General features: G+C 43.7%; 212 protein-coding genes, 8 pseudogenes and 2 riboswitches (1 of these 222 only partly in view). Of the genes and pseudogenes, 164 read left to right on the top strand and 56 right to left on the bottom strand.

Annotated features, from left to right (window positions below):
- Positions 1–60 precede the first annotated feature (60 nt).
- The gene (locus tag NSS94_RS13520; RefSeq protein WP_241081060.1) at positions 61–882 is read right to left on the bottom strand and encodes a site-specific integrase; all 822 of its coding nucleotides are present in this window, start codon (positions 880–882) and stop codon (positions 61–63) included.
- On the opposite strand from NSS94_RS13520, the gene NSS94_RS13515 reads away from it, so the two are divergent.
- The 18 genes and pseudogenes from NSS94_RS13515 to NSS94_RS13430 all read left to right on the top strand — a co-directional run bounded on the left by NSS94_RS13515 (position 871) and on the right by NSS94_RS13430 (position 13,333).
- Positions 871–993, top strand: coding sequence for a hypothetical protein (locus tag NSS94_RS13515; RefSeq protein WP_277884404.1), 123 nt, complete (start codon positions 871–873; stop codon positions 991–993). The two genes, NSS94_RS13520 and NSS94_RS13515, sit on opposite strands and share 12 nt — an antisense overlap.
- 185 nt (positions 994–1,178) lie before the next feature.
- Positions 1,179–1,439, top strand: a complete 261-nt coding sequence (locus NSS94_RS13510) for a hypothetical protein (RefSeq protein ID WP_069010608.1) — start codon at positions 1,179–1,181, stop codon at positions 1,437–1,439.
- A gap of 206 nt (positions 1,440–1,645) precedes the next feature.
- Complete coding sequence (locus NSS94_RS13505; protein WP_069010607.1) at positions 1,646–2,251, top strand: hypothetical protein; 606 nt, start codon at positions 1,646–1,648, stop codon at positions 2,249–2,251.
- Positions 2,252–2,587: 336 nt separating this feature from the next.
- Positions 2,588–3,181 carry a chloramphenicol phosphotransferase CPT family protein gene (locus tag NSS94_RS13500; RefSeq protein ID WP_069010606.1) on the top strand — a complete coding sequence of 198 codons (594 nt, stop codon included), beginning with the start codon at positions 2,588–2,590 and terminating at the stop codon, positions 3,179–3,181.
- 285 nt (positions 3,182–3,466) lie between these two features.
- On the top strand, positions 3,467–3,721 hold the full coding sequence (locus tag NSS94_RS13495; protein ID WP_069010605.1) for a hypothetical protein: 255 nt from the start codon (positions 3,467–3,469) through the stop codon (positions 3,719–3,721).
- A 179-nt stretch (positions 3,722–3,900) separates the two neighbouring features.
- Positions 3,901–4,056, top strand: coding sequence for a hypothetical protein (locus tag NSS94_RS13490; RefSeq protein ID WP_245231628.1), 156 nt, complete (start codon positions 3,901–3,903; stop codon positions 4,054–4,056).
- Positions 4,057–4,315: 259 nt separating this feature from the next.
- The gene (terS, locus tag NSS94_RS13485) at positions 4,316–4,741 is read left to right on the top strand and encodes a phage terminase small subunit (protein WP_069010604.1); all 426 of its coding nucleotides are present in this window, start codon (positions 4,316–4,318) and stop codon (positions 4,739–4,741) included.
- Entirely contained in the window at positions 4,734–5,003 is a 270-nt protein-coding gene (locus tag NSS94_RS13480) for a hypothetical protein (protein WP_069010603.1), read from the top strand. The genes terS and NSS94_RS13480 overlap by 8 nt, the downstream gene beginning before the upstream one ends.
- A gap of 4 nt (positions 5,004–5,007) precedes the next feature.
- Positions 5,008–5,154, top strand: coding sequence for a hypothetical protein (locus NSS94_RS13475; protein WP_245231629.1), 147 nt, complete (start codon positions 5,008–5,010; stop codon positions 5,152–5,154).
- Positions 5,108–6,452: pseudogene (locus NSS94_RS13470) on the top strand (terminase B). Before NSS94_RS13475 ends, NSS94_RS13470 begins: the two are co-directional and overlap by 47 nt.
- A gap of 626 nt (positions 6,453–7,078) precedes the next feature.
- Complete coding sequence (locus NSS94_RS13465; protein WP_069010602.1) at positions 7,079–7,750, top strand: hypothetical protein; 672 nt, start codon at positions 7,079–7,081, stop codon at positions 7,748–7,750.
- Between the two features lie 12 nt (positions 7,751–7,762).
- Positions 7,763–8,017, top strand: a complete 255-nt coding sequence (locus tag NSS94_RS13460) for a hypothetical protein (protein ID WP_069010601.1) — start codon at positions 7,763–7,765, stop codon at positions 8,015–8,017.
- 115 nt (positions 8,018–8,132) lie between these two features.
- Positions 8,133–8,855 carry a hypothetical protein gene (locus NSS94_RS13455; protein WP_069010600.1) on the top strand — a complete coding sequence of 241 codons (723 nt, stop codon included), beginning with the start codon at positions 8,133–8,135 and terminating at the stop codon, positions 8,853–8,855.
- Between the two features lie 157 nt (positions 8,856–9,012).
- Complete coding sequence (locus NSS94_RS13450) at positions 9,013–9,270, top strand: hypothetical protein (RefSeq protein ID WP_069010599.1); 258 nt, start codon at positions 9,013–9,015, stop codon at positions 9,268–9,270.
- 476 nt (positions 9,271–9,746) lie between these two features.
- A complete protein-coding gene (locus NSS94_RS13445) occupies positions 9,747–10,160 on the top strand; it encodes a nuclear transport factor 2 family protein (RefSeq protein ID WP_341039437.1) in 414 nt (137 codons plus the stop codon).
- A 706-nt stretch (positions 10,161–10,866) separates the two neighbouring features.
- Positions 10,867–11,178 (top strand): hypothetical protein, encoded by a 312-nt coding sequence (locus NSS94_RS13440; protein WP_341039436.1) that lies wholly within the window; start codon positions 10,867–10,869, stop codon positions 11,176–11,178.
- A 260-nt stretch (positions 11,179–11,438) separates the two neighbouring features.
- Positions 11,439–11,837 carry a YmaF family protein gene (locus tag NSS94_RS13435; protein WP_341039434.1) on the top strand — a complete coding sequence of 133 codons (399 nt, stop codon included), beginning with the start codon at positions 11,439–11,441 and terminating at the stop codon, positions 11,835–11,837.
- A 415-nt stretch (positions 11,838–12,252) separates the two neighbouring features.
- A pseudogene (locus NSS94_RS13430) lies at positions 12,253–13,333 on the top strand (IS3 family transposase).
- Between the two features lie 373 nt (positions 13,334–13,706).
- Here the strand turns inward: NSS94_RS13430 and NSS94_RS13425 are convergent.
- Positions 13,707–13,928 carry a DUF6199 family natural product biosynthesis protein gene (locus NSS94_RS13425; protein ID WP_069010594.1) on the bottom strand — a complete coding sequence of 74 codons (222 nt, stop codon included), beginning with the start codon at positions 13,926–13,928 and terminating at the stop codon, positions 13,707–13,709.
- Positions 13,929–14,041: 113 nt separating this feature from the next.
- Positions 14,042–14,476 (bottom strand): hypothetical protein, encoded by a 435-nt coding sequence (locus NSS94_RS13420; protein WP_029517855.1) that lies wholly within the window; start codon positions 14,474–14,476, stop codon positions 14,042–14,044.
- 239 nt (positions 14,477–14,715) lie between these two features.
- Here NSS94_RS13420 and NSS94_RS13415 point away from each other — a divergent pair, with 239 nt between their 5' ends.
- Positions 14,716–15,459: a BclA C-terminal domain-containing protein gene (locus NSS94_RS13415; protein WP_341039433.1), complete on the top strand. Its 744-nt coding sequence runs from the start codon at positions 14,716–14,718 to the stop codon at positions 15,457–15,459.
- An 895-nt stretch (positions 15,460–16,354) separates the two neighbouring features.
- Here the strand turns inward: NSS94_RS13415 and NSS94_RS13410 are convergent.
- The 4 genes from NSS94_RS13410 to abc-f all read right to left on the bottom strand — a co-directional run bounded on the left by NSS94_RS13410 (position 16,355) and on the right by abc-f (position 22,762).
- Entirely contained in the window at positions 16,355–17,452 is a 1,098-nt protein-coding gene (locus tag NSS94_RS13410) for a GerAB/ArcD/ProY family transporter (protein ID WP_029517853.1), read from the bottom strand.
- A gap of 29 nt (positions 17,453–17,481) precedes the next feature.
- Entirely contained in the window at positions 17,482–18,708 is a 1,227-nt protein-coding gene (locus NSS94_RS13405; RefSeq protein WP_029517852.1) for a Ger(x)C family spore germination protein, read from the bottom strand.
- A gap of 12 nt (positions 18,709–18,720) precedes the next feature.
- Positions 18,721–20,337, bottom strand: coding sequence for a spore germination protein (locus tag NSS94_RS13400; protein WP_029517851.1), 1,617 nt, complete (start codon positions 20,335–20,337; stop codon positions 18,721–18,723).
- Between the two features lie 937 nt (positions 20,338–21,274).
- Entirely contained in the window at positions 21,275–22,762 is a 1,488-nt protein-coding gene (abc-f, locus tag NSS94_RS13395; RefSeq protein WP_341039431.1) for a ribosomal protection-like ABC-F family protein, read from the bottom strand.
- An 825-nt stretch (positions 22,763–23,587) separates the two neighbouring features.
- On the opposite strand from abc-f, the gene NSS94_RS13390 reads away from it, so the two are divergent.
- The 5 genes and pseudogenes from NSS94_RS13390 to NSS94_RS13375 all read left to right on the top strand — a co-directional run bounded on the left by NSS94_RS13390 (position 23,588) and on the right by NSS94_RS13375 (position 25,192).
- Positions 23,588–23,899: a phage holin family protein gene (locus tag NSS94_RS13390; RefSeq protein WP_256026039.1), complete on the top strand. Its 312-nt coding sequence runs from the start codon at positions 23,588–23,590 to the stop codon at positions 23,897–23,899.
- Between the two features lie 11 nt (positions 23,900–23,910).
- Positions 23,911–24,309 (top strand): annotated as a pseudogene (locus NSS94_RS26255) (glycoside hydrolase family 25 protein); the annotation flags it as partial.
- Positions 24,310–24,433: 124 nt separating this feature from the next.
- Positions 24,434–24,634: a stalk domain-containing protein gene (locus NSS94_RS26250; RefSeq protein ID WP_397376019.1), complete on the top strand. Its 201-nt coding sequence runs from the start codon at positions 24,434–24,436 to the stop codon at positions 24,632–24,634.
- Positions 24,635–24,636: 2 nt separating this feature from the next.
- A complete protein-coding gene (locus NSS94_RS13380) occupies positions 24,637–25,044 on the top strand; it encodes a phage holin, LLH family (RefSeq protein ID WP_245231630.1) in 408 nt (135 codons plus the stop codon).
- Positions 25,025–25,192, top strand: coding sequence for a hypothetical protein (locus tag NSS94_RS13375; RefSeq protein WP_245231631.1), 168 nt, complete (start codon positions 25,025–25,027; stop codon positions 25,190–25,192). Before NSS94_RS13380 ends, NSS94_RS13375 begins: the two co-directional genes overlap by 20 nt.
- A gap of 103 nt (positions 25,193–25,295) precedes the next feature.
- Here the strand turns inward: NSS94_RS13375 and NSS94_RS13370 are convergent, their stop codons facing one another.
- Both NSS94_RS13370 and NSS94_RS13365 read right to left on the bottom strand, forming a co-directional pair.
- Positions 25,296–26,147: a hypothetical protein gene (locus NSS94_RS13370; protein WP_341039430.1), complete on the bottom strand. Its 852-nt coding sequence runs from the start codon at positions 26,145–26,147 to the stop codon at positions 25,296–25,298.
- A 324-nt stretch (positions 26,148–26,471) separates the two neighbouring features.
- Entirely contained in the window at positions 26,472–27,281 is an 810-nt protein-coding gene (locus NSS94_RS13365; protein ID WP_245231633.1) for a hypothetical protein, read from the bottom strand.
- 230 nt (positions 27,282–27,511) lie between these two features.
- Here NSS94_RS13365 and NSS94_RS13360 point away from each other — a divergent pair.
- Both NSS94_RS13360 and NSS94_RS13355 read left to right on the top strand, forming a co-directional pair.
- A pseudogene (locus NSS94_RS13360) lies at positions 27,512–28,859 on the top strand (helix-turn-helix domain-containing protein).
- Positions 28,860–29,301: 442 nt separating this feature from the next.
- Positions 29,302–29,535 carry a hypothetical protein gene (locus NSS94_RS13355; RefSeq protein ID WP_208332704.1) on the top strand — a complete coding sequence of 78 codons (234 nt, stop codon included), beginning with the start codon at positions 29,302–29,304 and terminating at the stop codon, positions 29,533–29,535.
- 35 nt (positions 29,536–29,570) lie between these two features.
- On the opposite strand, the gene NSS94_RS13350 is transcribed toward NSS94_RS13355, so the two are convergent.
- A complete protein-coding gene (locus NSS94_RS13350) occupies positions 29,571–30,062 on the bottom strand; it encodes a hypothetical protein (RefSeq protein ID WP_069012688.1) in 492 nt (163 codons plus the stop codon).
- Positions 30,063–30,270: 208 nt separating this feature from the next.
- Between NSS94_RS13350 and NSS94_RS13345 the strand changes: the two are divergent.
- The 8 genes and pseudogenes from NSS94_RS13345 (at position 30,271) to NSS94_RS13315 (ending at position 35,736) form a co-directional block, all read left to right on the top strand.
- Positions 30,271–30,695 (top strand): annotated as a pseudogene (locus tag NSS94_RS13345) (NucA/NucB deoxyribonuclease domain-containing protein).
- Positions 30,696–30,868: 173 nt separating this feature from the next.
- Positions 30,869–31,921 (top strand): fibronectin type III domain-containing protein, encoded by a 1,053-nt coding sequence (locus NSS94_RS13340; protein ID WP_341039429.1) that lies wholly within the window; start codon positions 30,869–30,871, stop codon positions 31,919–31,921.
- Positions 31,922–32,101: 180 nt separating this feature from the next.
- Positions 32,102–33,148 carry a fibronectin type III domain-containing protein gene (locus tag NSS94_RS13335; protein ID WP_069012686.1) on the top strand — a complete coding sequence of 349 codons (1,047 nt, stop codon included), beginning with the start codon at positions 32,102–32,104 and terminating at the stop codon, positions 33,146–33,148.
- A gap of 253 nt (positions 33,149–33,401) precedes the next feature.
- Complete coding sequence (locus NSS94_RS13330; RefSeq protein ID WP_341039428.1) at positions 33,402–34,547, top strand: hypothetical protein; 1,146 nt, start codon at positions 33,402–33,404, stop codon at positions 34,545–34,547.
- Between the two features lie 14 nt (positions 34,548–34,561).
- Entirely contained in the window at positions 34,562–34,951 is a 390-nt protein-coding gene (locus NSS94_RS13325; RefSeq protein ID WP_029517406.1) for a hypothetical protein, read from the top strand.
- Between the two features lie 138 nt (positions 34,952–35,089).
- Positions 35,090–35,326, top strand: a complete 237-nt coding sequence (locus tag NSS94_RS13320) for a hypothetical protein (protein WP_039271257.1) — start codon at positions 35,090–35,092, stop codon at positions 35,324–35,326.
- A gap of 67 nt (positions 35,327–35,393) precedes the next feature.
- Entirely contained in the window at positions 35,394–35,492 is a 99-nt protein-coding gene (locus NSS94_RS26245; RefSeq protein ID WP_416145682.1) for an IS3 family transposase, read from the top strand.
- A gap of 136 nt (positions 35,493–35,628) precedes the next feature.
- Positions 35,629–35,736 (top strand): sporulation protein YjcZ, encoded by a 108-nt coding sequence (locus NSS94_RS13315; protein WP_080658622.1) that lies wholly within the window; start codon positions 35,629–35,631, stop codon positions 35,734–35,736.
- A gap of 985 nt (positions 35,737–36,721) precedes the next feature.
- On the opposite strand, the gene NSS94_RS13310 is transcribed toward NSS94_RS13315, so the two are convergent.
- Positions 36,722–37,042 (bottom strand): hypothetical protein, encoded by a 321-nt coding sequence (locus NSS94_RS13310; RefSeq protein ID WP_029517409.1) that lies wholly within the window; start codon positions 37,040–37,042, stop codon positions 36,722–36,724.
- Between the two features lie 653 nt (positions 37,043–37,695).
- On the opposite strand from NSS94_RS13310, the gene tet reads away from it, so the two are divergent.
- Positions 37,696–39,024, top strand: a complete 1,329-nt coding sequence (tet, locus tag NSS94_RS13305; protein WP_445671540.1) for a Tet(L)/Tet(K)/Tet(45) family tetracycline efflux MFS transporter — start codon at positions 37,696–37,698, stop codon at positions 39,022–39,024.
- Positions 39,025–39,245: 221 nt separating this feature from the next.
- Here tet and NSS94_RS13300 read toward each other — a convergent pair whose 3' ends face one another.
- From NSS94_RS13300 to lexA, 5 genes are all read right to left on the bottom strand, one after another.
- Entirely contained in the window at positions 39,246–39,785 is a 540-nt protein-coding gene (locus NSS94_RS13300) for a GNAT family N-acetyltransferase (RefSeq protein WP_340932366.1), read from the bottom strand.
- A 230-nt stretch (positions 39,786–40,015) separates the two neighbouring features.
- A complete protein-coding gene (locus NSS94_RS13295) occupies positions 40,016–40,156 on the bottom strand; it encodes a hypothetical protein (protein ID WP_165146693.1) in 141 nt (46 codons plus the stop codon).
- 40 nt (positions 40,157–40,196) lie between these two features.
- Positions 40,197–40,361, bottom strand: a complete 165-nt coding sequence (locus tag NSS94_RS13290; RefSeq protein ID WP_013310546.1) for a hypothetical protein — start codon at positions 40,359–40,361, stop codon at positions 40,197–40,199.
- Positions 40,362–40,596: 235 nt separating this feature from the next.
- Positions 40,597–40,899 (bottom strand): hypothetical protein, encoded by a 303-nt coding sequence (locus NSS94_RS13285; protein ID WP_341039426.1) that lies wholly within the window; start codon positions 40,897–40,899, stop codon positions 40,597–40,599.
- Positions 40,900–41,182: 283 nt separating this feature from the next.
- Positions 41,183–41,809 carry a transcriptional repressor LexA gene (lexA, locus tag NSS94_RS13280; protein ID WP_013310545.1) on the bottom strand — a complete coding sequence of 209 codons (627 nt, stop codon included), beginning with the start codon at positions 41,807–41,809 and terminating at the stop codon, positions 41,183–41,185.
- Between the two features lie 187 nt (positions 41,810–41,996).
- Between lexA and NSS94_RS13275 the strand changes: the two genes are divergently transcribed.
- From NSS94_RS13275 to NSS94_RS13260, 4 genes are all read left to right on the top strand, one after another.
- On the top strand, positions 41,997–42,365 hold the full coding sequence (locus tag NSS94_RS13275) for a LysM peptidoglycan-binding domain-containing protein (protein ID WP_209947523.1): 369 nt from the start codon (positions 41,997–41,999) through the stop codon (positions 42,363–42,365).
- 108 nt (positions 42,366–42,473) lie between these two features.
- Positions 42,474–42,680, top strand: coding sequence for a DUF896 domain-containing protein (locus NSS94_RS13270; RefSeq protein WP_341039425.1), 207 nt, complete (start codon positions 42,474–42,476; stop codon positions 42,678–42,680).
- Between the two features lie 120 nt (positions 42,681–42,800).
- Complete coding sequence (locus NSS94_RS13265) at positions 42,801–43,310, top strand: hypothetical protein (protein ID WP_209947424.1); 510 nt, start codon at positions 42,801–42,803, stop codon at positions 43,308–43,310.
- Positions 43,311–43,464: 154 nt separating this feature from the next.
- Positions 43,465–44,259 carry an HAD family hydrolase gene (locus NSS94_RS13260; RefSeq protein WP_029517414.1) on the top strand — a complete coding sequence of 265 codons (795 nt, stop codon included), beginning with the start codon at positions 43,465–43,467 and terminating at the stop codon, positions 44,257–44,259.
- A 100-nt stretch (positions 44,260–44,359) separates the two neighbouring features.
- On the opposite strand, the gene NSS94_RS13255 is transcribed toward NSS94_RS13260, so the two are convergent.
- A complete protein-coding gene (locus tag NSS94_RS13255) occupies positions 44,360–44,902 on the bottom strand; it encodes a 1,2-dihydroxy-3-keto-5-methylthiopentene dioxygenase (protein ID WP_029517415.1) in 543 nt (180 codons plus the stop codon).
- Positions 44,903–45,183: 281 nt separating this feature from the next.
- Between NSS94_RS13255 and metH the strand changes: the two genes are divergently transcribed.
- From metH to NSS94_RS13125, 26 genes are all read left to right on the top strand, one after another.
- Entirely contained in the window at positions 45,184–48,624 is a 3,441-nt protein-coding gene (gene metH, locus NSS94_RS13250; protein ID WP_341039424.1) for a methionine synthase, read from the top strand.
- Positions 48,625–48,703: 79 nt separating this feature from the next.
- A complete protein-coding gene (rnz, locus tag NSS94_RS13245; RefSeq protein WP_029517417.1) occupies positions 48,704–49,633 on the top strand; it encodes a ribonuclease Z in 930 nt (309 codons plus the stop codon).
- A 464-nt stretch (positions 49,634–50,097) separates the two neighbouring features.
- On the top strand, positions 50,098–50,946 hold the full coding sequence (locus NSS94_RS13240; protein WP_080658623.1) for a TIGR01457 family HAD-type hydrolase: 849 nt from the start codon (positions 50,098–50,100) through the stop codon (positions 50,944–50,946).
- A gap of 73 nt (positions 50,947–51,019) precedes the next feature.
- Positions 51,020–51,838 (top strand): Fpg/Nei family DNA glycosylase, encoded by an 819-nt coding sequence (locus NSS94_RS13235; protein WP_025724124.1) that lies wholly within the window; start codon positions 51,020–51,022, stop codon positions 51,836–51,838.
- Positions 51,828–52,676: a deoxyribonuclease IV gene (locus tag NSS94_RS13230; protein ID WP_185156338.1), complete on the top strand. Its 849-nt coding sequence runs from the start codon at positions 51,828–51,830 to the stop codon at positions 52,674–52,676. Before NSS94_RS13235 ends, NSS94_RS13230 begins: the two co-directional genes overlap by 11 nt.
- Positions 52,677–52,747: 71 nt before the next feature.
- Complete coding sequence (locus tag NSS94_RS13225; RefSeq protein ID WP_250239101.1) at positions 52,748–53,086, top strand: cyclic-phosphate processing receiver domain-containing protein; 339 nt, start codon at positions 52,748–52,750, stop codon at positions 53,084–53,086.
- Positions 53,083–53,397, top strand: a complete 315-nt coding sequence (locus tag NSS94_RS13220; RefSeq protein ID WP_029517421.1) for a thioredoxin family protein — start codon at positions 53,083–53,085, stop codon at positions 53,395–53,397. Before NSS94_RS13225 ends, NSS94_RS13220 begins: the two co-directional genes overlap by 4 nt.
- Positions 53,394–54,167, top strand: coding sequence for an ABC transporter ATP-binding protein (locus tag NSS94_RS13215; protein WP_029517422.1), 774 nt, complete (start codon positions 53,394–53,396; stop codon positions 54,165–54,167). The genes NSS94_RS13220 and NSS94_RS13215 overlap by 4 nt, the downstream gene beginning before the upstream one ends.
- Before the next feature lie 22 nt (positions 54,168–54,189).
- Positions 54,190–55,248: an SAM-dependent methyltransferase gene (locus tag NSS94_RS13210; RefSeq protein ID WP_340955618.1), complete on the top strand. Its 1,059-nt coding sequence runs from the start codon at positions 54,190–54,192 to the stop codon at positions 55,246–55,248.
- Positions 55,249–55,428: 180 nt separating this feature from the next.
- The gene (locus NSS94_RS13205) at positions 55,429–56,922 is read left to right on the top strand and encodes a serine/threonine-protein kinase (protein ID WP_341040412.1); all 1,494 of its coding nucleotides are present in this window, start codon (positions 55,429–55,431) and stop codon (positions 56,920–56,922) included.
- A 42-nt stretch (positions 56,923–56,964) separates the two neighbouring features.
- On the top strand, positions 56,965–57,951 hold the full coding sequence (locus NSS94_RS13200) for an SAF domain-containing protein (protein ID WP_029517425.1): 987 nt from the start codon (positions 56,965–56,967) through the stop codon (positions 57,949–57,951).
- A gap of 22 nt (positions 57,952–57,973) precedes the next feature.
- Positions 57,974–58,687 (top strand): hypothetical protein, encoded by a 714-nt coding sequence (locus tag NSS94_RS13195; protein ID WP_341039423.1) that lies wholly within the window; start codon positions 57,974–57,976, stop codon positions 58,685–58,687.
- Positions 58,684–59,541, top strand: a complete 858-nt coding sequence (locus tag NSS94_RS13190; RefSeq protein ID WP_165146657.1) for a hypothetical protein — start codon at positions 58,684–58,686, stop codon at positions 59,539–59,541. Before NSS94_RS13195 ends, NSS94_RS13190 begins: the two co-directional genes overlap by 4 nt.
- The gene (locus NSS94_RS13185) at positions 59,542–61,377 is read left to right on the top strand and encodes an ATPase, T2SS/T4P/T4SS family (RefSeq protein ID WP_341039422.1); all 1,836 of its coding nucleotides are present in this window, start codon (positions 59,542–59,544) and stop codon (positions 61,375–61,377) included.
- Positions 61,367–63,451: a hypothetical protein gene (locus NSS94_RS13180; protein WP_341039421.1), complete on the top strand. Its 2,085-nt coding sequence runs from the start codon at positions 61,367–61,369 to the stop codon at positions 63,449–63,451. Before NSS94_RS13185 ends, NSS94_RS13180 begins: the two co-directional genes overlap by 11 nt.
- A gap of 50 nt (positions 63,452–63,501) precedes the next feature.
- Complete coding sequence (locus NSS94_RS13175) at positions 63,502–63,981, top strand: hypothetical protein (protein WP_023988985.1); 480 nt, start codon at positions 63,502–63,504, stop codon at positions 63,979–63,981.
- Between the two features lie 40 nt (positions 63,982–64,021).
- On the top strand, positions 64,022–64,417 hold the full coding sequence (locus NSS94_RS13170) for a hypothetical protein (protein ID WP_341039419.1): 396 nt from the start codon (positions 64,022–64,024) through the stop codon (positions 64,415–64,417).
- A 1-nt stretch (position 64,418) separates the two neighbouring features.
- Positions 64,419–64,973: a hypothetical protein gene (locus NSS94_RS13165; protein WP_341039418.1), complete on the top strand. Its 555-nt coding sequence runs from the start codon at positions 64,419–64,421 to the stop codon at positions 64,971–64,973.
- Positions 64,960–65,949 carry a hypothetical protein gene (locus tag NSS94_RS13160; RefSeq protein WP_165146626.1) on the top strand — a complete coding sequence of 330 codons (990 nt, stop codon included), beginning with the start codon at positions 64,960–64,962 and terminating at the stop codon, positions 65,947–65,949. The genes NSS94_RS13165 and NSS94_RS13160 overlap by 14 nt, the downstream gene beginning before the upstream one ends.
- 184 nt (positions 65,950–66,133) lie before the next feature.
- The gene (locus NSS94_RS13155; RefSeq protein WP_029517433.1) at positions 66,134–67,687 is read left to right on the top strand and encodes an ABC-F family ATP-binding cassette domain-containing protein; all 1,554 of its coding nucleotides are present in this window, start codon (positions 66,134–66,136) and stop codon (positions 67,685–67,687) included.
- Between the two features lie 94 nt (positions 67,688–67,781).
- Positions 67,782–67,890: riboswitch (TPP riboswitch) on the top strand.
- A gap of 265 nt (positions 67,891–68,155) precedes the next feature.
- On the top strand, positions 68,156–68,749 hold the full coding sequence (locus tag NSS94_RS13150; protein WP_029517434.1) for a thiamine phosphate synthase: 594 nt from the start codon (positions 68,156–68,158) through the stop codon (positions 68,747–68,749).
- 64 nt (positions 68,750–68,813) lie between these two features.
- Positions 68,814–69,962, top strand: a complete 1,149-nt coding sequence (thiO, locus tag NSS94_RS13145; protein WP_340955600.1) for a glycine oxidase ThiO — start codon at positions 68,814–68,816, stop codon at positions 69,960–69,962.
- Complete coding sequence (thiS, locus tag NSS94_RS13140) at positions 69,959–70,162, top strand: sulfur carrier protein ThiS (RefSeq protein ID WP_029517436.1); 204 nt, start codon at positions 69,959–69,961, stop codon at positions 70,160–70,162. Before thiO ends, thiS begins: the two co-directional genes overlap by 4 nt.
- Positions 70,163–70,164: 2 nt before the next feature.
- Positions 70,165–70,932 carry a thiazole synthase gene (locus tag NSS94_RS13135; protein WP_039271297.1) on the top strand — a complete coding sequence of 256 codons (768 nt, stop codon included), beginning with the start codon at positions 70,165–70,167 and terminating at the stop codon, positions 70,930–70,932.
- Complete coding sequence (locus NSS94_RS13130; RefSeq protein WP_029517438.1) at positions 70,929–71,990, top strand: ThiF family adenylyltransferase; 1,062 nt, start codon at positions 70,929–70,931, stop codon at positions 71,988–71,990. Before NSS94_RS13135 ends, NSS94_RS13130 begins: the two co-directional genes overlap by 4 nt.
- A gap of 142 nt (positions 71,991–72,132) precedes the next feature.
- On the top strand, positions 72,133–72,825 hold the full coding sequence (locus NSS94_RS13125; RefSeq protein WP_069011716.1) for a response regulator transcription factor: 693 nt from the start codon (positions 72,133–72,135) through the stop codon (positions 72,823–72,825).
- Positions 72,826–72,889: 64 nt separating this feature from the next.
- Here NSS94_RS13125 and NSS94_RS13120 read toward each other — a convergent pair whose 3' ends face one another.
- Together NSS94_RS13120 and NSS94_RS13115 are read right to left on the bottom strand one after the other, a co-directional pair.
- A complete protein-coding gene (locus NSS94_RS13120) occupies positions 72,890–73,387 on the bottom strand; it encodes a C40 family peptidase (RefSeq protein ID WP_069011717.1) in 498 nt (165 codons plus the stop codon).
- A 279-nt stretch (positions 73,388–73,666) separates the two neighbouring features.
- Positions 73,667–74,308 (bottom strand): thiamine diphosphokinase, encoded by a 642-nt coding sequence (locus NSS94_RS13115; protein ID WP_029517441.1) that lies wholly within the window; start codon positions 74,306–74,308, stop codon positions 73,667–73,669.
- A gap of 148 nt (positions 74,309–74,456) precedes the next feature.
- On the opposite strand from NSS94_RS13115, the gene NSS94_RS13110 reads away from it, so the two are divergent.
- A complete protein-coding gene (locus NSS94_RS13110; protein ID WP_029517442.1) occupies positions 74,457–74,921 on the top strand; it encodes a low molecular weight protein-tyrosine-phosphatase in 465 nt (154 codons plus the stop codon).
- Between the two features lie 143 nt (positions 74,922–75,064).
- Here the strand turns inward: NSS94_RS13110 and NSS94_RS13105 are convergent, their stop codons facing one another.
- Complete coding sequence (locus NSS94_RS13105) at positions 75,065–75,799, bottom strand: alpha/beta hydrolase (protein WP_069011718.1); 735 nt, start codon at positions 75,797–75,799, stop codon at positions 75,065–75,067.
- Positions 75,800–76,054: 255 nt separating this feature from the next.
- On the opposite strand from NSS94_RS13105, the gene pdhA reads away from it, so the two are divergent.
- The 8 genes from pdhA to NSS94_RS13065 all read left to right on the top strand — a co-directional run bounded on the left by pdhA (position 76,055) and on the right by NSS94_RS13065 (position 87,416).
- Complete coding sequence (gene pdhA / locus NSS94_RS13100) at positions 76,055–77,122, top strand: pyruvate dehydrogenase (acetyl-transferring) E1 component subunit alpha (protein WP_029517443.1); 1,068 nt, start codon at positions 76,055–76,057, stop codon at positions 77,120–77,122.
- A 100-nt stretch (positions 77,123–77,222) separates the two neighbouring features.
- Positions 77,223–78,203 carry an alpha-ketoacid dehydrogenase subunit beta gene (locus tag NSS94_RS13095; RefSeq protein WP_013310510.1) on the top strand — a complete coding sequence of 327 codons (981 nt, stop codon included), beginning with the start codon at positions 77,223–77,225 and terminating at the stop codon, positions 78,201–78,203.
- Positions 78,204–78,237: 34 nt separating this feature from the next.
- Positions 78,238–79,860 (top strand): 2-oxo acid dehydrogenase subunit E2, encoded by a 1,623-nt coding sequence (locus NSS94_RS13090; protein WP_039271310.1) that lies wholly within the window; start codon positions 78,238–78,240, stop codon positions 79,858–79,860.
- A 3-nt stretch (positions 79,861–79,863) separates the two neighbouring features.
- Positions 79,864–81,285 (top strand): dihydrolipoyl dehydrogenase, encoded by a 1,422-nt coding sequence (gene lpdA / locus NSS94_RS13085; protein ID WP_341039416.1) that lies wholly within the window; start codon positions 79,864–79,866, stop codon positions 81,283–81,285.
- Between the two features lie 254 nt (positions 81,286–81,539).
- On the top strand, positions 81,540–82,334 hold the full coding sequence (thyA, locus tag NSS94_RS13080; RefSeq protein WP_013310507.1) for a thymidylate synthase: 795 nt from the start codon (positions 81,540–81,542) through the stop codon (positions 82,332–82,334).
- A gap of 17 nt (positions 82,335–82,351) precedes the next feature.
- Positions 82,352–82,840, top strand: a complete 489-nt coding sequence (locus NSS94_RS13075) for a dihydrofolate reductase (protein ID WP_341039415.1) — start codon at positions 82,352–82,354, stop codon at positions 82,838–82,840.
- A gap of 237 nt (positions 82,841–83,077) precedes the next feature.
- Positions 83,078–84,565: a glutamate synthase subunit beta gene (locus NSS94_RS13070; RefSeq protein ID WP_069011727.1), complete on the top strand. Its 1,488-nt coding sequence runs from the start codon at positions 83,078–83,080 to the stop codon at positions 84,563–84,565.
- A gap of 526 nt (positions 84,566–85,091) precedes the next feature.
- The gene (locus NSS94_RS13065) at positions 85,092–87,416 is read left to right on the top strand and encodes a type IA DNA topoisomerase (RefSeq protein ID WP_341039414.1); all 2,325 of its coding nucleotides are present in this window, start codon (positions 85,092–85,094) and stop codon (positions 87,414–87,416) included.
- A 131-nt stretch (positions 87,417–87,547) separates the two neighbouring features.
- On the opposite strand, the gene NSS94_RS13060 is transcribed toward NSS94_RS13065, so the two are convergent.
- The 3 genes from NSS94_RS13060 to NSS94_RS13050 form a co-directional block, all read right to left on the bottom strand.
- Positions 87,548–88,794, bottom strand: a protein-coding gene (locus tag NSS94_RS13060) for an IS1182 family transposase (protein WP_341039412.1) whose coding sequence is annotated in 2 segments (ribosomal slippage) — positions 87,548–88,227 and positions 88,227–88,794 — 1,248 coding nt in all. Because the reading frame shifts where the segments join, the coding sequence is not laid out codon by codon here.
- A 116-nt stretch (positions 88,795–88,910) separates the two neighbouring features.
- Positions 88,911–89,675 carry an HAD family hydrolase gene (locus NSS94_RS13055; protein ID WP_069011731.1) on the bottom strand — a complete coding sequence of 255 codons (765 nt, stop codon included), beginning with the start codon at positions 89,673–89,675 and terminating at the stop codon, positions 88,911–88,913.
- A gap of 66 nt (positions 89,676–89,741) precedes the next feature.
- Positions 89,742–90,659 (bottom strand): hypothetical protein, encoded by a 918-nt coding sequence (locus NSS94_RS13050; protein ID WP_023988964.1) that lies wholly within the window; start codon positions 90,657–90,659, stop codon positions 89,742–89,744.
- A 440-nt stretch (positions 90,660–91,099) separates the two neighbouring features.
- Here NSS94_RS13050 and NSS94_RS13045 point away from each other — a divergent pair, with 440 nt between their 5' ends.
- The 5 genes from NSS94_RS13045 (at position 91,100) to NSS94_RS13025 (ending at position 96,517) form a co-directional block, all read left to right on the top strand.
- Positions 91,100–92,257, top strand: a complete 1,158-nt coding sequence (locus NSS94_RS13045) for an MFS transporter (protein ID WP_069011733.1) — start codon at positions 91,100–91,102, stop codon at positions 92,255–92,257.
- Between the two features lie 82 nt (positions 92,258–92,339).
- Positions 92,340–93,065, top strand: coding sequence for a phosphonate ABC transporter ATP-binding protein (locus NSS94_RS13040; protein WP_029517452.1), 726 nt, complete (start codon positions 92,340–92,342; stop codon positions 93,063–93,065).
- Positions 93,062–94,396, top strand: coding sequence for a hypothetical protein (locus NSS94_RS13035; RefSeq protein ID WP_318627299.1), 1,335 nt, complete (start codon positions 93,062–93,064; stop codon positions 94,394–94,396). Before NSS94_RS13040 ends, NSS94_RS13035 begins: the two co-directional genes overlap by 4 nt.
- Before the next feature lies 1 nt (position 94,397).
- Positions 94,398–95,096 carry a response regulator transcription factor gene (locus NSS94_RS13030; protein WP_007432526.1) on the top strand — a complete coding sequence of 233 codons (699 nt, stop codon included), beginning with the start codon at positions 94,398–94,400 and terminating at the stop codon, positions 95,094–95,096.
- Entirely contained in the window at positions 95,093–96,517 is a 1,425-nt protein-coding gene (locus NSS94_RS13025) for a sensor histidine kinase (protein ID WP_029517454.1), read from the top strand. The genes NSS94_RS13030 and NSS94_RS13025 overlap by 4 nt, the downstream gene beginning before the upstream one ends.
- An 86-nt stretch (positions 96,518–96,603) precedes the next feature.
- Here NSS94_RS13025 and NSS94_RS13020 read toward each other — a convergent pair whose 3' ends face one another.
- Positions 96,604–97,830, bottom strand: coding sequence for a glucose-1-phosphate adenylyltransferase (locus NSS94_RS13020; RefSeq protein ID WP_341039411.1), 1,227 nt, complete (start codon positions 97,828–97,830; stop codon positions 96,604–96,606).
- Between the two features lie 235 nt (positions 97,831–98,065).
- Between NSS94_RS13020 and glgB the strand changes: the two genes are divergently transcribed.
- The gene (glgB, locus tag NSS94_RS13015) at positions 98,066–99,988 is read left to right on the top strand and encodes a 1,4-alpha-glucan branching protein GlgB (RefSeq protein ID WP_029517456.1); all 1,923 of its coding nucleotides are present in this window, start codon (positions 98,066–98,068) and stop codon (positions 99,986–99,988) included.
- 21 nt (positions 99,989–100,009) lie between these two features.
- Complete coding sequence (gene glgA, locus NSS94_RS13010; protein WP_029517457.1) at positions 100,010–101,452, top strand: glycogen synthase GlgA; 1,443 nt, start codon at positions 100,010–100,012, stop codon at positions 101,450–101,452.
- A gap of 87 nt (positions 101,453–101,539) precedes the next feature.
- Here glgA and NSS94_RS13005 read toward each other — a convergent pair whose 3' ends face one another.
- Both NSS94_RS13005 and NSS94_RS13000 read right to left on the bottom strand, forming a co-directional pair.
- Positions 101,540–102,610: a hypothetical protein gene (locus tag NSS94_RS13005; RefSeq protein ID WP_341039410.1), complete on the bottom strand. Its 1,071-nt coding sequence runs from the start codon at positions 102,608–102,610 to the stop codon at positions 101,540–101,542.
- Between the two features lie 42 nt (positions 102,611–102,652).
- The gene (locus NSS94_RS13000; RefSeq protein WP_318627303.1) at positions 102,653–103,831 is read right to left on the bottom strand and encodes a M20 family metallopeptidase; all 1,179 of its coding nucleotides are present in this window, start codon (positions 103,829–103,831) and stop codon (positions 102,653–102,655) included.
- 148 nt (positions 103,832–103,979) lie between these two features.
- Here NSS94_RS13000 and NSS94_RS12995 point away from each other — a divergent pair, with 148 nt between their 5' ends.
- The 3 genes from NSS94_RS12995 to NSS94_RS12985 all read left to right on the top strand — a co-directional run bounded on the left by NSS94_RS12995 (position 103,980) and on the right by NSS94_RS12985 (position 107,226).
- Positions 103,980–105,443, top strand: a complete 1,464-nt coding sequence (locus NSS94_RS12995) for an ABC transporter substrate-binding protein/permease (protein WP_029517460.1) — start codon at positions 103,980–103,982, stop codon at positions 105,441–105,443.
- Positions 105,430–106,152, top strand: coding sequence for an amino acid ABC transporter ATP-binding protein (locus NSS94_RS12990; protein ID WP_029517461.1), 723 nt, complete (start codon positions 105,430–105,432; stop codon positions 106,150–106,152). Before NSS94_RS12995 ends, NSS94_RS12990 begins: the two co-directional genes overlap by 14 nt.
- Before the next feature lie 230 nt (positions 106,153–106,382).
- Positions 106,383–106,551: riboswitch (cyclic di-AMP (ydaO/yuaA leader) on the top strand.
- A gap of 6 nt (positions 106,552–106,557) precedes the next feature.
- Positions 106,558–107,226, top strand: a complete 669-nt coding sequence (locus NSS94_RS12985; RefSeq protein ID WP_341039409.1) for a 3D domain-containing protein — start codon at positions 106,558–106,560, stop codon at positions 107,224–107,226.
- Between the two features lie 193 nt (positions 107,227–107,419).
- On the opposite strand, the gene NSS94_RS12980 is transcribed toward NSS94_RS12985, so the two are convergent.
- Complete coding sequence (locus NSS94_RS12980) at positions 107,420–108,226, bottom strand: polysaccharide deacetylase family protein (protein WP_029517463.1); 807 nt, start codon at positions 108,224–108,226, stop codon at positions 107,420–107,422.
- A 305-nt stretch (positions 108,227–108,531) separates the two neighbouring features.
- Here NSS94_RS12980 and NSS94_RS12975 point away from each other — a divergent pair, with 305 nt between their 5' ends.
- The 5 genes from NSS94_RS12975 (at position 108,532) to NSS94_RS12955 (ending at position 112,150) form a co-directional block, all read left to right on the top strand.
- Positions 108,532–109,554, top strand: coding sequence for an NADH:flavin oxidoreductase/NADH oxidase (locus tag NSS94_RS12975; protein WP_029517464.1), 1,023 nt, complete (start codon positions 108,532–108,534; stop codon positions 109,552–109,554).
- Between the two features lie 88 nt (positions 109,555–109,642).
- Positions 109,643–110,311 carry a PspA/IM30 family protein gene (locus NSS94_RS12970; protein ID WP_010348252.1) on the top strand — a complete coding sequence of 223 codons (669 nt, stop codon included), beginning with the start codon at positions 109,643–109,645 and terminating at the stop codon, positions 110,309–110,311.
- Between the two features lie 131 nt (positions 110,312–110,442).
- Entirely contained in the window at positions 110,443–110,850 is a 408-nt protein-coding gene (locus NSS94_RS12965) for a DUF350 domain-containing protein (RefSeq protein WP_013310484.1), read from the top strand.
- A gap of 24 nt (positions 110,851–110,874) precedes the next feature.
- Positions 110,875–111,381, top strand: coding sequence for a DUF4178 domain-containing protein (locus tag NSS94_RS12960; protein WP_029517465.1), 507 nt, complete (start codon positions 110,875–110,877; stop codon positions 111,379–111,381).
- A gap of 13 nt (positions 111,382–111,394) precedes the next feature.
- The gene (locus NSS94_RS12955) at positions 111,395–112,150 is read left to right on the top strand and encodes a DUF4247 domain-containing protein (RefSeq protein ID WP_029517466.1); all 756 of its coding nucleotides are present in this window, start codon (positions 111,395–111,397) and stop codon (positions 112,148–112,150) included.
- A 139-nt stretch (positions 112,151–112,289) separates the two neighbouring features.
- Here NSS94_RS12955 and NSS94_RS12950 read toward each other — a convergent pair whose 3' ends face one another.
- Positions 112,290–112,517: a helix-turn-helix transcriptional regulator gene (locus tag NSS94_RS12950; protein WP_029517467.1), complete on the bottom strand. Its 228-nt coding sequence runs from the start codon at positions 112,515–112,517 to the stop codon at positions 112,290–112,292.
- A 266-nt stretch (positions 112,518–112,783) separates the two neighbouring features.
- On the opposite strand from NSS94_RS12950, the gene NSS94_RS12945 reads away from it, so the two are divergent.
- From NSS94_RS12945 to NSS94_RS12930, 4 genes are read left to right on the top strand one after another with little or no spacing between them, the layout of a single operon-like run.
- The gene (locus tag NSS94_RS12945; RefSeq protein WP_341039408.1) at positions 112,784–113,497 is read left to right on the top strand and encodes a hypothetical protein; all 714 of its coding nucleotides are present in this window, start codon (positions 112,784–112,786) and stop codon (positions 113,495–113,497) included.
- Positions 113,448–113,996 carry an accessory gene regulator ArgB-like protein gene (locus NSS94_RS12940; RefSeq protein ID WP_029517469.1) on the top strand — a complete coding sequence of 183 codons (549 nt, stop codon included), beginning with the start codon at positions 113,448–113,450 and terminating at the stop codon, positions 113,994–113,996. The genes NSS94_RS12945 and NSS94_RS12940 overlap by 50 nt, the downstream gene beginning before the upstream one ends.
- Positions 113,969–114,100: a hypothetical protein gene (locus NSS94_RS12935; RefSeq protein ID WP_256026089.1), complete on the top strand. Its 132-nt coding sequence runs from the start codon at positions 113,969–113,971 to the stop codon at positions 114,098–114,100. Before NSS94_RS12940 ends, NSS94_RS12935 begins: the two co-directional genes overlap by 28 nt.
- Positions 114,101–114,105: 5 nt before the next feature.
- The gene (locus NSS94_RS12930; protein ID WP_165146590.1) at positions 114,106–114,840 is read left to right on the top strand and encodes a hypothetical protein; all 735 of its coding nucleotides are present in this window, start codon (positions 114,106–114,108) and stop codon (positions 114,838–114,840) included.
- A 269-nt stretch (positions 114,841–115,109) separates the two neighbouring features.
- On the opposite strand, the gene NSS94_RS12925 is transcribed toward NSS94_RS12930, so the two are convergent.
- Positions 115,110–115,325: a helix-turn-helix transcriptional regulator gene (locus NSS94_RS12925; RefSeq protein WP_016820733.1), complete on the bottom strand. Its 216-nt coding sequence runs from the start codon at positions 115,323–115,325 to the stop codon at positions 115,110–115,112.
- A gap of 88 nt (positions 115,326–115,413) precedes the next feature.
- On the opposite strand from NSS94_RS12925, the gene NSS94_RS12920 reads away from it, so the two are divergent.
- From NSS94_RS12920 to mobB, 3 genes are all read left to right on the top strand, one after another.
- Entirely contained in the window at positions 115,414–115,653 is a 240-nt protein-coding gene (locus tag NSS94_RS12920; protein ID WP_029517471.1) for a helix-turn-helix domain-containing protein, read from the top strand.
- Positions 115,654–115,848: 195 nt separating this feature from the next.
- A complete protein-coding gene (locus NSS94_RS12915) occupies positions 115,849–117,126 on the top strand; it encodes a molybdopterin molybdotransferase MoeA (protein WP_029517472.1) in 1,278 nt (425 codons plus the stop codon).
- On the top strand, positions 117,123–117,671 hold the full coding sequence (mobB, locus tag NSS94_RS12910) for a molybdopterin-guanine dinucleotide biosynthesis protein B (RefSeq protein WP_029517473.1): 549 nt from the start codon (positions 117,123–117,125) through the stop codon (positions 117,669–117,671). Before NSS94_RS12915 ends, mobB begins: the two co-directional genes overlap by 4 nt.
- 4 nt (positions 117,672–117,675) lie before the next feature.
- Here the strand turns inward: mobB and xerS are convergent, their stop codons facing one another.
- Positions 117,676–118,776 carry a tyrosine recombinase XerS gene (gene xerS / locus NSS94_RS12905; protein ID WP_029517474.1) on the bottom strand — a complete coding sequence of 367 codons (1,101 nt, stop codon included), beginning with the start codon at positions 118,774–118,776 and terminating at the stop codon, positions 117,676–117,678.
- 116 nt (positions 118,777–118,892) lie between these two features.
- Between xerS and NSS94_RS12900 the strand changes: the two genes are divergently transcribed.
- From NSS94_RS12900 to NSS94_RS12890, 3 genes are all read left to right on the top strand, one after another.
- Positions 118,893–119,402: a GNAT family N-acetyltransferase gene (locus tag NSS94_RS12900; protein WP_029517475.1), complete on the top strand. Its 510-nt coding sequence runs from the start codon at positions 118,893–118,895 to the stop codon at positions 119,400–119,402.
- A 169-nt stretch (positions 119,403–119,571) separates the two neighbouring features.
- Entirely contained in the window at positions 119,572–120,744 is a 1,173-nt protein-coding gene (locus NSS94_RS12895) for a M20 metallopeptidase family protein (protein ID WP_069011749.1), read from the top strand.
- 448 nt (positions 120,745–121,192) lie between these two features.
- Positions 121,193–124,264: a X2-like carbohydrate binding domain-containing protein gene (locus NSS94_RS12890; RefSeq protein ID WP_341039407.1), complete on the top strand. Its 3,072-nt coding sequence runs from the start codon at positions 121,193–121,195 to the stop codon at positions 124,262–124,264.
- 341 nt (positions 124,265–124,605) lie between these two features.
- On the opposite strand, the gene NSS94_RS12885 is transcribed toward NSS94_RS12890, so the two are convergent.
- Positions 124,606–125,523 carry an AEC family transporter gene (locus tag NSS94_RS12885; RefSeq protein ID WP_340955554.1) on the bottom strand — a complete coding sequence of 306 codons (918 nt, stop codon included), beginning with the start codon at positions 125,521–125,523 and terminating at the stop codon, positions 124,606–124,608.
- A 251-nt stretch (positions 125,524–125,774) separates the two neighbouring features.
- Between NSS94_RS12885 and NSS94_RS12880 the strand changes: the two genes are divergently transcribed.
- Positions 125,775–126,776, top strand: a complete 1,002-nt coding sequence (locus tag NSS94_RS12880; protein ID WP_029517479.1) for a copper amine oxidase N-terminal domain-containing protein — start codon at positions 125,775–125,777, stop codon at positions 126,774–126,776.
- A gap of 203 nt (positions 126,777–126,979) precedes the next feature.
- The gene (locus NSS94_RS12875; protein WP_029517480.1) at positions 126,980–127,768 is read left to right on the top strand and encodes an SDR family oxidoreductase; all 789 of its coding nucleotides are present in this window, start codon (positions 126,980–126,982) and stop codon (positions 127,766–127,768) included.
- A 94-nt stretch (positions 127,769–127,862) separates the two neighbouring features.
- Here the strand turns inward: NSS94_RS12875 and NSS94_RS12870 are convergent, their stop codons facing one another.
- Positions 127,863–128,591, bottom strand: coding sequence for a DsbA family oxidoreductase (locus NSS94_RS12870; protein WP_029517481.1), 729 nt, complete (start codon positions 128,589–128,591; stop codon positions 127,863–127,865).
- Between the two features lie 212 nt (positions 128,592–128,803).
- On the opposite strand from NSS94_RS12870, the gene NSS94_RS12865 reads away from it, so the two are divergent.
- The 11 genes from NSS94_RS12865 to NSS94_RS12815 all read left to right on the top strand — a co-directional run bounded on the left by NSS94_RS12865 (position 128,804) and on the right by NSS94_RS12815 (position 140,912).
- On the top strand, positions 128,804–129,832 hold the full coding sequence (locus NSS94_RS12865; RefSeq protein ID WP_029517482.1) for a LacI family DNA-binding transcriptional regulator: 1,029 nt from the start codon (positions 128,804–128,806) through the stop codon (positions 129,830–129,832).
- Complete coding sequence (gene rbsK, locus NSS94_RS12860) at positions 129,825–130,703, top strand: ribokinase (protein WP_069011915.1); 879 nt, start codon at positions 129,825–129,827, stop codon at positions 130,701–130,703. The genes NSS94_RS12865 and rbsK overlap by 8 nt, the downstream gene beginning before the upstream one ends.
- 1 nt (position 130,704) lies before the next feature.
- Positions 130,705–131,139, top strand: coding sequence for a D-ribose pyranase (gene rbsD / locus NSS94_RS12855; protein WP_069011762.1), 435 nt, complete (start codon positions 130,705–130,707; stop codon positions 131,137–131,139).
- Positions 131,140–131,169: 30 nt separating this feature from the next.
- Positions 131,170–132,651, top strand: a complete 1,482-nt coding sequence (locus tag NSS94_RS12850) for a sugar ABC transporter ATP-binding protein (RefSeq protein ID WP_069011764.1) — start codon at positions 131,170–131,172, stop codon at positions 132,649–132,651.
- A gap of 1 nt (position 132,652) precedes the next feature.
- Entirely contained in the window at positions 132,653–133,621 is a 969-nt protein-coding gene (locus NSS94_RS12845) for an ABC transporter permease subunit (RefSeq protein WP_318627311.1), read from the top strand.
- A 34-nt stretch (positions 133,622–133,655) separates the two neighbouring features.
- On the top strand, positions 133,656–134,576 hold the full coding sequence (gene rbsB / locus NSS94_RS12840; protein WP_318627312.1) for a ribose ABC transporter substrate-binding protein RbsB: 921 nt from the start codon (positions 133,656–133,658) through the stop codon (positions 134,574–134,576).
- Positions 134,577–134,796: 220 nt separating this feature from the next.
- Positions 134,797–135,804 carry an ABC transporter substrate-binding protein gene (locus NSS94_RS12835; protein WP_341039406.1) on the top strand — a complete coding sequence of 336 codons (1,008 nt, stop codon included), beginning with the start codon at positions 134,797–134,799 and terminating at the stop codon, positions 135,802–135,804.
- A gap of 37 nt (positions 135,805–135,841) precedes the next feature.
- On the top strand, positions 135,842–137,557 hold the full coding sequence (locus NSS94_RS12830; protein WP_322252712.1) for an ABC transporter ATP-binding protein: 1,716 nt from the start codon (positions 135,842–135,844) through the stop codon (positions 137,555–137,557).
- A gap of 37 nt (positions 137,558–137,594) precedes the next feature.
- Positions 137,595–138,575, top strand: a complete 981-nt coding sequence (locus NSS94_RS12825; RefSeq protein ID WP_322252711.1) for an ABC transporter substrate-binding protein — start codon at positions 137,595–137,597, stop codon at positions 138,573–138,575.
- A 224-nt stretch (positions 138,576–138,799) separates the two neighbouring features.
- Positions 138,800–139,864, top strand: coding sequence for a FecCD family ABC transporter permease (locus NSS94_RS12820; RefSeq protein ID WP_322252710.1), 1,065 nt, complete (start codon positions 138,800–138,802; stop codon positions 139,862–139,864).
- 1 nt (position 139,865) lies between these two features.
- Positions 139,866–140,912 (top strand): FecCD family ABC transporter permease, encoded by a 1,047-nt coding sequence (locus NSS94_RS12815; RefSeq protein ID WP_069011774.1) that lies wholly within the window; start codon positions 139,866–139,868, stop codon positions 140,910–140,912.
- Between the two features lie 116 nt (positions 140,913–141,028).
- Here the strand turns inward: NSS94_RS12815 and NSS94_RS12810 are convergent, their stop codons facing one another.
- Positions 141,029–141,196, bottom strand: a complete 168-nt coding sequence (locus tag NSS94_RS12810; protein WP_007432475.1) for a hypothetical protein — start codon at positions 141,194–141,196, stop codon at positions 141,029–141,031.
- Between the two features lie 298 nt (positions 141,197–141,494).
- On the opposite strand from NSS94_RS12810, the pseudogene NSS94_RS12805 reads away from it, so the two are divergent.
- Together NSS94_RS12805 and NSS94_RS12800 are read left to right on the top strand one after the other, a co-directional pair.
- Positions 141,495–141,617: pseudogene (locus NSS94_RS12805) on the top strand (type I methionyl aminopeptidase); the annotation flags it as partial.
- 302 nt (positions 141,618–141,919) lie between these two features.
- Entirely contained in the window at positions 141,920–142,876 is a 957-nt protein-coding gene (locus NSS94_RS12800; RefSeq protein ID WP_029517491.1) for a tyrosine-type recombinase/integrase, read from the top strand.
- A 952-nt stretch (positions 142,877–143,828) separates the two neighbouring features.
- Here NSS94_RS12800 and NSS94_RS12795 read toward each other — a convergent pair.
- Positions 143,829–145,790 (bottom strand): endonuclease MutS2, encoded by a 1,962-nt coding sequence (locus tag NSS94_RS12795; RefSeq protein WP_029517493.1) that lies wholly within the window; start codon positions 145,788–145,790, stop codon positions 143,829–143,831.
- 613 nt (positions 145,791–146,403) lie between these two features.
- Between NSS94_RS12795 and NSS94_RS12790 the strand changes: the two are divergent.
- Positions 146,404–146,622 (top strand): annotated as a pseudogene (locus tag NSS94_RS12790) (ABC transporter ATP-binding protein); the annotation flags it as partial.
- An 83-nt stretch (positions 146,623–146,705) separates the two neighbouring features.
- Here NSS94_RS12790 and NSS94_RS12785 read toward each other — a convergent pair.
- Positions 146,706–147,923: an MFS transporter gene (locus NSS94_RS12785; RefSeq protein WP_322252707.1), complete on the bottom strand. Its 1,218-nt coding sequence runs from the start codon at positions 147,921–147,923 to the stop codon at positions 146,706–146,708.
- Between the two features lie 389 nt (positions 147,924–148,312).
- Between NSS94_RS12785 and NSS94_RS12780 the strand changes: the two genes are divergently transcribed.
- Positions 148,313–149,416, top strand: coding sequence for a DUF3900 domain-containing protein (locus NSS94_RS12780; protein ID WP_069011777.1), 1,104 nt, complete (start codon positions 148,313–148,315; stop codon positions 149,414–149,416).
- A 118-nt stretch (positions 149,417–149,534) separates the two neighbouring features.
- Here the strand turns inward: NSS94_RS12780 and NSS94_RS12775 are convergent, their stop codons facing one another.
- A complete protein-coding gene (locus tag NSS94_RS12775) occupies positions 149,535–150,464 on the bottom strand; it encodes an L-lactate dehydrogenase (protein ID WP_069011779.1) in 930 nt (309 codons plus the stop codon).
- 232 nt (positions 150,465–150,696) lie between these two features.
- Here NSS94_RS12775 and NSS94_RS12770 point away from each other — a divergent pair, with 232 nt between their 5' ends.
- The 11 genes from NSS94_RS12770 to NSS94_RS12720 all read left to right on the top strand — a co-directional run bounded on the left by NSS94_RS12770 (position 150,697) and on the right by NSS94_RS12720 (position 161,059).
- Positions 150,697–152,088, top strand: coding sequence for an amino acid permease (locus tag NSS94_RS12770; protein ID WP_069011782.1), 1,392 nt, complete (start codon positions 150,697–150,699; stop codon positions 152,086–152,088).
- 162 nt (positions 152,089–152,250) lie between these two features.
- A complete protein-coding gene (locus NSS94_RS12765) occupies positions 152,251–153,501 on the top strand; it encodes a YCF48-related protein (RefSeq protein WP_069011784.1) in 1,251 nt (416 codons plus the stop codon).
- Between the two features lie 153 nt (positions 153,502–153,654).
- A complete protein-coding gene (locus tag NSS94_RS12760; protein ID WP_029517499.1) occupies positions 153,655–153,837 on the top strand; it encodes a hypothetical protein in 183 nt (60 codons plus the stop codon).
- 188 nt (positions 153,838–154,025) lie between these two features.
- The gene (locus NSS94_RS12755) at positions 154,026–154,421 is read left to right on the top strand and encodes a DUF2500 domain-containing protein (protein WP_013371386.1); all 396 of its coding nucleotides are present in this window, start codon (positions 154,026–154,028) and stop codon (positions 154,419–154,421) included.
- A gap of 135 nt (positions 154,422–154,556) precedes the next feature.
- Positions 154,557–155,306 carry an SDR family NAD(P)-dependent oxidoreductase gene (locus NSS94_RS12750; RefSeq protein ID WP_069011786.1) on the top strand — a complete coding sequence of 250 codons (750 nt, stop codon included), beginning with the start codon at positions 154,557–154,559 and terminating at the stop codon, positions 155,304–155,306.
- A 118-nt stretch (positions 155,307–155,424) separates the two neighbouring features.
- A complete protein-coding gene (locus NSS94_RS12745; RefSeq protein ID WP_029517501.1) occupies positions 155,425–155,847 on the top strand; it encodes a cell wall hydrolase in 423 nt (140 codons plus the stop codon).
- Between the two features lie 52 nt (positions 155,848–155,899).
- Positions 155,900–156,355: a spore coat protein GerQ gene (gerQ, locus tag NSS94_RS12740; RefSeq protein ID WP_029517502.1), complete on the top strand. Its 456-nt coding sequence runs from the start codon at positions 155,900–155,902 to the stop codon at positions 156,353–156,355.
- Positions 156,356–156,710: 355 nt separating this feature from the next.
- Positions 156,711–158,045, top strand: a complete 1,335-nt coding sequence (locus tag NSS94_RS12735; protein WP_049816987.1) for a CNNM domain-containing protein — start codon at positions 156,711–156,713, stop codon at positions 158,043–158,045.
- A 205-nt stretch (positions 158,046–158,250) separates the two neighbouring features.
- Entirely contained in the window at positions 158,251–159,258 is a 1,008-nt protein-coding gene (gene bioB / locus NSS94_RS12730) for a biotin synthase BioB (RefSeq protein ID WP_029517504.1), read from the top strand.
- A gap of 36 nt (positions 159,259–159,294) precedes the next feature.
- Entirely contained in the window at positions 159,295–160,413 is a 1,119-nt protein-coding gene (locus NSS94_RS12725) for a glycerol dehydrogenase (protein ID WP_341039405.1), read from the top strand.
- Between the two features lie 154 nt (positions 160,414–160,567).
- Positions 160,568–161,059 (top strand): hypothetical protein, encoded by a 492-nt coding sequence (locus NSS94_RS12720; protein ID WP_341039404.1) that lies wholly within the window; start codon positions 160,568–160,570, stop codon positions 161,057–161,059.
- A gap of 72 nt (positions 161,060–161,131) precedes the next feature.
- Here NSS94_RS12720 and NSS94_RS12715 read toward each other — a convergent pair whose 3' ends face one another.
- A complete protein-coding gene (locus NSS94_RS12715; protein WP_341039403.1) occupies positions 161,132–162,364 on the bottom strand; it encodes an aminopeptidase in 1,233 nt (410 codons plus the stop codon).
- 162 nt (positions 162,365–162,526) lie between these two features.
- On the opposite strand from NSS94_RS12715, the gene NSS94_RS12710 reads away from it, so the two are divergent.
- The 9 genes from NSS94_RS12710 to NSS94_RS12670 all read left to right on the top strand — a co-directional run bounded on the left by NSS94_RS12710 (position 162,527) and on the right by NSS94_RS12670 (position 173,017).
- Positions 162,527–162,823 carry a hypothetical protein gene (locus NSS94_RS12710; protein ID WP_023988878.1) on the top strand — a complete coding sequence of 99 codons (297 nt, stop codon included), beginning with the start codon at positions 162,527–162,529 and terminating at the stop codon, positions 162,821–162,823.
- Positions 162,824–162,949: 126 nt separating this feature from the next.
- Complete coding sequence (locus NSS94_RS12705; RefSeq protein WP_341039402.1) at positions 162,950–163,753, top strand: MBL fold metallo-hydrolase; 804 nt, start codon at positions 162,950–162,952, stop codon at positions 163,751–163,753.
- 138 nt (positions 163,754–163,891) lie between these two features.
- Complete coding sequence (locus NSS94_RS12700; RefSeq protein ID WP_341039401.1) at positions 163,892–164,911, top strand: aldose 1-epimerase; 1,020 nt, start codon at positions 163,892–163,894, stop codon at positions 164,909–164,911.
- A gap of 155 nt (positions 164,912–165,066) precedes the next feature.
- A complete protein-coding gene (locus tag NSS94_RS12695; RefSeq protein ID WP_029517509.1) occupies positions 165,067–165,768 on the top strand; it encodes a FadR/GntR family transcriptional regulator in 702 nt (233 codons plus the stop codon).
- A 96-nt stretch (positions 165,769–165,864) separates the two neighbouring features.
- Complete coding sequence (locus NSS94_RS12690; protein WP_341039400.1) at positions 165,865–167,409, top strand: 2-isopropylmalate synthase; 1,545 nt, start codon at positions 165,865–165,867, stop codon at positions 167,407–167,409.
- 164 nt (positions 167,410–167,573) lie between these two features.
- On the top strand, positions 167,574–168,962 hold the full coding sequence (gene fumC, locus NSS94_RS12685) for a class II fumarate hydratase (RefSeq protein WP_318627324.1): 1,389 nt from the start codon (positions 167,574–167,576) through the stop codon (positions 168,960–168,962).
- A gap of 199 nt (positions 168,963–169,161) precedes the next feature.
- Positions 169,162–170,628, top strand: coding sequence for a potassium/proton antiporter (locus NSS94_RS12680; RefSeq protein WP_029517512.1), 1,467 nt, complete (start codon positions 169,162–169,164; stop codon positions 170,626–170,628).
- A 221-nt stretch (positions 170,629–170,849) separates the two neighbouring features.
- Positions 170,850–171,971: a phosphodiester glycosidase family protein gene (locus tag NSS94_RS12675; RefSeq protein ID WP_029517513.1), complete on the top strand. Its 1,122-nt coding sequence runs from the start codon at positions 170,850–170,852 to the stop codon at positions 171,969–171,971.
- 41 nt (positions 171,972–172,012) lie between these two features.
- The gene (locus NSS94_RS12670; protein WP_029517514.1) at positions 172,013–173,017 is read left to right on the top strand and encodes a copper amine oxidase N-terminal domain-containing protein; all 1,005 of its coding nucleotides are present in this window, start codon (positions 172,013–172,015) and stop codon (positions 173,015–173,017) included.
- A gap of 125 nt (positions 173,018–173,142) precedes the next feature.
- On the opposite strand, the gene NSS94_RS12665 is transcribed toward NSS94_RS12670, so the two are convergent.
- Complete coding sequence (locus NSS94_RS12665) at positions 173,143–173,682, bottom strand: helix-turn-helix domain-containing protein (protein ID WP_341039399.1); 540 nt, start codon at positions 173,680–173,682, stop codon at positions 173,143–173,145.
- Between the two features lie 269 nt (positions 173,683–173,951).
- Here NSS94_RS12665 and NSS94_RS12660 point away from each other — a divergent pair, with 269 nt between their 5' ends.
- Positions 173,952–174,365 carry a DoxX family protein gene (locus NSS94_RS12660; protein WP_069011792.1) on the top strand — a complete coding sequence of 138 codons (414 nt, stop codon included), beginning with the start codon at positions 173,952–173,954 and terminating at the stop codon, positions 174,363–174,365.
- Positions 174,366–174,414: 49 nt separating this feature from the next.
- Positions 174,415–175,281: a VOC family protein gene (locus tag NSS94_RS12655; RefSeq protein WP_318627327.1), complete on the top strand. Its 867-nt coding sequence runs from the start codon at positions 174,415–174,417 to the stop codon at positions 175,279–175,281.
- Positions 175,282–175,359: 78 nt separating this feature from the next.
- Here the strand turns inward: NSS94_RS12655 and glsA are convergent, their stop codons facing one another.
- The gene (gene glsA / locus NSS94_RS12650; RefSeq protein ID WP_341039398.1) at positions 175,360–176,298 is read right to left on the bottom strand and encodes a glutaminase A; all 939 of its coding nucleotides are present in this window, start codon (positions 176,296–176,298) and stop codon (positions 175,360–175,362) included.
- A 295-nt stretch (positions 176,299–176,593) separates the two neighbouring features.
- On the opposite strand from glsA, the gene NSS94_RS12645 reads away from it, so the two are divergent.
- Genes NSS94_RS12645 through NSS94_RS12635 form a run of 3 tightly spaced genes read left to right on the top strand, consistent with a single transcriptional unit; the run spans position 176,594 to position 189,499 of the window.
- On the top strand, positions 176,594–180,034 hold the full coding sequence (locus NSS94_RS12645) for an amino acid adenylation domain-containing protein (RefSeq protein ID WP_341039397.1): 3,441 nt from the start codon (positions 176,594–176,596) through the stop codon (positions 180,032–180,034).
- Positions 180,035–180,041: 7 nt separating this feature from the next.
- Entirely contained in the window at positions 180,042–188,621 is an 8,580-nt protein-coding gene (locus tag NSS94_RS12640) for an amino acid adenylation domain-containing protein (protein WP_341040411.1), read from the top strand.
- Positions 188,618–189,499: a hypothetical protein gene (locus tag NSS94_RS12635; protein ID WP_341039396.1), complete on the top strand. Its 882-nt coding sequence runs from the start codon at positions 188,618–188,620 to the stop codon at positions 189,497–189,499. Before NSS94_RS12640 ends, NSS94_RS12635 begins: the two co-directional genes overlap by 4 nt.
- Before the next feature lie 110 nt (positions 189,500–189,609).
- On the opposite strand, the gene NSS94_RS12630 is transcribed toward NSS94_RS12635, so the two are convergent.
- Positions 189,610–189,912, bottom strand: coding sequence for a hypothetical protein (locus tag NSS94_RS12630; RefSeq protein WP_069011801.1), 303 nt, complete (start codon positions 189,910–189,912; stop codon positions 189,610–189,612).
- Positions 189,913–190,204: 292 nt separating this feature from the next.
- Here NSS94_RS12630 and NSS94_RS12625 point away from each other — a divergent pair, with 292 nt between their 5' ends.
- The 5 genes from NSS94_RS12625 to katA all read left to right on the top strand — a co-directional run bounded on the left by NSS94_RS12625 (position 190,205) and on the right by katA (position 194,936).
- Entirely contained in the window at positions 190,205–191,110 is a 906-nt protein-coding gene (locus NSS94_RS12625; RefSeq protein WP_341040410.1) for an NUDIX hydrolase, read from the top strand.
- A gap of 28 nt (positions 191,111–191,138) precedes the next feature.
- Positions 191,139–191,630: an NADAR family protein gene (locus NSS94_RS12620; protein WP_029515139.1), complete on the top strand. Its 492-nt coding sequence runs from the start codon at positions 191,139–191,141 to the stop codon at positions 191,628–191,630.
- Positions 191,627–192,526, top strand: coding sequence for a TIGR02452 family protein (locus NSS94_RS12615; RefSeq protein ID WP_341039395.1), 900 nt, complete (start codon positions 191,627–191,629; stop codon positions 192,524–192,526). The genes NSS94_RS12620 and NSS94_RS12615 overlap by 4 nt, the downstream gene beginning before the upstream one ends.
- Positions 192,527–192,585: 59 nt before the next feature.
- On the top strand, positions 192,586–193,188 hold the full coding sequence (gene cysC, locus NSS94_RS12610; RefSeq protein WP_165146527.1) for an adenylyl-sulfate kinase: 603 nt from the start codon (positions 192,586–192,588) through the stop codon (positions 193,186–193,188).
- A 290-nt stretch (positions 193,189–193,478) separates the two neighbouring features.
- Complete coding sequence (gene katA, locus NSS94_RS12605) at positions 193,479–194,936, top strand: catalase KatA (protein ID WP_029515135.1); 1,458 nt, start codon at positions 193,479–193,481, stop codon at positions 194,934–194,936.
- Between the two features lie 121 nt (positions 194,937–195,057).
- Here the strand turns inward: katA and NSS94_RS12600 are convergent, their stop codons facing one another.
- The 7 genes from NSS94_RS12600 to NSS94_RS12570 form a co-directional block, all read right to left on the bottom strand.
- Positions 195,058–196,368 carry an MATE family efflux transporter gene (locus tag NSS94_RS12600; protein WP_165146524.1) on the bottom strand — a complete coding sequence of 437 codons (1,311 nt, stop codon included), beginning with the start codon at positions 196,366–196,368 and terminating at the stop codon, positions 195,058–195,060.
- On the bottom strand, positions 196,335–197,177 hold the full coding sequence (locus NSS94_RS12595; RefSeq protein ID WP_069011811.1) for an ABC transporter ATP-binding protein: 843 nt from the start codon (positions 197,175–197,177) through the stop codon (positions 196,335–196,337). Before NSS94_RS12595 ends, NSS94_RS12600 begins: the two co-directional genes overlap by 34 nt.
- Complete coding sequence (locus tag NSS94_RS12590; protein ID WP_069011813.1) at positions 197,170–198,006, bottom strand: ABC transporter ATP-binding protein; 837 nt, start codon at positions 198,004–198,006, stop codon at positions 197,170–197,172. Before NSS94_RS12590 ends, NSS94_RS12595 begins: the two co-directional genes overlap by 8 nt.
- Before the next feature lie 35 nt (positions 198,007–198,041).
- Positions 198,042–198,869 (bottom strand): nickel transporter permease, encoded by an 828-nt coding sequence (gene nikC / locus NSS94_RS12585; RefSeq protein ID WP_341039394.1) that lies wholly within the window; start codon positions 198,867–198,869, stop codon positions 198,042–198,044.
- The gene (gene nikB / locus NSS94_RS12580; RefSeq protein WP_165146512.1) at positions 198,866–199,810 is read right to left on the bottom strand and encodes a nickel ABC transporter permease; all 945 of its coding nucleotides are present in this window, start codon (positions 199,808–199,810) and stop codon (positions 198,866–198,868) included. Before nikB ends, nikC begins: the two co-directional genes overlap by 4 nt.
- A gap of 1 nt (position 199,811) precedes the next feature.
- Entirely contained in the window at positions 199,812–201,347 is a 1,536-nt protein-coding gene (gene nikA / locus NSS94_RS12575) for a nickel ABC transporter substrate-binding protein (RefSeq protein ID WP_341039393.1), read from the bottom strand.
- A 208-nt stretch (positions 201,348–201,555) separates the two neighbouring features.
- The gene (locus NSS94_RS12570; RefSeq protein WP_190845181.1) at positions 201,556–203,019 is read right to left on the bottom strand and encodes a DHA2 family efflux MFS transporter permease subunit; all 1,464 of its coding nucleotides are present in this window, start codon (positions 203,017–203,019) and stop codon (positions 201,556–201,558) included.
- 137 nt (positions 203,020–203,156) lie between these two features.
- Here NSS94_RS12570 and NSS94_RS12565 point away from each other — a divergent pair, with 137 nt between their 5' ends.
- Together NSS94_RS12565 and NSS94_RS12560 are read left to right on the top strand one after the other, a co-directional pair.
- Positions 203,157–203,726 (top strand): TetR/AcrR family transcriptional regulator, encoded by a 570-nt coding sequence (locus tag NSS94_RS12565; protein ID WP_328799952.1) that lies wholly within the window; start codon positions 203,157–203,159, stop codon positions 203,724–203,726.
- A 201-nt stretch (positions 203,727–203,927) separates the two neighbouring features.
- A complete protein-coding gene (locus NSS94_RS12560; protein WP_061828313.1) occupies positions 203,928–204,179 on the top strand; it encodes a YolD-like family protein in 252 nt (83 codons plus the stop codon).
- A gap of 206 nt (positions 204,180–204,385) precedes the next feature.
- Here the strand turns inward: NSS94_RS12560 and NSS94_RS12555 are convergent, their stop codons facing one another.
- Positions 204,386–204,715, bottom strand: coding sequence for a DUF3817 domain-containing protein (locus tag NSS94_RS12555; protein WP_134902573.1), 330 nt, complete (start codon positions 204,713–204,715; stop codon positions 204,386–204,388).
- Positions 204,716–205,093: 378 nt separating this feature from the next.
- On the opposite strand from NSS94_RS12555, the gene NSS94_RS12550 reads away from it, so the two are divergent.
- Positions 205,094–207,145, top strand: a complete 2,052-nt coding sequence (locus NSS94_RS12550) for a stalk domain-containing protein (protein WP_341039392.1) — start codon at positions 205,094–205,096, stop codon at positions 207,143–207,145.
- Positions 207,146–207,444: 299 nt separating this feature from the next.
- Here the strand turns inward: NSS94_RS12550 and NSS94_RS12545 are convergent, their stop codons facing one another.
- The 5 genes from NSS94_RS12545 to NSS94_RS12525 are packed head-to-tail and all read right to left on the bottom strand — an operon-like array spanning position 207,445 to position 211,721.
- Positions 207,445–208,833, bottom strand: coding sequence for a HAMP domain-containing sensor histidine kinase (locus NSS94_RS12545; protein WP_341039391.1), 1,389 nt, complete (start codon positions 208,831–208,833; stop codon positions 207,445–207,447).
- Positions 208,824–209,483 carry a response regulator transcription factor gene (locus NSS94_RS12540; protein WP_029515155.1) on the bottom strand — a complete coding sequence of 220 codons (660 nt, stop codon included), beginning with the start codon at positions 209,481–209,483 and terminating at the stop codon, positions 208,824–208,826. Before NSS94_RS12540 ends, NSS94_RS12545 begins: the two co-directional genes overlap by 10 nt.
- A gap of 37 nt (positions 209,484–209,520) precedes the next feature.
- On the bottom strand, positions 209,521–210,279 hold the full coding sequence (locus tag NSS94_RS12535; RefSeq protein WP_165146500.1) for a lantibiotic immunity ABC transporter MutG family permease subunit: 759 nt from the start codon (positions 210,277–210,279) through the stop codon (positions 209,521–209,523).
- Position 210,280: 1 nt separating this feature from the next.
- Positions 210,281–211,012 (bottom strand): lantibiotic immunity ABC transporter MutE/EpiE family permease subunit, encoded by a 732-nt coding sequence (locus NSS94_RS12530; protein WP_341039390.1) that lies wholly within the window; start codon positions 211,010–211,012, stop codon positions 210,281–210,283.
- Between the two features lies 1 nt (position 211,013).
- A complete protein-coding gene (locus tag NSS94_RS12525) occupies positions 211,014–211,721 on the bottom strand; it encodes a lantibiotic protection ABC transporter ATP-binding protein (RefSeq protein ID WP_069011825.1) in 708 nt (235 codons plus the stop codon).
- Between the two features lie 150 nt (positions 211,722–211,871).
- Here NSS94_RS12525 and NSS94_RS12520 point away from each other — a divergent pair, with 150 nt between their 5' ends.
- Positions 211,872–212,999 carry an NAD(P)/FAD-dependent oxidoreductase gene (locus NSS94_RS12520; protein ID WP_341039389.1) on the top strand — a complete coding sequence of 376 codons (1,128 nt, stop codon included), beginning with the start codon at positions 211,872–211,874 and terminating at the stop codon, positions 212,997–212,999.
- A gap of 124 nt (positions 213,000–213,123) precedes the next feature.
- Here the strand turns inward: NSS94_RS12520 and NSS94_RS12515 are convergent, their stop codons facing one another.
- On the bottom strand, positions 213,124–214,287 hold the full coding sequence (locus tag NSS94_RS12515; protein WP_341039388.1) for an MFS transporter: 1,164 nt from the start codon (positions 214,285–214,287) through the stop codon (positions 213,124–213,126).
- A 111-nt stretch (positions 214,288–214,398) separates the two neighbouring features.
- Between NSS94_RS12515 and NSS94_RS12510 the strand changes: the two genes are divergently transcribed.
- Entirely contained in the window at positions 214,399–214,704 is a 306-nt protein-coding gene (locus tag NSS94_RS12510; RefSeq protein WP_165146488.1) for an ArsR/SmtB family transcription factor, read from the top strand.
- A gap of 110 nt (positions 214,705–214,814) precedes the next feature.
- Here the strand turns inward: NSS94_RS12510 and NSS94_RS12505 are convergent, their stop codons facing one another.
- Positions 214,815–215,681, bottom strand: a complete 867-nt coding sequence (locus NSS94_RS12505; protein WP_029515164.1) for a MurR/RpiR family transcriptional regulator — start codon at positions 215,679–215,681, stop codon at positions 214,815–214,817.
- Positions 215,682–215,862: 181 nt separating this feature from the next.
- Between NSS94_RS12505 and NSS94_RS12500 the strand changes: the two genes are divergently transcribed.
- Together NSS94_RS12500 and NSS94_RS12495 are read left to right on the top strand one after the other, a co-directional pair.
- The gene (locus tag NSS94_RS12500; RefSeq protein ID WP_341039387.1) at positions 215,863–216,882 is read left to right on the top strand and encodes a Gfo/Idh/MocA family oxidoreductase; all 1,020 of its coding nucleotides are present in this window, start codon (positions 215,863–215,865) and stop codon (positions 216,880–216,882) included.
- 1 nt (position 216,883) lies between these two features.
- Entirely contained in the window at positions 216,884–217,870 is a 987-nt protein-coding gene (locus NSS94_RS12495) for a Gfo/Idh/MocA family protein (protein WP_340955493.1), read from the top strand.
- 144 nt (positions 217,871–218,014) lie between these two features.
- Here NSS94_RS12495 and NSS94_RS12490 read toward each other — a convergent pair whose 3' ends face one another.
- Positions 218,015–220,249, bottom strand: a complete 2,235-nt coding sequence (locus NSS94_RS12490; RefSeq protein WP_340955491.1) for an alpha-galactosidase — start codon at positions 220,247–220,249, stop codon at positions 218,015–218,017.
- 243 nt (positions 220,250–220,492) lie between these two features.
- Here NSS94_RS12490 and NSS94_RS12485 point away from each other — a divergent pair, with 243 nt between their 5' ends.
- The 11 genes and pseudogenes from NSS94_RS12485 to NSS94_RS12435 all read left to right on the top strand — a co-directional run.
- Positions 220,493–221,332, top strand: a complete 840-nt coding sequence (locus NSS94_RS12485; RefSeq protein WP_029515168.1) for an AraC family transcriptional regulator — start codon at positions 220,493–220,495, stop codon at positions 221,330–221,332.
- Positions 221,333–221,468: 136 nt separating this feature from the next.
- Positions 221,469–222,326: a GRP family sugar transporter gene (locus NSS94_RS12480; protein ID WP_340955489.1), complete on the top strand. Its 858-nt coding sequence runs from the start codon at positions 221,469–221,471 to the stop codon at positions 222,324–222,326.
- Positions 222,327–222,498: 172 nt separating this feature from the next.
- Complete coding sequence (locus tag NSS94_RS12475) at positions 222,499–223,554, top strand: LacI family DNA-binding transcriptional regulator (RefSeq protein WP_322252421.1); 1,056 nt, start codon at positions 222,499–222,501, stop codon at positions 223,552–223,554.
- 52 nt (positions 223,555–223,606) lie between these two features.
- Entirely contained in the window at positions 223,607–224,779 is a 1,173-nt protein-coding gene (locus NSS94_RS12470; RefSeq protein ID WP_340932277.1) for a Gfo/Idh/MocA family protein, read from the top strand.
- A gap of 36 nt (positions 224,780–224,815) precedes the next feature.
- On the top strand, positions 224,816–225,544 hold the full coding sequence (locus NSS94_RS12465) for a ThuA domain-containing protein (protein WP_029515175.1): 729 nt from the start codon (positions 224,816–224,818) through the stop codon (positions 225,542–225,544).
- 75 nt (positions 225,545–225,619) lie between these two features.
- Complete coding sequence (locus tag NSS94_RS12460; protein WP_029515177.1) at positions 225,620–226,726, top strand: Gfo/Idh/MocA family protein; 1,107 nt, start codon at positions 225,620–225,622, stop codon at positions 226,724–226,726.
- A 305-nt stretch (positions 226,727–227,031) separates the two neighbouring features.
- Positions 227,032–228,069 carry an aldo/keto reductase gene (locus NSS94_RS12455; RefSeq protein WP_069011841.1) on the top strand — a complete coding sequence of 346 codons (1,038 nt, stop codon included), beginning with the start codon at positions 227,032–227,034 and terminating at the stop codon, positions 228,067–228,069.
- A 101-nt stretch (positions 228,070–228,170) separates the two neighbouring features.
- On the top strand, positions 228,171–228,743 hold the full coding sequence (locus NSS94_RS12450; protein WP_029515180.1) for a TetR/AcrR family transcriptional regulator: 573 nt from the start codon (positions 228,171–228,173) through the stop codon (positions 228,741–228,743).
- Positions 228,744–229,055: 312 nt separating this feature from the next.
- A complete protein-coding gene (locus tag NSS94_RS12445) occupies positions 229,056–229,808 on the top strand; it encodes an SDR family NAD(P)-dependent oxidoreductase (protein ID WP_318627340.1) in 753 nt (250 codons plus the stop codon).
- A gap of 47 nt (positions 229,809–229,855) precedes the next feature.
- A pseudogene (locus NSS94_RS12440) lies at positions 229,856–230,110 on the top strand (oxidoreductase); the annotation flags it as partial.
- Positions 230,111–230,288: 178 nt separating this feature from the next.
- Positions 230,289–230,686, top strand: the start of a protein-coding gene (locus NSS94_RS12435; protein ID WP_341039386.1) for an NADP-dependent oxidoreductase. Its footprint extends 601 nt past the window's final position; only the first 398 of its 999 coding nucleotides appear in the window; the start codon lies at positions 230,289–230,291; its stop codon lies beyond the right edge, outside the window.

The raw sequence follows: 230,686 nt of genomic DNA, 5'->3' as shown, positions 1-230,686 counted from the left end.
CATATTTCCCCATGTTATTCGATTCTATTTTTTTTGAAATATGAGCATAGATGTCTGATGTTACTTGGATGCTACCATGTCCCAAGCGTTCCTGCCATATTTCATATCAGCACCAGCTTCTAATTGCAATACTGCGTGCGTATGTCGAAGAGAATGGATAGGTAAGGGGGGGAGTGCCGTTCGTTTTAATATCCTAGAAAATGAATTGAACAAAGACGATTTCGGGATCGAACTTCCATCTGTACGACACATAATTAGATTAAGATCATGCCTATACATTTCGCCTAAAGTGATCTTGTTTTGATTTTGAACATTTAGGTGGTGTCTTAATGCAGCCAATAAGGTGTTACTTATTTTTAAGGTTCTTTTTGAGTTGAATGTCTTTGTATCACCAAATAAATCATCAGGATTCTCAGGGAGATCGTAATCTAAAGTTTTACTAACGGTTGCCAAGCCATTTTTTAGATCAATGTCTGGCCACTGTAACGCGCCAACTTCTCCTTTTCGCATACCTGTCTCTAACATAAACATAAAGAAAAACCAATAAATATATCCGTATTTTTTTGCATTTGCTAGAAATTCAGGAATGTGCTCTGACTCAATAAATTTTACTTTATCTGATTTCTTAATCCCCCTGATAGTCACACCTTCACACGGATTCTTATCCAGTTTACCGAGCGTAACAGCCTTTTCTAGCGCGTCATGCATAGTGGAATGTATGAGTTCTACTGTACGTCTACTATAAACTTTATCCCCTCTACCTTTACTCTCAGAAAGCTTATTTATGAATTTTTGATACATGAGCGGCTTTAATTTTTGTAATGTAATTTTTTTGAAGTGGGGTTTTATGTGCTTTTCAATGTTGTACTCATGAAGATTCAACGTATTATGGAGACGTTCTTTGGTGGAACTTCCCGATTGAAGAACCACCATATTGCGGTACACCATTGGATGCAGACTGGCCGGATTATCATACACATTGGACGCCAATAACCATACCTATAATGGATAGAACGGGGCAAGGACATGCCGGAAGTATTTAAAATGCCGAAGTATCCATGTGCATTCTGTAAAAAGCGAAGGCGACACAGCTTTGTGATTTCATAATTGACCACTACTTCACAACAGCTAAGGATGAAAAAGGACGAATGATCGGTATGCAACATGAAACATGAAACATGAAACATGCAATAACCAAATGTGTACGGAATGCATGGTTATTTATGGCGGGCTTGAATTTTGCCCATGATGCAGCAAGCTTTGGAAATATATACAGGACAACCATGAAAGAAAGCCGGGAAGACTCTATGATACCGTATTTGGGAGGAACAACAATGACAGATAAACAACAACAGTATCCAAAATTGACGTATGAACAGCTTGAGGAATTGCATACAAGAATGGAAGAAAACAGCTATTGGCAATTACAACTGGGCTAAATATGAGGAAGGACGAGCTGACAAAGCAACAGAACGGCATGAGGCTGCTCTCCGAGATCGGGACGCTGTATATAAGAAATTGGAAGAGGCTGAATCCCTTATACAACAAAAGGATGCAGAGATAGCCAGGCTGAAAGCTCGCCTCCAAGATGTTTCTACAGTCTAGAAGAGCAGCGGAATATAAGCGATTCAGTAGAGCGTGACTCATGAATTACGCTTATACCTCTATACTAAGTGTTACTTCAGTTATCTTCTTTGATGATATAGATGCAGTAGATATAAGAAAAACAAAGTGGCTGCTAAACAAATATACTGACTTAATTGATGTAATCAAAAACTATGAACATTCATTAGAGCAAATTGAAAACGGAATGTCGGCTTATGACTTGCTTTCAGCCGAAGGCTCTGTAGCAAAAAGGGTAACAGGTCAAGAACTGACGGCAGACGTGACGGCAAATACTGTTTTGCTCAAGGATCAGCGTCACATAAATTACAGGTTTTATCTCCTCATTACAAACAATATCCGTTTTGCAATCTCTAACATTAGGGATGCGCATGAAAAGCTTGCTGCAAAACTTTTGTTCCTAGATGGGATGAAGTATCTAAAAGCTCAACAGTATATGAGCAGAGAGTATAAAAAAGGGATTCATGGTATATCAGCTACGACATTCGCTGATAAAAGACGTAAGGCCATAGAAAATTTAGCGAAAAGTCTTAAAGTCAACCGAACTTTGGATTTTGTGATCATCGACTATGGACGGGGCCGTAATAAGGAAGGAGAAATTGGACTTAGAATGCCAGAAGTAAATTAGACCGTAAGGGCTTAAGCCTTTGCGGTCTTTATTGTTGATGTCTAAAGTCTAGACTGAAAAATAAAGTATTTTCTTAGTGCTTAGGTTAAGATAAGTCCCCTGTTTAAGCACTACATGCTACCCGCGTACGTACTTTAATAGGTGATTGGAAATGGAATATAAATGAGGAGGACTTAGCCCAAGCGAAGGCGCGCGAGCGTTCTTTTTATTGAACTAACTGACAGGATAGCTCAATCGTTTCTCGAATATTTTCTGAGTTGGATAATTTAATGAACTTTGTGAATATAACGTTATCTGAAAGATACGAAATAATTATTTTTTGAAGGGATGATTAAATTGAAGCAAGGGATATTAGTTTTTCTAAATGGAACTTCAAGTTCTGGAAAGACCTCCATATCGACTGAACTCATAAATCAGAAAGAGATCCTTTTTTATCATTTATCAATTGATGATTTTTTTAATAATTACTATGATTTTATTAATAATAAATTTCCAGATGATCCTCCAAAAGAAATAGATCATCAAGTTGTCTCACAAATCCTTGATGATTCCATATTCTCAGTGTACCATTCGACAATTAAACTGTTATTAGAATTGGGTTTTAATGTAATAGCAGATACCATAATCGACAATGACAAGAGATTTAATGAGTTTCTTGATCAATTTTTCGATCAGCCTACGTTATTTATAGGTGTCATATGCTCGGAAGAAGAACTCATAAAAAGAGAGCAAACAAGAGGAGATAGACAGATTGGACTAGTAGCTTCACAGTTTAGCAAAATATATTGCTTTGATGAATATGACCTCGAAGTAAATACTGAAGAGATGAATCCAATAGAATGTGCCGAAAAGATATTAAGTTTTATTAAGTCCAATAAGGAATACTCGATTTTTAAGAAATTAAGTAAAAGAAATGTTAGTGTTTCCTAGATGGCGTATTCACCAGATAACACCATATTCAAACATTGGGCTACGCCCCTCGGTCTGCCCGAGGGATTTAGGGATTAAGCTAACGAGGAACGTTAGTTCAATGGAACAGCGACAGTCTAGGACTTTTTTTCGTCCTTTGCTGTCGCTGTTTCAATTTCTAGGCTCAGTCTACTACTTTATTTTCTTCTGATAGTAAGAACTATGTATATCCGTAGTAGGTACGGAGTAGAAAGGATTTACACTCTATTCAGGAACAAATAAAATCCATTCTAGGAGGCAATAAACATGGCACATAGTTACGCTTACTTGGACAAGGAAAAAATTCTCCATCTCCATCCGTTGGAAGATGAAGCAGTTAAGCATGGCAAGTATATGGGTACAAATCTGGATTACGACGAAAGTGGCTTCCCGATTATCGGCGGTGAAGGTGTAGTTTACTATGTAGACAAAGACACAGCTTATGTAAACGGAAATGAACATGATGGCAAACAAATTGCTGTACCAAGTGGCCTTAAAACACTAGCTGATCAACTTCTGTAATCGTTAAGATTTAAACGTGGTGGCGGAATAGACGCAAGGCCGTGATACATGCCTCGCCCACATCGAAACTAACTACAACTAATTCGAGACAGCCGTAAAGAGAGTCATAATACCCCATCAATAAGGGCGGCAGTGGCAAGCGCATGACGGAGGGTTAGGGCGTATTCAAAACTAAATCTATGAGAAAGACATTCGGGTACTATTTTTATAACGAAACGAAGGATATAGCGTTACTAATGGATCTGTTCAATCACACTGAACAGAAGGTGACATTACGTTATGTAGGTATCCTTCAGGACACTTTAGACGATGTTTTGAAGGATTTTGAGTTGTAGCAATTCTCTACAATAGGGTAACCGTGAATTCAAAATGGGAAAAGGACAACAAAACAAATAGCACCAAGCAATCTACGTGTTTTATGAGTTACCGAGAATATATAGTATAGTGAATTAGTTTTACATTATTTAGTTTAACAAGTGCTAGTTTTCTAGTAGTTAGAACAACATCACGAATAAATGCAAGTGGAGCGCTAGATTTATTTTTAGGCCTCCGCGTTAAAACCAACTCGAATACTTTGGTGGTGGTGAAAATTAAGTGAGCAGAGAACGAAATCCAAACCGGAAAAAGGCGCTGAAAATGTGGTTGGATAGCGGACGTGAAATGAAACTTAAGGATATAGCGTTAAAGCTGGGTGTGAGCGATTCCAGCATCCGCAAATGGAAGGCACTGGACAAGTGGAGCGAGCTTCCCGAAAAAAGAAAACGCGGGGGGCAAACAGGTAATAGGAATGCAAAAGGGAATAAGGGCGGAAGTGGTGGCCCTCCTGGGAACGACAAAGCAGTCACACATGGATTCTTCCGTAAATTTATGCCTCAGAATCCTGAGTTTCTTGAAATCATGGACGCAGTTCAAGAAATGGACCCAGTTGAAATGATCTGGTACAACATAACAACCCAATTCCAAGGCATCGTATGGGCACAACGAATTATGTTTGTTGAGGATAAAGGGGGAAATGATTAAAGAACTTAAAAAAGTCGAATATGAAATACACAATACAGGCACTAGGAAAGAGAAGAAGCTTGAGCAAGTAGCAATTAAAGAAGAACATGAATTTCAATTTTCATGGGACCGTTACGCTACTTATCTGAAAGCTCAATCGGCAGCAATGTCCGAACTTCGAGGTGCCATAAAGCAGTTTCTAGCAATTGCTCCAGAGGAAGATGAACGTCGTATGAAGCTTGATCAAATGCAAGCACAGGTCGAGAACGCGTCTTCAAATTGAAGAATTGAAAAACGAAAAAGGTGATTCGGAAGAAGACCTTATTGATGATTGGGTAGAGGCGATAATGGATGATGGCGAAGAAAACGGTGAGCTTGACCAAACGGATGGCGGCATTCAAGAAAAGGATGCCAGTGTACCGAAAAAGTCCTAAAACATTTTTCAAAGAGATTTTGAATTTTAACCCTGATAAGTGGCAAGAGAACGTTTCAGATGACATTGCAAAGTATCGTTTTGTTTCCGTAAGGTCCGGTCAGGAAGTGGGTAAGACTGCGCTTGAAGCGGCAATCTCACTATGGTTTTTATGCTGTTTCCCGTTTCCGCGCGTTGTTTGTACAGCTCCAACGAGGCAACAACTCAATGATGTGCTGTGGGCGGAGATCAGTAAATGGCAGTCCCAAAGTCCGATACTAAAACGTATCCTCAAATGGACTAAAACGAAGATATACATGAACAATTATGAGGAACGCTGGTTTGCAACAGCACGTACAGCCACAAAGCCCGAGAACATGCAGGGTTTTCACGAAGAATTATATGCTATTTATTGTGGACGAGGCTTCTGGTGTAGATGACAGAATTATGGCTGCAATATTTGGTACGCTATCAGGAGATTACAATAAACTTTTCATGTGCGGGAACCCGACTAAAACGAGCGGGTTCTTTTTTGATTCTCATAATAGAGATCGAGCGATATACAGGACACACCGTGTATCTTGCTTGGACAGCCCGAGAACCAGTAAAGAGAGCATCGAAATGCTCAAGGCGAAATATGGTGAGGGTAGTGATGTTTGGCGCGTTCGGATGTTGGGTGAATTCCCACGGGGAGAATCAGATACATTTATTTCGTTGGAAGTGGCGGAATTCGCAGCTAGAGAAGTGAAGCTGGAACCGAGCGGAGAAATGCTAACCATAGGCGTTGACGTTGCACGGTTTGGTGATGATGAAACCTCAATGTTTGCTGGTATAGGGCCAAGAGTTGTAGGGGAACACCATCATTTCAAGAAAGACACAATGGTTACTGCTGGTTGGGTAATCAGTCTGGCTAAAGAGCTACATATAGCTCATCCATATTTAAATCGAATCAGAATAAGAGTTGATGATAGCGGTGTAGGTGGAGGTGTAACGGATCGACTAAATGAAATCGTAGCTGAAGAGGGGCTACCATATGAAATCATTCCAATTAACAATGGTTCTTCATCTTTAGATGAGCACTATGGGAACCTAGTTACTGAAATGTGGGCATCTATTAAGGATCAATTGGAACAGAATATGAATAATTTCATAAATGGAGATGTGAGCGTTCTACAATTGCCTGATGATGATGTACTAATAACCCAACTTACAGCACGTAAATGGAACATGACCAGCAAGGGTAAAATGCTGCTTGAAAGTAAGAAGGATATGAAAAAGCGTGGGCTCAAGTCACCAGACCGAGCTGACGCTTTTGTTTAGACATTTGGGGAATATTTGATGGAACCAGATACACATATTATGCTTCCTTCAATAGGTAGTGTAGCAGTAAAAAGATAATGTGGTAGAGCGGTTTTATAAGACAAAAGATAGCGGTTACACAGGCGTTCATATGGAGAGCATCAATCTACTAACGCAATCAGTAAACAGAGAACATCGCCGTTTACAACGTGGTCAAGGAAGCAGAGCTGGCAGTTAAGGATCGACTGATTGATCTAGCATGAGTAAACTGTCTTGCATTCAGAAGAAGGTAATTCTTCGAGCTAATTGGACGATGAGGGTGAATTTGATTACTTCAGTTGTGGGGAGATGGGGATTAGCCAGAGTTCCTTCAGCCGGATTAAGGCTGAAGCAATCGGAATATTAGCGGCTGCTTTAAAGCTGACAGTATCTCAGGAAATAAAAGGTGTAACGGTTGAGGTCGGCTGATGTCGACCTTTATTGTCAACTTGTCGATTTTCAGTGTCGCTGTTTGTCGAATGAAAGGTACTTAAGACACTCTTATTAATACTGTAATTATATTATGTAAATTATGAAATATAGACTATGTAAATTGAAATTCCTAAATGTTACAATTTAATGGAAATTTATTAATGAGGAGTGAGGGAATGAATTTTAAAAAAATTATATCTTTATCAGTTGCATTTGCTATAACCCTAGGTTTGGCAGGTCCTCAAGTATTTGCTGAGAATGATTTAGGTGATTCTGAGGCAAAAAATGATATTGTTCTCGAAAGTAATGAATTTAATGTTAATTCAGTAACGTCTGTGACTTATGGAGAGATTCAGTACATACCTGATAAGTATTTCCCTAAGAAACAAAAGCCTGGAGAAGTTCAGCCAATGTTCATACCAGCGGCAGCAGGAATTTACTTTATTCCTGGTGTTGGTGAAGTAGCTTTGGTAGCTACTGGAGCAGTGGTTGTCGGAGGGGCAGCTTATTATGCTGGTTCTGCTGTTTATGAAAAGGTTCGGGTTTACTTTGCAGAAAAAGAAGCAGCAGAAAAAGAAGCAGCGCAAGAAAAAAGTTATCAAGACGCTAAACAAAGAGGCGTTCCTGCTGGCACACATTCTGAAAAGCATCCTCCTTTTAATAAGTTAGGTATAAACGGGAAATCTCGTTCCTCTGAAGATTTGTATGATAGTAAAGGATTGAAACAAAGAAGATATTATGATAAAAATGGTAATGCAGATGAGGATATAGATTATGATCATTCGAATGCAGATGGATCACACACCTTCCCACATCGACACAAATGGGTAAACGGACGAAGAATGTAGGTGAGATATAAAATGAGCGAGAATGAAATTACCCATCAAGAAATTATAGAATTTTTTCAACAGCACAGGGAAATAGAGTTTTATTATCGCGATAAGTTGTATGCCTTTCTTTCTTACAATGGAGGATTCGTGCTTGTTTGTGAAAACAAAGCGATAACTCCTACTTTCGAAACGTATGAAGAGATGGTAGAGAAAGGTTTGATTGACGGCAAGAAATTTTTGGAGAGATTTAAAAATAATGAATTAATAATTTCTTCCATACTTTAACATACCAGAGGGTGCCTATTAAGGTGCCCTCTTTTTTAATATTGTGCAGATAGCATAATGTCGGTCTACTTTTTTTGCGGAAAATTCCGATATATAACAAAAAAGGAGGAATACTATGTTTAAGAAATACACAGATTATTCGAGCACAAGGGAATACTTAAAGGAAAGATTTGAATTAAAGAGGAAATGGCTGAGATTTCAAAAAACATTTACGCTAGAAAAACTTGAAGTTGTTAAAACAACTTTAAAAAAAGAACATTCTCTAATTGAACTTGGCACCATAAAATCTGATATAAAAAGTGAACTAGATCAGCACAAATCTCTTGCAAGTTCAATACCAATGATAACTATTGTAATTACAATACTAGTGAGTACGCTTAGTAACAATACTACCTTGAATACAAGCTTAGACAATCAATTGAATACTTTAAGAATGAAATTTATGGATATTGTTACGGAACAATATCCACATCAAGATAAAGTTAATACATTTGGGGAGTATACGTTGAAAAAAATTAATGATTTGTCCGCCAGCTACTTCTTTGGTCATATTTATTCATGGATTCTTTATTTTTTGGCTTTATGTATGATTATCTTATTAGCATACTATTATGTTAGAACGAGATTTTTATCTTCTTTAGAGAATATAGTTGCTCAAAGTTATGAGGAAAAGGAAAGAGAAGAAAAGGAAGCTAAAGACCACCAGAAAAGACAGGAGCAATTAGATAAGAAACTTAAGCAAAAACAATTAGAAGATAGGAAAGCTAACTACAACAAAAAGAGGATTCAACTACCTGATAATTTTAAAAATATTGCCCGTTATTTGACCAAGAATTGAGGGCTTTATGACCTGCCATTGGACCATTGATATGGTGAAGTTGTATCATGGAAAATCAAATAAGGAACGAACCGCAGCTTTTCAGCCTCGGTGATCAGGTCGGCCAATGTGCCGGCCTTTTTGGTTTTTCAACAAAATATATTAGGAGGACATGATCATGTCTGCAAAACCACGTTTCGCATTTTTGAGTGAGGAGGGAATCTTGCACTTACACGATGAGGAGCACGCTTCGCAGCACGGCAAGTACGTACAAACAAGCCTGACTGACGACGAGAGCGGCTATCCAGTCGTTGAGGGTCAGGGCGTTGTGTATTATGCCAATGATGATAAGGCTTATGTTAAGGGTAACAAGAAAGATGGTCAGCTTATCCCAACACCGCCAGTGCTCAAGCAGCTCGCAGCAGAGCTTCTGTAATTGAGCAGTTTCCAGAATTACTCCTCGGATTATTCCGGGGTTTTATGGCACGCGCAGGCGGCAAGGAACCAGTTAACCAGCGGAAACATGAAACAGCCTGGTCAGAACCCTTGCGCGGTTCAATTCCGCAGCGTGTCTTCTATTTTTCCATCGATGGGAGAGGTATTGTGAAAAAGAGTCCGAAAACAGGAAAATGTATGCTTTGCAATGACCCTAATCCGAACCGGGAGAACACAACAATGGGCGCATCCTTTTGTAATACGTGCTGGGAAACTATGAAGTCCGGTGATGAGGATAAACTGGGTGAGAGAATTGTCTGGGACGAGTGTTTGATGGAAATAAAGTGTTAGACCGTGAAAATATAGTTCTAGACTGGCAGCTGCGGCGTTAAGCCAACGGGCAGGATGGTAGATAAAATATGTTATTATTGGATTGTGCAAAGTTTATTCCGCCTATTCGAAGGGAGATTAGTAGAAATGCAAAGTGCTCAACAGGTGCTAACAAATTATTTTCAAGCATTAGGAAGCAAACAGATTGATAAAGTGATCGAATTGGTTCATGATGAAGCGAAATTTATTATTCTTAAAAAAGAGCCTTCTAATAAATTTCCTTTATACGGCACATTTCATGGAAAAGAAGGTGTTAGAAATTATTTAAACTTATTAGAAGAAGCAGAACAAATAGAGAGTTTTGTCCTTCACAAACTCATCGGTAATAAGGAAGCAGCGTGTGCATGGGGGAATTTCCGCATCAAGGTCAATGTAACCGGGAAAGTGTTCGAGAGTGATTGGGCAATTATTTGTGAAGTAGAACAGGAGAAGATAATGTTTTTTCAAATCTTCGAAGATACTGCCGCACTAGAAGAAGCTTTTGATTTAAGAGACTGTTGATGTTAGTGCACCTACACATCACTATGCTGAGTAATCATACGAAAACGTAGGTTATTGGCCGGTAACATATCGAATTTGGTCAAGTATGCGCTACGCTAACGAAGAACGTTAATAGAATGATAACAGCGGCAGTCTAAGACTTTATTTTTACTTAATAGCGAGTAATATCGAGAAAGTGAGCAAAAGCCAGCTTATAATGGTTTAATTGCCCATTTTCCGGTATTGTCCGGTCTTAGTTCTTTGACGGCCATTTTCTAATATCAGTAAAATGGTCTTGTTTGTTACTAAGTACAAATGCTTTTATGCAACAACGTAGCGTTTTGCATCCCGCTTGCGGGAATAGAACCTATCGCTGTTTCTTTTTTCGGGTTTTAAATAAGCGCCTCGGTTCATTTGGTGCTCTAAATACATAGGCAGATACAAGTCACTCATTTGGGTGGCTTTTTTATTGCCTTGAAAGGATTTTTGGTTTGAAGAAGAAGCAGAAGAAAGGAATTTTGCTATACATGAAAGGCCCACCAAAACAGCCGAAAAAATGCAAAGGTTGTCTATGGGGTAGGTGGAACGGAGTTAAGCAGTTTTGTTCCCGTACAGCTTGTGTGAAAGAATGAATTAATCCCATCTAAAATATCTTGCCTTACACAACGTTACACTTCTATGCATAGGCTATCAGGAAGTAAAAACTTTACTGAGGAGTGTGACAAAAATGTATTATACCCACGGGGGAATACAGTATTACCCAGCAGGTAGACCGCCACAACAGCATATTATAAATCCAAATCAGGTTAAAAATTACCTGAATCAAGCCGTTGATATGAGGATGAGTAATGGACACCGTCTTTGTAACGTCTTTATTACGTATGTGTCTCCGCAGACAGATAAAGCACAACCAGACTATGGAGATATGACTTATGTAAGAATTATTGATGGGAAGTTCGTTTCTTTATCAAATAATACACAAAACATTGACGAGGTCGGACCTGCTGGTTCCTTATGCGGTCATCGACCATCGTGGTAGAATGTTAAGCACCCATTGAGGTGCTTTTTCTTTTGCTCTTATACGCAATATGTGAGTTGTTCTAAGCACTTTTTCCGTTATCCGGACGGAATTACTGGAAAGAGTACAGCAAAGAGCAGAGAGAGGGCATACACACGCTCTGACAGCCTGTTCTCCTGCTACCCGAATAGTGGAAACCAACTCTAACTCAAATAGCCTTTTGAACATTTACACTACCTCTTTCATAGTATATGGCAGTTGATAAAGAGAGGTGGCTACTGATGGAAATACCAATAACAGGTTTTGTTGTTCATTCCCGTGATTCCGACTCTAACCATTCGCATAAGCTTTTTATTAGTTCGTGGGACGGTACACCAGTTAATGTTCACGTACATCCTTTTAATGGGAATACATCACTTGATGTAGGACACTACCACCATTACGCTGGAGTAACAGAACCAGCTCCAAGTAGTGTTCCGCATGTTCATAATTATTATGCAGAAACATCATTTAACGATCAACATACGCATCTAATTAGAGGTACTACAGGACCAGCCATTCACTTGACAGGTGGTGGGCATTACCATCATTTTGAAGGGTATACAACAGTAAACGGTAGAATTCCTCACGCCCATAGGTACAGTGGAAATACTGGAGATGAGAAAGACTACCGATATTAATCAATTTGAAAAACTCATCCCCATACAAATAGTGGGACTGATGGAGTTGGTTATGGCGGCATGTTTACCAGTGTCGGGGTTATTCTCGTACTATTTATACTGCTTATGATACTTGGGGGTTGTAATGCTTAAAGGACTCAGCCACAGGTTACTGAAGATTCGACTTTATGAATACAGTGTAATTGGCCAAACAATTTAAAATCAGTAGTAACAATGACGAGCTACTACCGGCTCGTCTTTTCTTGTTCCAAGGTGCTGACGCTTAGAAAGCAATTTGGATGGGATGGATCGGCTACACTCTTCTAGACAGAAAAATTGTGGTCTAATATAGTAGACTACAGACCAACCTAGAAGGAGCAAACGGATCATGACTAAAAAAGAAAGACGTACCTTTAGCGCTGAATTTAAAGCGTAGATGGTTCAGCTCTATCAAAGTGGCAAAGCACGAAAGGATATCATTCAAGAATATGATTTGAATCCTTCATCGTTGGATAAATGGGTGAAACAGAGTTCCACATCTGGATCCTTCAAAGAGAAAGACAACCGGACTCCAGAGGAATTAGAACTGCTCGAACTTCGAAAACAGAACAAGCAACTGCTCATGGAGAATGACATATTAAAGCAAGCCGCGCTGATCATGGGACGAAAGTAAATGTCATTCGCCAGAATAAACATAAATACTCGGTATCAGCAATGTGCGACGTCCTAAAACTCCCGAGAAGCACCTATTATTATGAAGAAAACAAAGTAGAAGTGACATCGGAGGGTGAGCTTCCCTCCCTGATTATGGACATTTTTCAAAGCAGCCGTCAAAACTACGGTACGCGTAAGATCAAAAAAGCGTTACACCAGCAAGGCTCTACGGTATCCAGGCGGAGTATTGGACGAATCATGAAGGAATACGGGTTGGTTTCCTCGTATACGGTTGCTCAGTACAAGCCTCATCCCACGAGATGCAATGAAGCCAAGCAAGCGAATGTACTGGACCGGAAATTTGAACAAGAGCAAGCGTTGTCTGTCGTCGTAAGCGATCTGACGTACGTCCGAGTGGGTTCATATTGGAACTACGTATGCTTCTTTGTAGAGATCTGTTTAACCGCGAGATTATTGGCTACAGTGCAGGCCCTCACAAGGATGCCAAGCTGGTTTACCGTGCTTTGGCTTCAATTAAGGGCAACCTGAATGACATTCAACTCTTCCATACCGACCGAGGCAATGAATTCAAGAATAAGCTCATCGACGATGCGCTAAAGGCTTTTCAGATTGAGCGTTCTTTGAGCATGAAAGGCTGTCCCTATGACAATGCCGTTGCGGAAGCTACTTTTAAAATTTTCAAAACGGAATTTGTGAAGAAACGTCATTTTGAAAGTCTTGCTGAGCTAACCACAGAATTACATGACTATGTACACTGGTTTAACCATATTAGGATTCACGGTTCTCTGGATTACTTGAGTCCAGCTGAGTTCAAGCAGAGACACCACAAAAAAATTGTCTAGTTTAGTGTTTACAATCCATATGTGTTGGTGTTGGATGCCTTGAAGCCTTAGAAAGAAAACAAGTCATTACACCCGGGTATACTGGCACTTCTAAACCACTCACTCTCGAGAGTGACGAGTCGAGTTTTACATTGTTCTTCCTTATAGGATGGCTGGTTTGATGAATAAATACTATGCGAGAAAAATGATCTTTACTACTTACTACAGCGGCAGGTCGGTCTCTGAAGATTAAGGAAATTCGATTACTGGAAGCTTTGGATGAGAGACAGATTTCTGTTTTGAAAATATGCTAAATGATATTTGAGGAGCATCAGCCAAACAGCAAATTCCGTTTCGATATGGTGTTTTGGTGATTGGTAACAGGTAGTGGAACTTATAGGAAGATAACCAAAAGTCCACATACTAAAAAGAAGGACCCAAAGAGTATAGATACAGAGCCTCTAAATTTCATGTCGTCAATGTAAGCGTCGCTTGGTTCTGAGTCACCTTTGATCTTCCAGGCTTCGTTTGCACGCCATCCCCAAGTGGGAATTCGTTTACTTAAAATACCAAGTGAGAAAAAAATAATCGCGATAAAAATAAGCATGAATCCCATTTGATCAACTCCTTAAGTAAACTATACCAAAAAAGAACGACAGATGGAAAGTGTCGTCCCTCAAGGATAGATGGAAAAAAAGAGGGCTTTGCCCTCCATATGATGGTGTAATGTTAATCTGAATAGGCAACCGCATTAAAACTTTCTATTCCTATTCGGGTGGCATCCGCTGTGCAAAATAAATATAAGGTATACACTAATTCATTTGATGGTGGTAGAGGGACATTGTAATCGGATGCATTAATGGTAACGACCTGTACAGCGTTTGGGTTTGCTTCGGAGACACTAACAGAGTAAAGGGCGTATGCAACAGGAGAGTCGAGAGTGCCTCTAACAATAGAAATAGCAATAACGGAGTCAAAAGGTGGAGTAGTGGGAAATGAAAGCTCAGCAATCCCTGATAATTGTACACGCATATTTTCCCCAGCGCCCGTCACGTCTAAGCCAAGCTCTGCGATGGCAACAGGAGTATTGGCTGGCATGGAGATTGAGATCGTATTACCGTAACTTGCGTTTTGAGATGTTCGAGCATCTAACAATCTAGTCATTATCTCATCTCCTTTTTTGGGTAAAGAATTTGCAAGCTGGAAATAGAAAGATACATACTGTGCAGGGGCTGGATCGGTTGATAGTAGGGCTATTAAGCTTTAGAAGGATAAGCAGTAATAATCTAACACGATAGGGTCAGACCTATGCCTATTTTCCCAAGATCAAGTCAACAGCCCAATCTTTTTGGTTAATTGCACAATAAGCTACTTTGACTAGACTTTGGAGGTGATCATTAATTATGTTTAGACATTATTATTGGCAAAAGAAAATGCATCGGAGAAAATTTAGAAGATGTGTAGTTAAAAAAGTCAAAGTTTTACCGAAAGTTATTGTTAAAGGGATCCGAGGACCTCAAGGACCTCAGGGACCGCAGGGAGCGCAGGGACTGCCGGGTCCACAGGGAGTTCCAGGTGCTCAAGGCCAGCAAGGGCTACAAGGTTTTCAAGGAATTCCCGGACCAACAGGACCCGCAGGAGCAGTAGGGCCAGCAGGAGCAGTGGGGCCAGCAGGACCAGTGGGACCGGCAGGAGCGGTAGGACCAGCAGGAGCAACGGGGGCAGCAGGGCCAGCAGGCGGCGGGATATCAGACTTCTTAAGTGTCTTCCGAGCAGATCCTGGTACGGGAACGGACACAGTTCCGGGTAACTCACCAATTACCTTTACTGGAGTTTTGGCTAATGTTGGAGGTGCATTTACTTTCACTCCTCCATCTACAACGATAACAATCAACGAAACGGGAAGCTATCTAATAGATTTTACAATTCATAACCAAGGTGATGCTGCCTTTAACCTTACCGTAAATGGAATCCCTGTTACTCCTGTTCCCTTCACGGGTAACGGTGGCGGACCAATTTCGGCAGAAGTCATTATTACTGTAGGGGTCGTTCCTACAACTATTCAATTGGTAAATGCAAATGCAACCCCAGCCCAACTTCATAACCTTACCAATACTACTCTTACTATATTAAAGTTGACCGTTTAAGCCATTTTTAATGATATATAGAACATTATATGTAGCCGCTTTAGAAAAGACTGTACGATTTCATATCGTCAGTTTGTCTAATTCACTTATAGTAAGCAGACGAATTTATGGGGGAGGGATTGTATAGCATGGCAAGAGAACGTAGTGGCAGTAATAAGATCCATTAAACACTATCACTACTCCAAAGCCTATCTTTAAAGTTAAAATGGTAAATCCGCAGTAACATTGTAAAAAAACAATGATATTATTCAAACATTGAAATATGAATGCTAAGAAGGTTAGGAAACTTTTCCTACCTTCTTTTTGTTGTGGCATTTAAAAAAGAAATTTATTCGCACGAAGATCAATAGTAAATCTGGATAAGTCAGACGTTATTCTGTATTTATAGTAGTTTGCGAATGTAGTCCATCCGGCATCGGTTAGCGTCAAAGATGGACATTGGTAGGGCGAACAGTTCCAAGTAACTCCAATCAGTGAGGCATTTTTAACTGGCTGTCAAAAAAGCATCAGCGGGCGTAAATAATTGACCTGAATCACACTAATGGAGATTTGCCGGAGCTACTTGTATCTGTATCGCACACAAGTTCACCAGTGGGAACGTGATCAATATCTGTACTTTACTAAATAGTGAAACCCCTTGGGGCTCTAAGGGATATGGCCCATTGGTGAGATAAACCAAGACACCTTCAAGGTAAATGGAAATTCTCTTTCTGAAAATGCCATAGTGGTAAGCGTAAAGGCACAGCATAGTAAAACAGCAAAGGCAATCGAATCATGAAGCTAAAGATTGCTGACAAATTGTCGAAAACATCAGTAAGTTCTTCAACATTAGTCATTAGAGAATCCAATGTGGCTAAGACAAAGAAGAAATTAGACAGTGTTGAGAAGGCTATAGCTAACTATAAGTCCTTCTCTTTTTCTTCCGAATTAGCATGGTCAGGAAAAGGAGGACAGGCAGAGCAATCTGAAAGATAGGCCAAACTCGAACCAAGGCTACATGAAGACCGAACCACAAAAATTCGGTTAACCTAGAGGAGAGAAACGTAAGGGCGTATATGATGATACTTAGCAACAGTAAAGCAGGCTTATATCTAAAGGGGGTTATCGTTTGAAGCCCAATGACGGCACCAAACATAAAACCAGCCGTTTTGATTCCGATTCCAATAAATAGAATCATCGAAAACAGGACATCAGCTCTCTCAACGATCTTCGGTAGCTGAATTAGTTGTGTAACCTCAAATAAGGGATAGGTGCTTGATGCTGCCCATTCCGGACCTAAAACCAGGATTGTTAGTTCATTCATTACAATAAGGAACACAGCAGTGATCCAGTAAACAATGACGATTGACCGCTGTAATTTACGTTTATCCGTAACAATCTTGAACAGCACAAGAAAAAGAACCGTCTGCCCGAAGGGAAAAGACACGATCTCGGGAATGGCAGCCTTCACTACGGGAGTTAGACCATTCTCCAATACAGGAAATAAAAATTCAAAGTGAATGAGTCCTGTAAAAGGAGTAAGCAATAATAAAATGCCATAACCAAAAACCAATAGAAGAAGGAAGATATGACATAGAAGGAACCAGACCCTCGGTCCAAACCACACTACATCGGCACAGACAATTAACGCTATAAACGTAATAACTTCGGTAGGAGTTCTGTTAAGTAATGTCAATGCGCCGAGCTCACCAATGTCCCTGACACTCCTGGAAGCTTCATAAGCAAAGTAACTGATGAACAGAAGACCACCCAGACTACCTATCCATTTTCCCCAATAATGGCATAGGAGCTCGTACAAATCTCGATGTGGATCAAGTTTATGCATGTATAAATACATGATTAGCAAGACGAAGCCTACAAGTGCGCCGATCAGCATGGCTAGCCATGCATCCTGCTTGGCTGTAGCTCCCAAGAGGAATAAGGTTGTACTGCCAACCTGAAACAAGGAAAAAGCGATAGCTAACCCGGATACCCTGGTGACGGTTTTATTCATACTTTTAAAGCCCCTTTATACAAAATGGGTTAGGTTTGACTTCCGATATGCTTCTGTAGGAGGCCAGGACGCTGAATCCGTGCATCCACTCGAATGTCCAGTTCTATCTTCTTGAATTCCTGATCCCAGTCTTTTTTCACCGTTCCCCACTCCCTTGGGAACCTCCGGTGAATCCGGTCAGCAAAACCAGTTGCGTCTACACCAAGTTCCTGAAGTTTAGCCCAGCCCTTATTTATCGTACTGGTCACTTCTTTTGCAATCTCTTCTTCCAGATCATGTATGGTCTTCGTCTTGGAAATATCCTTAGTGCATGTAGTTTCATTTAAAGTCCCATTAATTTTCACTCCAACCTGCATAGTGTAATGAGAACTGGTTTTTCTGGGTGTAAGCTTTACATTAGCAGAGTTTACTAGTATGGAAGAGTACATTTCCCTACCGGGCTGTTTGCTGCATGGGAACGAAATTTCGCTGTTGTTAATCTTTTGAGACAGATAAGATACACCCAGACTCTCTTCCTTGTTGAGAAACCCTTTGAGCTTTCCTTTTTGGAATACCGCCAATTTAGTCAATGCCAGTTTGAGCGGGGCCGAGGTTTTTTTGAAGACATCCAGACTCTCTGCTTCCTTCACATCCTGATAGTCCCCTTCTCCGGTCAACTCGGCGACCGGTACTCCAATAGATTTGGAATCCGAGTTCATGCTTAATACGAAATCATAAACCCTAACTTTCGGAAACACCGATAAAATATCACTCTCTTTGTCGACTAATTCAGCCATGGCGACGCCTTGAAGTTTTTCAGGCGGCAGTAATTTCTTTAATAGATCGGATGCTAAGCCGTCCGTTACAATCATAGTTACCATCTCCCTTGCTTCCGTATTACGAAGATAAAAATCAATTAAACGGTCCATTCCTTTCTCAGCCGCTCTCTTACCGATAAATACAACACGATTATGTGCTATGTAGATTTGTCTTGATGTTTTTAAATTGCTGTACGATAACGCCTGGTTATAGGTTTTGGACTTTACTGAGAATACATGGGATGCCGGTTGAGAAGACCCTCCCGTTCCTCCTCCGGTACCACTTGCAAGGGCGGAGGGAATAATAATCTGATAGGACATCATCCACTGTCCGTCGTCCATCATATCTACTCCTGTAGCCGCAGTTACCCACAGCTCATTCAGTTCGACTCGGTTCCAGCAACCCGCCAAAATGAATAATATGACCAAGGCCAAAATAAATCTACCTAATTGGGACATATCGGTTCCTCCTTACGCCATGGGATCTCGGCTGTGTTCCCCCGCTTGTTCTGCAAATGATTCCTGTTCCGTTGCCTGTCTTACTGGATTGACATCCCCAATCATTTTCGGCCGTTTCTTCATCTTCCACCAAGGTACACGCACAAACAGGTCTTTCATATTGCTCGTATAGAAAGGTGCGAGCGGCATCATATAAGGAACGCCGAACGAATTCACAGATACTAATCGAACGAGGATGGGAACCAAGCCCGCCAAAACGCCGTATAATCCAAATAAACCCGCTAACAGCATTAGTCCAAATCTGAGCAAACGAACAGCCCCCGCCATATTGATCGCAGGTAGTACAAAGTTGCAGATAGCTGTGAATGAAACCACAATCACCATAGCTGCAGAAACCAATCCCGCCTGTACAGCAGCTTGTCCAAGAACCAATGCCCCAACGATAGAGATTGCAGGCCCTACGGCGCGCGGCATTCGTACTCCTGCTTCGCGAATAACCTCAAAGGTCAGCTCCATTAGCATTGCTTCAAGCAGGGCTGGCAATGGTGTATTCTCTCTCTGCGCAGCCAAAGTGATGAGCATTGTTGTAGGCAGCATTTCCTGGTGAAACGTTGTTGTTGCAATAAAGAATGAGGGTAATAGCAATGCCAAGAAAAAGGATGCCATTCGAACGATTCGAAGAAAAGATGCCAGATCATAACGTTGGTAGTAGTCTTCACTGGATGCGATGAACCGAAAAAAGGTTACAGGAGCAATCAATACAAATGGAGTCCCATCAACCAATATCGCTACTAACCCCTCAAGCAAGCTGCCTGCTACAGTATCCGGGCGCTCAGTGTTATATATGGTTGGAAAGGGGGTCCATACCCCATCTTGAATAAATTCCTCGATATATCCACTTTCGAGAATACTGTCCGTGTTAATGGAATCTAATCGTCTGGAGATTTCCTTAACCACCTCTGGATCTGCAATGCCTCGAATATATGCCACCGATACCTTCGTCTGCGTGTATGATCCGATAATTCGAGAATCAAAGTGGAGTTCAGTTGATTTGATCCTTCTCCGGAGGAGTGCGATATTGGTGGATATATCCTCTGTAAACCCCTCTTTAGGACCGCGAATTACTGTCTGCGATGTTGGCTCCTCAACCGCTCTTTTAGCCCCCCCGCTCATAGAAGCAGCAAAGGCCTTGGTGCTGCCTTCGACAAGGAGAACCACCTGTCCATAAAGAACGGCATGGATAAGTGCTTTCTCATTTTTAAGGCAAGTGATGCCCCCAATAGGAATACGATCCATCAACCAACTTTCAACATTACGATCGGAGAGATCCCCATTTCGAATACCTGCAGTAAGTTCCTCCAGCAGTGTCGTTAAAATTTGCTGATCAATCAGGCCTTGAAGAAAACCTACAGCGAGAACCGGATTGCCCTGTTTATCGTTCAAACAACGAAGAATGAAATCCGTGCTATGTCCTATTTCCTGCTTCAGCAAGGTCACGTTGTCCTTAAGCGTGCCACTCAGTTCCTTGGATAACTCAGTCGATTTTTTATCATTAACTGGTTCAGAGCTCGTGCCATTTTTAGATCGTGAAGGCTGCTTAAACAGCCATTTTTTTAACTTGTCAACCATAGCAATACAGTTCCCTTCTAGATAGCGGTTAACTGTAATATGTTTCTATTCCACGATTTATATGTACACACCTTCCAAAAGATGTTTTTATATCAATTTATTTCAACTATGTTTACAATAGTAGAAGCTTTTTTAGTGGCATACGGCAAAAATTGTTGGCCGGTATAGACACAGTCTAAGAGAAGGGCTTGCGGATGTCGTTTTTGTATTGGATGGATTCGTTGTAGCCAAAGACCTTCATTCAGAGTTTTTAAAAGATGAGTCATTTCGAATGGTGGTATCTCCAGATCATCTGCTGGCATCTCGTTCCTCATTGATTGTTGATGACTTTCACAGAGAACAAATTTGGTTGCTTTACCATAGGATTTACCGGATATATCATTTTCTGCGCAAATGCTCTGGCATCGGGAAAAGTGGATTTTCACATCGTTGGCTGCTCTAATACATGTTGCAAAGAATGAATTAAAATCAAATGAAGCATCTGGCTCATAAGAGGAGCACTTGCGAAGTTATTTAAAGCACAAAAAAGTCCTCCGGAAATCACCATTTAAAGATATTCTTGCCAGATGTCATTTTTCGTTGGCTACCGTGAGGGAGGCAGAGCACTTAAATATTGCTTTTTGATAGCTGTCCACTTGACAGGGGTCGCTTCAGTTTGGAGAGGTTTTTACTCTTTTATAAGGGGAGACGATATTATGGAAGCAAAACCCGCTGTAGAATAATATAGCTCTCAGTCTTAGTGAAATAACTATTAGAATGCCCCCAATAGAAAGAATCGGCAGCCATGGATAAGAAAATAAAATAAAATCCTAGACTGCCGATGTTCTATTGAACTCTCGTGTCCCTTAAGTTCAATCGCTTCCCTTTTCATAAAAGTTGTTGTGCAAAGCTTTCTGCCGTTTAAATCATGTCTTACTCCAAGTCACTTTGTAAATTTCTAATCTCCACCGAGTTCAATCGTTTTCGTGGCGACACGGTCATGAAATTCCCGATCATGTTCCACGAATACAATGGTCGGCGTGTACTCAAGCAACAGCTCCTCAATTTGCATCCGGGAAATCACGTCGATAAAGTTGAGCGGTTCGTCCCAAATATGCAGATGAGCCTCCTCACATAGGCCTCTCGCGATTAGAACCTTCTTCTTCTGCCCGCCGCTAAACGCCGATATATCCTTCTCAAACTGGATGCGGGCGAAATCTAGCTTACGTAACACGGCCTTAAATAAGCTTTCGTCAATTCTGTGCTCTGCTGCATAATCGGAAAGCGTTCCTCGCAGATGAGAAGTATTCTGGGATACATAGGAAACGCGAAGCTGCGGCTCCCGCTGAAACGTACCTGTATAATGTAGCGTCTCATCGTTCAGCAGGCGAAGCAAGCTAGACTTACCTGAACCATTTGGACCTGAAATTGCAATCCGATCTCCTGGTTCGATCGTCAGACAAATGTTCTTGCAAACCGCTCTTTCCCCGTAGTAAATCGTGACGTGATCCAGCATAGCCAGTTCCGATTTGGGATACACGAGCTGAGAGATCGCAAGGCTTTCTGACTGTTCGATATTTCGGAGCAATTTCGATTTTTCCTCTAAAGCGGCGTGTTGCCGCTGTTCGATGGATTTCGAGCGTTTCATCATTTTCGCTGCCTTATGCCCGACGTATCCCTTGTCAAGCTTGGAGCCGGAGTTTCGTGTGCCGTTCTTCGATTTTTCGGTCTCGAAAGACCAGCCGCTAGTACGTTTAGCAGAAGCAGATAAACGCTGTATGTCTTTGTACAGCTTTTCGTTTTGTGCCATTTCGAACGTATCTTGGCGAGTTTTGTTCGTCCACCAACTGGAGAAGTTGCCTTTTTGGATTTCGATATTCGTTTTGTTGATCGATAGAATATGATCCACGCAGCGGTCGAGAAAAGCCCGGTCGTGTGAAACAAGAATAAAACCGCGCTTCGTATTCAGATAATCGGCGACAAGCTTGCGTGCGTGCAAGTCGAGATGATTGGTCGGTTCGTCGATGAGCAGAAATCGATTGTCTTGGATGAATAGCACGGCCAGCAATACCTTCGTCTGTTCCCCTTGGGACAGCGATTCGAATGGCCGGTACAACACGTCTTCTGAAATCTTAAGCAGGTTCAGTTCGCGCATCAACTTCCAGCTCTCATAGCTTGGCACGATCTCTTCGACGACGTCTAAGGTCAAATACTCCGGGTGCTCGACGGGAAACGGAAAATAATCAAAGACGACTGGTGTGGAGATCGTACCGCTGTATTCGTATTTCTCCTGCAACAGGTTTAAGAATGTCGTTTTCCCCCGACCGTTTCGCCCCGTAAAGCCCAACTTCCAGTCTGTATCAATTTGAAAATGAACATTTTCGAATATGGGGTCATAGCTGCCTGGATAGGCAAAAGTAAGATTGGTTACCTGAATGGCGGGCATGGCAGTCATCCTTTCGTTTGGAAATAAAAAAGAGCCGCAAGAAAGGTGCTATCTTGCGGCTCTAATCCATACGAGGAAATACGGCCCCATTTCAAGGGGCCGTATGACTGTCCGGAGAGGGAGCGCAAACGAAACGCAGACCTTTCTTGCAGAGATGAATAAAACGACCACAGCCGATCGCTGAGTCCGTTCTTTTCGTGATCTCAAAGCAAGAAAGTTCTACATGTATCCGTTCAACTCCCGTCATCAAATTACATCCAGTTTATCACAATAGTAATTTAACTACAACCTGCGTAGCCCTGTTAGGCTGAAGCCTCGCGTAGTTCGACATGCTCCTTAGATTGATTACTGTTATTTAACTATCCTGCTCGTTCGTATTAGGTTGATAACATATAGGTTTTTAAAATACCTAGCGTTATAGCAGCAGAACCAATTTAATATTTAAGTATGGAAGGTCTCTGATAACTCAGGGGCTTATTTTGCGTCTTGAGGAGGTGATGAAACCCATGGCAAAATAAAGTCAACATGGATATATACAACTGGATCTAACAAGACCAGTTGAAGAATTGACTGTTAGTCATTTCTGCTGTCATTGCTTCACAGCCAGCAGGCCGGAAAGAAAAATACTTAAAGGATTGGATATAGCAATAGGAAGTGCATTAGCATAGATACAGGCCCAAGAAGAAAAAGATCAGAAACCAAACGATGATAGCCAAGGAAAAGTTTCCTGAACGGAGAGACGGGGGAAAGAAGGTTGGATGAGTGGGAGATTTTTAAATTTAGTGCCACTTTAGGTAGTAGCGCGGTAACGTATTTCTACGGTGGGTGGTCGGGAGTATTGGGGGTGTTGCTCGAAAGGTATTTATTTTTATAATAGTTGCTGTATCTCATCTAATTAATGGCGTCTTAGGCGATTCGCATCTTTTCCGGGATGCAGTCGCCTATTTTTATATGGCAAATGAGCTGATTGTTGAAAATGGCGGCAGGCTTGGTGCGCCAGTCCCGTCGATCATTCGGCAGGCTGTGGAAGTTTTAAAGAGTAAAAGCGGAGAAAAGGAAGGTGGTGGGGAAAATGCAGATAAGCAAAAAAAGGTATCGCACAGGGAACGACGTATCTCGCTATCAAGGCAATATTGATTGGAACCTGGTCAAAGCGGGAAGCGCGACATTTTGCTGATGTGGTGGATCAGGTAGGCGGTGCAAAAGCGCTGGACCTTCCTGCGGTGATGGATTATGAAAACAACCCCGGCAAGCTGTCCAAAACGCTTATTACTGTGGCGTTGGCCTTCCTGATCAAGCTGGAGCGGATTACAGGACGTAAGCCCATTATCTATACGGGCAATGCATTCGCAGCTAATTTTAATGCTTCATTAGGTGGCTACCCACTATGGATAGCCCGTTACAGTGAAACGCGCGTACCGAGCGATACAGTGACGTGGAAACGTTGGGATATTTGGCAATACAGCGATAGTGGCAAGGTATCCGGGATAAAAGGAAACGTGGACCTGAACGAATTTGATGGAACAACGGACGAGCTGCGTAAATCGATTTGGCGTTATTGTCCCTGGACAAGAGACAGAATCCGTACATCCGGCACATTCCGCGTAAACGGTAAAGAAGCGGGGGAAAGCCCTTCTATATGGCTCCAGAACCTATGTACCGCTGCGGTCTTTGGCAAATGCCTTGGGCGTGTCTTATCGTTGGGACAATACCAGCAAGGAAGCCTATTTAAATGGGTCCAAGCTGCAAACTGTCCAACTTGTAGAGGGTACAGCGTATGTGCAACTCAGACCAATTGCTGATGCTTACGGTACAGTAGTGTCATGGGACCCAAAAAATAAAATTGCAACATTAACGAGAGGGGATAAATAATCATGCAAACAATTATCGAAACTGTACAGCCTTATGTTAATACCAATGTCACAGCCGCTGCTGGTGTAGTACTTACAGCGTTTGTTTTAGGAGGTCTGAACAAACTCAAGACTAAGGTTAACGTGTGGATAGAAGCGCGTACAACGGCAGCGCAACGTGAAGTGATTCATAAAATTGCTGGAGAGAGTTTTGCTCTTGCTCAAACAGCATTTAAAGAAGCTGGGGGAGAACGCAAGCTTCAGGAGGCTTTGCAGTATGCTTCACTTACTCTTTCCAGTCAAGGTATTGTAGTATCCCAAGTAGAGTTAAAATCTGCGATTGAGAAGGCATATCTGGAGTATAAGGCCAAAACAAAAACGGTACTAGCTACTGAAGAACAGCCAAACGAGGATGCAGTACAGGCCAGTTAAGGAGGCTTTATCTGGTCTGGCTGCAAAGCTTAATGATTTCTTGGCTCAGGCTACGGCAGAGGTATCATCCGGTCAGATTCAGACTGCAACTGAGTCTATTCAAGAACCAACAGAATCAGTACAAGCGCCTGCTTTGGAGCAAGGATAATACGGCTAAAGTTACAAAGTAAACACTAAACAGATAAGGAAAGCCGGAAAGATAGCGTAACTTGCTCCTTTCCGGCTTTTTGGCATGTTGCTAATCAGAGCAATTACTTGTTCAGCAGCATGAAGTTATTGATGAAACCCTCTTCTTGTATAAAGATGGGGGTTTGAATTTTCGATGTGAAATCATAATAATATACGCCGCGCCCTTCCTCCTCATTTTTCTCAGAGGCGCTACCCAAATAGTAGACACCCTTGCCGTCGGGGGACATATAGACAAATTGGCGGGTTAAAATAGGCAACTTTATTTTGGTACGTTTACCTGTTGCAATATCAACCAGACTATACTCGGGTTTGCTGTGATTAGTTAGATTGGTAGTTACGAGAAGTAGTTTATCATTACTGCTGGACATTGATGATATTTTCTCTTTTCTCAGTGTGATGATAGAGCGTTCTTGCTTGGTGACGCTATTGATTTCTGTAACCTTGTTGTCCGGAGGGGCCATGATGGTTTGTGTTCGGTTTGAGATGACTCTTTGTTTCTCGTGCTCCTTATCTGAATACTGTGAACTGTAAATTGTTTTTTTGTCTGGATTATAGGTGATAGACCAAGTGGTAGTATCATCCTGATTTTCATCATGCATAATTTGCATGGTACGGGTTGCTTTATTATAGAACATAGTTTTAAGTATCCGCTCTCCTTTTTTGACCGCAACCAGGACGAGGGGGCCGTCTGGAGTAGTTGGTACAATACGATTGATGGCAAACAAATTATCGGTAAGCTGTTCGGTTTTTTTCGTAGTCAAGTCATACGAAAATAATTGGTCTCCCTTATCACCGACATCAGCAGAATAATAAATTTTGTGATCAGGCAAGGATACCACAGAAAGCGGGTATTGAGAGGTATACGGAACATCAGCCAGCTTGGTTATTTTTTTACTGCTTAAGTCGTACGTCATAACTCGCATAACCATGCCTTGATATGCGTTCTTCCCATTCACATATTCTGTATAGGTCATGGATAGATATTGGCCCTGACCGGCTAGAGCTGTCTTTTCCCCTGATTGGGTTTTTTGGGGTACAGCAGATTCTGCTGGTGGGGTAGAAGAGGGGGAGCAGGATGACAATAAAGCTGGCACGAGCAGGGAAAGTATAAAGAATTTGTAGCGGCGTGTTCTCAAAACGATGCATTCCTTTCTGAAATAAGTGATGAATCAAACTGAATATAATGCGAAAGGGGAAAAGGATAGGAACGAGACCCTATCCTTTTTGCTATAAAGATATTAGAAATTATAGGAGTATCTACCTGAAAATGAAGTATACGAATGCCATGTTAAACCTAGATCCTCTACACCAGTTTTCCAAATATCAACGATTGCATCTGGAAGAGATCCATTGTCAGCTTTATTAAAAGTGGCTACGATATCATTATCAGTATTCCTTACCCGAATTTCTGTCCCAAACTCGGGATTATCAATGGCCCCTTTTGTTGCGCAGTCACCTCTTCGGAGAGTATTGCCATTCTCACCTTTCTGGTCCGTGAAGTTGGTTCCTCTCCCTGTGCCTATAACAGAGCCATGCTTGTCTCCACTAATAGAAATTACATTATTAGATGCTCCGTATCTGTAATCCCCAGCTGGGTTTCGTGTTCCGCGTGGCAATGCATTAAGTCCATAAACATCCGAAGATAGTCTATTTTCTTTTGGCAGGATAATGTCCTTGATAAGACCTTCACCATCATAAATTACTTTTAGTCCAGGTTGTGGGGCAGGGTTTTCAATATGGTATACGGGCCGGGGTGTCTTGTCTTCTTCGATTTTCTTAATCATTGCTTCTTCTTTTTCCGATTCAATTTGTTGTTCAGCAGTAAGTGGGGCAATAGCGGCTGGAGATTTTTCTGATTCAGGTACAGGAGTCCCTTTTTCCACTATAACCATATTATTGTTATCATCGTATTGAATGATGGTATCTGCTAACATGCGGTCAGGTATTTTATCTCCTTTCTCAGCATGGGAGATAGCTGGACTGACGACTCCCCAAGAGATGAGTAGCGTTGCAGCCAGAAAAGCTCGTGGTAGAAACTTTACTTTCATAACAAAATGCCTCCTTGAAATATTTGTAAATACATAGCCAGCGTAAAGGACTCTACTGATATTGTCAACCTTTTTATGGCATATATGAATATATTTAATAGATTCGTGATGGGTGGGTATAGGCTTGAAATGAAAAAAAGGAAGGTTATTGACAACTGTTAAATTATGATCAACAATTGGATGCAATAATATAAAAGTTTTGGGATTTCTGTGTGAAAGGTGGATATGACATGAAGCATACACCTACGATTCGGGCGGAATTAGACAGATACCTACAACAAGAGGGATTGAGCATAGCACAATTTGGGCAACTTGCAGGCATGAATAGGGGGGGCGGTGAGTGCCATTGTGTCAGGAAATAAGTCTATGTCTGTTAATCAGATAGATCGCATTACCGAGGCTATGGGTTTACCTGAGGGCTATTTTTACGACTTGTTTATAGAAAACTTCATCATCGATTATCCTCCGAATATGAGGCGAATTGAGCCATTTTTGTTTCGATGTGCGGAGTTGGACAAGTTAGATGCGATCCGTCGAGTGGTGGGAGCCATCATGGACAATCTACTGTATTCACCCAAGCTATTTGAAATTGCAGAGGAATTGCTGGAGCAGGGAAGACATGCGGCTGCATTGTTGCTCTATGAGGGGGTAGCTGAAGCGGAGAGGTATCAACATTCTGAACGCCTAGCCATCTGTCAATATCGTATGTTCAAGATTCAGATTAGAGATGATCAGGAAAGAAATTTACAAGCAGCGCTCCAGTTTGAGTCATATGTCAAACGTCTCGACGCTATAGACCAGTTAGATGCCTTTGTAGATTTGGCTAATGTATACCGATCTTTGCGTAAATGGGAACGGGTTGAGAAAGTTGCTAAAGAATTAAGAGCTTTAGGCGAAGCGCAATATTCTATGGCACACTCTCTTAAAAGAGAACGAGGTAAGATGCCTTTGCGACCATTATTCTTTTATATAACATTCAGTGGTTCACTTATTGGAGGCGCTAACTATGAACAAGGAAACTATGAGTTAGCATTGCAAGCAGCCTATGAATCTTGTGACTTGGATTGGGTTAAAGAGAACGATGAAGAAACATTGCGCTGGAAAAATTTATTTCGGGAGTGGGGCCAGGCTAATGTGTATTTGGCCAAGCTTATGGCTGGAGATATAGAAGTACTTCCCTTATATACTGATCTCATCTCAACAAATAGAGAGGAATTACTACCAGGCTTGTGGAATATAATGGTTGTAGCCAATCGTTATAAGTTAAATGTAGACGGTCTTCTAAGTCAATTTGAGTGGGAAATATCCAACATACATGATCAAGAAGGAAGACAAACTAATGACAAGCAGAATATTAATGATCAGCTTGTTGGCCTTTTGAGTGAATTAGCTGACTATTATTTGACCAAAGGTCAGTACAAAAAGGGAATTAGTTACTTATTAGATTGTATGAGAATATCCACTATAGTCAATAATGAGCACTCTATTCTTCGTTGCGTCAGAATGTTTGAACGTTGTCGGCAATTTGTCTCAGATGAAGTAAAAGTGCAATATCGTAATTTAGTGGAAATGGGGTAATAGTATGAATCGCTTAATTAAAGGGCTGTTCGCGACTACTTTTTTATTGGTGTTAGCAGCAAGCGCACAAACAATGAGTAGCCAAGATTTAATTATGCCAAAGACTGTCTCTAACGGCGGTATCTCAGTGTTTGGCTGGCATGTAGGAAGTTAGAGCGTTTGTATAAATAGTATGGAGTGTTTGTTCATATGCAGTCTAATAATTGAAAAGGTGTGGATGAACAATGTTAAAAAAAATGGCTCTGATGATCGTCGCGGCTAGCTTTTTGTTAATTGTTACTGTACCTATTCACTCGCATGGCATAGAGCCTCAAGTACAGCATGAAGGGGCTTAAACGTAAGTAAAGCAAATCCCCGCTACCCTTAATTATTGGTAGACGTGGATTGTCTTGTTGAAGGAATTAACATACCATTCACCGAATAGCTATTTGAGGTGATCAGCATGAACCATACATATAAAGTGTTAAAGTCGGATATCGAACTATTTGCAGCTTCGTTAAACCAGGTAAGAGCATATGTAGTACAGCCGTTGGGCGAGGGTTTGATAAATATCGTGGATTACGGTGGAGCAGCGGAGAAGATTACACCGGAGTCGATCAAGATTAACGGATCTTATTTCTTACGTAAGCAGTTTGAATTTAGAGTAGATGTGAAAAAGGACTCCGCTGGTATGTAACCAGTATGGAGTCCTTTGTTATTATTGTAATTCTACTAGCGGTATAAACGGCCATCACCAAAGACATTACTAACTCCACCATAATTAGTGATTACTATTTTATATGTTCCTTCTGGCACATTGGTAAACGTCCTGATTGTATTTGTATTTGTGAATGTTCCGTTTATAAAAATGCTTTGTGAGTAATCACTTGATTGTAATGTGTATTGAATTACAGGACTATATTTTGAATCAGCGGTTCTTTGGTGGACGGATATGTTGACGTCGCCTGATCCATTAATTTGGAATGGTGCACTAGCAACCTCATTAGCCAAGTTTGTAAATGTGAATGTTTTTATGATGCCTGCAGCACTTAAGGTTTCCTGGGTTGCATCATTAGAGAATTGTAAACTCGCTTGAGGCACTACTTGATTAGATGAAATCGTGCTTTCTTGCTGAGTTATTTCTGTAGATCCGGCTGATACACTAGGCGCTAAAGCTCCGAATAACAAGCCAACAGAAAGAATAGTAGGCAATGGTTTTCTCATAATAAAACCTCCCATTTTTTTATTTCAATTTACATATTCCACTTAGTTTTATCATTATCCTTTTATATAACTGTGATTGTTATGTGAACTCAAACGTATAGAACGGCAGTTTGTAATATAGTTATTTATTATGCGACAACATGCACGATACTTCGACATAACTCTTCATTTAGTATAGAGAAGATTCAAATTACTATGGAGGTGTCATATGATCAGAGGAATCGCGCGAGGATTAATTGTATTTTTACTGGCGGCTATCTTTTCCGTACAAGGCGTCTATGCTGAACCGGCAGCAATCAGCCAACAAGCAGCTGGATATACGTTGGAGTTTCCAAGTTCACGGTATCCTGAAACCGGAGCACACATAAGGGACGCTATTGTAGCCGGACATTCTGCGGTATGCACAATCGACCGTGATGGAACTGAGGAAAATAGGAAGAGTCGCTCAAGGGCTATCCAACTAAAAAAGGATATGACCGCGATGAATGGCCAATGGCAATGTGTGCAGAAGGTGGCGCAGGCGCTGATATTCGATACATAACCCCTAGTGATAACCGGGGAGCAGGATCATGGGTAAGTCACCAGTTAGATAAGTATGTTGATGGAACAAAGGTGAGATTTATAGTGAAATAAAGATAAGAGACTCTAACGGTTCGCTACCAATAGAGTCTTTTTTATATCCAATAAAAAATAAATATGCAAAAATATAGAACATATTTATAGATAAGCAAGTTTATGTTTAGACACATTTTTAGAATTAATTTACCTTAGTAATAGTTCAACAAACCCTAGTAGGAGGATTTAATGTGAAGTTAAATTTTATGAAGAGGATAAGTATTTTGTTAGGCATTTTATTGTTTGCAACGAGCTTGATTTTAAATTCAAATACGTATGCAGCGTCGATCGGTGAGAGATTAACTTCTCCCGAAGAAGGTTGGGAAAGATATGACGATATGGACCCTGCCATTAAGTATGAAGGTAGTGGATGGGCATATGTTACAAATGAATCTAATAGTGTTTATGCAAAAACAGGTCACTATATGAAACTATCTGGAGCAACAACAAACGCCATAAAATTCAAATTCTATGGAACTAAATTGCGAATTATTGATCTTTATTGGACCAATAGAGTAAACAATGTGACCATAGAGATCGATGGCAAATTTTCGACATACAATCCAAATAATCCTGCAAATCTGTATCAAGTACTTGTGTATGAAGTCTTAGATCTACCATCCGCTGTTCATGAAGTAAAGTTAACTACGAATAGCACAAACAACACATTTTCGCTTGATGCAATAGATACAGATGGAAAATTGGTTGATATCTACACTCCCATGAATCTTGTAGCCTCCCCTGGAGACGGTCAAGTTACATTAAACTGGGGGCAGGTTCAAGAAGCTGATGGTTACACAGTCAAATATGGAACAGAATCAGGGAAATATACTGAAACTGCCACAGCTACAAAAGACGTATATGAAAACTTCGTCATCCCAGGTCTGACCAACGGAACAAAATACTATTTTGTGGTCAGTGCTAAAGTTAAGGGAGTAGATTCTAAATATTCCAACGAAGCATCTGCAACTCCACAAGGGGGAGGCGGTCAAACTGATCCTGAGCAACCTGCAGGAAACCGTGCAATTTTAGTAGTCACCATGACAACAGGATTAAAAAAAGAATTCGACCTAAGCATGAAAGAGGTGAATGATTTTATTGCTTGGTATGAGGGCAAGCAGGCTGGTTCTGGATCGGCTTCATATGTGATCAATAAACATAATAACAATAAAGGACCTTTTAGCAGTCGCAAGGATTACATGCTGTATGATCGCATTCTGACTTTTGAAGTAAGTGAATACTAAATAATACGCAACACCAGGCCTGAAAAATGGTAGGGAAAAGATCGTATTTTCTATAGAAATTGTTGGTACCTACCCAACGAACCAGAACGAAGACGATCTCATGAACAACGGTCTGTCCATTTGCGGGTAACATACATTGTAGTCAATTACTGTTCAATAGATTACTTAGGGGGAATATTTGTGAAGATCGGTTTTACTAAGAAATTTGGTATTTTGTTTGGAGTTCTTCTGTTTGTAATGGTTACGTTTTTAAACTCAAGTTCCTATGCAGCTACATTAGGTCAGAATCTTTATACTCCTGAAGTGGGTTGGAAACGTTACGATGATACGCATAAGTTCATCAAATATCATGGATCATGGCTTATATTCAAAGATGGGATCAAACTATACAATGGGGCCATTCATCAAACAACTGATACCGATGCGTACATTTCTTTTTCCTTTAAAGGTACACAATTGAGGATTCTATCAGATAATTGGGATACTAAAACTAAAAGAGCCGTAATCTCGATAGATGGAAATGTTGAGTATTTTAGTGAACATTCTAAGGCTGCCGGACAAACACTCGTTTATGAGAAGAAAGCTTTGACAAATGCGATTCATGAAGTAATGATTAAGTTAGAAAGTGACGATGGACACTTAAATTTAGATGCGATTGATATCAATGAAGATGGAATGTTTGTAGATAATGAGGCTTCGATAAAACTTAATGCTACTGGAAATAATAGTCAGGCTACTTTAAACTGGGACCAGGTTCAAGACGCTGAAAGCTACACGGTAAGATATGGAACTGAGTCTGGTAAGTATACGGAAATAGTAACAGCAACAAAAGATGCATATGGAAACTTTGTTATTCCCGGTCTAACTAACGGAACGAAGTACTACTTTATTGTAAGTGCTAAGGTGAATGGCGTTGATTCTGAATACTCCAATGAAGCTTCGGCAACTCCACAAGGAGGAGGTAGTCAACCTGACCCAAAGCCAACTACTGGAGAGCGTGTAATTCTGGTAGTCACCATGACAACTGGCTTAGAGAAAGAATTTGATCTGAGCATGAAAGAGGTCAATGACTTTATCTCCTGGTACGAAGGCAAACAGGCGGGTTCTGGATCAGCATCCTATGCCATTAATAAACATGACAATAATAAAGGTCCATTCAGCAGCCGTAAGGATTACATGCTGTTTGATCGTATCCTAACGTTTGAAGTAAGTGAATACTCTAAATAAATAAAAAGCTCTGCTAACCTTAATTGGTCGGCAGAGCTTTTAACGTTTCTAACAGGTTCGTGTTAGGCTGAATTATATTTCGTTTTAGCTTCTTCATATAATTTGCCGAGGTTACGAAACTCAATTGATGTCCTTTATCACGTTGAAAATATGTTTACTATTTAATATTTTTCGTATATATTAATATTTGGAAATTAGTCTTCATAAATTTTTCCTGCAAAACCAGATTAATTTAACAAAGGAGATTATTTTAATGAGTATTTCATTAAGAATAGAACGCAAATCCGGTGGTGAGCCAATTGAGTTTGTAAAAGGTGAAATCACTGGCTTTACTTATAAGAATAATAGTTCCATAAACCTTTCAGCTAAGTTTCCAAACTTGGCTCATTCGCTACATATTCGAAGCAAAATTCCGCTTCATTCGCTTCCTTCAGTTATAGACAATGCGGATAATTCCAACATGCTGTATACATGGGCAAATACAGAATATAAACCTGATAGTGAGGATTACTATCGCAAATGTAATATCCAAATCGTTAGAAATGAAAACACAATCCGAGATATTACGTTTACACACGCTTATGTAGTAAAGTATCAAGAACAGATTGATACCAGCAAAGAGATCCTTGAGTTTGAACTCGTTCTAAAACAAAAAGAAGATCAATTGGGAAAAATTCAATACAGTCCTCAGTTAGAACCTAAGGAAACAAGAGAAAAGGATCAGTCTGATGTCTCGCAAAAAGTACTGGAAGGTGCATATAGTAAGAATATGTTAGTGTATGCAGGAAATATTACTTTTCCGTTTGAAAATCCTATGGTAGAACTAGAAAAGACTTGGGTACGAGGCGTAGAGAAGGTAAAAGATTCGACAGATACTGTAATACATTATCCTGATCGTAAAGCATTTACATTAGTAGCTGTTCCTATAGCTCGAAAGAAGTACGGAGACATCACAGCCAATTTACTTCAACATTCACTTGATTACAAACCAGGACATTTACACTTTAACGAGTGGTCGTATGAGGCGCAGCAAATTAAAAAATCCAAAGAACATAATATGTATGTAATTGATAAAGCAGTACAAAAAGCTAACGACAAAAAAGTTAAAAGTTTTTCAAGTGATGGGTCTATTGCAATTGAAAGTGACAGAGATTTGTATAACGCTTTTCACAAAATGAAGTACAAAATAGATGGAACATATGTAAAAGGACAATGGGAAATTACTACAATATATTATGATAAATATAATTTTGAATATAATTTTAAACAAATGTTTACTGGGGACAACAAACTCGGTTGGGCTGCGGCCAATCTAACAAATTTAATGGAATCATGGGGAACACTCAATGAGTATACATCTTATGTTACAGTAACTGATACAAAAAAGGCTTGGAAGTGAGGTGTGAATTGCAGATGAAACGCAGATACAAGATTTACATCTTGATCTCTCTACTAGTTATAACTACTACTATAATTTTTCTAGCGAATTCTGGAGACGATACGATAAGGAAGTACCCATATGGCAAAGATACGTTAGAGTTTTTTGGAGATGGGACTTTTCAGATTTACAGGGGAGGAGGATCGGGTGATCCTCCAATACTATACACTCATCAAATTGAAGCTCCTAATTCAGTGATTGATAACGTTCTGTCTTATAAAATAGAAAAAAATATCGTATATGTGGTTGGTGAAAATAGCTTCATTAAATTGGATTCAAGTACCAACACATACGAACAAAAGAAACTGATTTCTGACTTTACTTCCAAAGATAGAGATATATTTAATGAATTAATGGAAAAATAGAAGCTATCATAAGTAAATGTGATAGCAAGGGAGCTTTAACTTGTTCACAAAGGTTAACTTAACATGTGCTTTAGTTGAGTTATTGTTATGTAAGTATTTTAAATTTATAAGAGAATGGTTACCACCAGTGGTGATATTATGATTATTAAAATTGAAGGTTTCTTTTTTCAGAATTTGATTACTGGTCCCCTATGCACACAAGAAGAACTATATCAAAAGTATATACAAGCAAAAATGCTGAGTCTTAATATTAGAGATTTACCTGATATATTTTGTCGACTTCATAATTTTGATCGATTACGTTTTGAAGATGACACAGAGGTTGGTTTCGTGATTGATACAGATACGGACAGGATATACAGACCGATATATTGATGTTTAAAGCGATGTATTCGAAAGATATCTTCCCATCTCCTTTAATTACAAGTAATGAAGGACTCACATAACTGGCTACTATATTCGATTTTATAATCAAAGTCGATCACAACGAAAGTTAAATAAGTTGCCTCCGAAAGAATATCGAAAGCAGCTTATAGTCTAGGGGCTTTTTTCCGTGTCTATAAAATGGGGACTTGACCACTAGCTAAGCTAGTGTTTTTTTATTTACCTGCATGCCCTATCATAGAACGTATTTAAACATATATTAAGGTAACGACAAATAAAGGAGGTTAAAAGAGATGGGTGCCTATGAAAATACAGGTGGCGGCGGTGTATGGACTTCTACAGCGGCAATTTTAGTGCTCTTTATTCTCTTAGTTATCATCACTAAATCACTTTGGGTTTAGTTTGTAAAAAGAACTGTTGGAAAATATCACTTCACTCATGGATATTCAATAGTTGAGCCCATTGAGCGCATAAGCTATTTGGCAATAGCCACCGTATTCGCTTCTCTTTCGGCAAATACTTGGTGGATTCCTGCCATAATAGTTTTGCGCTTATTGTATTTCATTTTATCTTTTCAGTAGCGAGTCAAGACCACTGCTGGCTTATCAGGCTTCTGTTAGATAAAATTCTCAAAGAGATGGTAGGATGAAGGTTGAAGTAAACAAATGTAATTACAGCATCAAAAAACCAATATATCTAAAGAGTAATGTTACTTTTACCACAGTAGGTAAGGGGGCTACAGTGCTGCAAATTGATGCTAACTAGGGTTTAACTTCGAACAATTCAAACCGGGTATTGAATGTAATTATTTAAAATTTAACAGTAGATGGTGAAGCAGCAACCGAGCCTGATAAAGCACCTAGTTATGATAGAATTACAAATTATGTATTCCGTTGGGAGGTAGTAGCTATGTGAACGATAAGGTACTCTTTGAGAAAGAACATAGAGATTAAAATACAAATATGGAGCTCCATATAAAAGGATTTTCCGACGTAACGGTACAAAATAGTGAATTTCACGACAACGGTGGGGGTTCTAAAAAATAGCCAAAGCCCATAGATGTATTGTGACGATACGTGAGCTTTAGCTTTAACTAATTGCCCAAAAAGCACCAATAACTCACAATAATGACCTTGCTAGTACGAAATCACAACTAATACATATGGAGAAGTTAGTACCTAGCGTGTGAAAATTAAGACTATGAAACTGCTATTAACGTTCGGCAAACCGCTTGACGACGATTGATCCACGCCGGATCGTAGCCTTTTCCACTGCTCTAAAGTCGGCTTGATTCCAAAAGTGTATTTAAGTAAGTGAATACTCTAAATAAATCGAAAAGCTCTGTTACCCTAATTGGTCGGCAGAGCTTTTAACTGTTCACGGTTTTTAAAATATATCCAGGTATTCTTTCTGGAATTTGATGAAATCTTGCACACTGTCGTGATAGGTAAATCTACCGCCATTTTTATCAATAATCCAGTTGATATTCTCGTCATTTAACAAGATTCCATACATGCAGTGATGAAGCAGTTCAATTTGCTTTTCATCCCTAATTCGGATCAAATGTTTTTCTTGTTCGATAATGAGGTACCATTTCGTTTCTGTTTCATCTACATCCGCATCCACATACAGTATTGATACCGACAAGGGGAATGGCCAGTCAAACCATTGTCCTCGCTTGTCTTCTCTATAACCTTCAAATGCCATGGTTATTCCCTCCTACTTGGATAATTTCCTGATTAGTTTAAATGTATCTAACGTGCTGCGATTGTACGCTTAATTAGGTTCTTGTCTTATCCTACTGGCACAGGAATATCGCCCCCATATTCTTCTCCTTGGCTTCACGTACACCATCATAAACATCTGTAAAAGTTCAGTGTCACTTTGGCAACCGTCTAATTCCGCTATTGTTGCACAATAGTTGTATCCGCTTTTATCGTTCATTGTTCTGATCTGTACAGTATACGGAAAACGACAGGTAATAAAGAAGCTGAACGCTTTGTTACCCGATATCAAAACGCTATTACCAATACTGTACAATTATTCTACTGAGCAATGATGTGGTCCAACATGAAGGACTGGAGATAAGAACAGGTAGCAGTGTAATGGACATAAAGGCGCGTCTGCTGGTTTTGGAAGAGGGGACCACAAGAGCGATATACGCTCTATATTGTAATCATAGGGGGCTGGGATGGTGACCAAAAGATCATTACATTTTCTCGTATGGAAATAGGCGCTGTATTAAACCTCCAATGATATGGAGCAAGGATACACTCATGTCTTGAATGTATCTTGTTTCTGGAGGGTCAAAAGTGAAAACCCCTTATTCACAGTCCGTTTTGAGCTATAACCAAATTTTAATGTGGCTTTGTGTTCTTTCGTTTTTTAGTGTGTTAAATGAAATGGTTCTTAATATCTCTTTACCTGATATTGCTGATGAATTCAATAAGACACCAGCCATTACAAATTGGGTGAATACTGCCTTTATGCTAAGTTTTTCTATAGGAACAGCTATATACGGAAAGTTATCTGATCAGTTAGGTATTAAAAGGTTGCTCCTGTTTGGAATCATAGTGAATTGCATAGGATCATTAATTGGATTTGTGGGACATACTTTTTTTCCAACACTTATCTTGGGACGATTTATACAAGGGATTGGTGCAGCTGCATTTCCTTCACTTGTGATGGTCGTAGTTGCTCGCATATCCCAAAAGAAAACAGGGGAAAGGCAATATGGCCTCATCGGGTCTATCGTAGCAATGGGTGAAGGGATAGGACCGGCTATTGGTGGGGTGATTGCTCATTATATTCATTGGTCTTATTTACTGCTTCTTCCTGTTTTAACGTTTGTAACTGTTCCCTTCCTGATAAAATTATTGAAAAAGGAAGTCATTTCAAAGGGCTCGTTTGACAATGCAGGAATCGTGCTTATATCTCTAGGTATTGTATTGTTTATGTTGTATACAACTTCTTACAGAATTTCTTTTCTGGTGATAAGTGTTCTATTTTTCTTGATCTTTTTAAAACATATCAGACAAGTAACCAATCCTTTTGTTGATTCTTCATTGGGGGAAAATACTGCATTTATGATAGGAATCCTTTGTGGGGGGCTTATGTTTGGTACCGTAGCTGGATTTGTTTCTATGGTCCCTTATATGATGAAAGACGTTCACCACTTAAGTACCGCAATGATTGGCAGTGGAATTATTTTTCCTGGAACGATGAGTGTTATTTTCTTTGGTTTTCTTGGAGGAGCACTTGTTGATAAGAAAGGTTCCTTACATGTGCTAGCAGTCGGCGTTGCATTTCTTGCCGTCAGTTTTTTGGTAGCTGCTTTCTTTATTGAAATGACACCTTGGCTGATGTCTATTATTCTAGTCTTTGTTTTCGGTGGTCTTTCTTTTATTAAAACGGTAATATCCACTATTGTTTCAAGTAGTTTAAAACAAGAAGAAGCTGGCGCAGGAATGAGCTTGCTTAATTTTATAAGCTTTTTATCAGAAGGAACGGGGATTTCAGTTGTAGGAGGCTTATTGTCAATACGTCTTATTCATCAAAAATTTATACCAATCATTAATTTTCCATCTGCTTATTTATATAGCAATATGTTATTGATTTTTTCAGTGGTCATTATAATTAGCGGGATTTTATCTGTTATTGTATATAAACGTTCAGTTTCAGATTCCTGATAAAAGCAAAAAAGGATTACATGCTGAAAATGATCTCATCCTCACGTTTGAAGTAAGTGAATACTCTAAAAATAAATCAAAAGCTCTGCTAACCTTAATTGGTCGGCAGAGTTTTGTGTGCTGATCAGTTTGATTTTACTAGATACGGGAAAAGTAGCAATGCAAAGTGTGCGTACAAGATGGTATTGTTTTTAAATTCGGCCTTATTACAGAAGGATAGGCTAATTTGAATACTTAAACTTATAATACCAAAAAATCGCTTTCTCATGGGCTGTGGAAAAGTTAGAATATAGCATAGTATCAACTCCGCCGATTACAAAGTTATTTTTAGCATAGAATCGACAAGCTAAAATATTCACATCCTGTGTTTCAAGCATAAGGCCAACAAGATTATTCTGCTTAGCCCACTCGGTTGCTTTACTCAATAAGGCTGCTCCGATTCCCTTGTGTCTCGAGTCTTTAGCAACGGCAATATCCTCAATTAGAGCATAGCCATTCCAATTAGTACAAAGTTTAATTTTCCCAACACAGTCGTTCTCATCATAATATAAAAAAATAGATTTTCCTTGTTCATTAATATAACTGATATCGACGTCATCATCCTCATACTGTTTAAAATATGGTTCGGGAAAACTTTCTTCTATATATGTCCAATTGTTGTTCTCGTATTTAGGTATAATCCTTCCGGACACAATAAAGCCGTTATTCTCATTTGACTTCTTAAAATCCCCCATATTTGAAAGTGACATTTTAATTATCATGGCTTGTCTCCTCCTGGTTTAATTTCTCTATGCACATTATTCTAAAAGAGAACCACGTTTTCCTATCTGTTAGATTTATAAAAAGTGTAAAATGGTAGCGACTGTTCAACTATGTGTGATATTTTAGATCCCCCTCCGTTTGCTTAAATGATTCATAGCAGTAGTTAGGTGTGCTATTTAACACAAAAAAGCAGGAAGAATTCCTCCCGCTTTTTGCATGGAAACAATTATTAACGTCTGCGTTGTCTATCGTTTACGCTAAACAAATTAACAGCCAGTGCGTTACCTCTTGCACGCGCAGTGGCTCTTTGATTGGAACGGATGTTCAATCTTCTTCTTCTTAAATCACGTCTGCAATGTCTTCTGCTCATAATATCACCTCCCTTCAAGAAATGAAGGTGCGGTTGAATCTTAGTGGCGTTTATGCTTACGCTTGGAAATTTTGATATTCAAGGCATTGGTTGCTAGTGCATTTCCGCTTCCTGTTTTAGCAGCTGCGGCTTGAAAGACTTTAACGACCAGATATCTGTTTTTCCCGATGCGATGCTTATACGTTTTAACTCTATTTCTGATCATCTGCATATCTCCTTTGCTTAGTTCTGCTATATATATATGTCAATTGTGATAGTAATGTATCAGCATAAATCTATTAGAAGCAAAAAGAAGCTAGTACCTATATCCCTAAAGGTTAACAAAAAAACTCATGCGAACCTGTCTTCGCCTTTTCAACTTTACGTTGCAGGAGATTTTACAGGCAGGTCGGCATGAGTCTAATGTGTAGAATAAAGATAATATGCAGTTTGTATGAAAATTATTTACTATTAAGGGTGTTAAGTTTTTTTTCGTAGTACGCCTCTTGGGCAAGAATATGATTCAGTTGTTCTGAGAGCTGTTTATATTCTTGGCTGGCCTCTGGGTAATTATTTCTTTCGGAAATTACAGCTTCAAGTTGCTTTTCTAAATACCTGAAATGGATGGGTATTTGTATGTACTGAATACGATCGTAGGTTGTTATGTGTGATTTCTCTTCTGCATACAAATGATCCATTGTTGGAACTGCACAGCTTACGACGATAAATATCATAACAAACGCTGAAATTATTATTTTTTTCATTTAATTCCTCCTACAGAGCTATGAGTAATTAATATACCATATTTAGCTAAAAGAAAGAAAGATCTATTAGTTTTGCCCATAACAGTATAGCTGTTCAAGATCAGTGGGGGATTATTTGAGATGATGAGGCTGATTTTATAGTAGATACAATAGGAATAGGTTGCAAAAAGGAAAGAATAGTTGTGAGATACATAGTAAGCATAATAACAATACAAAACCGGCTTGCCCTAGGCAGCCGGTTTTGTATTAGGGGATAGAATAACGGGGAAGGAAGAACGAGAAATCAGTGGAAGTCCCGGAAGAGTCCTACAACTTTGCCCAAAATACTGACGTGTGTCAGACGAAGCGGTTCAAAGGCTGGATTTTCAGGTTGAAGCCGGATATGATCTTTTTCTTTGTAGAAGGTTTTAACTGTAGCTTCGTCTTCATCTGTCATAGCTACAACAATATCGCCATTATCAGCGGTCTGCTGCTGACGTACGATTACATAGTCTCCGTTAGCAATCCCAGCCTCAATCATGCTTTCGCCTACAACAGATAACATGAATATTTTATCCTCACCAACAAAGTGTTGGGGAAGAGGAAAGTAATCTTCAATATTTTCTGTCGCCGTAATAGGAAGACCAGCGGTTACTTTGCCGACGACGGGGACACGACTAATGGAGTAATTAATCAAGTTGCTGTTATCCGATTCGTCTTGACCGAGTAACTCAATAGCCCGTGGTTTTGTAGGATCGCGGCGAATGAGTCCTTTTTTCTCTAAACGATCCAAATGACCGTGAACCGTAGAACTGGAGGCCAATCCGACAGCCTCGCCTATTTCGCGTACAGAAGGGGGGTATCCCTTTAGACGCACTTCATTGCGGATAAATTCAAGAATGGCCTGCTGGCGGCTCGAAATCTTAGACATACCGTATCAACCCCATTTAGTAACGTTTGGGAAAATTATAGCATAGAACCTCCGTTCGTACAAACATAAGTTCTAAATAATCCCTAAAAATAATTGCGAACTTTTGTTCTCTTTTCTATTGAACAAAACAAACGTTCGTGTTATATTGTGAAAACATAAGAACAAACGTTTGGAGGACACAACCATGATGAAATATAGCACCTATCAAAGTATTTTTCCAATGAATATAGAAAATTTACAGGAGACCCGAAAAGAGGGTAGGGCGCGTTATATGCAGATTATTACCCATACTCTTTTACTTAAGCTTCTTATTATAATGATTGTTGCTTGGATTGCAGGAGCAGGTGTACTTACGGTTTTCGCGGCTCCTTCAGCTTCCAAGGAAGAAGTGACTAAACTGACAGTACAACCTGGGGATACGTTGTGGCAGATTGCCGCGAATCATAAACCGGAACGAATGGATACACGGGTATATATAGAAGGAATTGTGCGGATTAACGGTTTAGAGGATCGGGGAGTGCAGGCAGGTCAGGTACTCAAGCTTCCTGACTTATGATCTATAGACTATTAGAGCTTGTCAGGGAGCGTAATGCGGGAGCCTTGACAAGCTCTTTTCTACATGTCAAAGTGTATTATATCTTTGCTTTTATGGAGGGGACACAATTTGAATATAGACAGCTTGGTACAGCGCATTAATGAATTAGCGCGCAAAGCAAAATCCGAGGGATTAACAGAAGAGGAAACCACAGAACGTGCCAACCTTCGGGAAATTTATTTAGGTAACATTCGCCGTAATTTTCGGCAGCAGCTAGAAACGATTGAATTTGTGGACGATGATACATCGAAGGGAAATGACGGGCTGAAGCATTAATGTTGTTAAAGCGCCCAAGCCTGCAATTTGCCTTTTGTTTTAGGTACCTCTCATGGTATCTATATAGATCAGCTTTGAGGCAATTGTTTTAATGTAATATATCTGGGAAGGAATTGAGAGATGGCCCGATCATTTGAAAGAAAAGTACGCAAAAACACAGCGCATTTAAATAAATCGCGCAAAAAGCAAGGTATTCAAACCATTAGCGGCGCAGGTTCTGCAATGGATATTTTCCGTGGACGTAACATTACTGTGCCAATTATGCTGGCTGGTCTTTCTGTATTGTACATGCTTATGAGTTACTTTTTGACTAAGACCGGTATGCAAGGGATGGATTGGCTTGTATTCGGCCTGTACTTGATGCTGGCTGTTATCTTTTTTATCCGTCGTCCTTATCTGAAAGTGGGAAAGGATACTCTCTATATGCTGAAAGGTGGTAGGGAACGTCCAATGACCGCTGGGGACATGAAAGCCATCAAGATTGAAAAGGGTTACGTAACCGTTGAAAGAAAAGGTAAGGGTGGTAATTTTATTTTCACAAAATCATTAGGTCGCTATGACACGGATGCCATTGCAGAGCGACTTGAGAAGTTTGCGCTATCCAATCAGATACAGGTTGACAAGAAATAACTGATTTAGCCTGTACTCTGTAACAAAGGCCGTATGATGTTATTTCATATAACATGCTGCGGCCGCTTGCTTAATATGGGCACACATAACGATTCAAATGCTTAATCAAGCAAATAGGCGTACATATACTGTGGAAAGAGAGTGGATAATTCAGATGACGATTCAGGCGGTAATGTTTGATCTTGATGATACCCTTTTGTGGGATGAACGTAGTGTAGAAGAGGCATTTGATGCAGCGTGTCAAACAGGCTCCCGTGAAGCAGGTGTTGATCCAAAAGCTTTGGAGGAAGCCGTACGTAAAGAAGCACGCGCTTTGTATGAATCCTATGAAACTTTTAGTTTTACTCAAATGATCGGCATTAATCCGTTTGAAGGATTGTGGGCGAATTTTACAGCAGGTGAGCAACCTGAATTCCGTCAATTGGAACAGTTGGCCCCTGTTTATCGAAAGGAATCATGGCGCAGAGGACTCCAGCAACTAGGGATAGATAATGAGAAGTTGGCGGAAAAGCTGGCTACCCAATTTGCTTCGGAAAGACGCGCACGTCCCCATGTATATGAAGAAACGTTTGAAATTCTAGAACAATTGAAGGGACAATACAAGCTATTATTATTGACAAACGGTTCCCCTGATTTACAACAGGAGAAACTGGATGGAGTTCCTCAATTAGCTCCTTTCTTTGATCATGTGGTCATTTCAGGTTCATTTGGTCGAGGCAAGCCTGATCCGTCTATATTCCAGCATGCGTTGGGGCTTCTTGGTATTGAGCCTGAACATGCTTTAATGGTAGGAGATAAGCTGACGACTGATATTCAAGGAGCGTTGGCAGCAGGTGTTCACTCGGTGTGGGTGAACCGAAACGCCAAAACCAATACCACAGAGATCAAGCCGAAGTTCCAAATCAAGCATCTGTCTGAATTGGACGGAATTATTCAATCGTTAAAGTAAGAAATCCACAGTCTTTGGAAACGAGTATTAAGAAAACTCCCTTCGCTCGATTGTCACAGAGCAGAGGGAGTTTTTTATTTACACAAGGATAAATTCGTAATTATGCTTTAATGAAGGTTGGATCTTCGAACGGTTCCGCAATCCAGCCATTTTCTTCAATGAACAAGCGGACTGCCACGATCTTTTGATTCTCCATTAAAGTGAAAAAGTGAGGTATATTTTCGGGTACGGAGATAACGTCCCCCGGTGAAAGCTCTACGTTAAAATAGCCGATCTCTTCAGGTCCTTTAATGATAAAGATGCCTTTACCAGCGACAATGGCACGGATTTCATCCTCGGTATGGGTGTGAATTTGCTCAAACTTGGCCAGCAGATCGTCCAAATTCGGCGTTGCTTCAGATAGAGTGATAACGTCCCATATTTTATATCCGCGACGTGCGGCTAAATCCTTGATTTCGGGTTCAAATGTTTTGAGAACAGCGGCCTTTTGATCATCTGTTAAGGTAAAGTTCTCTTGCAGCTCCCCGGACAATTTGGAAGCATCCCAATGTTCATACAATATCTCGTGACTCTCCAGAAATTCACGTACTTGTTCTTCACCGCTAATTCTTTCATTCGTATTACGTATTAAGATTTCGGCCATGTATTTATCCCCTCTTTTCCACTTGGATTAATGTTATATAAAGAATACCATGTCTTGAAACGTTGTACAATACAGGATTTCAACATTTTATAATGCAAATGAACATAGCTAAAGGATGCAGGGTTAAGTACGTTTAATAATGCTACAAACTATAAAAATGGATAAGAGAAGTCGTTTTTACAAAGAACAACCTGTATAAAACGTATGTTTTTACTTCAATCTATCTAAATGATACGGTTTCTGCTAAACTAGGATTTAACGTTTTGCGGGGGTGAAGAAATTTGGATAAAGTTAGCTTGCAGGATGCATTACAACGAAGAATACTCCTTCTTGATGGGGCCATGGGCACCATGATTCAACAGGAAGACCTTTCCCCCGATGATTTTGGTGGGGAAGAGCTGGAGGGCTGTAATGAAATGCTGGTCTTAACGAGACCGGATGTCATTCAAGGGATTCATGAAGCATACTTGAAGGCCGGAGCAGACCTAATTGAAACGAATACATTTGGAGCAACATCCGTCGTTTTGGCGGATTACGATATACCAGAACGTGCCCGTGAAATTAATCTGGTGGCGGCCAAGCTGGCGCGTAACGCGGTGGATAAATACAGCACTGCGGACAAGCCTCGTTTTGTAGTAGGAGCTATGGGCCCAACCACGAAAACCTTGTCTGTCACAGGCGGTGTTACATTTGCTGAGCTGATTGACAGCTATCAAGAGCAGGCCTTGGCACTTATTGAAGGCGGCGTGGATGTACTCCTTTTGGAGACCTCACAGGATACGCTTAACGTCAAGGCTGGAAGTATCGGAATTCGGCAGGCTTTTGAGCAGACAGGTATCGAGCTTCCGCTAATGATTTCAGGCACGATTGAGCCTATGGGAACGACGTTGGCTGGACAAAATATCGAATCCTTTTCCATATCACTGGAACACTTACATCCAATTTCGATTGGGTTGAATTGTGCTACGGGTCCAGAGTTTATGCGTGATCATATTCGCTCTCTGTCTGAAATGTCCTCTGCAGCTATTAGCTGTTATCCAAATGCGGGCTTGCCCGATGAAAATGGCCAATACCATGAATCGCCTGATTCATTAGCACGTAAAATGGCTGCTTTCGCTGAAAAAGGCTGGTTGAATATTGCTGGGGGATGTTGTGGTACCACGCCTGAGCATATTCGAGTTATGAGTGAAAGTATGTCGCAGTTTGAGCCGCGTCCGCTGGTAGGTCATCATCCTCCTGCCGTATCAGGCATTGAGCCTGTATATATTGAACAGGACAATCGTCCGTATATGGTTGGTGAGCGAACAAATGTTCTTGGCTCCCGCAAATTCAAGCGTTTGATTGTGGAAGGCAAATATGAAGAGGCGTCTGAAATTGCCCGTGCTCAGGTAAAAAGCGGAGCGCATGTCATTGATATTTGTGTGCAGGACCCGGACCGCGATGAAATGACGGATATGGAAGCGTTTTTGAAACTGGTTGTAAACAAGGTAAAAGTACCTTTGGTGATAGATACAACGGATATTAAAGTCATTGATAAAGCACTTCAATATTCGCAAGGTAAGGCGATTATTAACTCCATTAATCTGGAGGATGGTGAAGAGAAATTTGAGAACATGGCTCCTCTTATTCATAAGTACGGCGCCGCTGTTGTTGTTGGTACGATTGATGAACGCGGACAGGCTATTTCACGTGAGGATAAGCTTGAGGTAGCTAAACGTTCTTATGATCTGTTGGTGAACCGTTACGGTTTGGCAGCGGAGGATCTAATTTTTGATACGCTTGTATTTCCAGTAGGAACAGGTGATGAGCAATATATCGGTTCAGCTAAGGAAACGATTGAGGGTATTCGCATTATTAAAGAGGCGCTTCCCGGAGTGCATACTATCTTGGGCATCAGTAACGTTTCTTTTGGTTTGCCGGAAGCGGGTCGTGAAGTGCTCAATTCCGTCTACTTATATGAATGTACCAAAGCAGGTCTGGACTATGCGATTGTAAACACTGAGAAGCTTGAGCGTTATGCATCCATTCCAGAGCATGAGCGGAAACTTGCGGAAGACTTGATCTATAAAACAAATGACGATACTTTATCCGCTTTTGTAGCAGCTTTTCGTAACAAGAAAGTGGAGAAAAAAGAAAAGATATCAAACCTTTCGCTCGAAGAAAGACTGGCTTCCTACGTAGTGGAGGGAAGTAAGGAGGGACTCATTCCGGATCTGGAGCAAGCGCTTGTGAAATATTCTTCGCTGGAGATTATTAACGGCCCGCTGATGAAGGGGATGGAGGAAGTAGGACGACTGTTTAACAATAACGAATTGATTGTAGCAGAGGTGCTGCAAAGCGCTGAAGTGATGAAGGCGTCCGTGGCTTATTTAGAGCCGTTCATGGAGAAGAATGAATCCTCAGTAAAAGGTAAGATTTTGTTGGCTACAGTCAAAGGTGATGTGCATGACATTGGTAAGAATCTGGTGGAGATTATTCTATCCAACAATGGTTACCATATTGTGAATCTGGGTATAAAAGTACCACCAGAACGCATTATTGAGGCTTACCGTGAAGAAAAGGCCGACATGATTGGCTTATCCGGGTTGCTTGTTAAATCGGCACAACAAATGGTGCTGACCGCACAGGATTTGAAAAATGCGAATATTGATATTCCAATAATGGTGGGTGGAGCTGCTTTAACACGTAAGTTCACTAAAAATCGTATCCGTCCTGAGTATGATGGTCTGGTTGCCTATGCAAAGGATGCTATGGATGGCCTAGATATTGCCAATAAGCTTATGAATCCTGAGTCCCGTAAAAAAATGGCCGAGGAGATGGAGGCTGAGCGAGAAGCTGAAGCGGCAATCGTCGTGGAAGCCAAGCCGCTCCCTAAACTCACTCGAGCTGTGCGCTCTAACATTGCTCAGGATCTGCCCGTCTATATTCCACCAGATACGGATCGCCATGTACTGCGTAACTATCCACTGAATTATATTTTGCCTTACGTGAATATGCAGATGCTAATGGGGCATCATCTTGGTTTAAAAGGCAATGTTGAGCAGCTGCTGGCTTCGGAAGATCCGAAAGCGATTCAGTTGAAGGAAACCGTGGACAGCATCATGTTTGAAGCTGTGACAGACGGAATCATCCAGGCACATGCCATGTATCGTTTCTTTCCAGCGCAGTCGCAAGGGAATCAAATTCTGATCTATGATCCGTCGGATGTGAGCAAGGTACTGCACACATTTACATTTCCGCGCCAGCAGGTAGAGCCTCATCTGTGTCTGGCTGATTTCTTGAAATCAGTGGAATCCGGAGTTATGGACTATGTAGGTTTCATGGTCGTTACAGCTGGTCATGGGATTCAGCAGATATCTACCCAGTGGAAAGATAAAGGGGATTATCTGCGCTCGCATGCACTTCAAGCGGTAGCACTCGAAGTAGCAGAAGGGTTAGCGGAACGACTTCACCATATTATCAGGGATAGCTGGGGTTTTCCGGACCCTGCCGATATGACAATGAAACAGCGGCACGGTGCCAGATATCAAGGCATTCGGGTATCCTTTGGCTACCCTGCATGTCCAGATCTGGAGGAACAGGGGCCGTTGTTCCAGTTGTTAAAACCTGAGGATATTGGCGTTGAGCTGACGGAAGGGTTTATGATGGAACCGGAGGCTTCTGTATCAGCCATGGTGTTCAGCCACCCTCAGGCGCAGTATTTTAACGTCGAAAAGGTTTAACACCTTTATCAGATGGGATAGCAAATACCCTCCGAGCTTCGGAGGTTTTTTGCTGGTCAGCAGGAAGAAGGTTAATGTTATGGAATTTTATTTTCTCGGTACAAATGCAGGGGTGCCTACGATTCAGCGAAATGTAACGTCCATCGCTCTTCGTTTGCTGGAAGAACGAAGAAGCATGTGGCTGTTCGACTGCGGTGAAGGCACTCAACAAGAGGTATTGCGTTCGCCGCTCAAACTAAGCAGACTTGAAAAAATATTTATCACCCATTTGCATGGGGATCATCTTTTTGGTCTGCCGGGGCTGCTGTCGAGCAGAGCGTACCAGGGGGGAACGACACCACTGACGGTATATGGACCGCCTGGAATCCAGCAATATATCGAGCTATCTTTAGGGATCAGCCAATCGCGTATCAATTACCAACTACATATTGTGGAGCATACGGGCGGGGTTCTGTTTGATGACGGACAATTCCGGGTAGAGTCAGCTTTGCTGGATCATCGGATCGACAGCTATGGCTACCGAGTTGTAGAGATGGATAAGCCCGGTAAGCTTAACCAAGAACTGTTGGAGCGATATGGAATCAAGCCCGGCCCGGTGTACGGTAAGTTAAAGCGTGGGGAAAGCGTGGAGGTAGAGGGTGGAGTTATTTTGCACCCTCAGGATGTTTTGGGTTCGCCGAAAAAGGGGCGTATCATCACGATTTTGGGGGATACGAGACCTTGCCCGAATACGGTAGTGCTGGCTCAAGATGCAACTGTCGTCGTTCATGAAGCCACTTTTCTGCATGAACTGGCAGATACAGCGTACGAGTATCATCATAGTACGGCGCTTCAGGCAGCGGAGGCTGCAAAAGCCGCAGGTGCGGGTCAGCTAATCATGACACATTTTAGTTCTAGGTATAAAGATCAGGAGCAGCTTCAGCCATTGCTGGAGGAAGCGCGAAGCATATTTCCCAATTCATTGCTTGCGGAGCAGCATGTGTTGTTACCGGTACCCGATATCGGTTAATAAACGATTGGAGAAAGATATGTGCATGGGTACCGGGGCTTGCTCCGGTGCCTTTGTTTTTCACCGAAATTATTTTCCGGGAAAGCGCAGGATGCGACAAGAGATGAGAACCCGTACACGGTGGTGGGGATGAATTTGTTCTACCACATATGGAGGTATGTCATATTCGCGTTTCTATATATCGAATTTAAAGGATTTTATGTCTTGAGCATGATCAGGAAATACAGAAGATTTCCTTTGAGGAAATAGCGCCTTCGATGGATTTCGACGAAGATGTGAACTTATGTCATGTGAAAGCGACGGCTTTTAGCGAGGAATGGCGCTATTTTGCACGGTTTACCAGCAATTCATGGACTTCATAAGCATTTTTGACTTAAGATAGATGGGATGAATGGAGACAGCCGATTATTTTATAACCTGAATCATTAAGGTGGTTAAATAAGAAGGAGAACATCGTTCATAGGATGAATTATAATTTTCAATGCTATGATGTGAATGGATTTGAAGTGGGGGAGGGGATTGCGATAAAATCGTTACTAATTGATCTGGATGGAACCCTTTATCATGGAAATCGGATGATCAAGGGTGCGGATCTGTTCATATCCCGATTGCGTACAGACCAGATACCTTATGCTTATGTTACAAACAATGCTTCACGCACACCCGAATCGGTGGCTGAGCATTTGGTTGGTATGGGAATTAAAGCGGCCAGCCATGAAGTATATACTTCGGCGTTAGCAGCTGCACAATATGTAGCACAGCAAAGTCCTGGAGCTCGTGTATATTGTATTGGTGAGACAGGATTACGTGATGCACTCACAGGAGCCGGTTTGCAGCTTGTTGAAAACCATCCTGATTATGTGGTGCAGGGGATAGATCGTCAATTTACATATGATGCGCTGGCCGCTGCCATGCGTTGGATTCGGGAAGGAGCCACTTTTATTTTGACAAACCCGGATCTCCAATTGCCTTCACATGATGGGCTAACGCCAGGAGCAGGTACGATTGGAGCAGCAATTGAAGCGGCTTCACAGGTAAAGCCTATTGTCATCGGTAAGCCTTCAAGCGTATTGATGAATTATGCACTGAACCGCTTAAACATTAGGGCGGATGAAGCTCTGGTTGTGGGCGATAATATGCTTACAGATATTGCGGCAGGTGCAGCAGCAGGTTGTAAAACAGCTCTGATCCTGTCGGGCGTGACGACCCGCGCTAATATGGACGAACATGTGCGTACCGTTGGAGTAAAACCTGACCTGATGTTTGAAAATCTCGCTGAATTGCAGGACTGGATGAAAGAAGAGCTGAAATAATAGAAAAAAGTATATGTTTTAGAAAACTTGCGAGCATTAAAAGCTATGTAGCTACGAAAGGAAAGATGTTGAAATGCCGGAACTTCCTGAAATGGAAAACTACAGAATCTTATTATCCAAACAAATTTTGGACATTCCGATTACTGGAGTGACGGTTAGCCGTGAAAAGTCCATTAATACTGAAGTGGAAACGTTTGAGAAGCAATTGCTCGGAACGACCGTTGTATATTTAGAGCGTCGAGGCAAGCATTTGATTTTTCATTTAAACACGGGCGGGAGGCTCGTACTTCATCTGATGTTGGGAGGGCTGTTATTTCTGGGAACGGAGGAGCAGCGTCCAGATCGTACAGTTCAGATCGAATTAGATTTTAGTGGAGTAAAGCTTTATTTTATCGGACTGCGCTTAGGTTATCTGCACTTGCTGACGGCTAAAGAAACAGAGGAGGCTTTGTCAGACCTGGGACCTGACCCGTTAGACCGCCGCATGACGTTGGAAAAGTTTACAGCACGGCTGAAGGGACGCCGGGGGATTTTAAAAACAACACTGGTGAATCAGCAGATTTTTTCAGGTATTGGCAATTGTTATTCGGACGAAATTGCTTATATCGCCGGATTTACACCGGGTTCCAAAGTACAAAACATTGTGCAGTCGCCAGAAAAAGTGGAAAAGCTATACCATGCCACTCAATCCGTACTACGTGAAGCTACTGCGGAAGGCGGGTACATGGAAATGCCTCTAATGGAGGGAGACACGCTAACAGGTGGATTTGATCATCAGTGTCGAGTATATGACCGCGAAGGAGAAGAATCTCCAAGTGGCGGAAAAATTGTAAGGGTTGAACTGGCGGGGAAAAAAGCATTTTATTGCCCGGTACAGCAGCATGATGCCTAAATTGCTCATCGGCTCCCATGTGAGTACGCGTGGTGGCTTTTTCAAAGCCGCTATGCGTGCGCGAGAGCAGGAGGGGCGTTCATTTCAATATTTCCCGAAAAATCCTCGTAGTCTGAGACTGAAGGAATGGAGTGCTACTGATGCTGCTGCTTGCAACGCTTACTGTGTAGAGCACCAGCTTCAATCCATTGCTCATTCGCCATATCCCGTTAATCCGGCTCATGGGTCTGAGCGTGGTCAGGAACTTTATGAGCTGACGATTGCTTCATTACGCAATGATCTGGATATTGCTGAAGCCTGTGGGTCAAAAGGGATTGTCGTTCATTTTGGTCACATGCATTCGTTAGACCCTCTAGAGGGCTATCGTAACATCATTAACTGTTTTAATGATGTGCTGGAAGGCTGGCAGGGAAATGCTAAAATATTGATTGAAAATCAGGCGGGGGATCATGGACCTATGGGAACCACGCTTGAGGAAATGGTGCAAATCCGTCAGTTGTGCCGGTATCCTGACAGTATCGGCTTTTGCTTGGACACTTGTCATGCGTATGCAGCAGGATTGTGGAACGGTGGAATGGACGAGGCTTTGATCGATAAAGGAAACCGTCTCGGCTATTGGTCAGCTCTATGCGGAGTTCATTTGAACGATTCTAAATACCCGTATGGCTCTAAAAAAGACAGACACGCCCGTGTGGGACAAGGCTACATTGGTACTGAGGGCATGCGCTGGATGACAGATCAGGAGGCCGTAAGAGGCATTCCTATCGTTTTGGAGAGTGAGACGGGACCTGATGGGACACATCAGGAGGATATTCAAATGATTCTAAGCTGGGAGTAAATCGGTCTGATTAATAATAAATAACTTTAAGGCTTGCGAACTTGCATATATGGGAAAAGGAGGAGAAGTTGATGTATTTGTTTATGGACGATTATCGGCCTTGTCCTCCGGGCTTTAAGCTGGCAAGAGATGCGGATGAGTGCCTGCTGCTGCTTCATGAATACCCTATTTCGATACTATCGCTAGATTATGATTTGGGACCAGGTCAGCCTACGGGAAAAGATGTGGCTGCTGCTATCGCAGGGAAACGGTTATATCCACGTGAAATTTACTTGCATTCCTCCAGTCCAGAGGGGCGGCGAGCCATGTATGAGCTGCTCTATGCGAATAAGCCAGAGGGAGTCACCGTGCATAATGGGCCCATACCCGAGGAGCGTATGCGAGAGATCAGAAAAGGGTCTGAACAATGAAAGAGATCGGACAAAAAGACGCGCGCCGTGCCATATGGGAGGGATGCAAGCTGGCTTTGTTTGTGTACACTCCCATGTGCGGAACATGCGCGGCTGCCCGTAAGATGCTGGAGGTAGCAGAGCATTTGCTCCCCGAAGGAGCAGTGGTGCAGAGCAACATTAACTATATTCCTGAACTGGTACAGGAGTACCGGATATCCAGCGTTCCCGCGCTTCTTATATATAATGGTGAAAACAATAATCCTGAAATCATCTACAAAATGGAATCTGTAGAACACTTGCTGAGCAAAATAAGGAGCGTGATGGAATGATATCCATGAAGAGCATTACGTTGCAGCGGGAAGAAAGACGGATATTGGACGATGTAAGCCTGGATATACGAGAAGGTCAACATTGGGCTATTCTGGGTCGCAATGGTTCCGGTAAAACAACTTTGCTGGAAATGATGACAGGGTATATGTTTCCAAGTCGTGGTACGGTTGAAGTGCTTGGGCAAATGTATGGTCAATGTGATGTGCGGGAGGTCCGCAAGCAGATCGGATATATCAGTCAGACCTTATTGGAAAAGCTGGCGCTAAAAGATCCAGTTTGGGAAGTAGTCGCTACAGGTGCGTATGCTTTTTTGCGCTTTTATCAGGAAATTCCAACAGAGGCAAAAGAAAAGGCCATATCTTTGCTGGAGGGTATGAATTTAGGTGACTTGATTCATCATCCGCTGGGGACGTTATCTCAAGGAGAACGTAAAAAGGTGATGTTGGCCCGCTCACTGATGGCGGAACCCCGTCTGCTAATTATGGACGAGCCTTGTGCTGGGTTGGATCTATTTGAGCGGGAAAAAATGCTGGTCGAGATTGATCGGCTCCGCAAGCGGGACTTATCAGTGGTCTATGTGACTCATCACATTGAGGAGATTGTCCCCCTATTTACACATGTTGCATTGATTCGTGATGGTAAGGTTGCAGCAGCTGGACCGAAAAAAGAAGTTTTAACGAAAGAATTGATTATGCACACATATGAAGTTTCGGTTGAGCTGGATTGGGATGGAGAACGTCCCTGGATTCGGGTGTGCGCTGGAGGGTAATGTTATTTTGGAGGAACTATATATGAGTACAGATGAACAAAGTGAATCTACTTTGTCATCATCAAGATTTATTTGTACGGCCAATCACGGTTTTGCACCCTATGCTCAAGAGGAGCTTAGAAGGATATTTGGCTCTGTGAAAAGTACGATGCTTTTACCTGGTGAAATTTTTCTGGCTACATTACCTGCGGAAGAAATTGAGGCAGTGAGGACAATTACAGGTCAGCCGCCGATGTTTTTACGTCACTTGTTTCCTGTTCATTTTCAGGAAGAAGGAACGGATCTGGTTCAGGTGCAGGAGCGTCTGGTTGCATTCATCCGTAACCGCAAGGAACTGATGGATCAACGTGTTTCTTTACAAGTGCGCAAAGGATCTAATAGCAGCTGGACTGAAAGCGCAGGTGCACTTAAGCAGGCTTTGAGTGAACAATTAAGTGATCTACCTATGGAGCAAACAGTACAAGGCGCCGATGTTATTGTGTCCGTTTTTGCAGATACAGATACGTGGTATGCAGGTGTATCACGTCCTGAGGACAACCTATCGGATTGGAGCGGAGGTGCGGTTCGTTTTCAGAAAGAAGACGGACAAATTTCCCGTGCCAAATTCAAGCTATTGGAAGCAGAAGTAACGTTCGGTATAGATTTTGGCGCTTTCCATCAGGGACTGGATATTGGGGCAGCACCGGGTGGATGGACTTCCTTCTTACTGGAGCGGGGACTGAAAGTTACTGCGGTTGATCCGGCAAAGATGGAGCCATCACTGATGAAGTACGCCAATCTGACTTTTTTGCGTAAAAATGCAAGTGAAGTCAAATTTAAAGAGAATTTGTTCGATCTGCTGGTTTGTGATATGAGCTGGAGTCCTAAGCAAATGGCAAGGCTCGTTACTGATTTACTATATAGTTTGCGAAGTGGTGGTACTGCTATCGTTACGGTCAAGCTAATGCATAAAAAGCCCTTGGCGCTCATTCATGATGTAATTGCTTCATTTGAGGAGTCCGGCATGCAGATTCAGCGAGCTAAGCAGCTATTCCATAATCGAGATGAGATTACCCTGTACATGATTAAGTATGGAAAATAACACTTTACAATAGATACAGGTGTGCTATATAATAAATCCAAATTGTTCCTTAAAAATAATAATGATGTTTAAATCAAGGGAAAGCATCCCGCGAAAACGGTTTTCATGGCGACATGGAAATTTGATTTTGCGGCAGCTTTCCCTTTTTTGCGTTGTCTGCTTAAGAAAGGAGGTAGGAGAATAATGAAGCAACCATCACAGTTGGAATTCGGATCAATTGTTGGTGAACGTTACCGTATTGTGCGCACATTGGGTTCGGGAGGAATGAGCCGCGTGTTCATGGCAGAGGATTTAAAACTGCCAGGCAAGCAATGGGCAGTGAAGGAGTCGGTTGCCGAGCCACAAGTGATGAAGCTTGTACGCACGGAGGCAGAGATGCTGATTTCACTAAGCCATCCACGTTTACCAAGAATTGTTGATTTTTTTGAGCATCCCCCATCTGGTGCGGTATACCTGGTTATGGATTACATCAAAGGAATTACGCTGGAAGCATATATGAAGGGCTACCAAGGCTATATTCCACAGGAGCAAATCGCTCCATTCGCTTTGCAGGTACTGGAGGTGTTGGATTATTTGCATACCCGTCAACCACCAGTCATTTACCGGGATCTGAAACCAACGAATATTATGCTGACACCGGAAATGGAATTTATACTGATTGATTTTGGAATAGCGAGGAGCTACAAGGCTGAGCTGGATCAAGATACGGTAAAGCTGGGCACAGTGGGCTTCGCTGCCCCGGAGCAATATGGAGCAGGTCAGACGGATGCTCGTTCAGACTTATACAGTTTGGGAGCGCTACTATTGTATCTCTGTACAGGAGGCAAATATAGCGAGTGGACTGCGGGAGTAGAAGGATATATACGCGGGGAATTGTCTCGTCATTTGATTCCAGTAATTCGAAAACTGCTGCGTCTGAATCCTGAGGAACGATTTCAATCCGCCGGGGAGGTCATTGGAGAACTGCGTCGCAGTGCTGATTTTCAACCTGCTCAACAAGAAATATCCGTTAATGATGCCTCAATGGATTATGCAGGCACAAGGGTAGTGGCTGTACTGGGTGTATCTGCCGGCTCCGGTGCTACGCATACAGCAATTACGGTGAGCCACTATCTGGCTCGAAGATCCCGCTCCGTAGCTTTGGTTGAGCTGCACAGCACAGCCAAAGCATTTGCCCGACTTCAAGAAGTCGTAGAAGGCACATCCGTTGGACAAATGAGTTCAAGTCGGCGTTTTGAAGTCGATGGAGTACATTACTGGCGACAAACATCGCGTGCGGATGTCATTTCTTTGTTGGGTGGTTCTTACAGATTTATCGTACTGGACCTGGGGAGTGGGCAGGATAATGAACGTCTGGAAGAATTCTTGAGAGCCGATTATCCGCTCGTCATTGGCTCAGGGGCCGAATGGAGGGTTCAGGATATAGCAGGGCTAGCCCGATCTCTTCAGCGCCACCCACAGCACAAATGGAATTACTGCTTGCCATTGGCAACTTCGGAGGCGGTTCGCAGGCTTCGTAAGGAGCTGGATCACGATAAAGTATTTGCTCTACCGTTCCACTCAGACCCCTTCGAACGGGATGATGAGATGGATCAGGTGCTGGACGAGCTGTTTCGCGGAGTTATTCCAGACACCCGGAGAAGACGCTTCGCATTCCTTAAGCGACGGCGCTAAATAGAAAAAGTATATATCAAAAAGAGGCAGGGGAGAAGTTGTGTGTCCAAGCTAAGAAAAAGCAGTAAACAAAAACTGTATGCCGGTTGCATTGGCGCTGGGATTGTTGGCATTATCTTTGCCGGCTACCTTATGGTTAATATCCATCAAATGAATGAGGTTAGGAAACAGGCTGAGGTAGAGGCAGAACTGAAATGGAAAGTGTATGAACAAGAGCAACGAACCGCGAAAAAAGGCTGGGCGGTTGTCCGTGACATTTCTCCAGGTGAACAGATTGCATCTAATGATTTGAAGGGAATTAAAGTTCCCGGTTCTCAGGCTCCATCAAATTTGCTGGCAAATAAAAGTGAAGTTTCCGGAACCACAGCCAAGATTGAGCTTAAAAAAGGATCTGTGCTTACATCGTCTATGATTACTGCTGATGAACCCACACCTAAAGATTTACGCAACCGTGAGCTAAAGGTGGTGGTACTACCCAACAGTCTAAAGTCGGGGGACGAAGTAGATATCCGCATACAATTTCCAACAGGTCAGGATTACATTCTATTATCCAAAAAGAAGATTTCCCGACTGGAAGGTCCAATTGTCTGGGTCACTTTGAATGAGCAGGAAATATTATCGCTTTCGAGCGCGATTGTTGATGCCTATCTGCATAAAGCATCCATTTATGCTCTGACGTATGTTGATCCCCAATTTCAGCCTAAGGCAATCCCGACCTATCCACCTAACGCGCAGGTGTTAGCGTTAATGAATAGTGATCCGAATTTGATACACATTGCTGAACAAAAGCTGTCTAAGCAGCTGCGGGATTCCCTTGAAAATGCAATTAGTTCATCAAACAGTGTAATTTCAACACCCGTGGAAAGAAGTCTGAGTGAGGAAATTGCAGCTCAACATGCGGGTGCTACTATAGAAAACCCAACAAGCGGGATTGATGTTACAAGAAATGAATATGAGAATGAGCAGGATCATCAAGAACAAACAAAGATTCTGACGCAGGGTGGAAGCTCTGACCCGTATGCCAAATAAATGAGAGAAAAGGAACGGAAGTATGAAAACATGGATATTTGCCGGGCTTTGTGACAAAAGCGATACCTTGTTATACATCAGCAGCATATTAGCAGCTTCCGGCCAACGAGTACTGCTTGTAGATGCTACGCTGCGGGGACGGTATCGGTATAGCATAGGGATGCTTGACAAACCACTTCCCATTACGCAGTTTAGTGGTTTTGATGTAGCAATTGGATTTACAGCATGGGAAGACCTGCATATAGGTATGACGGCTGATCAGAAGGCAGAGCAGGTTTATGACATTGTTATTTTAGATGTAGAGTTACTTGATTTTTGTCCAATTTCTGTTTGGAAAAGGGCAGAACTGCGAGTTTGGGTCAGTGATTATAGCCGCATGCTAATGCATAACGGACAGAATTGGCTTCAGCATTTATTCAGTCAATCTGAATTTCCCAAAGATCTTGTATTTCACAAGCTATTTTTACAGGCCGTGGATTGTGGTCTGGAGGAGCCGTATCTGTGGGAATACATGAACCATTTCCCGGCATCTTGGCAGCGAGAGCCATATATACTGCCATGGGATGAGGGGTTGCTTGCTCTGAAACTGGAAAATGAGCATAAAAAACAGCTAATACTAAAACCGCTATCCAGAATGTATAAGAAAGAACTATGCCGTTGTATTGGGGAATGGATGAGTTGGGAATTAAAGGTGATTCGTCGTGCGCTAAAGCGTGCGGAAAGGAGTAGAGCATGAGTACCATTTTGTTTTGGAGCCCCATTAAGGGGGCTAGTGGAAGTAGCTCTTTGGCGGCAGCAATAGCAATTACCATAGGCAATCTATATAGAGGAAGACTATTATTGACTCATTTGGGTCGTAGACATACCGGTATTGAATCAGGATTACCTATACAAGAGTATGGTATGGATGATCCAACCCTACAGCTTCAGGAAGGGGGCTGGGATGCTGCCGCACGTTTAGTTCTGCGAGGGACACTGTCTAAAGAAAATATTCGTAATTATACGACACCTGTACTCGAACATACTTTGGATGTACTTGAGGGAACCTCCAGCTTTGGAGCTGCACCGCCGTTACTGTCTCCAGGGCTTGTACGGGCAGTAATAGATACAGCGAACCAATATTATGATTTAACGCTAATTGATGCAGGAAGTGGAGCAGGATGGGGGGCTGTACAGCATGAAGCATGTGCACGAGCCAAACTGGCTGTTCTTTCACTCACTCAGAATATGCGAGAGTTAGACGCTTATTTTGAATCCGTGTCTCCGTTATCTACCTACTCATCGTTACCCTTATTAATAGTACTTGGAAAATATGATGTGCATTCTCAAGTGAATGAAGCGAATATTCGCAGGAGATATGGCTACAAAGGTGCTCTGTATACAGTCCCTTATAACACCGGATTTATGGACGCATGGAACCGCAGGGATGTGATCGGCCATGTGCAGCGTGAGGTACGAAGTGGAAAAGGGCAGCCTCGCAAGCTTTTTATGACTGTAGGATGGGCGCAGAGTATACGTCATATCAGCAAAGCTATTCTGGAGGCGGCAGAGTCCGATCTTCGGCTCAAGGCTTTGGAGAGGGGCGCTTAAATGCTGTCCGCTCAAATGATCAACGGATTGATTCTTACCTGTATAGTATTGATGTGCATCGTACTGATTATTGTAAAATATCGAGGGAATTTTCACTCGCGACATTCAACCCTTCGGGTAGAAAAAAAGAATGAAGATGCCACATTCGAAACATTAATAGAGTATATCAAAAATGCACTTCATGAACTAAGTCATAGCCAGATGGCGGATGCCGGATTGCATGAAGAGGAATATAGACGGCGTATCCATCAAAGGGCGGAACTACGCAGGGCATTAAAGGACTGTGCCAATGGCAGCAGTGGAGATAAACGTTTTGTTAAAAATCTGATGGCTGAGCTTCTGATTCACGGTTACGGCTTAAACGAGAAAATCGTCGATACTGTTATGCCATTCTCCAGACCTGAGTTGTTTAGCATACAGGATCAATTCGAAATTATATTTTACCAATACCAGCAGAAGTTTGGCGCTGATGCACTATCACGTTTACTGGATACTTATGACTTGGCCGAAATGAGATATTCACAGCAAGGTGAAGAAGATGGAAGTTATCTCGTTACCGCAGAGGACATTCGTTATATCTATGATTGTGAGTACCGGCCCCTTTCCTTTTTGGAGAAGGTGGATATTATTGTCCAGCGGATTTATCAGCATTACAAAGGCTTTTCCGTCATTGATGATATTCGTGACCAGCGGATCGACGGTGTAAGTGGGGGCGTCAGTGGTATGCCGGAAGGTGGGATTCCTGCATCATCAGACTGGGCTTCCGATGGGTATGTATTTGAACAAACAACTATGCCTACTGCCAATAGTTATGAGAGCGTATGGATTTTTTATAAAGGTAAAACGATCCATCTTTCATTCCTTTCTTTCGGATCTGAGCGTGAACTTAAAAGGGTGTGCCAAAATATTTACAAATACAATTACCCGGGACAGCTTTCCGAAGCGAATGGTTATAAGGTCAATGAAATGAAGGATGGGTCACGGGTAGTGGTGGTACGACCTCCTTTCTCAGAATCGTGGGCTTTCTTTGTCCGTAAATTTGATATTCAAAGCGCATCGCTGGAACAGTTAATTAAGGGACAAAATGCTGATTTTCCAATCCAGCTACTTTCTTATTTAATGAAAGGCAGCCGGATTACTGCTATCACAGGCGCGCAGGGCTCAGGTAAGACGACGTTGTTAATGGCGATGGTCAAGCACATTTATGCTTCGTATACGCTTCGCGTTCAGGAAATGGCTTTTGAACTGCATCTACGCAGCATCTACAGTCGCCGTAATATTCTTAGCTTTCGAGAAACGGATCATATTTCAGGACAACAAGGGCTTGACTTACAGAAAAAAACAGATGGAACCGTCAATATACTAGGCGAAGTAGCAAGTGATGAAGTAGCTGCTTGGATGATTCAAATGTCGCAGGTTGCCAGTCTGTTCACCATTTTTACTCATCATGCCAAAACATTTCGTGATCTCGTGTTTTCACTTCGTAATTCATTGCTCAAAACAGGAGTATTTCAGCATGAAGGCATTGCTGAGGAACAGGTAGTTCATGTCATTAACTTTGATGTGCATCTCAAACGTGATGCGGAAGGGCGACGCTACATCGAACGGATCACAGAATGTGTGCCGCGTGACCCGGATCATACGGATGCAGGCTCCAATGCTTCAACGAGCTACAGTTATCGCCACGTTATGGAATATCGGAACGGAAGCTATATACCGATGGAGCCCTTAACAGCCAAAAGTGTACAAGAAATGTATGAGCAGATGAATGTAAATGATGCCAGAGATTTCCGCAGTTTTTTGACCCGCTATTGGGAGGAAGACTATGAGTCTTAAAGAAATTTTATTATGGATTTTACTTATATCAGGTGGGGGCTTTACGCTTCTATATATAGCTTTATGGGGGTTGCGTAAGCGCAGTAGTCATGCAGTTCGCAGAGGACGAATTTATTCTGTGAAGGAAGGTCGCAAGGGAAAAGCGGTACTGCAACGTGAGCTACAAGCCTTACTGCATAAGTTGTACACGCTGTGTATGAAGGTCCCTTTCTTGTCCGGATACATCACGAGTATACGTAAGCGACTAGCTGGTCAGCATGCCTACGATGAGTACAAGCTTCGCCTACAGACGATGAAGATGACACTGTTCATCTGGGGAGCTTTTGCTTGCAGTGGTGTTGTGCTGGTCATGATGAAGCCAGGAATAGAGTTTGCTATATTAGCCGTTTTATGCGGAGTGGTAATCAACAGTCTTATTTTGGATATGGCCATTAGCCGGATGGAAAAAAGGCTACTTGCACAGATGATCGAATTATTCGCCAATGTGCGTCACTATTACCATCAGCACGGTATGGTGGAGGAAGCTATATCCGAAGCGGCCGATTTGGCGGAGGCAGAGGCCGGAAGACACGCACGACTCATCCATGAGGCGCTAACAGATGTTGATCCGCACGAAGCATTGGAAAGATACTATGAATCGGCTCCTAATCGATTTTTAAAAGCTTTTGCCGGTATCTCGTATATGGTAATGGAGTTTGGTGATCGGGTGGAGGAGGGTGGCTCCATTTACTTGAAGGGGCTCGGCAGTCTCGCACGCGAAATCCAGTTGGAGTTGCTGCGAAGAAATAAACTGGACTATCTGTTAAAAAGTCTAAACGTGATCGCACTAGCACCTGTTTTCTTTACCATCCCAATCGAGACATGGGCGAGATCCAGCTTTCCCTCCATGGATGAGTTTTATCAGGGAAAATTGGGTTATATCACAAAATTATCCGTTTATATTGTGATAATCGTATCTTATTTCCTATTACAGAAGCTACAACAGACCGACGAGACAGGATATCGTGCGGGTAGAGGACGGAGGGTTTGGGAGCAGAAGCTATACCGTTTTCCTATCATTCGTAATGTGGTGGATTCTTTAATTCCGCGTCAGAATATGTCTTCTTATTTTCAAATAACCCGCCTATTAAAGGAAAGTGGTGCGGAGATTAGGCTGGAGTGGCTCTACATACGCAGAATGGCTCTTTGTATCATAGGATTGGTGCTCAGTATCAGTACGATATTTTTTTTACATGAAGCTGAGAAAACGCATATCCTTCACGCACCAGTGCAATCGGGTCAAATGTTTGGACGTTTAAGTCCGGTGGAGCAAAAAGAAGGTTTGAAGCAGAGTGAGATTGATCGCAAAATCATGCATTCGCTGAACATGAGGTCAAACAGCACATACGAACAGACGTACGCTGCTTTAGAGCATAATGCTAATGGAACTGCTACTCCTGAACAGTTATCCACAAATACTTGGCGTATCCTCCAAAAGCTAAAAGATTGGGATGATGAATACATCAAGTGGTGGGAAGAGCTGATTAGTTTGATTGTTGGGTATGCAGCCTATCAAATGCCTATGCTTTTATTATATTTGCAACGAAAAATGCGTCGGTTGGATATGAGGCATGAGGTGTATCAATTTCAAACAGTTATTTCCATTTTACGGGTTATAGAACGAATGTCTGTCGAGGAAATATTGGAGTGGCTGAACAGATTTTCAGTTATATTCAAAAGACCTCTGCAAAAATGTTTGCTTCATTATGAACATGGGCCAGAGGCAGCTCTCGACTTGCTAAAAGAAGAAGCGCCTTTGCCGGAATTTCAACGTCTCGTGGATAAGCTTCATTTGTCTTTAGGTAAAATTACGATTCGAGAGGCCTTTGATGATTTGGAATCCCATATGTCCTACTATTTCGAACAAAGAAAACAGGAGTATGAAAAAATAATAGACAGTAAGGCTATCTGGGGAAGGATGATTGGTTTTGCCCCGATGTATGGTCTTATCTTTTTATATTTGGTGATTCCGTTGATCGGCATGAGCTTTGTTCAAATGGATAACTATTATGAACAAATACAAAAAATTCAGTAAGAAAGTTAACCTATGACTAATACAAAATAACAAGCTAGGAGAGAAAAATAATGAATAACGCATCAACAGCTTTAAAGGTAGCCGCTGGGATATTTTTGACCATCGCTCTAATTACGATTGTAGTTATACTATTTATTTCAGCCCAGGAGGCGACTAAAACGGCACAAAACAATTTTGCTGATATTCAGACCGAATTGTCTCAAGCCTCTTTTACGGTATATGACGGCACAACGATTAGCGGTTCCCAGGTGACCAATGCGCTGCGAAAGTTTCAGGGGAAGGACCAATTCGGCATTCAGATTAAAACCGGCAAAAATATGGCAGGCCAGTGGTACGGTAATGCTCTGAACATTAGCCCAGACAGTGAACAGTATGGCGCCGTGAATGGTGGCAGTGATAAGACAGGGAAAATCACGAATACACTTAATGAGAAAGAGAATGAATACGTAAATCCGAGTGGTAAATTTAAAGCTGAAATCGTCAAAGACAAATCGAACGTGGTACGTGGGTTGTTGTTTACCCAGTCCTAAGCACTACAGCAGAGATAATAATCATAAAGGGGATGAGAGTATGTCTGAACACGCTTCAAGTATGCTGCGGCTTGGTGTGTCAGTTATTCTGTTCATAACCGCATGTGTAACGGCAGCAGACTTGTCCAGGCAGTTGGATGGTGCACTGGAATTAAGATCACAGATAGAGGAGCATTCTGAAGGGCGAATAGCCCGTACTGCTGGGGTGGGGTTGCCGGAGCGGATTAAAGGAACTCAGGTCATACAGGCAATTCGCATGAACTTACAGGAGGGGATTTCGATTCAAGTCGACGGGACAGAGTATGATGTATTTTCTGAACCGTTTGAGCCTGATGTATCGACCCTGGATGCTTCCTCATTATATTCCATGTACCCCCAGCGTAATGGGAATGGGGACATAACATCTGTACGTTTTGAGAAATTGGGGGAAGACTGAAGTGGTTCAAACAATATCGAAGCTGTTGGGGGCGCTGCTCGCTGTATTGCTTTTGTACATCGTACCCGCAGCTCAAGCTGCTGAACGGCAGGATGATATATCCGGGTTAAATACATATCATGCAACTGTACGTTTTGTTGATATGGTAAGAACCAAAGGTTACATTACACCGACGATGTATAACAATTTTATGCATGATCTGGAATTGACAGGCAATATGTACGAAGTTGACTTGGAGCATATGCACAAAAAGTATGTACCGGACTATGCAGATGCCGCGAAGCCAGACAGTTTTCTGGGCAATTATGAAGCTGTATATGATGGGTACTATAATTCGCAAATTTTTCCTGTACTGTTTCCTGACAATCAGCAGCCAAAATCAGATCAGACGCGTCGATATACCTTGATGGCCGGGGATTATTTTACGGTCCGGGTACATAATACGAATCGGACTCCTGCGGACTTGTACAAATCATGGCTTCTTGGTGGGGCAGATAGCGGCAAGCCAGCAGTTACAGCTTCTTACGGGGGCATGGTTCTGAATGAGGATTACTGATTTTGCGGTCATATTTATACTTTTGTTTTTGCCCTTTGGTGTAGTTAGTGACTTACGGGTGCAGAATCAGCGTGAAGTGCAGCAGCTAGAAATGAAATATACGTCGGCTCTCCGTACCGCAGTTCAGGATGCAGGGGTTGTGCTCTCACAGAATGAACGTCAGGAACGCGAGGCCGGATACGGATCGGATAAGTTTTTTCGGGTAGATAAAGAAGCAGCGCTGAACACGTTCCTGCACACCCTTTTTCTTAATGTAGGCATTGATGGGGATATAGTAGCACAACGTGCATTATTGGATTACATACCGGCTATTGTAATTCTGGATTATGACGGTTATTATGCGTTCACCTCAGAAGCCTATACAGACGAGCATGGACAAGCTGCTATTGGCCACAAATGGAGCGAAAAAAAGCCATATGCCTATGTTGATTCAGTAGGCAACAGTGTGGGGTTCACCTTGGATAATTATGTGCACGCATACGATGCTCGAAATCACAGGTGGGTAGAGGGCTTTCAAAAGGAACTTCAGGATCAGACCGCTATATCTTTGCTGAAAAATTCAGAAACTTTTGAGCAAATACGTCGTTCCACCATTGTTCGCAGCGTTCAAGAGAACTTGGCGCGAATTATTAATGTCCATAACGAAAAAGCAGCGCGTAACGGCATAACTTATTCGTTCACGCTACCGATCATTCCGCAAGAGGAGTGGTACAACACGGTAGATGATGTGGGGCTGATCGCGTTTATCCAAGGCATTCCGGTTGGAGACAGGTATTACAATAACTATGGATTTGGTGGTGGGAGAGTCGTTAGAAAGCAAGACATTATCGGTGGCATAGAACCAGATACTGGAATAAAGTATTTTTATAGAGATTCATGTCCAGCTCCCTTTAAAGCGAGTGAACGTTTCACGGATGAAAAATCTGCAGCAGCTGCGGGTTACTTTGAGTACAAATGTTATAATGGCTTAAAATAATCACCCTCATGGGTGGTTTTTCTTTTTTTAGGCAGATCCATACCAAAAAACCTTAAAATTCACTGTTTTCAATATTCCGATATGGTTGCAGAATGTGCTACAATAAAGCTTTGAGAGAAACGAAATGCATATGAAATAAGAACAGTCGGCAATGCCGATGACAATAAGGAGCCAAAAACAGCTTATGAGTTTATTGACTGTAGAAAATGTATCCCACAACTTTGGGGACCGCGCATTATTTAAAAATGTTTCCTTTCGATTGCTTGCGGGGGAACGTGTAGGTTTGGTAGGAGCTAACGGTGTTGGTAAATCGACACTCATGAACATTCTCACTGGAAAATTGCTTAAGGATGAGGGTAAAGTGGAATGGACTCCACGTGTGCGTTACGGCTATCTGGATCAGCATACCAAGCTGACACCGGGCAAAACGGTACGTGATGTATTGAAGGATGCTTTTCTTCCTTTGTTGGAATTGGAAAAGGAAATGATGCAGATTACTGACAAAATGGGGGATGCTTCTCCTGATGAGTTGGAAGTGTTGCTGGAACAGATGGGTGAAATTCAGGAGCAACTGGATATGGGGGATTTTTACCTCATTGATGTAAAGGTTGAAGAGATGGCGAATGGACTAGGTCTGTCGGCCATAGGACTGGATCGGGATGTATCCGCACTTAGCGGCGGGCAACGGACAAAGGTTCTTCTTGCTAAGTTGCTGTTGGAAAAGCCGAACGTCCTGTTGCTGGATGAACCTACCAACTATTTGGATGTAGAGCATATTGAATGGCTTACGCGCTATTTGAAGGATTATCCTTATGCTTTTATTCTTATTTCACATGATACTGAATTTATGAACCAGGTCGTTAATGTTATTTACCATCTTGAATTTGCCAAGATGACCCGTTATTCAGCTAATTATGAAAAGTTTCTCGAAATGGCGGATCTAAACAAAGCCCAGCATATTGATGCTTATGAGAAGCAACAGGATTTTATTAAGAAACAGGAAGATTTTATTCAGCGTAATAAAGCGCGTGCCTCTACATCAGGCCGAGCAAAGAGCCGTGAAAAGCAGCTTGATCGGATCGAACGTATTGATAAGCCTGAAGAAGCCGCAAAACCAACCTTTCAATTCAAAGAGGCACGTGCAAGCGGAAAGACGGTATTTGAGGGTATTGATTTTGAGATTGGTTATACACATGCCCTTTTGCCTAAAATGTCCATGACGATTGAACGTGGCGAAAAGATTGCAATTGTCGGCTACAATGGTGTCGGTAAATCGACATTGCTCAAAACCATATTGGGAAAAATTCCGCCAATCAGTGGAAAAACCTATCAAGGTGATTTTTTGCAGCCCGCTTATTTTGAGCAGGAAGTAAAGGCCGAGAAAATTACACCGATTGACGATGTGTGGAATGAATTTCCGCATTTGAACCAGCATGAAGTACGAGCGCATTTGGCGCGTTGCGGTTTGAAAAATGAGCATATCACGCGTCCGCTATCTGCGCTCAGTGGTGGAGAACAGGCTAAAGTCCGTCTTTGCAAACTGTTAATGCGTGAAAGCAACTGGGTACTGTTCGATGAGCCTACCAACCACTTGGATGTTAAAGCAAAGGATGAGCTGAAACGTGCTTTGAAGGAATACAAAGGGACCGTATTGCTTGTATCTCACGAACCGGACTTTTACGAGGATTGGGTAACCAAAACGTGGAATGTGGAAGAGTGGTCAAGTAAAGTTAACTAAAATCAGCTAAATCCAGTTCCAGCAAATTTCACACGAAGTGGGGTTTGCAGAATTAGAAAAATATGCTAAGCTATCTTTAGCTTATACAATAAAATAGTCACACTAGGGGAGCCGCCCATGCGGCTGAGACGGAATAAATGGATTTCGGACCCTTTGCACCTGATCTGGGTTATGCCAGCGTAGGGAAGTGAGCGCCGTACAAACAAGGCAACACCATCTTTATTTTTGTTTGTGCGTGGGACGATACACGTATACGGATATCATGGTCCGTTCGATTATTGGACGTTCGTTAAACCACTTCCTTGGGGAAGTGGTTTTTTTGCGTTTCGTTCATTTTAAGTAGTTCGAGCTTCCGTAGACGATTCACATATAATCCCCTTTCATTCCTGCTGGTAGACGTGGCTGGCTAAGCTTAGATCCTTTAGTCCAATGTGAGGTGAAGACAAAATCGAATTACACGCAATTTCGATGGAAAAGGGCACTTTTGCACAAGCCGCCCAAGTGGCTGCTGTGATTTGTCCGTATGTTCATTATGTACACGCACGTTTAAAACAGAATGGTGCCTCTGCATTGCTTTCTTTGACTCGCAGCCTGGTGGAGCAGGAAGTTCCTTTGCAACAAATTGTAGTAAATGATCGTGTGGATGTAGCTTTACTTACTTTGGTCGGAGCCGTTCAATTACCAGCTAATGGATTACCTGTTGTGGATGTGAAAAGCCTACTTCCAAAGGGTACACGCTGTGGAGTGTCTGTACATTCCTTGGAGGAGATGCAAATTGCTGAGCGGGCAGGAGCGGACTATGTACTTTATGGTCACGTATATGAGACCCATTGTAAGCCCGGTATTGTACCGCGGGGTTTAGCTCAGCTTGAACATATTTGCAGACTGTCAAACATTCCGGTGATTGCGCTAGGCGGCATACAACCGCATCATATCCCGGAGCTTTATAGGGCCGGAGCAAGCGGAATTGCGGTGATGTCTGGTATATGGGAGGCTGAGTCGCCCGTTGCAGCTGCAATGGAGTATAGGCGAATGGCAGACCTTGTAGTTCACAGCCTGTAGCGAGAAAACGAGAGTAGAGGCAAGCTGAAAGCAGAAGGGTTTATGGAGAGGAGATACGGAACAAATGCTAAAGATACACACAGAGGAAAGAGTGATTGGACACGCTGAATGCTTGGTCATAGGTGGAGGTGTCATCGGCAGTTCCATTGCTTATCATGTGGCCAAGGAGGGAAGAAGTACGATTATGCTGGAACGATTGATCCCGGGTGAGGGAGCCTCAGGAGCAGCGGTTGGAATGCTGGCAGCGGAAAGTGAAGAGTTCACCGGCTCTGAGCTATCACGATTTGCTCGCATAAGTCGAGATGCATTCCCTGAGCTTGTCTGTGATCTAGAGCGTTTGTCAGGTATTTCGGTGGAATTCCGTACTGAAGGGTTTGTGACCCCTTTCCGTACGGAGACTGAAGGCCAAAAACGCTGGAAAGCTGCTAAAACGCGAGAGGGTGATTCTCCTATCTGGTGGGATGCGAAAGAATTGGCCCGACGAATTCCAGGTTTGGATGAACAAGCGATCGGGGCAATATATCGTTCAAAGGAGACACAAGTGGCTCCTGTCCAGCTTTGCCGTGCTTATGCAGGTGCTGCTGCGGTGCTGGGAGCAACGGTATGGTCTGGTACACAGGCAGAGCAACTGGTCATACAGGATGGTCGAATTTGCGGTGTCCGTACAGATAGTGGTTTTTTTTCCTGCGATCAGGTCATTATTGCCGGAGGCTTGGATAGCATGAAATTGCTAGCGCAGGTTGGGTTTGAATATCCACTTTATCCGGTCAAGGGCGAAGCGGTAGCGGTCTCCTTGAAGGATCACCCGTTAGAATATACCATTTATGCTGATGATATTTACCTCGTGCCTAAACAGAATAACGAGCTTTGGATTGGGGCAACGAGCCTTCCACATCAATATGACGAAGAGGTGACCGTAGGAGGCTTGGAGGGGTTGCTGGCACGTGCCTCTGCCTGGCTGCCGCGCGTCCGTGAAGCTTCTTTTATACGCGCTTGGGCGGGCTTACGTCCGCAGGCTGTATCAGGTCATCCTTTTATAGGCATTGTTCCTGGGGGCGAGGGCGTATATGCTGCAGTCGGGCATTATCGTAACGGTGTCCTGCTGAGTGATGCTACCGGGCGTGCGATGGCAGCTATGCTTAATGGGGCTTGTGCAGCAGAACTTGGGATAAGTAGTTTTTCTTCTGAGCTCCTCAAGGAGAAAAGCTTATGAAGCTGACGATTAACGGCCAGAGCCTGACCTTTTCTAATCGAATCACTCATGTGAATCAATTGCTACATGAGCTTGATGTAAAGGTGAAAACCGTAGTGGTGGAGCTGAATCGGCATATATTGACCCGTGAAGATCATGATGAAGCGGTACTGAAAGATGGAGATTGCCTAGAGATTGTACATTTTGTGGGAGGCGGTTGATTATGTTAACCATTGGAAAAGCATCTTTTACCTCGAGGTTGTTGTTGGGAACAGGAAAATTCTCTGATCTAGATATCCAATCCCAAGCCGTAGAGGCTGCTGAGACGGAAATATTGACGTTTGCTGTACGGAGATTGAACTTGGAGGAACGGGATAAGCAGCATTTTCTCGATATGCTGGATTTGAGCCGGTATACACTTCTTCCCAACACAGCAGGGGCTACAACAGCAGAGGAGGCGATTCGTATTGCCAAATTGGCAAAAGCCTCCGGCCTGTGCGATATGATTAAGGTGGAAGTCATTGGGGATAGCAAGACACTGCTGCCGGACCCATTTGAAACGTTGAAAGCTAGTGAAAAGCTGTTAGAAGAAGGCTTTATCGTGCTGCCCTACATATCGGACGATGTGATTCTAGCAAAGAGGCTACAAGAGCTTGGAGTACATGCCGTTATGCCTGGAGCTTCACCGATTGGTACAGGACATGGTTTGCTTAATCCGTTTTCATTAGGTCTAATTATTGAACAGGCGGAGGTTCCGGTTATTGTCGATGCGGGTATTCGCTCACCCGGTGACGCGGCAATAGCGATGCAGTTAGGGGCAGATGCTGTTTTGTTGAATACAGCCGTATCAGGAGCGAAGGACCCGGTAAAAATGGCCGAGGCCATGAAACTGGCTGTTCGTGCTGGAAGATATGGTTTTGAGGCGGGGATGATTCCTGTAAAACGTTACGCTTCAGCAAGCAGTCCGATAGAAGGTATGGTTCAGGCATGAAGGTAACTGACAAATCCGGTGCAGGAGGAACACATTCAAGTGACCGTTATTCCAGACAGGAAAGATTCGCGCCCTTTGGACCGACAGGACAACGTCGGCTTGCTTCTTCCCACGTACTAATCATAGGTGCCGGAGCGTTAGGTACAGGTATTGCGGAAACGCTCGTTCGCGGGGGTGTAGGTACAGTGAGCCTCGTAGACCGGGATTATGTGGAATGGAGCAATTTGCAGCGCCAGCAGCTTTTTCAGGAAAGTGATGCTGCGCAAAGATATCCCAAAGTAGTAGCTGCTCAGCGAAGATTAAAGGATATTAATTCGGAAACGGTTATACATGCACATGTACTGGATGTTGGGGTGGAAGAGCTGGAAGAGTTGATCCAAGGGGTAGATCTCTTGATGGATGCAACCGATAATTTCGATACCCGACTTCTTATGAACGACATGGCACTCAAGCATCGGATACCTTGGATTTATGGGGGATGTGTAGGCAGCTATGGTGTAACCTACACCATTTTACCGGGTCAAACGCCTTGTCTTCACTGTCTGCTGGGAACTGTACCGTTTGGTGGGGAAACCTGTGATACCGCCGGGATTATTCCGCAGGCTGTACAGATGGTCACGGCTAACCAAACTACGGAAGCCTTCAAACTTCTTGGCGGATATCCGGAAGATTTGAGAGGAAAGTTACTTTCGTTTGATTTGTGGAAAAATGAGTATGTAGCGATAGCGGTAGATAGCGTTAAAAAGGAGAACTGTCCTTCTTGCGGCAGCCAACCGACGTATCCCTATTTGTCGGCCTCTCATCGGCAGAAAACAGATGTTTTGTGCGGTAGGGATACCGTTCAAATTAGACCAGCAAACCCGATCCATCTGAATCTTGCAGAAACGGCAGATAGATTTGCTTCTTTGGGAGAAGGAAAAGTAGAGCGAAATCCGTTTTTGGTTTCCTTTAGTACAAGCGAGCATCGCTTGGTTGTTTTTGCAGATGGCAGAGCGCTGATCCATGGGACAAAGGACGTGGCAAAAGCAAGAAGTCTGTATCATCGCTATTTGGGTTAAACGATAAAAGCAGAAAGCCATTCTTTGGAGAATGATTTTCTGCTTTTTTGTTACAATAATATTAATATGCTTTAATGGCTTATAACACAAACTTGTTCGTATCCAATATGTAATGCTATGTCCAAACCAGGTGGGTGAAAAGGTGAGCCCGTTAATTTTGCTTGTGGATGTAAATGAAGCGTCTCCCGTAATTGTTCGTCCATTGGAGCAGGAAGGTTATCAGGTGGTTCATGTTAGCAATACGACGGATGCAAGCTCTTATGTAGCCCATAATCCTGTGGATTTGCTGCTGCTCAATATAAAAGATGAACAGACAGTTTCGCAAGGTTTACTTCGCATATTGCAGCAATACCATCCTCATGTCCCGCTATTAGCAATGACTTCATCAGATGAGGAGGACCATATTGTTTCCTGTTTTGAACAAGGAGCACATGATGTGATCGTTCTGCCCTTTTATCCTAGAGTTTTTCAGGCTAGAGTGGCTAATTTATTGCGGATTTTTGGTATTGAACGTGATGTGAAAAGGGCAATCGAGGCGGGTGATTTACATATAGACAATGCAAGCAGATTGGTGAGCAGAGGGGGACAAAAGCTGGAATTAACTCCGAAGGAATTTGATCTTTTACTTCATCTGGCGATACATCTTAACCAAGTTTGTAGCAGGCAGCAAATTCTGAAGGATGTTTGGAAACATGATTATATCGTTGATACGAACGTTGTAGATGTCTATATCAGACATTTGAGGGTTAAAGTAGATAAGGGATATAAGTTTAAAATGATCCGTACGGAACGAGGTATTGGTTATTCACTCAGAACACCAACCGTATCAGAATAGTATTAGGTATAAAAAAAGCCGGAACTTTTCGTCCCGGCTCGCATATTTCAAAATGAGTTTCATACTACAGCACGCGGCGTGCTTTAATGTATGTTCTTTTCCAGTTGCCAGAGTTCAAATCGGAGATGGTCACGCCAGGTCCGCCGTAAGTGTGTAAAATTTTACCCCCGCCCATATAGACTGCTACGTGGGTAATGTTGCGTCCTGTAGCACGACTACCGCTTGAAAAGAAAACTAAGTCGCCTTTTTTCAAATTGGACTTGGATACGGCATGTCCAACTTTAGACTGTTGAACAGAAGTACGCGGCAAATTTACTCCGTATTTCTTGAATATGTGCTTCATGAAAGAAGAACAGTCAAAATTACGTGTAGTGCTTGTGGAAGCTCCAAACTTATAAGGAGTTCCCATATATTTTTCACCGTAGTTAATTACTTTTTGGCCTACCGAAGTCGTAGTGGCGGCTTGTGCCGTATTTGTTCCCTCAATTGCAAAAGTGCCAAAGCCGATCGTGGCTGCGACCCCTGCTATAATTACCTTTTTTATGATTTTCTGCATATTCATGTTGTAAGTACCTCCAAAAATTGATTTGTGCAATATTTTGCTGAGTTGCTAACTAACTGACAGCGTTGAGTATAACAGTTTTGAAGCCGCCTAATAGTTGGAAAAGAACGCTCAAATGCTTGAGGGACAAGACTTACACAGCGATTATTAAAAAACGATTAAAAATTACAATTTGTAAAAAATATATCGATTCATTGATCTCTATAAACGGAAAAACCCTTGTTCATCAAGGGTTTTGAGTGAAAAACAATTTATATAATGGTTACAATAATGTCATAATTAATCCTTGCTTTGAATAACGAGTAGCAGACCGCTTTTGATGGAAATCGTACCTTTTGAAGCCGTTAGCTTATTACTGACAGCACGTGATTGTCCCATTTTGAGGGTGGCATTATGTAACGGATACATAAATCCTTCTAGTTGTATGCCAGTTACTTCGGCGGTCATAGGAAGCAGGGAGGTATATGTATAGCCCATAGGTTGGATTTCAAGCGTTGATCCGGTGAGCTCAATATAATTATGTGCGTCCATAATAGCGCAGCTAATATGATGCTGCATTGCACGTACCAATATTTGAACATTAGCCAATGTGTGGTCCATCCGGGTGCCAGTCACACCAAGCATCAGTACTTGATCTGCCTGTTCGTCCATAGCGATTTCTAAAGCAAGCTCAGTATCTGTTAAGTCTTTAAGTACTGGATCGCACGCAATCATACGTTGGCTTGCTGATTCTACCTTTTCTTTTTCCTCTGGTGTGATTGAATCAAAATCTCCTACAGAGATATGTGGTGTAATACCGTGCTCGATCAGGAAAAGAGCACCTTTATCTGCACCTATAATAAAATCATCGGGCTGTATTTGATGTAAATCTTCTTCATTAAGACGACCACCTGAAAATACAATCGCTCGTTTTTTTGTCATAATCAACATCCTTTCTTTCTGATACGATCCTATATATACCATCGTTTTTAAGTATACCGCGTTAAATATGGCTTGCACAATTTTGGAGGACATGGCTACAATGAAACAGAAAAAAGGAAGTGTAACGTGTAATAGGAAGGAGAACGAAATGATTAACGTTTTGTTTGTGTGTTTGGGCAATATTTGCCGCTCTCCGATGGGGGAGGCAATACTGAGACATAAAGCGCAGGAACGGGGATTGGGTGCAGAAATCGGGGTGGACTCGGCCGGGACAGGCGACTGGCACATCGGAAATCCTCCGCATGAGGGAACACTAAAGCAACTTAAACTGCATGGAATCAGCGAACAAGGCATACAGGCGCGGCAAATAACGGGCCGTGATTTTGACGCGTTTGATTATATTGTGTGCATGGATGACTCTAATGAACGAAACATGCGAAAGATTGCAGGTGGAGCGGAGGCAGATATTCTAAAATTTATGGATTTGCTCCCTCAAGAAAAATTAAGAGAAGTACCCGACCCATATTTTACAGGGAATTTTGAAGAGACCTATCGATTAATGGACGCAGGTTGCGACGCCTTGCTGGACAAGATCGTAGAAGAAAAGCTATAATGTGAACGACAGATGACGGCAATCATTGCCGTTTTTCGTTATACATTTTTGAAAGCGCAACCAAATCATGAAAAAGAAGAAGGAGCTTTATGACCTAGTAGGTCAAATGCTCCATTCCCTTTTAGTTACCTGGGAGAATTTACTCAGGCGCGATCCAAAAAATACATTAGCGCGTCAGGCAACTCGTTTTGCCAAAAGCCCCACAAATGTTTGCCATCCTTTTCACGGTAAGAAACTTCAACGTTCCGTTCGCGCAGCAAATCTGCGCATTGACGGTTAAGCTCTACAAAGTTGTAAATGCCAGTATCACTCTCAAATGCATCTTCCTGAAGGCCAACCGTCATCCACACCCGCAAATGAGACAGATCTTTCTCACGGGCGATGATTTCCTGCGAAGCTTCATAGTAAGCACCTGAGAGGCTGATAATGCGGTTGAACAACTGAGGATACATCAAAGCCAAATGCAGAGACACACTGCCTCCCAGTGAATCCCCCGCCAAAATACGGGACGCTGCATCTTTTCTTATAGGATACTTTTGCTCTACATAGGGAATAATCTCTTCTGCAAAACAGGCGGTATACGCCTCAAAACGATTGCCAAAGGGAGCATACTCCTGCGTTCGAATTTTTGTATTCACTTCCACACCTACAATAATGAAGGGTTCGACGCCCTCATCTAGAATGAGGCGGTTGGCATGAGTTGCAATGCGGCCAAAATTGAAAAATTCTTCTCCGTCCTGACAGTACACGACCGGGTAGCTCAATATTTCATTATAGCCGGGCGGCAAATAAATCCGGAGAGTTCTGGTCTCGCCAAGAAAGCGGCTGTCTACTTCGTCTTTAAGGATGGTTCGTTTTAAATACCGAGAATCCGTCATTTTTCGTCACCTTTCTTGGGTATTATTTTGCATTCGGGATCACAATAAGTTAAGATTACCCTGATTGCAATAGATGTTTAAAATTTCAATCATGTACTAAGCTGTTACAGTAAAAAATATACCCTGTTACACACACAAAAATGTGACAAACTCAAAAAAAATAACTAAATCTTTGACGCGAGCGGTATAACAGGTGTATAATAATCCTATAACAGCGGAACTTGATATTCAAATTTTTTTGTTGAGGTGAAGAAAATGAGCAAGGTTCCTTATGAAGTTTACACAGAGGAAGTTGAGGCGCTGTCCGTACTTTCTCCGGATGGTGAAATTATCAATAAAGATATGTTGCCTAAACTTACAGATGATCAATTGAAAGAAATTATGTATCGAATGGTATTTACACGTACTTGGGATGACCGTGCCGTTAACTTAGGCCGTCAAGGGCGTCTCGGTTTCTATGCTCCGGTATCCGGACAAGAAGCAACCATGGTTGGTAGCGAATATGCGCTCCAAAAAGAAGACTTTATTGCTCCAGGCTACCGCGATATTCCGCAAATCGTTTGGCATGGCCTGCCATTATACCAAGCTTTCTTGTATTCCCGTGGTCATCAACACGGCGGCCAAGTGCCGGACGGTGTTAATGTACTGATGCCGCAAATCATCATTGGCGCGCAAATTTTGCATGCTATGGGTATTGCTATGGGTTACAAGCTGAAAAAACAAAAACAAGTCGCCATTACATATACAGGTGACGGCGGTTCTTCCGAAGGTGATTTCTACGAAGGCCTGAACTATGCTGGTGTATACAAGTTGCCAGTTATTTTCTTTGTGCAAAACAATGGTTACGCGATCACGACTCCATTCTCAAAACAAACGGCTGCTCTTTCGATCGCTCATAAAGCAGTAGCTGCTGGTATTAAAGGCGTGAAAATTGACGGCATGGACGTGCTTGCAGTTATTAAAGCCGTTCAAGAAGCTGCAGAGCGTGGACGTAATGGTGAAGGTGCTACTTTGATTGAAGCCGTAACGTACCGTTTCCGTCCGCATTCCCTTTCTGATGATGCAACAAAATATCGTTCTAAAGAAGAAGAAGGCGAATGGAATGCGAAAGATCCAATTGCCCGCTTTGCGAAATACCTTGAGAAAAAAGGCCTTTGGACTGAAGAAGATACAGCTCGCGTAAAAGAAGAAGCTAAGGCAAAAGTGAACGAAGAGATCAAAAAAGCCGAGAAAACAGAGAAAATGACAATTCCTGGCCTGATCGATAGCATGTTCGAAACAACGCCTAAGCACTTGGAAGAACAAAAAGCTGATTTTAAATAATTGAACTTGAAAGAGACCGGGCCGTAACCCGATCCGGTCTGCTTTTCGATTGACCTGAACTGAAATTGATCTGTCAATGTTTAAGGAGGAAATGAAGCAAATGGCACAAATGAACATGAAAGAAGCGATTCGTGACGCACTGCGCGTAGAGTTGAAACGCGACCCTAACGTCCTGCTTTTCGGTGAAGACGTAGGTCATGTAGGTGGCGTATTCCGCGCTACAGAAGGTCTGCAAAAAGAATTTGGCGAAGAACGTGTATTCGATACTCCGCTGGCGGAATCCGCAATCGGGGGTCTTGCTGTCGGTTTGGGTATTCAAGGCTTCCGCCCTGTAGCTGAAATCCAGTTCGTAGGCTTTATCTTTGAAGCGCTTGATCAAATGGCAATTCAAGCATCCCGTATGCGTTACCGTTCCGGTGGACGTTACAATTCTCCAATCGTATTCCGTACACCTTTTGGTGGCGGTGTTAAGGCAGCCGAGCTGCATACAGATTCCTTGGAAGGTCTGCTGGCTCAAACACCTGGTATCAAGGTTGTTGTTCCATCCAACCCTTATGATGCAAAAGGTCTTATGATTGCGTCTATTCGCGACAACGATCCTGTGTTTTTCATGGAGCATTTGAACTTGTATCATGCATTCCGCGCTGAAGTTCCTGAGAATGATTACACAGTTGAACTGGGCAAAGCTAATGTAGTTCGCGAAGGTTCCGATGTGACGATCATTACTTACGGTATGATGGTACACACTTCGATTAAAGCTGCGGATGAGCTGGAAAAAACAAAAGGTATCAAAGTAGAAATCATTGATTTGCGTACCATTAGCCCGATTGACATTGATACCGTTGTTGCTTCTATTCAAAAAACCAATCGTGCCATCGTTGTTCAAGAAGCGCAAAAGAGCTCCGGTGTAGCTGCTGAAGTTATTGCACAAATTAACGAAAAAGCAATCCTGCATCTGGAAGCACCCGTTCTGCGTGTAGCAGGTCCGGATACCGTTTATCCTTTTGCTCAAATTGAAGATACTTGGTTGCCAACGCCAACACGTATCATTGATGCGGTTAATAAAGTATTGGAATTTTAATTAAAGCACACCGTAAATTTGGGAGGTTTTAAACGTGGCTAAATTTGAATATAAATTCCCGGAGCTAGGTGAAGGTCTTCACGAAGGCGAAATCATCAAGATGCACATTAAGCCCGGCGACAAAGTAACAGATGAAGATATCATCATGGAAGTACAAAACGATAAGGCTGTAGTTGAAGTTCCTTGTCCGGTTAATGGTACAGTACAAGAAGTATTTGCCAAAGACGGCGACATCTTTAACGTAGGTCAAGTTGTAGCTGTAATTGATGCAGAAGGTGAACTTCCTGAACAGGAAGATGCACCAGAAGCATCAGAAGCACCAACTGCTAGCCCTGAGCCAAGTGCTGCTGCACAAGGCGGAGCTGCAGGTACGGCTAGATTTGAATATAAATTCCCAGAGCTGGGTGAAGGTCTTCACGAAGGTGAAATCATCAAGATGCACATCAAGCCCGGCGACAAAGTAACAGATGAAGATATCATCATGGAAGTACAGAACGACAAGGCAGTAGTTGAAGTTCCTTGTCCGGTTAATGGTACAGTACAAGAAGTATTTGCCAAAGACGGCGACATCTTTAACGTAGGTCAAGTCGTAGCTGTAATCGCTGCAGAGGGTGAACTTCCTGAACAAGAAGAAGCACCAGCTGCTGCTAAACAAGAACAGGATGCTGCACAAGGCGGAGCTAACACTAAACCAGCTGCAACTCCTGCTGCTTCTAACAAAGATGTACTAGCTACACCTAGCGTCCGCAAATTTGCTCGTGAGCAAGGTGTAAACATCGCTCAAGTGAGTGGCTCCGGCAAAAATGGTAAAATCACCAAAGAAGATGTAGAAGCTTTCAAAAATGGTGGAGGCCAAGCGGCTGCACCAGTAGCGAAAGAAGCTGCAAAAGCACAAGAGCCTGCTAAGAAAGAAGCGAAAGCTGCAGCAGCATCCGCACCAGCAGCAGATCCACGTGCTGAGGAAGAGCGCGTACCATTTAAAGGTATCCGCAAGGCTATTTCCAATGCTATGGTTAAATCGGCTTATACGGCTCCGCACGTTACGATTATGGATGAAGTAGATGTAACTGAACTGGTTGCTTTCCGTACTCGTATCAAACCAATTGCTGAGAAGAAAGGCACAAAAGTAACATACCTGCCATTCATCGTAAAAGCTTTGGTTGCTGCTTCCCGTCAATTCCCGGCTCTGAATGCCTCAATCGACGAAGAAGCAAACGAAATTGTCTACAAAAAATACTACAACATCGGTATCGCTACAGATACAGACAACGGTTTGATCGTTCCTGTTATCAAAGATGCTGATCGTAAGAGTATCTGGATGATTGCTGATTCCATTCGTGATCTGGCTGTGCGCGGTCGTGATGGAAAATTGGCTGCGAATGAGATGAGAGGAAGCACAATCTCCATCACTAACATCGGTTCCGCTGGCGGTATGTTCTTTACTCCAATCATTAACTTCCCTGAAGTTGCGATTTTGGGTACTGGACGCATCAGTGAAAAAGCAGTCGTGAAAAACGGTGAAATTGTTGCCGCTCCAGTAATGGCTCTTTCTCTGAGCTTTGACCACCGTATTATTGACGGTGCAACTGCTCAAAACTTCATGAACTATATCAAACAGCTGCTCGCTAACCCTGAGTTGCTTGTTATGGAGGTGTAATCAATGGTAGTAGGAGACGCTTCTCTGGATATTGACACATTGGTTATCGGTGCGGGTCCTGGCGGCTATGTAGCTGCCATCCGTGCCGCACAATTAGGACAAAGCGTATTGATCGTTGACAAATCTGAGCTGGGCGGTGTCTGTCTGAACCGTGGATGTATTCCATCCAAAGCTTTGATCTCTGCAGCTCATCAATACGAAGCAGCTAAACATGGGGAGTCTTTCGGTATTTCGGCTGAAAATGTAAAAGTAGACTTCGCTAAAACACAAGAATTCAAAAACGGCGTTGTTAAGAAAATGACAGGCGGCGTAAGTGGCTTGCTCAAAGGCAACAAAGTTGAAGTTTTCAATGGTGAGTGCATGTTCATCAACGAAAACGAAGCGCGTGTATTCAACGAACATGAATCACCACGTTACCGTTTTAAAAATGCAATTATCGCAACAGGTTCCCGTCCAATCGAACTGAAACCATTCCCTTTTGGTGGACGCATTCTGTCTTCTACAGAAGCATTGAACCTGCCTGAAATTCCGAAAAGCCTGATCGTAATCGGTGGTGGATACATTGGTGCAGAGCTCGGACAAATGTACTCCAAATTCGGTTCCAAAGTAACGATTATTGAAGGTATGGATACAGTGCTTCCTGGTTTCGACAAAGATATGACTTCGATCGTTGCGAAAAGCATGAAGAAAACGGGCATCGAAATCTTCACTGGCGCTAAAGCGGAAAGTGCAGAGCAAACAGATAAAGACGTAACAGTGAAATTCTCCGTTAACGGCGAAAGCAAAGAAGTAACTGCTGATTATCTGCTTGTAACTGTTGGACGTCGTCCAAACACAGACGGTGAACTGGGTCTGGATCTGATCGGCCTAGAACTGGATGAGCGCGGAATGGTGAAAGTTGATCACCAAGGACGTACTAGCATTCCTCACATCTTTGCAATCGGCGATATCGTAGCTGGTCTTGCTCTGGCACACAAAGCTTCTTACGAAGGTAAAGTGGCTGCTGAAGCAATCGCAGGCGAGCCGTCTGTAGTAGATTACAAATGTATGCCAGCTGTCGTTTTCACAGATCCAGAATGCTCCAGCGTAGGCTACACAGAGACAGAAGCCAAAGAAAAAGGCTACAATGTCAAAGTTGGCAAGTTCTCTTATGGAGCAAACGGTCGTGCGGTTTCCCTGAACGCTGCTGAAGGTTTTGTGAAAATCGTAGCTGACGCTGACACAGGTCTGGTACTGGGTACGCAAATCGTAGGTCTGGAAGCTTCCAACCTTATTGCTGAGCTGGGTCTGGCGATTGAAATGGGTGCTACACTCGAAGATATCTCCTTGACTATTCATGCTCACCCTACATTGGGCGAAATCGTTATGGAAGCAGCGGAAGTCGTGCTGGGTCATCCGATCCATGCATTGGCACCACGTCGCTAATACCATTTTTCATTATCTCGTTTTTGGTTTTCATACATGACAAAGAGAGGCAAGGGGCGCTATATCTGCGCTCTTTGTCTCTTTTTTTTCAAACTTTAGGATTTTCAGGACTACTATGAAAATTCACGCAGTACATGGTCAACGAAGCACCGTACATGATAAACTAACTATAGATATGGGTGCAGAAAAAGAATTTTAAAGATTAGTATCTGGCGATGCCAGGTTTTTATTCATGCTCAAAGGAGAGGAATAACGTGCGCAACTATTTGGAACTGCTGGAGGATATTTTAGAGAATGGAGTAAAAAAAGAGGATCGTACAGGAACGGGTACACTATCTGTTTTCGGAAGACAACTCCGTTTTGATCTGGCCAAGGGCTTCCCCTTGGTGACCACCAAAAGAGTTCATTTGAAATCCGTTATTCATGAGCTGTTATGGTTTTTGCGGGGAGATACCAACATTTCTTATCTCAAGGAGAACGGAGTTACCATTTGGGATGAGTGGGCGGACGAGCAGGGGAATCTGGGGCCTGTATATGGATCGCAATGGCGCTCGTGGGAAACAACAGATGGGCAACATATTGATCAAATTGCGAATGTCATAGAGGCAATTAAAAACAATCCGGACTCACGTCGACACATCGTCAGTGCTTGGAATGTGGCAGAAATCGAATCCATGAAGTTGCCGCCATGTCACTTTGTATTTCAGTTCTATGTAGCTGGAGGAAAACTTTCCTGTATGCTAACAATGCGTTCTGTGGATACCTTTCTAGGGCTGCCATTCAACATCGCGAGTTATGCATTGCTTACGCATATGGTTGCACAGCAGTGTGGTTTGGAGCCCGGCGAATTTATTTGGTCAGGCGGCGATGTGCATATTTATTCAAATCATATGCAACAAGTGCATACACAGCTGGAACGTGATCCTTATCCGTTGCCTCAGTTAAAAATTCTGCGCAAACCGGATTCGATTTTTGATTATACCTATGACGATTTTGCTTTTGAAAATTACGAGTATCATCCAGGGATTAAGGCGCCTGTCGCCATCTGATTAGAGGAGGTGGAAAAATGGGCATTTCAATGATATGGGCTATGGCACAAAATGGTGTGATTGGCCGGGATAACAAACTTCCCTGGCACCTCCCTAGAGACATGGCCTTTTTCAAAGAGCAGACGATTAATAAAACGGTACTCATGGGGCGCAAGACGTGGGAATCCTTTGGAGGAAAAAGCCTGCCAAACCGACGTAACGTCGTCTTAACTCGAGATCAGTGTTATCGGGTGGAAGGTGCTGAAGTGATTCATTCACTGGAAGAAGGGCTCCAATTAGCAAAGCAGGAGGAGCTAATGGTCATTGGAGGAGCAGAAATTTATGCACTGTTTTGGCCACATGCCGATCGGCTGATTGTGACTCGGATTGAGGAGACTTTTGAAGGCGACACAACGTTCCCCGAGCTGGATTGGAACGGTTGGAATATAGTTAGTGAGACTCCGGGTATCAAGGATGACAGAAATCCATATGAGTACCGTTTTGTTGTTTACGAGAAAATGGAATAAGAATAGACTGTATCCGACCCCACTCATTTGAAAAATTAATAAACCATATAAAAAATCCTTTTGGTGTTGATGCAAAAAGTTGCATAAGTTTTCATTACTTTTACGCTGTATTGTGATACAATAAATCAAATTCAACGAGAACAGACCCTTTCATAATACAAGCAGACAAATTCGAATTTGACTTAAATTCTGAATGGATGATCGGGGTTCATAAGCGAAGAGATGGGGGAACGTAACATGTCTACACCAACTGGATTTATGGAATACACACGACAGCTTCCTACAGACCGGGACCCGGCAGAGCGTATAAAGGATTGGGAAGAATTCCATAAGCATATGTCTGAGGAAGAGCTGCGTACCCAAGGGGCGCGTTGTATGGACTGCGGAACCCCTTATTGTCATACGGGGATGGATATCATGGGAGCAACTTTAGGCTGCCCGGTTCATAATCTCATTCCGGAATGGAACAATCTCGTATATCGTGGTTTGTGGAAGGAAGCACTAGAGCGGCTGCACAAAACGAATAACTTCCCAGAATTCACAGGTCGTGTTTGTCCTGCGCCATGTGAGGGTTCATGTACTGTGGGACTGATCGGACAGTCTGTTACAATTAAAACCATTGAGGAAGCTATTATCGAAAAGGGTTTTGAGGAAGGCTGGGTTGTCCCTAATCCGCCAGAAAAGCGTACAGGCAAACGAGTGGCTGTTGTCGGTTCGGGTCCGGCAGGTTTGGCTGCAGCGGCTCAGCTTAACAAAGCAGGGCACAGCGTGACTGTGTATGAGCGTGCAGATCGTGTGGGTGGATTATTGATGTATGGCATACCGTCCATGAAATTGGATAAAAAGGTTGTTCAGCGGCGTGTGGATTTGCTGGAGGCTGAAGGTATTCAATTCATCACCAATACGGAAATCGGCAAAGATATCCCTACCGATCAGTTGATTGGTGAATATGATGCTGTTGTTCTATGCGGTGGTTCTACGAAGCCAAGAGAATTCAACATTGAAGGTAGCGATTTGAAGGGTGTTCATTATGCGATGGATTATCTGAATGGTACCATCAAAAGTTACTTGGACTCCAATCTGGAAGATGGCAACTATTTGTCTTCCCAAGGTAAGGACGTTATTGTAATCGGTGGCGGTGATACGGGTTCGGACTGTGTAGCTACTTCTTTGCGTCATGGTTGTCGGAGTGTCACTCAATTTGGCACACATACCAAAGCACCTATGGAGCGTGACCCGATTGCCAATCCTTGGCCACAATTTCCAAACGTGTATTCTCTTGATTATGCACAGGAAGAAGCTAAGGCGCTGTTCGGAGAAGATCCACGTGAGTTCTCCATCATGACGACCAAATTTGTAGGTGATGAAAACGGTAATCTGAAAGAGCTGCACACCATTCAAATTCAACGGATTGTTGATGAAACAGGGCGCAAAATCTATCAACCGATTCCAGGTACGGAGCGCGTATTCCCTGCACAAATTGCTCTTATTGCCATTGGATTTGATGGTCCTGAGCAAACGATTGTAGAGCAAATTGGCTTGGAGACGGATCGTCGTTCCAACGTTAAAGCACGTTATGGAAAATATGTTACTAATGTGGATAAGGTTTTTGCTGCAGGTGATATGCGTCGCGGACAAAGTCTTGTTGTGTGGGCTATTAATGAAGGTCGAGAAGCTGCGCGTGAAGTTGATAAATACCTCATGGGCGCTACCGTTTTGGTGTAATTATAAATTTTATGTTACGGATCAGTCAAAGCTCCATCTTCGGATGGGGCTTTATTGTATTTCAAGCTGAGTCTGCCAGAAGCGAAAAATGAATAAATGATTATTGAGCTGTGAAACATTGTGAAATATATGTTATATAATATAACTTAAATTTAATCGTATCACCATATATTTCTTATCTAAATTGATCATAACATAAAAAAGAGTGTTTAGTGTAGCTTTTTTATAGAAAAAAGAATTATTTCACAAGAAAATTTGATAAAATCTGATATATATGTGATGTAAATTAACATATACATAACTTTCGTTGACTATTTAAAATCATGACCTGAGAGAACCATGGTATCTATGGTATAATACACGTATATTGTTGAAGCGTTTGACTAAATGAATTTACAAAGGAGCTTTCGTCGGGAGAAGGCTCCTTTTGCATGAGGCCGGGATACCTGTGTTTTCTTTAATATCCATGTATATGTATGATTCATGGAGGAGAAACAGAAGGCCGTCAGGAAGGAATGGAGTATGAATGAAGACGTTGATTATTGCTGAGAAACCGGATATGGGACGGACGATTGCCGCTGTTATGGAGCCGCGGGCTAAAAATAACCGTACCTATTTGGAAGGGGAGAAATACATTGTAACCTGGGCGATCGGGCATTTACTGGGTTTGGCTGAGCCGGATGCATACGATGCTAAGTACAAGCGATGGAATATTAAGGATCTTCCTATTATCCCTGAGCAGTTCAAAATTGTACCGAATCCGAAAACAAAAGATCAGCTGAAAATGATTGGTGAACTGGCCAAACGCTGCGATGCCATCGTAAATGCTTGTGATGCTGGACGGGAAGGGCAATATATTTTTGCGTTGATCCAACAGCAATTAAAGTTGCGTCAGCCAGTTAAGCGACTGTGGATTTCAGACTTGACAGCGGAAAGTATTGCGACAGGCTTTGAACGATTGCGAGATGCTTCGGAGTTTGAATTTCTGACTCAAGCTGCGCGGGCACGAAGTGAAGCGGACTGGCTGATCGGCATGAACGCTTCCAGAGCGTTCACAACACGACATAACACACTGCTGTCGGTAGGACGGGTGCAGACTCCCGTGCTGGCACTGATTCATGACCGGGAAAAAGAAATTGAGGCATTTCAGTCTCAAACCTTCTATGACGTGTGGGCAGAATTTAAGCAAGATCAGATCAAGTACAAAGGTGCGTGGCAGGGGGATAGGCTGACGAAGCCAGAGGAAGCTGAGGAAATCGCTGCGGCTGTTCGCGGAAAAATAGGTAAAATCACCAAATATGACACCAAGCAGACAAAAGAGTATCCTTTTAAATTGTACGATTTAACGCTGCTTCAACGCGAGGCGAATGCCAAGTACGGTTATTCGGCCAAAAAAACACTGGATGTGGCACAAGCGCTTTATGAGCGCCACAAGGTCATTTCCTATCCGCGTACCAATTCTAACTATGTGACAGAGCAAAATATAGACGGCATGCACAAGGCACTACGGATGCTGGGCACAGGTCCTTATGCTGATCTGGTCCAACAAGCCAACCCCAATTTGGTTCATAAACAGAATAAATCGGTCTGCAATCCATCTCGTGTTGAGGATCACCATGCTATTTTGCCGACATTAAAAAGGCCAGGAACACTAAGCAAAGAAGAGCAAAATGTATATGACCTGGTTATTCGCAGGTTTTTGTCGCATTTTTTTCCGCCTGCTGAATACAAAATGCATACCGTAATGACACAGGTGGACAAGCATCTGTTTAAAACAAATATTAAAGAGCTTCTTTCCTTGGGGTGGAAAGTAGTTTTAAGTAAGGTTGATCAGGATAAAGGTAAAAAGAGCAAATCACCGAAAAAAGAAGATGAAGAGGAAACGGACGAGTGGACGGACAAGAAGTTTGAGATTGATGCGGGGCGTCCCGTGGATTGTGTTCGCGCCGAGATGAAAGAAAAGGCGACTCAGCCCCCTAAAAGCTACACGGAGGGTACATTGCTTAAGGCGATGGAAAGCGCGGGTAAACAGATGGAGAATGAGGAATTGCGTGAGGTCATGAAGGATGCCGGTTTAGGCACACCTGCGACGCGGGCCGCCACAATTGAACGATTGAAAAAAGTTGGCTATATTGAAATGAAGGGTAAAAAGATTCTTATTACGGAAAAAGGAAAGATGGCTATTGACCTGATCCGTCATGCTGGGGTTGATCTATTAGCCTCCCCGGAGATGACAGGTCAATGGGAACGTCGCCTACATCAAATTTCCAAGGGTGAGGCGGCTCAAGAGAAGTTTATGGAGAACGTTAAAAGATTTACGTTGTCCATCATTGATAAGGTGAGGCAGCAGCCGCCGGCTCCGGCAAATGCCTTTGGTGAGGAAGCAAGGGGGAAGCGTGCGATTGGAAAAGAAGGCGCACGTAGTGCGCGTGCGAGTGGACGCACCGCCGCCAAAGGGGTGGGGCGTGCTACATCAGGACGCGGTGGCAGCGCTGGAAGCGCAACGCTAGAGCAAGCAGCACCACCAGCACGCAGCTCTTCCGACGGATCCTCAGGCATTTCAGGAAGCCAAAGGCAAGCTTTAGGTAGCTGCCCACGCTCTAATTGCGGCGGAAGCATTATTGAAGGCCGTAAAGGGTATGGGTGCAGCCACTACAAGCAGGGTTGTGGCTTTGTCGTCTGGAAGGAATATGCTGGAAAGCAGATTACCGAAACGATGCTCAAGTCCTTGTTGACGAAGGGACAGACGCAATTGTTGTCTTTTAAGCGTAAAGATGGATCGACCGTCAAAGCGCGAATTGTTCTGAATGAACCTGGTACAGGACAACTTAGCGTTCGAGAGGAATCCTGAGACAGGGTTTAGACCAATACAAAAAGGACCCTATCCGAGGGTCCTCAGATTGTCGAGAAACCCCGTCATTTTGAGACGTGGGTTTCTTTTTTACATCATAATGCTCTGGTCTCTGGAGAAGCAGGGGGGGGTTACCCCTGTTTCTCCAGGCGATCTAGGTGGATCGCCATCTTCTTCATGTTCTGCACGGCTGCCGTCATAAGGGCTTGTTCCCTGACGTTTGGAAGACCGCGCAAACGGCAATAGCGAAACCCATGGAGCTCTTTGGCATCCGCGAAGCTTCGCTCAATCGTCTCTTTTCGTTTGCGGTACAGCTTTTTACCAGATGGGCTCAGCCGGTTGCTCCGTACCCACTCTTTGCTGTCTTCCCAGACATGCCGAGTCACCACTTTGCGGTGGTTTCGAGACTGGGTACACTGACTTAGCAGTGGGCAATGCTGGCACTGAGCTGGGTCAGAGGCATACTGCCGGTATCCCTTACGGTCCGTCGTTCGGTAGGGCAGTTCCTGTTGGGCTGGGCATCTATACGCATTGCGTTTGGCATCGTATTCAAACTTCCATTTCGGAAACAGTCCTTGTCTGGGATGGAATCTTCGGTGAGCAATCACGGCAAAAATCTTTCGGTTCTGCAAACCTCGGCAAATCGGCGTTGTTAAATAACCTGAATCTAGTGCAACAGCTTCTACCGTGCGGTGGTCCAGATAGAAGAAGCCTTCGGGCTTGCCATCACGGATCACATAGCCGCTGTCCGGGTCTGTTTTGCTCACTTTAATTTCTTTTTCTTCGTTCACTTCCTCTCGGGATTTTAAGGCTTTTTTCCGTGGTTTCTCCGGTCATCCTTCACCGCTTCGTTCAGCTCGTCCATATAGTCTTTAGTATTCTGCAACACTTGTTCTTTGGTGTACTGGTGCCTGTTAGCATTGGCTTTGACGTGTGTGGAATCGGTGACGAGAACACGCCCACCCACCATTCGGTGAGAGATCGCCTGCAGCACAATTTCATCGAAGATATCTTGAAAGATCGTGGTGTCTTTAAAGCGAGTGCGACGATTCCAGCTAATCGTCGTATGGTCCGGAACTTTATCCGTTAAGCCCAACCCCAGAAACCAACGATAAGCTAGGTTCGTCTGAATTTCTCGCTCGAGTTGCCGTTCTGAGCGAATGCCATAGAAATAACCGAGAAAGATCATTTTAAACAATACGGTAGGATCAATGGCAGGACGCCCGTTGTTTGCACAATACAGTGGTCGAACTTTATCATCGATAAACGAAAAATCGATATACTTATCTACTTTGCGGAGCAAGTGATCTTGAGGAACCAGATCTTCGATGGAAACAAATTCGTAGGATTGTTGTTTTTCGCGGTTGGAGCGTAGCATATCAACACCATCCGTTCTACAATAGTTACCTATATTATACAACATTAACGCGGTGTCGTCTTAAACAAAATTAACATAAAATAGGCTGTCGAGACTTTCTCGACAGCCTGAGGACCCTATCCGAGGGTCCTTTTTTGTTGGTGCAATTGTATGCTTTCGTGGATAACCCGTGGTACTTCCGTTAGCTTCTGTATCGTATACATCACGGAGTTCACGTTTTTTTGCAGTTCAACCATATTGTAAATCCATTCCTTAGGCTGCTTGAGATATACAGCATGAATACCTGCGGCAAGGGCTGGAGAAACATCAGTGCGCAGAGAATTCCCGATCATCCAGGTGATGCTTCGGTCCAAGCGATTCATCTGGATGATTTCTTCTAGGGCTTCGACATTTTTATGCTGGCGAATGTAGATGCGGTCATCAAAGTAGGTAGCCAGTTTCATTTGTTCAATCTTTCTTTCTTGAATGATCTGCTCACCGCCAGTATACAGATGGAGGGAATGCCCTGCTTTTTGGAGGGAGTTCAGCGTTTCGACCATGCCTGGATACGGTTCGATTTCCTGTTCGTACACACTTCGGCCAAGAGAGCGAAGCTCCTGCTCTTCCCGAGAATCGAGACGGCGTCCGAATTGTTCCGAGAAAAATTGGTACGTATCTATCAAAGATTGTGGGAAATGCTCGCTGGCAAAGCCCACTTGATGAACTCCAGCCACATCAATTTCGATTTGTTTTTCACGAATCGCATTTTTGGTTAGGTTATGAGTTGCAAACCATTCCTGAAGCAAATCGAAAAAGTGGTTGAGGATCAGGTCAAAATACTTGTTGCAGTGGACTAAGGTGTCATCAAGATCAAATAAAATGTGCTGCTTCGGATACGACACGATGCATACTCCTTCCAAGCCAAAGCTTTAACGCTGCTTCGGTTATAACTAAAAGTACAATTCAAATTACAATCCAATATAGGATTCCAAAAATACTTGTAAATCAGCCGCGCCATCGGGACGGATGCTGAATTTTTCCTTATGATAACGTCCGATGTGAATACGAAGCAGACCAGCCACTCGTAAAATCATCATATCAGACATGAGTGTATCTTCCAAACGGCTCAAATCATGGCGCATATCTTCGAGAGACTTAGGACCTTGAGCTACATAACGCAGAATTCGTAGCCGCTGCGGATCATTAACCGCACGAGTGAGCCGTAGCAGAAGCGTAGGCGGTTCTTCCTCGCTCTCCTCGGGGATATCTACTGGATACTGGATCAGCAGTGTGCGGGTATAAAAACAGTATGAATTAATCGGGCGATTATGGACAACTGGAAATAGGACTACTGTATCCAGGTCTTCCATGTGTGGCACGACTAGTCCAGCTGTCGCATATTCAACCAGTGCTTCCGGTTCCATTTTACTCAGCAGCATGCGCTTTTCCGCAGCGTCTTCTTCTGCCAACACACGCAGTTCGCCTTCCAGGGCCCGAAAATAATCACGATCCCACAATTTGAGGAGTGGTGCGTATACCTTACGAATGCGTAAAGATTCTTCAAAGGTTAAAAAAGGGATATGCGGAACGAGCAACTCAAACATATCTTTATCCGGGCCGTGGTCCAAATAAGAGATATAATCAGATATTTCATCTGATTCCGGACGAAGTAACGCCCAAGCATAGAGTGCGTCATAATCGCTAAAAGGGCAATCCTGAGCTGTAGCCAGCTCAGTACGAACTTCATGTTGTAGTCGTGCATCTACCTTGTCGATCCATTCATGGCCCAAGTCCATATCTTGAACCCACTTTTTAGTCACATAGGCCATGAAGCTGCCGAGCAATTCATAAATTGGAGAAGTGTCTATTTTAATTTGATAACTCATGGAACCCAATGCCTCCTATTCTGTCTTCTAGCCCAGAGCGGTGAACGTAATTAAGCCCGTCCATAAGCAAAACATGAGCATTTTAATAATTGCTCATTTATTTATTATGGCTTGTTCTGCCAGGGATTGTCCACTATAATATGAAATAGTGCGTTGTGACGTGAATGGGTTCGGATTGAACATACGAGGCTCCTTAACCGAAGGGAGTCAGATACATACCAGACAAGCTCTTTCCGTAAAATCGTCATCTCAGATGGCGATTTTTTTCTTCTCTTCTTTAATACGCAAATTACACCTGAATTTGTATGTGATTTGCCGGTTTGGCAGGACGGCATGGAATACATAGTGATAAGAATTATTATTGATTATGGAATCAAATGCAAATCATTTCATAATATTGATTTTTAATTATTTTATTTGTTTGATCAGGAGGAGCTAGGATGTCGTCGTCGTTACGGGTTCATTATTTTATTTTAATTGCTGTTATTATTGTTGCCGGATTATGCCAAGGTTTATTATTACCTATTTTGTCTATCTCGTTGGAACAAATGGGAGTTTCATCTTCACTAAATGGAATGAATGCGGCTGCTCTGTATATTGGTTCATTCGCAATGACGTTGGTGGCAGAACGGACATTGGGCTGGTTAGGGTTTAAAAAGCTGATGGCCGGTGGGCTTGTGCTAGTGCTCATTACGCTGCTGCTGTTTCCGCTAATCCCTGATATTCGGGTATGGTTCATACTGCGTCTGCTAGTAGGTATTGGTGACAGTGCATTGCACTACTCTGCGCAGCTATGGATATTGCTGGTGACTCCAGCAGAGAAGCGAGGGCGAAACATTTCCTTTTATGGTATGTCTTACGGTCTGGGTTTTGCATTAGGACCATTGGGATTATGGCTACTCGATTATGGAATGCTGGTTCCATTTGCTGCGTTGGCCTTATTGTGCTTGCTTGTTTTGTTGTTGGTGTTAATTAAGCTGCCGGACTCCAGACCAGAGAAGCTGGAGTCCGAGGCGCGTCCCACTCAAAGATTTCGTCGCAGCTACAGCTGGGCATGGTACGCTCTTTTGCCTGCATTTCTATATGGCTATATGGAAGCGAGCCTGAACAGTAACTTTCCAGTCTATGGCCTGCGTATTGGCTTTCATACCGATGAAATCGCCGCCTTGCTGCCGTTCGTCAGTTTGGGAGGATTAGTGCTGCAGCTGCCGCTAGGGATATTGAGTGACCGTTGGGGACGTAAAAAGGTGCTAATGAGCGTAGGCATAGCAGGGGGAATGACCTTTATGTTGCTACCATGGAGCGGCAATCATTTTATGTTCACTTTGATATTGCTGACCCTAGCAGGTGGTTTAGTAGGCTCCTTTTTCTCCCTCGGTTTGGCCTACGCCGCTGATCTGTTGCCCAAATCATTTTTAGCAGCCGCGAATGTACTGGCATCCTTTCATTTTAATCTGGGAAGTGTGATCGGACCTAATATTAGCGGAGGGTTGCTGGACTTTGGAACTCAAGGCAGCATGTTTCTTGTCCTTGGTGGTAGTTACATTGTTTTCGGATTGTTAGGTTTGTTTTCCAGAAAAAGAGTAACGGCGGTTTAAAACTGCGGTTTGCATGGTATTTGTTTCACATTTACTATAAAATATAAACAGTATTGATGGTGCGCAAAGGGGAATCACTTAGATGATTAAAATTCGGAAGCTGACCAAACAAGTGGGACCTGAACGGACCCAGCTACTTCGAGGAATTGATGCTGAAATTCATCAAGGCGAATTCATAGCCATAGTGGGGCCAAGTGGAAGCGGCAAAACGACGCTGCTTCGCTGTCTTGCTTTACAAGAGCCATGGGATGAAGGCAGTTTAATTGTAGGTGGCAATGATGTGCTGAAATCCGGTTGGACTGGAAAGATGAAAATAAAGCGGGAATGGGCATACCTGGAGCAAAACCCGCATCTAAATATGAATCGAACCGCTCTTAAAAATGTGCTCATTGGCAGATCCGGTCAAACTCCAATGTGGAGAATGGTGACCGGTATGGTGCGTTCCGACGATTATATGGGAGCGATGGACGTACTGGAGGATCTGGGTCTGCTGGATAAGGCGCATGATAAATGCGACAAGCTCAGCGGTGGCGAGCGGCAGCGGGTAGCGACTGCGCGTGCTCTCGTGCACGGAGCTAAAGTTATTTTAGCGGATGAGCCTGTAAATGGACTTGATCCAGCTTCGGCAGCGCATGTATTGGAGACTTTTCGCAAGCTGTGTTCTGACGAGCGGGTGACGATCATGACTGTACTGCCGTTGGAAATGGCTGAACGCTTTGCTTCCCGTATATGGGGGTTGAATGATGGTGAATTGGTGTTTGATATTCAGGGAAGACGATTGACACAAGCGGAAAAGAACAAATTGTGAAGGGGACGGCAAGAGAAGTGAAAATAATGCTGTTGAGAATGGTGGCTGGCTGCTGTTCCTTGCTGCTCCTTGCTGGATTTTTAAGCGGCTGTAATGTTATTAGCGATCCCATTTCGCTGATGGAGACACCGACGATGTCTGACGAGAAGCAGGAACTGAATGGTGCAGTGAATACGCAACTAGGGGCGGTACAGCCTTTAAGGCCGAATGATCCAGATGACCCGACGCCAATTCGAACGGGTGATTTGAACAATGATGGCACAGACGAAGCAGTGCTCTTTTATGAAACGCCAGATGAGAGCGTAAAAATACATGGTGCCTTGTTTGAAGATCAGGGCGGAACGTGGGTAAAGAAGCTGACGTTTGATGGGGAAGGCACTGTGCTGGAGTCATTTAAGCTCGTGGATTTAACGAATGATGGAACACTCGATATTGTAGCGGGTTTTTCCAGCGGAGATAGTGGCGATGGCGGGGACCAGAAGGGACTCATCGTGTATTCCTATACCGGAGGAACTCTGGAGAAAATATATGCTACAGGTTATACGGACTTCGTCGTAGATGATTTTAAGCATAACAAGATGGACTTAAACGGGGATAAATTGAATGATTTGACGATTATCACGCTGCGACGTAATGAATTCTTTACAGTTAAAACATTCCAATTCAGTGGGGGAACCTTTAAGGAAATCGGATCGTTGGATTTGGACAGTCAGGTCTTAGATGTCTATAATGTCGTTGCTGGCAAGGTAGCCGAGGGTAGGCAGGGGATTATTATAGACACCAAAATTGCCCAGACCACTACCGTTTCCAATGTTATTGTGATGGATCACGGCAAGCTTAGGAAGCTTAATCTTATGGATGTCACCTTCAAGGATGCGACCATCGCCAGTGGTGATGTGGATGGTGACGGTATTCTGGAATTTGGTAATTTGGAGAAGCCTAAAGGTTGGAGTAACAAGCCGCTGGATGAGGTTCCATATTTTGTGTCGTTCTATCAGTGGGACGGGGCGAAAGGAACGGTTTTTAAGCAGCAGCAGTATCGTGATTCTAATGAACAGGTCTACTTCAGATTACCGAAAGAGCTGCATGGCAAGGTGACGATTGATCCGAAAGTTTCGAAGAAGGACAGCTATTTGCGCTTTATTTTGGATGATACAGACAAAACGATAGCGGAAATTAAATTTTTCTCGTTGTCACAATGGGAGCGAAACAACGAAGGGTATAGCCAACTGTGGCGAACGAATGCGCAGGTCATTGGCATTAAGCGATCCAGTGAGCTGGAACCGCGTAAAACCATTAAAAACAAGCTGGGGGAAAGGCAGGTAGAGTAGAGTGAGTAAAGTTTTAATCATGGAAGACGAGGAATCCATTCGCAGCTTTATCGTCATTAATTTGAAACGTAACGGTTTTGAGGTGCTGGAGGCGTCGGAAGGGCATGAGGCTCTGAATATTTTGAACACGGTGCGGGATATTGATATTGCACTGCTTGACGTAATGGTGCCCGGTATGGATGGTTTTGAAGTCTGTCGGAGAATCCGGGAGACGAATGAGCGCATCGGCATTATCTTTCTCACAGCGAAGGTACAGGAGCAGGATAAGGTTTATGCCTTGTCTGTAGGGGCCGATGATCATGTGAGCAAGCCTTTTAGCCCAACGGAGCTGATTGCACGTATTCAATCGTTATTGCGTCGGGTGAATGTTCATCGTGAAACAGCAGCCAAAGTGTCCTTCCAGTCTGGACCGTTCACCCTAGATTTGATTGCTAAGCAATTTAAGAAGAACGGGCAGCTGATTGAGCTGACACCGACTGAGTTTTCCCTGATTCAATTTTTTCTGGAAAAAGAGAACACGCCGCTCAGCCGAGATGTTCTACTTGATCACGTATGGGGCAAAGAGTATATGGGCGATCCGAAAATTGTAGATGTGAATATCCGACGTCTTCGGCAGAAAATTGAAAACAATCCATCCGAGCCGGCTTTTTTACAAACAGTTTGGGGACATGGATATAAATGGAAAGGTCAGTCTCAATGATCAAAAAGGGAATTCGCCGACAGATTGTGCTTCACTATTTTTTCGTAGTGTTCTTAGCGCTTCTGTTAGTAGAAGTCATTTTTATGTTTGCACTCCGGTCGTACTATTACGATTCCATTTACAAACATATCGAAAGCCGTATCGAATCGGTAAGTGAATTTGCACCCAAATTTAAAGAGCCGGAACAGTCTTTGCAATCGTATTTGTTAAATACATTTTCTCTGCCCTTTACTGAACTGCAGTTGCTCGATGAACAGGGAAATGTAATTGATAACTCAACGAATTTTGCAGCAGATCTAAGTGTGCAAACAAGTGATGTGACACAAGCATTAGCTGGGGATACGGGCAAATGGATCGGAAAGCAACCGAGCACGGGGCAGCAGGTGATGGCGGTATCTCAAAAACTGGACAATATCGTCGGAGACCAGGTGTACGTTATTCGGTATACAACCTCGCTGGAATTGGTAAATGATAAGCTGTTTACGATTACGCTGTTTTCTCTTGGCATCATGGCAGCTGTACTGGTTATTGTATTTGTGGTCAGTACAGGGCTCGCGAATTCCATTGTTAGACCGATTAATAATATCCGCGATGTATCTGCTCAGATGGCTCAGGGGAGGTTTGATACACGCATTGAAGGCGATTATCGGTATGAGTTGGGTGAACTGGCTTCGACTCTGAACTATATGGCACAGGAAATTGTCAGAACAAATCAAATCAAGGATGATTTTATTTCATCTATATCTCATGAATTGCGTACTCCGCTTACATCTATTAAGGGTTGGAGTGAAACGTTAAATTCTGGCGGCTATGACCCCGAAGAGACGAAAATCGGGATGAAGATTATCTCTAAAGAGACGGATCGGCTGATTGGCTTGGTGGAGGAAATTCTCGATTTTTCCAAGCTGGAGCAAAATGCCATGAAGCTTGTAATGGGAACGGTAGATCTTCGGGAGCTTTTGCAGGAAATTATGCTGAACGTATGGGCCAAAGCAGAAATGAAGCAAATAAAACTTCAGCTTGATTCGGAAGAAGCGGCATATTTCGTCCATGGAGACGGTAACCGTCTAAAACAGGTATTTTTGAACATTGTGGATAATGCTATCAAGTTTTCGCATGAAAGCTCAATTATTTTTCTGTCGCTTCAACGGGTTGATGGCAATATCGAGATATCCGTACAAGATACAGGAATTGGAATTAGTGCTGAAAATCTTGCCAGAGTAAGAGACCGCTTTTTCCAGGTAGACCACCAAAACGGTGGTACTGGACTGGGATTGGCAATCTCACAACAGTTTGTCGAGCGCCATCATGGTCAGATGCTCATCAGAAGTGAACTGGGGGCTGGCACCACTATTACGGTTTCATTACCTGCTCTGCAAGCAGAGCAATCCGTGGAACCACCACAACTCACTGAAGAATAGATTTAAAGCCTACTTATAGGTGCAATTAGAAAAACAGCCAGTCCTCTTAAATCGGGAGGGCTGGCTGTTTTTGATTTGGGGTAACGTTATGAAGTAAAACCTTCGGCACGCAAGCGTGTATTGCGCTCGTAAGCTTCTTTCAGCATACGTGTAGTTTGCGGCCGTACCGCCATTTTACCAAATACCACTTCCTTGGGTCCGATGACCATAATTTCGCCCGGACTGCCTTTAATGACAGCACCATCGCGAATCACAGCACCTTCACCGATAATCGCATGTTCAATATGGACGTTACGTCCAATGCGTGTGTCCGGCATAACGATACTTTCTTTGATGGCTGATCCTTTACCTACCTCGACACCACTAAATACAACGGAGCGTTCAATTCGGCCCTCTACTTGACAGGAATCATGCAACAAGCTGCCCAATGGCTGCGTTTGACGGTTAGGTACCTTTTGTGCGCTCAACCTTGTGCGGCGTTCACGTGTATACATCGGCCAATCCTTACGTTGAAGGTCGATCGCACAATTCTCGTGTAACAAATCCATGTGTGAATCCCACAGGCTTTTAACGGTACCTACGTCCTTCCAATAGCCCTGGAATTCATAAACGTACAAGGATTCTTGATCCGCTAACATTTTAGGTATGATATCTTTACCAAAATCATGACTGGATTGAGCATCCTGTGCGTCTTCTAACAGGTAGTTTCTCAAGTAATCCCATTTGAAAAGATAAATACCCATAGAGGCCAAATTACTTTCCGGTTTCTCAGGTTTCTCTGCAAATTCTGTGACACGTAGATCTTCATCCGCACTCATAACACCAAAACGGTGTGCTTCATCCCAAGGTACCTCCATGACAGAAATGGTAGCCGCAGCTCCTTTTTCCTTATGGTGGTTCAGCATTTCGCGATAATTCATATAGTAGATATGATCACCGGATAAAATAAGCACATGCTCCGGATTTTGGCTGTCAATATATTCAATATTCTTATGAATAGCATCTGCCGTTCCTAAGTATTCAGCGTTACCTGTGTTGTAAGATGGAAGCAGGGTAATTCCTTTGTCATCTGTTTTTGTAAGACCCCATGGTGTTCCATCCCCGATATGTTCGTGCAAGGATTCTGCCTCATATTGCGTCAGTACACCTACAGTATCAATGTCTGAATTTACGCAGTTACTGAGAGGAAAATCGATGATTCGGTAATGACCGCCAAAAGGTACGGCGGGTTTTGCAATCGTTGAAGTAAGGGGAGCAAGACGGCGTCCCTCTCCGCCTGCCAGCAGCATGGCAATGCATTCTTTATTAAACATTTCGTTTCCCTCCCGGTTTAGTTGTCAGTGTAGTACATACATAAACGGTATGGGGTACTCTTGAAACCATTAGGTATATAAGATTCCCCAAAAACTAAGGTTTATTTTTTTCCTAGTCATTTTTCTGTTCATTGTGGCTAGAATGGGGTAATAACTCAAGTCAGCTTTGAGCCAAAAGCGAATGCATTACCGATTCATACATTTTTACTTACAAACATATAAGGGTGGTGACGTGATGACAGACCAAACTCTTCCGCAACAGGCTATTTCATCGGAAGATATTTATTTGTTTCATGAAGGAACGCTTTATCACAGCTACCGATCTTTGGGTTCCCACCTTACTGTGGAGAACGGAGAACAGGGCGTCCGTTTTACGGTCTGGGCTCCTCATGCTCTCCATGTCGGGCTTGCTACAGATCGCAACAACTGGAATGGGGAACAGGATTCCTTATATAGGGTTCCCAAATCCGGTTTTTGGAGTCGTTTTTTTCCGGGGATATCCCAAGGAACTTTTTACAAATACGACATTACGGGTGCAAACGGTGAACGATTTCTGAAAGCAGACCCTTACGCGGTACGTGCTGAAGTGAGACCGGCAACGGCTTCTGTGGTAGCTTCTATAGATGGTTATACTTGGAACGATGCGATTTGGCGCCGAAAACGTAGAGCACCGTATGGAAAGCCTCTACACATATATGAGCTTCATCTGGGCACTTGGAAGCAAAAAGAAGATGGTACGTTTTATACATACAGGGAAATAGCTGAGCTTCTTGTGCCTTATGTGACTGATATGGGGTATACACATATTGAACTGATGCCGCTGAGTGAACATCCGTATGATCTTTCCTGGGGCTACCAACTTACTGGATATTTTGCACTCACAAGCCGTTATGGAGAACCGCATGATTTTATGTATTTGGTGGATCGTTGCCATCAGGCGGGAATTGGAGTGCTGATGGATTGGGTCCCAGCCCATTTTGCAAAAGATGCTCATGGATTAAGGCTGTTTGACGGATCGCCCCTGTTCGAATATGCGGATCCGCTGATTGCGGAAAAGCCCGGCTGGGGAACGCTGACGTTTGATTACAGCAAACCGGAGGTGCGTTCTTTCCTGATATCTAATGCGTTATTTTGGATGGATATGTACCATATTGACGGCCTGCGCGTAGATGCTGTGACGAGTATGCTACGGCTGGATTTTGAAAAGCAGGACGGTCAATATCGTTTTAACTCTAAGGGAGGTATTGAAAATGAGGAGGCTATTGCCTTCCTTCAACAACTGAATGAAACAGTATTCCGCTATTATCCGTATGCTCTGATGATGGCAGAGGAGTCCAGTGCCTGGCCTATGGTAACTTCCCCGGTAAGCGATGGAGGACTCGGTTTTAATTACAAATGGAATATGGGCTGGATGAACGATACGCTTGATTATATCGAAACGAATTTCGATCAGAGACCGGAGCGCCATAATTTGCTGACATTCCCCATAGCTTATGCGTACAGCGAAAATTTTACACTGCCATTGTCGCACGATGAGGTTGTTCATGGTAAGAAGTCGCTGCTTGATAAAATGCCAGGTAACTATGAGCAAAAATTTGCCGGGCTTCGAGCGCTTCTCGGTTACCAACTCACCTCGCCGGGCAAAAAGCTATTATTTATGGGAGGGGAATTCGGCCAATTCATCGAATGGAAGGATGAGGAGCAGCTTGACTGGTTTCTGCTGGATTATGACAGTCACCGTTCGCTGCACGCTTTTACGAAAGCGCTGAATCATTTGTATATTCAGGAAAAGGCACTATGGGAACTGGATCATTCGTGGGATGGATATCAGTGGATTGAGGCGGAGGACCGTGGGCAGAGCGTAATTACGTATTTACGTAAAAGTAAAAAGCCAGGAGATACATTGGTCGTGCTTATTAACTTTCAGCCCGTACCGAGAGAGAACTACCGAATTGGGCTGGAAAAGGCCGGGAGTTATATCGAACTGCTGAACAGTGATCATAAGGACTTTGGGGGAAGTGGCCAGCTAAATACCGGAATGATACGAACCGCCCGTATTCCTTGCCACGGTCAGCTTCACAGCTTGGAGGTGACTATACCACCCCTGAGCATCGTTATACTCAAGAAAGCGCCTCGGAGGCCTAAAAAAGCAGATTAACCACATAAGGAGGAAGCATATATGAACATTTTGTTTGCGGCAGCAGAAGCACATCCATTTATTAAAACAGGCGGGTTGGCTGATGTCATTGGCGCACTGCCGAAGGCACTTCGTCAGGCGGGGTGCGACGTCCGAATCATTTTGCCTAAATATGCGGGGATTCCCGATACTTATAAAAAGTCTCTACGTCCGGTAGCGGTAAAGCAAGTAGCCGTAGGCTGGCGTAATCAATATTGTGGAATAGAGGAACTGACATTAGACGGAATCAAGGTTTATTTTATAGACAATGAGTATTACTTCGGTCGTGACGGTATTTACGGTTATATGGATGATGGCGAACGCTTTTCCTTTTTTAACCGAGCGATTTTAGAAATGCTGCCTGAACTGAACTTTCGGCCGGATATTTTGCATTGTCATGATTGGCATACAGCAATGGTTCCGCTGCTTCTGAATGCCGATTATCGACATTTGCCCTTCTACAGCGATATTCGCACGGTGTTTACCATACATAATCTGCTGTATCAGGGGGATTTTCCGTATGAGGTCTTAACTGAGCTGCTCAACCTGGATGGGAGCTATTTCACCTCCGAGGGTGTGGAGTATCATGGCAGACTGAATTTTATGAAAGGTGGGCTTACGTACTCGGATCATGTCACGACCGTGAGTCCGACCTATGCAGAGGAGATTCAAACGGAATTTTACGGATATGGGCTTGAGGGTCTGCTTCGTAAATTGGGAGATCAGGGTCGCTTAACAGGGATTGTGAACGGAATTGACACCAAAAGCTATAATCCTGCTACGGACAATCGTATTTATACGAAGTACCGAACGAGTCTGACAAAGAAAAAGGAAAACAAAATTGGTCTGCAAAAGGAGCTGGGTCTGCCGGTACGGCCGGACGTACCTATGATTGCCATGGTAACCCGACTTGTAGATATGAAGGGGCTAGATCTGGTAACGAGAGTGCTTGATGAAATCTTGTATTATGATGATATCCAGTTTGTCGTTTTGGGAACAGGGGATCCGGCTTTTGAGCATTGGTTCCGTGAGGCAGCGGGACGCTATCCACTGAAAATGTCGGCGCAGCTTGCTTTTAGCGAACCTCTGTCACGAAAAATATATGCGGCAAGCGATATGTATCTTATGCCATCAAGGTTTGAGCCTTGCGGGATCAGCCAACTGCTAGCGCTTCGTTATGGAAGTATCCCTATTGTGCGAGAAACTGGGGGCCTTAACGATACCGTGCAGGCTTACAATGAGTCTACAGGGGAAGGAAATGGATTTAGCTTCACGAACTACAATGCACATGATATGCTGAACACCATTCGTCGTGCTGTTCATTTTTATCGCCAATCTGAGCATTGGTCGAAGCTTACACAGACGGCTTTCGCAGGAGAATATAGTTGGGATGTTTCAGCCGAAGCGTATATGGATATTTACCATTTGCTCACAAAGACGGACTGAACGGAGTAGGAACACCATATTCATATTAATGAAAAAGGGAATCCCTTTAGCCAGTGTTTGGCTGAGGAATTCCCTTTTTTGCTATAATCAGTCGCCCCCGCCACCACAGCTGCTTCCACATGAAGAGCCGCTGCTACACGAAGAATGGCTACCAGAATCGCCTGAATCATGGTGAGAAGAGCCTCCATGATGAGAACTGTCATGGGAGGAATGATGATGCGAGTGATGCGTATCCCAGTTCGAGCAGCCGCTTGCCGAGCTACAACCAGATGAGCTAGCTAACCCGGCATTGCCTGTAGCATCCGGGTGCATGTGTATGGAAAATTGTTCAGGTTGATACCATGAATACCATACAACAGCTAATAACAGATAGTCGACCTGTAAATAGTTGACCTTAGGCAATTGCTTACCCTCAGGATCATCCACCGCTTTATTCACCCGCTCGCGCAGATGTTGTACAATCTTATGAACCGTTTGTTGGGCTTGCTGTGAAATGGCTATATTCTCCTGAGTATTCCAACGGTTACCTGCTGGCTGCGCCGAAGTTGTGAGTTTGTAATAGTGTGAAAGCTCGTCGTTCGGTAATGGATGATTAAAAAAAGTCCCCCACAAACTGGCGCTATAGCGGTTCCAGCCAAAGCATTCCACATACAACCAATCAAACCACGCACGCTCCTCCGGCATCGGCTGAGAGCCGCCAGAATGGGGCGCATGGTGAAGCATACGACCAAAAAAAGCTTCCGAGAATTGCTGATATTCGCGGGTAAACATCAACATTTCGTGCCATAATTCATCCACATCACTACTGAACATAGGCACACGATTCATAATCGCGCATAGCATAAAATATCGTTTTAGCTCATGCCAACGCCAATCATATTCTTGCTCCGTAATCTCTGGGTGGGCTTCCATTACACGATTCCTTACGCTATGAGCATAGGAGACGGGAATGGATTGCTCCAATAGCTGCATCAGCTCCGTAATCTCTGGATGACGCTCCTGCGTAAGGGAAGAAGGAGAAGGGGAGCTGAGGAAAAAAGCATTCCGGCGCCGTGTTTTTCTGTTTCCCCGGTTCCTGCGTATTGCACGGAATATAAACCAAAAAATGATGAGGCCTATCACAATAAACAACGTCCAAAAGCTACTCATACTATCCATGATGGCTGGCTACTCCTTTCTGAAATAACACGGAATTAAGATTTAGCGTTCGTTATTCAGCAGAGCGAATTCTTTTTTTATCTGGGCTAGCAGTTCAGGATTCGTGATTACATCGCAAGCAGTCCATGCCAAAGTTCTCGCAGCCAGCAGCATTCCTTCCATGGCTCGGTCCTGCATCGCCAAATCGCGGAATTCTGGTGTATGCAAGGCATGCTTCTCGTCAATAACTTGAATGTAAGGATGGATAGCAGGGCAATGAAGCGATACATTTCCGATATCCATAGAGCCATGATCTTCGCCTTCCGTTATATCTTCTTGCGAAATGCCAGCCTGTACCAAATTTGCGGTAAACGCATCGGAAAGTACACGGTTCGTGACCATTTCATCATAAGAAGTCTCATAATTGGAGGTCTCCAAACGACACCCGGCCTGTAAAGCAGCTCCTTCAGCAATTTGAATAACACGGCGAGTCAGCGGGTTCAGTTCTTGACGTGTAGCGGCCCTTACATAAAATTGCGCTGAGGCGTAATCAGGAATAATATTGGCTGCTTGGCCACCCTGATTAATGATCCCATGGATACGCACTGTGCTTTTTACTTGTTGACGGAACGCATTGATGCCATTGAACGTTTGAATCACAGCGTCCAGCGCGTTAATGCCTTCGTGCGGGCTGGCAGCCGCGTGAGCGGATTGACCAAAAAATTCGAATTGTACAGCATCAATCGCCAGCGATTTGCCTGATTTTTCGTAACGATCATAAGGATGCGTCATAAGTGCTATGTCGCAATCATCAAACAAACCGGCAGCGGCCATAGGGACCTTAGCACCACGAGTTTCTTCGGCAGGTGTGCCGTATACCCGTACTTCTCCACCAGTTTCGTCGATGATCGACTTGAGGCCAACGGCAGCACCGGTACTCATCATGCATATCAGATGGTGCCCACAGGCGTGTCCTAAACCTTTCAGAGCGTCATATTCTGCCAGAAAAGCGACAACCGGCCCGGATTTTTCAGCTTTGTAAGTTGCAATAAAGGCTGTTTCTATGCCCAATACGGGTGCCTGGACCTCAAAACCGTGAAAAATGAGTTCTTCTTTTAAACGGGCAGCGGCCAGAAATTCCTCGTTTCCAAGTTCAGGATTTGCCCCAATATATAACGAAATGTCCTTAAAGCGTGGGGCATGCTGCTCAATTGTCTTTTGAATGGTCTGTTTAAAATTCATGCTGAAAACTCCTTTATATAAGCTGTAATGTAGGTACTGTGCTAGGTATGCTGAAATTGTACTATAACATTCATTGCATAATCATGCATATTCATTTATAATGACACAATCTTATTTATTATAAAGAATTTAAGGAGAGAAAAAAAGATTGAAAAAGGCATATCGTTTTACCGCCCTGGTTTTGACGGCGGTTATCTTGCTGTTGACGGGTCTTCCCATGCTCAATGCATACGGAACGGAAGCAAAGCCACAGAAAAAACTTGTAGTGGGCATGAGTGCCGACTTTCCGCCGTATGAGTTTCATAAAGTTATTAACGGTAAGGATACTATTGTTGGCTTCGATGTGGAAATCGCGAAGGAAATCGCCAAAGATTTGGGTGCGGAGATGGTCCCTGAGGACATGAGTTTTGACTCTTTGCTACCTGCTCTGCAAAGTGGTCGCGTAGACTTGGTACTGTCCGGTATGACACCGACGGATGAGCGTAGAAAAAGCATTGATTTTTCAGATGTATATTATCGCTCCAAGCAAGTCATTATGGTACGCCCAGAGGATAAAGACAAATATCCTACGATGGCTGCTTTGAAAGGCGAGAAGATTGGCGCGCAAAAGGGGAGTATTCAGGAAGAAATTGCTCAAAAAGTACCCAATGCCTCTGTAACCTCACTGGACAAAATATCCGATCTGGTACTCCAGCTGCGGACCCAGCGTATCAACGCTGTTGTGATCGAAGATACGGTTGCTAAAGGGTACACGTTAGATGGGACCGTAACACTTGCCAAAGCGATACCTGAGGATGCCGGAGCAGAAACTGCTGTAGGTATACGTAAGGGGAACGCAGAATTGCTTGCCTCTGTAAATAAAACGTTGGCTCGCCTGAAAGCGGACGGGTCGATTGAAAAGTTTTCTACAGAAGCGAGTGCACTCTCGGCAGATCGACAGGTTTCTTCTAATAACATCGTAGATATTTTTTGGAAATACCGCAGTCTTTACGCTACGGGTATTGGTTACACTCTGTTGCTGTCTGCACTCGGAGTACTGTTTGGATTTATCATTGGTCTGATCGTATCCTTGTTGCGGATGAGTGGTATACGCATCATTGAGTGGTTAGGTACCACATATGTGGAGATCCTGCGTGGCACACCTATGCTGGTGCAGCTCATGATCATTCACTACGGGATTGCTTTGACGCTGGGTGTCAATTTTACTCCACTCCAGTCCGGTATAATCACATTGTCTCTGAATAGCTCGGCATATCTGGCTGAAATTTTCCGTGCAGGTATCCAGGCAGTAGACCGTGGACAGATGGAGGCTGCACGCTCATTGGGTATGGGACGAGGCAAAGCTATGCGTCACGTCATTTTGCCGCAAGCGTTTAAATCTATTTTGCCTGCTATCGGTAATGAGTTTATTACAATTATTAAAGAATCCTCCATTATTTCGACTATTGGTATGGTGGATATTATGTATCAAGCCCAGGTCATTAAGAATATTACCTATGAAGGATTAAGTCCGTTCATAATCACAGCCGCTATTTATTTTGTAATGACATTCAGCTTGTCTAAGCTGCTTGGTTTATGGGAAAGGAAGTTGAGAGCCAGTGATCACCGTTAAACAATTGCGTAAATCGTTCGGCAAGAATGAGATTTTAAAAGGCATTGATATAGATATCGCCAAAGGAGAAGTTGTCGTTATCATCGGTCCCAGCGGTTCGGGGAAGAGTACGTTTTTGCGTTGTATGAATCTGTTAGAACAGCCGACGGATGGGGAGATTTTATTTGAGGGCGAGCCGATTACAGCTCGTGGTCATAATATTAATGTAACCCGGGAAAAAATGGGGATGGTGTTCCAGCATTTTAATCTGTTCCCACACAAAACAGTGTTGCAGAACCTGACGCTTGCACCGACGCAGGTTAGAAAACAGTCAGGTAAGGAAGCGGAAAAAATTGCATTAGAACTCCTGCGTACCGTGGGGCTCGAGGATAAGAAGAATACCTATCCGAACCAGCTATCCGGTGGTCAGAAGCAACGTATTGCGATTGCGCGTGCTTTGGCCATGCAGCCGCACGTAATGCTGTTCGATGAGCCGACTTCTGCATTGGACCCTGAAATGGTTGGAGAGGTTCTGGATGTAATGAAGAAGCTCGCCGAAGGCGGTATGACAATGGTAATTGTAACGCATGAAATGGGCTTTGCCCGCGAGGTAGGCGATCGAATTATCTTTATGGATAACGGTCAAATTGTGGAGCAGGGTGCACCAGACCAGGTATTTGGCACTCCAAGCCATGATCGCACTCGTGATTTTCTTGCCAAAGTATTGTAAGAAAGTGCTGGTCTAATCATAAAAAAGCTCTCCGTTGACGGAGGGCTTTTCTTATTTTGTCACCATTTCCCCATACTTTCGTAACAAATATCGATTTCTTAATGACAAAATTGTAACGAGTGTAGTATGATGTTCAGGGTTCCCAACATTTTCATGCGGATAAGGTTACAAAATTGTGATATTATGCAGTAAGCCAAAACTTACCGGGACAGCATGCGGTTAGACAAGCGCTGAAATGCTGGCCCAAACTATGGGAAGTGCGGGGGACGTAACAACGGCAGCCATTCCGATACGTCATAAGACGATGAGGAATATGCCTAGGGGTGAATTGCACAAGCATAGGGCTTCTCCTGAGTCCGAATCCGACAGCTAACTTCGCAGGCATAAAAGAGGAGGTACATATCTTTGAAACATTTAAAACATATTGGTAAAACGATGAAAATTGCGGTGCTTGCCGCAGCTATTGCAGGGTTGGCACAGACAGCTGGAATAGCGGATGCTGCCTCGCTTCACACTGCCAAAGAGGGCGATACCTTCTTTTTGCTTGCTCAACGTTATGGAGTATCGGTAGACGAGCTAACAAAGGCTAACCCAAACATTGCCTCCACCAATATATATGCAGGTCTGCAAATTAAGGTGCCTGACGAAAAAAGTGTAAAGGCAGCTTCGGAATCGAAGCCGCAGCTTCTTACGGAGAAAGCAGCAGCGAATGAGGCGCCAACGATTGAAGCTTGGGGTAAAACATTCAACTATAGCAAAATAGTTGACGTTAAGGCTTCAGCGTATTCTGCCGCAGCCGATGAGAATGGTAAATGGGGCGCAGTGGACTACTACGGCAATCCGCTTAAACTAGGTACAATTGCGGTAGATCCTAACGTCATTCCGATGGGCACGAAAGTACTGGTTACAGGCTACTCCCATCCAGGTTTGCCGGATCATTCTTTTGTAGCTGTCGCTCGCGATCAGGGCAGCGCCATTACAGGAAAGCGGATTGATATCTTTATTCCAGGCAACAAATCATTTGTGAACGACTTTGGATTTCAAAATGTGAAACTGTACGTTATTGATAAATAGCATTGTACGTATATACAGTTTAATTAAACATAATATATATTATGTAAACCTAACGCCTATATCCGTATATATCTAGCTCGGACTCTTATCAGGTCCTATCCGTAAAAAGGCTGTCTTGACGAGCAGAATACTTCTGCTGGTAAGACAGCCTTTTTACGTTGCTTTAGCTTGTACCTCAATCATAAACATACTGTTATTTTCGTTCCGATGTGTGGAGTAGCCGGGGGACTGTCACAAATTTGTAGCCCTTAGCTTTTAGAGAGTGAATTAGACCCGGCAAAGCTTGGACAGTGCCTTGCAAGTTGGAACTTTGACCTCCACCAGCGTGCATTAAAATAATAGAGCCAGGCCCTGTAGCTGGAATCACATTTCGCTGAATTTGTGTTTTACTTAGTCCCTTCCAGTCGAGAGAGTCTACATTCCAGTTGACAATCATGTAGCCATGACGACGTGCCCACTTTATTTGAGGCTCTGTAATTTCACCGTAGGGTGGACGAATCAACTTGGGGCGAAAACCTGCGCTGGCTTGTAAAATACGTTCTGTTTTTGTAATCTGGTTGCGAAAGCGTTCTGGTGTAGCCTTCCTAAAATCCGGATGAGTATAGGAATGATTTCCTATAGCATGGCCTTCACGGATAATACGACGTATAATCCCCGGATGCTTTTCCGCACGGTGACCGACGATGAAAAAGGTGGCTTTGATGCCGTTGGCGTGTAATACGTCCAAAACCTGCGGCGTATACCTAGAATCGGGCACATCATCAAAGGTTAAGGCAATTTGGCGGGTGTGTGGGCCGCACATTTTAAAAATGTCCGCATGTTTTTTACGCAACATTGCTAATGTAGGAGTAGCTCGATCTGTACTCAGATGTACAGAAGAAGCAACAGCTGCTTCCTTGGGATGGGGCGTTCCGATCTTGGGAGGCGCATCCGCGTGAACGGGTAAACTTGAAAATGCTAGTAACAGTGCCAAGCATGGCAACACTCCCCTGTACGGCATATGTATCCCCCCTTTTCGTGCAGTGGTACCTAGTGGTGCTCTCGACTATTATGTACCTGTCCTATTAAAAATATGCTGGTTACCAAGTTAGGCTCATAAACGTCTGGAAAGAAGTTCGCGATGAAATGATTATCAATGAAGATGATGGAGCTAAACGTACATATTCTCTTAAACATGACCGAAAACAAGAGCATTTTCGCAAGTTTTAGCCTTACAACGGATTCGGTATCCCGTGACAGCTGGTGTATAATGGGGTTGCAATTCATAATTATACAGACATGGAATTGAAGGAAGGAAGGATAAAAGTGACCGACTTGTTTACTCCTTATCAATTAAAGGGGCTTTCTTTAAAAAATCGGATTGTTATGCCCCCGATGTGCCAATTCAGTGTGGAGGCCGAGGATGGAAATCCGACGGATTGGCATCATGTCCATTATGTGAGCCGAGCAGTAGGAGGTGCTGGTCTTATTATTGTGGAAATGACAGCGGTTCATCCTGATGGACGTATTACGGATCGTGATTTAGGTATTTGGAGTGACGAACATATTCCTGCATATCGTAAGATTGTAGAGGAAGTTCACAAGTATGGTGCCAAAATTGGCATTCAACTAGGCCACGCTGGACGCAAGGCCGAAGATGCTGAGCAACCTGTGGGTCCTTCTTCGATTCCTTTTAGCGAACGCCTTAAAAAGCCGCATGCCTTAAAGACAGCAGAAGTCAGGGAACTGGTTCAGGCATACAAAGAAGGCGCGCGCCGCGCGGTGGAAGCCGGTTTTGATACGGTTGAGATACATGGCGCTCACGGCTATCTGATCCATCAATTTCATTCGCCTTTAACAAATACGAGAGAAGATGAATATGGCCAGGATCTGTCACTGTTCGGTGTTGAGGTCATACATGCTGTTAAAGAGGTTCTTCCTGCTGATATGCCTGTGCTTATGCGGATATCTGCCAAAGAATACGTCGAGGATGGATATAATGTGGAATACATAACAGGTGTAGGGGAACGATATCGTGATGCAGGTGTGGACATTTTCCATATCTCTTCTGGTGGCGAGGGTCCAATTGGTTCTGGCGGAGGGCCGTCTGCGCGTGCTGGCTATCAGGTGGATTTAGCTCATACCGTCCGTGAAAAGCTGAATGTACCTGTAATTGCTGTTGGATTACTGGATGATTATGAGGACGCCCGTCGGGTTGTTCAGCAAAAAGAAGCTGATCTGGTAGCAATAGGCCGCGCCATGCTGCGTGATCCCTATTGGGCGTTGCATGCATCGCGGGAGCTAAAAGTACAGGCCGACATCCCAGAGCCTTACTTGCGCGGCTTTTAGATAATTTTTGAAACCCTCTTTGCAAAGCTTGCGTAAACATGTGTACAGAGCTTAAAATTTAAGCATTCAACTCTAGGAGGAACTTCACATGTCTATTTTCAAACGATTAAGAGATCTTACGATGTCCAACATTAACGCCATTATTGACAAGGCAGAAGATCCAGTTAAAATGACGGACCAATACATTCGTGATATGCAAGAGGACCTGGAAGATGCAGAGAAAGCGGTAGCCGCTCAAATTGCTATTGAAAAGAGATTCAAACAGCAATACGAAGAACAGGCTGCTTTGGTAAAGAAACGCGAAGAACAGGCACATACCGCTGCAAAAGCACAAAATGTAGATCTGGCCCGTCGCGCGCTGGAAGAAAAGAAATCTGCTGAACAAAAAATGAACGAGTTCAAAGCTGGTTACGAACAGAACAAAGCTGCGGCCGATAACCTGCGTGGCAAGCTGGATGAAATGCGCAGACAGCTGACAGAAATGAAAAACAAGCGCGAGACACTGGTTGCCCGTTATAACGCAGCTAAAGCGCAAACTGAAATTAACAAAGCTATGAACGGTTTTAGCTCTGATACGGCAACTGCCGGATTGAAGCGTATGGAGGAAAAAATGCTGCAAGCAGAAGCACGTGCCGAAGCGAGCAACGAAATGTCTTCTAAGGAAAAATCGTTGGATGAGGAGTTCAAAGAGCTGGATAAGAAAAGCGCCGTGGACGATGAGCTTGCCGCTTTGTTGAAGCAATACGAAAATAAATAAGAACATTTAAGCAGTGCCGCCAAGTTTGATTGCTCAGGAAGCGAAGGAGAAACGTTTTCTCCTTCGCTTTTCCCTGCCCGCAGGCGTAAAACATTATATGAAGGTCAAGAAGATGTGGAGGATGGTATGAAATGCATTTTTTAGAAACGATGAAAGCAATGCTTGTATGGACTGGTGCGGGAGCTATTTTGATCTTCGCATTAATGTATGTCGACTCTTTATTCACGAAGTATAAGGATTTTGCCGAAGTGAAAGCTGGAAATATGGCCGTAACGGTACGAATGATTATGAAGCTGGTTGCACAAGGCTATATTTTGTCAGGCTCTATCGCTACAGCTAATAATTTGCTCGAAGCGCTTGTGTATTCTGTGATCGCTTTTGTCATCCTGCTTGTTTTGGAAGTTATTGTACGTCTGCTGTTGCGGTACTGGGCCCAGTTTGATCTGGATAAAGGTACACAGGAAGGTAAAATTGGTTTCGGCCTGTTTTCAGGAGCGCTGCATCTGGTTGGCGCCTTGATCATTACAGCATGCTTCTAGGCTAAGAAAGGCAGGAATATAACCATGGGTGTTTGGAAACGAATTTCAAATCTATTTGCTAAGCCGGAGCCGCCAAAAGCAGAGAAAAGCATGCTTCACTTAAATCCAGGTGATATCTGTGAAGTTTCGCTTGTCACCTATGAAGTGGTAGGTCGTGTACATAATCGTGCCCGGAATGCCGTTGTTTTGACACTTCAGGATGGTAATCAAATCAGTTATCTTCATATAGAGGAACGGGAAACATTGCAATTCGGACTATATCAGGCCATCGACGGCAGACTTGACAACCCTGAGGAAGTGCCGACCATTTTAGAGCTGGATGATACAACGTATCATTTGGAGGAGCAATATTCTGGGCAAGTTACCGTCATGGGCCGTGCTCCTTTCCGACAGGGTGGAGAGCAGCATGTTTGGCAGTACCAGTCTGATAATTACCATTTGTTGCGGGTAGAGTGGCAGGACGGTCGCTTTATGCTTTATGAAGGAGAAGAAGTGATTACCGGAGACGTCAAGGTTATTCGGGCAAGCTAGGAGAGGGTTACACATGAGCAAACGCACCTGGCAGTATGCATTAAAGGTCTTTGTGGCGCTGAGCTTGTTCGTATCCGTGTTAAGCGGTTGCGGCGCGCCAAGTGTAAAGGATACGTATCCGCTGGAATCGGTTAGTGGCAGCGGAAATTCAACCTCGTATGTATACCGGGCAGCTGGCAAGACAGTCCCGGAAGTAGCGGAGGAATTGAAAGAACAGCGTACACCGGAACAAATGTCACCGCAGAGCAATGAGCGGATGTTTCTGGTATATAGCGATGAGTGGTACCATTTGCAGCAAGATCCAGCTAAGAAGGAAGATACACTCATTGAAATTGACAGTAAAAAGTATGTAGAACAAAATTACAGTTCAAGCTTTTTAAAAGGATACTTAACCGCAACTGTGCTGGATGCTCTGTTTGATTCCTTACGTGGTTCAGGCTCCTATCGGGGCTACTCCAGCAGAGATGTATACCGACCTTCTCAGGGCCAATATCGTGCTCCTACAGTGCAGGAGAAAAAGGCGATTCCGCCGATTACGGTGGAGCGGAAAGGTTCGGTTACCCGTAGAGGGAAGAACTCGGATTCTAGCGTTGGGTCAAGCGGAAGTTTGTTCGACAGAGGGTCCAGCAGTTCACCGAGCAGAGGCTCGATTTCACGTGACCGGAGCGACAGCGGCGGTTCCAGCATATTTGATTCGCCGCGTAAATCTTATAGTAAGCCCAAAACACGTAGCGGTTCAGGTAAAATCAGCCGACGAAGTCGACGATAATGGGTAAAATTTTATTTTCTTCTAAAGTTGTTTGCGGAACTGTGGAGCTGTTGCACAGTTCCTTTTTTGTAGTTTGATATAACCTAAAGTGAATTGAACGGTGCTCCTTTGCTTCGATTTTATTGCCGTCTACTTTGACCTACACTTGATCAGAGCTTATGTGTTCAATACCATCGTCTTCAATAATGTTGCTTTTTTTGATATGGAAATGACGAGCTATCTTTTCTATAGCACCCATCCGTGGTTCAGAAAGTCCGCTCTCCCAAGCTGAAATTGCTTTATTGGTAACCCCAGCGATCTCAGCAAGTTCTTGTTGAGTCAAATGATATTTTATACGTAATTTTTTAAAATTGTCACTTAAAGCCACTATAATCCCTCCACCCCAAATTAAGTAGATTATAACCTTGATATCGAAAAAAAACCAACATAATACATTAGCAAAAGCAACGTCGCTCACTTGGGGTGACTTTTTTTGTTAGTATAAATGGGTGTCGAGTTTGAAGAAGAAAGCTAGGGGAAGAAAATTCCACCTCATATTTATACAAAAAAATCCAATTTACTAGATTATTTCATTGCCACATCTATTAGTAAAATATACAATTACATCAGGCGAAATAGGAGGATGGTGTAACTGTGTTATCTGCTTTTTTATATATTTTACTTGGTTTTTTCGATGCTTTAGCGGCAGTTACTTTGGTCTTGAAGATTTATATGCTCCCCGTGCGGGAAAATCGAAGAAAAATACTTCTCTATGCAATTGGCATAACTTTGTTTTCCTTTCTCATGAGAGAAGTAATAGGCATGCCTAAATTAGATTTTCCGCTTCAGTATTTGTTAATGGTTCTCTTTTTAAGATTTGGTTTAGGGATCAAAACATATCTTGCGGCTTTTTCTGCTGGTTCCGGTCTTACAGCTTACATTAACCTACAGCTATTTGTATATATATTTGCAAACTTTTTCGGAGTAGCACAGCCAGGTGTTATAAGTGATACAGCTGGCTCTTCTATATACGTTATACAGTTGTCTTCCATCCTTACTGCGTACTTTATTTCTTTTGTGATGGGTAAATATAACTTTGGATTCTCATTTATCATTCAACCCCCACATGATTTTTTGAAAGGTGAAAATTACCTAGCATCTCTAAATAAAATGTTCATTATAGGGTCCCTAATATCATTTGTCACTATTTTTGTTACTTTGTATATGCTCTATAACTCCAATACGATAGGATTACTTTCCATCTCATTACTAACTTTTGGAATATCGTACTTCTTATCAGAGAAAGGAGATTACGAGGATGCTAGAAACGCTATCGAGGCACATCGCATCAGAAATAAAGAAAGCTGATCCTGATGGACCCACAAGTGTTGAAGTGATGGAGTATGCGATTGGTATAAAAATTACCGAAATTTCAGCAGTGCTCATGGTCGCAGTTATAGGATGGATAACAGGACATTTTTGGGGGGCATTACTAGCTCTGGCTACGATCATGTTTGTAAGGAGATTTTCAGGAGGGGTACACTTCAGCAACCTTACACTTTGTGTCTTCTTTACAACGGCCATATGTGTAACTATACCTTTTGTCTCTTTAAGTTTAGCAACGATTTTGATAATTAACGCTTGTTCATTATTAGTGTTTGTACTATATGCTCCCAATCATTTTATCTATATTAATAAGACCAAACATCACAAATATTATAAAACGATATGTATTTTAGTTTGCATATTAAATTTTTTTATACAATCTCACATAATATGTTTAGCTTTAATTATACAAGCATTCAGTATTCTTCCTTTATGGAAAGGAGGTGAGCGAAAATGGATAAGAAATTGGCGAGAGCTTTAAGTATAAGCCTTGGTAAATACGCTAACGAGTCTACGAAAAAAGAAAAAACAATTTTTGGCGCTAAACCTGTACCAGCTGAGCTGAAGAAAACAGAAAAGAACTGAATTTAATGGAAGAGGGAAAGCGAATCCTAGCCACTCCATTGCTTGATGACAATTCACTTGGAGATTGCTCTTTTTTTTGTGAGAATCACCTAGTTGCGATTGAATTGTGGAAGCCTAAAAGCAATTATCACATTCCGCTTTTTCATACTTCTCATGGAAGATTTACAGTTCCCACCACCCTCCATGAATGTTCCGTAGGCTTACCCACTTTTTGCAATTTGGACGGATCTAATTTGGTTAACATCACACAAGTGGACAAGATCATTACGGGAGATTATGGAGGGGGGCAGGTTGTTTTTAAAAATCATGATATTAAGGAAAGTATAAATTCAGCAAATTTATCTCGGTGGAAACAAATATATGCAGATGCAATGAATGCCGATAGAGAATTTCGTTATATTTTCGGATCGGAAATTAAGGTAGTTGGTAAGGCAGCAGTGAGCGGTTTTTTTAAGGTAATGAATATGCATAGTGTGGATATGTGGGAACCTAAAAAAAATTATTATGTCCCGCGTTTCAACTCTGGAGATCGTTCTTATACAATCGGGCTAACCGCACAGGCTTGCAGGGAAGCTTTTCCGTATCTATATCCAGCTTATAAAGATACCCTGATAAATCTCGACTTGGTTTGTGAAATTGAGTCTAACGCATTTGGAGGGCTGGTACGATTCGAAGGATCTGACTTCACTTGCTCGATGTCTCATAATAAACTTAAAGCGCTTAAAAAACTGTGGAAATGACCCATGAAAATTCAGGGGTCATTTTTGTTACCAGATTTAAATGAATAAGTCAATAATCAGTTAGACTAGGATAAGCCGGACGGGTTCGATTTAATTCGACATATTTCCCGTTTTTAATCATTTTCCATGTGATAAAATTGATTATGAAAAAAATAACAATCTTTTAAATAAAGGTGAAAACAATCTACATATAAGAAAAGGAGGGTGAAAGCGGGATATATATTGTAAATGCCGGCATGTACAAATGCCCCGAAGGAAATGCCTGTTTGTCAGGCAAGTTCCCACTCATATAAGTCCTCAGCTTTACACTCCAATATCCTAGAAATGAGGACTGCCGCCTCGAATGACATTTTGTCACGTCCCGCGATCCAGTTGGATATTTGTTGCCGCGAATATCCAGTTCGTCGGGCGAGCCATGATTGAGTGCGTCCATGAGATTTGAGTTCCTCTTTCAAAAGGCATTTCCCCCGAGTAAGTTTTTGCACCTTACTTGCTCCTAACAGGGGAAAAGTGTTTCGTTCAGAGTATACAGGTAAATTACTTTTTTATCAATTATATTGTGGAGTTGATTGGATGGTTGCAGATAAAAATGAAAATGTAACTTGCACTAGCTTTTATACAATAAAGATGGCACGACTCGCTTCAGGATATAGTGAGTTAATAGCTTGCAATATACTTGGTATGTCAATGAATGAATTAAAACATATAGAGGAAGATTCATCCGATTTAACAATAGCTCGAGCACAGCAAATGTCCTCGTTATATGAGGTTTCAATAGATTCAATCTATTTCGGAAAAATTAATATAAACTAATAAAATAGAGAAATGACCGGATGATACGCAAAATTAAAAACTGAAATCTACCAAAAACAGCCGCGATATGATATCCAGGCTGTTTTTTGGCGGATAAAGACTTGGAGCAATTCAATAAATACCGTTTGGATTTGCCAGATAACGGTTTTAGCGTTATAACAGAAAGAGGGCATTTAAGAAGAACGGAGTGAGAATATGAATCATACATCATTAAACGCAGAAAAATTCCAGCGTAAAGCAGTTCAGGTGGAAGAGGCACAAAGCAGGATAGCTAGTCATGTTAAACAGGGTGAAAGGGAGGACGTAGGGCTTGAGCAAGCACATGGTCGCTATCTGGCGATGGATTTGACTGCGCCACATCCGTATCCCCGCTTTCGTCGTTCTGGTATGGACGGCTATGCGATCCTTGCCTCGGACACTGAAGTCTGTTCGACCGGTCAGGAAATCTGGCTACACGTGATTGATGAAATTCCTTGTGGCACTGTATCGGACAAGCGGGTGGAGACGGGAATGGCAGCCCGCATCATGACAGGAGCACAACTACCTGAAGGAGCGGACACGGTGGTTATGCTGGAGGCGACACAGCTGCGTGAGGAAAATGGACAGACATATGTTGGCTTAAAGAAGCGTATGGAAGTTGGCAAAAATGTGACACAAATTGGTCATGAGATTAAGGAAGGTCAGCTTTTGCTCAGTAAGGGAACTTGCGTGGGAGCGGGGCATGTCTCAGTACTGGCTACTTTTGGTGTACATCGGGTGCCTGTTTACAGGAAGCCAAGGGTGGCTGTCTTTTCCACAGGGTCAGAATTGCTCGCAGTGGATGAGCCGTTACAACCGGGAAAAATTCGAAACAGTAATACATATATGCTGGCTTCTCAAATCAGAGAGGCAGGAGGAGAGCCGTTCATTTTACAAGCCATTCATGATGATTTGAGTCTTGCCCGTACCTCTGTACGTGAAGCCATAGCTGCCTATGATATCGTGGTCACGAGTGGAGGAGTATCGGTGGGGGATTTTGATATTATGGGTGACCTGGTACGACAGGAAGATGTGAATATGCTGTTCAACAAAGTTACGATGCGTCCAGGAAGTGTGACCACAGCCGCAGTGATTGACGGCAAGCTGTTATTTGCGCTTTCAGGCAACCCCGGTGCGTGCTTTGTAGGCTGTGAGCTGTTTGTACGGCCGACGATCCAAATGATGTTATCTTCGGCACATCCATATTTACAAACCTGGACGGCGAAGTTAGGCGCAGATTATACGAAGGTAAACAACTATACACGCTTTGTACGCAGCTCTTTGGAGATACGTGGTGGACAAGTATACGCGATTCCTGCGCGAGCAGATGAATCTAGTGTCATGGTGACCATTAAGGACAGCGACTGTCTGATCGTGATTCCTCCTACAACAGAAGGATTACGCAAAGGTGAAGAGGTGCGAGTACTGGTATTACAAGGTGGACAGGTAACGTGAATACGAAACATCCATTTGTATGTCAAATCGTCGGATTCAAAAATACGGGGAAAACGACCTTTCTCGGAGGGTTAATTCGTTATGTGCAGAAGTCAGGTCTACGCGTAGCAGTGATCAAGCATGATGGACATGAATTTGAAATGGATCATGAGGGTACTGATACGTATAAGCACCGACAGGCGGGTGCTGAAGGCGTAGCTATTGTTTCGGCTGGAAGAACAGCTATTTTAGAGGAGAATAGTCAGCCTGTCACCAGTCTGATACGGCATTTTCAGGCCTATGATTGTGTGTTGCTGGAAGGCTTCAAGCAGGAGGATTATCCGAAGCTGGTCATGGTTAAGGAACAATCGGATGCTCAGCTTACCGATAAGCTGACAAATGTACAGGGGGTAGCGGTTTGGGAGCATCAAATGGATTGGGCTCAACATCACTACTCAGATGAAATGATACAAATATTTCCTGCTGAGGCCAACGGACCCGCAGGCCGCTGGCTACTCGAACAGATTCAAAAGCAGATAGAAGGAATGAGGAATAAGCAGGGGTGAGACATCAATCGGCTGAGTCGCTTAGAGTCTCTACCCGCCGTTCGATCGCCTGGGACATGGTTTTGTCAGTCAGGTGGGCATACACTTCTGTTGTTTCTGTCGAAGCGTGCCCCAGTTGTTCCTTTGTTTTGTAAATATCATTTTGTAAATAATAATCAGTAGCAAAGGAATGACGAAGCTTATGCACGGTAAGGTAAGGCTTACCGAAACGCTTGGCGTACTTTATGATCATTGCCTGAATCGCTCTTTTGGTCATCCGTTTGCCTTCTGTACTCCCGTTAGGACGTGTGACAAAGAGAGCCTTTTCTTTTTTTGGAGCGCGGTAACGGGTATGTCTCAGGGACAAATAAAGTACGAGATCATCTTTGGATTGCTCGCGGAAATACACCGGCGTTTTAAAGGTTTCGTCGTTATTGCCTTTGCGATACACATATAATAATTTATTGTTTATGTCTAAATCATCCAGATTCAGATTGACGATTTCAGATACGCGCAGGCCTGAGTTCAAAATGAGGCTGGCGATGCAGGCATCCCGTTCCTTATTTAGTTCATAGGAGTATAGCGCCTGCTTATTATCGGCCAAATCCTGACCATAGCCTTCATAAATATAACCGATGAATTCAAGCAATTCTTCCTCTTCCAGTATTTTACCTTTAAGCTTGGCCGCCGTATCCTTGGGTTTATGTATACGCTTGATTTCGACCTTGGCCATAATGTTGCGTTTGAGCAATGGATAAAAATTTTCATCTTCAGCGATCTGACTTAAATAATGAAAAAGCGAACGCAGAGACGACAGCTTACGTGAAATGGTTATACGGGAGTTGGAGCCTTCGAGCTTAGTAGACAGAAATAATCGAAAGCCTGTAATACTGTCCATGTGAAGTGTCTCCAACTCTTCAAGTGTAACTTGGGCATTCGTTTCTCCGGCAGACAAGCCTTCCGAGCGAAGCCATGAAAAGAAAGCTTCGTAATCCCGCACATATTCTAGTAGTGTGGAAGGGGACAGGTCGGGCAGCTTATAATCCATAAATTGCTGCACGTACCATGGTAATCCCGGCATTTTTTCATCTAGTTTGCGCCGGTCGATGATCTTTTGTATATTCATTGGGTTCCACCTCGTCCGGTCATAATATATATGTATTTTAGCATATTTTGAACAGCACTGGATGGGATGTAATTCGAAGTTAAAGAACGGATTGAACCGCCAAGAGAGGTGAAAGTATGGGGTATAATATCAAATCGGAACTGAAGCTGTCTATTAAGAGTGTACCGGAGTCGCAAAAGGACATTATTGTACAGCTCATGCAATTTTATTTATACGATTTTACAGCCTATCTGCGAATTGATGTCACTGAGAAGGGGACATTCCCGGCTTATCCAGACTTGTATCAATATTGGACGAGCGGCGAACAGAAGTTGCCTTTTCTGATTTGGAGACAGGATGTTCCTGTGGGCTTTGCACTCGTTGACCGAATGTCCAGCAATCGAGAAGCTGACTACTACATGGCTGAGTTCTTTGTACTTCGTCCTTATCGGCATAATGGGGTTGGGACTTGGGCGGCTCATGAGCTGTTTGGACGTTTTAACGGACGCTGGAAGGTGACCCAGATGAGTACGAATAGGCCGGCACAATCCTTTTGGCGTAAGGTGATTGGAAGCTATACGAAAGGTGAGTACAGGGAACAGACACATCCCGTAAGAGGAAACATTAGTCAGTTTTTCAATACCTGAGAAATTCTAAATAGATAAGTTAGTAATGAAAAAGAGTTGGGGAGAGTATCCTATCGGCTCTTTTTTGTTGTAAATTCAAGTCTTCTATGATAAGAGAGCTACATTCTACAGGCTGTTCATGGTAAGATAAGGATAGAAGCATATAAATTCAATAGGAAAAGAGGGTATTATGCTAGAAAAATGGGTTCAGGAATTAAAAGATGGTGAACAAGAGCTGATTGCGTGGAGAAGACATCTACATCAGCATCCCGAGCTTTCTTTTGAAGAAACGAATACATCTGCTTTTATCGCCGATCAATTGCGCTCTTTTGGTATTGAGGTAAGAACGAATGTGGGTGGAAACGGTGTGCTCGGGTTTTTAGAAGGCGGTCAGCCAGGTAGAACGATTGCATTTCGTGCTGATTTTGATGCACTTCCTATTCAGGATGAAAAGGAAGTGCCTTATAAATCGACCGTTCCGGGTGTTATGCATGCCTGCGGGCATGATGGTCACACGGCTGCATTACTTGGAGTGGCACGCGTGTTGAGCCATAACCGTGAGGCGCTGAAGGGAAAGCTTGTGTTTATTTTTCAACATGCAGAAGAAAAACCGCCTGGCGGAGCCAAGTTTATGATTGAGGATGGCTGTCTGGAAGGGGTAGAGGCGGTATACGGTATTCACCTCGCGTCTGAAATTCCTTTTGGTAAAATTGGATTAAAGAGTGGGCCTGCGATGGCGGCTGTCGACGCGTTTACGATCCAGATCAACGGTAAAGGCGGGCATGGCGCACGACCGCACCAGACGGTAGACTCTATTGTTATCGGCAGTCAAATTGTGAACGGGTTGCAGCAGGTGGTTAGTCGCAGGGTGGACCCTATTGAATCAGCAGTGTTAACGATTGGGGTATTTCAAGCTGGAACTGCCTTTAATGTGATTGCAGATAAGGCCAAAATTGAAGGGACTGTACGTACGTTTAATAAGGAAGTGCGTAAGGAAGTCGAGAATGAAATTCGCAGTATCGTCAAGGGGTTGACTGAGGCTTATCATGCCGGATACGAAATGGACTATTTGAATGGCTATCCTTCTTTGGTGAATGCCGAAGCCGAAACGGAGCGTGTACGCGAGCTCATCGGCAGACTGTATGGAGCAGACGCTTTTTTGGATTTGAAGCCGGTCATGGGAGCAGAGGATTTTGCCTATTATTTGGAGCAACGACCGGGAGCCTTCATTCATGTAGGTGCCCGTAATGAGGATGAACGAACGCATTTTGCTCATCACCATCCTCACTTTGATTTTGATGAGCGGGCATTGCTCGTCTCAGGGCATATTTTTTTAGCTCTGGCGCTTGAATACTTGCAATAATATGCATTTGTTTATGACTAAAGCCAGTATTAACGGAAGTAACGGAAGCTGGAACCGCGCATAGCGCGGTTTTTTTGTTGTAAATCCAAGTATTTTGACACCCATAAAGAATGAAAATAAAGTAATTAATTCACTATGTGAAAAATTCATAATAGAAATAAATAAAAGGTGTTAACTCTGAAGGAAGTCTAAACCTCATACTATAAGCTGCGGAGCAGGAGATAATATCGCATGATCTTGATTTTTCGTACAAGGAAATGAAAAAAAGATGACGAATCTATTGAGCATGACAACAGTGTAAGCGCTAACAAATTGGGTGTTGCACTATATTTATTGGGATGAATGGGGGTGAGTCTAAGAGAACATTTGTCAGAATTGTGAGAAGCAACGATAACGATAGGAACGAATTCGTATATTCAAATGATTATGAAGAAGGAGGTTGAATTCATTGACTAAGGCAAAAAACAGGTTGAAGATTGCTTGTTTGGCGCTTGTGGTAGCGGGTGCTTCCTGGACAGGAATGATAGCGCCGACTCATGCTGCTTCAAGTGACGATTACAGTTGGAAAAGTGTCGTTACGGGTGGAGGTGGTGGTTTTGTACCTGGCATTATTTTTAATGAAACGGAAAAAGACCTGATCTATGCACGTACAGATATTGGAGGGGCTTACCGGTGGAATGCTGCCAATGAGAGCTGGATTCCGCTGACGGATTCTGTGGGCTGGGAGGATTGGAACAAAAATGGTGTCGATGCACTAGCGACTGATCCTGTTGATCCAAACCGTGTATATATAGCTACAGGTACGTATACTAATTCATGGGATAAACAAAACGGGCAAATTATGCGTTCCACCGACAGGGGCAATACGTGGCAGACGACCAAGCTTCCTTTTAAGGTGGGGGGCAATATGCCGGGGCGCTCGATGGGGGAACGTCTGACGATTGATCCAAATAGGAATAATATTTTGTTCTTTGGAGCTCGAAGTGGTAATGGACTATGGAAAAGCTCTGATTTCGGAGTAACTTGGAGCAAGGTGAGCAGTTTCCCAAATCCAGGGACGTATGTACAGGACCCTTCCAATGAATATACCAGCGACATTGTCGGTTTAGCCTGGATCACTTTTGACAAAAAAACAGGCTCTTCCAGTAAAGCAACGCAGACGATCTATGTAGGTGTAGCAGATAAAAAGCAAAGTGTCTATCGCAGTACAGATGGCGGGACAACCTGGTCTGCTATAGCGGGACAGCCTACGGGCTATTTGCCACATCACGGTGTGTTATCAACGGACGGCAATCTATATATTTCTTATAGCGATGGAGCCGGTCCATATGACGGAACAAAGGGTGAACTGTGGAAATTGAATACAGCCAGCGGGCAGTGGACTAACATTAGCCCCATAGGTAGCAGTAGCGCGGACAATCATTTTGGATATGGTGGACTGACGGTGGATGCCCAGAAGCCAGGTACACTTATGGTTGCTACGTTGAATGCCTGGTGGCCGGATGAAACGATTTACCGCAGCACGGACAGTGGGGCAACCTGGAGTCCTATTTGGGAATTTGATGGTTATCCGTCTCGCAAGCTGAAATATAATCTGGATATAAGCGGTGCACCTTGGCTGACTTTCAATGCCAACCCGGCTCCACCGGAAGTATCGCCCAAGCTGGGGTGGATGATCGGTGATCTGGAGATAGATCCATTTAATTCAGACCATATGTTGTACGGCACCGGAGCTACGATTTATGGCTCTAAAAATCTAACCAATTGGGATAAAGGCGGAAAGCTGGATATTTCAGTAGCCGCTAAAGGGGTAGAGGAAACGGCGATTTTGGATCTGGTGAGCCCTCCAATCGGCGCGCCTTTGGTGAGCGCAGTAGGTGATGTCTCTGGATTCAGACATGACGATTTATTCAAGGCTCCAGCTAAAATGCTGGATAATCCGACTTTTACAAGCAGCGAAAGTATTGATTATGCCGAGCTGAATCCTTCTTTTATGGCTCGGGTAGGTAAAGCGGATTATAAAAAAGATCCAAATACCAAATCCATCGGTATTTCCAATGATGGTGGAGCCAACTGGTATAAGGCAAATAGCGAGCCTTCTGGTACAGCAGGAGGGGGCAGCATCGCTGTAGCAGCAGATGGTAATGGCTTGCTGTGGAGTACCTCAGACAAAGGTGTGTTCTACTCCAAAACTGGTGGCAACTCATGGACAGCAAGCACAGGGATTCCAGCGAATGCAAAGATCGTCTCTGACCGAGTGAACCCTAATAAATATTACGCATTTGCCTCCGGGAAAATATATGTGAGCACCAATGGTGGCGTATCCTTTACGCCTTCAGCGGTAACTGGCTTACCGACAGCAGGCAATGCTGATATTGATGCTGTACGAGGAGCAGAAGGAGATGTGTGGTTCGCCGGAGGCTCCGAGGATGGGGGGCCATATGGTTTATGGCATTCCAACGATTCCGGCGCTACGTTCACCAAGCTCTCTAATGTGCAGGAAGCGGATTTTGTAGGCTTTGGTAAGGCAGCGCCGAACCGCACGTATGCAGCGGTATTTATCGTTGGTAAAATAGATGGTACACGTGGATTTTACCGATCGGACGATGCTGGTGCAAACTGGGCGCGCATTAATGATGACAAACATCAATATGCTCGAGTGACCAAAATTATTGGGGACCCGCGGGTTTATGGACGTGCTTATCTGGGAACGAATGGCCGCGGCATTCTGGTGGCAGATCGTGTGGGTGGTGATCAGCCATCTACCGGGCAAGCAAGTATTACACCAACGACTGCAACCTATGGAGTGAATAACAACAATACAGATATTACTGTCAAGCTAACACTTAACGGCAATACGCTGGAAGCGATCAAGCAGGGGAGTGTGGTGTTGAACAAAGGTGAAGATTATACGCTTAGTGAGGATACAGTCGTTCTTACCAACAAGTATTTATCTAAACTTCCTAAAGGAGAGACAGCACTAAACTTCCATTTTAGTACAGGCAATGATGTGTTGTTTACGATTACGGTGAAAGGGGATACGCCGAGTGAGCCGGGAACAGGCGAGGGCGTTCTGAAGGTGCAAACCTTCAATGGGAATGTATCCACCACAAGTAATACAATCAGTTCCAAATTTAAAATAACCAATACGGGAACCTCATCCATTTCCCTAGCAGATGTGACATTGCGTTATTATTACACCATTAACGGGGAGAAAACACAAAATTTCTTCACGGATTGGTCGAGCGTCGGTACAGGGAATGTGATTGCTAGCTTCAAAACATTATCCAATGCGAAGCCAGGGGCAGACTCTTATGCAGAAATTGGGTTTAAATCGGCTGCGGGTTCTTTAGAGCCTGGTCAAAGTGTGGATTTGCAAACCCGGATATCCAAAGAGGACTGGAGCAGTTACACACAGACCGATGATTATTCATTTAATCCTACAGCAAACAGTTTACAAGATTCTGCTAAAATAACCGCTTATCTGTCTGGAAGCAAGCAATGGGGAATTGAGCCCTAAACCTTAATAAGGATAATCCTAAGTCAGCCACTCTAATGAGTGAGCTGGCTTTATTTTGATGACCTTGTTGTCCCGCATTCTTTTTTTAGGAAAAAGCAACGACAAGTTGAAAACAGCAACTAATAGAGATTCAAATTAGATAATATAATTATTTCATTATATGAAAAATTAACAATAGAAAAAAAATCTTTCTCGCATACGATCTCAATAAAACAAACACACCACCTTAAGTAGAAAAAAGAAGCACCGACAGGAACGTATGTTCTTTTATCTCGAAAAAGAAACGCTCCTGTCCTTAGACAAAAAGCGTCTCTAATCCATTTTTTATATTATCATACACCTCAAACAAGATGCCGGGATACTGAAATTAACAGTGTCATCGTAATGACATTCATAATCGTTGAAAGTAATACTGTTTGTGCGGCAAAATCGGGTTCATTTTTATATTCTTCCGCCAAAATACTTGTATTAACTCCGGTAGGCATACCCGATGCAATGAGCAAGGCTTGAGCGGGAATCCCCTTAAGACCCAGCAGCAAGACAAGCATAAAACCGACTATTGGACCAGCAATCAGGCGTAGTACCATACTGATGTACACGGCTGTACGGCGCAAGCGAAAGGGATATTGCACAATTTGTGCTCCCAAAGTAAGCAGAGCCACGGCAACCATCGACTGACTAATATAATTCAAAGGTTCAGCCAGTAAATTAGGCAACGGACTATGCAACAGATTTAGGAGCAAACCTAGTGCAAGTGCATAAGGTACAGGCATTTTCAAAAAATTAATTAAAATTTTTCGAGTGTTAGCCTTACCGTTCTGTACAACAAAAGTACCGTATGTAAATGTAACAAAGCTTTGAAAGGTCATAATCAGAGCCTGAACGGAAATGGCTAGCGGATCACCTTTGAACACCAACTGATTGATTGGTAGACCATAATTTCCTGAATTATCTAGCATTACACTGTTTGTAAAAGCTCCACGCATTCCAGGGCTGTATTTCAGCGATCTGGCGACGGTAGTACTGATTACGTACAGAATAGCTATGTACAAGGCATAAAAAAGTGAAACCTCACCCATGAGCATTAAAGAAATTTCCGAGTGATATAGACCCGTAAACACAACTGCGGGGGTGATATAATAAAAATTGATTTTAGCTAAGGTATACAAATCCAGTCGAAAATAATATTGCATGATACAACCAAAACCGATAAGTACAAAAATAGGTAAAACAACGTCCAAAAGAATGGTGCCGAACATGTCTGTTTCATCTTCTTTCTATTATGCGAATGTAAAGGCTGTTTCTTATAAATGCATGGGCATTTTCTCATTATACTGTGTAAATAGGTTAGGCGTATAATAAAATTTTATAGTGGTTTTGGTAATCTGGACTGCAGCTATAGTGGTGTCTCACACATTAAATAAAAAAAGATAAAAAATCAGCTTAGAGAAACCGTTAATACATCTAGGGACGATTGAGCCCGGTGTTTACTATAAGGAGGAATCGCATCATGAAAAACACTTGGACAGCTTTACTAGCGTGTATACTGGTCTTGGGATTGGCAGCGGGAACCGCTGAAGCCAAGCAGGGACGCGGAAATGATCAGGGGAACAAACAGGAAGCAAAGACGTCTGTTAAAGACGGGAATGAAAAGAGCGGGGAAGAGCTAATCAATCCCCATGACTCAGACAATGATCAGTCCAAAAAACAAAAGGACAAAGCATCCGGTAAAAAGGATGAAAACAGTAAAAAAGACAAACACGCAGAAATCAGAAAAACTGAACCTGTTGCAGTAACGGATGATACATACGGGGGGTCCAAAGACCATAATGGTCACAAGGGACGCAACGGTTACAAGGGTCTGCTTCACGCGGTAGAAAATACGAAGGATAAGCCGGCAGGAGCGGTTATTGCGAATCTGCTGCTTACGAAATACCCGGACCGTTTGACTTCGGAGCAGGTTGCTGAACTTGAATTGATCCGGAATTCTGGTAAAGCACTGACTGAGGCAGCTGAGCTACTGGCTGAAAACGGAAATGTGACAGATGCCGTTTACATGCAGGAGGAGGCGGTACTGGCTAATGTGTCCGATCTGGACAGCTACAAAAAGCTGGGTGAATTCTCGAAGAAGGCCGGACGGCCGTCGGGTATGAAGCTGTTCGTGAATGGTGAAGAATACGACGCCAAACCGATTAACCGCAATGGGACCACACTTGTTCCGTTTAGAACAGCTTCCGAAGCTTTGGATGCAAAGGTTTCCTGGGATCCGAAAGAAAAGGCTGTTACTGTCACCCGTAACGGCGTGTCCGTCAAATTATTTGTTAACAGTCCGAAAGCATATATTAACGGTCAGCCGTATTCTATCGAGCAGCCAGCATCCATAGTGGATGGGACGACAATGGTACCTGTAAGGGTAATCGGAGAGGCCTTGGGGACAAATGTTAAATGGGAGCCTGAGAGCCAGTCCGTTGTTGTATACGAGCAGCCAACAACACCTGCATCAACATCATAACGTGCTGTAACAAATATTTTGTAAACAAAAAGGGCCCCTGACTAAATGTCAGGCCTTTTTGTTTTACCTTGCAATGAATGATTCCGTATTCTTTTTAATGGTGAGAGGATAGATAGCCTTCATGATACTACCAAGCTATTCGCATTATGTGCTGGTCATGTGTACAATTAAATAGAGAACACTGACAAAAGGGAGTGTTATAGATGGATTTAGGATTAACGGGAAAAGCAGCCTTTGTTGCAGGTTCCAGTAAAGGACTCGGCAAGGCAAGCGCACGGGAGCTGGCACGCGAGGGTGCGAATGTCATCATTTCAGGACGGAACGAAGCAGAGCTTCAGCGGACGCAGGCGGAATTACTGGAAACAGCGAGTGGCCGCGTTGAATATGTAGTTTGCGATGTAACAAAACCAGAAGATATCTCCCAGGCCATCCGCCGTACAGCTGATTTGTTTGGCACCGTTGATATTTTGGTTAACAATGCGGGTGGGCCTCCTGCAGGTACCTTTGATGATTTTACTGATGAAGTGTGGATGCAGGCCTTTGAACAAAATTTACTTAGTCATATCCGGTTGATCCGTGAGGTGTTACCCTATATGAAAAAACAACAAAGCGGTAGGATATTAAATATTGCTTCTTCCTCAGTTAAGCAGCCAATTCCGGGACTAATCATTTCAAATACGCTACGTACTGGAGTCGCTGGATTGGCGAAAACATTGTCTCTGGAATTGGCTCCTCATAATATTCTGGTACATACTGTAGCACCGGGGAGAATTGCAACCGATCGCGTGCGTAGCTTGGACGAGCATCGAGCTGAGAAAACCCAGCAAACGACGGATCAGGTTCGAAAACAAGCAGAAGAGGGCATTCCATTGGGGCGGTATGGAGAGCCTGAAGAGTTCGGTAAAGTTGTTGCTTTTCTGGCGTCTTCAGCTTCATCCTATTTGACAGGGAGCACCATCCTTGTGGATGGCGGAATGATTAAATCGTTATAAAATAAAGAAGCGTGCCAGCCTCAGGTTTAATAGGGGGCTGGCACGCTTTTTTAAAATTTATTTAGGGAGTTGGAAATGTTCATTCAAGGACTGTTCAGCTCTCGCGGCCTGGAAGTTCACAACCCTCATCCGTACATACACCACCTGCATCCTGTTTGGACGAGCTGCCACTTATCATAGTGAAAGGTGAGCGTTCATCCCATGCTTTTTGAAGTGCGTCATGAAATACTTCCTCCGGCTGGGCACCAGAAACGGCAAATTTTCGATCAAATACAAAGAATGGTACACCCTGAACACCCAACTCAGCGCCTTCGGCTTCATCAGCTCTAACTTCGTCGGTAAAACGGTCACTGGCTAATATAGCAGCCGCTTCCTTTTGATCTAGACCAACTTCAGTAGCCAGCGCTGCCAGCACTTCATGATCCCCTGTATGCTTGCCTTCGATGAAAACAGCATGGAATAAGCGCTCGCTCAGCTCCAGCATTTTGCCTTGTGTTTGAGCCCAAAGTGTTAAGCGGTGAGCATCAAGAGAGTTTGTCGGCACCATGGCATGAATATTATACTCAAGACCCGCAGAGCGTGCATTTTCGTTCATTCGATCATTCATAGCCTGAGCCTCTTGCAGACTGACCCCATATTTAGCGGCTAGTTCTTCATTGATCGTTTTACCACTATCTCTCACAGCACCCGGGTTCAATTCGAAACTCTTAAATGTCAATTGCACCTCATCGTGATGTGGAAATTTCTGTAACACTTGCTCCAAACGGCGTTTACCAATATAACAGAACGGACACATATAATCAGACCAAACTTCAATATTCATCAGGGATAAGCCTCCATGTATACGTATTTTATTGTGTAACCGGGAGCATTGCTCCTCACTTTAGAATGTGTATAAAGGTGGAACTTCACTAGTTACAATAAGAATTATAAAGCTAAAGGATTTAACGTGCAAATAATTAATGCTTGTCAAAAAATTAATGCTGTGATATTTTATATGTGTAACCGGTTACACATTGGAGTTGAACCTACACTATGACAACAATTAAAGAAGTCGCCAGCTTTGCAGGGGTTTCCGTAGCAACCGTTTCCAGAGTTATCAATGAAACTGGATATGTGCATGAGGATACACGGCGAAAGGTTGAGGCTGCTGTGAAGCAGTTAAATTACAAGCCTAATGAAGTTGCACGTTCTTTGTATAAAAAGAAATCTAGATTAATCGGTCTTTTGCTGCCGGATATTACGAACCCTTACTTTCCCTTGTTAGCTCGTGGGGTGGAGGATCGAATGCAGGAAAATGACTTTCGGATTATTTTCGGTAATAGTGATGAAGATCGCCAAAAAGAATTGGATTACATGGATACTTTTGTTCAAAATAATGTCGTTGGTGTTATTTCTTCTACCAATGATCCCGATGCCGATTGTTACGCCAAACTGAAGATCCCGGTCGTTTTTCTCGATCGAACTTCCAGTGACAGCCTCTCCGTATATGCAGATGGAGCCCATGGCGGTTGCTTGGCTGCTCAAGAAATGGTTGCACGCGGCAGCAAGCAAATTACAGTCATGCAGGGCCCTGCACATATTCGTCCAGCACAAGATCGTTTTCGCGGGGCGGTTGAAGAGCTTCAGCAATCCGGAATTGCTTACCATGTGGTCGAGACAACGTCCTTTTCGTTCAAGGAGGCCGAGTCGTGGGCCAAAGAGCTGTTTAGCAAGTATCCCGATACGGACGGAGTTATCGCAAGTAATGATATCGTGGCTACAGCGGTGATGCATGAGGCACATAGATTAGGAAAGAAAATCCCGGATGATGTTCAAATTATCGGGTTTGATGATATACCATTAAGTAGTTTGTTATTCCCGCCTTTGTCAACGATCCGACAGCCTGCTTATGAAATGGGCTGGGAAGCAGCAGGACTACTCATTCAGTTGATTGAGCAGTCGCAAGTAACGAAGTCAAGTGTACCTAATCTTCATTCGAAAGTACTTACCTATTCAAGCATACAATTGCCCGTCAAATTTATAGAACGGGATACAACGAGAAGGGTGGATAATGATGGCTAAAATTTCGATTATCGGAAGCAGTTCTATGGATCTCGTAGTTACTTCGTCCAAACGTCCCGGTGCTGGTGAAACGGTATTGGGTGAAAGCTTCACAACCGTACCTGGAGGTAAAGGAGCCAATCAGGCAGTAGCCGCAGCACGACTCGGAGCCGACGTTACGATGATTGGACGAGTAGGGGATGATCATTTTGGGAAGCAGATTTTACGTAATTTTGAAGAAAATCATGTTCATACCGATTATGTGAAACCGGTTACACATATGGAAAGCGGTACAGCGCATATTATACTAGCTGAAGGCGATAACAGTATTGTCGTGGTAAAAGCAGCGAATAATGAAGTGACACCCGCCTATGTGGAAGAAGCGCTTGACGTCATCCGAAGTTCGGATATTGTGCTAATTCAACAGGAAATACCAACAGAAACGGTTGTTTACGTAAGCGAGATTTGTGCGAAATACCAGATACCCTTGTTGCTGAATCCAGCCCCGGCTCGTGAAGTGGAGGAAAGCGTAATTGCGAATGCGACCTACATTACGCCTAATGAGCATGAAGCTGCCATTATGTTTAAGGATTTAAGTCTTCAAGAAGCGCTGCGCAAATATCCCAACAAGCTGTTTGTGACTGAGGGCAGCAACGGTGTACGGTTCTTCGACGGAGAACAGGAAGTCGTGGTTCCTACTTATAAAGTAGAAGCTATTGATACGACAGGTGCAGGAGATACGTTTAACGCTGCTTTTGCAGTGGCTTTAGCTGAAGGAAATTCGCTGGCAGACAGTGTGAAATTTGCTAATCGTGCTGCGTCATTATCCGTTACCAAATTTGGAGCCCAAGGTGGAATGCCAACCCGTCGTGAAGTGGAGGAGCAAATATAATATGAAGAAACATGGAATCCTAAACAGTCATATATCCAAAATACTGTCGGATCTCGGCCACACTGACTATATTGTCGTGGCTGATGCTGGCTTACCTGTTCCTGAAGGCGTTACCAAAATTGATTTGGCCCTTAAACTGGGTGTTCCATCCTTTCAGGACGTCGTTGATGTCATTGCAGCAGATATGGTGATCGAAAAAGTAACGCTGGCCGAAGAAATCAAACAAGAAAATGAACAAGCATTACAGTATATTATGCACAACTTTGCAGGGGACCAATTAGAACAGCCACAGATTAGTAAGCAGGTTGCCGTCATTGAGTTTTGCTCTCATGAACAATTCAAGGAGCTGACCCGTTATGCAAAGGCGATCATTCGTACAGGAGAGGCTAAACCGTATGCCAATTGTATTTTGCAGGCAGGAGTTCATTTTGGATAAATCAATGTTGAATAAAAAGGAGGGTACAGCATGCAGATTCAAATGAAAGGAATTCACAAAGCCTTTGGAACCAATCAGGTACTGAGTGGTGTTCACTTTGATCTTCGTGAAGGAGAAGTACATGCCCTCATGGGTGAAAATGGTGCAGGCAAATCAACGCTGATGAATATTCTAATCGGACTGCATCGGCGAGATGAGGGAACGATCATCATTGACGGCCAGGAAACCTATTTTGCTGACCCCAAAGAAGCGGAGCAAAAAGGAATTGCTTTTATTCATCAGGAACTGAATGTGTGGCCGGAGATGACTGTGCTGGAAAATCTGTTTATCGGCAAGGAAATGACATCCAAGTGGGGCTTACTAGATAGCTCCAAAATGAAAGCGCTAGCAAATGAACAATTCAGCAAGCTTTCGGTAAACCTTCCATTGAACGGTGAAGCAGGCGAGTGTTCAGTGGGTCAACAGCAGATGATTGAAATTGCCAAAGCACTCATGACAGATGCTAAAGTTATCGTGATGGATGAGCCGACAGCCGCCTTAACCGAACGGGAAATTCAGAAGCTATTCGAGGTTATTACTTCCTTGAAAAAAGTTGGTGTTTCGATTGTGTATATTTCACATCGGATGGAGGAAATATTCGCGATCTGTGATCGGATTACCATCATGCGTGATGGGAAAACGGTGGATACTCAGGCGATTCCCGATACGAATTTTGATGAGGTTGTACGGAAAATGGTAGGTAGAGAGCTGACTGAACGCTACCCGGTAAGAACGCCTGCTTTGGGAGAAGTGGTGCTGGAGGTCAAAAATGCTTCGCATAAAGGGTTGTTTGAAAATGTGAATTTCACTGTACGATCTGGGGAAATTGTAGGTTTTTCAGGCTTGATGGGCTCGGGACGGACCGAGATCATGCGTGCGTTATTTGGACTGGATGCTTTGGATCGTGGTGAGATTCATGTGCGTGGAAAAAAGGTGTCTATTCGTAAACCGGATGATGCAGTGAAACTAGGGATTGGCTTCATTACAGAAGACCGAAAAGATGAGGGTTTGGTGCTGGATTTTTCTATCCGGGAAAATATGGTACTGCCGAATCTGTTCAGTTTTACTTCAAAAGGATTTATTTCAGGTAAAAAAGAGGTAGATTTTGTTAACACTTTAATTAAGCGCTTACAAATCAAAACCCAATCGGGCGAAACAACGGTTCGCAGTTTGTCAGGTGGTAACCAGCAAAAGGTGGTTATTGCCAAATGGGTAGGTATTGGTCCGAATGTACTCATTCTTGACGAACCGACGAGAGGTGTGGATGTGGGAGCCAAGCGGGAAATCTACCAGTTAATGAACGAGCTGACCGAACGTGGAGTCGCGATTATTATGGTATCCTCGGAACTCCCTGAGGTACTCGGCATGAGCGATCGTATTGTCGTGGTGCACGAGGGAAAGATCAGCGGAGAGCTGAGCAGGGAAGAAGCTACACAAGAAAATATTATGACGCTAGCTACAGGAGGACAGTAATATGACAACTATGAATGAATCAAAAAGCAGCAAAGGCTTTCAAATGTCACAAATCACACAGAAGCTTGGCCCATTGTTGGGGCTCATTATTTTGGTAATCATTGTATCGGTCTTAAATCCCAGCTTTTTGGAACCGCTTAATATTTTGAATTTATTGCGCCAGGTATCCATTAATGCGTTGATTGCGTTCGGTATGACCTTCGTAATTCTCACAGGCGGAATTGATTTATCAGTCGGCTCCATATTAGCACTATCCAGTGCGTTTGTCGCAAATATGATGCTGGCCGGGTTCGATCCTATTTTGGCGATTATCATCGGTTGTGCATTGGGTGGCGTGATGGGGATGGTCAACGGCTTGATGATTACGAAAGGTAAAATGGCTCCGTTTATCGCTACACTAGCAACCATGACTATTTTCAGAGGATTGACACTCGTTTATACCAACGGTAACCCTATTACAGGACTCGGAGACAGTCTGGTATTTCAATTGTTCGGACGTGGCTATCAGTTCGGTATTCCGGTTCCAGCGATTACGATGCTCATTACCTTTGCTGTTCTATGGATCATTTTGCATAAAACACCATTCGGACGCAAAACGTATGCCATTGGTGGTAACGAGAAGGCTTCAATTATATCTGGTATTAAAGTACCGCGTGTAAAAATCTGGATTTATTCTCTGGCTGGAATGCTTTCCGCGTTGGCGGGAGCTATCTTGACTTCCCGTTTAAACTCGGCGCAACCTACAGCAGGTACTTCTTATGAATTGGACGCCATTGCGGCTGTCGTATTAGGTGGAACAAGCCTCTCGGGAGGACGCGGACGAATCGTAGGTACATTAATTGGTGTGCTTATCATCGGTACGCTAAACAATGGCTTGAACTTACTGGGGGTTAACTCTTTTTATCAAATGGTGGTAAAAGGGATCGTCATCGCTATTGCTGTATTGATTGACCGTAAAAAATCCGCATAATACACCTAATCTGCGTAGAAGGAGACACATAAATATGAAAAAGCTTACATTAATCATGACTGCCTTGCTGCTCCTGCTCATGACAGGGTGTTCCTTGGAACCGCCCGAATGGGCGAAACCTAAAGCGGCCGCGAACCTGAAGGACATCAAAATCGGCTTATCGATCTCAACGCTGAATAATCCATTCTTCGTCTCTCTCAAAGACGGAGTTGTGACAGAGGCCAAAAAACGAGGAATGCAGGTTATTGTTGTGGATGCACAAAATGATTCGGCGAAACAAAGTAATGACGTGGATGATCTGATTCAACAGGGAGTAAACGCGTTACTTATAAATCCGACAGATTCGTCGGCCATCTCCACAGTGGTACAATCAGCGAATGCATTGAACATCCCGGTTATTACACTGGATCGTTCTGCTGACAAAGGTGATGTAAAAGCACTCGTCGCTTCAGACAACGTAGAGGGAGGACGAATGGCTGCCAGATATGTGATTGATCAAGTTGGAAAAGGTGCCAAGGTGATTGAGCTGGAAGGTGTCCCAGGAGCATCAGCTACCCGTGAACGCGGAAAAGGATTTCATGAAGTAGCAGATAAGGATCTGAAAGTTATAGCTAAACAATCGGCCGATTTTGATCGGACCAAAGGTTTGAACGTGATGGAAAATCTGCTGCAAGGCAACCCGGACGTTCAGGCAGTATTTGCCCACAATGATGAAATGGCGTTGGGTGCGATCGAAGCAATCCAAAGCTCAGGTAAGAACATTCCAGTCATCGGTTTTGACGGTAACGAGGATGCGCTTAAATCAATTAAGGAAGGGAAACTGACAGCCACCGTAGCTCAGCAACCCGAGCTTATTGGTCAATTGGCGGTGCAGGCAGCCAAGGATGTACTTCAAGGTAAAACCGTGAAAACATCCATTCCCGCTAAGCTGGAGTTAGTGGATCAATCGAAATAAAAAGGACGCTTGACCTAACATATTAAGCTATTCGGACTGATGCTGTAATGCGCATCAGTTCTTTTTTTTGGCTATTCTACGATGACGATACATACACATAAATGGAAGTTTTTTATTTTTGTATTGTAAGAAGAGACGGTAAAAGATAGAATAACAATTATATGATAATGAGAATCACTATCATAATATGAATTGTATATATCTAAGGAGGATGTATATTGTGCAACAAAGGTACAGATTAAAATGGGAATCCACGCTTTGTCTTGTGGTTCTTTTGATGGTTGTATTGAGTGCATGTGGAAACGCAGTTAGCAACAACCAGACAAACGACAAGACCAGCACTAATGATCCTTCCGGACAATCCAAAACGGTTGTCATGCGCGAATATACTGATGCTACTGGTAATAAGATCAGTATCCCTGCAAATCCACAGCGAGTTGTCACGACTCAATATTTGGATGCGATGCTAACTTTAGGTGTTAAGCCTGTAGGGGCTGCTTCTCATGTGTTAGAAGACGACTATTTAAAAGGAAAAATTGACGGGATTGGTGATATTGGGAACCCGACGAATGTTGAAAAGGTACTGGAGCTACAACCTGATCTGATCATAGCAACAGAAGATACCCCTCCAGAAGTGAAAGAGCAGCTGAAGAAAATTGCTCCTACCGTAGCCGTATCGTTTGGAGATGGGGATGTATTTAAGCAACTGCGGGATGTCGCAGCTGTGCTGGGTAAGGACAAGGAAGCCGAGCAGTGGATCGCTAGTTTCAACAAAAAGGCTGAAGAAGGTCGAAAGAAGCTGGCTGGAAAATTCAAAAATGATGAAACGGTCACCATTTATATGACCTACGGTAAGGATGTGCTCAGAGTATATGGGGCGCGAAATGTAGGACATGTCATTTACCGTTCACTGGAATTGAATCCTCCTGAATACATACGCCAGAAGCTGGCGAAGGACCCGAGATTTAATTATGTTTATGATGTTATTTCAATGGAAAAGCTGCCTGAATTGTCAGGAGACCGAATTATTATGCTGGTTTATGATGAAGCGAGCAAGGACGGAATGCTTAAGCAAATTGAGCAAAGTGCACTTTGGAGAAATCTCCCGGCTGTCAAGAACCACAAGGTGTATTTCATCAAAGCCGATCCGTGGTTTACGTACTCACCGCTAGCCGTTGACCAATCGCTGGATGAGGCCGTTAAAATGTTTTCCGTTGATCCGAAGTGATCAGTTCAATTGAAATTAGAAAGGAGAAGTCATGACTATGCTTAGACGATTTTTTGAATACTACCGTCCTTACCGGACTTTGTTCATCATTGATTTCTCTTGTGCCTTGCTGGCAGCACTGCTGGAGTTAGCTTTTCCGCTTGCAGTCAACCGGGTGGTCGATGATTTGCTACCCAGTGGGAACTGGAAATGGATTTTATATGCCTGTCTAGCTCTACTCGGTATTTATGTCATAAGTGCTGCGCTGAATTACGTAGTTACCTATTGGGGGCACAAGCTGGGTATTAACATCGAATCGGACATGCGTAAAAAGCTATTTGATCGGGTACAAAAGCAATCTTTTCGCTTTTTTGACAATAACAAAACAGGGCATCTCGTTTCCCGTATGACCAATGACCTGATGGATATTGGGGAAATTGCCCACCACGGACCCGAAGATTTGTTCATCGCGTTGATGACACTTGGGGGAGCCTTTGGTATCATGCTCAGCATTAACTGGAAGCTGGCTGTACTGACTTTCATCATTGTACCCCTCATGATTTACTTGTCTCTTTATTTCAGCCGTAAAATGTCTGCTGCTTTCCATCGTATGTTTTCTGATATTGCGGATTATAACGCTCGCATTGAAAATAATGTCAGCGGGATTCGCGTTGTTCAAGCGTTCTCCAACGAAGCACATGAAATGGAACGTTTTGCTGAGAATAATGGACGTTTTCGTAAAACGAAGCTGATCGCGTACCGGATTATGGCCTGGAATTCCTCGATTAGTTTTATACTAATGAAGCTGGTTTCATTGTTTGTGCTTGTGTGTGGAACATGGTTTGTTATCGAAGGACAGATGACCTACGGGGAATTTATCGCATTTGTGATGCTGTCTAATGTATTCCTGGGGCCAATTAAACAAATTAATTCTGTCATCGAAACGTATCCGAAAGGGATTGCCGGCTTCCGACGGTACCTGGATTTGCTGGAAAGTGAATCGGATGTAGAAGATCTGCCTGGGGCCAAGGCGGTTAGCCATCTTAATGGAGATATTCAATTTGCAGGTGTAACGTTTGGTTACGAAAACAAAGATAAGGTATTACGCAAAGTAGACCTATCTATCCATGCAGGTGAAACCGTAGCACTTGTAGGTCCTTCAGGAGCAGGTAAAACGACACTTTGCAGTTTGTTGCCTCGCTTCTATGATGTCGAGGAAGGTAGCATTACCATTGATGGGATGGATATCCGTGAAATGAAGCTGGATTCGCTGCGATCCATGATTGGTATCGTACAGCAGGATGTATTTCTCTTTGATGGAACGATTCGTGAAAATATTGCTTACGGTAAGCTTGATGCTTCGGAAGAAGAAATTTGGGATGCTGCTCGTCGAGCTCAGATTGAAGACCTTGTTCGCTCATATCCGGATGGTCTGGATACAATGATCGGTGAGCGAGGTGTAAAGCTCTCCGGTGGTCAAAAGCAACGTTTGTCTATTGCCCGGATGTTCCTTAAAAATCCGCCTATTCTCATTTTAGATGAAGCGACATCAGCATTGGATACAGAGACAGAAGCCGCGATTCAGCAGGCGCTGACAGAGCTTTCCCAAGGTCGCACGACACTCGTTATCGCCCATCGTCTGGCAACAATCAAAAATGCTGACCGCATTATCGTAGTTGCAGATCAAGGAATTGCCGAGCAAGGCAGACATGAAGAGTTATTGGCAGTAAAAGGAGCGTATAGTCGCCTGCACCAAGCTCAATATGGAACGTAAATAGGCCGATATGACACCGTAAATAGAGAGAGGAAGATTGGGCTTGACAAAGAAAATGTGGATTGTGATGATGCTTCTGTCAGTCATTTTAGTTCTTACCGCCTGTAGTGGAAACGTGAAGCAACCGGATGAAAAGCAGAATCAAACTTCTAGTGAACAAAAGTCAGAGGAAATGAAAACAGTCAAAACGATTCATGGAGATATTAAGATTCCGGTTCACCCTCAGCGGATTGTAGTAGATATGTACCAGAATGATTTACTAGCACTAGGGATTAAACCTGTGGGAAGTGTTAAATATTATCTGGATAATCCGTTTTCGAAGGAGCTTGTGCAGGGCATTGCAAGCATTGGAGATCGCGGCAGCGTATCCATTGAAACAGTATTGACTCTGGAGCCTGACTTGATTCTAATTGGTTCCAAAGATGCTTCTGAATATGAAAAATATAGTAAAATTGCTCCGACCATCGTCATTCCTTATGGAACGTATAAAAATGTGCATGAGGAACTGACAGCTTTTGGTGAGCTACTTGGAAAAGAACAGGAAGCCAAAACATGGCTTGCCCAATACGATCAGCGGATGCAGGCTGCACGTGACAAGCTAAAGGGTATTATTCAGCCTGAGGATACGTTCACCGTAATGGAAGCTTCGGATAAAGAATACTATGTATATGGTGATAATTTTGGCAGAGGAGGACAGGCCGTATACAGAGGACTCAATTTGACACCTCCGCCGCTTGTCCAAAAAGAATTATTAGGTGAGACTCAATGGAAGTCGGTGTCAAAAGAAGTCATTAATCAATATGCAGGCTCTTATATCTTTCTGACGGTTAACAAGGATTTGAGGGGTTACAAAGGAGACAGCATATGGAAATCACTGAATGCGGTCCGGCAAGGTAAGGTTTTTGAGCTTCAGGAGGATCGATATTGGTACTTCGACCCGATTGCCATTGTAGGACAAGCTGAGGAAATCGCAGATATGATCGTCCAGCGGAATAAAGAGAACGCCGCACAGAAGTAGTCGTTTCGGTGTTGTTCGCAGCCCTTTGGTATTTATGCCGAAGGGCTTTATTTTTTCACAATAGGGTAGAGCATTAGGCACTCCTCGAAATTTGCTATTGAAGCTATTGCCACATTAATTTACAATAGTAAAGATTGCGTGATAATAATTCTCATTATCAACATCATCTTCAACACAGTTCGTGATAGCTACATACTATTCAACAGTAAGGGTGAACAATAGTTATGAAATTATCAGAATCATCAGATGGCCCCGCTCAAAGTAAACATAACCAGTCGCCGACTCAATTCCACTCGCGACCTTGGGCGGCTACGCTTATCCTGACAGTTGGGCTTGGAATTTTAGCGTTCGGTATCGCGCTATCCCTATCTTTTGGTGCAGCCTCTATTAGGCTAGAAGAGGTATGGAACGCTGTTTTTCATTTTAAACCCGAGTTGCAAAACCATCAAATTATTTGGGAAATCCGTCTACCTCGAATTCTGGGTGGGGTTTTAATCGGTGTTTGCTTTGCCGTTGCAGGTGCAATTATGCAAGGAATGACTCGAAATCCACTTGCTGACTCGGGCTTGCTTGGACTGAACTCGGGAGCCAGCTTGGCGATGGCGATTTGCTTTGCACTTTTTCCGGGTTCTTCTTTTTTACAATTAATGTTGTATTCCTTCGTTGGTGCAGCTCTGGCTGTTGTGATGGTATATGGTACAAGTTCTATATCCAAATCAGGTCTCACGCCAGTTCGTCTTGTATTGGCGGGTGCAGCTGTCACGGCATTGCTGTCTGCCTTAGGAGATGCGATCAGTTTGTACTTTAATGTTGGACAGGATTTGGCTTTTTGGTATGCCGGAGGGCTTAGTGGAACCAAGTGGGTTCAGCTCGGTATAGTTTTGCCTTGGGTTGTGGCAGCTTTTATCGGCGCTCTCATGTTGTCGCGCTCCATTACGCTGCTTAGTCTGGGAGACGAAATTGCATTGAGTCTTGGTCAGCGAACTGGGGTGGTAAAGGTAGTCGGGATGATTCTTGTTCTGATTCTGGCGGGTGCAGCGGTGTCATTGGTTGGCTCTATAGGTTTTGTGGGATTGATTATTCCCCATATAACCCGCAAGCTGGTTGGCGTCGATTATCGCTGGATTATTCCGTGCTCGGCCATTATGGGAGCTTTACTCATTGTGTTTGCCGACCTGGCAGCCCGTATGATTAATGCGCCTGAGGAGACACCAGTGGGTGTACTTATTGCCTTAATTGGGGTTCCGTTCTTCCTTTATCTGGCACGTAAGGAAAGGAGGGCACTGTAAAATGAATAACGTTACGAATGGGGCTATTGCCAAAGCTAGTCATCGTAAAAAAATCCATGATTGGATGGTTGTTGTCATTCTGCTCATATTGCTCATTGCTGCGTTCACCATAAGTGCAAATACGGGAACCATCCGACTTTCGCCAATGGAGCTATTTAGAACCTTGTTTGGGCAAGGGACTCCACAGCAGGAATTAATCCTATTTGAATTCCGATTGCCACGAATGGTTATTTCCCTTCTAATCGGTGCAGGCCTCGCTGTTTCTGGCTGCATTATGCAGGGAGTTTCGCGTAACGGTCTAGCGGACCCTGGTATTCTGGGGATTAATGCGGGCGCCGGGCTGATGGTCATGCTGTTTGTATTGCTTTTTCCATCTATGCAAACTACGAATTCATTGTTTTTACTTCCCGCTCTTGCGCTGATTGGATCAGGAGCAGCTGCTATTCTGATCTACGCGCTTTCTTACAAGAAAGGCGAAGGAATTTCCCCAACAAGGCTACTGCTGAGCGGGATTGGTGTAGCGGCGGGTATCAGTGCTGCGATGATCATTATGACTCTTAAGCTGACACCTGAAAGCTACACGTTTGTAGCTAATTGGTTAGCAGGAAGCATCTGGGGCTCAAACTGGAAATTCGTAATGGCTCTGTTGCCTTGGCTGATTGTATTACTTCCTTTTGTATACTACAAAGCAAATGTGATGAATGTGCTTAATCTGGGGGATCAGACCGCATCGGGGTTGGGTACACCTATCGAAAAGGAACGTATTCTCCTTCTGGCTGCTGCGGTTGGATTGGCCAGTTCTAGTGTTTCGGTTAGTGGCGGTATCGGCTTTGTCGGTTTGGTGGCTCCACATTTGGCGAGAAAGCTGGTGGGCCCGAAGCATAAAATGTTGCTGGTAACCTGTGCTTTAGTCGGAGCACTCCTGGTACTTGTAGCGGATACGATCACACGATCTTTACCTTTACAGAAAGAAATTCCGACAGGTTTGATTGTAGCCATTCTTGGTGCGCCATACTTCTTATATCTGCTGAGTCGCTCCAAAGGGTAACATCCGAAAGAGTACTACCTGTCAATTAAAGGCTACACACAACAAATAACCTTCAACACCACTAAGGAGAAGTGGGGCTGAAGGTTATTTTTTCATTTGATTAGCAGCCTTTCATCTCAACGGGAAGTATTCAAGGCATGAGAGGTTTGATGCAGCTCTCTGATCATTTTATGCAACGTGTAATTTTCCTGACGTGTCACGCCGTGTTGATTTTCCTGAACCAGCAATTGATGGATGTTTCGTTTTAGAATTTCACTTCGACGTTCCAGCATTTCGGTACTCATAAATAAATGAACACTCCCTTTGTCATGAATAAACCTACATTTTTGAAATGAGCATAGGTCGAATATAAGGTTGCCTTTCGACTTCTTTAAGTATATCGTGCTGAATGATCAAGGGAAAACGGAGCTAGACTGCAAATTACTTTTTCTCATCATCCATGCCGTGTCGACAGCGACTCACCCCATGAGTTCTTAGATATACTTCCTGATGCTGGCGATAACAAGGGATTAGGGGCAATTAACTTAATGTATATAATTTGACTGTCTCATGTTTTCTGATTTAAAGGCTATCATGGGGAGTTGGGGTTCTTGTGTGGAACATGACGGTTGGACAGCTCGAATAATAGATCATTCGATTTGTGTTCAATATGAACATACAGTTGCGATTACAGAGGATGGTCCTCAAATTCTGACACTGCTATAAAGTAGTAGTGCCTTTCTGGTTACTGGCGAACAAAATTATAACGAATAAGAATCGCATAAATGCGGTTCTTTTTTAATGCTAAAGCTTTCGCTCGGATGCTAAACAAGAGGAAAAACGCTCTATTTGCCCTTGAAAAGCGTTTAAAAAACAGCGTATAATATAAATTATACGCTGTTTAGGTTTAAAACGACTTTTGGAATCTCTCCTGCGTAAGATGTCGATTGAATTGTCGATAAAAATAAGACGAAAATGATCGTTTTACAGTATATTTCGGAATATGAACTGAATTGGAGGCGAGCGGGATGAAAAAAGAGTTGCGACATGTGGAGCTCGATACAACAGAAGAAATTGATGAAATATATACTGAGGAGCTGGAAGCTTTTTTGATTTGGATGAAGGATGCTGGATATACGATACATACGCAAAAAAATTATATAGGGGATGTGAAGCAGTTTTTACGCACGTTGCGTGATAAACCACTCGATCAGGTGAAGAAGATTCATGTTATGTCGTATTTGTCTAAAGCGCGGGAAGGAGGCGCCGGAGATAGTACGCGGAACCGGAAGCATGCAGCGGTGAACAGTTTTTTTAAAGCGCTACAGGAATTTGAGTTATGCAGCACAAATCCGGCAGCGGGAATTAAAAAAGCAAAGACTGAAAAGAATCGTATGCCCGTCTATCTGGATGAAAAGGATATTCATCCGTTTTTGCTTGCGGTGGAAGGGAAATATGCAAATCGTAATATGGCAATTTTTCTGCTGATGGTCTACATGGGATTGCGGGTGGGGGAGGTTCACTCATTGAATGTCTCGGATTACAGTCGAGAAAGACGTACCTTAGATGTGTTCGGTAAAGGACGTAAGTGGCGTACTCTCCCGGTACCGGAAGCCGTGTGTGATTTTGTGGAGCATGCGTTGGAGGAAAGATTGACGCCGTGGAGAGGTAAAGAGGATGCGATGTTTGTATCCCAAAAAGGTCGCCGTCTGGCAGTGCGCACTATTCAACAGATCGCTACAGAAACGTTCGAAAGATTCCAGCAAGATAAGAGTATAGAACGCCGGGAGGCTTATTCCAGCCATAAGCTGAGACATACATTTGCGACAATGCTATTGCGTAAGGGAGCAGATCTGCGTACCGTACAGGAGCTGCTAGGGCATTCATCCATTCAGACAACCACAGTATACACACATGTCACTGATCGGGAAAAAGAAAAAGCAATGGATAAGCTGGATATTCAGATACCAATATCAGGATTATAAGTACAGCGTGAAAGTTGAGATTAAATGAAAATGAGTTTACATAATAATAATTATGTAAACTCATTGGGCAGAATTACATCCTGACTTGAAAATCACATCAACGTCATTAGGTCATTACAATCATGAACGTAGTATTCTTTTTCATAGCGTTAGTCTTGTTTTTGATTGATTTGTTCCAAATGATGCCGCAAATGCTGAATATAATCGTCAACTAGCCACTGTAATGTTTCGGTGGAGTGGTCATCTTTTTGAAATCTTTTCTTAGAATCGAATGATGTACATGAGTTTAAAACATTTATGATTTGCTTATTCAATAGTTTCCATAGATGTATGACATCCACGTAAGAGAACACTTCCTGATACTGATTAGCTGCCACCCATTCATTTTGCGCATACGATTCAATTTTGATAGGGGATGTTGAATGCTTAATCATGATAAATCTTCGATGATTCTCGCCAGTTCTTCAACAGCATTCTTCAATAGACTAGCCTCCTTATTTTAATGATCGTCTTATGATTAGCATTAGAATAATTCAAAATAAGCTGGAAAGCAATGGTGAATTAAAGGTTAGTATGATATTGCCTTGACGAAAGCTAACACAAATTTATTTAAAGAAATAAATTTGAACCTGGTACTATGGTAGTTAATTTAAATGAGGACGTTCTCATGAAAGAAGAACATCCCTATCAATTTTTTGAATCCTACAAATCTAAGCATAAGATGCCTTTGTATCCTAACGTTAGAATGATAACAAAAGTGATTATTCGATGAGTGCCGGATTGAGTAATACAAATAAGAGGGAAACCGTTTAGTTTACATAATATATATTATGTTTTTCGTTGTGGTAGAATCTGCAAGTGGATCGCTCTTGTTAAGTGCCCGCTTGCAGATTCAAGTTTCACTGACAATATAAAAATAGCTTATTTTTCAGTTGAGAATATACCGGTGCGTCTATATTTCATTTTCTGGGGGAGATTCGATCATCACTCCTTCGACATGCTTGCGTCTCAGCAGTTTCCGTTTTTTGCGGTTTTCCTTGGTTTCTAAAACAATATCCAGATCATAGTCGTCAGGATACAGTTCAGTAGCAGCGATGTGAAGGACGAGCCTCTTTTTGTTAATGCTCAGTTTTTGTCCTTGGATCAAAATTCCGACATTCCCCCGTTCATCCTCGGTTTTGTATACAATTCCAGTTCGATCCAGGTAGCCTACATAAACACTATCACCAAGGGCAAATGGCTTGGTTTTGAGAGGAAGTTCTTGTTTCCTCTGTTTTGTGGCTGTATCGTCAAAAGCCGCTTTTTTAGGAAGAGACTTATTTGCATCATCAGACATTTCATCATCAACACAAGGGGGAATAACAAACGATTCCTGTGTATTTTGAGATGCTCTGCCCGCAGAAATGGCCTCGGAACGCTCGATAATACGTGTCCACATGCCCAGCTTCAGGGCAATTGCATATGCGTAGCTTTCTCCGGCCTCTCCAATGCGAAGTCGGTACAAAGGCTGTAGCGTTTCGGTATCAAACTCCATACGAGCATTCTGAAATCCCGGTGTATTTTCAGCAAAATGCTTAATTTCGCTAAAGTGCGTTGTAGCCACTACTGTCGCCCGGCGACGATGGAATTCTTCTAGCAACGCGATAGAGAGACCTACTCCTTCTCCCGGATCGGTACCGGATGCCATTTCATCAATCAGGATCAGAGTAGAGTTGCCTGTTGTCTCTAATATGCTAATCATGTTGCGGATGTGTGCAGAAAAGGTGCTCAAAGCATGTTCAATGCTTTGTCCATCCCCGATGTCTACCACAATTTCCTCGAATACAGCCATTCGGCTGCCATGCAAAACAGGTACCAGTAGCCCCGATTGCACCATTAGTGTTAAAAGACCGACGCTTTTGAGGGCCATCGTTTTTCCGCCTGTGTTCGGTCCGGTGATGATGAGTGAGGAATATCCTTCGCCAATTGAGAAATCAAGCGGCACCATGGTATGGGACATCAACGGGTGACGTGCACCTTGGATGTCTATAATCCCGTTAAGGTTAAGTTCGACAGGGATAGCATCCAGAGTCATGGCGTATTTGGCTTTTGCCAATAAAAAATCCAATACACCTACTGTCTCTGTATTGATGCTTAGTTCCCGGTTGTATGACTCAGCCATTGCCGTCAGGTCTCCCAGCACTTTCATTTCTTCTTTTGATTCTTCTGCCATGTTCGCGCTCTGATCGAATTGCAGATTCGTAATCTCGGCAGGTTCAACGTAAACCGTTTGACCACTTCCTGATTCATCCAGTACATTACCTTTCACTTGTTTACGGAATTCTTTTTTGATTGGAAGCACGTAACGGCCATTGCGCTGACTAATCATATTTTCTTGCATAATGGATCGGTGACGGCTGGTGAGAGAGTCAAGTTTTCTCTTGATACGTTCTTCAGTAACCGCAATTTTTTTGCGAATTTTAGCTAGTTCTTTACTGGCCATATCCGTCACACGTCCCGAATGAATACATCTTTCGATTTCGGATAAAAGTGGCTCCATGCTATACATGGAAGATGCATAAGCGCTGACGGTTGGAGCAGCGTCCGCCTTGGAATGCATATATTTTATCAGTTGAATACAGCTTCGAATGAATTGAGCCATATGAGAAAAATCACGCTCGCTGAACATATACCCGGTTCCGAGCAGTTGAAGAATGTGCTCCATACCTTCCAACGAAGGAACAGGAACGCTTGCTCCGTGGCGAATGATCTGTAACGCTTCGTTCGTTTCGTCAAGACGAATCTTAATGGTACGGATATCAGTAATTGGCCGCATAGTAGCAGCGTGACGCTTACCCAGGTAAGAAAAAGCACATTCAGAAACTCTTGTTTTAATTTGATCATATTCCAAACGCAGCATTGTAGTTTCGTTCATGAATAAATCTCTCCTTTGGTTGTGTGGTGTAAGGATTTAGAAAACCTTGCTGTTAAAATAAAAAAGGGCGGAGAATGAACAAAACGTTCATTCTCCGCCCTTAAGGAAAGAGGGAATTTATCTTCAAATAAGCCTGTTATTCAACTTTTGTAGTTCCGAGTTACGTTTTTCCAATTCATTCACGCAATAGTTCTTTGCTAAGCTATTGGGATCGTGAAAGGAAGACGTTTAAAGGGAAGTTACAAAATCTGAAAACAAAAAAACCGCGCTGAACACAGCACGGAATAGGGCCTAGATGAAGATAATCCCGAAGGCGATCTATGATATCCGCATGTTCTTAACTAATATCAGGGTAACAACACAGCAACAAACAAACCTGTCCCCGAAGGGTACAAGCGCCTGATGATACTCCCTGAATATGCAATTGCTTAGTTAAGAACGTTCACCGACATCAAAATCTCTCCCTTAATTGAAGATATAACCATACTATACGATTGGACAGGCGTTGAAGTCAAGTCCTACTTCTTTAATACGCTACAATGGTGATCATTATATTAACATAACATATATTATGTAAACTCGATATCTAATAAAGTTTTGTTATCTATTAAATGATAATGAGAAGGATATTCAACAGGCTATTAACCGCCTTGTCCAAGGTGGAACGGTCATTGCTATTGCTCATCGCCTCAAAACGATACGAAACGCGGACCGTATTGTAGTATTGGACAAAGGAATGGCCGTAGGGCAGGGACAACATGATGAGCTGTTGGATGATAACGGCCTGGATGCACGATTGTGGAAAAGACAGCATGAAGGAAGAGAGTCATAATCCGTCTGAAATTATGATACAAACATTAAGAAACCGCCCCGGAGGATGGCATATCACCTCTCCAGGGGCGGTTTCTTGTGCTGCTATTCAGAATCATCGGCTATGACAGCTTGTACAGGCCGCCTGTCACGAAGCAATGGTAACAACAGCGTCGCTCCGACCAAAAACAAGCCGGCGCTCACGGTATATACGGTGTTCAGGGAGGATTCGTGTTTGAGTGTTCCGCCAATACTCATACCGACGACCATCATCCCGGAGAACAGGGGAGAGAGGGCACCACCGACGCGGCCGATAAAAGCAGCTTCGGCGTTTTTCATCATCATTGTGTTGATACCGATATGAATGCAAGGATAAAATAGGCCGCTGAAAACTTGTAGTGCCATGGTCAGCACAATATTGTGCGACCATCCGACTCCAAAGGTTGTCAGTGTGCTGACCAAAAGTCCGACCACCAGCAGTAATTGCGGCTGTACTTTTTTGGCAACCCCCATAATCAGACCGCCTCCCACCAGCATAGCCGCTCCGTTCGCCATTAATGGCCATTGCAGGAATTCCTTGTTTTGTCCAAGGTTCTCGATGGCGATAAAAACCATTAATGGTTGAATAAGTCCGACCGCTAGCCCAATTACGGTGAATGTTCCCCCAAGCGTGCGAAGTGTGCGGTTATTCCATACATAACGTATTCCTTCTTTAAGCTCTTGAATGAAATGAGGGGGTTGATCATCTATCTCAAGTGCTTGTTCATCTTGTGGAATACGAGTCAGGACAAGCGCCGAGATGAGAAACAATATTCCGGTTATAGACATTGAAATGAAAATTCCAAAGTGTTGATAAATAAATGTACCGATAACGGGGCCGATAACCATAAATAATGCCATGAGAGATTGAAAAAGGGCCATCACTCCCTGAAGCTGTTCTGGTGCTACATGCTGCTTAAATATCTTCATCGCAGACGGCTGAGAAAATTGAGATAGAATGGCCGAAAAGAAAGTGGACAGCAAAAGCACCTGCCATGACCCGTACCATAATGCCAACAAGACAATAAAAATAGAGGCAGCGGACAGCAAATCGCAACTAATCATGGTCCGTTTGGGCCGCCAACGGTCCGCGAATGTTCCTCCAATGATAGCGAACAGAAAAATAGGCATGAATTCAGCAACTGAAATGAGCGACACGTATACGGGATCATTATGAGTCAAATCTGTTACATACAACAGTATGGCAAAGTTGCGCACCCAAATGCCCAAATTTAGCAGCGCATTGGAGGCGATTATGGTCCTTATATATGGATTATTAAACAACTACAAACTCTCCTTTCCTTTTCCAGGGTACAAGATCCTTGAGATGTCATTTTAAATAAACAAAAAATATTTTTGTCTATGTAATAATAGATAATATAATAAATTAACTACTATTTAGTCAAATGTTTTTTGAATCATGAAGAAAGTAGAGCATAGAAAATAAAGAGGTCAATGATCGTTAAGAACGTGAAATAGAATAGTAGTAAAAGTACTCACTTTAAACTTGTGAATTAGGAATGATATCTAATCGAAAAATTAATTTACATAATAAATATTATGTTAACTAAAAATATTTATCTTAATAATAGGCGGCTGAATCCGATGTACCTTTTAAAATCATAGTGATATAATTACGCGTACATGCCTGAAAAGGAGCGAATGGAACGTAAATGAACTTTCAAGTGGATTTTTTATCTTTTTTTGTAATTCAGGTAGATGGAAAAGAAGGACAGGGTGGTAAGTCCTATAAGCATTACGCTACGATGGACGACTACGATTATGACGAAAGCGATGTTAAAAAATTTCTGGACGGGGAATTTACTCGTATTAGCAAGCGGAAGGTTGAAAAAAATCCCAGCACAGAGCAGGCACCGACCAAAATCGGCCGCTTTATCGTCGAACCGGAGCATGAATTGAGCAGTAATCCGAATTTTAATATGTTCGCCCGACTGCGGGCAGCAGAGGATAAGGAAGATTTTAAAAATGCTTGTGACGATCTGGTGCGGATGTATCTGGATACGAGCGCAGTACGCGGCGGAGCGCTGATCATTGTACAGGCAACCTTGAATACACACTCGGATGATCCGTTTATTTTTGTGCTTAAATGTGATTTCGAGCCTAAAATTGCCAGAATTACTGAAAGCAGTCTGGTGAGTGAGGTCGAAATGGCTATTTCTGCCCGTAATATGAAATCCATCATGTATCCTTACATGCTTGAGGAGGGGATGAACGATGAGTGGGAGCTTAAAATTCACCAGTCTTCGCATGCCCGGTATTTTGAAGATTTTTTGAAATTCGTGACCTATGAGCAATCCATGCCGGAAATCGTCAATGAGCATGTCATGGGCTTCGTTCAGAATTACGTAGAAACCAAGTGGCCGGATGCATCTAATGAGGAAAGACAGCAGGAAGAGCGCGATCTGGAATTGTGGGCGGCGAGCGAAAAGCGGGATCTGCAAGGGAAATGGGAACCCCTTCAAGTCGTAGAGGCTGCACAGCATATTGTCGAGCTGAAACCAGAGATTGAAGTGCGTTTCAAACTAGATGATACGGCCGTGCGTGGGCTACTGTCCGACTTTGGCGCCAAGCTGCATATCACGAAACTTCATGATCGATATGCACTTATTATTGAAGGTGACGCATTTACGTTTGAAAAGGGATTTTCACCGATTGAGCTGCTTCAACCTGAATCGTTTGAAACGGTGGCTGAGCGGCTAAAAGAGAAACGCCAGCATGAAAATGAGTATGTGGATGGCGATACGCCACCTTGGTAATTTGAATGCATAACAGGACGACAAACTGAACTTTTACATTATAACGACTAAAAAACTGGCCTCTCAACGGATATTACCGCTGTGGAGGCCAGTTTTGTTTAGCTTTTATGTTCCCGATCTACACATGAACTTTGCTAATTTGATCTTTCAGCTTGTCCGCAGATTGAAGCAACTTTGCACGTTCCTCGTCATTGAGCGGAAGATCCAAAATTTCACGTACTCCATTGTGATCTACGATACTTGGAACGCCTAAATATACGTCAGATACTCCGTTATAATTTTCCAGCAAGGTGGACACATTAAGTACCGACCCCTCGTCTCCGAGAATGGCTGCTACAATTCGGTCGAGAGCCAGCCCGATAGCATAAGAAGTTGCGCCTTTAGCATCTATAATTTCATAGGCAGCATTCTTGGTATTTTCAAAAATTTCATTTTTCGTTTCTTCACCCAGTTCAAGCGGAGTTCCAGCAACGTTGGCTGTGCTCCATACAGGTAACTCGGAGTCACCGTGTTCTCCAATAATATGAGCGTGGATGCTTCGTGGATCGATGCCCTTTTGCTTCCCGATCAAATAGCGGAAGCGTGCGCTGTCCAGCAACGTTCCTGATCCAATGACTCTACTTGAAGGCCAACCACTGCGTTTCCAAGAGATGTAGGAGAGAATGTCCACTGGATTGGTTGCGATCAGCAAAATGCCGTGTGTATTGACCTTGACAATATTATCAATAATACTTTCAAAAATTTCGGCATTACGCTTCAGCAAATCAATGCGCGTTTCTCCCGGCTTTTGTGAAGCGCCTGCTGTAACAATAATGATATCTGCATCACGGCAGTCTTCATAATCACCCGCCCACACTTTGACACCGCCGAGAAAGGGAAGCCCATGATTCATATCGAGCATTTCCCCCTTCGCCTTTTTGACGTTGACATCAATAAAGACAAGTTCTGACATGCGTTGGCGCAGCAGTAGGGTATAGCCGGTTGTTGTGCCAACCGCTCCCATGCCGACAATGGCCACTCTACTTCGTTTGTAAGGTTTTAAGCTCATAAAATCCTCATCTCCTTCTCGGGTTGTATACCTTTTCATTTTGGGGTATTACTTAAAAATTTATCTTTCCAACTTAGTGTACCGTATATATTTACCCACGGCAAAGAAATATGACATTTTTCCTTGACTTCAAAGGCGAGCTCGCTAATAATTAATCGAATGATAAGAACACGCACTAAAGCGTTGCAGCACCGATATTGACGTATGAAATTATGGAAAGAGGATTCGGCATATGGACTTATTTCGAAAAAAAACAGGACTGCTCCCGCATGAGGAAAGCGGATCTACAGGTCACTTAAAGAGAACAATGGGTGCCTTTGATCTCACCATGCTAGGTGTAGGATGTATTATCGGTACCGGGATTTTTGTTATTACTGGCAAGGCAGCAGCAGAAAATGCAGGTCCTGGATTGATGCTCTCCTTTGTTATTGCAGGTATTGCCTGCGTACTAGCAGCCTTATGTTATGCGGAGCTATCATCTACAGTTCCCGCAGCTGGGAGCGCTTATGCGTATAGTTATATTGTATTTGGAGAAATTTTGGCCTGGGTACTGGGTTGGGACCTGATTCTGGAATATGGAGTGGCGGCCGCCTCTGTGAGTAGTGGATGGTCTGCATACTTTCAAGGCTTGCTGGCTGGATTTGATATACATTTACCGCTGGCTTTAACCGCAGCCTTCGATTCGACCAAGGGAACCATTATTGATCTACCAGCCGTGTGCATCATTATGCTCATCACACTGTTACTGAGTCTCGGAGCCAAGGAGACGGTTCGATTCAATTTAATAATGGTTTGTGTTAAAGTCGGAGTTGTATTGCTATTTATTGCAATCGGTATCTTTTATGTTAAGCCTGACAACTGGACACCATTTTTGCCTTATGGATTTTCTGGTGTTTTGAGTGCTGCGGCAATCGTATTTTTTGCTTATCTGGGTTTCGATGCCATCTCAACTGCAGCCGAAGAAGTTCGCAATCCGCAGCGGAATATGCCCATCGGCATTATTTCTTCTCTTGCGATCTGCACGGTATTGTACATTGCCGTTTCAGTTGTGCTAACGGGAATGGTACCTTATACGCAGTTGGGGGTAAGTGATCCTGTTGCGTTTGCCCTCCGTTTTATTCATCAGGATTTCGTAGCCGGATTGATTTCAGTCGGAGCGATTGCGGGGATGACCACCGTTTTACTGGTGCTGTTGTTTGGTCAAACACGGTTGATTTTCTCCATGTCACGTGATGGTCTTTTACCCGTTTTTTTATCTAAAATAAATGCCAAAACTCAAACACCGATTCGAAGCACTTGGCTGGTAGGTAGTATTATCGCATTGGCTAGTGGATTGTTCCCGTTACATGCACTGACCAATTTGACGAGTATTGGAACCCTGTTCGCTTTTGCTGTGGTATCGGTAGGGGTTATCGTTCTGCGCAAGAAACGCCCTGATTTGAAAAGAGGCTTTACTGTGCCGTGGGTTCCGTTGCTCCCGCTTTTAAGTGCGTTGGTTTGCATCGGTCTGATGCTTCAGCTTCATATTAGCACCTGGATTGGATTCATTGTGTGGCTCCTGCTTGGATTGCTGATCTATTTCTTCTATGGATACCACAAAAGTTTGTTGAACCGTAAATCCTAATAAATTTTAGTATAAAAAGCCGGCATCCTGCACTTTTGTGAAGGGGCCGGTTTTTTTTGTCATTACGCGAAATGTGTCACATAGAGGCGTTTATGGTATAATTCTGTTTCAGATAAGCTTTTGGCACGTGATTACAGCATGCCATCGAGGGAGGATTTTTATATGAAACTGCGCTGGCGTGCGCTCTTGGGGGGAGTACTACTGCTGATAGGTATTCTGCTGACTGCCTGTTCTGCTGAAGCCCCAGAAACGTTAACAAAACCTCCGATTGAGGAACCTGATGATCAGGGTCAGACGATTACTATTAATCCACCAGTGACTCCAAAGGTGGGCGATCCCAACGCCAAATATGTAGTTCAGACGCGAATAGCGGATTTTCATTTGATTGATAATAATAAAGGGTTAGTTTGGGGAGTTACCCATAATGAGCTCCGACTTTATGATACTCATGATGGCGGAAAGACATGGAATAATATTTCCCCCTCCGAAAACGTCCAATTTCAAGACAAACTTGAATATGGAAAGGACATCAGTTTCACTGATTCGCGTCACGGTTGGGTTGTCCGCCAAAATTTGGATAAAACAGCAACCGTCATTCTGAGAACAGCAGATGGAGGACAGAGCTGGGATGTTTCAGCGCTTCCAAGCGGGGATCATGTGAGCTCGATCCAATATGTAAATCCAACTACTGGCTGGATCATGGCATATGTAAAACTGAATGAGCAGGATCAACAAAAACTGTTGTATCACACCACTGACGGTGGAGCCACGTGGAATAAAGTTGCGCAAAGTTCTGGTATGACATCCAACAAATCAGGCTCAGGTTTACCCGATCGGGGCAGTCTGGCCGGGATGAGCTTTTCTTCCAACAAGCAGGGATTTGTAGCGATCAATCTAGATAACAGTGTTAAGTTGTACAAGACTTTGAATCAAGGGAAAACCTGGACGCCGGTAGCTAACAGAATTCAGGGCTGCCCTCAGGCCAAAGCAGAAGCCCAGCAGTCTCTGAAAGGGAGCAGTACCTCGTATTGGATTCCAGTTCTTTGCTCTGGGGTTAACGGCACAAAATATAATGGACTGTTTACAAATGATACAGGGGCCCAATGGAGCGATGTATCTTTGGGTCTGAGTAGCAACATTAATTCTATTATCCCTGGCCGTACGTTTCTAAACGAAAAGGAAGGGTGGATCATAACCGAAACCGGATTGAGCCGTACATTGGATGGGGGGAAGACGTGGACAAGTCTCACAGGCAACAAAGTGCTACCTTCGAAGCTAAAAGACTACCCACGATCGGTCAAGCTCCGTTTCGCCTCTTCTTCGGTGGGGTGGCTGCTTCTGGAACGCCTTGATGACAAGAAGTCACTGCTGCTGAAAACGACGGACGGCGGTGCGAACTGGAGAATTTTATAATCGCTATAAAGGTGATTGCCCTGGGGTATTTTTCTCAGGGCGTTTTATTTTTAAAAAATTTAAATTTTATACGACTATATGTGAAAAAAATCACAAACTAACGAATAAGCCGCTGTTATACTAAACCTGTAAACAACGATAGGAGTGATAATCATGAGAGCGAATCAGGATCATATGTTAACCCAATACTACCTACAATTTTGTTATACTTGCCAGGATGCCTATGGTTGCACGACTGAAGAGGACTGCAAGCAGTGTGCAGAGCGTTACGCTGAAGACGAAGATCATGAAGCTCTGGATGAAACACAACGTTATCTCCAGCTTGTACATGTGTAAATCAATGAATCATTCTGATATCGCCATATCTTGAGCCTCCCGGATTATTCCGTGGGGGCTCTTGGCGTTCTTGAGGGTTGCTATCAAATTTGGGCAGGAACATACATATACTGTTATGGAAAGCTTAGGTCAGGTCAGGATGCCCGGTCGTTTCCCTGTGGAATGCCTGGCGGAGAGGAGTGCGGTGCATGGGTTTTGAATCATTATGGATGTTCGATTGGCTGGGCACGGTACTGCCCGTATTTTTCGTTGTCGTGTTGGGTATTGTCGTGTTGTCTGCAGGCAGGGAAGTCATGGAATGGAGTCGGAATAAAAGGCAGCCTGTACTGACGGTCGGTTCCCGAATTACGGCCAGAAGGACACATCTCCAACAGAGGCGGCAGGAGGAACAAGGGACTCGCACCTATACTTTCTATTACGTAACCTTCGAAGTGGAAAGTGGCGACCGGATGGAGTTTAAGGTATCTGGGGAAGAATATGGCCAATGCGCTGAAGGGGATGAGGGACGGCTTACTTTTCAGGGTACAAGGTATATCGGGTTTCAGCGTCTTAATCGCTATAGCTTGGAACAGGTTAAAATGTAGAATTCAGTCTAATTATTTTTGGAATCATTTACAGCCTTCTGTAAGAAACCAGGGTAGGGGGCTGTAGATGTTTCTTGTTCAGCACATTTTGGTACATATATACTAGAACAGAGTAGTTCAGAGGAGGAATGATTCGTGTCATTTGAGGGACAAGTTGTTATTGTAACAGGAGCGGCGCATGGCATCGGGAAAGAGGTCGCTTTTGCTTACGCTGCTCAGGGTGCCTATGTTGTATTTGCGGACTACAATGAGGAAGAGGGTGCCGCAGCCGCTGCAGCAGCCCGGAACGAGGGCTATCAGGCCATTTTTATTCCTTGTGATGTACGGAAGGAAGAAGATATTGTGGCGCTAATCCGTGCTACGGTAGAAGAATACGGCACGATTCATACGCTAATTAACAACGCAGGCGTATCCAAATGGAAATCTCCATATGAGTTAACGCTAGCAGAATGGGATGACATTTTGAATACTAATGTACGCAGCTGTTTTATTGCCACTAGGGAAGCAGCTAAGGTGATGAAACGAAACGCAGAAGGTGGATCTGTGGTCAATATGACCTCTACACGAGCTTTCATGTCAGAGCCGGATACAGAAGCCTACGCGGCATCCAAAGGAGCCATTGCGGCCCTTACACACGCGATGGCTATATCGCTAGGAAAGGACGGGATTCAGGTCAATTGCATCAGTCCAGGGTGGATTGAAACCGGGGATTATGAGCAACTGCGTGCAGAAGACCATCAACAGCATCCGTCTGGGCGAGTAGGAACCCCTAAAGACATCGCACGGGCCTGTCTGTACTTGACACAACCTGGTAATGATTTTGTAACAGGCACGAATCTGGTAGTAGACGGTGGCATGACACGTAAAATGATTTACGAGCCATAATAAAATCCTAAATGAGTAGTCCCAATCTAGGGGCTATTTTTTTGTTTCTGGACTGTCACCCATTGGGCATTTGTACCATACGATAGGGTATGTGATGGAGAAGCGAGGAGGGGACGCGTTGGCTGTAATCAAGACCAACTCAGAGGATGTAAGGACACTCGCCCGATTGATGCGGGCAGAGGCCGAAGGAGAAGGAGAGCAGGGGATGCTCATGGTTGGCAATGTCGGAGTAAATAGGATTTTGGGCAATTGTCTGGATTTTCAGGGGATTCGCCTTATGAACGATATGGTGTTTCAAAGTCCAGGCGGATTTGAAGCTACCCAAAAGGGGTACTTTTATCAAAGAGCCCGTGACCGTGACATTCGTCTTGCCCGTCGTGTCATTAATGGGGAAAAAATACGCCCGGCGTCCAATGCATTATGGTTTTTCAGACCGGCAGGAGACTGTCCGAACACCTGGTATAACCAGACCAATACCGGACGTTTTAAAGCCCATTGCTTTTTTAGCCCGTCTGTACAGGATTGTCCTGCCGTCTATTAGAACGCTTCAACATGAGTTTGAATAATTTAAAACCATTTTAGGAGGAATTTACATGATTTCACAGCAAGCTTACCGTCCTGTTTCTTATCCTGCTGGTAGCGGGTATCCCGAATGGCCCAGAGGGATGAATCCGGTCGGAACTATGCAGCCCATCAGCACCTTCCCCCCTCAGGTTAACAGCGGTAGTGCGATGACACCGGCTGGTATGGTGGTACAGAGCCAGACTCCACAATTTGAGCAATCATATATTGAAAACATTTTGCGCTTGAACTTGGGTAAAACAGGTACCTTTTATATGACGTATGAAAATAACCGGGAATGGAATGCGAAAATATTCAAAGGTATTCTGGAAGCAGCGGGTCGTGACCACATTATTATCAGTGATCCGGCTACGGGCAAGCGGACGATTTTGCTGATGGTGAATCTGGACTATGCTACTTTTGATGAGCCATTGTTGTACCAATATCCCGGCGTCATCGGGAATCCGGGTGCATCCCCGGTTCGCTGATGCCTTCATATATATGAGTCTACATCCTCTGCCAGACGGCAGGGGATGTATTTTGTTTATAATCTTTCTCAAATATAGTAGCTTTCTTGGTGGTAAGCGGCGAAAACGAGAGCTTTACGACCTAAATGATAGTGAAGCTGTTTTTTCTGACATTGCTTGTGGTTTGACTGTATAGAGTATAGTTATATAATTAAATATAAGCTGATGAATAATCTAATCATTTATGCGGAATATGGCTTTGGAAGCCGGAAGGAGTGAATGTGTTGGGAAGTTGACGCTGCTTATGATGTGTTATCGTTCTGTCTATGATGAAACTATCCGAAGGAGGTGCGCCTGTCTGCCGTAATGACGGCTGATGGGGAGCATATTGAGTGACCCTTTACCGAGTATGTTTAACTTATTTATTGTTTTTGCATTAGTACTATTGAATGGTTTTTTTGTATCTGCGGAATTTGCCATGGTGAAGGTCAGAGGCAGCCGTATTGAGACTTTGGTGGAGGCGGGCAATAAAAAGGCCGTATACGCCGCCAATATGTTACACAACTTGGACGCTTATTTGTCTGCCTGCCAGTTGGGTATTACACTGGCATCGTTGGGACTAGGATGGATCGGAGAGCCGGCCATCGCACATTTGATCGAACCTGTATTTACAGCCGCTGGATTAGGAGCGGTATATGTGCACGGTACTGCCGTGGTTATTGCATTTATTGTTATTACGATTCTGCATATTGTGTTGGGTGAATTGGCGCCCAAAACGATAGCTATTCGTAAATCTGAGACCATTACGCTGTATTCAGCCATGCTGATGACTTGGTTTTACAAGTTGATGTATCCATTCATATGGGCGTTAAATGGAATGGCGAACAGCCTGCTGCGTTTATTCCGTCTGGAGCCGGTATCCGAGAATGACGATTCCGCGCATACCGGAGATGAAATACGCATTCTGATGAAAGAAAGCAATAAGAGCGGACTAATTGATAATACGGAATTGGCGCTTGTTGATAATATATTTGATTTTACCGACACGACCGCCAGGGAAATCATGATTCCGCGAACTGAGATGATCTGCTTATACAGTAATGAGTCCACAGAAGAAAATCTCGCGATTGCGACGGAAAGCATGAGAACCCGTTATCCAATCTGCGCCGAAGATAAGGACCATATTATCGGCTTTATCCATATTAAGGACCTTCTGCGGGCGAACACACTGGATACCCGTACGATGATTCGACCGATTCTTGCTGTCCCTGAATCTACGCAAATTAGTGATCTGCTCAAACGCATGCAGCGTAGCAAGACGCAAATCGCAATTTTGATTGATGAATATGGCGGTACATCGGGTATGGTAACGCTGGAAGATATTATGGAAGAAATCGTTGGTGAAATTCAGGATGAGTTCGATCAGGAACGTCCGAGTTGTGAGCAGATTAATGACGAGGAATTTTCCATTGACGGCATGTTATTAATTGATGAAGTGAACGACCGCTTTGGGCTGGATCTTGATCATGAGGATTATGATACGGTAGGGGGCTGGCTATACTCACATGTCGAGGTTATTCCCCCACAGCCTGGTCAGACTGTAATGTTTGAGGGATGTATGTTCACGGTAGAAGAAGTTGAAAACAAGCGGATTTCACGTATTCGGCTGATAAAACAGCCTATCGTCGTGGAAGAAGCAGGAGTCTCATAACGGAATAAACCTAGAGAGCGACCTTGAACGATGTGGGGTCGCTTTTTATTTTGTCTCCTTTACAGAATGGGCATGAATTGATATGATGTTCGTGTGATTGTCAACCTAATTATAATTATTTGGGTTGACAATAAAAAAGGAACTTCCTCTTCGTTGAAAATCTTATCCATTTACATGATCATTAAATTTTGGGAGGCAAGAAGGTATGAATTTACTAAACGAGGTTATAGATTGGGGCTCGTTGGCTGAAAAAGCAATACACGGCAGCCGTGTATCGCTGGAAGAAGGCATAGCGGTACTGGAAGCCGATGATGAGGAGTTATTACCGATTATGCAAGCTGCATTTCGAGTACGACACCATTTTTACGAAAAAAAAGTAAAGCTCAACATGATCATGAACGCCAAAAGTGGCCTGTGCCCAGAGGATTGCGGTTATTGCTCACAATCTATCGTATCCACGGCGCCTGTGAACAAGTATAGTATGTTGGACAAGGAATCACTGTTGGCTGGAGCTAGGGAAGCAGTTGCACGGAGAGCAGGGACGTATTGCATCGTAGCTTCGGGCAAGGGCCCAACAGATCGGGAGCTGGATCAGGTGATTGAGGCTGTACAAGAAATTACTCATACAATGCCACTCAAAATTTGCGCTTGCTTAGGGATTCTCAAGGGAGATCAGGCACGGCGGTTGGCAGAGGCTGGGGTACATCGATACAATCATAATTTAAATACAAGTAAGGCCAACTATCCCTCGATTACAACCACACATACATACGATCAACGCGTCGAAACTGTGAAAATGGCACAATCTCACGGAATGTCTCCATGCTCTGGCGTTATTATCGGGATGGGGGAAACGAATGAGGAAATCGTTCAAATGGCTTATGCCTTACGGGAGTTGGATGCTGACTCTATTCCGGTTAACTTCTTGAATCCAGTCCCCGGAACCCCATTGGAGGGAGCAAAGCGAATATCACCTATCCAAGCTTTGAAGGTGCTGGCACTGTTCCGCTTCATCTGTCCATCCAAAGAAATACGCGTTGCAGGTGGACGAGAGTTGAATTTACGCTCGTTACAACCGCTTTGCCTGTATGCAGCGAATTCAATTTTTGTAGGAGATTATTTAACGACAGAAGGCCAAGAGGTCACATTTGATCATCAAATGATTGAAGATCTTGGTTTTGAAATTGAGATGTGTGCCCTTTCAACCGTATAATAGAAATTGTACAAACTTGGAAGGGAGAGTTCAACGATGAGCGAAAAAGTATTTATTAGTCCAGGTAAATATGTGCAAGGGAAAAATGTGATTGATAAAACAGGTGAGTATGTTAAGCCATTAGGCCATACTGCCTTGGTTATTGCGGACAAGCTGGTTTGGGAGATTGCAGCCGACCGCGTGGTAAAAAGTCTGGAACTGGCTGATATTACAGCAGTTAAAATTGAATTTCAAGGGGAAGCCTCCAAAAATGAAGTCAACCGTATTGTGGATCAGGGACGAAGCGCCCAGGTCGACATTGTCATTGGTGTAGGTGGCGGTAAAACGCTGGATACCGCTAAAGCTGTAAATGAACTTCTCGGTTCCTCAGTTGTGATTATTCCAACGACTGCTTCTACAGATGCTCCTACTAGTGCACTATCCGTTTTGTACACCGACGAAGGTGCATTTGATACGTATTCCTTTTTCAGTAAAAATCCGAGCCTGATCCTGGTGGACACAAAAGTCATATCTCAAGCACCGCCCTTATTCCTCTCCTCAGGCATTGCAGATGCCATGGCGACTTGGATTGAAGCCCGTGCGGTCATTGAAGCTCGCGCAACGACAATGGCTGGTGGTTTGCCAACCTTGGCGGCAGAAGCCATTGCGTCCAAGTGTGAGGAAGTTCTTTTCGATTACGGACTGCAGGCATACGAATCCGTGAAACGCAAAGTCGTTACACCTGCGCTTGAAGCGGTAGTGGAGGCGAATACGTTGCTAAGCGGTTTGGGCTTTGAAAGCGGCGGTTTGGCAGGCGCACATGCGATTCACAATGGTTTTACCGTTCTGGAAGGAGATATTCATCACCTAACACATGGTCAGAAGGTAGCTTTTGGCACCTTAGTCCAGCTTGCCTTGGAAAAAAGACCTTTGTCCGAGGTGGAGCGGTATATTGACTTTTATCTAAAACTCGATCTGCCTGTCACGCTGGAAGACATTAGGCTACAGGAAACTTCCCGGGAGGATTTGTACCGGGTAGCTCAGGCTGCTACCAAAGAAGGCGAAACTGCTCACAATCTACCATTTGCTGTCACAGCGGATGATGTGCTTGATGCAATTTTAGCGGCTGACCAGTATTCACTTGCCTATAAGGCCAAAATTGGACATAGAAACTAACTCCATACGAAATAAAGTAGATTCAAAGGCCGCTGATCAGCGGCCTTTTTTCCATTATTTAACTTGCAACTTATGTTATGATTTTTATGGTACATAATCAGGAAATGCCGGGAGTATATTTAGGGCTCCCCTAAAATTTGAGAGGAGTTTAGCGATGGCAAAATGGAACGTAGAAGATCAAGGTATTCAATATACTATTGAGTACAAGCGTAGCTTAACTGGCGGGAGAATTATTGTGAATGGAAGCGAGCAGAAGGTTAAAAGCCAGAATGCATTTTTGAACTTGATTGATTTTCCTATTAAATTGAAAGAAAAAGCTGTAAATGTTGTTGTCATTGGCAACAAAGCGGATTTAGCTGTGGACGGTGTATATCTTGGGTCCAATCAACCTTATGTTCCTGTGAGTAAAGTTCCGGGCTGGAGTTGGGCTTTTGTCGTGGTCAGCTTGGTTATAGGATTGCTATTTTCGGGGATTTTCGGTGTGTGTATAGGAATATTGGGCAGCATGTTTTACGTGAAATCATCTTTATCCATGCATCAAACCACCAATCGAAGAGTTGTAAATTGCTTTATTGTCTTTTTCATCATCAGCGTGATACAAATTGTTCTTGGAATTGCAGCGAATTCTTGGATTAACACGTTGTAAAATAGATCAACTTAGCCTAAGGTTGAAGCAAGAAGGCTCTCACGCATGAAGCGGTGAGAGCCTTTTGCTGTGTTAGATCGCCCAATTTCCTTTACGGAAGATAGGTTCCTCAGTACCGTCCTCAGTAACGCCGTTGATGTCCATTTCACCTGAACCGATCATAAAGTCGACGTGAGTCAGACTGGAATTCAGGCCGTTGGCAGCCAACTGCTCTTGAGTCATATCCTTGCCGCCTTTAAGGTTAAATGCATAAGCATTACCGATGGCCAAGTGGTTAGAGGCATTTTCATCAAACAACGTATTATAGAATAAAATATTTTTATCAGAGATAGGTGACTTGTGAGGTACAAGAGCAACCTCACCCAGGTAGTGTGAACCTTCATCCATTTCTACGAGATGCTGAAGAGTTTCCAAACCGGTTTCTGCCTGTACATCGACAATACGTCCATTTTCAAAAGTCAGTGAAAAGTTGTCGATGATATTTCCGCTGTAGCTAAGTGGCTTGGTGCTGCTGACCTTACCGTTCACTCCCGTTTTAAGCGGAGCTGTAAACACTTCCTCAGTAGGCATATTGGCTACAAAAGTATGTCCCTGTTGGTTGACGCTTTCAGCCGCTACCCACAGATGATCTTTTGCCAATTCGATGGTGAGATCTGTGCCTGGAGCCAGATAATGCAGCTTTTTATAGCGTTTGGCATTTAAAATATCAGATTTACTGGAAAGGGTTTCTAAATGCTCTTTCCATGCCTCCACGGGGTTATCCAGATCCACACGCACGGTGCTGAAAATGGCATCCCACAGTTTATCCATTTGCTCGGAAGCTGGCAGATCAGGGAATACTTTGGCAGCCCATTCTGCAGAAGGATAAGCAATCAGAGACCAACTGAATTTGTCAGCCATTTGATATTCGCGGTATTGACGTAATTCATGTGACCGCACGCGCTGAGCAGCAGTAATTCGGCTGGACGGAATCCCCTGAAGCAAATCCGGATTTTCTGCAATGACATGGAGGACAGCTGCGCCATTTTCGACCTCTTCAGTCATTTCGGCTGCGTACCATTTGGGAGCAATATTAAAAGTTTCATCAGGAGCTAGTTCATACTGTAATCGAGTAATGGTCTCATCACTCCATTTTACTGTAACCAGCTTGGCTCCGGCAGTATACGCTGATTTGACGATAAGTCTCACGAGTTCGGCGGACAAAATTGGTGCATGAACGATGAGTGTCTGCCCAGGATGGACATTGGCGCCGACCCGAACGGCTAACTCGGCATATTTTTGCAATTTTTGTTGAAAATCTGACATGTAACTTTCCTCCATTTCACGAAAAGCCTTAAATAAGGCTTGGGTAACTTGCACAGTTTTTTTGCAAATTCCACACATAGCTTATATATTGTACAATGTAACGAAAAGGTTCACAAATTAGTTTTGGTACTATTTAGTGAAAATGAAAGGGCGGATAGATGAATGACAGAGCAAAATTCACCTCAGGAAGTGAAAGAAGTACATATTCAACAGGCACAAATGACAAGAGATGAGAATGGTGCTTATTTGGGCCAAGTGGTATTTGGAGTAGACGGGCAGAGTTCTGTATATGAAATCACATTCCACAGTAAAAGGGGAAAGGAATGGGATTACAGTCTCCATTTTGCGGGAGAGCCACGGGTGGAGGAAGAGATGCTGCAAATGGATAGCTGGATTGAAGAGAACGATGATTTATTCGACTATTTGCTAGATACGGCATGGAGCAAATTACCCGAGTAATGTAAACATGGTCTATTTTCGTGACAAGCGGATTATATTTAGCAGTGTCCGCATAATCTGCTGACATGGGGGAAGCCTAAAGGTCGATATTAACAGTAAATTCCATGTGAATAGGAGGGTGAAGCTTTGGCAAATCATCTGTTCACCGAAGGAATGACGGCAAATGAAGAGGCTGCTCCCGATCTCCTGAGCTTACGGACGCTATTTGTAAATATGTGTTTTATTGGGGAGCCAGGAAGCCGTTCCTGGGTGCTGGTGGATACGGGGATGACAGGATTTACGGACTCGATTATACGCCGGGCAGAGGAACGGTTCACTGGCCCTCCGATCGCTATTGTGCTTACACATGGTCATTTTGATCATGTAGGTTCGGTTATTGAGTTGGTACAGCATTGGGGTACACCTGTTTATGCACATCCTTTGGAATTACCTTATTTGACGGGAATGAAGGATTATCAAAAACCTGACCCTAGTGTAGGGGGAGGTTTAATGTCGGGCATTTCCTTCTTATACCCTAATGATGCTATAGATCTCGATGATCGCATCACATCACTGCCCCCAGATGGCAATGTCCCCGGTGCCCCTGGTTGGAAGTGGCTGCATACGCCAGGACATACACCTGGTCATGTATCGCTTTTTCATGAGCGAAGAAGGTTAATGGTGGCCGGTGACGCTTTTATTACGGTGAAACAGGAATCGGCACTGGCCGTTATTTTACAGGAAAAAGAAATACATGGGCCTCCTGCGTATTTTACAACAGATTGGCAAGCTGCGCAGCGTTCGGTGGAAATGCTGGCCAAGTTAAAGCCTGAGATTGCAGTCACAGGACATGGCCATTACATGCATGGTGCTGAGCTGACAGATCAGCTGGAGCGACTGGCGGGAGATTTTGAGCACATGGCTGTACCCAAACAGGGACGTTATGTGTAGTGATGTGTGAAGGACGATGCCTTGCGGGGCATCGTTTTTTGTGTGGACGTGGAATTTTTCTGCTCAGCATGGTATAGTCAAGCCAAAAGCTAAACGCTTTCATTAAACATCGTCATTTCATCAAAGGAGGATTTTTTGATGACACAACAACATGCTGCAATTGGTGATCTTTATTATGGAATACCGGCGATTCGTCTTAAATTTGGACGATATGAAGCAGTTGCCCTGCCGGGAAACGGCGCAAATCTGATTTCTTTTCGTGACAATGAATCGGGATATTCCTTTTTGCGTGAGCCAGATGCTGAGAGCATAGAGGCTTTTAAGCAAAGCCCGTCCGTTTACGGAATTCCTTTCCTGTTTCCTCCGAATCGGTATGAGGATGGAAAATTCCTGTGGAATGGTGTTACATATGAGCTGCCGATAAATGAAGAGGCGACCCACAACCATCTGCACGGCTTTTTACACACTGTTCGGTGGGAGGTCGAGGACTACGGTTCCGGGGAGCAGGGCAGCTATGTGGTAATGAATCAGCATGTAAGGGAAGGACATCCCATGTTCCGCTATTTACCCTTCACCTTTACCATGAAACTAACGTACAGTCTGGACGAATTTGGCCTGCATCAGCGTTATGTGATCCATAACGAGGGCGATCAACCGATCCCCAATTTATTTGCCTTTCACACAGCGATTCGCGTTCCGTTCGTACCCGATAGCTCGCCTGAGGACTACAAGATTAAGGTCACAATCGGTGAGCGTCGTGAGCTGACGGAACGGTTGTTGGCCACAGGTCAGTTCCAGCCTTTATCTCCGGAAGAGGAACTGCTGAAGACGACGGGAGTTAGTCCTTATTTTGCCTCTATGGATAATCATTACACGGCAGCTCCGCAAAATGGACGCAACTACATGGAACTGACACACAGTAAGACAGGTGCTACCCTCGTATACGATGTAGGTACAGCTTATAAGCATTGGATGATCTGGAATAACAAAGCGAACAAGGAATTCATCTGTCCTGAGCCGCAAATGAACATGATCAATGCACCGAATCGTCCAGACCTACCAGCGGAGGAGATCGGATTGATAGCACTGGCTCCAGGCCATATTTTTGAAGCAACCAGCCGTTTGTATTGTATTACACCTAATAAATCGAAATCCTAGCATTTAAATTTATCCTTATAGGCCTGTATCGTGTCCAACGGTGCAGGCTTTATTTGGGGTTGTAAAGCACAGGTAAGGGCCAATGGGGAAGGAGGACGAAAAAGGTTGCAGAATGCCAAGCAGTCATAGTATGATACGAAACAGGAGATGATCAGATGAATTTTCCTTTTCAAGCCGTCAAACGCAAGCAAATCGCCGATGAAGTAGCTGAACAGCTGCAACGAAAAATTGCTACTGGTGAATGGGATGTGGGCACTAAGATTCCAACCGAACCTGAGCTCATGAAGCTATTCGGAGTCGGGCGATCTACAGTACGTGAAGCGGTTAGCGTTCTGGTGCATGCCGGTCTATTAGAGAAAAAGCAAGGACACGGAACTTTTGTTTGCCAACCGACAACTTCTCAAGAGCCATTGGATTACCGTCTAAGCCGTGCTGAAATTATTGAGGTTTATGAAGTGCGGAGTGTGTTGGAACTAGAGATTGCCAGATTGGCTGCGTTACGTCGTAAAGACGAGGATCTACGCTTGATGCGTGAGGCGCTGGATCGTCGTGCTGCAACCCTGGCCGCTGGAGATATGAACGGGTATTTGGATGCGGATATCACTTTTCACTTGGCTGTTGCCGGAGCTACACGCAATAAGGTGCTTACAGATGTATATGGCAGCTTTGTAGAGGCCATTCGCAAGGCGTTGAACAATCTCATTACCGATCCGGCGATGCAAAATCATTTTACTGTGCAGCATGAAAAAATATATGAAGCAATCCGGGATCAGGATGGCAAGGCTGCCGAGCTGTATAGTATTCAACATTTGGACGGCACCAAGCTGGAGCTGCAAAAGCATATGGGAAGTTCATAATTTTTTTTACTCTTAAACATCAGATGATCGGATGAATAAAATATTTAAACCTTCTACTTGAGCATCTCCTAAAATCAAACCAAAGGTGGTATCTGTATGCGCAAAATATGGGTGTTGGACACAACGTTAAGAGATGGAGAACAATCACCAGGAGTTAGCTTAACTAGCACGGAAAAGGTGGAAATTGCCCTTCAGCTGCAAAAATTAGGCGTAGATCGGATTGAGACCGGCTTTCCAGCAACCTCGCCTGGTGAGATCACCAGCATGCAGGAGATTGCCAAACAGGTTACCCAAGCGACACTGGTTGGTTTTGCGCGCTCGAAAGAACAGGATATTGATGCGGTCAGAGAGGCGCTACGAGGAGCAGAGGATGCCTGTCTTCATTTGTTTCTGGCTACCTCACCTATTCACCGCCACCATAAGCTTCGAATGGATAAAACGAAAGTATTAGAGACCGCTGCTGCTGCCATTCGTTATGGACGCAAGTATTTCAGCAAGGTAGAATTTTCAGCAGAGGACGCCAGTCGTACCGAACTGGACTTTATTTGTGAGGTCGTAGATATGGCGATTCGTGCTGGAGCGACAATCGTCAATTTACCGGATACGGTGGGATATGCCTCCCCGGATCAGTTCGGTGAAATGTTTAGAATTGTAAAACAACAAGTGCCCGGTATCGAAAAAATACAACTTAGCACACATTGTCATGACGATCTTGGTATGGCAACAGCTAACACGCTGGCGGCCATCCGTAATGGTGTAGACCAATTTGAAGGTACCATCAATGGCATCGGTGAGCGAGCCGGAAATACACCTATCGAAGAAGTTGCACTGGCCCTTGACACCAGAACCGAGCTTTATGGTGCACAAACGAGTCTGATTTTAGAGGAACTGTATGCTACCAGTCGCCTGGTGAGCAAACGAACGGGGATGTCGGTGCCGGGAAACAAGGCCATTGTTGGAGCCAATGCGTTTGCTCACGAGTCTGGTATACACCAAGACGGGATGCTTAAAGAGCGTACAACATATGAGATCGTGTCCCCTGAGCGTATTGGTCTGAAGACGAGTAAACTTGTGTTGGGCAAGCACTCGGGTCGACATGCATTTAAAGAAAAACTGGCGGACATGGGGTTTGATGCTTTGACGGAGGAACAGCTGCAAGAGACGTTCCGCAAATTCAAAGCATTGACGGATAAGAAAAAACAGGTGTTGGATGAAGACTTGCTCGTCCTGATGGACGAAAGCCGCAATGCCTCGCCTCAAATGTACACACTGGATTCCATTCAGGTGTCTTATGGTAATCAGTCGGTTCCAGTCGCATCCATTCGATTGGGTAAACAAGATGGGACAGCAATTGATGAAGTGGCAATGGGTAACGGTTCTGTAGATGCGATTTTCCATGCTATAGACAAGGCCAGTGGTGAAGAGGTGGAGTTGGAGGATTATTCGATCCAATCTGTAACTTATGGCAAAGACGCATTGGGGGAAGTGCACGCCATTTTGAGGCAAGGAGAGTACACAGCTCTGGGAAGAGGCACAAGTACTGATATTTTGGAAGCTAGCGCCAAAGCTTACATCGATGCGCTAAACAAGCTACTGGGCAGAAAAGAAGTACATGCCAAAAGCAATATCACCATTAGTTGATCCTAGTGGTCAGGCTTGTAGACGAATTTTCCTTCTTCCTCCTCTGGCCTCATCGTAAAAAAGCGCTTGCAAAATAAATGATAACATTTGAAATTTAATGTATAATAGGCAAGAGAGATCACCATATTTTGTCTGAATTACATAGGCCAAGAGGAGGAAATGAGTTGAACTACCGCATTGAAAAGGATACGTTGGGCGAAATCAAAGTACCGGCAGACCGTCTGTGGGGAGCGCAAACACAGCGCAGCAAGGAAAATTTCCCGATTGGCTCGGAGAAAATGCCATTAGAGGTCATACAGGCGTTCGCGGTGCTTAAAAAGAGCGCGGCGATCAGTAACTATAAGCTGGGTAAGCTATCACAGGAGAAGCAGGACGCGATTATTTATGCAGCGGACGAGATTCTCGCAGGGCGGGTTGATGACCATTTCCCGTTGGTTGTATGGCAGACAGGGAGCGGAACGCAGTCCAATATGAATGTGAATGAAGTGATTGCTCATCTGGGGAGCCAATGGTTACAAGAGCAGGGAAAGGATGCGAAGCTGCATCCCAATGACGATGTTAACATGTCGCAAAGCTCGAATGATACGTTTCCCACGGCGCTTCATGTAGCGGGTGTCATTGCAGTGGAGGACCGTTTGTTGCCTGCTATCGATAAGCTCAAAGAGACTTTTCAACAGAAGTCAGAGCAATTCAAGGATATTATAAAAATTGGGCGAACCCATTTACAAGATGCGACACCGCTTACGCTGGGTCAGGAAATAAGTGGTTGGTATGCCATGCTGGACAAAAGCAAGCGAATGATCATCGACACGGTGCAATACATGAAGGAGCTGGCGATTGGCGGTACAGCGGTGGGGACTGGAATTAATGCTCATCCAGAGTTTGGCTCCCGAACCTCAGCGGAAATTTCCAGTTTCACTGGCAAAACGTTCACTTCCGCACCCAATAAATTTCATGCACTGACTAGCCACGATGAAGTGGTGGCCGTACATGGAGCAGTCAAAGCGCTCGCTGCCGATTTGATGAAAATCGCCAATGATGTTCGTTGGCTGGCAAGTGGTCCGCGTAGCGGCTTGGGCGAAATCACGATTCCTGCTAACGAGCCAGGTAGCTCCATCATGCCCGGCAAGGTGAATCCGACCCAGAGTGAAGCACTGACGATGGTCGTTACACAAGTCATGGGGAATGATGCAGCTATCGGCTTTGCAGCAAGTCAGGGTAATTTTGAACTGAACGTGTTTAAGCCAGTCATTATATACAATTTTTTGCAGTCTGTTCATCTGCTGGCCGATTCCATCATTGCTTTTAATGACAACTGTGCCGTTGGCATCGAGCCTGATCTCACGAAGATTGAGCACAATTTGAATAATTCACTGATGCTGGTGACGGCATTGAATCCACATATCGGATATGAAAATGCCGCTAAAATCGCCAAACTTGCACATGCAGAAGGGCTGTCCCTAAAAGAAGCGGCACTCCGCAGCGGACTGTTGACTGAAGAACAGTTCGATCAATATGTTGTACCTGCGCATATGATTCATCCTAAAGCCTAAAGCACGACGATTGTCTCTGCTTAAGCTTTATAAAAAATATACAAACCAGCTCATGGAGTGCGATTTAGCACAAACCATGAGCTGGATTTTTTATTTTATTATATAATTTTTTGTTTAGAATTAGTATTCTGTGTGATTTGAGGGTATATAGATAAAAGGCGAAAAATTGAACATCTATTTTCAAGATAGGAGAAGCCGTATGGAACAGACAACCGTTATTAATTTTATTGTGCTTTTGCTGTCCGGCTTGCTGCTGGTCGGTGTGCTGACTACCAAATTTTCCAGCCGTTTCGGTATGCCTGCGCTCGTATTGTTTATTGCCGTAGGTATGGTGCTCAGTCAGTTTATTTATTTTGATAATGCCTTTATCACACAGCTAGTTGGCATTCTCGCGCTCATTGTAATCTTGTTTGAAGGCGGGATGCAGACAAAGTTTGCAGATGTTAAGCCAGTTATTCGACCTGCACTGTCATTATCAACGTTAGGGGTCATCATTACGACCGTAGTCATTGGCGTATGCGCCAAGTTTATTTTAGGCGTAAGCTGGATGGAATCCATGCTGTTTGGCGCTATTGTCGGATCGACCGATGCGGCAGCCGTGTTTTCCGTTCTAGGAGGTAAAAACATCAAAAAACGAATTACCTCAACGCTCGAAGCGGAATCCGGCAGTAATGACCCAATGGCTGTTTTTCTCACAGTAACATTGATTGAGCTGATACATCACCCTGAGCAATCCATTTGGATACATATCTTGTTATTTTTATGGGAAATGGGCTTTGGTTTAGCCGTTGGTTTTGTACTCGGACGCTTAGGTGTATATGCCATTAATAAAATGAATTTTGATTCATCCGGTTTGTATCCTGTGATGGCATTGGCATTTGCGGTCTTGACGTATGCGGCGGCATCGTTACTAGAGGCAAGCGGATTGCTGGCGGTGTATGTCATGGCGATTGTATTGGGAAATTCCGACTTGACCTACAAGCGATCTATTATTCATTTTAACAATGGCTTTGCCTGGATGGTGCAGATTATGATGTTTGTCCTGCTCGGGTTATTGGTCTTTCCCGATCAATTGCTGGGCATTGCATGGCAAAGCTTGGCGCTCTCCTTCATCCTCATGCTCGTGGCTCGTCCAATAGGCGTGTTCCTAAGCTTGCTTTTTTCCAGGTACTCTGTGCGCGAGAAAACACTGTTATCCTGGGCAGGACTGCGTGGGGCGGTACCTATTGTACTCGCAACCTATCCTTTACTGGATGAGATGGATGTAGGACCTTTGTTTTTTAATGTTGTATTTTTCGTCGTGCTCACTTCTGCAATTATTCAAGGTACCACTATTTCGTGGCTAGCGGTGAAGCTTGGCTTGATGGACCCTAACGAGACGTCGTCTCCATCACTGCTGGAATTAGTTTCTCTGGGAAAAACTACTTCGGAAATCAACCACATTCAGGTACAAAATGGGATGTCGATAGCGGGCAAAGCGATTCAGGATATACAGTTGCCTGAAGATATTTTATTCACAGCCATCATTCGGAACGAGCAAATTATTGCCCCGAGAGGCACGACAGTGATTGAACCGGGCGATACTTTGTACGTGCTTAGTCCCAAACTCAAGCGACAGCAGATGAAAGAGCTGTTCATGCTGCTCGAACCGGAGGCTGCTCCGTAAATAGGATATCGCCCCTATATTTACAGTCCTTCACATTTATGTGAAGGACTTTTTAATGTATTCTTTTTCAGAGTGGATGAATCTGTTAAAAAATTGACACTATCATTCTACAAAATTAGTTTATGATATTGTCGTTAGATGTCGCAGCCTATCGTTGCGGATCATTTGATGGGCAATAGTGATGAAATACGATAGAAGTCACCAAACAGGAGAGATGATAAATGAAACCGGAAGTCTTGCCACAGCGTGCAGCAGCTCGCAGGCAGAAAAATAAGAAAAAGAAACGAAAAGGAAAATTTGGTCGCTTTATGCTGCGACTTTTTATTGTATTCCTGTTAGCGGGAATTGGGGGTGGTGCATGGTTGTTTTTAACCCCTTCTGGCAAGGACATGCGCTATCTGGCTGCGGACACGCTGATTACGACTCAGCATCGTCACTGGGCGAAATATTTTATCGGCGAAGCAGAAGCGAAGAAACGAGTGGCTGAATATTCAGCCCGGTTCGAAGAGATGGGTGAGGAGAAGGATAGACATACAATCAACTTGCCTGATCTGATACCCACCAAAGTACAGCAAACGCCGTTGGTTGAAGTGGAAGAAGTGTCGGGTCGTAACTATCATGGCTATGTTATGACGGTGCATGACCCCACTAAAATTAGGCTCGGGATTCCTGCTAAAGTCGGCCGGGGAGAACATGTATCTAGCATGGTCGAGCGTTTGGGGGCTGTTGCTGGCGTAAATGGCGGTGGCTTTGCTGACCCCAACTGGAATGGGAATGGTTTTAAACCGATTGGCGTTGTCATTTCCCAGGGTAAGATATACTACAATGATATGGGGAGAAATGCCTCTGTTCAAATCGTAGGTATTGATAAACAGGGGAAAATGATAGCCGGTCACTATTCGTTGTCCGAGTTGTCCAAAATGAATGTGCAAGAAGCGGTTACTTTTCAACCACGTCTAATCGTGAATGGGAAAGGTCTGATTCGCAATGCAAGCGAGGGGTGGGGAATTGCCCCCCGTACCGCAATGGGGCAAAGAGCTGACGGTGCCATTATATTCGTGACCATCGATGGTCGTCAGCCTGGGTACAGCATTGGTGCCAACTTGTATGATATGCAAAATATTTTGCTTAAACATGGAGCAGTTATCGGTGCTAATCTGGATGGAGGTTCTTCAACGGTGCTAGTCAAGGATAATGCCATTGTAAACAAGCCTTCTTCTGAATACGGAGAGCGGTATTTGCCGACTGCGTTTCTCGTATTTGAGCATCCAGAGACCGTTAGTATCCCGAACATATGGGAAGGTTTGAATCCTGGAGACATTGACGCAGCCAAAAAGAGATAGGTCAGGAATGAACAAGTTCATTCAGTGAACGGAGACTGATGATGAAGCTAAAACGAGCAGGATTTCAGCGATTGTTTGTCGCCTTGTTAATGCTATCCTTACTCTTGACCACAATGCATCAGGCGGCTGCCGAAGCTACTAAACAGGGTGCCATAGCGTCTCAATCAACGCAGTTCATAGATATTGTTATAAACGGACAACCTATTGACAGCAAGGCTAAACCTCTATTGATCGACGGGAAGCTCATGGTTCCGCTTAAATCTTTAGCCGAAGCTGTAGGTGCAACCTACCACTGGGATGTCAAAAAGAAGCAGATTACGCTACAAAAGTGGGCAGAACCCTTGGTTCTTAAGGAGCGGTCACGTAAGAACCAGCAGCAACTTACCTTTGAGGTTGTAAGTGAAGAAGTATATATACCTCTGAGAGATGTTTCGCTTGATTTAGGTTATACGTTGGAGAAGACAAATACACAGATTCAGATTCAGCCGCCGATTCACGGTAAACTAAAAGAACAAATATATGAGGGAGATCTCGTGGCAGCACGCGAAGCGTTAATCCGCATAAACAGAAGTTCTGTCCATCCTTATATAGAACCACACCGTCCTAACACTGAGCTTCTGTCCAGTGTCTACATGTTCCCCCAAGGTGAAGCATTACGGTATTTTACAGTGAACGGGGATGTGCTGAGTCTGATTGAAGTGAAGGACGGTTTTCCGATTGTCACCTATCAAGGGTATGTGGGAGCTCCCTTTGATAAAGAATTTACAATGGAATACGACCCGCTGGGGCGTTTTTTGGAGAATAAAGCCAAAAATCAGTGGGGAACTTATCCGAAAATAAATAAGCCGCTGATCTACGAGTTCACTACAGGATGGGGAGACAGCAGTACCACTTTCTATGGGCGTATTACTACGGATAAAAAAGAAGAACTGCTGGGTACTACGGGTGATCCGATAACTGGACTCCCGGCTAATACCAAACAAATTATGAAAACCTTCAAGCTGCCGTGGGAATCGCGTACAGATGCCCAGCAGGTGATGGAATAAGTTAAAAGCAGCAATAGCAAATGAAAATATAAGAAGCGCGGATCGTTGAAGTAAAGATACTTCCGGTACGCGCTTTTTTCGATAGGATTTGTACTTTTGTTGCTTCGTGCTTGCGTAAATATCTATTAAGCATCATTATTTGCTTCGAGAAACACGGAGATCAGAATTCGGGCATTGTTTTCTCCCACATTTTTGACATAGTGGGGGATGGCTGCTCTCCAGCTAAAGGAATCTCCTGCTTCCAGGGTAGCTGTATCCTCGCCTTGCTCCACGTATACCGTGCCCTCCAAGATAAAATGAATCTCATCCCCTGCATGAGCATGCTCTTCTTCTGTAGATGAGCCGGGCGGCATTTCAACGAGCATCATTTTGACGTTACCCTGACCCCCCAAATGATCGACCTGGAGCTTGTTTTTACCATATAAGGTTTTACGGCGCTCGTCCTTGCGAATCACTTGCATGCGTTCCTCATCTTTAAGAAGCAGAAAAGCGAGAGGTACGTTTAGCGCATTAGCGATGCTGTCCAATGTAGCGATGGAAGGTGAGGTTTTATTATTTTCTACTTGACTCATAAACCCTTGCGATAGTCCGGTTCGTTCGCATATTTGCTGAATGGATAAATTTTTACGTTTACGAGCAGCGCGTATGTTGCATCCTATACTCATAGAGCGTTCCTCCTTTAAGAAAATATAATGTATACTAATGTAATATTTATCATACCAAATATTTTGTTGACAGACCACAGTTTCTTATGATAAATTCACATTACAAAATAATTATTTCTATTACTAATAATTCGAGTTTGATTCACATTCATGTGTTGCGGCATAGATTCAGACAGTATTATTTTTTTAACCAAATTATTAGTAATATAAATTAATTATTCATATGCACTTGTATGAGTGTAATAAACAAACAGAATGGAGAGATAAATATGAGTTCAGCAAGCAGAAACATTTCTACAATTATGCGGGTGGCGCTGGGAATTTTGTTTTTGGCACATGGAATTGCTAAATTCCAAATGGGGTTGGGTAATGTAGCAGGCTGGTTTTCCAGCATTGGCGTTCCAGGATTTTTAGGTTATGTTGTTGCGGTGATTGAGTTGGTCGGCGGAATTGCATTGATTCTTGGACTACTTACCCGCTATGTATCTGGGCTATTTGTGATTGTTTTGATCGGTGCTATTTTTACAGCAAAATTGTCCGGCGGGTTGATGGGGAATGGTCAAGGAGCTGGCTATGAGCTGGATATTGCTTTTATTCTTGTAGCACTTCATCTGGTATTTGCACCAACGACTCGCTTGTCTCTGGATTCGTTGATCGGCCGTCGTGAGTCAACCGAACAATAATTTTTGAATAGCTTTGGTTCTCCAATCCATGTAGAAAGAGGGAAATCTCATGACAGCGCATATTCATGACAACACCAAAATCGGGCAGGTTTCATTAAAAGTAAGCAACTTGGAACGTTCTATTCAATTTTATACAGAGGTCGTTGGTTTTCAGCTGTTGCGTCAAACGGCGGATACCGCTGAATTGACTGTCGATGGGAAGCATGCGCTACTGATCCTTAACTATATTGAAAATGCAGTTATTCTGCCGCGCCAGTCCGCAGCCGGATTATACCACTTTGCTATTCTTCTACCGAACCGTGTAGCTCTGGGCCTGTCTTTACGTAATCTGCTGGCTCATGAGATTGAAATCGGACAGGGAGACCATGATGTAAGTGAAGCCCTATATATCCATGACCCCGATAATAACGGAATTGAAATCTATGCAGATCGTCCCCATGATCAGTGGAAAAAGGATGCAAATGGATTCTACATGATGGGAACAGATCCCGTGGATGCAGAAGATTTGGTTGCGATTTCCGAGAATTTACCTTGGCAGGGACTACCTCAGGGAACGGTAATCGGGCACGTCCACTTCCATGTGTCTAATTTGCTCAAAGCACAGCAATTTTATTGCGATGTGCTTGGCTTTGACATTACGTGCCGGTATGGCTCTTCAGCCTTGTTCGTTTCCGCAGGTGGTTACCACCACCATATGGGCTTGAATATATGGGCAGGTGAAGGAGCCCCACCAGCTCCTGAGCACGCTGCCGGACTGGATTATTTTGAATTGATCGTACCAGATCAGAATGAATTGAATGCCATTGTGGCTCGTTTAGAGGCAGCAGGCTATGGAGTGCAAGAACGCGATGGCGCCAAGTATGTAGCTGATCCGTTCCGCATTCAAATTAAACTGGTTAACGGTCAAATCTCGTAACATAGAAGGAACTCAACAAAAATAGAAAAGGGTATTCCTATAAGCCGTAAAGGCTGGGAATACCCTTTTTTCGTATATCTAGAACAAGCTCCAATCCAAATCCCGAGACATCGTCTCCAGCAAGTGTACACCAGCTGTACTGTTTCCCATACGGTTCAGAGAAGGTCCAACCAGTCCAATGCCATAGCGTCCAGGTACCATCGTCATAATACTGCCTGATACGCCGCTTTTGGCAGGTAGTCCGACTTGAATGGCGAATTCCCCTGAAGCGTCATACATGCCGCATGTCGTCATAAATGTTTTGGCGATCTGTACATAGCGGCGGGGAATCAGCGGTATACCTGTCACCGGATCACGGCCGTTGTAGGCTAGTACAAGTCCCATACGTGCTAAATCTGTACAGTTCAATTTGACAGCACAATGTCTGAAATAAACTTCAAGCACATCCTCCACATGACCTCTTAAAATACCTTTTTCCATTAGAAAATAAGCAAGAGAACGGTTCAAATGGCCTGTAGCTGATTCTGAGTCGTAGACATCCTGATCATATTCCAATGTGTCATTGTGGGTAAGCAGGCGGAAAAATTGGAGAACACGGGCAAATTTCTCTTCTGGACTGTTCCCGCGAATCAGAGAGGAGATCGCGATTGCCCCCGCGTTAATTAGTGGGTTAAACGGAATCCCCGGCTCAACCAGTTCTAGTTTCAACATGGAATTAAAACGGTCTCCGGTAGGCTCCATACCCACCTTAGAGAAGACAACGTCCTCTCCATTATCCATCAAGGCCAGAATGAGCGTAAATACCTTTGAAATACTTTGCATCGTAAATTGGATTTCCGTATCCCCGGCTACCACGGTTTTACCTGCACCGTTCATTACAACAACACCAAGTGCGTTGGCCGGGGCTTTGGACAGTTCGGGAATATATGCTGCTACCTTGCCATGAATATACTCATGACGGCTTTGTTCTACCCATTCCGGCAGTTTGGTCTGTAATCTCTGCCACTCCGATGTCATTTCTTTTCCTCCAGTCGAGTAACCAATCTGTGGTATTTTATTGTAGAGCAAAAAGTAGCTATATACTTATTTTAAAGAAATTTTCAGTCAAAAAACAAGCTCTGATGTCATTTCTTTTTCTCCAGTTAAATACCCAACCTAATGTAATATCGGAATTATAGTTTATCCTCTGTAGTCTTCATTCTCTTCATCCAACTGCCTATCCAGAAATCACTTCTAAGTGGCACATATACCTTTTTTAGCATTGGCTCATAAGAAAGTTTCCCATCTTTAAAAAAGTTAATAGGAGAAGGAGATGAAGTGGAGCGTGGTACACGGTATGTTAGCGGATTACCCGCGGGAGAAAACGATTCATCAACTGTTCGAAGAGCAGGTTGAGCGCACACCGGATCACATAGCAGTTGTATTTGGGGAAAAGCACTTGACGTATGCTGATCTGAACAAACAGGCTAATCAACTAGCACATGTTTTGCGGGCTAAAGGTTTAGATCAAGACGAGGCTGTCGGAATGATGGTCGAATGTTCATTGGAAATGATCATCGGAATTTTCGGGATTTTAAAAGCTGGGGGAGCGTATGTGCCGATTGATCCTGAATACCCGAGGGAACGTATACGCTATATGCTGACGGATTCTGGTGCAAATCTCCTGCTGACCCGGCTTCCAATCCACCAGCAAACAGAACTCGCCAGTGTTGTACTGGATTTGATGGACAAGCGGAACTATGGGAAAGAAACAGGGAATCTCTCATCTAATCAAGGTTCCGATACCCTTGCTTGCATTATGTATACGTCTGGCTCTACAGGCGAACCTAAGGGCACCCTGACGATGCACTACAATATTACACGTGTTGTTAAAAAGCCGAATTACATCCAATTCTCGACAAAAGATAGGATATTACAAGTGGCCAGTTTTTCGTTCGATGGTTCTACATTTGGTATTTATGGGGCTTTGCTTAACGGAGGCACTCTCGTTTTGAACTCACAAGATCAAACCATGAATGCACGTGAGCTATCAAGCGTCCTACGGACACAACAGATCACGAAATGCTTCGTCACGACAGCACTTTTTAATGCATTGGTGGATGTGGATCCCGATTGCTTTGCAACAATTGAAACCTTGCTATTCGGTGGTGAGAAGGTTTCAGTCAGCCATGTGCGTAGAGCGTTTGCCCGTCTAGGTCCGGGCCGCTTAATTCATGTCTATGGACCGACGGAGAGCACGGTATTTTCTACTTATTATCATATCGATCATTTGGACGAAAATGCAAATACCGTACCGATCGGCAAACCCATCAGCAACACGAAGGTTTACATCTTGGATCAAGAGCAGCATCCTCTGCCACAGGGAGTTGCAGGTGAACTGTACATCGCTGGCGATGGCTTAGTTAAAGGTTATTTGAATCGTCCAGAGCTGACAGAAGAGAGGTTTATTCAGTCTTCATGGGTACCTGGAGGCAGGTTGTATCGAACCGGAGATTTGGTGCAAGAGCAAGCGGACGGAAACATCGAATATATCAGCCGGATCGACGATCAAGTGAAAATACGGGGTTATCGAATTGAGCCTGGGGAAATAGAGTCGCATTTATTAAAAGTAGATGATATACAACAAGCGGCAGTTATTGCCCGTGAAAAGGAGGCCGGTCAAAAGCAACTGGAAGCATACTTTACGGCGACCAAAAAACTGACAGCAGATGAAATTAAAACGGCTCTCTCTATAAAGCTGCCGAATTACATGATTCCATCTTTTTATATACAACTAGAACAAATGCCATTGACACTGAATGGTAAGCTGGACCGCAAGGCACTGTTGGCCCTTGAAGAGAATATGCATGGTGGAGCAGAATATGTGTCTCCTAAGCCAGGACTGGAAACGAAGCTGATGGACATCTGGCAGGATGTATTGGGTGTGCAGCAGTTCAGTGTTTTAGATAGCTTCTTCGACCTCGGTGGGCATTCTATTCATGCGCTTACATTAATGTCGAGAATGGAGCGTGCAGGATATCACGCCACTTTAACAGACATTTACCACTATAAAACGATTCGGGCACTCGCTGATTATCTTCATTCAACTCAGAATAATATTGTAGGGTCCAAAAAGCAACAGGACATCATAAAAACAACTCAAGAGTTGATATCTTGGCTTCACCAAGAAACAGATGGCGTTTACGAGCTGGTGAAATACCAAGTAAGGGATTTTATTCACGAAGTTAGAGATATTCAGGTGCTTTACTGCGACACGGTGGCTGACGTTAACCATATCATGCGGATCATGGACGGGAAAATAACTCAAGAGCTACTGCCACACTACATTGTACCACTGCATCAAAAAGCTAAAATGGCTGATCTATACTGGACCATGGATGAAGAGGTGTTTTTCCAACGTCTGGGCTTAAAAAGCATGGATCTGGGTCAGGTGGAAGGTTTACGCAAGCAGCTGGAAGACGATAATTTGAGAAAAGATCAGTGGATTAAAACAAGAGAAGTGGCACAAGAATATCCGCTAAGTGGAATTCAGCAAATGCAAATTTCGTTTGATACACCTCCAAGTTTAGGTATATTTAGGCTGGATGAGTGCGTGAATTACGATTTTTTGGATCAGGCTTTCGCTCATTTTGTACAAAGTCAAGGATTACTGAGAAGTGTCCCGGTCCAAAGAGATGAATGGACTTATTGGAGGGAATACGTACCTTCTAGCGATGGTTTACCAAAACTCAACATCATTGATGTGTCGGATTACAACCCATGTGGTCCCATTACGGACATGATAAATGATTATGTTACGAACACCCGTTTCGCCGAAGAACATACTTTGTTCCACATGTTTGTGCTGAAACGAAACCTTCGTGAACATTATGTCATAACTATTTATCATCATGCGATATGCGATCGGGTGACCTCGGAAGTAGCTGAAAGACAGTTGGTTGCTTACTACAGGAGTCTGCTTCAAAATCGACCCCTTCCTACGGATGAAGTGAAGCCCTATGTGGAGTATGTCAATCTAATCCAAAGTGGACCGAAAGGAATTACGGAACAAGAATTGATATCAGCCTTTAATCTGGAAGCGTTCCAAAAAAGCAAGCAAAATGTCTTCCAGGCACCAAATCTTCGAACGAGCACAGAAGCCTACCTGTTTAACGTAAGCATCCCTGCTGAAAATCCTTCTTTGGAGTTTGCGCTTTCTGTCTATACAAGGGGCTTGCAAACTTATTTAGGTATGGATAAGCTACCATTGTTATTTTTATATGATGGAAGAAGGTACGAGGAGGCGGCTTATTATAACACGGCCGGTGAATTTATTGATTTTGTACCTATGCTGATCGAACTGAAACAAAATCCGGATGAAATGATGCAGTCTGTCAGAAGCAGACTGGAATTATTAAAACACCATACGATTAATTTTATGCATCTTCTTACAAGTCCTGATTACAAAGACAAGTGGGAACGTGCCAGAACACTTGCACAGTTTGGGAAGCAGTACGAGCAACTAGACTTATTCATGTTTAACTATTTAGGAAACAGCGCTAAGGCAGACTCAAAATACAGCAATTATTATGATGAAACTATCATAAAGCAACCCAATCCGCTGCCGATCTATTCACTGTTCAATTGCATTGCTTCTTCCTACACGGACGGCCTTATTTTTTCTATACGATGCAGTTACGAGATAGAGGTTGAGGAAGTCAGGGCTGCATTTTATCAAGCTGCCGGTATGGCATCCCGGATAGGGGAGGTTTAATAACGTGATGGAATCAGCTAATACATCTAATCAGAGTAGTTCTGATAGGCCGCGACGTTACTTGCCTTTATTTTCTCAGCAAAAAGGAAATGCCGGATTGCCCGAAGGCGATGATCAAGCACTTTACAAGATTCGTTTGGGGACAAGACAGGTCAAAACGATTATGGGTTTTGTACAGCATCATCAGTTGGGTATGCCTTCTTTTATAACAGCCATATGGTCCGTACTGCTATCCCATTACTCCAATCAATACGCTCTGCCTGTTTTATATTCCGTGGTATCAGACAAGGAAGGGAAAGAATGTCGTCTGGATTATCCATTACTCATTCATATACAGAAGGAAGATCATCTTCTCTCTTTGATACAAAGGATACAAATGGAATGGAACAAACAATATAGTAGCGACGAATTGAGAGAGGATTTTTCGCAGCAAACTAAAGTTGATCCTCCATCAGGGGCAGGGAAGGATTTCTTCAATGTGTGTATCGCAGAGATTTATGGTGACTTTCCTTCTCCAAGTTTAAATGCGGAAAAGTCCCCTCCCCTTTATGGTATAGATCAGCCAGAAATCGTGCTCTGCTACCGGTATGACCCGGATATATTGGAGTGCGCAATACAGTATGATGGCAGCCGTTTCGGAAAAATGCAAATCGCCAGATTCGCAGGCCATTTCAAAACACTGCTGGCAAATGCACTCCTTCTTCCGGAGAAGACGGTACTATTTCACCCCATGCTGACCACAAGAGAACGCAGACAGATGCAACAATGGAATGATACGGAACAAGCCTATCCTTTGGATAAAACCGTGGTTCAATTGATCGAAGAGCAGGCTGGCCGAACACCCGATGCAATCGCTTTAGAGTTTGGAGAGCAGAAGCTGACCTACTATGAGTTAAATCACCGGGCAAATCAAATCAGCCGCATGATTTTAGAGTCGTATTCGATACAGGGGCATGGCGTTCTGCCGACCGGCACGCTGATTGTCATCGTCTTGGATAGAAGCGCAGATGTGATCCCGTCGATGTTTGGAGTTATGAAAGCGGGCGCTGCTTATCTTCCGATCGATCCCCAATATCCTGGGGAACGGCTGCGATTTATTTTAGAAGATGCACAGGCCCAAATGATTATAACGCACAGCCAATTAGTAAGTAGGCTAAATCCATATATTTCTCAAATGGGTAGGGGAGCATATTCGCTGATTTGTGTGGATGAATGCTTGGTGCAGCAGGACTACTATCCCTACGAAAACTTGAAGATCAAGGTTACACAGAATGATCTCGCTTATGTCATCTACACATCCGGTTCTACTGGAAAACCGAAGGGAACCCTTATTGAACACGCGGGTCTGGTTACGTTGATCCCTTATCTTGTTGAAAAGTTTGGTATCACCTCAGATTCAAGAGTCATGCAATTCGCCTCCATTAGTTTCGACGCTTCAGTCTATGAATGGATCGGCACGCTATCAGTAGGCGGAACAGTGGTTGTTCTGTCAGACGAGGAACTGCCTCCTTATGCAGACATTTCAGATATTCTTGAAGAGAAAAATATCCACGTTGCGATGCTAACGCCATCTGTGCTGCGAACGATGAAACATAGAGAACTGCCAAGATTGCGGACAATTGTATCTGCTGGAGAACCCTGTACGCCTGATATTGTGGACTATTGGGGAAGAGGAAGACGATTCGTGAACGCTTACGGGCCGACCGAAGTGACGATTATTTGTTCTACTTCCGTCTGCAGACCGGGAAAAGAAATTACGATCGGCAAACCCGTCTATAACAAACGTTTATTCGTTTTGAATCCATTCGGCAGTCCTGTGCCTGTCGGCGTTCCCGGCGAACTATGGGTGGGCGGTATAGGGCTTGCCAGAGGATATTTGAATCGTGAAGAACTGACTCAGGAACAGTTCGTTCACAAAGAGGTTGTAATTAGCAGTGAATATCCGCCACACAGTGAGCGGCTATATAAAACCGGGGACATTGTGAAATGGACGCCGGATGGTGAATTGGTATTTATCGGCCGTATCGATGAACAAATTAAAATCAGAGGGTATCGTATCGAGCTGGGTGAAATAGAACATCAGCTCCGCCAACATCCTGACATCGGTCAATGTGTCGTTCAAGCCTGGAAGGACGGGGCCTACCATAAACTGGTGGCCTATTATACTGCTGTAGAAGAGCTGAAAGAGGCCGATCTGACACAGCACTTAAACTCTGTATTACCAGCTTATATGGTTCCTTCATATTTTTGTTATCTGGAGTCAGTTCCAGTAAATACAAACGGTAAAGTCGACCGTGGAGCTCTCCCTGATCCGAGGGGTACCTTATTTAATCAAGCTGATGAAATTGTGGAAGCAGACGAGGACGGTTTCGAAAAGCGCTTGCTTTGGATTTGGCGGCAGATTTTAAAAAGAGGAGATATCGGGGTTAACGACCATTTTTACGCGGTTGGGGGAGACTCAATTCTTGCCATTCAGGTCGTATCTATGGCCAGGGATCATGGTATCATGCTTACTCCAAGACAAGTTGCGGAGTATCCAACCATTCAGAAATTAGCTGCTGTGGTTACTTGGACAGACAATGATCAAAAGGAAGATCTCAGCATTGACTTGACAGGCGAATTTGGTTTGACACCGATCCAGCACTGGTTTTTCGAGCAACAGTTTGTAGAGCCGCATTATTTCAACCAATCCCAGCTGTTTGTACTCCGTGATTGTGATCCTGTGAAGCTGGAAACCGCCATTAATCAATTGATTCGATTACATCCAGAGCTGTCGATGGAGATCGTAGTCAAGGAACATGTGTATTCGCAGCGCTACCGAAAGGATGTTTCCATTCAACTGGCTAGCTACACCCTTCAACAAGTCGATTATCCCGAATCCGAAATTTCAAGCATTTGTGATACGTGGAACAGACAATTGAATTACGAGACGGGTGCCATGATGTATGCAGGAGTAATTCAAGGTCACCCTGACGGTAAAACCCGTCTGTTTATGACTATACATCATCTAGTCATTGATGGAGTGTCTTGGAGAATATTGGTTCAGGAATTGTATCAATTGTATCAGGGTATAGCGCTGCCTACTGTTTTAAATCCATACAAGAAGTGGCATTCTGTATTGATGAGTTATTCTAGACATAAAGATACTTTACGTCATATTGAATATTGGAAAAAAGTGCAGCATCAAACCGCAGCATTTGTATTGCCAGTAGACCATTACCCGGATCGTAAAAAGAGCAGTGAATCTTCGGAATTAGTTACAATGCTTACTCCTGACGATACGGAACTGCTTTTGCATCATTGCTCTCAGGCTTATCATACTGAGATCAACGACCTGCTACTTACAGCCTGGTCCCTGGCGCTCTCCGCTTGGTCTGGACAGAAGACGATTGCGTTTCGCTTAGAAGGCCATGGACGTGAGCACTTTGTATCCGATATAGATCTGACAAGAACCATCGGTTGGTTTACCTCCATGTTTCCGGTATGCATTCAGATTACGGACAGTTCCCCCTTGGGAGCGACGATTAAATCTGTCAAAGAGCAGTTGCGTTGTATTCCTCACCGCGGCATGTCATATGGCGCTTTGAGATACTGCCATCCGAATACAGAAGTCCGTTCCGAGTTATCAGCTTCTGAACCTCAGGCTCTTTTCAATTACTTGGGCCAGTTTGATCAGGGGAATGCGAGCGAATTAAACCAGTGGTTAGGGTTTACAAGTGACGCAGCACAGGATTATAGCTCGCCGCTTAATCATGGAACAAGCCTATTGGAACTCAACTGTTCCATTGTTCATAGCAAGCTGCATTTGTTTATGAAATATAGCAAACGTCACTATGAAGAAACCACCATTACTCAGTTGTTAGATACTTTTATAACACGTGTGCTTGCTATTATCGAACATTGTAGCCGGACTGAACACCAAGAGTTCACACCTAGTGATTTTCCATCCGTGTCACTGGAACAACATTCGCTTGACGAGATCGTAAAGACATATCATTGGCAATATGGTCTAGATAAAATGATGCATCTAAGTCCCTTACAGGAAGGACTGCTGTTCCATTATTTAGATCATCCTAGTTCCGATCAATACTTTGTGCAGGTTAGTTGGAAATATCATGGTAGGCTAGAGGTAGACTGTTACCGGGAAGCCTGGAACAGCATCATTTCTGAAAATGATAGCTTGCGGACTTGCTACATTTGGGAGGCGTTGGACAAGCCCATACAATGTATTATCCGAAATGTAGAATGGAATTGGACATTTTTGGATTTTGAAGCAGAGCAACCAGAGCAGCAACAAGAGTGTATCGAACGCTGGATGACAATGGATCGTAATCGCCGTTTTGATCTGAGTCAGCCTGCATTCCGCATAACACTGATTCAGACTGTTTCAAACGAATGGACGATGATCTGGAGCTACCACCATATTTTGCTGGACGGTTGGAGCCTGCCGCTACTAATAAATCGAGTTCATGAACTCTATGTTTGTAGCCTGCAAAACCGGATGCCACAGCGCAGCTTGACCCGTTCTTATGAAACTTATATTCGTTGGTTAAACAATAAGGATCGCACAGAGGCCGAGTTATTCTGGAAGGCATATTTAGCCGACGTAACGGAGCCAACCCAACTACCGATAGAGAAGGGCATACTTCCCGAGGCACATCAACCGATTGAGAACCAGCAGATCGAGACTCTTTGTATTGATCCGAGACGAACCAAGCGGATCGCTGATTTTGTTCAGCAAGCACAAGTTTCGCTAAATACGTTGGTGCAGTTTGCATGGGGTAAAGTGCTACAAGTCTATCAAGATGCGGATACAACCATATTTGGTATGGTCGTTTCCGGAAGGGGATCGGATCTTGCAAAAGCGGATCAGATCACAGGTATGCTGATTAATACGCTGCCTTTGGTCATGCACTGGAATGTCGAGCAAACCATCACTGAATATGTACAAAAGCTGCACCAAACCATTCAGAAACTAAATGACTACAGCTATGTGAGTCTGAATGAACTGAAGAGCTGGACTGGTATTCAAGGACATGTCATGTTTTACAGCATCGTAGCATTCGAAAATTATTTGAACGACTATCGGCAACCAGAAAATGAATTGAAGATGTCAGCTATGGAGGAACGAGAGAAAACGAATTATCCAATGACGATCACCGTTGCCAATGACGGGGAACAGATCACCATCAAGTTTATGTATGATGCAGATCGATTGAACCAAGAAACGGTTTGTCGACTAGCAGAGCATCTGCTAAATACGCTGGAATATGTGCTGGAATACCCGAATTACAACGTCAGAGACGTTTGCTTCATGAACAAGGATGAATATGAACGAATCGTCTACGACTGGAACAATACGTATACAGCATATCCCAGAGAGCGTTCAATTATTGATCTATTCCAAGAGCAAGCGGAGCTGCGGTCTTCACAGCCTGCAGTAATTGCGCACAATCAGGTTATGTCCTACCACACCCTAAACCTCATATCCCAGCACGTTGCCAAGATGTTAACGGATGATGCTGATGATAACAATCATGGAAAGTTTATTGGAGTTTACTTGCCGCGCTCTCTTGAATTCATTGTCTCCATCCTGGCGATCATGAAAGCGGGATATGCCTATGTTCCCATTGACCCCGATTTTCCGGCAGCAAGAACCCGCGAATTAATCAAGGACGCTGGACTGGACACCATTATCACTTCACAGGAAGGAGCGGAACGTATCTCGGAAGCCTGTAAGGGAATCCGTTTAACACTGATGGATACAAAGTATTTTGACCAAAATGGAGTTGTGGAACAAGAAGAGAAGGAGAACATGATTGCTCCCAATGACCTTGCTTATCTAATGTATACATCCGGATCGACGGGAAAACCGAAAGGCGTTATGGTGGAACATCGCAATGTCATTCGCTTGGTCAAAAACACCTGTTATTTTCCGTTTTCTTCTGATATCAGATTGCTTTATACAGGTTCGCCTGTTTTTGACGCTTCTACGTTTGAAATTTGGGGGACGCTGCTGAATGGAGGACAGCTGTTTGTAGTTTCAAAAGATGATCTTCTAAATATACATGTGCTGGAGCAGCGGATGAAGGAGTGGAGAATTAATACACTATGGCTAAGTTCTGCACTGTGTAATCACTGGATTGAAGAAAATGAAAAGATATTTGCTGGACTCCAATGGTTGCTCATAGGTGGGGAAGTTTTGTCGGTTAAGCATATCAATCGTATCCGTCTTGCCAATCCGGAACTTTCGATTCTCAATGTATACGGTCCTACGGAGAACACCACCTTTTCGACGAGCTACCGGATCGAAAAGCCTTTTGAGCAGAATATTCCTATTGGCAAGCCCATTAGTAACTCAACTTGTTATATTCTGGACAAGTGGGGTCGTGTTCAGCCTGTCGGAGCAATCGGGGAATTATGCGTGGGGGGAGACGGGGTTGCAAGGGGGTATTGGCGGCAAAACCAATTGACACAGCATGCGTTTGCACCGAATCCTTATCGCTCTGCCAAAGATGGTGAAAGAGGTACGAATTCAATTCTATACCGTACGGGAGATCGGGCAAGATGGCTGCCAGACGGGAATATCGAGTATATCGGACGGGCTGACGATCAGGTGAAACTTCGCGGCTATCGAATCGAACTCGGAGAAGTCGAGTTCCGTCTTAACAGCTATCCTGTAGTGAAAGAATGTCTGGTCTTTATCCGGGAGGTTTATGGCGATTTGCGGATGATCGCTTACTATACAGCGGAAGAGGAGCAACGAGTGGAGCAGCTTCATACTTTTATGGCTGAAGGTCTTCCTTCTTATATGTTACCGTTTCGTTACGTTTGGCTGAAATCGTTCCCATTAACGGCTAACGGGAAAATCGATCGCAAAAATCTTCCTTTACCTGAAATCCATAGCAGCGATAAGGAAGCAAATGCTGGACCGAAGACTGAACTGGAGCAAACCATAGAAGAAGTTTGGAGCATGGTCCTGAAGCTTGATTACATTGGCAAGAATGAAGATTTTCACACGTTGGGAGGCCATTCGCTCCATGCACTACGAATAGCCAGCCTATTGCAAAAAAGCGGATATCCGGTTACGGTCAACCAAATATTTCGCGAACAGACGATTGAACTTTTGGCCCTTTCATTGATCCATGCAATGACGGATACAGCAACTGACCTTTGTCCGAACATGGATATCCCATATCAGTCTATAAGAAAAGAATACCCGGATGACGGATTTCCGCTGTCTGCTGTACAAAAACGTTTTTTCCAAAGAGATCTCGTGAATTATAACATGTTTAATGTACCTTACTTGGCTCGGCTCAAGAATTACATTCCTACAGAATTGCTGAACGCGTCGATTGAACCACTATTGAACAAACATGCGGCGTTGCGGCTGTCGTTTGCTCAACTGGATGATGAATGGTATCAGTTTGAGCAGAAAATAAGTGCAGGAGAGGTAGTTTCTTACGTAGATTTGCACATGATCTCGGGATCACATGACGCCTACATTTCGGAATACTGCTCGAAAGTGCAGCATGAATTCGATATCAAGGAAGGACCTTTATGGAAAGTTGTGTTGTTTGACCATTATTGCGAAAAGAGACAACAGGTGATATTACTTCTGTTCCATCATTTAATTTTTGACGGGATTTCCATAAACATTTTTTTAGAAGAGTTGAGACATCTTCTCTTGCCGGGAAAAAGGAGTGATTTGGCGTTACATGCGGAGGAGAAGGAAAGCAGTTATCGGGATTGGTGCATAGCGTTGTCGCAATATGCGGCAAAGGACCCTTTTCCTAAAGCATCCACTTTCTGGAGTAAGGTTGTGGAAGGCGGCCAATCTTTACAGGTTGACAGGGAATCGGAGATACAGCCTCTTCACCGACACATGAGAACTATAACGTATGATTTACTTGAAGGAGAGGAGCATATTCTTCTTCTAAAGGCATTGGCTATGAAGCATCATACTACTCCACTGAGCATCTTACTGACGGCGTTGTCACAAGCTTGTTTCCAATTGAAAAAGCAATCGGATTTGCTGCTGCATGTGATGTCTTATCAACGTGAGTCTTTTTTGCCGGGTATTATGATTGATCGTACTATCGGTTTTTTTGCCGGTGCATACCCCCTTCGAATTCAGATCCCAGAAGGAGAACTATTGGGGAATTGGGAAACGGCACTGAGACATATCACACATACGTTGCGGCATATTCCATCTGAAGGCTTGGATTATTTTATTTTACGACATATGATACAGGGAATTTATCTAGATAAGGAACCACTAAGGGACGGAACACACATGCTTTTCCATTACCAATCAGAGGAAATGAACGGGATAGCTGATGATTTGTTTGAGCCTTTACCCATATCTTACGGAAATACGAACGCGGCGGACAATCCCTCTGCTTACAAGTTAAATATGACGGCAGGTCTTAGATGCGACAGATTAAGTTTAACCTGCTATTATAGTTCACTGCATTATAAGGATCAGACGATCGCTGAGCTAATACGCCTCATATCCAGACATCTGTGCCAAAGCATCAGTGTTCGCCCATATACCATGATAGCGGAGGGGAGCTTCAGATTATGAAAATATATGAATTTTGTCCATTTTTCAATGAAAATCGCATTGCAGATATTAAAATAAAAGAAAATTCCGGTTGGATTGATGAGTTGCACGTGATCGAAGCTAACAAGACGTTCAGCTATTTAGATAAGCCTCGGAACTTTAATCCAGATTATGTTGGTCCCAAGGTCATTTATCATCCATTTCATGCGGATCAAATGTTTCGTGAACCTGAGAAGCACTCATTGTACTTTGATGTGGATAGCTGCGGTGCGGATAACTTTGACCGCTGGTACTGGCGTCTGCTCAGCCATAACAGTGCGTTTCATAATGAGGCTTGCCAAAGAAACAAGAGTACCTCTATCTTGCAGGATAAGGTTGAGGATGATGATGTAATCATTTTGGCTGATTTTGATGAGATCATTGATAGCCGGATGGCGGATCGTATTGTTTCGGAAGTGAAGAAACATCAAGTTATTACAATTAAAATGCACTACTCTGTATTCTTCCTGAATCTTTTTTGCCAATCTAATCACGGTGCTCCTTATTGGAGCTATCGCGTGTTCGCCATGACCGGCCGGTACTTCAAAAGTATGCCTTTCTTACCCGACTATCTCAGGAAGAAGGGGATTGCTGAAGCGCTGTATCATGACATTTATTGTCTGGAGGAGCCAGCTGGATTCCATCATTCATGGCTTGAATATCAGAAAACCGCGCTTCCCAAACTGCAAGCTTTTGCCGCCAATGTAGAAGATAAAAGTATATTAAATGCAGAGTATATTGATCAGTGCTTACATGATAAAAAGCTGTACTATATTGATACTGAACTTTATGTTGATAACTCAAAATCGTTTTTGAGCAGTCTACAGGAACTTAAAACAGATGATCTTTGGTACAATTAAAGGGAAAAGAGATCAAATAAAAACTGCCGACGGGGTCGGCAGTTTAGTTTAAAGACCTTCTGATGTATCAGGTTGATTTATCGGAAGGTTGTTTTGCTATGTACTTGGAATCAATAGTAGCTGCTTGAATTCAATGAACTTATGAGTGCAGGTAACAGAGCAACAGCCATAATGATATAGATCACGATTACAATAGCGGCCCAAAGAAGGCCTGCTTTAGCGTAATTAGCTTTGCTCGGATTAGTCGAGCCGCTAAATGCCCACACAAACAGCATAATAAGTCCAACTACCGGTATAGCCATCAGAAGTAAACTGATCATCCATTCCTTGAATGAGACTGGAGGCGGGTACACAGGGGCTGGTCTGGATGGTGCTCCTTGTTGATTGTTTTGCGGATTAAACTGGTTAGACAATTGGATCTTCTCCCTACGTGATTAGTATGTTGTGTTTCCTATATTGACCAAAACATCATACATGATATGACAATAAGCAACAAGTAAAATTCAGTAAACAGTCTAATAGTACTATCAAACGATTAAAAATAGGTCTATACACCCTATTGACGAAGCAGTTTTTATATATTATTGTATTGATATTAACATTTTGTTTTTATCAATTGATTCAAATTAAAAGTTACATAGAGCATTCGCCACTTTTGACTCAAAAGCGATGAAATACCCATATATGAACAGGTAGGTGACGCAAGTGACAGATGGATTGAAACATAATTACAGTGGCTTGACGGAAGAGGAATTTTTGGCCGCTTATGATGCGAGTGAATATGAGCGCCCATCCGTAACGGTAGATATGCTGCTATTTACGGTAATGGATCAGCTCCAACAAAATTACCGTAAGCTGCCGGAGAAGACCCTACAGCTTCTTTTGATCCAAAGAGGGGAGCATCCCTATATAGGACAATGGGCGTTGCCAGGTGGTTTTGTAGGCATAGATGAAAGTCTGGAAGAAGCTGCACGACGCGAGCTTAAAACGGAAACGAATGTGGATCAGATTTATATGGAGCAGCTATATACTTGGGGAGATGTGGCACGTGATCCACGTATGCGGGTGATCAGTTGCGCTTACATGGCTTTAGTTGACCACGATTCCTTGGAGGTACAGGCGGGGGATGATGCCGCTGATGCCCAATGGTTTGAGCTGGATTACAGCGTAGCTCAGGAGACGCGGACGAATCAGCCGGAAGGTTACACATGGGAACAAGACATTGACATCACATTGAAGCATGGGGACATCCATCTGTCAGCCAAAGTAAAAATAACTGAAATTATTAAGGGAAGAACCATTGAAATCAAGCGAGAAGTGCTGGAGTCACAGGGAATTGCTTTTGATCATGCCAAAATTATTGCGTACGGTATAGAGCGTCTGCGCAGCAAAATAGAATACACAGATATCGCATTTCACCTGATGCCGGCTCTATTTACACTAAGTGAGCTTCAGCAGGTGTATGAAATTATTCTAGGTAAGGAGCTGTTGGCTGCAGCTTTTCGTCGCAAAATAGCTGATCTCGTGGAAGAAACCAATGAGTATAGAAAAGCGGCCGGACACCGTCCATCCAAGTTATACCGATTTAAGCCTCGGTCGCGTTTTATGTAACATAAGGAATATGAAATGAGGAATCATCATGGAAAAGTTTACGTTTTTTTATCGCAGTCATTCGCCGTTTTCGCAATGGTATCCTTCTGATTTTGTCGTGGATGGAATGGAGTTTAACTGTGCCGAGCAATATATGATGTTAAAAAAAGCCCAGCTTTTTGGGGATGAAGAGGCGGCCTTGAAAATTATGCAAGCCCCTACTCCAAGGGAACAAAAAGCCCGCGGCCGCAGTGTGCGCGGATTTGACCAATCCTTGTGGGAGGCCAATTGCCGGCAATTTGTGTATGACGGTAATTACGCCAAGTTTACACAAAATCCGAATTTGCTCAAGCACTTGCTTAAAACGAAAGGAACCACTCTGGTTGAGGCTAGTCCAACCGACACCATTTGGGGTGTAGGCTTAGCTGAGAACGATGCTCGTATACGGAACCGCAAGCTATGGCGTGGCACGAACTGGCTAGGAGAAATATTGACGAATTTACGTGAGGATGTATTGCAAAAGGAGGAATCGTCATCATGAAAAATACAATGAATTCCCGGAGCAACCGAGATGCCCGGTCGCATATGGCGCAGGAAACACTATCCATTTTGGAACATGGGTATTATACGAATAACAAACAGGCTCAAGTAAATATGACAAATGACATAGGGAATGCGGTCACAGGCTCGAAGTTATATACACCTTCTCAGCTGGTAACTGTAAAACAAGAGGCAGAGCAAAGAATAAAAAGTATATTGGAGCCTTCTTCTCGCATAGACGAACAGAGGATCATTGCAAAATTGGAGGTTACGGGAGAAAGCACGTTACAGGCGGCATACAGACTCCAGGTAGAGGAGAAGCTGACCCACGTGGCGTGTTTGAATTTTGCATCAGCCAAAAACCCGGGAGGTGGATTTCTCGGAGGCAGCCAGGCTCAAGAGGAAAGCTTGGCTCGTTCGTCAGCGTTGTATCCTTGCATTTCACAAATGGAAGAGATGTATGGACATAATCGGAAGCTGCGGAGCTGTTTTTATTCAGATTATATGATTTATTCGCCTGAAGTTCCGGTATTTCGGGATGATCAGGGAACATTGTTGGAGAAGCCGTATCAAGTCGATTTCCTGACCGCACCTGCTGTAAATGCTGGAGTGGTGCGAGAACGGGAGCCAGAGCAGGTGAATCGGATTGGTGAATTGATGCTGGAGCGAATCCGTTACATTCTTGGAATGGCTAAGCAAAACGGCGTAGAACATCTTGTGCTGGGAGCCTATGGTTGCGGGGTATTCCGCAATAAGCCGGAAGAGGTTGCCCTCTGGTTCAAGCAAGTGATTGTAGATGAAGGATATGGTTTGCTGTTTGACCGGATTGTTTTTGCAGTGTTGGATCACAAAGCAGACCAACATACTTTAAACAGCTTTAAAAATGTTCTTTCTTGAAGTAAAGGCAGTGCATTAAATCGTTTACTATAATATCCCATGAAAAAGGAAGGTGCTGAATGGAACCATCTTCGAATATAACCTGGCATGTGTCCGATATTGATAAGCAAGCGCGTCAGCTTTTGAATGGCCATAAAAGTCCGGTGCTTTGGTTTACAGGGCTGTCTGGTTCGGGAAAATCAACGGTATCCTCCACACTTGAAAAAGCGTTATATGCACGAGGCATACACACGTTTATTTTGGATGGGGATAATGTTCGGCATGGTTTAAATCGGAATCTAGGTTTCCTACCCGCTGACCGTAAAGAAAATATTCGTCGTATTGCTGAAGTTGCAAAGCTAATGGCACATGCGGGTGTCCTAACCATTTGCGCCACCATTTCCCCTTATCGTGAAGATCGTGAAATGGTAAAGGAGATTTTAAAGCAAGAAGGTTGCTATGAGATATATATACAGTGCAGCCTGGAGGAATGTGAGCGACGCGATCCAAAAGGAATGTACAAGAAAGCGCGCGCCGGAGAAATTCATCATTTTACGGGGATTGATGCTCCTTATGAAGCACCGTTGGAACCGGATTTAATCGTATCCACTGAAGGGCGGGAGGTAATCCCGTCGGTTCAGGATATCTTGGATTTTCTCGATAGCAAGCAGCTACTTTTATGATTTTATGATGAATTCTATATGAATATTGTCTGAAAGCCTCAATGGCAAAACTTCGAGAAGTGATCAAAGGAATCATTACAGAACGTGAAAATGGAAGTATACCTATTAGTAAATAAATACAGTACTGCATATACGGCAAGCCTTAGGGGGCTTGCTTTTTTATTTATGATTTTAAACTAATTCTAAATCCTAAATTATAATAATTATAAAAAAGTATTGATTTTTGTTTGTGCACAATTTATAGTGAAAGACACATAGTCAACCAATTCATTCAAGAGGTGATTTCAATCATGAGTAACCAACCAACGAACCTGACTACAAGCTGGGGCGCTCCTGTTGGAGATAATCAAAATTCGATCACAGCAGGCTCGCGGGGTCCCGCACTAATTCAGGATGTGCATCTGCTGGAGAAATTGGCACATTTTAACCGGGAGCGTGTGCCGGAACGTGTCGTTCATGCAAAAGGTGCAGGAGCACACGGATATTTTGAAGTTACTAATGATTTGTCTGCATATACAAAAGCAAGCTTCTTGTCTGAGGTGGGCAAGCGTACACCGATGTTTATTCGCTTTTCTACAGTGGCGGGTGAGCTGGGCTCGTCCGATACTGTACGCGACCCGCGTGGTTTTGCGGTGAAGTTTTATACAGAAGAAGGCAACTATGATCTCGTGGGCAATAATACACCTGTGTTTTTTATTCGGGATGCCATTAAATTTCCTGACTTTATTCATACGCAAAAACGCCATCCCCAAACCCATCTGAAAAACCCGAATGCGGTCTGGGATTTCTGGTCCTTATCTCCTGAATCGCTGCATCAGGTAAGTATTCTAATGTCTGACCGCGGTATTCCAGCTACTCTTAGACATATGCATGGTTTCGGTAGTCACACGTTCAAGTGGGTAAATGCCGAAGGACAGGCAGTATGGGTGAAATATCATTTTAAAACAGAGCAAGGTGTGCAAAATCTTGATGTGGATTTGGCTGCGAAAATTGCTGGTGAAAATCCGGATTATCATACAGAAGATTTGTTTAATGCCATCAAAAAAGGTGATTTTCCGGCATGGAAACTTCATGTGCAGATTATGCCGGTAGAAGATGCAGATACGTATCGCTTTGATCCATTTGATGTGACAAAAGTATGGTCTCAAAAGGATTACCCGCTGATCGAGGTTGGACGCATGGTGCTGGATCGCAATCCTGAGAACTATTTTGCTGAGGTAGAGCAGGCGACATTCTCCCCGGGTTCATTTGTTCCTGGTATTGAGGCATCCCCGGATAAAATGTTGCAAGGACGCCTGTTTGCCTACGGCGATGCACATCGCTACCGTGTAGGTGCAAATCATAATTCGTTGCCGATCAACCGTCCGCATGCGGAAGTTCACAACTACCAACGCGATGGTGCATTGCGCAGTGACAGCAATGGCGGAGGATCTGTCTATTACGAGCCTAATAGTCTCGGTGGACCCAAAGAATCACCTGCGCACAAAATGGCTCCTTTTGAAGTGTCTGGCGAAGCTCAAAGTGTAGCCTACGATCATCATGATCACTACACACAACCGGGCGACCTATACCGCTTGCTCAGTGAAGAAGAGCGTGCACGCCTGGTCCGAAACATCGTAAATGCGATGAAGCCCGTAGAAAGTGATGAAATCAAACTGCGTCAGATCGGACATTTCTACAAAGCTGATCCTGAATACGGACGCCGTGTAGCCGAAGGTTTAGGCTTGACCGTTCCTCAAGGCGAGTAGAGGTATCTGCAAACTCCTAACCTGAAAGCCGTATGAATAAATAATAAAAGGATGTCCCAACACCACGTACATGGTGGATGGGACATCCTTTGTTTTTGAGAGCGATGTAAATCAGGTGCTGCTATATCCTCTGCAAGCGAGGTAAATAGATTACAAGAAACAGTGACCGTCCTAGTGCAAATACGATAAAGGATAGCCAAAGTCCGTGATTCCCATAATGGGGAACGCACCAGAAGAGAGCGATCAAAAAGCAGAGCAATGAAATCAGCATCGAATTACGGATCGGATACGTTACCGTCATCCCCGTAAACACACCGTAGAATACCAGTCCCAGCCCGGCTGCCAGTGGAAAGACCACAAGCCACCCATTATAAGGGCCTGTAAGGCTAATCACTGTAGCATTGTCCGTAAATAGTGAGATAAGCGGCTCTTTCAGTGCGAAATACAATCCTCCTGTCACTACGCTGGTCACCAGTGTCCAGAACCAGGACAAGTGAATAACCCTTTGCAGCATTTTACGATCCCCGGCACCCCGAGCCTGACCTGTCATGATGCTACTGGCGTTGGCGAACCCATCAAAAAAGTAAGCCATAATGTAATGGATCTGCAACAAAATAGCGTTTGCCGCCAATTGATCGGTTCCAAAGCTCGCACTGCGCGCCGTAAACAGATTAAACATCGTCAGCAGACAGGCTGTACGGATCATAAGATCAAGGTTTGTTGCCATGACACTTTTCAACTCTGAAGCTCCAAACCATCCTCGCCAATTCATCTGTCCGCTTTGCTTCCATTCTCTCCAAATCGATGAGCGGAACACCAGAACGAGACCCAATATACATGCAAGAGCCTCCGCAATCAGAGTAGCGCTTGCTACACCAGTGACATTCCAATGCATCATCTGTGTAAATACAATAGCTAATACCATATTGATTACGTTCATTGTAATTTGCAAAAATAATGTAGCCTTCACACGGGATAATCCCATCAGCCAGCCGAGCAGCACATAGTTCACCAATGTAAGAGGGGCTCCCCAGATACGAATGTTAAAATAAATTGCTGCCTGCGCTGCCACATCCTGAGCTGGATGGATTAGCTGCAGAGAAGCTAACAGAATGGGCTTTTGTAACACAATGAATACCGCACCAATGAGTAAAGCAATGGCCAGTGGGCGCATGAGAGCAGCTATGCCCTGGTCGTTATTTTGTGCCCCCGCGGCTTGGGCCGTGAAAGCTGATGTGCTGACTCGCAGGAAGCCAAACAGCCAATATAAAGTATTGAAAATAAGAGTGCCCACCGCTACACCGCCTAAATACGCGGAATCGCTCAAATGACCGATTACAGCTGTATCCACCGCACCGAGTAGCGGGGTTGTAATCGTCGAAATAATTAAAGGGATAGCTAAAGCAAGATAGGCTCGGTGGGAAGGCAACATGTTGAAAAAACCTCCAGTAATGATTGTGTGTAGGGATGGCGATCCGAATGAAATAATGCTTCCTTGGGAAAATGCTCAAGCACACTGCCTTCTTTCATGACCATGATTCGATCACTCATAAAGTGCACAGCCGCCAGATCATGTGAGATAAACAGATAAGCCAATCCTAGCTCATCCTGCAAATCCTTGAGCAGATTTAAAACGGTGGCTTGTGTGGTCACATCCAGACTTGCTGTTGGCTCGTCCAATACGATAAAATCCGGCTCTGTGCTGATGGCACGTGCGATGGTTACACGCTGCTTTTCCCCACCGCTAAGCTGATGTGGAAACTTGTCCAGATAGCTGGCTGGAAGCTTTACCATATCAAGCAAATGTTCTGCTATATCCCGACGTTCTGAGGACATACCCGTCATAAAAGAAGGAACATAGTACTTAAGCTGGTCCAGTGGCTCCAGCAGGGATTGCAGGATGGTTAGTCTGGGGTTCAAAGCCGCAGATGGATGTTGAAAAACTGCACCCAGCCTGCTGCGAATCCGTTTTAACTCGCTCCGCTTTAATCCCCGGATAGACTGCCCATCTAGTCTAAGCTCACCTTGATCAAATGGGTCCAATGTCAATATACAGCGAGCGAGTGTGCTTTTCCCACTGCCGCTTTCCCCGACAATGCCCAGACATTCTCGAGGGGAGATCGACAGAGCAACATTTTGCAGCACCGTTTTGCCTCCAGTGTAAGCCTTCGTCAAACCGGAGACGGTCACGACAGGATTAGACGTGTCTTGCCGCTGAGCGCAGGCGGCTTGATTATTCATGTGCAGCGCTCCTTTCCATTGCGTCCTGTTCTTCAGTGCTGTTGTAAGGTAAACGTGCTGGAGCGCCCGGAGACAGCGGCGGAATAGCTGCCAATAGACGACGAGTATACGGGTGGTCCGGATGGTTCAGCACCGCTTGCGTTTCACCTATTTCAACCAGTGAACCTTCGCGCATCACTGCGATTCGATCTGCATACTTGCGTACATGACGCAGATCGTGAGTGATCCACAAGACGGAAATACCCGTTTCCGTCCGGATTTGGTCAATGAGCTGCAGCACCCGATGAGCTGTGAGCGTATCCAGCGCCGTTGTGGGCTCGTCGGCAATAAGTAACTTCGGCTCCAGTAGTAGTGCAGCCGCAATAGCTACCCGTTGCAATTGACCGCCGCTGAGTTGGAACGGATAGCTGCGGTACACACGCTCGGCGGGAAGCTGTACGCGCTCCAGCACCTCGATACAGCGCTGCTTGCGCGCCTTGCGATCTTGCTTGCCATGGGCGCGCATCAGCTCGTCCAGTTGGCTGCCTACACGCAGAAAGGGGGTGAAAGCCCCGTGGTAGTCTTGAAAAATGTAGGATATTTCACTGCCAAGCAAAGAGCGCCTTTGTTTAGCGGGTAGATCTAGTAAATTATTGTCCTTCCACGCAATGATACCTTCCGCTGTAACAGAAGAGGGGAGAAGGCCGCCGATAGCGAACGCCGTCATGCTTTTGCCGCTACCACTTTCGCCGGCAAGAGCACACCATTCCCCCGGACGAACGGCAAGCTCCAGTTGCTCTACAATCGTTTTTACATTGGTCCGAATCGTTAAGCCTTCAATAGTCAGCATGTGCCAATTCACTCCTCTGTCCGGGTTTTAACATCCTAACGGTCGCGTAGTTTATCTCCAAATACGTTTGCTAGTAGCACGGTTAGCACGACAGCTATCCCAGGAACCAGCATCAGGTGGGGAGCCATTTGAAAATACGCTCGTCCTTCATTCAACATAGTACCCCATTCCGGAATTGGTGGCTGTGGACCTAAGCCCAAAAAAGATAGGGAGGCAATCATTAAAATAATTTTGCCGACATCCAGCGTAGCCAGCACAAGAACATTCCCTATTGCATGGGGGAGAATATGTCGCATGACAATCCGCAGGGAGGAGGTACCCGCCAGTATGGATAACGAAATGTAATCCTTTTGCTTTTCTGCCAGCACGGTACTACGCACCAGGCGTGCATAACCAACCCATTTTACCGCAGTTACCGCGAAAATAAGATTTACTAAGCCTGGTCCGAGCAAACCGCTCAGCACAATGGCAAAAATATAATCTGGTAATGTCATGAAGGCATCGACCACCCGCTTGAATACACGATCCATCCAGCCTCCAATAAATCCTGAAAGCAGACCAAGAGGGACCCCGACAACCAGCGAAACGGCCAAAATCAACAAACTGGTTCCGACAGTCGTCCGAAGTCCAGCTATGACTCTCGATAGTACATCTCTGCCCAAATGATCCGTTCCCAGCCAGTGCGTAGCGCTGATCGATTGTAGTCGATTCCCCATCTGGATACGATACGGATCTTGCGGTGCAAGAAACGGAACGACTGTAATTGCTGAAAGAATGAGCAGGATGGAGAGCGACACGATCCATGTTTTGGACAATCGCGTTCTAGTGAGCTGCCCGTTTTCCGCATGTACGGATTTTATCATGATAAACGTTTCTCCTTCAAAGCGATTTCAGGATTGACCCAACGGTAGGACAGCTCTACCAAAATATTGATACATACAATGAATACAGCCATAAATACGGTATAGCCCTGAATTATGGGGTAATCCCTTGCAGCAATGGCATCCACAATCCATTTTCCCAGCCCCGGATAGGCGAATAGCACTTCAATCACGACTGTGCCTCCCAGTAGGCTACCTATACTCTCACTGAATACCGTAATGAGTGGAACTAGACTGTGACGGAGCATGTGTCTGAAAAAAATGCGGATGGGGCTGATGCCACGCGCTTGCGCCGCTTTGATAAAGTCTTGCCCCGAGCTTTCAATCAGACTTGCGCGAATCATTCGTACATAAACGGCCGCCATTGCTAATCCCAAGGTAAGAGAAGGGAGTACCAAATGAAAAGCGGTTCCTTCGCCCATAGACGGCAAAATGCGCAATTTAACTGCAAACCATTCGATAAACAAAAGCCCCAGCCAAAAGCTGGGAATCGAGGAGCCGATTAAGGCAAACACACGACTGGCGCTGTCAATCCAGCGGTTACGGTAGAGCGCAGCCATCGTTCCCAAGGGTAGAGCTATTAGCAGCAAAATGAACAGAGAGCCTCCGGTCAGCAGCAGCGTATAAGGCAGTTTTTCCATAAACTCTGTGAATACCGGACGATGGGTTAAATAAGATTGTCCAAAATCAAACTGAAGCAACTGAACCAGCCACTTACCATATTGCACAGGTAATGGTTGGTCCAGCCCTAGTTGGCTGCGCATATCCGTAATTTGCTGATTGGACACAGCTACATCATCGACTCGGAGAATGCTCCGGACGGGATCGCCCGGAACAAGCTTAAGCAGACAGAAGCTCACAAAGGAAAGAATAAGAAAGAACAAAACTAGTTCAAGAAACTTTTTGGCCATGGATTTGAACATGCTAGTTCACATCCAGGTCCTGGGTTAGCAAGTAATATTCACTTTGGCTAGTTACCCAGTTATGTACGTAATCGCGATAGGCCACTACGTTGTTTGGATGGACCAGAAAGGATTGCAGATTTTCTTGGTCAATCAGTGTGACAGCTTTCAGCGCCAGCTTGTTGCGTTGTTCCTCATTCACGGTTGTGTTCAGCTGTGAAATCATACTCGCGAGTTCCGGTACATGCACACGCCCATAATTTAGTGCTCCTTCAGGCATGTAAGCCGCATTTAGAAAATAGCTTGCATCGCCGCGCGGGGCTGTAATGCTACTATAAGTCGCTAAATCCCAATCCTGATGAGCGGTAAGATATTCGTCAATATTATCAACCTGACGGATATCAATCGTAATGCCAAGTTCTTTAGCATTAGCCTGAATCAGCTGAGAGATGAGTGGAAGCTCCGATCTCGACTGGTAAGTTAGCAATGTAAGATGAAGCGGCTTGCCGTCGGGGTTCGCAACTTTTCCGTTCTGCACTGTATATCCAGCTTGCTTGAAGCCTTCTCGTGCAGCATTCAAATCAAACTTTTTCGTGATATATTCCGGTGAAAAAGGAAAGTCAGACAAAAACGGGCCTTGAGCAGGGGTTCCCTGACGGGACATGATACCGCTGGCAATCTCATCCCGGTTGATCAGGTTATCGAATGCTTTACGCACAGCCGTCTTTTTCAGATCGTTATTGCTCATATTGTAAATAAGCTGATGCGTTCGCAAACTAGGAAGCGAGTCAACCTTAACAGTAGAATCAGCTTTCAATAGCTCCAGACTTTCAATTGGCGGGCGATACACAATATCAGTACTTTTGGCTTGAAAAGCAAGCTGACGTGCATTGGCGTCTTCGTTAAACATGAATTTGGCATGTTTCAACTTTACTTCACCGTTCCAATATTGTTCATTGCGATCTAAATTCAGTTCACTTCCAGCACGGAAGCTGGCAATCTTGAACGGTCCCGTCCCAGATGGGAGGTCACCTGTAGCTGTGGTGTCTATAATAGCCGTATTCGGATGAACCAGCTCAGATACAAATTCTGGGAAAGGTTTGTCTGTCGTAATGGTCAAAATCTGTCCATCCGCATGAATATCACGGATATGTAGCGCATTTTTGACCGATGGATTGAGCTTTAACGCTCTTTCCAAAGAGGCTTTGACAGCAGCAGCATTAACGGCTTTACCGCTGTGGAAGTTCACACCTGATCGGATGTTGAAGGTCCAGTGCTGTCCGTCCTTGCTGTCCCATTTCTCTGCAAGCCAAGCTTCCAGCTTAAGATCCTTGTTCACTTTGATCAGTGTTTCACTTACTCCAGCACGAACAGCTGTGTAATTCACATCTGAATGAGGATCTATAGAAGGGCTTTGCACGTTAAACAATAAGGTGACACTTTTATCTTGTGGTGCAGCAGATGGAGAGGGTGAAGCTGACGGAGATGAAGCACAGGCTGCCATCATCACCGCCATTACCGCAGGTATAAATAGTTTAAAATACGAACGCTTAAGCAACAGGGAGTCCTCCTTAATAGTAATCGTAATTTTTACGCTTTAATTCATAAATCATATCGTAACCAAATGAAGGTGCTTTGTAAATATGTAATTGATGAATGTGTATGTAAATTCATATAAAAAAGGCTGCATAACCAATAGTGAGATGGTTAGCAGCCTTTAAGTATATTTAGATATTTTTAATTTGGAATGGCAAAAAATTTATGAATTAATGCATGGGTGCTTTGGCAGTGCCATGTTCAACATGAACTCTGCGGATGAAAAACGCAAGGATCAACCCGATCACGCTGATGATCATCGCAAAGAAAAATGAATTTTGTGATCCGATTGTCATGGCATTGGCCATTTCATTTACGGATTCAGGCATACTGGATTGGCTCAAATAGCCATCCATACCTTTGGAGAGAATGCTTACCGCTACGGCTGTACCGATTGCACCAGCAACTTGTTGGAGGGTACTCATAATGGCTGTTCCATCTGGGTATAGATCCATAGGGAGCTGATTTAGGCCGTTTGTCTGAGCTGGCATCATAATCATAGAAATGCCGATCATCAAGCAGCTATGAAGCACAATAATGAGTACAAGAGTTGATGTTGTTGTAATGCCGGACAGGAAAAACAAAACAGCAGCTACAATTACAAGTCCTGGAATGACAAGCCACTTGGGACCAAACTTATCGAATAGGGAGCCCATAATGGGAGACAAGAGACCGTTGATAATCCCACCAGGCAGAAGTACCAAACCTGCTGTTAGAGCAGACAGAGCCAGCCCTTTTTGCAAAAAGAGTGGAAGAATCAGCATTGTAGAAAGGATCGTCATCATACATAGGAATACCATGATAACGCCAATAACAAACATTGGATATTTAAACACACGCAAATTCAACATAGGTTGCTTCATTTTCAACTGGCGTACAGAGAACAGAATCAACGATACCAGACCGATGATTACAGGAAGCAAAACAACCGGGCTAGCCCAACCTTCGCCACCTTCTCCAGATTTACTGAAACCAAACACGACACCGCCGAAGCCAATGGAAGACAATAGAATAGATAAAAAATCAATTTTGGGCTTGGTCGTTTTTGAAACGTTTTGCATAAATAAAACACCGCAGATCAGCGAGAGAACCAAGAATGGAAGGGAGATCCAGAAGATCCAGTGCCAAGACAGATTTTGCAGTACCAGTCCTGCAATGGTAGGTCCCACCGCAGGTGCAAACATAATGACCAATCCGATGATCCCCATAGCCGCGCCTCTCTTTTCAGCCGGGAAAATGATCAAGATGGTGTTAAACATCAATGGCAATAACAACGCCGTACCAATGGCCTGAAGAATACGTGCGATCAATAGCACTGAAAAAGTAGGTGCAAGTGCGGCAACGAGACAACCGGCTATTGAGAATAGCAACGATGTCACAAACAGCTGTCTTGTCGTAAAGGTTTGAATCAGCAGTCCCGATACAGGTACTAAAATACCGAGTGTAAGCAGATAAGCGGTTGTCAGCCATTGGGCTGTTGCAGTTGTAATATGCAAAATCTGCATCAAATCATTCAGTGCAATGTTAAGTGCCGTTTCACTGAACATCCCAATAAAGCCGCTAAGGAGCAGCGCAATCATAATAGGTAGCACCTTGAACGTTTTGGGTTCAGAGGGTGAACTTGTTTGACTCATTGTACTCATGTTGTTTTTGTTCCTCCAAATAAATTAATAGTGTTGAATTATAACAATCGGTCTATATATAATAAACATGTTGTTATTTTTTTGTCAAAGTATAAGTTGTAAATATTAAATAATGAAGGATGCTGTATATGGCTGCTAAACCCGAATCATACGAGAATATCGTACAAACCGCATCGAAGCTCTTTTTTCATCAGGGGTATCACGCGACCGGACTGAATCAGATTCTTGCGGAGAGTGGATCACCGAAAGGGTCACTTTATTATTATTTTCCGCGTGGTAAAGAAGAATTGGCTTTGGAGTGCATAAGAAGAGGGAATGAGTTTATAAAGCAAAAATTAAAACAGACACTGGACGGGAATGATAATCCAGTACTAGCCATTCAGGATTTTATTCGTAATACAGCTGAGGAGGCAGACCGTACCGGCTTTAACGACTTCATGCCGATTGGCTTCTGGGCTGCTGCGGAAACTTCCTGTATTAGTGAATCGCTACGTCATGCTTGTGTGAATACGTTTACAGATTGGCAGCACATCTATATGGAGCGTCTTCAGGAATCGGGCTGGGACGAGGAAAAGGCACACAGTCTGGCGGTACTTATCATTTCGATGCTCGAAGGTGCATTGATTTTGGCCGTTACGCAACAGAGCAGTGCTCCTATTTATAATATCGTGGATTACATTCCACAGTTGGTCAAATAATCCCGTCTCTTCAATTTTCAATCTCTCCTAATGAGCTCCAACAAGTAACTTTAGAGAGCCGATGTTCTCGTTTTTGAGAACTCGGCTTTTTTGTGGTTCTGAGACGTAATTTTACTCACATTACCAGCACCAAATGATGAAAAGTATGGTAAAATGGAATGAATTTGATTTTGATTTTGCACGAAGGAAGGGTGATAGCAAGTGGCAAAAGCGAAGGTACCCAAACGGCCTACTCGGGATGAATTTGTACTGGAGGAAATCGGGAATCAGCTTGTAGAAGCACAACGAGAGCAATCCGAAGTTGTATTGACCGTATGGGGACGCGAAGAAACAACCCGTGGACAAATTGTTAAAATGGACCCGAGAACAGGAAAGGTTCATGTAGAGAGTAATGGAGAAACGGATAAAGTTCCTTTTATGGATATTATGAGTGTAAATTACCCGAGAGATTAGTTGTTGGGATTACATAAATATAGCAGAAAGGGACAAAAAGAATGACAAAGTTAGAGTCTCCCTTACTGCGTGGGAAAGTAACAATTTACAATTCGCGTATACAAAAACAACCGAGTGGTTTAGAGCCATCGGTTGTTTTTGTATACTGCTGCATGAGTGGGAAGAGAAAGCCGCGTTGTTGTATTGGCACTTGCCCTTGTACATGCTTATGTAGCTTTTATCGGGCTGGTATGACTGGCACGTGCTTCGGCTTTCTTAAGCACCTTACGATCAAAAATGAAGGGACCAAACGGCAACAGCGATGCAATCAAGGCAGCAAGACTTTGCAGTAGCGTTATTTTCCGCATAATCAGCATGACCACAGTCGCTACCACATAAGCCACGAACAGTACCCCATGGATCATACCCACCCAGCTTACCATTTGTGGCATTCCAGCTGCGTATTTAAGTGGCATAGCGATACACACAAGCAGCAGATATGAAATCGCTTCAATATTACCAATGACACCAAACATCTTAAAGGCATTTTTGAACATAATAAACCTCCTTATCCTATTGCTTAAAATTTAATATATCCTATAATGCAATGTTATTAAACGGTAGAAAGTTACGATATATCGAATATTTACGGCAGATGCCAACGTCACACAGCTTAGCGCTCCTGGAAACGATAATTGTAATTTCATTTAACTTGTCAAAATGTGTATCCCTATTGTATGCGCGACCCCCTATCAGTAAAAATACGGTGTGAAGCCTAAACATTTTGTATGCAAATTCCGATAACAGTTAAATGAACGTGTGTACATTATGGTACATATTTTAAAAGCTGGATTGCAGCAGAAGGGCTTGTAAGCTTAACTTATTAGTTTTTGACAAATAAAATTTCCATACTGGTATCAAGGAGAGCATAGAATATGAATAAAAAACGTTTGCGTCAATGGATGGCTCCGTTCGCAACGGCTACACTGATTTTGAATACGGGATATGGCATTTTGACACCCGATGCAGTGGCTAGCGCGTTGCCGACTGAGAGGCATTACTCAAATCTGACAGGCCTAAATACAACACAGTTACATACCAAATTAGCAACCGCTCAAGGTAGTCAAGTGCCTGTTACTTCAGGTCCGAAAGTGACTACGTTAACCAAAGGTTATGGTCAGAACACCTATCTTAACCAAATGCTAAAAGTAATGTCGAGCCAAATGGTGACTGCGAATATCGCGCCGGCAGAGGTAAGCAATCTGACAGCGGTTCCTACAGAAACAACAAAAGTAAATTTGTCCTGGAACAATCCGTCGGACATCAATTTTGACCACGTAAAAGTGGTTGGTGTTACTAACGATGTGTATGTAGATAACATTCGAAGTAACTCTTATATGTTGAGCGGTTTACAGCCGAACACGACATATACCTTTCGCGTGAAAACGGTGAATAAGAGTGGAAATGAATCTCTCGGTACAACAATACAGGCTAAAACGGCTTCCGTTGATGGTCCTGTGGATAAGACACCACCAGGAGAAGTAAGCGGACTGACAGCGACGAATGTAGGATATAATGGATTTACCATCAATTACATATTGCCTAAGGATGCTGACTTAAGCCAAGCGATTGTCTATTTAAATGGTACAGAAATTCAAAGAACCACAGGCACGTCTTACACGTTTAATGTCTTGAATGCTGCCACAGCCTATACCGTAACGGTCAAAACGATAGACAAATCCGGAAATATATCTCAAGGAGTTAGTATTCCAGTTACAACTTCTACGGTCTCTACCGATATCGTGCCCGATGTGACAGGTGCTTCAGTGACATCAGTTAATAACTATAGTGTTACTGTTTCCTGGACAAGGCCTAGCGGAATTAGTACGGTCAGTCTGTATAAGGACGGGCAACTGGTAACCGATTCAACTGGAACATCCTATACTTTCAACAATCTTTCGGCAAGCCAGACCTATACATTCACGATAAGATCTAAGCGAAGCACAGGTACATTGTCCTCCGGTGTGAGACTGACTGCCACAACGGACAGTACGTCCTCCAATTCGTCAGAAGTGTCCAATCTTGAAGTAGATAGCAAAAGCGACACCTGGATCAAAATCACCTATGATATGCCGAGTCGAGCCGACAAGGTGAAGATATATGCGGACGGTGATTATAAGGGGACTACAAGCTCTGAGTCCTATAAAATTACGGATTTACGAGAAGGACGCTGGTATGAGATTAAGGTCGTAACCGTAAATAGTAATGGAAGGGAATCTAGTGGTGTAAAGATATCAGAACGCACGAATTCGGATGGTTACTACTCTTCTTCCTCTAGTTCATCGAACTATGAGAAAGCGAGAGATTTGATGCGAATTGCGGAAAACAGTCTAAATGCGTCCGACTGGCGTTCTGCCAGAGATGCAATCAGTGATCTGCCGAGCGGAACCCGTAAAAGCGATCTGCTGGATCGGCTAGAAGCTATTCGCAATAGAGCGATTGGTACCGGTAGTTCATCATCCGGGACGAGTTCTACTACGACAACCACTTCTGGTACAACGTCTTCATATCCTAACAATGCGGTTTCCTCCTATTCATCTTCGTTCACCCTGACACCAGGAGCTAAATCAGCTTATGTCGATGGTCGTGCTACGACGATGGCTCAGGCTCCTCGGATCATTAATGGGGCGACGATGGTCCCGCTGCGCTTTATCAGTGAACGGATAGGTTACGAGGTGAATTATGAAAAATCGACCAAAAAGATAATTCTGAATCGACCTACAGACGGCAAACAGGTAGTGCTTCAAGTCAAGAATTCGACCCTTGCCGTATATGAGTTAAACAACTCTCGAAGTTATTCGACGAACATCACAGCTCCGGTTATTGTTAACGGCTACACGCTGGTTCCATTACGAGTGATTAGCGAGCTTTCGGGGTATCAGGTGAACTATAATACTGCATCCAAACAAATTACGATTACCAAATAAATGCATCTGTTAAAAGAGTTCTAAAGTGAAAACTTTAGAACTCTTTTTTGTCTACTATCCAATAAGTGTACGTAAAATGCGAAAAGGGGCGCTTTATAAGCGCCAGCTAATAGAGTTATAAATTGACAATCAGCTACTCTGTAAACAAGTTATTTTGACTAAAAAGGATATCAAGCTGCTTAAGATCTTCTACAGTTAGTTGAATACTCAGCGTTTGAAGATTAGTTTCGATCTGATTAGGCTTGGTCGCACCTGGAATGATTAAGGTATACGATAGGATTGATTCTCGCTTGTATGATTCATGCACTGATTGGTATTTCAATGCTTACCTGTCCGCCGCTTGTCTGGGTGGAGTTGGTGATGATCAGTTGTCCGTCATGTAGGTTGACAATGGATTTTGTTATATACAGGCCCATACCGTAATGTCCACTCAATCTTCTGGATGAATCACCCATATAAAACTGCTCGGCGGCCTGTTTGAGACCTGCTGGAGAGAAGCCCGGGCCTTCGTCTACGATGCTGAACCGAATACAGTTTTCAACAGATTCTACGATCAGCTGGATCTCGCTGTATTCAGGCGCCTGATCTACCGCATTAGAAGCAACATTCATAATGGCACGCTCAAGTAGCACTGGGTCTGCATACAGCGTCTTAGGGAGGTTATATGCAGCGAATGCTACAGATATTTTTTTGACAGCAGCCAAGGCCATTATCTGATCTTTCACTTTCGATAAATAGAAGTCAGCATCCATCGTTTCCGCCCGCAGGGTGACTAGTGTTTCCGCTTTTGAAATGTCAATGAGAGTTTTAATATACTGCTCCATCTGCCTGGTGCTTTCCGCTATATAATCCGTATAGTCCTTTTGCTCTTCGGACTGATCGGTCTCGGACAGCAGCTCTACGTTTCCACGAACGATAGTGAGTGGTGTTTTGACATCGTGTGCTAGAGCGGATATTTGCTCGCGACGGGATTTTTCGAGATTCCACTGTTTCTGAAGCGATGTCTTTAAAGTTTCTTTCATTTTATCCATGGAATGTAGTACCTGATCGATCTCCATCACGCCACTGAACTTGATTGAGAAGTCCAAATCCTGTGCTTGAATTTGTTTGGTAGCCTGCTGCAATCCGCTCATCTTACGTGCCAGCTTTCGTCCGAAGGAGGAAGCCAGTAAAGCACCTCCCCCCAGGAAGGCGATACAGAACACGGCCAAAAAGGACAATTCTGCGTTCGGCAGATATTGACGCAGGATAGGAAGTTCAAACTGTGCCGAGACAGAATAGCGCATCACAGTAATTTCATCATGATGTGGAACTTTTACATAGTTATAGGGAAATTGATACGCAGTATTGCTCTGCTGCGTAACACTCCAAGCGGCTTGGGCCTGGTTTTCAGAAAGATTTCCTTCAATGAGGCGGCCTTCCGAAGTGAACAACGCGTACTTATACAGTTTTATCTGAGAATTCGGTTGCAGGGTCTTGCCCGCTTCAATGATTGACTTGTCCTCCCGTACCTGCTTCTCCGCATAGTTCGCGGGAAGAATGGCCCCATAAGATATCAGGGCATAGAAGATGAGGACCAGGAACAGAGCGAGCGCAATCGTCCCAATACAAAACATAACTAAATAACCCAGGAAAATGGTTCGTAATTTGGTAGTCTTGCGTGCTTGTTGTACTTTGGTTACTTCCATCGGTAGCCGATCCCCCAAACCGTCTCCACTGGAGAAACCTCTACTTTGCCAAGCTTGGCCCGGATATTTTTGACATGCTCTACAATGGTGGCGGAATCGCTGTCCCCATCCAAGCCGAAGACCGCTTCGTAAATCTGCTCCTTAGAGAATACCTGCCCCCAGTTCAAAGCTAGAAACTTACATATCTCATATTCACTTTTGGTAAACGGGACTACAACATTCTGAACGGTGATTTCCTTGCCAGACAGATTGAAATGAACTTCCCCGATGCAGAATACATTACGCCGTTCACGATTCTCCCGTCTGAGATGGGCGTTGATTCGTGCGCGCAGCTCTCCAGTGCCGAACGGTTTGACAATATAATCGTCGGCTCCATCCCCAAGCCCCAACATCACATCGTTCTCCATGGATTTTGCGGTAAGAAACAGTATCGGACAGTCTACCTTGCTGCGAATTTCCCGGCAGAGTGTGAATCCGTCCATGGTAGGCATCATCACGTCAAGCAGTATAAGATCAAATGCTCCGAGCTGCATGGTGAGAACCTGTGGGGAGGCGGAGACCACCGTGACAACATGGCCATCTTTCTGCAAAATATTTTGAAGGAGTGCCAAAACGGCGGGTTCGTCATCAACGGCCAACAAGTTTGCCATGCTTTATTCACATCCCTTGCTTTCTTTACTCTAATCTTTACTCCAACGAACTTTGTCCTTCCCAACGACAAATCCATAACCCTAATAATACCATGATGACTAAGGTCCCTACTACGCAATATCTGATTCCCAAATCGAGCTGTATAGCTTCAGGGATAGAATCAGCTGAGCTTACGCCGTATTGCACCCAGATCGTGATGAACCGGGCCGCCCAAGCAGAGGGAACGAATATCCAATTATGATCACCCAGCCCTGTAAGAAGCAAAGCGGACAATAGACTCTCCATAATACCCAGGCCGATGGAAGCTCCCTTACCGAACCGCAAACTAATGAAAAAATGCAGAATATAAAGGAACACACTGGACACAAACAGAATGCAGGCAGCCAACACATAAAACTTCAAGCCATACGGGGACTCTTTCATAAGATATATATAGCCAGCCCCAAAGCCGCCTGAGGCAAGCAGCACACTGCCAAATCCCAAGCACAGGAGTAGGCTAAGCTTGCTCAAAAAAGGTAACAGCTTCACCGGCGAGGTCAAGAGGTGTTGGAAATTTCCAGCGACTGACTCCTGCTCAACAGCAATGGAGCATACAATACCAATCATGATAGGAAGAACCACAGCCAGGACCTGCAAATAGCCGTCTATCTTCGAAATCGGTGAATACGGAGTAAAGGAATAGTAGGCTAGAAAAATTGCTATCCCCAAGATCGGCACAAGCAGCTGCACGAGCAATAAGGGCTGCCTTCGAAGTTTAAGCACGTCAGATTTCAGGTTGCGGAAGAAAGATATCATCTTACTTAGCCTCCCGTTTACGGAAAGACATGGCCGTCAGCACTGACAGAATCATGAATAGACATACTGTGATCAACAGGCCGGGAACAATTATGCCTCCATCCAAAAGTGGATCTCCTGAAGGAACGGCAAGCCCATTAGGCAGCACTTGGATGACGGCGCACATCAATCGCGCTGGTATAGCATAGGGTACCGCCCACCATACAGAAGACGTAGCGAACAAGACGGTGCAGGCTACGTTGCCCAGCATGTTGATGATTAGGGTGGCAAACATGCCTATTCGATCCGTCAGGAACAGGCAAAGTGGAACTTGCCACAAAAAGGTGGTGAAGAGGATCAGAGTTGCAGCGACGCTTTCTGCTAGTGTCACGGAAGTTGAGAATACGAATCCGCCAAGAGTTATCCCTATAAATAAAATAATAGAGGAAACCATTAAGAGTCTTACGCAAACCCCGATTTTACCGTACCATACCTGAGCCAAATCTACAGACATGCCAAGGACAGCACGGTATTTCAGCTTCTTGCCATCCTTTTGGATCACTCCTGAGCATATTAAGGTGAGCGCACCTGGCAGCAGCATGAAATACCACCAATTGTAGCTGGCGCTTTGGAGCATATGTCCCCCCATGAGCACGGTACACAGAAGAAGAGTAACGATGGGGGCCAGCCAGACCAGCTTTTTCGTGAAGGTACGCTTTAATTTTAGATGCTCGGCGGCTATATATTGCTGCATCCTACTCATCCCCTTTTCGGTATTCCTGTGCAATCTGCATGAACAACGATTCCAAGTCTTGTCCTGGTGTAACCGCCTCTTGGTAAGCTAATATGCCACCAGCGATAATACCGACATGGTCAACGATTTGTTCGACTTCGGATAAAATATGACTGGAAAGAATTACGGTAATTCCTTGCTTCGGGAAGGAGCGAATCAGCTCGCGTTGCTCCTGAATGCCAATGGGGTCAAGTCCGTTGGTTGGCTCATCTAAAATTAGTAGTTTGGGATGGTTGAGGAGCGCAATAGCAATGCCCAGCCGCTGTTTCATGCCCATCGAGAACTGGCCAGAGCGTTTTTTCCCGGTATGAGTCAAATCAACAATGTTCAGTACTTCATCAATTCGTGAATCAGGTAGTCCGAGCAAGGTTGTACGAACCTTTAAATTCTCTCTAGCAGTCAAATTCTCATAGAGTGGAGGAGATTCGATCAGTGCGCCGATCTGAGCGAGATATTTTCGTGACCAGGGTTTTCCTTGGAATAAAATTTCACCGCCTGTCGGACGTAGCATACCAGTTAACATTTTCAAGGTGGTTGATTTTCCAGCCCCATTTGGGCCAAGTAGCCCATAGACGGAATTCTCCTGAATAGACAGTGTGACGTTGTTCACCGCCTGTTGCCGTCTAAAGGTTTTGCAGAGATTTTTAGTCTGTAAAATAATGTTATCCATATCAGTTCATCCTTTTCATTCGTTCTGACAACTACTTTACAGATCAATTCTAAGAACTTTATAAGGATAGAAATATTAATGTTTCAAACTTTATGCATTCATGCGGTATTCGCTATAATGGATACAGTGATTTAGGAAAGGGATGTATTCATGAAGAGGGTTATCGTAATCGGAGCAGGAATTCTGGGGGCATCGACAGCATACCAGTTAGCAAAATTGGGCGCTGATGTCATTCTTGTAGACCGCAAAGATAAAGGACAGGCGACTGATGCAGCTGCTGGCATTATTTGTCCCTGGTTATCACAGCGACGCAATCAGGCTTGGTACCAGCTAGCCAAAGCGGGCGCACGTTTTTACCCCGGATTGATTGAAGAACTTAAAAGCGAGGGGGAAACAGAAACTGGCTATGCTCAAGTTGGAGCTCTCAGTATTCATGATGATTTGGAGAAAATTAAAAAAATGCAGGAGCGAGCACACTTACGACAAGCAGATGCGCCAGAAATCGGTGAGATTACGCAACTAAATGAAAAGGAAACCCATGAACAATTTCCTTTGTTAGTAGAAGGTTACCATTCTGTTCATATTAGTGGTGCCGCTCGTATAGATGGTCGTGCGCTGCGTGATGCGTTGATCCGATCAGCACAAAGAAATGGGGCAACCCTTATCCATGGGGATGCTGTGCTTCAATACGATTCCGACCATGTAACAGGAGTAACGGTCGGTGCAAACAGCTTCTCATCTGACGAAGTCATTGTTTGTGCAGGTGCATGGGCCAATCAACTGATGCTGCCTTTGGGCATTCATTTTAAGGTTAGTTATCAAAAAGCACAAATTATGCATTTGCAGGTTTCTAATAGGCAAGACACAGGCACCTGGCCTGTAATCATGCCGCCTTCTGATCAATATCTGCTTGCTTTTGACAAGCAAAAGATCGTAATAGGGGCGACTCACGAAAATGAAATCGAGGGTTACGATACGAGAGTAACAGCAGGTGGGATGCAGGAAATTCTGAACAAAGGTTTGGAAATGGCCCCTGATTTAGCAAACAGTACTTTTCAGGAGGTAAGAGTTGGTTTCCGTCCGTTTACACCCGGTTTTCTACCGGTGATCGGAGCTGTTCCTGGCTGGAATGGCCTTATAGCGGCAAATGGGCTTGGAGCATCCGGGTTGACCATGGGTCCCTTTATTGGAAATCAGTTGGCAAAGTTGGTACTTGGAATGGCCTTGGATATCAACATCGATGATTATGATATTCGAAATGCTATTGATGAAGAGTGATCCTTGAAGCTAGACAACAGTAGATATGCATAAGAAGCCGCCATACTGGCGGCTTTTCTAATAATATAAGTTCTTTTCCTGGCCCAAAGATAGAGCTTATGTCAATTTTTAAGGTTACTCGTTTCTATTTTAGTCTTAGACCTAGTAAAACCCCGCTACGTAGGAACAAGATAAGTGACACACCGAAACAAATCACAGAAAACAGACTAACGGAAATAAAACCACCGCTGTGAGCGTATAGCATTCCTGCTGTGAAAGAGCCAACCATTGTTCCAAAATACATAGAAGAATTGGCAAGTGATGAAACTGTTCCGCGTGCTGTGGCAGATAAGGTTTGAAGCATACTCATCATAAGCGGAAAAATCATTCCAAGGATAAGGAAGATCAGAAAATATGTAATTTCGACATAGGTCACACTAGGTAAATAGGGCAGAAGCAAATAAAGCAGACCGATGAAAATTACGCCATAGATCAAAGAGTGCTTAGGCCCCACTTTGTTAACTAAGCTGCTCCCAAATAAGCTACTAATCGTATTTCCTAAACCAAGGAATAACATCACCGTACCAATATTTGCAACATTGAGGCTGAATTTGTCGGACAGCCATGTGCCAATAAAAGAGAAGGCAGCAAAATTTCCGAGTTGGAACAGGAAGTAGGCCAGAAAAGCGACCTTAGGTGTTGACCCCTGCAGCAATGAACGGTATCTGTTCCTAATCGAGGGAGCCTTTTGCTTCTGTATAGAAGGAGGCAAGGCGGGCAAGAGAACAGCAGTCCAAATAACGATCAGGAAGGTGCAGCAACCAATCATAATAAAGGGTGTTTGCCACCCGGTGGTAGCGAGATAGCTGCCAATGGGAACGCCTAGCATTTGGGAAAAAGCTAATCCTGCGGTGACAACTCCCATGGCTTTTAACACTTTATGTGGTTGAACTAACTGAGGAATGGCTGCCCAAACTTGAGGTGAGGCAAAAGCGGCACTAATGCCAGCCAATAAGCGAAAAGCAAACATGGTCCAAAAATCAACGGCAAAGCCGCAAAGTAGAGTGAAGATACCAAAACCAAGTAAGCCGAACAGTAGTACTTTTTTTCGATTCCATGCATCTGACAACGGTCCTGCAATTAAGGCAAACAGAGCATACCCTAAAGCATAGGCTGAAACAATCCAGCCTGATTGTTCGATAGAAATGCCGAAGCTTTCACGAAGAATAGGTAGAAGAGGCGACACAATGAACGTATCTGTACCAATGAAAAACATGATCAAGAAAAACAAGGTGATAATTTTATTCAAAACGAAACCCTCCATTTGTTCTATAGTTCGAATATTTTCGAATAATAGAAATATAGCATTCCAATATGCTATAATGCAACTACAATTCTTTGTTAGGCAGGTGAACGGATCTTGAGAACGCTGTATCATCCCAACGTAATTGAAATTACTCTACCTACAGTTTTATATGCTCTAAGTGACCCCATTCGGCTTAATATCATCCAGATTTTAGACGAAAAAGGGGAGCAATCCTGCAGCTCGATAGATATTTCAGCTCCAAAGTCAACCTTGTCTCATCATTTTAAGGTTCTTCGGGAATCAGGGGTTATTCATACGAGAATAGAGGGAACCCAACGCTTTATCTCTATCCGTTACTTTGATTTGAATGAACGCTTTCCTAGCTTGCTGTCGGCCGTACTGATGGGCTTGAAGCAATAAAAGAAAAAGGTCTAGTTAGCATAAAACTAGCTAGACCTTATTTGTCGAAGAACAACCATATATAATTATAAATTGCCGCTTATTTTGCAGTTAGAGAGAAGCTAATCCCTCTACACGTCATTCATCATGTCATTGAGATGCGAATTCTTCAACGATTGTGTTGCGAATTGCATGTTTTTTAAGTAGTCAATTTTATAGATACAGGAGTAGATCACATTTAATACATAGTCAAAGGCAATTTGCGACGAAAATGTACCAATCTTGGCATGTTTTACTTCGTCATTAGGCACCTGGATACAGATATTACTGAGTTTGGCCAATTCATTTTGACTGGTTGCTGTAATTGTGATAAAAGGAATATTTTCATGTGTAAAGTGCTTTGCTGCTTTTAAAAAGATCGGTGATTTTCCGTGGTAAGTTAAAAAAACAGCGCAATCCTGTGGCGTAAGATTAGCCGTATGGTACGCCCACTCAGACAGCTCCGTAGCTATAACCACATACTTGTTAATTTTCACTAATTTATTTTGGAAACTTTTCGCACGGATTTGTGAATCTCCTAACGCATATATAAAGATCCTTTTCGCTTGATCCAGCAATAGGGCTGTTTGCGACAATAAATCATCATCCATGAATGTAAAGTTTTTTTCTATCGTTTCCTTCATTAATTCTGCAATTTCTTTCGCCACTTGAAGTGGGGATTCATCAAAACCAAATGGATAGTTGGGGTCTACATTGGAAATGTTCTGGGTATTCTGCTGAAACTCCCGAGCAAGTTTGATTATGAACTCCTTGAAGCCAGATAGCCCAAGTTTATGTGTTAATCGATTAATCGCGGAATGCGAAGTATATGTTGCCTTTGCAAGCTCCTGAATATTTAAGTGCAGGATACTTTCCTTATGAAGCAAAATATAGGATGCAATGCTTTTTTCATTTGGTGTAAAGTTTTGCATTTCGGATAATTGCATCAGTATTTTCAACAAGTTCAACTCCGGTTCAATTGAAATGACGTTTGATAAAGGATCTAAAATAAACATTTTGTTTGAAAATAAATAAACATTTTTAAAAATATTCGGTTGATTGTACCATTTTAGCGGCAAATCCTTTACGATCAACGTTCTTCTTCTATAATAAATGAAAAAGAGCCTAGGGGGAATTAATATGCTTAACATCGGTTATATTGGGAATGGCAAAAGCACCAATCGGTATCATCTTCCTTTTTCATTGACCAGAGATCATTTGAACGTAAAGACGATCTACGCCCGTAATCCAGATAAAGGGGAGTGGGAGAAAATCCCTGGCGTGCAGTATACTGATAATCTTGAATCTCTAATGAACGATAAGGAAATTCAGTTGATTGTTATCTGTACACCTGTAGAATCCCACTACACTTATGCGAAAATGGCACTCGACCACGGGAAAAATGTACTTGTTGAAAAACCCTTTATGTTAACGAAAGAAGAAGCTGTGTCCATCTTCCAATATGCCAAAGAGAAAAATCTGATTATTCAATGCTATCAAAACAGACGTTACGATTCGGATTTTCTCACTACCAAGAAGGTTATTGAATCAGGGAAACTCGGTGATTTGTTGGAGGTGGAAATGCATTTCGATTATTACCGCCCCGAGACCCCCAACTCCACCTCTCATTTTTCCAGATATAACAGCTACCTCTATGGACATGGCGCTCATACCATTGACCAGGTTCTTTCCTATTTTGGGAAGCCTGACACGATCCATTACGACGTGCGCCAATTGCTCGGTTCTGGAAGAATGAATGATTATTTTGATCTAGATTTTTATTATCCCTCACTCAAGGTATCCATTAAATCCAGCTTTTTTCGTTTAAAAGAGCGGCCGAGTTTTGTTGTATACGGCAAAAAAGGCGTTTTTATAAAGCAGACAAAGGATCGTCAGGAGGAGCATCTGAAATTATACTATCTGCCTAAGGGACACTCCGATTTCGGCATCGACCTGCCCGAGCATTACGGCATCTTAACATACCTTGATGATAAGGGCGAGTATCATGAAGATAAAATCGTTTCTGAAAAGGGAGACTATGCCCGAGTGTATGACGATATTTATCAGTCGATCGTAATTGGTAAACAAAAAGTGATTAAAGACGAAGAAACGATAATGTGTATGGAAATACTTGAAAAAGGTATAGAGGAGTGCAGCTAAAATGAAGTTAGGAATTGTCGGAGCAGGGATGATCGTAGGGGATCTATTAAGCTTTATTCAGGAAATCCCGACCATTTTACTAAAGGGAATTTGTTCTAGACCTAGCCACAAGGAGAAATTACTGGATTTACAAAGTAAATATGGAATATCTCAGATTTATTCGGATTACAGCGAGATGCTGATGAGTCGTGATGTGGATACAGTTTATATCGGGTTGCCTAATCATCTTCATTATTCATATGCGAAAGAGGCATTATTGAGTGGTAAACATGTCATCTGTGAGAAGCCGTTTACTTCCAATTTGCAAGAATTTCTAGAGCTAAAAGAAATTGCTCAGCAAAGAAAACTGGTATTGGTGGAAGCCATAACGAATCAATATTTGAAAAATTATTTGTCAATGAAGGAGTATCTACCTAAGCTTGGTGAGATCAAAATAGTGGAATGCAACTATTCTCAATACTCATCTCGGTATGAAGCTTTCAAAGCGGGAATAATCCAGCCTGCGTTTAATCCGGAAATGTCTGGTGGAGCCTTGATGGATATTAATTTATATAATATTCATTTGGTTGTTGGATTCTTCGGGAGCCCGAAGAAAGTGCAGTATTGGGCGAACATGGAGCGTGGAATTGATACTTCAGGTATGCTGCTGCTTGATTACGGTGACTTCAAGTGTGTCTGCATAGGTTCAAAAGACAGTACGGCTCCCAATGCAGTGAACGTTCAAGGCAATAAGGGCTATATACACATGGCAAGTTCAGCAAATATATGCGACTGCTTTGATTACACTGCGAATAAGGAAACGCCAATCCGGGTAGATCAGAAAGATCATCCCCATCGAATGTATGATGAATTCGTTGAGTTTGACCGTATCATCGAGGAAAAAGATTTGGAAAAAGTCTCAGAAATGCTTGAACACAGCGAGAGGGTCATGAATGTCATTGAGAAAGCCAAGCAATCCGCCAATCTTGTATTTGGTCCTGATAAATAAAGAAGCAGCTCAATTACTGAGTTGCTTCTGATCCGTAATTCCCACACAGCGGACACTGCATAACGGATAACCACTTCTTCGTTTAATCCTTGATTTCTCTCTTCAGTCATGTCTTTGATATCATTACTTCAAGTCATAATCCAATCACGAGGAAGTCTCTTTAGTTAGAGTGAATAATTCAGATGAAAAATCATATTTCTCCGCAATATTAAAATCCTGGTCATCCTTATAAGGCGGGGTGAGTATAAGTCCGATGTTCATTAACTCGCTGCCTGTAAAACGTCGGTCCAATTCTTTCACGAAATATACTGCCATTTCGTCCAGTCCGATGAGCTTTAGCCGTGAATAAGCTGCATTGGGGCGTGAGAGAGCCTGGTACCAGCCGACGAGAGCATGCTCACGTTCTGCATCAATGGTCATCCATGCTGTTTCATTTTTTTCAAAGGGACTTAGCAGACGGTAAAAGGTTCCCTGTGTAATTAATCGTCGGTGACGTTTATACACTTGTATTTGTTCTTTGATTACATTGCACTCTTCTTCGGACAAAGCCAATGGATCCAGTTCATAACCAAATACACCAAAGTAGGCGACATTGGATCTGGTTTGCAGCGGTGCCGTTCTGCCTACCTGGTGGTTCGGGATGCTTGACACATGAGCACCCATACTGCTAAGCGGATAGGCCATGGAAGTGCCATACTGAATCTTCAGACGTTCTATAGCCTCGCTATCGTCGCTTGTCCATGCTTGCGGAGCGTAATAAAGCATCCCTGGATCAAACCGTCCCCCACCGGAAGCACAGGACTCAAACAAAATCTCAGGGTGTTCGGTAATCAGCTTCTCATATAAAGCATATACACCCAGGACATAGCGGTGAAAAAATTCGCCCTGCCTTTCCTTGCCCAGAGATAACGAATAGGCTTCTGAAATACAGCGATTCATATCCCATTTTACGTATTCGATCCGAGCAGAAGAGAGCACGTCATCCATTAACTTAAACAGGTAATCCACGACAGGCGGTTGGGAATAATCAAGAACATATTGATGACGTCCATGCTTGCGTTGACGGCCGGGTGTTCCCACAACCCAGTCTGGATGCTCCCTCATAATATGAGAGTCGGAGTTAACCATTTCCGGCTCGAACCAAAGACCGAATTTCATCCCGAGCTGATTGATCTTCTTTGCCAAATTCGAGATCCCGTTCGGTAGCTTTTCAGGATTTTCAAACCAGTCACCGAGGGAAGAGGTATCATTGTTTCTTCGACCGAACCATCCGTCATCCAAGACAAAGAGTTCAATCCCCAGTTCACCTGCTTTTTTTGCCATATCAACTATTTTCTGCTCAGTAAAATCAAAATAGGTCCCCTCCCAGTTATTGATCAATACAGGTCGTTCCCGCTCGGTCCAACTGCTGCGAATTAAGTGTTTATTGTACAGGCTATGGTATGCTTGGCTCATGCCATTTAAACCGCTCTCAGAATAGACCAGAACTGCTTCAGGCGAATAAAAACATTCTCCTGGCTTCAGGGTCCAGCAGAATTTGTCAGGATGAATGCCGATCATCAATCGGGTAGTTGAATAGCTGTCCACTTCCGCCTGGGCAAGAAAGTTCCCGCTGTAAACGAGATTAACCGCATATACTTCTCCTTGGTGTTCCTGTGATCCGGGTTTGGCAAGCGCCAGAAATGGATTGTGAACATGACTACTAATTCCTCGAGTGCTCCCAATCGACTGTAGCCCAGGTCTCAATGGTGTACGCTCCACATGACGTTCCCTGCCCCAAGCCCCTGATAAATGAATAATTTCATATTCGGCTTCAGGAAGATCAAGACTCAGGCTCATTAGACGGTTGACTCTCAGGGGATTATTCCCGGAATTCGTTATGGATACGGATCTCGTGATCACGGGCAGTTCGCTGAAGATGGTGTAAGCAAGCACGGCCACCGTTCCTGTAAGAGAATCGGTCAGCGTGATGAGGAGTGTCTCTGCTTCATGTGCTTCCTTACAAAACGTAGCTGGAAGATGAGGAATTTTAGGTTTTCCAGTGATTACCTCGTAATGGTCATAAGTGAACTCCATTATATGAGATCCGTCCTCCTGTATGATCTCAATTGCTGGCTCTCGAAAGTCTCCACTTCCCGCAGAAGGAAATTCCTGCTTAATACTTTCCAACGATGTCACCAAGTCACTATCAAACTCACCGACAGACACGGGACGATAGCTTCGCTCGATAAAGCGGTCATATTGACCAAGGTACTCTATTTTTTTGCCGTAATATAAATGCTCCAATTGCCCGTTCTCCATGACACGGAAAAGATAACTACAGTATTTGTTCGTTAAGTGAAATGTCCGTTCCTTTTGGTTAACTTGTAGACTAGCCATGTACATAGCCCCTTTCAAAATATGTCGAACCACTTGAAAGCGTTATTATTGAATCAGCATAACAAAGATAGTGATAGTAAATACATGACTTTTTTTAAGTTGGATATGGGAAAAACAAAGAACCTTACAAAAAAATATAGTTTAGAGCCAAATTTTTTCTGGACATTTGTCATCCTTAACTTATGCTATACTGTTAAATTAACAAGCATAGGTTCTTTATTTGGAAAAGTGAGGAGGATGCCAATGGGCCAGAATATGATTCAATATGTTGATACGTATACCAGTTCAGAGCATAAAAATATATCAGATTTGATTTTGTATAACTGTGGCACAGAGCTCTGCTTATCCAAACAGGATTTTGGACCCATCGCCCGCGATTTTAATCTGGTTCATTTTGTACTAAAAGGACGAGGTAGGCTGGTGATTGACAACAAAAATTACGATATAGGAGAAGGACAGGCTTTTTTAATTCCGGCCAATAGGGTAGCTTATTACCAGGCGGATGAAGCCGAGCCTTGGGAGTACAGTTGGGTCGGCTTTATGGGCATTAAATCCGACATCTACCTGCAGAACATATCACTTCCACACCAGAACCCTTATATAATTGATATCGAAGATATTACGTTCTTTCATTCCACGATTATTGAGATGTTGCGGATCGGAGATAACACGCTTTCTTCATCGCTGGCTATACAGGGGTATTTATTCCATATTCTTGCCAAACTTGTACACAATTTGGGGGAAACGATGTCGATAAAGGAACAGCTTCCTTATTCGGTGCAAGCGATAAACTTTATTGAGAAAAACTACATCAGTGGCATCCAGATTAGTGAAGTAGCGGAGTACCTTGGTCTACATCCGAATTATCTGACCTCCGTTTTCAAACTAGAAACTGGTGAAACGCCTAAACAATATCTGATAGTCCTCAGGATTAAAAAAGCGTGCGAATTGCTGCAGCATACAGACTATTCGATCCAGGTCATATCTAATTCGGTCGGCTATACCGATCAGTTGACCTTTTCGCGAGCTTTTAAAAATGTAATGAGCATATCACCCAGCGCATATAGAAAAAAATTTCTTTGATTTTGCTATATAAATCTATAAAAATATTTGTATTTAGAAGCGGTTTTTTTTGCTATCGTAAAACTGTGGATTTTTTCCTGCATGGCATTTTAACGATTGTAGGAAGAGTACTTTTTACGGGAGGAGAATTTCGCGCGTGGATTTCATTATTGCTTTTATTCCAGCCCTTGGCTGGGGAGTTATGCCGATACTGGCGCATATTACAAAAGCCAGTCCCCGAGAACAGCTGACAGGTACCGTTATTGGTGCTGTGCTGTTTTCCCTGTGCTTGTACACCATTCATCCTACCTCATTAACACCGATTCATTTTGTGGTAAGTTTTATATCTGGTATTTTTTGGGCCGCTGGACAATTGCTCCAGTTTCAAGCTTTTCAAAAAGTAAGCGTATCGATCGCCATTCCTGTGATTTGTGGTCTGCAGTTGATAGGGACGACGCTATTTGCCGCACTTATTTTGGGTGAATGGATAACAGGGTACCAATATGCGATAGGCGTTGGTTCTCTTCTGTGTATATTGGTAGGAGTTCTGTTAACCAGCTATCAGGGCAAGTCTGCTGGATTGCCCAAGCCTTTGCCGGTACCCATTATCATAATGTTGGTTTGCTCGGGGTTAGCGTTAAGCAGTTATGTCGTGATTAATCAGTTTTTTCATATATCCGGGCTATCCGTCATTCTGCCGCAATCGCTCGGTATGCTATGCTCAGCCATGACCATGAATCTGAAGGGCAAAAAGCGGCTACGATTCTCTCTGGTGGTTCGCAATTTGTCGACAGGATTGGTTTGGAGCATTGCGAATCTAGCACTATTTATTTCCAATGGGCTGATCGGCATGGCGGCTAGTTTTCCGATCTCTCAAGCGAGCATTGCTATTGCCTGTGTTGGCAGCATTTTAATATTTAAGGAAAAGAAGAGTCCTCAGGAATGGATAGGTATACTTGCGGGAATTACAGTACTGATGATAGGAGTAGGAATGATCAGCATGCTCAAGCCTTAAAGAATCATTTTGTATCTTGTATATGATCGGGTGTTTTGACTGTTTGCCAGTAGGAACCACGAGACCACGTTCTTTTAGTAACGAAAAGAGCTTATCCATCTATGGGGTACGCTTTTTGGGATTGACAGAGGTAGGACTGCATGAGAAAATGTACGCGCGTACATAAAATGATTTGGAGGTGGGTAATATTGTTTCGCGCAAGGAAGTAGCCGAACTTTCCGGCGTGTCTGAAGCGACAGTATCCCGGGTCTTGAATGCGGTAGGTCCTATCAAAGAGGATACGCGAAGAAGGGTTCTGGACGCAGCCAATCAGCTTGGATATGTTCCCAGTGCGCTGGCCCGTAACTTTGCCCGAAGGAAGAGTGGCCATCTTGGTGTGGTTATGCCTTATGTCCCGAAGGCGCACTTGTTCTCAGCCTATTTTTTCTCTGAGATGCTGAGCGGTATCGGAAACAAGGCTAGAGACAGCGGACTTGATCTGCTTCTATTGTTCCGGAAGCCGGGGGAACGGATTGATTACAGTAGTCTTTTCCGTCAGCAAAGGATCGATACCTGTATCATCCTTGGAGCCAGGGATGACCACGATGAGGTGGAAGCTCTAAAGAGGCTTCAGGAAGAAGGACGTCCGTTCTGCGTCATGAATCACCATTTTGAAGGGCAATCGTTCTGTGAAGTGGATGCAGACCATGTAGAAGGCAGCCGGGCGGCTGTAAGTCACCTCATCGAGCAGGGATACAAGCGGATTGCCTTTCTCAACGGCCCGGATATCTATTCCAATAGTACTGAGCGAATGAAGGGTTATCGTACCGCGCTTCAGGACGCTGGGATTGAATATGACCACGAACTGCTTCTGGAAGGTAACTATAGCCGTCGGAGCGGACTCGAAGCCTCAGCTACAATCGCAGACCAATTGAATGATATTGATGCTGTATTTGCGGCGAACGACCGGATGGCTCTTGGGGTAATGCAGGGTCTCCGTGAGCGCGGACTGGCAGCTGATCGGTTTCCGGCGTTTGTAGGCTATGACGATTCGGATGCGGCTGAGATGGCTGTTCCGCCGCTAAGCAGTGTCCGCGTACCTTTTTATGAGATGGGGGAGCTTGCAGCCTCGAAGCTTATACCCGATTCTCAGCATCTCATTCCGGCTCTGGAACTAACCGGGTGCGACTCAATAAGAGAACTCCTATCTACAGAACTGATTATCAGGGCGTCATCCATTCGTCGATAACACCATTCGTCAAAAATTCGTTGAAACTCAGACCCATAAGGAGGATCACGACATGTCTAATCGTCTTCGTATCGGAATGGTTGGCTACAAATTTATGGGCAAGGCTCACAGCAACGCTTACCGTAGTCTACCCATGTTCTTCCCAGATGCCCCGCTGCAGCCAGAAATGTCCGTTATCTGTGGACGCAACGCGCAGGGGGTTCAGGCGGCTGCCCGCCAGTTCGGCTGGACCGAAAGTGTTACGGATTGGCGTGATCTAGTGAAACGTAACGATATTGATCTCATTGACATTAACGCCCCGAGTAATGCCCATAAAGAAATTGTCGTGGAGGCTGCCCTCCATGGCAAGCATCTGTTCTGTGAGAAGCCGCTTGCGCTCTCGCTGGCGGATTCACGTGACATGCTGCAGGTAGCAGAGCAAGCAGGGGTCAGACATATGGTAGGCTTCAACTATCGCTTTTCACCGGCTGTCCAGCTGGCAAAGCAGCTAGTCGAGAGCGGTCGCCTAGGCAAAATTTATCATTTTCGTGCCTTCTTCCTTCAAGACTGGATCATGGACCCGTCCTTCCCGCTGGTATGGCGGCTGCAAAAAGACGTGGCCGGTTCTGGCTCTCATGGTGATCTTGGCGCCCATCTGATTGATCTCGCTCGCTTCTTGGTTGGCGAGTTCCATGAAGTGATCGGCATGAGCGAGACATTCATCCAGCAGCGCCCGTTAGCTTTGGAGATGAGCGGGTTGAGCTCCAAAAGAAACACTGAAGCAAATGCTCCAATGGGAGAAGTGACAGTCGATGATGCCACGCTGTTCCTGGCACGCTTCGCCGGAGGTGCGCTGGGCAGCTTCGAGGCCACACGTTTTGCTGCCGGACATCGGAGCACCAATTCATTCGAGATCAACGGTAGCCTAGGCAGTGTGCGGTTTGACTTTGAACGAATGAACGAACTGGAAGTGTATTTCACACAGGATGAGGAAGACGTTCAGGGCTTTCGCCGCGTACTCGCCACCGATCCGGCACACAAGTATTCTGAAGCTTGGTGGCCTGCAGGACATACGATTGGATTCGAGCATACCTTCACCCATGAGATGCTTGAGATGTTGAGTGCCATCTCTGAAGGAAGGCAACCGTCGCCGAACTTCCGTGACGGTGTTGCTTGTCAGGCTGTGCTTGAAGCGGTAGAACGATCCATAGAGGAACGCCGCTGGGTATCCATTGAAGAAATGTAGTATAACAATACATTCCGAAAGGTGAGTGGATTACAGATGCGCAAGGCACTGATTGTATGGGGCGGATGGAACGGACATGAGCCGGAGCAGGTGGCGGCCATTTTTGAACGCATTTTGAAGGAAGAGCAGTTCGAGGTGGAGGTGTCTAATACCCTTGAAGCCTACCAGGATGCAGAGAAACTGCTTGACCTGGACCTGATCGTTCCAATGTGGACCATGGGACAGATTGAGCAGGAACTGGTCGATAATGTCTCCGCTGCGGTTCAAAGCGGCGTAGGTCTCACAGGCTGCCATGGTGGCATGTGTGATGCCTTCCGGAACAATGTGGATTGGCAGTTTATGACAGGCGGGCAATGGGTTGCGCATCCCGGCAATGACGGCGTAGAGTACATGGTGAACATGAAGCGCGGCTCCAGCCCACTTCTAGACCATATTGAGGATTTTCAGGTCAAAAGCGAGCAGTATTACCTCCACGTAGACCCAGCAGTTGAAGTGCTGGCAACCACACGCTTTCCGATCGTACCAGGCCCCCATTCAGCTAATGGGCCAGTGGATATGCCCGTTGTATGGACGAAGCGCTGGGGGAACGGCCGCGTCTTCTACAATTCGCTGGGGCATCACGCAGATATCATAGATATGCCTCAAGTGACCGAGATGATGCGCAGCGGATTTCTGTGGGCAGCAGCAGGCAAACAGGCGGTGGCCACCCGGGGCAGCTCTCTCGCAGAGGCTTATACAGGCATGACAGACAACCAGCAACGCTAGGGTGAACAGGATGGTATCCGATGTAACAAAAGAATGCCATTATCCATTTTTTCTGAAGAAGAAGGGAGTCTAGGCATGAACAAAATGAAAGTAGGCATTATCGGGTGTGGTAAAATTAGCGGAATTTACATGGAAAATTGCCATCGTTTCGACATTCTGGAGCTGTACGCTGTAGCGGATCTGGACCAAGGTCGGGCAGAGGAGCAGGCGGTAGCGTTCAACGTTCCGCATGTATATTCGGTAGATGAGATTTTGGCTGATCCAGAGATCGAACTCATCATTAATTTGACCATTCCGGGCGTTCACGCCGACGTATGTCTCAGAGCTCTTGAGGCAGGCAAGCATGTCTATGTGGAGAAGCCACTTGCCGTCACCCGTGAGCAGGGTCAGGCTGTCTTGGATCTTGCTCATCAAAAGGGACTGCTTGTCGGCTGCGCACCAGAGACCTTCTTCGGTTCCGGTATACAGACATCATTGAAGCTGATTGAAGACGGAGTCATTGGGAGTCCGGTAGCCGCTACGGCTTTCATGATGAGCCGTGGACATGAACATTGGCATCCTGATCCTGAATTTTATTATGCAGTCGGCGGCGGTCCAATGTTTGATATGGGCCCTTATTATTTGACGGCTCTGGTGCAAATGCTGGGTCCGATTGCTGCCATTTCGGGCATGACAGGCAAGGCGATGGACCAGCGAACGATTACGAGCGAGAAAAAGAAAGGCCAGACTATCCCAGTCGATATTCCGACCCATGTGGCCGGGTTGCTGCGCTTTAAGCAGGGAGCTGTCGGTACGCTGATTACCAGCTTTGACATCTTTGGTGGAAGCACTCTGCCACCGATTGAGGTTTACGGTACTCATGGCACGCTGCAGGTGCCTGACCCGAACACGTTCGGAGGGCCAGTTCGCTATAGGCTGCTAGGCGAGCAAGAATGGACAGAGGTACCGCTGCTGCCAGGATACCAGGAGAATACACGGGGCATCGGTGTTGCCGATATGGCCTACGCTATCCGCAGCGGACGGCCTCACCGCGCTAGTGGAGAACTGGCCTACCATGTGCTGGAAGCGATGTGGGCGTTCCATGATTCTTCCGATCAGCAGACCTTTTATACAATGCAGAGCACATGTCAGCGCCCGGCGGCTTTACCGGAAAACCTGCCCTTGTATACGTTAGATGTGTAAACTAATGTAAATTTTACATCCCGCTTTGAATGTTCATTTCTATTAAAAAGAAGACTCCAGCTCCGTTTTGACCGGGGCTTGGAGTCTTCTTAGTTCATTTTCAGGAAGGATTTTAATTGCGGGTATAAAATCATTCTTTACCGGTCGTTCTAGATATGTTATATTGTTGGCGTGGGAGGAGTACACGGATAAGAAGCCAAAAGTTATGGGGAGTGGTGTGAGTGTGAGATCTTGCCGTGGTGCTCTTCTATGCATATTAGAATGATCATTCTTAATATAATAGATGGAGAAGGGATGGATTGAACATGGAATATCGTGTATTAGGAAATACAGGCCTTAAAATAAGCAGTTTTGTATTAGGTACAGGTACTTTTGGTTTTTGGGGCAACAATACGGAGAAAGAAGCTGCAGTCATGTTAGATGAGGCTTTGGCTGGAGGCATTAATCTGATCGATACAGCGGATGTCTATTCAAGTGGTCAATCCGAAGAAATTCTGGGTCAGATCCTAAAAGGACGCAGACAGGATGTTATACTGGCCACGAAAGGCGGAATGCCCATGGACAGTGGGCTTAATCAATCCGGTAACTCTAAATATTGGATTAAGCGTGCAGTAGAGGGAAGCTTGAGAAGGTTGCAAACGGACTATATCGATTTGTACCAACTACATCAGCCAGATATCCATACCGATATTGAAGAGAGTCTTGACGCACTTACGGACCTGGTTCGTGAAGGGAAGATTCGCTATATTGGTACATCCAATTTTCAGGCATGGCAAGTGACCGAAGCACAGTGGACTAGCGAACGTAAAAATACAGCACGCTTTGTATCCGAGCAAGCCCCATATTCCATTGTGAATCGGAGTATCGAATTCGATTTGCTTGCTGCAACTGCAAAATATGGAATGGGCGTAATGGTTTGGAGCCCACTTTCGGGTGGTCTACTAACGGGAAAATACCGCTCAGGAGAAGCGGTTGCCCCAGATTCAAGAGCAGCGAGTTCTCTAGGGAAACTTTCAACTGTTGTAGACCCAAATCGAGAAGAAAACCGAACCAAGTTCGAAGCCGTTGCTAAGCTCCAAACCCTTGCAAATGAAGCAGGATTAACTTTGCCTCATCTTGCCATGGCATTTACACAAGCTCATTCGTCAGTTACTTCTGCTATAGTGGGGGCAAGAACAATTGAGCAACTACGTGAAACGTTAAAAGGCAGTGACATTCGATTAAGCACTGATATTCTGGATGCGATAGATGCTATCGTTCCGCCAGGAGTAACCCTGGATGCCCTGGAAAAAGGATGGACGCCTGATTGGTTACAAGCAGACAAACGAAGAATCCTGGGTTAAATATATAAGACAGACCTCATAGCTGTAATGTATTCACATATTTTAAATCTAGTTTGCCGATCCTTCACTACATTGTATAATGATTATTCGAGGTGATGACGATGGCAAGATCAAAAGAATTTGAAGTTAATGAAGTATTAGATAAAGCGATACACCTGTTTTGGGCACAAGGATATGAGAAAACTTCAATGCAAGATTTGGTTGAGTTTATGGGCATTCACCGAAGAAGTATCTATGATACCTTTGGGGATAAGCATGCCTTATTTATGAAAGCTCTCGAACGATATGAAACGAAGCAGACCAGCAAAATGAGGTTTCTGATTGAAAAACAAAAACCGATCAAAGAATCAATTCGGGAGTTGTTTGAGGCGACAGTAAGAAACGAAGGAGAACCTCTAGGGTGTTTTCTCGTGAATTCAGGTGTGGAACTCGGCGTGTTGGATCCTGAAGTTGCATCCTTAGTTGATGAAAGTTATTCGCGAACTGAGGAACTCTTGACTAACCTTGTTCTGAAGGGTCAACAATCGGGTGAATTCAAGGCTGACTTGGATCCTGTAGTTATTTCTCATTATTTAATGAATGCGTGGTTAGGGCTACGTACGTTGGTTAAGACAACAACGGATCAGCAAAAATTAAAGAATATTATTGATATGACACTGACCGCTTTAGATTAAAAGTGAAATTACAGCATGACAGGCAAAAGGAGTTACCTCAATGGAGGACTGTTTGTTTCCGTGATACAAGTTTTTTCTTGTCCCTCTAACATAAGAAAGAACTTGTATCTTACGCCTCAAACATGTCAAGGAATACCGCTCCAAAATTACAATTCTTAGCCACGAAAAAATTCTTTATTGTTCGTTCTAAAATTGATATGCTAATAGCAAGTCAGATCTAACTGTTTTTTTTACCCTAATAAGAATGGTCGTTCTAAAATCGTCTTTAAAACTTATTTACACTAATATGCATGTTATGAAGGAGAGAATATTATGAAGTATACAGTTATTACAGGAGCAAGCTCGGGGATTGGATATGAAACGTCATTGGCATTTGCGGCACGTGGCAAAAACCTAATCTTGGTAGCTAGAAGATTGGATAAATTAGAAGAACTCAAATCAGCAATTCACAATATTGACCCTAATGTAAATGTTATTGTTCATACAAGTGACCTGTCTGTTACAGATCAAGCCTACACACTATATAACGATTTAAAGGAATACCAAATTGAGACCTGGATAAACAATGCGGGACTCGGTGAATCTTCTTTTGTAGCAGAACAGAATTTAGATAAAGTTGAAACCATGTTACGTGTTAATATCGAAGCTTTGACCATCCTTTCTACACTATATGTACGAGATTATGCTGATGTAGAAGGAACTCAGTTAATTAACGTTTCATCTGGACTTGGATATGCCATTGCTGTTGGGAGTGTTACTTATTCTGCATCTAAGTATTACGTTAGTGCCTTCACAGAAGGACTTGCAAAAGAACTAGAAATAAAAGGTGCAAAACTAAAGGCAAAGGTTTTGGCACCAGCTATAACAGAAACGGAATTTGTGAAGAAATCATTAGATGCAGAAGATTTTGATTATAAAGCAAACATGCCTAAGTACCACACTGCCAAACAAATGGCGGGCTTCATGGTGGATCTTTATGACAGCAACGAAGGGGTAGGGATTGTAGACCAGAACTATAATTTCAATCTCAGAGGTCAAATATATCCGATCATTTCAGAATTTTAAATTCAATTTATAGATCTGTTGAGTTTATTGAAAGAGGAGAGTATCCAATGAAAAAGTTGTGGAGTAAAACGAAGATTGGAAAAATGGAGCTGCCACATCGTTTAGCAATGGCACCAATGACACGTAGCAGATCGCAAGAAGATGGCACACCGGGAGAGCTAACATCTCTTTATTATGCTCAACGAGCGTCAATGGGACTCATTATTACGGAGGGTACACAACCTTCTGATGATGGTCAAGGGTACTTATGGACACCTGGGATTTATACGGATAAACATATTGAAGGATGGAAAAAGGTTACTTTGGTCTGGGGAGTAAAGGTTACACGGACTATCCGACGATACGAGAATTAGAATCGCAAGAGGGACTACAATAGCAAAAGAGTGGAACATGGCGTACAACCGTAAATTGTACGCCATGTTTTTAGCCAATAGTTTCATGGTTATGCTATCTCCAAATTAGCAAAGGAAGAGGATGAATATGAGAGCAGCACAAATACAGAAATATTCAAAAAAAATCCAAGTGGAGTTAAATGATGTTGACATGCCACAGATCAACAACCATGAGGTGCTTGTCAAAGTAAAGGCAGCAGGTGTAAATCCACTGGATATCCTAAATTTGAATGGTAGTGTTCGGATGATTGCTGACTATAAGTTGCCATTAACTTTAGGGAATGAACTGTCTGGCGTTATTGAAGCTGTTGGTGATGATGTTTTAAATTTTAAGGTTGGAGACCCTGTTTATACAAGGTTGCCGCTTAATAAAATCGGTGCTTTTGCTGAGTATGCGGCCGTAAATGAAGATGCTTTATCCATCATGCCTGAAAATCTATCTTTTATTGAAGCTGCTGCTGTACCCCTTACTGCCTTGACTGCTTA

It is taken from the genome of Paenibacillus sp. FSL L8-0644 (genome assembly GCF_038008165.1).
Taxonomy (GTDB): domain Bacteria; phylum Bacillota; class Bacilli; order Paenibacillales; family Paenibacillaceae; genus Paenibacillus; species Paenibacillus polymyxa_D.
Note: the sequence above shows the minus strand (reverse complement) of the source record. Positions and strands in the feature narration are given on the sequence as shown.

What these genes read in the sequence shown, in the direction of transcription:
- NSS94_RS12900 (WP_029517475.1), top strand. Translation starts at nt 118,893, where the DNA reads ATGGGGTATAATATCAAATCGGAACTGAAGCTGTCTATTAAGAGTGTA.
- NSS94_RS13110 (WP_029517442.1), top strand. Translation starts at nt 74,457, where the DNA reads ATGATTAACGTTTTGTTTGTGTGTTTGGGCAATATTTGCCGCTCTCCG.
- NSS94_RS12765 (WP_069011784.1), top strand. Translation starts at nt 152,251, where the DNA reads ATGAAACTGCGCTGGCGTGCGCTCTTGGGGGGAGTACTACTGCTGATA.
- NSS94_RS12870 (WP_029517481.1), bottom strand. Translation starts at nt 128,591, where the DNA reads ATGAATATTGAAGTTTGGTCTGATTATATGTGTCCGTTCTGTTATATT.
- NSS94_RS13150 (WP_029517434.1), top strand. Translation starts at nt 68,156, where the DNA reads ATGGAAAAGGGCACTTTTGCACAAGCCGCCCAAGTGGCTGCTGTGATT.
- NSS94_RS13400 (WP_029517851.1), bottom strand. Translation starts at nt 20,337, where the DNA reads ATGGTTGACAAGTTAAAAAAATGGCTGTTTAAGCAGCCTTCACGATCT.
- NSS94_RS12755 (WP_013371386.1), top strand. Translation starts at nt 154,026, where the DNA reads ATGGGTTTTGAATCATTATGGATGTTCGATTGGCTGGGCACGGTACTG.
- NSS94_RS12495 (WP_340955493.1), top strand. Translation starts at nt 216,884, where the DNA reads ATGAAGTTAGGAATTGTCGGAGCAGGGATGATCGTAGGGGATCTATTA.
- NSS94_RS12795 (WP_029517493.1), bottom strand. Translation starts at nt 145,790, where the DNA reads ATGAACGAAACTACAATGCTGCGTTTGGAATATGATCAAATTAAAACA.
- NSS94_RS13450 (WP_069010599.1), top strand. Translation starts at nt 9,013, where the DNA reads ATGTCTGCAAAACCACGTTTCGCATTTTTGAGTGAGGAGGGAATCTTG.
- NSS94_RS12540 (WP_029515155.1), bottom strand. Translation starts at nt 209,483, where the DNA reads ATGGCAAACTTGTTGGCCGTTGATGACGAACCCGCCGTTTTGGCACTC.
- NSS94_RS12655 (WP_318627327.1), top strand. Translation starts at nt 174,415, where the DNA reads ATGACAGCGCATATTCATGACAACACCAAAATCGGGCAGGTTTCATTA.
- NSS94_RS13045 (WP_069011733.1), top strand. Translation starts at nt 91,100, where the DNA reads ATGTCGTCGTCGTTACGGGTTCATTATTTTATTTTAATTGCTGTTATT.
- NSS94_RS13295 (WP_165146693.1), bottom strand. Translation starts at nt 40,156, where the DNA reads ATGAGCAGAAGACATTGCAGACGTGATTTAAGAAGAAGAAGATTGAAC.
- NSS94_RS12700 (WP_341039401.1), top strand. Translation starts at nt 163,892, where the DNA reads ATGACACAACAACATGCTGCAATTGGTGATCTTTATTATGGAATACCG.
- NSS94_RS12535 (WP_165146500.1), bottom strand. Translation starts at nt 210,279, where the DNA reads ATGATATCTTTCTTCCGCAACCTGAAATCTGACGTGCTTAAACTTCGA.
- rbsK (WP_069011915.1), top strand. Translation starts at nt 129,825, where the DNA reads ATGGCTAAAATTTCGATTATCGGAAGCAGTTCTATGGATCTCGTAGTT.
- NSS94_RS12760 (WP_029517499.1), top strand. Translation starts at nt 153,655, where the DNA reads ATGAGAGCGAATCAGGATCATATGTTAACCCAATACTACCTACAATTT.
- nikB (WP_165146512.1), bottom strand. Translation starts at nt 199,810, where the DNA reads ATGTTCAAATCCATGGCCAAAAAGTTTCTTGAACTAGTTTTGTTCTTT.
- nikC (WP_341039394.1), bottom strand. Translation starts at nt 198,869, where the DNA reads ATGATAAAATCCGTACATGCGGAAAACGGGCAGCTCACTAGAACGCGA.
- NSS94_RS12465 (WP_029515175.1), top strand. Translation starts at nt 224,816, where the DNA reads ATGCGCAAGGCACTGATTGTATGGGGCGGATGGAACGGACATGAGCCG.
- NSS94_RS12680 (WP_029517512.1), top strand. Translation starts at nt 169,162, where the DNA reads ATGGAACAGACAACCGTTATTAATTTTATTGTGCTTTTGCTGTCCGGC.
- NSS94_RS12720 (WP_341039404.1), top strand. Translation starts at nt 160,568, where the DNA reads ATGGCAAAATGGAACGTAGAAGATCAAGGTATTCAATATACTATTGAG.
- NSS94_RS12525 (WP_069011825.1), bottom strand. Translation starts at nt 211,721, where the DNA reads ATGGATAACATTATTTTACAGACTAAAAATCTCTGCAAAACCTTTAGA.
- NSS94_RS13410 (WP_029517853.1), bottom strand. Translation starts at nt 17,452, where the DNA reads ATGAATAAAACCGTCACCAGGGTATCCGGGTTAGCTATCGCTTTTTCC.
- NSS94_RS12490 (WP_340955491.1), bottom strand. Translation starts at nt 220,249, where the DNA reads ATGGCTAGTCTACAAGTTAACCAAAAGGAACGGACATTTCACTTAACG.
- NSS94_RS12500 (WP_341039387.1), top strand. Translation starts at nt 215,863, where the DNA reads ATGCTTAACATCGGTTATATTGGGAATGGCAAAAGCACCAATCGGTAT.
- NSS94_RS12885 (WP_340955554.1), bottom strand. Translation starts at nt 125,523, where the DNA reads ATGTTCGGCACCATTCTTTTGGACGTTGTTTTACCTATTTTTGTACTT.
- NSS94_RS12530 (WP_341039390.1), bottom strand. Translation starts at nt 211,012, where the DNA reads ATGCAGCAATATATAGCCGCCGAGCATCTAAAATTAAAGCGTACCTTC.
- NSS94_RS12955 (WP_029517466.1), top strand. Translation starts at nt 111,395, where the DNA reads ATGAGCAAACGCACCTGGCAGTATGCATTAAAGGTCTTTGTGGCGCTG.
- bioB (WP_029517504.1), top strand. Translation starts at nt 158,251, where the DNA reads ATGAATTTACTAAACGAGGTTATAGATTGGGGCTCGTTGGCTGAAAAA.
- NSS94_RS13005 (WP_341039410.1), bottom strand. Translation starts at nt 102,610, where the DNA reads ATGGATAGTATGAGTAGCTTTTGGACGTTGTTTATTGTGATAGGCCTC.
- NSS94_RS12660 (WP_069011792.1), top strand. Translation starts at nt 173,952, where the DNA reads ATGAGTTCAGCAAGCAGAAACATTTCTACAATTATGCGGGTGGCGCTG.
- NSS94_RS12620 (WP_029515139.1), top strand. Translation starts at nt 191,139, where the DNA reads ATGGAAAAGTTTACGTTTTTTTATCGCAGTCATTCGCCGTTTTCGCAA.
- glgB (WP_029517456.1), top strand. Translation starts at nt 98,066, where the DNA reads ATGACAGACCAAACTCTTCCGCAACAGGCTATTTCATCGGAAGATATT.
- NSS94_RS13240 (WP_080658623.1), top strand. Translation starts at nt 50,098, where the DNA reads ATGAATTATAATTTTCAATGCTATGATGTGAATGGATTTGAAGTGGGG.
- NSS94_RS13025 (WP_029517454.1), top strand. Translation starts at nt 95,093, where the DNA reads ATGATCAAAAAGGGAATTCGCCGACAGATTGTGCTTCACTATTTTTTC.
- NSS94_RS13095 (WP_013310510.1), top strand. Translation starts at nt 77,223, where the DNA reads ATGGCACAAATGAACATGAAAGAAGCGATTCGTGACGCACTGCGCGTA.
- NSS94_RS12455 (WP_069011841.1), top strand. Translation starts at nt 227,032, where the DNA reads ATGGAATATCGTGTATTAGGAAATACAGGCCTTAAAATAAGCAGTTTT.
- NSS94_RS13325 (WP_029517406.1), top strand. Translation starts at nt 34,562, where the DNA reads ATGAAACGCAGATACAAGATTTACATCTTGATCTCTCTACTAGTTATA.
- NSS94_RS13370 (WP_341039430.1), bottom strand. Translation starts at nt 26,147, where the DNA reads ATGACGTACGACTTAAGCAGTAAAAAAATAACCAAGCTGGCTGATGTT.
- NSS94_RS12775 (WP_069011779.1), bottom strand. Translation starts at nt 150,464, where the DNA reads ATGAGCTTAAAACCTTACAAACGAAGTAGAGTGGCCATTGTCGGCATG.
- NSS94_RS12810 (WP_007432475.1), bottom strand. Translation starts at nt 141,196, where the DNA reads ATGAGTACCGAAATGCTGGAACGTCGAAGTGAAATTCTAAAACGAAAC.
- NSS94_RS13415 (WP_341039433.1), top strand. Translation starts at nt 14,716, where the DNA reads ATGTTTAGACATTATTATTGGCAAAAGAAAATGCATCGGAGAAAATTT.
- NSS94_RS13155 (WP_029517433.1), top strand. Translation starts at nt 66,134, where the DNA reads ATGAGTTTATTGACTGTAGAAAATGTATCCCACAACTTTGGGGACCGC.
- NSS94_RS13075 (WP_341039415.1), top strand. Translation starts at nt 82,352, where the DNA reads ATGGGCATTTCAATGATATGGGCTATGGCACAAAATGGTGTGATTGGC.
- NSS94_RS12845 (WP_318627311.1), top strand. Translation starts at nt 132,653, where the DNA reads ATGACAACTATGAATGAATCAAAAAGCAGCAAAGGCTTTCAAATGTCA.
- NSS94_RS13130 (WP_029517438.1), top strand. Translation starts at nt 70,929, where the DNA reads ATGAAGGTAACTGACAAATCCGGTGCAGGAGGAACACATTCAAGTGAC.
- NSS94_RS12675 (WP_029517513.1), top strand. Translation starts at nt 170,850, where the DNA reads ATGAAACCGGAAGTCTTGCCACAGCGTGCAGCAGCTCGCAGGCAGAAA.
- NSS94_RS12690 (WP_341039400.1), top strand. Translation starts at nt 165,865, where the DNA reads ATGCGCAAAATATGGGTGTTGGACACAACGTTAAGAGATGGAGAACAA.
- NSS94_RS13050 (WP_023988964.1), bottom strand. Translation starts at nt 90,659, where the DNA reads ATGAGTTATCAAATTAAAATAGACACTTCTCCAATTTATGAATTGCTC.
- NSS94_RS12590 (WP_069011813.1), bottom strand. Translation starts at nt 198,006, where the DNA reads ATGCTGACTATTGAAGGCTTAACGATTCGGACCAATGTAAAAACGATT.
- NSS94_RS13265 (WP_209947424.1), top strand. Translation starts at nt 42,801, where the DNA reads ATGGCCCGATCATTTGAAAGAAAAGTACGCAAAAACACAGCGCATTTA.
- NSS94_RS13175 (WP_023988985.1), top strand. Translation starts at nt 63,502, where the DNA reads ATGAATAACGCATCAACAGCTTTAAAGGTAGCCGCTGGGATATTTTTG.
- NSS94_RS13445 (WP_341039437.1), top strand. Translation starts at nt 9,747, where the DNA reads ATGCAAAGTGCTCAACAGGTGCTAACAAATTATTTTCAAGCATTAGGA.
- NSS94_RS13000 (WP_318627303.1), bottom strand. Translation starts at nt 103,831, where the DNA reads ATGAATTTTAAACAGACCATTCAAAAGACAATTGAGCAGCATGCCCCA.
- NSS94_RS12565 (WP_328799952.1), top strand. Translation starts at nt 203,157, where the DNA reads ATGGCTGCTAAACCCGAATCATACGAGAATATCGTACAAACCGCATCG.
- NSS94_RS12735 (WP_049816987.1), top strand. Translation starts at nt 156,711, where the DNA reads ATGGGGAGCATATTGAGTGACCCTTTACCGAGTATGTTTAACTTATTT.
- NSS94_RS13225 (WP_250239101.1), top strand. Translation starts at nt 52,748, where the DNA reads ATGTATTTGTTTATGGACGATTATCGGCCTTGTCCTCCGGGCTTTAAG.
- NSS94_RS13120 (WP_069011717.1), bottom strand. Translation starts at nt 73,387, where the DNA reads ATGAATATGCAGAAAATCATAAAAAAGGTAATTATAGCAGGGGTCGCA.
- NSS94_RS13135 (WP_039271297.1), top strand. Translation starts at nt 70,165, where the DNA reads ATGTTAACCATTGGAAAAGCATCTTTTACCTCGAGGTTGTTGTTGGGA.
- NSS94_RS13515 (WP_277884404.1), top strand. Translation starts at nt 871, where the DNA reads ATGAAGATTCAACGTATTATGGAGACGTTCTTTGGTGGAACTTCCCGA.
- NSS94_RS13480 (WP_069010603.1), top strand. Translation starts at nt 4,734, where the DNA reads ATGATTAAAGAACTTAAAAAAGTCGAATATGAAATACACAATACAGGC.
- NSS94_RS12645 (WP_341039397.1), top strand. Translation starts at nt 176,594, where the DNA reads ATGAAGTGGAGCGTGGTACACGGTATGTTAGCGGATTACCCGCGGGAG.
- abc-f (WP_341039431.1), bottom strand. Translation starts at nt 22,762, where the DNA reads ATGCCCGCCATTCAGGTAACCAATCTTACTTTTGCCTATCCAGGCAGC.
- NSS94_RS13190 (WP_165146657.1), top strand. Translation starts at nt 58,684, where the DNA reads ATGAGTACCATTTTGTTTTGGAGCCCCATTAAGGGGGCTAGTGGAAGT.
- NSS94_RS12450 (WP_029515180.1), top strand. Translation starts at nt 228,171, where the DNA reads ATGGCAAGATCAAAAGAATTTGAAGTTAATGAAGTATTAGATAAAGCG.
- NSS94_RS13465 (WP_069010602.1), top strand. Translation starts at nt 7,079, where the DNA reads ATGAATTTTAAAAAAATTATATCTTTATCAGTTGCATTTGCTATAACC.
- NSS94_RS13425 (WP_069010594.1), bottom strand. Translation starts at nt 13,928, where the DNA reads ATGGGATTCATGCTTATTTTTATCGCGATTATTTTTTTCTCACTTGGT.
- lexA (WP_013310545.1), bottom strand. Translation starts at nt 41,809, where the DNA reads ATGTCTAAGATTTCGAGCCGCCAGCAGGCCATTCTTGAATTTATCCGC.
- NSS94_RS12445 (WP_318627340.1), top strand. Translation starts at nt 229,056, where the DNA reads ATGAAGTATACAGTTATTACAGGAGCAAGCTCGGGGATTGGATATGAA.
- NSS94_RS13495 (WP_069010605.1), top strand. Translation starts at nt 3,467, where the DNA reads ATGGCACATAGTTACGCTTACTTGGACAAGGAAAAAATTCTCCATCTC.
- rnz (WP_029517417.1), top strand. Translation starts at nt 48,704, where the DNA reads ATGGAATTTTATTTTCTCGGTACAAATGCAGGGGTGCCTACGATTCAG.
- NSS94_RS12545 (WP_341039391.1), bottom strand. Translation starts at nt 208,833, where the DNA reads ATGGAAGTAACCAAAGTACAACAAGCACGCAAGACTACCAAATTACGA.
- NSS94_RS13180 (WP_341039421.1), top strand. Translation starts at nt 61,367, where the DNA reads ATGAGTCTTAAAGAAATTTTATTATGGATTTTACTTATATCAGGTGGG.
- NSS94_RS13020 (WP_341039411.1), bottom strand. Translation starts at nt 97,830, where the DNA reads ATGTTTAATAAAGAATGCATTGCCATGCTGCTGGCAGGCGGAGAGGGA.
- NSS94_RS13210 (WP_340955618.1), top strand. Translation starts at nt 54,190, where the DNA reads ATGAGTACAGATGAACAAAGTGAATCTACTTTGTCATCATCAAGATTT.
- gerQ (WP_029517502.1), top strand. Translation starts at nt 155,900, where the DNA reads ATGATTTCACAGCAAGCTTACCGTCCTGTTTCTTATCCTGCTGGTAGC.
- NSS94_RS12960 (WP_029517465.1), top strand. Translation starts at nt 110,875, where the DNA reads ATGGGTGTTTGGAAACGAATTTCAAATCTATTTGCTAAGCCGGAGCCG.
- NSS94_RS13320 (WP_039271257.1), top strand. Translation starts at nt 35,090, where the DNA reads ATGATTATTAAAATTGAAGGTTTCTTTTTTCAGAATTTGATTACTGGT.
- NSS94_RS12635 (WP_341039396.1), top strand. Translation starts at nt 188,618, where the DNA reads ATGAAAATATATGAATTTTGTCCATTTTTCAATGAAAATCGCATTGCA.
- NSS94_RS12780 (WP_069011777.1), top strand. Translation starts at nt 148,313, where the DNA reads ATGAACTTTCAAGTGGATTTTTTATCTTTTTTTGTAATTCAGGTAGAT.
- cysC (WP_165146527.1), top strand. Translation starts at nt 192,586, where the DNA reads ATGGAACCATCTTCGAATATAACCTGGCATGTGTCCGATATTGATAAG.
- NSS94_RS13380 (WP_245231630.1), top strand. Translation starts at nt 24,637, where the DNA reads ATGCAAACAATTATCGAAACTGTACAGCCTTATGTTAATACCAATGTC.
- NSS94_RS13065 (WP_341039414.1), top strand. Translation starts at nt 85,092, where the DNA reads ATGAAGACGTTGATTATTGCTGAGAAACCGGATATGGGACGGACGATT.
- thiS (WP_029517436.1), top strand. Translation starts at nt 69,959, where the DNA reads ATGAAGCTGACGATTAACGGCCAGAGCCTGACCTTTTCTAATCGAATC.
- NSS94_RS12485 (WP_029515168.1), top strand. Translation starts at nt 220,493, where the DNA reads ATGGGCCAGAATATGATTCAATATGTTGATACGTATACCAGTTCAGAG.
- NSS94_RS12930 (WP_165146590.1), top strand. Translation starts at nt 114,106, where the DNA reads ATGGAAGAGGGAAAGCGAATCCTAGCCACTCCATTGCTTGATGACAAT.
- NSS94_RS13375 (WP_245231631.1), top strand. Translation starts at nt 25,025, where the DNA reads ATGCAGTACAGGCCAGTTAAGGAGGCTTTATCTGGTCTGGCTGCAAAG.
- NSS94_RS13160 (WP_165146626.1), top strand. Translation starts at nt 64,960, where the DNA reads ATGAGGATTACTGATTTTGCGGTCATATTTATACTTTTGTTTTTGCCC.
- NSS94_RS12915 (WP_029517472.1), top strand. Translation starts at nt 115,849, where the DNA reads ATGAATCATACATCATTAAACGCAGAAAAATTCCAGCGTAAAGCAGTT.
- NSS94_RS13230 (WP_185156338.1), top strand. Translation starts at nt 51,828, where the DNA reads ATGATGCCTAAATTGCTCATCGGCTCCCATGTGAGTACGCGTGGTGGC.
- NSS94_RS13510 (WP_069010608.1), top strand. Translation starts at nt 1,179, where the DNA reads ATGAAACATGCAATAACCAAATGTGTACGGAATGCATGGTTATTTATG.
- NSS94_RS13275 (WP_209947523.1), top strand. Translation starts at nt 41,997, where the DNA reads ATGAAATATAGCACCTATCAAAGTATTTTTCCAATGAATATAGAAAAT.
- NSS94_RS13260 (WP_029517414.1), top strand. Translation starts at nt 43,465, where the DNA reads ATGACGATTCAGGCGGTAATGTTTGATCTTGATGATACCCTTTTGTGG.
- NSS94_RS13195 (WP_341039423.1), top strand. Translation starts at nt 57,974, where the DNA reads ATGAAAACATGGATATTTGCCGGGCTTTGTGACAAAAGCGATACCTTG.
- NSS94_RS13435 (WP_341039434.1), top strand. Translation starts at nt 11,439, where the DNA reads ATGGAAATACCAATAACAGGTTTTGTTGTTCATTCCCGTGATTCCGAC.
- NSS94_RS13490 (WP_245231628.1), top strand. Translation starts at nt 3,901, where the DNA reads ATGAGAAAGACATTCGGGTACTATTTTTATAACGAAACGAAGGATATA.
- NSS94_RS12970 (WP_010348252.1), top strand. Translation starts at nt 109,643, where the DNA reads ATGTCTATTTTCAAACGATTAAGAGATCTTACGATGTCCAACATTAAC.
- NSS94_RS13355 (WP_208332704.1), top strand. Translation starts at nt 29,302, where the DNA reads ATGAACCATACATATAAAGTGTTAAAGTCGGATATCGAACTATTTGCA.
- NSS94_RS12865 (WP_029517482.1), top strand. Translation starts at nt 128,804, where the DNA reads ATGACAACAATTAAAGAAGTCGCCAGCTTTGCAGGGGTTTCCGTAGCA.
- NSS94_RS12935 (WP_256026089.1), top strand. Translation starts at nt 113,969, where the DNA reads ATGGATAAGAAATTGGCGAGAGCTTTAAGTATAAGCCTTGGTAAATAC.
- NSS94_RS12695 (WP_029517509.1), top strand. Translation starts at nt 165,067, where the DNA reads ATGAATTTTCCTTTTCAAGCCGTCAAACGCAAGCAAATCGCCGATGAA.
- glsA (WP_341039398.1), bottom strand. Translation starts at nt 176,298, where the DNA reads ATGACATCGGAGTGGCAGAGATTACAGACCAAACTGCCGGAATGGGTA.
- NSS94_RS13310 (WP_029517409.1), bottom strand. Translation starts at nt 37,042, where the DNA reads ATGGCATTTGAAGGTTATAGAGAAGACAAGCGAGGACAATGGTTTGAC.
- NSS94_RS12715 (WP_341039403.1), bottom strand. Translation starts at nt 162,364, where the DNA reads ATGTCAGATTTTCAACAAAAATTGCAAAAATATGCCGAGTTAGCCGTT.
- NSS94_RS12920 (WP_029517471.1), top strand. Translation starts at nt 115,414, where the DNA reads ATGGTTGCAGATAAAAATGAAAATGTAACTTGCACTAGCTTTTATACA.
- NSS94_RS12600 (WP_165146524.1), bottom strand. Translation starts at nt 196,368, where the DNA reads ATGTTGCCTTCCCACCGAGCCTATCTTGCTTTAGCTATCCCTTTAATT.
- NSS94_RS13300 (WP_340932366.1), bottom strand. Translation starts at nt 39,785, where the DNA reads ATGATAATTAAAATGTCACTTTCAAATATGGGGGATTTTAAGAAGTCA.
- NSS94_RS12595 (WP_069011811.1), bottom strand. Translation starts at nt 197,177, where the DNA reads ATGAATAATCAAGCCGCCTGCGCTCAGCGGCAAGACACGTCTAATCCT.
- NSS94_RS13115 (WP_029517441.1), bottom strand. Translation starts at nt 74,308, where the DNA reads ATGACAAAAAAACGAGCGATTGTATTTTCAGGTGGTCGTCTTAATGAA.
- NSS94_RS12555 (WP_134902573.1), bottom strand. Translation starts at nt 204,715, where the DNA reads ATGTTCAAAAATGCCTTTAAGATGTTTGGTGTCATTGGTAATATTGAA.
- tet (WP_445671540.1), top strand. Translation starts at nt 37,696, where the DNA reads ATGTGGCTTTGTGTTCTTTCGTTTTTTAGTGTGTTAAATGAAATGGTT.
- NSS94_RS13255 (WP_029517415.1), bottom strand. Translation starts at nt 44,902, where the DNA reads ATGGCCGAAATCTTAATACGTAATACGAATGAAAGAATTAGCGGTGAA.
- NSS94_RS13405 (WP_029517852.1), bottom strand. Translation starts at nt 18,708, where the DNA reads ATGTCCCAATTAGGTAGATTTATTTTGGCCTTGGTCATATTATTCATT.
- NSS94_RS13330 (WP_341039428.1), top strand. Translation starts at nt 33,402, where the DNA reads ATGAGTATTTCATTAAGAATAGAACGCAAATCCGGTGGTGAGCCAATT.
- NSS94_RS13185 (WP_341039422.1), top strand. Translation starts at nt 59,542, where the DNA reads ATGCTGTCCGCTCAAATGATCAACGGATTGATTCTTACCTGTATAGTA.
- NSS94_RS13235 (WP_025724124.1), top strand. Translation starts at nt 51,020, where the DNA reads ATGCCGGAACTTCCTGAAATGGAAAACTACAGAATCTTATTATCCAAA.
- NSS94_RS12665 (WP_341039399.1), bottom strand. Translation starts at nt 173,682, where the DNA reads ATGAGTATAGGATGCAACATACGCGCTGCTCGTAAACGTAAAAATTTA.
- NSS94_RS13220 (WP_029517421.1), top strand. Translation starts at nt 53,083, where the DNA reads ATGAAAGAGATCGGACAAAAAGACGCGCGCCGTGCCATATGGGAGGGA.
- NSS94_RS13420 (WP_029517855.1), bottom strand. Translation starts at nt 14,476, where the DNA reads ATGACTAGATTGTTAGATGCTCGAACATCTCAAAACGCAAGTTACGGT.
- NSS94_RS12520 (WP_341039389.1), top strand. Translation starts at nt 211,872, where the DNA reads ATGAAGAGGGTTATCGTAATCGGAGCAGGAATTCTGGGGGCATCGACA.
- NSS94_RS12880 (WP_029517479.1), top strand. Translation starts at nt 125,775, where the DNA reads ATGAAAAACACTTGGACAGCTTTACTAGCGTGTATACTGGTCTTGGGA.
- NSS94_RS12725 (WP_341039405.1), top strand. Translation starts at nt 159,295, where the DNA reads ATGAGCGAAAAAGTATTTATTAGTCCAGGTAAATATGTGCAAGGGAAA.
- NSS94_RS12615 (WP_341039395.1), top strand. Translation starts at nt 191,627, where the DNA reads ATGAAAAATACAATGAATTCCCGGAGCAACCGAGATGCCCGGTCGCAT.
- NSS94_RS13170 (WP_341039419.1), top strand. Translation starts at nt 64,022, where the DNA reads ATGTCTGAACACGCTTCAAGTATGCTGCGGCTTGGTGTGTCAGTTATT.
- NSS94_RS13070 (WP_069011727.1), top strand. Translation starts at nt 83,078, where the DNA reads ATGTCTACACCAACTGGATTTATGGAATACACACGACAGCTTCCTACA.
- NSS94_RS13455 (WP_069010600.1), top strand. Translation starts at nt 8,133, where the DNA reads ATGTTTAAGAAATACACAGATTATTCGAGCACAAGGGAATACTTAAAG.
- NSS94_RS12550 (WP_341039392.1), top strand. Translation starts at nt 205,094, where the DNA reads ATGAATAAAAAACGTTTGCGTCAATGGATGGCTCCGTTCGCAACGGCT.
- NSS94_RS12670 (WP_029517514.1), top strand. Translation starts at nt 172,013, where the DNA reads ATGAAGCTAAAACGAGCAGGATTTCAGCGATTGTTTGTCGCCTTGTTA.
- NSS94_RS13285 (WP_341039426.1), bottom strand. Translation starts at nt 40,899, where the DNA reads ATGAAAAAAATAATAATTTCAGCGTTTGTTATGATATTTATCGTCGTA.
- NSS94_RS12820 (WP_322252710.1), top strand. Translation starts at nt 138,800, where the DNA reads ATGAAATTATCAGAATCATCAGATGGCCCCGCTCAAAGTAAACATAAC.
- NSS94_RS13105 (WP_069011718.1), bottom strand. Translation starts at nt 75,799, where the DNA reads ATGACGGATTCTCGGTATTTAAAACGAACCATCCTTAAAGACGAAGTA.
- lpdA (WP_341039416.1), top strand. Translation starts at nt 79,864, where the DNA reads ATGGTAGTAGGAGACGCTTCTCTGGATATTGACACATTGGTTATCGGT.
- NSS94_RS12640 (WP_341040411.1), top strand. Translation starts at nt 180,042, where the DNA reads ATGGAATCAGCTAATACATCTAATCAGAGTAGTTCTGATAGGCCGCGA.
- NSS94_RS12980 (WP_029517463.1), bottom strand. Translation starts at nt 108,226, where the DNA reads ATGCCGTACAGGGGAGTGTTGCCATGCTTGGCACTGTTACTAGCATTT.
- NSS94_RS13440 (WP_341039436.1), top strand. Translation starts at nt 10,867, where the DNA reads ATGTATTATACCCACGGGGGAATACAGTATTACCCAGCAGGTAGACCG.
- NSS94_RS12850 (WP_069011764.1), top strand. Translation starts at nt 131,170, where the DNA reads ATGCAGATTCAAATGAAAGGAATTCACAAAGCCTTTGGAACCAATCAG.
- NSS94_RS12470 (WP_340932277.1), top strand. Translation starts at nt 223,607, where the DNA reads ATGTCTAATCGTCTTCGTATCGGAATGGTTGGCTACAAATTTATGGGC.
- glgA (WP_029517457.1), top strand. Translation starts at nt 100,010, where the DNA reads ATGAACATTTTGTTTGCGGCAGCAGAAGCACATCCATTTATTAAAACA.
- NSS94_RS13290 (WP_013310546.1), bottom strand. Translation starts at nt 40,361, where the DNA reads ATGATCAGAAATAGAGTTAAAACGTATAAGCATCGCATCGGGAAAAAC.
- NSS94_RS13040 (WP_029517452.1), top strand. Translation starts at nt 92,340, where the DNA reads ATGATTAAAATTCGGAAGCTGACCAAACAAGTGGGACCTGAACGGACC.
- xerS (WP_029517474.1), bottom strand. Translation starts at nt 118,776, where the DNA reads ATGAATATACAAAAGATCATCGACCGGCGCAAACTAGATGAAAAAATG.
- NSS94_RS12875 (WP_029517480.1), top strand. Translation starts at nt 126,980, where the DNA reads ATGGATTTAGGATTAACGGGAAAAGCAGCCTTTGTTGCAGGTTCCAGT.
- NSS94_RS13315 (WP_080658622.1), top strand. Translation starts at nt 35,629, where the DNA reads ATGGGTGCCTATGAAAATACAGGTGGCGGCGGTGTATGGACTTCTACA.
- NSS94_RS12830 (WP_322252712.1), top strand. Translation starts at nt 135,842, where the DNA reads ATGCTTAGACGATTTTTTGAATACTACCGTCCTTACCGGACTTTGTTC.
- rbsB (WP_318627312.1), top strand. Translation starts at nt 133,656, where the DNA reads ATGAAAAAGCTTACATTAATCATGACTGCCTTGCTGCTCCTGCTCATG.
- katA (WP_029515135.1), top strand. Translation starts at nt 193,479, where the DNA reads ATGAGTAACCAACCAACGAACCTGACTACAAGCTGGGGCGCTCCTGTT.
- pdhA (WP_029517443.1), top strand. Translation starts at nt 76,055, where the DNA reads ATGAGCAAGGTTCCTTATGAAGTTTACACAGAGGAAGTTGAGGCGCTG.
- thiO (WP_340955600.1), top strand. Translation starts at nt 68,814, where the DNA reads ATGCTAAAGATACACACAGAGGAAAGAGTGATTGGACACGCTGAATGC.
- NSS94_RS13350 (WP_069012688.1), bottom strand. Translation starts at nt 30,062, where the DNA reads ATGAGAAAACCATTGCCTACTATTCTTTCTGTTGGCTTGTTATTCGGA.
- NSS94_RS12965 (WP_013310484.1), top strand. Translation starts at nt 110,443, where the DNA reads ATGCATTTTTTAGAAACGATGAAAGCAATGCTTGTATGGACTGGTGCG.
- NSS94_RS12710 (WP_023988878.1), top strand. Translation starts at nt 162,527, where the DNA reads ATGACAGAGCAAAATTCACCTCAGGAAGTGAAAGAAGTACATATTCAA.
- NSS94_RS13215 (WP_029517422.1), top strand. Translation starts at nt 53,394, where the DNA reads ATGATATCCATGAAGAGCATTACGTTGCAGCGGGAAGAAAGACGGATA.
- NSS94_RS13460 (WP_069010601.1), top strand. Translation starts at nt 7,763, where the DNA reads ATGAGCGAGAATGAAATTACCCATCAAGAAATTATAGAATTTTTTCAA.
- NSS94_RS12460 (WP_029515177.1), top strand. Translation starts at nt 225,620, where the DNA reads ATGAACAAAATGAAAGTAGGCATTATCGGGTGTGGTAAAATTAGCGGA.
- NSS94_RS12570 (WP_190845181.1), bottom strand. Translation starts at nt 203,019, where the DNA reads ATGAGTCAAACAAGTTCACCCTCTGAACCCAAAACGTTCAAGGTGCTA.
- rbsD (WP_069011762.1), top strand. Translation starts at nt 130,705, where the DNA reads ATGAAGAAACATGGAATCCTAAACAGTCATATATCCAAAATACTGTCG.
- NSS94_RS13365 (WP_245231633.1), bottom strand. Translation starts at nt 27,281, where the DNA reads ATGAAAGTAAAGTTTCTACCACGAGCTTTTCTGGCTGCAACGCTACTC.
- NSS94_RS12800 (WP_029517491.1), top strand. Translation starts at nt 141,920, where the DNA reads ATGAAAAAAGAGTTGCGACATGTGGAGCTCGATACAACAGAAGAAATT.
- NSS94_RS12815 (WP_069011774.1), top strand. Translation starts at nt 139,866, where the DNA reads ATGAATAACGTTACGAATGGGGCTATTGCCAAAGCTAGTCATCGTAAA.
- NSS94_RS12940 (WP_029517469.1), top strand. Translation starts at nt 113,448, where the DNA reads ATGCTAGAAACGCTATCGAGGCACATCGCATCAGAAATAAAGAAAGCT.
- NSS94_RS13505 (WP_069010607.1), top strand. Translation starts at nt 1,646, where the DNA reads ATGAATTACGCTTATACCTCTATACTAAGTGTTACTTCAGTTATCTTC.
- NSS94_RS12770 (WP_069011782.1), top strand. Translation starts at nt 150,697, where the DNA reads ATGGACTTATTTCGAAAAAAAACAGGACTGCTCCCGCATGAGGAAAGC.
- NSS94_RS12895 (WP_069011749.1), top strand. Translation starts at nt 119,572, where the DNA reads ATGCTAGAAAAATGGGTTCAGGAATTAAAAGATGGTGAACAAGAGCTG.